This is a genomic window from Actinoplanes couchii (assembly GCF_016862075.1).
Lineage (GTDB): Bacteria > Actinomycetota > Actinomycetes > Mycobacteriales > Micromonosporaceae > Actinoplanes > Actinoplanes couchii.
The window spans coordinates 1-172,301 of sequence record NZ_BOMG01000073.1 but is presented as its reverse complement, the minus strand read 5'-3'; the positions used below and the strand labels follow the sequence as shown (position 1 = coordinate 172,301).

The 172,301-nt window shown below is 70.0% G+C and carries 171 protein-coding genes and 1 pseudogene; 78 read left to right on the top strand and 94 right to left on the bottom strand.

Annotation, left to right across the window (positions count from 1 at the left end; genetic code table 11):
* Positions 1-59: 59 nt before the first annotated feature.
* A complete protein-coding gene (locus tag Aco03nite_RS29750; protein WP_203800536.1) occupies positions 60-590 on the top strand; it encodes a flavoprotein in 531 nt (176 codons plus the stop codon).
* Between the two features lie 142 nt (positions 591-732).
* Here Aco03nite_RS29750 and Aco03nite_RS29745 read toward each other — a convergent pair whose 3' ends face one another.
* Entirely contained in the window at positions 733-1,638 is a 906-nt protein-coding gene (locus Aco03nite_RS29745) for a LysR family transcriptional regulator (RefSeq protein ID WP_203800534.1), read from the bottom strand.
* 114 nt (positions 1,639-1,752) lie between these two features.
* Here Aco03nite_RS29745 and Aco03nite_RS29740 point away from each other — a divergent pair, with 114 nt between their 5' ends.
* Genes Aco03nite_RS29740 through Aco03nite_RS29730 form a run of 3 tightly spaced genes read left to right on the top strand, consistent with a single transcriptional unit; the run spans position 1,753 to position 6,547 of the window.
* Positions 1,753-3,051 (top strand): MFS transporter, encoded by a 1,299-nt coding sequence (locus Aco03nite_RS29740; RefSeq protein WP_203800532.1) that lies wholly within the window; start codon positions 1,753-1,755, stop codon positions 3,049-3,051.
* Entirely contained in the window at positions 3,051-4,682 is a 1,632-nt protein-coding gene (locus Aco03nite_RS29735) for an amidohydrolase (RefSeq protein ID WP_203800531.1), read from the top strand. Before Aco03nite_RS29740 ends, Aco03nite_RS29735 begins: the two co-directional genes overlap by 1 nt.
* 29 nt (positions 4,683-4,711) lie before the next feature.
* Positions 4,712-6,547: an L-lactate permease gene (locus Aco03nite_RS29730; protein ID WP_203800530.1), complete on the top strand. Its 1,836-nt coding sequence runs from the start codon at positions 4,712-4,714 to the stop codon at positions 6,545-6,547.
* A 4-nt stretch (positions 6,548-6,551) separates the two neighbouring features.
* On the opposite strand, the gene Aco03nite_RS29725 is transcribed toward Aco03nite_RS29730, so the two are convergent.
* Both Aco03nite_RS29725 and Aco03nite_RS29720 read right to left on the bottom strand, forming a co-directional pair.
* Complete coding sequence (locus Aco03nite_RS29725; protein WP_203800529.1) at positions 6,552-7,217, bottom strand: hypothetical protein; 666 nt, start codon at positions 7,215-7,217, stop codon at positions 6,552-6,554.
* A 51-nt stretch (positions 7,218-7,268) separates the two neighbouring features.
* Complete coding sequence (locus Aco03nite_RS29720; protein WP_203800527.1) at positions 7,269-8,141, bottom strand: AraC family transcriptional regulator; 873 nt, start codon at positions 8,139-8,141, stop codon at positions 7,269-7,271.
* Here Aco03nite_RS29720 and Aco03nite_RS29715 point away from each other — a divergent pair.
* Entirely contained in the window at positions 8,140-8,547 is a 408-nt protein-coding gene (locus Aco03nite_RS29715; protein WP_203800525.1) for a DUF2000 domain-containing protein, read from the top strand. The genes Aco03nite_RS29720 and Aco03nite_RS29715 overlap by 2 nt on opposite strands.
* On the opposite strand, the gene Aco03nite_RS29710 is transcribed toward Aco03nite_RS29715, so the two are convergent.
* Together Aco03nite_RS29710 and Aco03nite_RS29705 are read right to left on the bottom strand one after the other, a co-directional pair.
* Positions 8,522-9,454, bottom strand: a complete 933-nt coding sequence (locus Aco03nite_RS29710; protein WP_203800522.1) for an Acg family FMN-binding oxidoreductase — start codon at positions 9,452-9,454, stop codon at positions 8,522-8,524. The two genes, Aco03nite_RS29715 and Aco03nite_RS29710, sit on opposite strands and share 26 nt — an antisense overlap.
* Positions 9,455-9,678: 224 nt before the next feature.
* A complete protein-coding gene (locus tag Aco03nite_RS29705; RefSeq protein ID WP_203800521.1) occupies positions 9,679-10,878 on the bottom strand; it encodes an ROK family transcriptional regulator in 1,200 nt (399 codons plus the stop codon).
* A 289-nt stretch (positions 10,879-11,167) separates the two neighbouring features.
* On the opposite strand from Aco03nite_RS29705, the gene chvE reads away from it, so the two are divergent.
* The 3 genes from chvE to mmsB all read left to right on the top strand — a co-directional run bounded on the left by chvE (position 11,168) and on the right by mmsB (position 15,121).
* Positions 11,168-12,292: a multiple monosaccharide ABC transporter substrate-binding protein gene (gene chvE, locus Aco03nite_RS29700; protein ID WP_203800520.1), complete on the top strand. Its 1,125-nt coding sequence runs from the start codon at positions 11,168-11,170 to the stop codon at positions 12,290-12,292.
* 73 nt (positions 12,293-12,365) lie between these two features.
* The gene (gene mmsA, locus Aco03nite_RS29695) at positions 12,366-13,919 is read left to right on the top strand and encodes a multiple monosaccharide ABC transporter ATP-binding protein (RefSeq protein WP_203800519.1); all 1,554 of its coding nucleotides are present in this window, start codon (positions 12,366-12,368) and stop codon (positions 13,917-13,919) included.
* Positions 13,916-15,121 (top strand): multiple monosaccharide ABC transporter permease, encoded by a 1,206-nt coding sequence (mmsB, locus tag Aco03nite_RS29690; RefSeq protein ID WP_239145534.1) that lies wholly within the window; start codon positions 13,916-13,918, stop codon positions 15,119-15,121. Before mmsA ends, mmsB begins: the two co-directional genes overlap by 4 nt.
* A gap of 61 nt (positions 15,122-15,182) precedes the next feature.
* On the opposite strand, the gene Aco03nite_RS29685 is transcribed toward mmsB, so the two are convergent.
* The 3 genes from Aco03nite_RS29685 to Aco03nite_RS29675 all read right to left on the bottom strand — a co-directional run bounded on the left by Aco03nite_RS29685 (position 15,183) and on the right by Aco03nite_RS29675 (position 19,270).
* Complete coding sequence (locus Aco03nite_RS29685) at positions 15,183-15,347, bottom strand: hypothetical protein (RefSeq protein WP_203800510.1); 165 nt, start codon at positions 15,345-15,347, stop codon at positions 15,183-15,185.
* 189 nt (positions 15,348-15,536) lie between these two features.
* Positions 15,537-18,284: a DEAD/DEAH box helicase gene (locus Aco03nite_RS29680; protein WP_203800508.1), complete on the bottom strand. Its 2,748-nt coding sequence runs from the start codon at positions 18,282-18,284 to the stop codon at positions 15,537-15,539.
* A gap of 29 nt (positions 18,285-18,313) precedes the next feature.
* A complete protein-coding gene (locus tag Aco03nite_RS29675; RefSeq protein WP_203800506.1) occupies positions 18,314-19,270 on the bottom strand; it encodes an ArsR/SmtB family transcription factor in 957 nt (318 codons plus the stop codon).
* Positions 19,271-19,336: 66 nt separating this feature from the next.
* Between Aco03nite_RS29675 and Aco03nite_RS29670 the strand changes: the two genes are divergently transcribed.
* The 6 genes from Aco03nite_RS29670 to Aco03nite_RS29645 all read left to right on the top strand — a co-directional run bounded on the left by Aco03nite_RS29670 (position 19,337) and on the right by Aco03nite_RS29645 (position 23,347).
* Positions 19,337-20,527 carry an MFS transporter gene (locus Aco03nite_RS29670; protein WP_203800504.1) on the top strand — a complete coding sequence of 397 codons (1,191 nt, stop codon included), beginning with the start codon at positions 19,337-19,339 and terminating at the stop codon, positions 20,525-20,527.
* A 99-nt stretch (positions 20,528-20,626) separates the two neighbouring features.
* Positions 20,627-21,040 carry a hypothetical protein gene (locus Aco03nite_RS29665; RefSeq protein WP_203800501.1) on the top strand — a complete coding sequence of 138 codons (414 nt, stop codon included), beginning with the start codon at positions 20,627-20,629 and terminating at the stop codon, positions 21,038-21,040.
* Positions 21,037-21,762 carry a hypothetical protein gene (locus Aco03nite_RS29660; RefSeq protein WP_203800498.1) on the top strand — a complete coding sequence of 242 codons (726 nt, stop codon included), beginning with the start codon at positions 21,037-21,039 and terminating at the stop codon, positions 21,760-21,762. The genes Aco03nite_RS29665 and Aco03nite_RS29660 overlap by 4 nt, the downstream gene beginning before the upstream one ends.
* The gene (locus Aco03nite_RS29655; RefSeq protein WP_203800494.1) at positions 21,762-22,076 is read left to right on the top strand and encodes a type VII secretion target; all 315 of its coding nucleotides are present in this window, start codon (positions 21,762-21,764) and stop codon (positions 22,074-22,076) included. The genes Aco03nite_RS29660 and Aco03nite_RS29655 overlap by 1 nt, the downstream gene beginning before the upstream one ends.
* 12 nt (positions 22,077-22,088) lie before the next feature.
* Entirely contained in the window at positions 22,089-22,880 is a 792-nt protein-coding gene (locus Aco03nite_RS29650; RefSeq protein WP_203800492.1) for a hypothetical protein, read from the top strand.
* A 68-nt stretch (positions 22,881-22,948) separates the two neighbouring features.
* Positions 22,949-23,347: a PPOX class F420-dependent oxidoreductase gene (locus Aco03nite_RS29645; RefSeq protein ID WP_203800491.1), complete on the top strand. Its 399-nt coding sequence runs from the start codon at positions 22,949-22,951 to the stop codon at positions 23,345-23,347.
* Here Aco03nite_RS29645 and Aco03nite_RS53245 read toward each other — a convergent pair.
* On the bottom strand, positions 23,334-24,365 hold the full coding sequence (locus tag Aco03nite_RS53245; protein ID WP_239145533.1) for a PH domain-containing protein: 1,032 nt from the start codon (positions 24,363-24,365) through the stop codon (positions 23,334-23,336). The genes Aco03nite_RS29645 and Aco03nite_RS53245 overlap by 14 nt on opposite strands.
* Between Aco03nite_RS53245 and Aco03nite_RS53240 the strand changes: the two genes are divergently transcribed.
* Entirely contained in the window at positions 24,340-24,612 is a 273-nt protein-coding gene (locus Aco03nite_RS53240) for a hypothetical protein (RefSeq protein WP_239145532.1), read from the top strand. The genes Aco03nite_RS53245 and Aco03nite_RS53240 overlap by 26 nt on opposite strands.
* A 47-nt stretch (positions 24,613-24,659) precedes the next feature.
* Here Aco03nite_RS53240 and Aco03nite_RS55125 read toward each other — a convergent pair.
* From Aco03nite_RS55125 to Aco03nite_RS29610, 7 genes and pseudogenes are all read right to left on the bottom strand, one after another.
* Positions 24,660-24,947: pseudogene (locus tag Aco03nite_RS55125) on the bottom strand (PH domain-containing protein); the annotation flags it as partial.
* A 53-nt stretch (positions 24,948-25,000) separates the two neighbouring features.
* Positions 25,001-25,498, bottom strand: a complete 498-nt coding sequence (locus tag Aco03nite_RS29635) for a PH domain-containing protein (RefSeq protein ID WP_203800479.1) — start codon at positions 25,496-25,498, stop codon at positions 25,001-25,003.
* Entirely contained in the window at positions 25,495-26,241 is a 747-nt protein-coding gene (locus Aco03nite_RS29630; protein WP_203800473.1) for a class I SAM-dependent methyltransferase, read from the bottom strand. Before Aco03nite_RS29630 ends, Aco03nite_RS29635 begins: the two co-directional genes overlap by 4 nt.
* A complete protein-coding gene (locus Aco03nite_RS29625) occupies positions 26,207-26,902 on the bottom strand; it encodes an SGNH/GDSL hydrolase family protein (RefSeq protein ID WP_203800470.1) in 696 nt (231 codons plus the stop codon). Before Aco03nite_RS29625 ends, Aco03nite_RS29630 begins: the two co-directional genes overlap by 35 nt.
* Before the next feature lie 119 nt (positions 26,903-27,021).
* Positions 27,022-27,576 carry a PadR family transcriptional regulator gene (locus tag Aco03nite_RS29620; RefSeq protein ID WP_203800467.1) on the bottom strand — a complete coding sequence of 185 codons (555 nt, stop codon included), beginning with the start codon at positions 27,574-27,576 and terminating at the stop codon, positions 27,022-27,024.
* A 55-nt stretch (positions 27,577-27,631) separates the two neighbouring features.
* A complete protein-coding gene (locus Aco03nite_RS29615) occupies positions 27,632-28,429 on the bottom strand; it encodes a crotonase/enoyl-CoA hydratase family protein (RefSeq protein ID WP_203800465.1) in 798 nt (265 codons plus the stop codon).
* Positions 28,430-28,440: 11 nt separating this feature from the next.
* On the bottom strand, positions 28,441-30,447 hold the full coding sequence (locus tag Aco03nite_RS29610) for an NADPH-dependent 2,4-dienoyl-CoA reductase (RefSeq protein WP_203800463.1): 2,007 nt from the start codon (positions 30,445-30,447) through the stop codon (positions 28,441-28,443).
* A 267-nt stretch (positions 30,448-30,714) separates the two neighbouring features.
* Here Aco03nite_RS29610 and Aco03nite_RS29605 point away from each other — a divergent pair, with 267 nt between their 5' ends.
* Genes Aco03nite_RS29605 through Aco03nite_RS29595 form a run of 3 tightly spaced genes read left to right on the top strand, consistent with a single transcriptional unit; the run spans position 30,715 to position 33,841 of the window.
* Positions 30,715-31,962 (top strand): glycosyltransferase family 4 protein, encoded by a 1,248-nt coding sequence (locus Aco03nite_RS29605; protein WP_203800461.1) that lies wholly within the window; start codon positions 30,715-30,717, stop codon positions 31,960-31,962.
* Between the two features lie 6 nt (positions 31,963-31,968).
* The gene (locus Aco03nite_RS29600) at positions 31,969-32,691 is read left to right on the top strand and encodes a class I SAM-dependent methyltransferase (RefSeq protein WP_203800459.1); all 723 of its coding nucleotides are present in this window, start codon (positions 31,969-31,971) and stop codon (positions 32,689-32,691) included.
* A complete protein-coding gene (locus tag Aco03nite_RS29595; protein ID WP_203800457.1) occupies positions 32,678-33,841 on the top strand; it encodes a prenyltransferase/squalene oxidase repeat-containing protein in 1,164 nt (387 codons plus the stop codon). The genes Aco03nite_RS29600 and Aco03nite_RS29595 overlap by 14 nt, the downstream gene beginning before the upstream one ends.
* Positions 33,842-34,240: 399 nt before the next feature.
* On the opposite strand, the gene Aco03nite_RS29590 is transcribed toward Aco03nite_RS29595, so the two are convergent.
* The 4 genes from Aco03nite_RS29590 to Aco03nite_RS29575 form a co-directional block, all read right to left on the bottom strand.
* The gene (locus tag Aco03nite_RS29590) at positions 34,241-34,882 is read right to left on the bottom strand and encodes a class I SAM-dependent methyltransferase (protein WP_203800455.1); all 642 of its coding nucleotides are present in this window, start codon (positions 34,880-34,882) and stop codon (positions 34,241-34,243) included.
* Between the two features lie 573 nt (positions 34,883-35,455).
* A complete protein-coding gene (locus tag Aco03nite_RS29585; protein ID WP_203800453.1) occupies positions 35,456-35,854 on the bottom strand; it encodes a ricin-type beta-trefoil lectin domain protein in 399 nt (132 codons plus the stop codon).
* A gap of 1,042 nt (positions 35,855-36,896) precedes the next feature.
* On the bottom strand, positions 36,897-39,713 hold the full coding sequence (locus Aco03nite_RS29580; RefSeq protein WP_203800450.1) for a VIT domain-containing protein: 2,817 nt from the start codon (positions 39,711-39,713) through the stop codon (positions 36,897-36,899).
* On the bottom strand, positions 39,710-40,369 hold the full coding sequence (locus Aco03nite_RS29575; protein ID WP_203800447.1) for a MerR family transcriptional regulator: 660 nt from the start codon (positions 40,367-40,369) through the stop codon (positions 39,710-39,712). Before Aco03nite_RS29575 ends, Aco03nite_RS29580 begins: the two co-directional genes overlap by 4 nt.
* Before the next feature lie 127 nt (positions 40,370-40,496).
* Here Aco03nite_RS29575 and Aco03nite_RS29570 point away from each other — a divergent pair, with 127 nt between their 5' ends.
* The gene (locus Aco03nite_RS29570) at positions 40,497-41,216 is read left to right on the top strand and encodes a cyclase family protein (protein ID WP_239145531.1); all 720 of its coding nucleotides are present in this window, start codon (positions 40,497-40,499) and stop codon (positions 41,214-41,216) included.
* Between the two features lie 110 nt (positions 41,217-41,326).
* Here Aco03nite_RS29570 and Aco03nite_RS29565 read toward each other — a convergent pair whose 3' ends face one another.
* The 3 genes from Aco03nite_RS29565 to Aco03nite_RS29555 all read right to left on the bottom strand — a co-directional run bounded on the left by Aco03nite_RS29565 (position 41,327) and on the right by Aco03nite_RS29555 (position 45,186).
* Complete coding sequence (locus tag Aco03nite_RS29565) at positions 41,327-43,216, bottom strand: M6 family metallopeptidase (RefSeq protein ID WP_239145530.1); 1,890 nt, start codon at positions 43,214-43,216, stop codon at positions 41,327-41,329.
* A gap of 279 nt (positions 43,217-43,495) precedes the next feature.
* The gene (locus tag Aco03nite_RS29560) at positions 43,496-44,290 is read right to left on the bottom strand and encodes an ABC transporter permease (protein ID WP_203800441.1); all 795 of its coding nucleotides are present in this window, start codon (positions 44,288-44,290) and stop codon (positions 43,496-43,498) included.
* Positions 44,287-45,186, bottom strand: coding sequence for an ABC transporter ATP-binding protein (locus Aco03nite_RS29555; protein WP_203800439.1), 900 nt, complete (start codon positions 45,184-45,186; stop codon positions 44,287-44,289). Before Aco03nite_RS29555 ends, Aco03nite_RS29560 begins: the two co-directional genes overlap by 4 nt.
* A 131-nt stretch (positions 45,187-45,317) precedes the next feature.
* On the opposite strand from Aco03nite_RS29555, the gene Aco03nite_RS29550 reads away from it, so the two are divergent.
* The 4 genes from Aco03nite_RS29550 (at position 45,318) to Aco03nite_RS53235 (ending at position 51,528) form a co-directional block, all read left to right on the top strand.
* Positions 45,318-46,565: a sensor histidine kinase gene (locus Aco03nite_RS29550; RefSeq protein WP_203800437.1), complete on the top strand. Its 1,248-nt coding sequence runs from the start codon at positions 45,318-45,320 to the stop codon at positions 46,563-46,565.
* Between the two features lie 152 nt (positions 46,566-46,717).
* Positions 46,718-47,371, top strand: a complete 654-nt coding sequence (locus tag Aco03nite_RS29545) for a response regulator transcription factor (RefSeq protein WP_275415916.1) — start codon at positions 46,718-46,720, stop codon at positions 47,369-47,371.
* 1,012 nt (positions 47,372-48,383) lie between these two features.
* Complete coding sequence (locus Aco03nite_RS29540; protein ID WP_203800435.1) at positions 48,384-48,536, top strand: hypothetical protein; 153 nt, start codon at positions 48,384-48,386, stop codon at positions 48,534-48,536.
* A gap of 364 nt (positions 48,537-48,900) precedes the next feature.
* A complete protein-coding gene (locus Aco03nite_RS53235; protein WP_239145528.1) occupies positions 48,901-51,528 on the top strand; it encodes an amino acid permease in 2,628 nt (875 codons plus the stop codon).
* A 462-nt stretch (positions 51,529-51,990) separates the two neighbouring features.
* Here the strand turns inward: Aco03nite_RS53235 and Aco03nite_RS29530 are convergent, their stop codons facing one another.
* Together Aco03nite_RS29530 and Aco03nite_RS29525 are read right to left on the bottom strand one after the other, a co-directional pair.
* The gene (locus tag Aco03nite_RS29530; protein ID WP_203800434.1) at positions 51,991-52,998 is read right to left on the bottom strand and encodes a TerC family protein; all 1,008 of its coding nucleotides are present in this window, start codon (positions 52,996-52,998) and stop codon (positions 51,991-51,993) included.
* A gap of 48 nt (positions 52,999-53,046) precedes the next feature.
* Complete coding sequence (locus Aco03nite_RS29525) at positions 53,047-53,814, bottom strand: dioxygenase family protein (protein ID WP_203800432.1); 768 nt, start codon at positions 53,812-53,814, stop codon at positions 53,047-53,049.
* 127 nt (positions 53,815-53,941) lie between these two features.
* Here Aco03nite_RS29525 and Aco03nite_RS29520 point away from each other — a divergent pair, with 127 nt between their 5' ends.
* Positions 53,942-54,565 (top strand): 5-deoxy-glucuronate isomerase, encoded by a 624-nt coding sequence (locus tag Aco03nite_RS29520; RefSeq protein ID WP_203800430.1) that lies wholly within the window; start codon positions 53,942-53,944, stop codon positions 54,563-54,565.
* Here the strand turns inward: Aco03nite_RS29520 and Aco03nite_RS29515 are convergent.
* Positions 54,538-56,490 (bottom strand): peroxidase family protein, encoded by a 1,953-nt coding sequence (locus Aco03nite_RS29515; protein ID WP_203800428.1) that lies wholly within the window; start codon positions 56,488-56,490, stop codon positions 54,538-54,540. The two genes, Aco03nite_RS29520 and Aco03nite_RS29515, sit on opposite strands and share 28 nt — an antisense overlap.
* Before the next feature lie 207 nt (positions 56,491-56,697).
* Between Aco03nite_RS29515 and Aco03nite_RS29510 the strand changes: the two genes are divergently transcribed.
* Both Aco03nite_RS29510 and Aco03nite_RS29505 read left to right on the top strand, forming a co-directional pair.
* Entirely contained in the window at positions 56,698-57,123 is a 426-nt protein-coding gene (locus Aco03nite_RS29510; protein ID WP_239145527.1) for a GNAT family N-acetyltransferase, read from the top strand.
* A 40-nt stretch (positions 57,124-57,163) separates the two neighbouring features.
* Complete coding sequence (locus Aco03nite_RS29505; protein WP_203800418.1) at positions 57,164-57,589, top strand: hypothetical protein; 426 nt, start codon at positions 57,164-57,166, stop codon at positions 57,587-57,589.
* Positions 57,590-57,592: 3 nt separating this feature from the next.
* Here the strand turns inward: Aco03nite_RS29505 and Aco03nite_RS29500 are convergent, their stop codons facing one another.
* The 3 genes from Aco03nite_RS29500 to Aco03nite_RS29490 form a co-directional block, all read right to left on the bottom strand.
* A complete protein-coding gene (locus Aco03nite_RS29500; protein ID WP_203800416.1) occupies positions 57,593-58,297 on the bottom strand; it encodes a TIGR03089 family protein in 705 nt (234 codons plus the stop codon).
* A gap of 55 nt (positions 58,298-58,352) precedes the next feature.
* Positions 58,353-58,634: a peptidoglycan-binding protein gene (locus tag Aco03nite_RS29495; protein ID WP_203800412.1), complete on the bottom strand. Its 282-nt coding sequence runs from the start codon at positions 58,632-58,634 to the stop codon at positions 58,353-58,355.
* A 265-nt stretch (positions 58,635-58,899) separates the two neighbouring features.
* Positions 58,900-59,370, bottom strand: coding sequence for a DUF732 domain-containing protein (locus Aco03nite_RS29490; RefSeq protein ID WP_203800409.1), 471 nt, complete (start codon positions 59,368-59,370; stop codon positions 58,900-58,902).
* A gap of 765 nt (positions 59,371-60,135) precedes the next feature.
* Here Aco03nite_RS29490 and Aco03nite_RS29485 point away from each other — a divergent pair.
* Complete coding sequence (locus Aco03nite_RS29485; RefSeq protein ID WP_203800406.1) at positions 60,136-61,017, top strand: S1C family serine protease; 882 nt, start codon at positions 60,136-60,138, stop codon at positions 61,015-61,017.
* A gap of 10 nt (positions 61,018-61,027) precedes the next feature.
* On the opposite strand, the gene Aco03nite_RS29480 is transcribed toward Aco03nite_RS29485, so the two are convergent.
* The 8 genes from Aco03nite_RS29480 to Aco03nite_RS29445 all read right to left on the bottom strand — a co-directional run bounded on the left by Aco03nite_RS29480 (position 61,028) and on the right by Aco03nite_RS29445 (position 67,973).
* Complete coding sequence (locus Aco03nite_RS29480; protein ID WP_203800403.1) at positions 61,028-61,630, bottom strand: hypothetical protein; 603 nt, start codon at positions 61,628-61,630, stop codon at positions 61,028-61,030.
* Entirely contained in the window at positions 61,627-62,952 is a 1,326-nt protein-coding gene (locus tag Aco03nite_RS29475) for a hypothetical protein (protein WP_203800398.1), read from the bottom strand. Before Aco03nite_RS29475 ends, Aco03nite_RS29480 begins: the two co-directional genes overlap by 4 nt.
* Positions 62,949-63,749, bottom strand: coding sequence for an ABC transporter ATP-binding protein (locus Aco03nite_RS29470; RefSeq protein ID WP_203800395.1), 801 nt, complete (start codon positions 63,747-63,749; stop codon positions 62,949-62,951). The genes Aco03nite_RS29475 and Aco03nite_RS29470 overlap by 4 nt, the downstream gene beginning before the upstream one ends.
* A gap of 26 nt (positions 63,750-63,775) precedes the next feature.
* The gene (locus Aco03nite_RS29465; protein ID WP_203800393.1) at positions 63,776-64,582 is read right to left on the bottom strand and encodes a cupin domain-containing protein; all 807 of its coding nucleotides are present in this window, start codon (positions 64,580-64,582) and stop codon (positions 63,776-63,778) included.
* The gene (locus Aco03nite_RS29460) at positions 64,579-65,130 is read right to left on the bottom strand and encodes an RNA polymerase sigma factor (protein WP_203800391.1); all 552 of its coding nucleotides are present in this window, start codon (positions 65,128-65,130) and stop codon (positions 64,579-64,581) included. Before Aco03nite_RS29460 ends, Aco03nite_RS29465 begins: the two co-directional genes overlap by 4 nt.
* A 75-nt stretch (positions 65,131-65,205) precedes the next feature.
* On the bottom strand, positions 65,206-66,714 hold the full coding sequence (locus tag Aco03nite_RS29455) for a hypothetical protein (protein WP_203800390.1): 1,509 nt from the start codon (positions 66,712-66,714) through the stop codon (positions 65,206-65,208).
* A 51-nt stretch (positions 66,715-66,765) separates the two neighbouring features.
* A complete protein-coding gene (locus Aco03nite_RS29450; RefSeq protein WP_203800389.1) occupies positions 66,766-67,041 on the bottom strand; it encodes a hypothetical protein in 276 nt (91 codons plus the stop codon).
* Between the two features lie 491 nt (positions 67,042-67,532).
* Positions 67,533-67,973: a deaminase gene (locus Aco03nite_RS29445; protein WP_203800388.1), complete on the bottom strand. Its 441-nt coding sequence runs from the start codon at positions 67,971-67,973 to the stop codon at positions 67,533-67,535.
* A 94-nt stretch (positions 67,974-68,067) separates the two neighbouring features.
* On the opposite strand from Aco03nite_RS29445, the gene Aco03nite_RS29440 reads away from it, so the two are divergent.
* Positions 68,068-69,027, top strand: coding sequence for a serine hydrolase domain-containing protein (locus Aco03nite_RS29440; protein WP_203800387.1), 960 nt, complete (start codon positions 68,068-68,070; stop codon positions 69,025-69,027).
* A 47-nt stretch (positions 69,028-69,074) separates the two neighbouring features.
* Here Aco03nite_RS29440 and Aco03nite_RS29435 read toward each other — a convergent pair whose 3' ends face one another.
* Positions 69,075-69,587, bottom strand: a complete 513-nt coding sequence (locus Aco03nite_RS29435) for a DUF1990 domain-containing protein (RefSeq protein ID WP_203800386.1) — start codon at positions 69,585-69,587, stop codon at positions 69,075-69,077.
* Positions 69,588-69,761: 174 nt separating this feature from the next.
* On the opposite strand from Aco03nite_RS29435, the gene Aco03nite_RS29430 reads away from it, so the two are divergent.
* Entirely contained in the window at positions 69,762-71,576 is a 1,815-nt protein-coding gene (locus Aco03nite_RS29430) for a protein kinase domain-containing protein (RefSeq protein WP_203800384.1), read from the top strand.
* Between the two features lies 1 nt (position 71,577).
* Positions 71,578-72,114, top strand: a complete 537-nt coding sequence (locus tag Aco03nite_RS29425) for a DUF6529 family protein (RefSeq protein WP_203800382.1) — start codon at positions 71,578-71,580, stop codon at positions 72,112-72,114.
* Here Aco03nite_RS29425 and Aco03nite_RS29420 read toward each other — a convergent pair.
* The 4 genes from Aco03nite_RS29420 to Aco03nite_RS29405 are packed head-to-tail and all read right to left on the bottom strand — an operon-like array spanning position 72,000 to position 74,731.
* Positions 72,000-72,464 carry a PNPOx family protein gene (locus Aco03nite_RS29420; RefSeq protein ID WP_203800380.1) on the bottom strand — a complete coding sequence of 155 codons (465 nt, stop codon included), beginning with the start codon at positions 72,462-72,464 and terminating at the stop codon, positions 72,000-72,002. The two genes, Aco03nite_RS29425 and Aco03nite_RS29420, sit on opposite strands and share 115 nt — an antisense overlap.
* A gap of 17 nt (positions 72,465-72,481) precedes the next feature.
* The gene (locus Aco03nite_RS29415) at positions 72,482-73,531 is read right to left on the bottom strand and encodes an alpha/beta fold hydrolase (protein ID WP_239145526.1); all 1,050 of its coding nucleotides are present in this window, start codon (positions 73,529-73,531) and stop codon (positions 72,482-72,484) included.
* A gap of 10 nt (positions 73,532-73,541) precedes the next feature.
* A complete protein-coding gene (locus Aco03nite_RS29410) occupies positions 73,542-74,306 on the bottom strand; it encodes a cyclase family protein (RefSeq protein WP_203800378.1) in 765 nt (254 codons plus the stop codon).
* A gap of 26 nt (positions 74,307-74,332) precedes the next feature.
* The gene (locus Aco03nite_RS29405) at positions 74,333-74,731 is read right to left on the bottom strand and encodes a VOC family protein (RefSeq protein WP_203800376.1); all 399 of its coding nucleotides are present in this window, start codon (positions 74,729-74,731) and stop codon (positions 74,333-74,335) included.
* 24 nt (positions 74,732-74,755) lie between these two features.
* Between Aco03nite_RS29405 and Aco03nite_RS29400 the strand changes: the two genes are divergently transcribed.
* The 6 genes from Aco03nite_RS29400 (at position 74,756) to Aco03nite_RS29375 (ending at position 80,851) form a co-directional block, all read left to right on the top strand.
* Positions 74,756-75,412 (top strand): class I SAM-dependent methyltransferase, encoded by a 657-nt coding sequence (locus tag Aco03nite_RS29400; protein ID WP_203800374.1) that lies wholly within the window; start codon positions 74,756-74,758, stop codon positions 75,410-75,412.
* A complete protein-coding gene (locus Aco03nite_RS29395; protein ID WP_203800372.1) occupies positions 75,409-76,752 on the top strand; it encodes a hypothetical protein in 1,344 nt (447 codons plus the stop codon). The genes Aco03nite_RS29400 and Aco03nite_RS29395 overlap by 4 nt, the downstream gene beginning before the upstream one ends.
* A 151-nt stretch (positions 76,753-76,903) precedes the next feature.
* The gene (locus Aco03nite_RS29390) at positions 76,904-78,010 is read left to right on the top strand and encodes an LLM class flavin-dependent oxidoreductase (protein WP_203800371.1); all 1,107 of its coding nucleotides are present in this window, start codon (positions 76,904-76,906) and stop codon (positions 78,008-78,010) included.
* Complete coding sequence (locus Aco03nite_RS29385) at positions 78,007-78,621, top strand: FMN reductase (protein WP_203800369.1); 615 nt, start codon at positions 78,007-78,009, stop codon at positions 78,619-78,621. Before Aco03nite_RS29390 ends, Aco03nite_RS29385 begins: the two co-directional genes overlap by 4 nt.
* A 494-nt stretch (positions 78,622-79,115) precedes the next feature.
* Positions 79,116-80,273, top strand: a complete 1,158-nt coding sequence (locus tag Aco03nite_RS29380) for a hypothetical protein (protein ID WP_203800367.1) — start codon at positions 79,116-79,118, stop codon at positions 80,271-80,273.
* Between the two features lie 134 nt (positions 80,274-80,407).
* On the top strand, positions 80,408-80,851 hold the full coding sequence (locus Aco03nite_RS29375; RefSeq protein ID WP_203800366.1) for a lamin tail domain-containing protein: 444 nt from the start codon (positions 80,408-80,410) through the stop codon (positions 80,849-80,851).
* A gap of 64 nt (positions 80,852-80,915) precedes the next feature.
* Here Aco03nite_RS29375 and Aco03nite_RS29370 read toward each other — a convergent pair whose 3' ends face one another.
* Entirely contained in the window at positions 80,916-81,407 is a 492-nt protein-coding gene (locus Aco03nite_RS29370; protein WP_203800365.1) for a transcriptional regulator, read from the bottom strand.
* A 103-nt stretch (positions 81,408-81,510) separates the two neighbouring features.
* A complete protein-coding gene (locus Aco03nite_RS29365; RefSeq protein ID WP_203800364.1) occupies positions 81,511-81,777 on the bottom strand; it encodes a hypothetical protein in 267 nt (88 codons plus the stop codon).
* Positions 81,778-81,929: 152 nt separating this feature from the next.
* Here Aco03nite_RS29365 and Aco03nite_RS29360 point away from each other — a divergent pair, with 152 nt between their 5' ends.
* A complete protein-coding gene (locus Aco03nite_RS29360; protein WP_203800363.1) occupies positions 81,930-82,373 on the top strand; it encodes a hypothetical protein in 444 nt (147 codons plus the stop codon).
* Between the two features lie 137 nt (positions 82,374-82,510).
* Positions 82,511-82,840, top strand: coding sequence for a hypothetical protein (locus Aco03nite_RS29355; RefSeq protein ID WP_203800362.1), 330 nt, complete (start codon positions 82,511-82,513; stop codon positions 82,838-82,840).
* 122 nt (positions 82,841-82,962) lie between these two features.
* Here Aco03nite_RS29355 and Aco03nite_RS54220 read toward each other — a convergent pair whose 3' ends face one another.
* Entirely contained in the window at positions 82,963-84,312 is a 1,350-nt protein-coding gene (locus Aco03nite_RS54220; RefSeq protein WP_203800360.1) for an FAD-binding oxidoreductase, read from the bottom strand.
* Between the two features lie 98 nt (positions 84,313-84,410).
* On the opposite strand from Aco03nite_RS54220, the gene Aco03nite_RS29345 reads away from it, so the two are divergent.
* Positions 84,411-85,688, top strand: coding sequence for an SMI1/KNR4 family protein (locus tag Aco03nite_RS29345; protein WP_203800358.1), 1,278 nt, complete (start codon positions 84,411-84,413; stop codon positions 85,686-85,688).
* A gap of 19 nt (positions 85,689-85,707) precedes the next feature.
* Here Aco03nite_RS29345 and Aco03nite_RS29340 read toward each other — a convergent pair whose 3' ends face one another.
* Complete coding sequence (locus Aco03nite_RS29340; protein ID WP_203800355.1) at positions 85,708-86,010, bottom strand: hypothetical protein; 303 nt, start codon at positions 86,008-86,010, stop codon at positions 85,708-85,710.
* Positions 86,011-86,078: 68 nt separating this feature from the next.
* Here Aco03nite_RS29340 and Aco03nite_RS29335 point away from each other — a divergent pair, with 68 nt between their 5' ends.
* The 3 genes from Aco03nite_RS29335 (at position 86,079) to Aco03nite_RS29325 (ending at position 88,260) form a co-directional block, all read left to right on the top strand.
* Positions 86,079-86,876: an N-acyl homoserine lactonase family protein gene (locus Aco03nite_RS29335; RefSeq protein ID WP_203800352.1), complete on the top strand. Its 798-nt coding sequence runs from the start codon at positions 86,079-86,081 to the stop codon at positions 86,874-86,876.
* A gap of 80 nt (positions 86,877-86,956) precedes the next feature.
* The gene (locus Aco03nite_RS29330) at positions 86,957-87,313 is read left to right on the top strand and encodes a cupin domain-containing protein (RefSeq protein ID WP_203800350.1); all 357 of its coding nucleotides are present in this window, start codon (positions 86,957-86,959) and stop codon (positions 87,311-87,313) included.
* Between the two features lie 14 nt (positions 87,314-87,327).
* A complete protein-coding gene (locus Aco03nite_RS29325; protein WP_203800348.1) occupies positions 87,328-88,260 on the top strand; it encodes a PDR/VanB family oxidoreductase in 933 nt (310 codons plus the stop codon).
* A gap of 249 nt (positions 88,261-88,509) precedes the next feature.
* Here Aco03nite_RS29325 and Aco03nite_RS29320 read toward each other — a convergent pair whose 3' ends face one another.
* From Aco03nite_RS29320 to Aco03nite_RS29255, 14 genes are all read right to left on the bottom strand, one after another.
* Positions 88,510-89,280, bottom strand: coding sequence for a sulfite exporter TauE/SafE family protein (locus Aco03nite_RS29320; RefSeq protein ID WP_203800346.1), 771 nt, complete (start codon positions 89,278-89,280; stop codon positions 88,510-88,512).
* A gap of 112 nt (positions 89,281-89,392) precedes the next feature.
* Positions 89,393-91,042, bottom strand: coding sequence for an amidohydrolase (locus tag Aco03nite_RS29315; RefSeq protein ID WP_203800344.1), 1,650 nt, complete (start codon positions 91,040-91,042; stop codon positions 89,393-89,395).
* A 199-nt stretch (positions 91,043-91,241) separates the two neighbouring features.
* Positions 91,242-92,708, bottom strand: coding sequence for a gamma-glutamyltransferase (locus Aco03nite_RS29310; protein WP_203800342.1), 1,467 nt, complete (start codon positions 92,706-92,708; stop codon positions 91,242-91,244).
* Positions 92,708-93,343, bottom strand: coding sequence for a cyclase family protein (locus Aco03nite_RS29305; RefSeq protein ID WP_203800340.1), 636 nt, complete (start codon positions 93,341-93,343; stop codon positions 92,708-92,710). The genes Aco03nite_RS29310 and Aco03nite_RS29305 overlap by 1 nt, the downstream gene beginning before the upstream one ends.
* A gap of 13 nt (positions 93,344-93,356) precedes the next feature.
* Positions 93,357-94,115, bottom strand: coding sequence for a creatininase family protein (locus Aco03nite_RS29300; protein ID WP_203800338.1), 759 nt, complete (start codon positions 94,113-94,115; stop codon positions 93,357-93,359).
* Positions 94,116-94,133: 18 nt separating this feature from the next.
* Entirely contained in the window at positions 94,134-94,574 is a 441-nt protein-coding gene (locus tag Aco03nite_RS29295; protein ID WP_203800337.1) for a cytidine/deoxycytidylate deaminase family protein, read from the bottom strand.
* Entirely contained in the window at positions 94,571-95,329 is a 759-nt protein-coding gene (locus Aco03nite_RS29290) for an amidohydrolase family protein (protein ID WP_203800336.1), read from the bottom strand. The genes Aco03nite_RS29295 and Aco03nite_RS29290 overlap by 4 nt, the downstream gene beginning before the upstream one ends.
* Positions 95,326-96,300, bottom strand: a complete 975-nt coding sequence (locus Aco03nite_RS29285; RefSeq protein WP_239145525.1) for an ABC transporter ATP-binding protein — start codon at positions 96,298-96,300, stop codon at positions 95,326-95,328. Before Aco03nite_RS29285 ends, Aco03nite_RS29290 begins: the two co-directional genes overlap by 4 nt.
* Positions 96,297-97,316 (bottom strand): ABC transporter ATP-binding protein, encoded by a 1,020-nt coding sequence (locus Aco03nite_RS29280; RefSeq protein ID WP_203800335.1) that lies wholly within the window; start codon positions 97,314-97,316, stop codon positions 96,297-96,299. The genes Aco03nite_RS29285 and Aco03nite_RS29280 overlap by 4 nt, the downstream gene beginning before the upstream one ends.
* Positions 97,313-97,984 (bottom strand): alpha/beta fold hydrolase, encoded by a 672-nt coding sequence (locus Aco03nite_RS29275; protein WP_203800333.1) that lies wholly within the window; start codon positions 97,982-97,984, stop codon positions 97,313-97,315. Before Aco03nite_RS29275 ends, Aco03nite_RS29280 begins: the two co-directional genes overlap by 4 nt.
* Position 97,985: 1 nt before the next feature.
* Positions 97,986-99,044 carry an ABC transporter permease gene (locus Aco03nite_RS29270; RefSeq protein ID WP_203800331.1) on the bottom strand — a complete coding sequence of 353 codons (1,059 nt, stop codon included), beginning with the start codon at positions 99,042-99,044 and terminating at the stop codon, positions 97,986-97,988.
* Positions 99,041-99,904 carry an ABC transporter permease gene (locus Aco03nite_RS29265; protein WP_203800328.1) on the bottom strand — a complete coding sequence of 288 codons (864 nt, stop codon included), beginning with the start codon at positions 99,902-99,904 and terminating at the stop codon, positions 99,041-99,043. Before Aco03nite_RS29265 ends, Aco03nite_RS29270 begins: the two co-directional genes overlap by 4 nt.
* On the bottom strand, positions 99,897-101,525 hold the full coding sequence (locus Aco03nite_RS29260; protein WP_203800326.1) for an ABC transporter substrate-binding protein: 1,629 nt from the start codon (positions 101,523-101,525) through the stop codon (positions 99,897-99,899). The genes Aco03nite_RS29265 and Aco03nite_RS29260 overlap by 8 nt, the downstream gene beginning before the upstream one ends.
* Positions 101,526-101,642: 117 nt before the next feature.
* The gene (locus Aco03nite_RS29255; RefSeq protein WP_203800323.1) at positions 101,643-103,562 is read right to left on the bottom strand and encodes a primary-amine oxidase; all 1,920 of its coding nucleotides are present in this window, start codon (positions 103,560-103,562) and stop codon (positions 101,643-101,645) included.
* 151 nt (positions 103,563-103,713) lie between these two features.
* Between Aco03nite_RS29255 and Aco03nite_RS29250 the strand changes: the two genes are divergently transcribed.
* Complete coding sequence (locus Aco03nite_RS29250; protein ID WP_203800320.1) at positions 103,714-104,430, top strand: GntR family transcriptional regulator; 717 nt, start codon at positions 103,714-103,716, stop codon at positions 104,428-104,430.
* 280 nt (positions 104,431-104,710) lie between these two features.
* On the opposite strand, the gene Aco03nite_RS29245 is transcribed toward Aco03nite_RS29250, so the two are convergent.
* The 4 genes from Aco03nite_RS29245 to Aco03nite_RS29230 are packed head-to-tail and all read right to left on the bottom strand — an operon-like array spanning position 104,711 to position 111,232.
* A complete protein-coding gene (locus Aco03nite_RS29245; RefSeq protein WP_203800316.1) occupies positions 104,711-106,981 on the bottom strand; it encodes an aminotransferase class V-fold PLP-dependent enzyme in 2,271 nt (756 codons plus the stop codon).
* Between the two features lie 56 nt (positions 106,982-107,037).
* Positions 107,038-108,462, bottom strand: coding sequence for an aldehyde dehydrogenase family protein (locus tag Aco03nite_RS29240; RefSeq protein ID WP_203800312.1), 1,425 nt, complete (start codon positions 108,460-108,462; stop codon positions 107,038-107,040).
* Between the two features lie 15 nt (positions 108,463-108,477).
* Positions 108,478-109,908 carry a glutamine synthetase family protein gene (locus Aco03nite_RS29235; RefSeq protein ID WP_203800308.1) on the bottom strand — a complete coding sequence of 477 codons (1,431 nt, stop codon included), beginning with the start codon at positions 109,906-109,908 and terminating at the stop codon, positions 108,478-108,480.
* Positions 109,895-111,232 carry a Rieske 2Fe-2S domain-containing protein gene (locus tag Aco03nite_RS29230; protein ID WP_203800304.1) on the bottom strand — a complete coding sequence of 446 codons (1,338 nt, stop codon included), beginning with the start codon at positions 111,230-111,232 and terminating at the stop codon, positions 109,895-109,897. Before Aco03nite_RS29230 ends, Aco03nite_RS29235 begins: the two co-directional genes overlap by 14 nt.
* 164 nt (positions 111,233-111,396) lie before the next feature.
* On the opposite strand from Aco03nite_RS29230, the gene Aco03nite_RS29225 reads away from it, so the two are divergent.
* From Aco03nite_RS29225 to Aco03nite_RS29215, 3 genes are all read left to right on the top strand, one after another.
* Positions 111,397-111,867 (top strand): hypothetical protein, encoded by a 471-nt coding sequence (locus Aco03nite_RS29225; protein ID WP_203800301.1) that lies wholly within the window; start codon positions 111,397-111,399, stop codon positions 111,865-111,867.
* Positions 111,864-112,175, top strand: a complete 312-nt coding sequence (locus Aco03nite_RS29220; protein WP_203800299.1) for a winged helix-turn-helix domain-containing protein — start codon at positions 111,864-111,866, stop codon at positions 112,173-112,175. The genes Aco03nite_RS29225 and Aco03nite_RS29220 overlap by 4 nt, the downstream gene beginning before the upstream one ends.
* A 119-nt stretch (positions 112,176-112,294) precedes the next feature.
* On the top strand, positions 112,295-115,270 hold the full coding sequence (locus tag Aco03nite_RS29215; RefSeq protein ID WP_203800297.1) for a DUF4132 domain-containing protein: 2,976 nt from the start codon (positions 112,295-112,297) through the stop codon (positions 115,268-115,270).
* 176 nt (positions 115,271-115,446) lie between these two features.
* On the opposite strand, the gene Aco03nite_RS29210 is transcribed toward Aco03nite_RS29215, so the two are convergent.
* Positions 115,447-116,466, bottom strand: a complete 1,020-nt coding sequence (locus Aco03nite_RS29210) for a hypothetical protein (protein WP_203800295.1) — start codon at positions 116,464-116,466, stop codon at positions 115,447-115,449.
* 313 nt (positions 116,467-116,779) lie between these two features.
* Here Aco03nite_RS29210 and Aco03nite_RS29205 point away from each other — a divergent pair, with 313 nt between their 5' ends.
* The 11 genes from Aco03nite_RS29205 (at position 116,780) to Aco03nite_RS29155 (ending at position 128,456) form a co-directional block, all read left to right on the top strand.
* On the top strand, positions 116,780-117,175 hold the full coding sequence (locus tag Aco03nite_RS29205) for a helix-turn-helix transcriptional regulator (protein ID WP_203800555.1): 396 nt from the start codon (positions 116,780-116,782) through the stop codon (positions 117,173-117,175).
* A gap of 14 nt (positions 117,176-117,189) precedes the next feature.
* Positions 117,190-117,603 carry a VOC family protein gene (locus Aco03nite_RS29200; protein ID WP_203800293.1) on the top strand — a complete coding sequence of 138 codons (414 nt, stop codon included), beginning with the start codon at positions 117,190-117,192 and terminating at the stop codon, positions 117,601-117,603.
* A 26-nt stretch (positions 117,604-117,629) separates the two neighbouring features.
* Positions 117,630-119,972: an ATP-binding cassette domain-containing protein gene (locus tag Aco03nite_RS29195; RefSeq protein WP_203800291.1), complete on the top strand. Its 2,343-nt coding sequence runs from the start codon at positions 117,630-117,632 to the stop codon at positions 119,970-119,972.
* A gap of 155 nt (positions 119,973-120,127) precedes the next feature.
* The gene (locus Aco03nite_RS29190) at positions 120,128-121,408 is read left to right on the top strand and encodes a hypothetical protein (protein ID WP_203800288.1); all 1,281 of its coding nucleotides are present in this window, start codon (positions 120,128-120,130) and stop codon (positions 121,406-121,408) included.
* Positions 121,409-121,848: 440 nt separating this feature from the next.
* Positions 121,849-123,315, top strand: coding sequence for an APC family permease (locus Aco03nite_RS29185; RefSeq protein WP_203800285.1), 1,467 nt, complete (start codon positions 121,849-121,851; stop codon positions 123,313-123,315).
* 27 nt (positions 123,316-123,342) lie between these two features.
* Complete coding sequence (locus tag Aco03nite_RS29180; RefSeq protein ID WP_203800282.1) at positions 123,343-124,341, top strand: hypothetical protein; 999 nt, start codon at positions 123,343-123,345, stop codon at positions 124,339-124,341.
* Positions 124,342-124,345: 4 nt separating this feature from the next.
* Positions 124,346-125,629, top strand: a complete 1,284-nt coding sequence (locus Aco03nite_RS29175; protein ID WP_203800279.1) for a histidine decarboxylase — start codon at positions 124,346-124,348, stop codon at positions 125,627-125,629.
* A gap of 40 nt (positions 125,630-125,669) precedes the next feature.
* Positions 125,670-126,194, top strand: coding sequence for a P-loop nucleotide/nucleoside kinase family protein (locus Aco03nite_RS29170; RefSeq protein ID WP_203800277.1), 525 nt, complete (start codon positions 125,670-125,672; stop codon positions 126,192-126,194).
* 74 nt (positions 126,195-126,268) lie between these two features.
* Positions 126,269-126,877 carry a lysophospholipid acyltransferase family protein gene (locus tag Aco03nite_RS29165; RefSeq protein ID WP_203800275.1) on the top strand — a complete coding sequence of 203 codons (609 nt, stop codon included), beginning with the start codon at positions 126,269-126,271 and terminating at the stop codon, positions 126,875-126,877.
* A 78-nt stretch (positions 126,878-126,955) separates the two neighbouring features.
* Positions 126,956-128,110, top strand: coding sequence for an FAD-dependent oxidoreductase (locus Aco03nite_RS29160; protein ID WP_239145524.1), 1,155 nt, complete (start codon positions 126,956-126,958; stop codon positions 128,108-128,110).
* A 124-nt stretch (positions 128,111-128,234) separates the two neighbouring features.
* A complete protein-coding gene (locus Aco03nite_RS29155) occupies positions 128,235-128,456 on the top strand; it encodes a hypothetical protein (protein WP_203800272.1) in 222 nt (73 codons plus the stop codon).
* 164 nt (positions 128,457-128,620) lie between these two features.
* On the opposite strand, the gene Aco03nite_RS29150 is transcribed toward Aco03nite_RS29155, so the two are convergent.
* From Aco03nite_RS29150 to Aco03nite_RS29110, 9 genes are all read right to left on the bottom strand, one after another.
* Positions 128,621-129,835: an MFS transporter gene (locus Aco03nite_RS29150; RefSeq protein WP_203800269.1), complete on the bottom strand. Its 1,215-nt coding sequence runs from the start codon at positions 129,833-129,835 to the stop codon at positions 128,621-128,623.
* 102 nt (positions 129,836-129,937) lie between these two features.
* Positions 129,938-130,354, bottom strand: a complete 417-nt coding sequence (locus Aco03nite_RS29145) for a hypothetical protein (protein WP_203800267.1) — start codon at positions 130,352-130,354, stop codon at positions 129,938-129,940.
* 257 nt (positions 130,355-130,611) lie between these two features.
* Positions 130,612-131,187, bottom strand: coding sequence for a hypothetical protein (locus tag Aco03nite_RS29140; RefSeq protein ID WP_203800265.1), 576 nt, complete (start codon positions 131,185-131,187; stop codon positions 130,612-130,614).
* 204 nt (positions 131,188-131,391) lie between these two features.
* Positions 131,392-132,438, bottom strand: coding sequence for an LLM class flavin-dependent oxidoreductase (locus Aco03nite_RS29135; protein ID WP_203800263.1), 1,047 nt, complete (start codon positions 132,436-132,438; stop codon positions 131,392-131,394).
* Positions 132,435-132,632 carry a tautomerase family protein gene (locus Aco03nite_RS29130; RefSeq protein ID WP_203800261.1) on the bottom strand — a complete coding sequence of 66 codons (198 nt, stop codon included), beginning with the start codon at positions 132,630-132,632 and terminating at the stop codon, positions 132,435-132,437. The genes Aco03nite_RS29135 and Aco03nite_RS29130 overlap by 4 nt, the downstream gene beginning before the upstream one ends.
* Position 132,633: 1 nt before the next feature.
* On the bottom strand, positions 132,634-134,118 hold the full coding sequence (locus Aco03nite_RS29125) for an aldehyde dehydrogenase (protein ID WP_203800259.1): 1,485 nt from the start codon (positions 134,116-134,118) through the stop codon (positions 132,634-132,636).
* Positions 134,111-134,830 (bottom strand): alpha/beta fold hydrolase, encoded by a 720-nt coding sequence (locus tag Aco03nite_RS29120; protein ID WP_203800257.1) that lies wholly within the window; start codon positions 134,828-134,830, stop codon positions 134,111-134,113. The genes Aco03nite_RS29125 and Aco03nite_RS29120 overlap by 8 nt, the downstream gene beginning before the upstream one ends.
* Positions 134,831-134,836: 6 nt before the next feature.
* Positions 134,837-135,388 (bottom strand): amino acid synthesis family protein, encoded by a 552-nt coding sequence (locus Aco03nite_RS29115; RefSeq protein WP_203800255.1) that lies wholly within the window; start codon positions 135,386-135,388, stop codon positions 134,837-134,839.
* Positions 135,385-136,044 (bottom strand): amino acid synthesis family protein, encoded by a 660-nt coding sequence (locus tag Aco03nite_RS29110; RefSeq protein WP_203800252.1) that lies wholly within the window; start codon positions 136,042-136,044, stop codon positions 135,385-135,387. The genes Aco03nite_RS29115 and Aco03nite_RS29110 overlap by 4 nt, the downstream gene beginning before the upstream one ends.
* 170 nt (positions 136,045-136,214) lie before the next feature.
* On the opposite strand from Aco03nite_RS29110, the gene Aco03nite_RS29105 reads away from it, so the two are divergent.
* The 7 genes from Aco03nite_RS29105 to Aco03nite_RS29075 all read left to right on the top strand — a co-directional run bounded on the left by Aco03nite_RS29105 (position 136,215) and on the right by Aco03nite_RS29075 (position 143,003).
* A complete protein-coding gene (locus Aco03nite_RS29105) occupies positions 136,215-137,768 on the top strand; it encodes a BCCT family transporter (protein ID WP_203800237.1) in 1,554 nt (517 codons plus the stop codon).
* Complete coding sequence (locus Aco03nite_RS29100) at positions 137,765-138,190, top strand: ester cyclase (protein WP_203800234.1); 426 nt, start codon at positions 137,765-137,767, stop codon at positions 138,188-138,190. Before Aco03nite_RS29105 ends, Aco03nite_RS29100 begins: the two co-directional genes overlap by 4 nt.
* A complete protein-coding gene (locus Aco03nite_RS29095; protein WP_203800231.1) occupies positions 138,187-138,681 on the top strand; it encodes a flavin reductase family protein in 495 nt (164 codons plus the stop codon). Before Aco03nite_RS29100 ends, Aco03nite_RS29095 begins: the two co-directional genes overlap by 4 nt.
* 16 nt (positions 138,682-138,697) lie before the next feature.
* On the top strand, positions 138,698-139,363 hold the full coding sequence (locus Aco03nite_RS29090; RefSeq protein ID WP_203800228.1) for a GntR family transcriptional regulator: 666 nt from the start codon (positions 138,698-138,700) through the stop codon (positions 139,361-139,363).
* A gap of 78 nt (positions 139,364-139,441) precedes the next feature.
* A complete protein-coding gene (locus tag Aco03nite_RS29085) occupies positions 139,442-141,310 on the top strand; it encodes an MMPL family transporter (protein ID WP_203800225.1) in 1,869 nt (622 codons plus the stop codon).
* Between the two features lie 5 nt (positions 141,311-141,315).
* Positions 141,316-142,377 carry a sensor histidine kinase gene (locus Aco03nite_RS29080; RefSeq protein WP_203800222.1) on the top strand — a complete coding sequence of 354 codons (1,062 nt, stop codon included), beginning with the start codon at positions 141,316-141,318 and terminating at the stop codon, positions 142,375-142,377.
* Positions 142,374-143,003 (top strand): response regulator, encoded by a 630-nt coding sequence (locus tag Aco03nite_RS29075; protein WP_203800220.1) that lies wholly within the window; start codon positions 142,374-142,376, stop codon positions 143,001-143,003. Before Aco03nite_RS29080 ends, Aco03nite_RS29075 begins: the two co-directional genes overlap by 4 nt.
* Here Aco03nite_RS29075 and Aco03nite_RS29070 read toward each other — a convergent pair.
* From Aco03nite_RS29070 to Aco03nite_RS29055, 4 genes are read right to left on the bottom strand one after another with little or no spacing between them, the layout of a single operon-like run.
* Positions 142,939-143,364: a DUF4279 domain-containing protein gene (locus tag Aco03nite_RS29070; RefSeq protein WP_239145523.1), complete on the bottom strand. Its 426-nt coding sequence runs from the start codon at positions 143,362-143,364 to the stop codon at positions 142,939-142,941. The two genes, Aco03nite_RS29075 and Aco03nite_RS29070, sit on opposite strands and share 65 nt — an antisense overlap.
* Positions 143,322-143,690 carry a hypothetical protein gene (locus tag Aco03nite_RS29065; RefSeq protein ID WP_203800219.1) on the bottom strand — a complete coding sequence of 123 codons (369 nt, stop codon included), beginning with the start codon at positions 143,688-143,690 and terminating at the stop codon, positions 143,322-143,324. The genes Aco03nite_RS29070 and Aco03nite_RS29065 overlap by 43 nt, the downstream gene beginning before the upstream one ends.
* A 29-nt stretch (positions 143,691-143,719) precedes the next feature.
* On the bottom strand, positions 143,720-143,911 hold the full coding sequence (locus Aco03nite_RS29060) for a hypothetical protein (RefSeq protein WP_203800218.1): 192 nt from the start codon (positions 143,909-143,911) through the stop codon (positions 143,720-143,722).
* Between the two features lie 54 nt (positions 143,912-143,965).
* Positions 143,966-145,339 (bottom strand): serine/threonine-protein kinase, encoded by a 1,374-nt coding sequence (locus Aco03nite_RS29055; RefSeq protein WP_203800216.1) that lies wholly within the window; start codon positions 145,337-145,339, stop codon positions 143,966-143,968.
* A 72-nt stretch (positions 145,340-145,411) separates the two neighbouring features.
* Between Aco03nite_RS29055 and Aco03nite_RS29050 the strand changes: the two genes are divergently transcribed.
* Complete coding sequence (locus Aco03nite_RS29050; protein ID WP_203800213.1) at positions 145,412-145,852, top strand: ClpX C4-type zinc finger protein; 441 nt, start codon at positions 145,412-145,414, stop codon at positions 145,850-145,852.
* Positions 145,849-146,469: a hypothetical protein gene (locus Aco03nite_RS29045; protein WP_203800210.1), complete on the top strand. Its 621-nt coding sequence runs from the start codon at positions 145,849-145,851 to the stop codon at positions 146,467-146,469. Before Aco03nite_RS29050 ends, Aco03nite_RS29045 begins: the two co-directional genes overlap by 4 nt.
* Before the next feature lie 96 nt (positions 146,470-146,565).
* Here Aco03nite_RS29045 and Aco03nite_RS29040 read toward each other — a convergent pair whose 3' ends face one another.
* A complete protein-coding gene (locus tag Aco03nite_RS29040) occupies positions 146,566-146,895 on the bottom strand; it encodes an isocitrate lyase/phosphoenolpyruvate mutase family protein (protein WP_203800205.1) in 330 nt (109 codons plus the stop codon).
* A gap of 98 nt (positions 146,896-146,993) precedes the next feature.
* On the opposite strand from Aco03nite_RS29040, the gene Aco03nite_RS29035 reads away from it, so the two are divergent.
* Positions 146,994-148,880 (top strand): APC family permease, encoded by a 1,887-nt coding sequence (locus Aco03nite_RS29035; protein WP_203800200.1) that lies wholly within the window; start codon positions 146,994-146,996, stop codon positions 148,878-148,880.
* On the opposite strand, the gene Aco03nite_RS29030 is transcribed toward Aco03nite_RS29035, so the two are convergent.
* The 3 genes from Aco03nite_RS29030 to Aco03nite_RS29025 are packed head-to-tail and all read right to left on the bottom strand — an operon-like array spanning position 148,868 to position 151,334.
* On the bottom strand, positions 148,868-149,329 hold the full coding sequence (locus Aco03nite_RS29030) for a chloramphenicol phosphotransferase CPT family protein (protein WP_239145537.1): 462 nt from the start codon (positions 149,327-149,329) through the stop codon (positions 148,868-148,870). The two genes, Aco03nite_RS29035 and Aco03nite_RS29030, sit on opposite strands and share 13 nt — an antisense overlap.
* Positions 149,253-150,740: an MFS transporter gene (locus Aco03nite_RS53225; RefSeq protein ID WP_239145522.1), complete on the bottom strand. Its 1,488-nt coding sequence runs from the start codon at positions 150,738-150,740 to the stop codon at positions 149,253-149,255. Before Aco03nite_RS53225 ends, Aco03nite_RS29030 begins: the two co-directional genes overlap by 77 nt.
* Before the next feature lie 33 nt (positions 150,741-150,773).
* The gene (locus Aco03nite_RS29025; RefSeq protein WP_203800192.1) at positions 150,774-151,334 is read right to left on the bottom strand and encodes a CGNR zinc finger domain-containing protein; all 561 of its coding nucleotides are present in this window, start codon (positions 151,332-151,334) and stop codon (positions 150,774-150,776) included.
* Positions 151,335-151,404: 70 nt separating this feature from the next.
* On the opposite strand from Aco03nite_RS29025, the gene Aco03nite_RS29020 reads away from it, so the two are divergent.
* Together Aco03nite_RS29020 and Aco03nite_RS29015 are read left to right on the top strand one after the other, a co-directional pair.
* Positions 151,405-152,349 carry an EamA family transporter gene (locus Aco03nite_RS29020; RefSeq protein ID WP_203800190.1) on the top strand — a complete coding sequence of 315 codons (945 nt, stop codon included), beginning with the start codon at positions 151,405-151,407 and terminating at the stop codon, positions 152,347-152,349.
* A gap of 71 nt (positions 152,350-152,420) precedes the next feature.
* The gene (locus tag Aco03nite_RS29015) at positions 152,421-153,062 is read left to right on the top strand and encodes a sensor domain-containing protein (protein ID WP_203800188.1); all 642 of its coding nucleotides are present in this window, start codon (positions 152,421-152,423) and stop codon (positions 153,060-153,062) included.
* Here Aco03nite_RS29015 and Aco03nite_RS29010 read toward each other — a convergent pair.
* Genes Aco03nite_RS29010 through Aco03nite_RS29000 form a run of 3 tightly spaced genes read right to left on the bottom strand, consistent with a single transcriptional unit; the run spans position 152,986 to position 155,031 of the window.
* Positions 152,986-154,212, bottom strand: coding sequence for an RNA polymerase sigma factor (locus Aco03nite_RS29010; protein ID WP_203800186.1), 1,227 nt, complete (start codon positions 154,210-154,212; stop codon positions 152,986-152,988). The genes Aco03nite_RS29015 and Aco03nite_RS29010 overlap by 77 nt on opposite strands.
* 13 nt (positions 154,213-154,225) lie before the next feature.
* On the bottom strand, positions 154,226-154,567 hold the full coding sequence (locus Aco03nite_RS29005; protein ID WP_203800184.1) for a YciI family protein: 342 nt from the start codon (positions 154,565-154,567) through the stop codon (positions 154,226-154,228).
* Positions 154,564-155,031, bottom strand: coding sequence for an SRPBCC family protein (locus tag Aco03nite_RS29000; protein WP_203800181.1), 468 nt, complete (start codon positions 155,029-155,031; stop codon positions 154,564-154,566). Before Aco03nite_RS29000 ends, Aco03nite_RS29005 begins: the two co-directional genes overlap by 4 nt.
* A gap of 118 nt (positions 155,032-155,149) precedes the next feature.
* Between Aco03nite_RS29000 and Aco03nite_RS28995 the strand changes: the two genes are divergently transcribed.
* Both Aco03nite_RS28995 and Aco03nite_RS28990 read left to right on the top strand, forming a co-directional pair.
* Positions 155,150-155,674: a nucleotidyltransferase domain-containing protein gene (locus Aco03nite_RS28995; protein WP_203800179.1), complete on the top strand. Its 525-nt coding sequence runs from the start codon at positions 155,150-155,152 to the stop codon at positions 155,672-155,674.
* Between the two features lie 249 nt (positions 155,675-155,923).
* The gene (locus tag Aco03nite_RS28990; RefSeq protein WP_239145521.1) at positions 155,924-156,382 is read left to right on the top strand and encodes a GNAT family N-acetyltransferase; all 459 of its coding nucleotides are present in this window, start codon (positions 155,924-155,926) and stop codon (positions 156,380-156,382) included.
* On the opposite strand, the gene Aco03nite_RS28985 is transcribed toward Aco03nite_RS28990, so the two are convergent.
* From Aco03nite_RS28985 to Aco03nite_RS28965, 5 genes are read right to left on the bottom strand one after another with little or no spacing between them, the layout of a single operon-like run.
* Entirely contained in the window at positions 156,372-156,878 is a 507-nt protein-coding gene (locus Aco03nite_RS28985; RefSeq protein ID WP_307837659.1) for an NUDIX domain-containing protein, read from the bottom strand. The two genes, Aco03nite_RS28990 and Aco03nite_RS28985, sit on opposite strands and share 11 nt — an antisense overlap.
* Complete coding sequence (locus Aco03nite_RS28980) at positions 156,829-157,308, bottom strand: cupin domain-containing protein (protein WP_203800175.1); 480 nt, start codon at positions 157,306-157,308, stop codon at positions 156,829-156,831. The genes Aco03nite_RS28985 and Aco03nite_RS28980 overlap by 50 nt, the downstream gene beginning before the upstream one ends.
* 11 nt (positions 157,309-157,319) lie before the next feature.
* Positions 157,320-158,357: an NAD(P)-dependent alcohol dehydrogenase gene (locus tag Aco03nite_RS28975; RefSeq protein WP_239145520.1), complete on the bottom strand. Its 1,038-nt coding sequence runs from the start codon at positions 158,355-158,357 to the stop codon at positions 157,320-157,322.
* A gap of 26 nt (positions 158,358-158,383) precedes the next feature.
* Positions 158,384-158,839, bottom strand: a complete 456-nt coding sequence (locus Aco03nite_RS28970) for a DUF4334 domain-containing protein (RefSeq protein WP_203800173.1) — start codon at positions 158,837-158,839, stop codon at positions 158,384-158,386.
* A 27-nt stretch (positions 158,840-158,866) separates the two neighbouring features.
* Positions 158,867-161,095 carry a rhamnogalacturonan lyase gene (locus Aco03nite_RS28965; protein WP_203800171.1) on the bottom strand — a complete coding sequence of 743 codons (2,229 nt, stop codon included), beginning with the start codon at positions 161,093-161,095 and terminating at the stop codon, positions 158,867-158,869.
* Positions 161,096-161,118: 23 nt separating this feature from the next.
* Here Aco03nite_RS28965 and Aco03nite_RS28960 point away from each other — a divergent pair, with 23 nt between their 5' ends.
* Together Aco03nite_RS28960 and Aco03nite_RS28955 are read left to right on the top strand one after the other, a co-directional pair.
* Positions 161,119-161,409, top strand: coding sequence for a hypothetical protein (locus Aco03nite_RS28960; RefSeq protein WP_203800169.1), 291 nt, complete (start codon positions 161,119-161,121; stop codon positions 161,407-161,409).
* Positions 161,409-162,125 (top strand): HAD domain-containing protein, encoded by a 717-nt coding sequence (locus Aco03nite_RS28955; protein ID WP_203800167.1) that lies wholly within the window; start codon positions 161,409-161,411, stop codon positions 162,123-162,125. The genes Aco03nite_RS28960 and Aco03nite_RS28955 overlap by 1 nt, the downstream gene beginning before the upstream one ends.
* A 71-nt stretch (positions 162,126-162,196) precedes the next feature.
* On the opposite strand, the gene Aco03nite_RS28950 is transcribed toward Aco03nite_RS28955, so the two are convergent.
* Positions 162,197-162,511 (bottom strand): hypothetical protein, encoded by a 315-nt coding sequence (locus tag Aco03nite_RS28950; protein ID WP_203800164.1) that lies wholly within the window; start codon positions 162,509-162,511, stop codon positions 162,197-162,199.
* Between the two features lie 40 nt (positions 162,512-162,551).
* Between Aco03nite_RS28950 and Aco03nite_RS28940 the strand changes: the two genes are divergently transcribed.
* Positions 162,552-164,936, top strand: a complete 2,385-nt coding sequence (locus Aco03nite_RS28940; RefSeq protein ID WP_239145519.1) for a helix-hairpin-helix domain-containing protein — start codon at positions 162,552-162,554, stop codon at positions 164,934-164,936.
* On the opposite strand, the gene Aco03nite_RS54780 is transcribed toward Aco03nite_RS28940, so the two are convergent.
* Positions 164,899-166,302 (bottom strand): DUF2867 domain-containing protein, encoded by a 1,404-nt coding sequence (locus Aco03nite_RS54780; RefSeq protein WP_373872642.1) that lies wholly within the window; start codon positions 166,300-166,302, stop codon positions 164,899-164,901. The genes Aco03nite_RS28940 and Aco03nite_RS54780 overlap by 38 nt on opposite strands.
* A 382-nt stretch (positions 166,303-166,684) precedes the next feature.
* Here Aco03nite_RS54780 and Aco03nite_RS28930 point away from each other — a divergent pair, with 382 nt between their 5' ends.
* Both Aco03nite_RS28930 and Aco03nite_RS28925 read left to right on the top strand, forming a co-directional pair.
* Positions 166,685-167,281, top strand: a complete 597-nt coding sequence (locus tag Aco03nite_RS28930) for a TetR/AcrR family transcriptional regulator (RefSeq protein ID WP_239145518.1) — start codon at positions 166,685-166,687, stop codon at positions 167,279-167,281.
* A gap of 214 nt (positions 167,282-167,495) precedes the next feature.
* Complete coding sequence (locus Aco03nite_RS28925; RefSeq protein ID WP_203800160.1) at positions 167,496-167,738, top strand: hypothetical protein; 243 nt, start codon at positions 167,496-167,498, stop codon at positions 167,736-167,738.
* A gap of 369 nt (positions 167,739-168,107) precedes the next feature.
* On the opposite strand, the gene Aco03nite_RS28920 is transcribed toward Aco03nite_RS28925, so the two are convergent.
* Both Aco03nite_RS28920 and Aco03nite_RS28915 read right to left on the bottom strand, forming a co-directional pair.
* Positions 168,108-168,452 (bottom strand): hypothetical protein, encoded by a 345-nt coding sequence (locus Aco03nite_RS28920; protein WP_239145517.1) that lies wholly within the window; start codon positions 168,450-168,452, stop codon positions 168,108-168,110.
* Positions 168,453-169,009: 557 nt separating this feature from the next.
* A complete protein-coding gene (locus Aco03nite_RS28915) occupies positions 169,010-170,110 on the bottom strand; it encodes an alpha/beta fold hydrolase (RefSeq protein ID WP_239145516.1) in 1,101 nt (366 codons plus the stop codon).
* Positions 170,111-170,242: 132 nt separating this feature from the next.
* Between Aco03nite_RS28915 and Aco03nite_RS28910 the strand changes: the two genes are divergently transcribed.
* Entirely contained in the window at positions 170,243-171,454 is a 1,212-nt protein-coding gene (locus Aco03nite_RS28910; protein WP_203800159.1) for a sensor histidine kinase, read from the top strand.
* Between the two features lie 99 nt (positions 171,455-171,553).
* On the top strand, positions 171,554-172,198 hold the full coding sequence (locus tag Aco03nite_RS28905) for a response regulator transcription factor (RefSeq protein ID WP_203800158.1): 645 nt from the start codon (positions 171,554-171,556) through the stop codon (positions 172,196-172,198).
* Positions 172,199-172,301 lie beyond the last annotated feature (103 nt).

Sequence of the window (172,301 nt, the reverse complement as noted above, 5' to 3'; positions counted from 1 at the left end):
CCCGCCAGCCGTTTCCCCCTCCTCACCCGCGGCTTTCCCGGCCTGCCTATCGTGGGTCGATGATCAATGAGCGGCGGGTGCTCTACGTTCTGGTCTGTGCTTCCGGCGCGGCCGGTGAGGTCGGGCGGCTGGTGACGTTGGCCCAGGCCGACGGGTGGGAGGTGCAGGTGGTGGCCACGCCGTCGGCGCTGGCCTTCATCGACGCGGCGGCGCTTCAGGAGCAGACCGGGCGGGCGGTGCGCAGCAGATACCGGGCGCCCACCGATCCCCGGCCACCCCGGCCGGACGCGATCATCCTGGCGCCGGCCACTTACAACACGATCAACAAGTTCGCGCTCGGCATCGCCGACACATATGTGCTGGGGCTGCTCGCCGAATCGCCCGGCCTGGGGATTCCGGTGGTGGTGCTGCCCTACGTCAACCGGGCCCTGGCCGTTCGGGAACCGTTCCGGCGCAGTGTGGAACAGCTGCGCGCGGAGGGCGTGACGGTCCTGTTCGGCCCCGGTGAGTGGGAGCCGCACGACACTCCCGACGGCGCCGAGGCGATCGCGGCCTTCCCGTGGGAGCGGGCTGTGCACGCCTTGCGCTGACGCTCGGCACCGCGGCCCCTCGACACCGCGACCCCTTAACACCTCGACCCCTCAACACCTCGACCCCTCAACACCTCGACCCCTCGGCACCGCGACGATCGCGGCACTGCGGCGATCGCCAAGTTGCCAAATGACTAGTCTCCTAGGATGCTCTAGGGGGTATGGCGTTGACTACGCGACCGCAGAAGACCTCTATCTCGTCGATCAAGCGGGTCAGGACGTCGGCTGCGTAGTGCGTAGGATCCCAGCCCGCGTACATCGGGATGCGGACCGGTTGTCCGGTCACCGTCACCGGGACCGTGGCCAGGTCGAAGCGGGGCCAGTTGGTCAGCAGGGCCACGCCCCGGCCGGACGCCGCCACGCCCTGGGCCAGCAGCGACGACCGCATCTCGATCAGGTGGGCGGGGCTGCGGTCGAGGGCGGCCAGGGCCTCGTCGACGACCAGGCGGGCCATGTTGGTGCGGTTCATGACGATCAGCGGGTCGTTCAGGAGATCGGTCAGTTCCACCCGGGGCAGTCCCGCGTACGGGTGGTCGTGCGCGACCTGGGCGTACAGCGGGATGTCCGGTAGCCGCCGGGACCGCCAGCCGGCCGGTGGAGGATAGGTGGACAGGCCGAGGTCGGCGCCGAGGGCGTGGATCTGGTCGAAGACGGCGGCCGGTTCCATCTCGATGCCGTCGATCACCGGCAGGGACGCGCCGCGTTCGGCGATCAGCGGCGCGAGCATGTCGTGCAGGGTGGCCAGCGGCGCGACGACGGTGAGATCGGGGGTGCCGCTCAGGTCGGTGTGGTCCTCGATGCGCAGGATCTGGCGGGCCATCGCGTCCCGGCGCAGCAGGTCACGGGCCACGACGAGCATGCGGTCCCCGGCGCGGGTCAGCCGGAGCGGGCCGTTGCCACGTGTGAACAGGTCGGCGCCGAGCTCACGTTCCAGGGCGCGCAGTTGGCGGGAGACGGCGGGCTGGCTGATGCGGACGGCGTCGGCACCGGCGGTGAGGCTGCCCGCCTCGGCGACGGCGACGAAGTAGCGCAGGACGCGGAGTTCCATGCCGGCATCCTCGCATTGCCTCAGAGGCAAGGAGACCGCAACCATCCGGCATTGGACGGCAAGGGCCGGGCCGTCGAGGCTGAACCGGACACCTCGCCGAACAGGAGAAACACGATGGCGACACTGGATACCGCCCCGGAGCGCGCGGCGCGTGCCCGGCGCGCGGGCATAGCCTCCTTCGTCGGCACCGCCGTCGAGTGGTACGACTTCTACATCTTCGGCACCGCCGCCGCGCTCGTCTTCGGGACGGTCTTCTTCCCGTCGGCGAGTCCGGCGGCCGGGCTGCTGGCGTCGTTCGCGACGCTGTGGGTGGGGTTTGTGGCCCGGCCGCTGGGCGGCGTGATCTTCGGGCATCTGGGTGACCGGTTCGGCCGGCGCGGCACGCTGGTGACCACGCTGGTCCTGATGGGCGCCGCGACCACCTGCATCGGCCTGCTGCCCGGGTACCACACGATCGGGGTGGCCGCCCCGGTCCTGCTGGTGCTGCTGCGGTTCCTGCAGGGTGTCGCGGTCGGCGGCGAGTGGGGCGGCGCGGTGCTGATGGCGTCGGAGAGCGCCGAGAAGGGCCGGGGCATCTTCGCCGGCATGTTCGTGCAGCAGGGCTCACCGGCCGGCAGCATCCTGGCGACCCTCGCGTTCCTGGCGGCGTCGCAGTTGGACGACGCGGCGTTCCTGTCCTGGGGCTGGCGGGTGCCGTTCCTGATCAGCGCGGTGCTGGTGGTGATCGGCCTGGTGGTGCGGCTGAAGGTGGAGGAGACGCCGGAGTTCACCGCGCGGGTGGAGGAGCGGAAGCCGGAGCGGGCGCCGATCATGCAGGTGCTGACCCGGCACCCGGTCGCGGTGGTGTTCGCGCTGATGGCGAGTGTGAGCGGCATCGGGGCGGCGTACTTCACCAACACGTTCATGCTGTCGTACACCACGTCGGAGCTGGCGGTGCCGCGGCAGACGATGCTGAACATCCTGCTGGTCCTGGCGATCGTGCAGTTCCTGTGGCAGCCGTTCGCGGCGCTGATCGCCGAGCGGGTCGGCCCGGCCCGGTTCATGACGGTGGCGCTGCTCGGCAACGTGGTGGTGGCCCTGCCGATGTTCCTGCTGGTGCAGACGGCGCAGCCGGGCGCGATCCTGCTCGGTCTGGTGCTGAGCATCATTACGGGTTCGGCGTACTACGCGGTGCTGGCGGGTTTCCTGGCGGCGGCGTTCCCGCCCGAGGTGCGGTACACCGGGATCTCGGTGAGCTACCAGCTGTGTTCGACGCTGATCGGTGGCACCACCCCGTTCATCGCCCAGTTCATCGTGAACCGGACCGGTGGCTGGGGCGGGATCGCGGTCTTCTACGTGATCATCCTGCTGGTCACGGTCGCCGGTGTGGTGGGTCTGGCCGCCCACAACCGCCGCCAGGTCCGGAGCGCCTGATGAAACTCGACGTGATCTTCGAGAACGCGCTGTTCCGGACGGTGGACGACGCCCGGCCGACGGCTCGCCGGGCCGGGGTGTGGCGGGGGCGGATCGCCGCGCTCGACGACGACCTGGACGGGGTCACCGCGCACCGGGTGGTGGATCTGGGCGGCGCGACGGTGGTGCCCGGTTTCCACGACGCGCACCAGCACTTCTCCATGGTCGGTAGGGAGAAGCTGCAGCTGGACCTGTCGGTCTCGGTGGCGCCGACGCTGGAGGCGCTGCTGGACGCGGTCGCCGAGCGGGTGGGGCGGGTGCCGGCCGGCGCGTGGGTGATCGGCAACGGCTACGACCAGAACAAGATCGGCGTGCATCCGACGGCGCAGCAGCTGGACCGGATCGCACCGGAGCATCCGGTGTGGCTGGTGCACACGTCCAAACACATGGCGGTGGCGAACTCGGCGGCGGCACGGGCGGCCGGGTTCACCGGGCTGGACGCTCTGCCGGACGTGCCCGGCGGCACGGTGGTCCGCGACCGCGGGGTGCCGACCGGGCTGCTGCAGGAGACGGCGATGAACCCGGTGTCGGCGGTGCTGTTCCCGGTGCCGTTGCCGCAGATGGCGCAGGCCCTGGCGGCGGCGTCGGAGCACTGTCTGGCCGAGGGGATCACCAGCGTCACCGAGCCGGGGATCGGCGGGGTCGGCGGGCTGGGCAGCACCCGGGCCGATCTGCGGGCGTTCCAGGACGCCCGGGACTCCGGACTGCTGCGGGTACGCGCGACGGTGATGCCGTACATCGAGGCGCTGCACGACTTCGGGCCGATCGGGGGCGGGGAGAACGGGTTCGGGCTGGACCTGGGCCTGCGGTCCGGCCTGGGTGACGACTGGGTGCGGGTCGGCGGGGTGAAGATCGTCTCGGACGGGTCGCTGATCGGGCGTACCGCGGCGATGTGCTGTGACTACCACGACGCGCCGGGGGAGCGGGGCTATCTGCGGGTGGACGCCGGTGACCTGCGGTCCCAGATCGTCGGGGCGCACCGCAACGGCTGGCAGGTGGCGACACACGCGATCGGGGACGCGGCGCTCGACGTGGTCCTCGACGCGTACGCCGAGGCGCAGCGGTCGTTCCCGCGGGCGGACACCCGGCACCGGATCGAGCACTGTGCGGTGGCGAGCCCCGGGCAGGTGCGGCGGATCGTCGAGCTGGGGCTGATCCCGGTGCCGCAGGGGCGGTTCGTGTCCGAGATCGGGGACGGGCTGCTGGCGGCGATGGGGCCGGAGCGGGCGGCCGGGCTGTACCGGATGCGGACCTGGGTGGACGCGGGGGTGGAGCTGCCGGGCAGTTCGGACGCCCCGGTCGTGGACTCGCCGCCGTTGTGGGGGCTGCACGACATGGTGAACCGGCGTACCGCGTCGGGGGCGCCGTTCGTGCCGTCCGAGGCGCTGACCGCGGCGCAGGCGCTGCGGGCCTACACCCATGGTTCGGCGTACGCCACCCATCAGGAGCACGTGAAGGGCCGCATCGTGCCGGGGCTGCTGGCCGATCTCGCGGTGCTGGACCGGGATCCGGTGGCGGTGGCGGCCGAGGAGATCCGCGACCTGCGGGTGCTGGGCACGATCGTGGGTGGCGAGATCGCGTACCAGGTGTAGATTGCCGTAAAGGTGATCGACGAACCTGGATGGCTGCCATGTTCGAACAGTTCACGATCGTGACCGACCCGGTCGGCGGCTCCGTCGCGCTGTCGGCGATCTTCGCCGCGCTGCCGTTGCTGACGCTGTTCCTGCTGCTCGGGGTCCTGCGGATGCGGGCCTGGCTGGCCGGGTTGATCTCGCTCGGGGTGTCTCTCGCCGTCGCGATCGCGGTCTACTCGATGCCGGCCGGGCAGGCGCTGCTGTCCGCGACCGAGGGTGCGGCGTTCGGGTTCTTCCCGATCCTGTGGATCGTCGTCAACGCGATCTGGGTCTACAACCTGACCGTCGTCAGCGGGCACTTCGACGTGCTGCGCCGGTCGATGGAACGGGTCAGCCCGGACATGCGGATCCAGGCGATCATCGTGGCTTTCTGCTTCGGGGCGCTCCTGGAGGCGCTCGCCGGGTTCGGCACGCCGGTCGCGGTGACCGTGGTGATGCTGATGGCGCTCGGGTTCCCGCCGCTGCGGGCCGCCGCCGTCGCGCTGATCGCGAACACCGCGCCGGTCGCGTTCGGCGCCCTGGCCACCCCGATCGTCACCCTCGGCACGGTGACGTCCGGCGCCGTCGCCGACCCGCGCCTCACCACCGACACGCTCGGCGCGATGGTCGGCCGGCAGACCCCGATCCTGGCGGTGATCGTGCCGCTGGTGCTGGTCGCCGTGGTCGACGGCCGGCGCGGCGTGCGGCAGACCTGGCCGGCCGCGATCGTCGCCGGCCTGGTCTTCGGGCTGGCCCAGTTCGTGGCCTCCAACTACATCTCGGTCCCGCTGACCGACATCATCGCCGCCCTGCTCGCCGCCGCAGCGGTCGTCCTGCTGCTACGGGTCTGGCGCCCCACCGAGTCCCCGGACCTGCACGCCTCCCCGGCGTCCCCGACCTCGGCGGCCTTGTCGGTCGGCGCGGATCGGCCCGACTCTCCGTCGTCGCCGGACTCACCCACCACCACGGATCCGTCGATCAGGTCGGCCGCCGGGCAGGAGGGGGTGCCCGAGCGGGACGCTGCGGTGGAGGGAAGGCCCCAGCCGGTGCGAGCGTCTGCGTCGGCCGACGTGGCGACGGCGGCGCCGGAGCGCGACTCGCCGGTTGAGGTGCTCCGGGCGTACGGGCCGTATCTGATCATTATTTTGATCTTTTCGATCGCCAATCTGGGGCCGGTCAAGAAGGCGCTGGCCGCCGAGCCGTGGACGGTCGTCTTTCCCTGGCCCGGGCTGGACGTGATCGGTGCCAACGGCAAACCGCTGTCGTCGATCAACTTCACCTTCGGCTGGCTGCCGGCGGCCGGCACCCTGATGATCTTTGCGGGCATTCTCACCGCGATCGTGCTGCGGGTTCGGCCCGGGGCCGCGGTTCGGGCCTATGGTCGTACGTACGCCGAGTTGCGCCACGCCATCGTGACCGTGATGGCGGTGCTGGCCCTGGCGTACGTGCTGAACCAGTCCGGGCAGACCGCGACCCTCGGCGAGTTCCTGGCCGGGGCCGGCACCGCGTTCGTGTTCCTGTCGTCGATCCTCGGCTGGATCGGCGTGGCCGTGACCGGTTCCGACACGTCGGCGAACGCGCTGTTCGGCGCCCTGCAGGTGCAGACCGCGGCGCAGGCCGGCCTGGACCCGCTGCTGCTGGCGGCGGCGAACTCGTCCGGCGGTGTCCTCGGCAAGATGATCAGCCCGCAGAACCTGGCGATCGCCGCGTCCGCGGTCGGCATGGCCGGCAAGGAAGGCGACCTGTTCCGCCGGGTGGTCGGCTGGAGCCTGATCCTGCTGCTGTTCATGTGTGTCCTGGTCACCCTGCAGGCGACCCCGGTGCTGGGCTGGATGGTCCCGTGACGGGTCAATCGGGGTAGGTGTCCGCGGCCGGCGGCACCTTGACGTCGACGGGGGTGCCGAACTCGGAGAAGGTCACGGCGTGGACAGCGGAGGCCGTCGTGACCCGTAGCTCGGCGAGCCGCCCGCGGCCCTCGATGTCGGCCTGGAACGCGACCATCCGGGGCGGCTGCGGGTCGATCCCGGCGGGGGAGGGCCCGAGCGACTCGGAGAACGTGGTCAGGTCGATGACGCCTTCGACCGTGTCGTAGTCGGCCCACCGCGGCTCGGCGACCGTCGCGAGACTGCCCAGGATCGAGGAGGCGTCGAAAGAGGCCAGGCCGCCGCCCTCAGGCGTCCGCACCGTCTCCCACTTCCGGTCGTCGCCGCCGGCTTGCTCCGGCGGGAACCGGACGTAGTTCACCCCGTCGATCCGGCGGACGGTGGTGTCCTGCCGGGCACGGGTCCAGACGGTCTCCGAGTTCCTGGTGACGGGATCCACCACGCCGGTCATCAGAACGGTGGTGCCCAACGCCGTGGTGAGCCGGTAAGTGTCCTTCTCCAGTTCGGTCCGTGCCAGGGTCAGCGCGCCGGCCGGGTCCGCCCGGTTCCTCGGCGGACCGGCCGAACACCCGGCCAGCAGCGTCGCCAGCGCCGCACCGGCGGCGGTCCCGGCGGCGATCCGATGGTTCACGAACGTCTCCCCGTGCGGCGTCCGGTCCGATCAGGACTTCCGCGAGCGGCACTATAACCGCGGCCGTCGATCGGTGTCGTGCCGGGTTCCGGGTGGTGCCAGGTCGGCGAAGTGGCCGGGGGTGACGCCGAGGATGCGTTTGAAGTGGCGGTTCAGGTGGGGCTGGTCGTGGAAACCGGCGTCGGCCGCCACCTGGCGCAACGGGCGGCCGGTCAGGATCAGGTGGCGGGCCAGGTCGACGCGGCGGGAGATCAGGTACTGGTGGGGGCTCATGCCGAACTCGCCGCGGAACGAGCGGACCAGGTGGGCGGCGTCGAAGTGCAGCGTCGCCGCCGCCACCGGCAACGGCAGGCCGGCCACCACGTTGTCCTCCAGCAGGTCGCGCAGCGCGTGGGCGGCGGCCCGGCCCGGTGGGCGCGGCGGTTCCGGGGCGCCGAGCCGGACCCGTAGCCGATCCAGCGCCAGGACCAGCAGACTCTCGGCCAGCGGGGCGTCACCGGGGTCGCGGATCAGGCGGTGCACGCGGGAGATCGCGGCGTGCAGGGCCCGGTCGGCGATGGCGGGCGCGTCGACGCTGGCGCCGATCAGCCCGGCGGGCAGCTGGTCGGCCTCCAGGTAGAGGACCCGTTTGCGGAAACCACCGGGCCGGGCCGAGGTGCCGTTGTGCGGAACCCGCGGGGGCAGCACGGTGACGAGATCACCGAACGCGCCGCGGGAGTGCCGGTCCAGGTCGTAGCGGACGGCACCGGAGTCGACGAGCAGCACGGCCCACGTGTCATGGGCGTGCATGGGGTAGGCGTGCTCGTCGAAGCGCGCGTGCAACACCTCGGCGACCCCGTGCAGTGGCGGCCGCCAGGCTCGGAGCTGGGGCACGTCAAAATCGTACAAGACCCGGGCGGCGGAGCCGGGAAACGATGGGCGCATGAGGTTCGACACCAAGATCGCCGTACTGCTGCGGGACGACCTGCTGACCTGGCAGCGCCTGAACGTCACCGCCTTTCTCGTCTCCGGGCTGGGGTCCACGGTTGCGGAGGTGGTCGGTCAGCCGTATGCCGACGCCGACGACGTCGAGTACCTGCCGATGTTCCGCCAGCCGGTGATGATCTTCCAGGGCGGCAAGGAGCTGCTCACCGCGGCGCACGCCAAGGCACTGGGGCGCACGAGTCTCGCGGTGTTCACGTCGGATCTTTTCGCCACCGGGCACGACGCTGCCAACCGGGACGCGGTCCGGGCCGTGCGTACCGCCGATCTGGATCTGGTCGGGATCGCCGTGCACGGGCCGCGCAACACCGTCGACAAGATCTTCAAGGGCGCGACGATGCACCCGTGAACAGGTAGGACGTCGTCTCCGCCTCCGGTCGCCGTGCTGCGGCCGGGGGTGGTTCGTCGTCGACCGGGTAGCCGATGCGGAGCACCAGGTACGGGTGGATCGTCCCGCCGACCAGGGTGGCGAGCAGGCCGCGCGGCCACGGCGCCTCGACGAGTTCGGTCATCGGCGAGCACGCCACCCCGCGGACGGTGGCGGTCAGCAGCAGCGCCGACAGGGCTTCCCCGGCGCGCAGCCAGTCGTCGGCGACGGTGCCGTGCAGGACCAGGTAGCGGGCGCCGACGTCGCCGTCCCCGGTGGCCGGCCCGTGCAGTGCCCGCATCGGCACCGGCCGGATCCCGCCCGCCGACGACCCGCCGGACGCCCATCGGACGACCTCGGCGGTGTGCCCGGGACGGCGGGCGGCGTCCGAGGCGGCCCGGGCGGTGGCGGCGGCCAGCAGCGGCACTTCGTCCCGCCGGACCGGATGCGTGTCGAAGCCGTGCGGCAGCACCACCCGCCGCAGCTCGTCGACGATCGCGTCCCCGGGTGGTTGAGCGCCGAAGGCCCGCCTGTCGGTACGCCGGTGCGGGACAGCCGCGGCCAGGTCCCCGAACGCGGCCGCCGTGACCCCGGCCAGCGTGATCCGGGCGAGCGGCCGATCCTGGCGGTGCGGGCCGGCGGACCGTTCGACGGTGGCGTCCCAGCCCTGCGCGCGGATCGTGACGACGGCGTGGTGCAGGGCGGCGCCACAGCTGAGCAGCGCCAGGTGCCGATCCGGGTCGACGTGGTCGAGCAGCCGCTCGGGGTCGAAACGCAGCTCGGCGGTGTGCCGCCCGATCCGCCACTGCCACGGCTGGGTGTTGAGAATCGACGGCGCGTGCCGTGCCTGCCGCGCCGCGTGGGCGAGAACCGCCGTCCGCGAGGTCATGCCCCCACCCTGGCCCTCCGAGGGTCGCACCGTTCAGGGCCAGAGGTCCCGTCCCGCCGGGGTGACCGCGCCGGACGCATCCGGCCCGGCGGTCGCGGGTCGGTCGTGGCGGGCCGCCTGCCCCGCGGCGACGAGGCAGAACGGACCGGATTGTGGCGGGACGTCTTGGAACGTACCGGCAAAGGGTCGGAAAACGACGACTGCCGTGAGCCCCGGGGAGAGAGTCAGCGGGTCAGCCAGGGGAGGGGGTTGGTCAGGACGTTGTGGATCACCGAGCGGGCCGCGCCCATCGCGGGGGCCTCCGGGCCGTATGTCGAGACCTGGACCGTCGGGCTGGCCCAGGGGGCGCCGAGGAACTGGGTGGACAGCTCGTGTTCGATCGGCGGGGCCATCCACGGCGCCAGCTCGCGGTAGATGCCGCCGAGGACGACGTGGGTCAGGTCCAGCAGGTTCAGGCAGCCGGCGAGGGTGTCGCCCAGCACCTGGCCGGCGGTGGTCAGCGCGGCCAGGGTGGCGGGGCAGCCGGCCCGGGCGCGTTCGGCCAGGACGGCGACGGTGGGGCGGACGCCGAAGCTGGTGCCGGCGTCGGCGGGGATCCCGGCGGCCCGCAGTATCGCCTCCTGGCCGGCGTACCGCTCCAGGCAACCCCGGCGGCCGCACGGGCACTCGGGGCCGTCGCGGTCGACGGTGAGGTGGCCGATCTCGCCGGACCAGCCGTGCGCGCCGCGGTAGAGGGTGCCGTCCAGGACGATGCCGGCACCGACACCGATCTGACCGCTGACGAACAGGTAGCTGGCCCGGCGGCGCAGCAGGGCGGATTCGGACAGGGCGGCGTAGTTGGCCTCGTTGTCGAGGGTGGTGCGGCCGTCGTGGATGTCGGCGGGCAGGACCTCGGTGACGTCGAGCTGGCGCCAGCCCAGGTTGGGGGCCAGGGTGACGGTGGCGTGCGCGCGGTCGACGATGCCGGGGACGGCCACCGCGCTGCCGCAGACGGTGAGGCCGTCGGCGGCGGCGGCCTGGCGGGCGCCGCGGGCCAGGTGGGCGATGCGGTCCAGGATCTCGCGGGTGGTGTGGCCGCGCTGGTCCTCGGCCAGGACGTGCTTGTAGCGCAGGGCGCCGGTCAGGTCGACCACGCAGACGGCGGTGTAGTCGACGTTGACGTCGATGCCCATGCCGGCCGGGCCGTCGTTGCGCAGGGCCAGGGCGGTGCCGGGACGGCCCGGTCGCGCGGCCCCCTTGTGGAAACCGGTCTCCCGGACCAGCCCGCCGGTGATCAGCTCGTCGATCAGGCTGGAGGCGGTGGACCGGTTGAGACCGGTGCGCGCGGCGATCCCGGCCCGCGAGATACCGTCTGCGGAGTCGGCGACGTGGCGCAGCGCCAGGGACAGGTGCGCGGCACGTGGATTGACCGTTCCGGTCTGCATCGTCCTCCTTCGCTTGCGTGACGCCACGATAGCGGTCCGTTGAAGTAGGCCCTCGACATTAGTCGCCGGGGCCAACAAATAGGATCCTCGCGGGTTCGGTTACGGGCTGTGGGGACTTTCGCCCCCAGGTACTCGTCTGATGGCCTCAGCGGTCACGGGGAGTGTTACACAGCCGTTACGGACCCCCTCGTGAAACCCCGTCGTAAAGACCGTATGTTGTCCGCAGCAACAAATCGATAGCCACCACGTGGCCCGCACCCCCCGGGCCCGATTGAAAGGAGACGCCGAGGTGTCCAAGAAATTCCGGGTCCTCGCGTCGGTCGCTCTGGCTGCTTCCCTGGCCGCGACTTCCGCTTGCAGCAGCACCCGCGACGCCGAGGAGTCCACCTCCGGTTCGTCGGGTTCCGGTGGCGGCCTGGTCGGCATCGCCATGCCGACCCGCAGCCTCGAGCGCTGGAACAACGACGGCGCGCACCTCGACGACCTGCTGAAGAAGGCCGGTTACACGACCTCGCTGCAGTTCGCCGACAACAAGGTCGACCAGCAGATCACCCAGATCGAGAACATGATCAACCAGAACGCCAAGGTTCTGGTCGTCGCCTCGATCGACGGCACCGCGCTCAGCCCGGTGCTCGAGAAGGCCGCCAACGCCAAGATCAAGGTCATCGCGTACGACCGCCTGATCAACGGCACGCCGAACGTGGACTACTACGCCACCTTCGACAACTACCTGGTCGGCAAGCTCCAGGGTGAGTTCATCGAGGAGAAGCTGGGCCTCAAGGACGGCAAGGGCCCGTTCAACCTCGAGCCCTTCGCCGGTTCGTCGGACGACAACAACGCCAAGTTCTTCTTCAACGGCGCGTGGGACGTTCTCAAGCCGTACGTCGAGAGCGGCAAGCTGGTCATCCCGTCGGGCAAGAAGATCGCCGGCGAGGAGGACTGGAAGACCGTCTCCATCACCGGTTGGAAGTCCGAGACCGCGCAGGCGGAGATGGACAACCGGCTGAACTCGTTCTACACCGGTGGCAAGAAGGTCAACGTCGTTCTCTCCCCGAACGACTCCCTCGCGCTGGGTATCGCGCAGTCGCTGGACTCCAAGGGCTACAAGCCGGGCGCTGACTACCCGATCCTGACCGGTCAGGACGCCGACCTGGCGAACGTCAAGAACATCCAGGCCGACAAGCAGTCGATGACCGTCTGGAAGGACACCCGCACCCTGGGTGACCAGGTCGCCAAGATGATCGACGCGATCGTCAAGGGCACCACGGTCGAGGTCAACGACGAGAAGACCTACAACAACGGCAACAAGGTCGTCCCGTCGTACCTGCTCCCGCCGGTCGTCGTCGTCAAGGACGACATCAAGGCCAAGCTGGTCGACTCCGGCTTCTACACCGCCGACAAGCTCGGCCTGTAAGTCGCAACCGGCCGGGTTCCCGCAAGGGGGCCCGGCCGTTCCGGTCGGACCTCAAGAGCAAGCGAGTCGTACGATGGCCAACGACACGACCCCGATCCTGGAGATGCGGGGGATCACCAAAACCTTCCCGGGCGTCAAGGCGCTTTCGGACGTCACGCTGAGCGTGGCCCGCGGGGAGGTTCACGCCATTTGTGGCGAGAACGGTGCCGGCAAGTCGACGCTGATGAAGGTACTCAGCGGCGTCTACGGGTACGGCTCCTACGAGGGCGACATCGTCTTCGAAGGCGAGACCTGCAAGTTCAAGACGACCCGTGACTCCGAGGAGCGCGGCATCGTCATCATCCACCAGGAGCTCGCGCTCAGCCCGTTCCTCTCGATCGCCGAGAACATCTTCCTCGGCAACGAGCGGGCCTCCGGCGGCGTGATCAACTGGGCGCAGACCAACCGGCAGGCCGCCGACCTGCTGACCCGCGTCGGTCTGAACGAGCAGCCGGACACCAAGATCATGGACATCGGTGTCGGTAAGCAGCAGCTCGTCGAGATCGCCAAGGCGCTGTCGAAGAAGGTCAAGCTGCTCATCCTCGACGAGCCCACCGCGGCTCTGAACGACGAGGACAGCGCTCACCTGCTCGGCCTGCTGCGCCAGCTGAAGGCCGAGGGCATCACCTCGATCATCATCTCGCACAAGCTCAACGAGATCGCCGCGATCGCCGACAGCACGACGATCATCCGGGACGGCCAGAGCATCGAGACCCTCGACATGCACGGTGCCGAGCCGGTCTCCGAGGACCGCATCATTCGTACGATGGTGGGCCGTGACCTGGAGAACCGCTACCCGGATCACACGCCGACCATCGGCGAGGAGATCCTGCGGATCGAGAACTGGACCGTGCACCACCCCAACGACCCGAGCCGGGTCGTGGTGGACAACGCCGCTCTCGACGTGCGGGCCGGTGAGATCGTCGGGATCGCCGGGCTGATGGGCGCCGGGCGCACCGAACTGGCGATGAGCGTGTTCGGGCACAGCTACGGCACCGGGATCTCCGGCCAGCTGTACCTGCACGGCAAGCCGGTCGGCATCAAGACCGTGTCGGCCGCGATCGAGAACGGCATCGCGTACGCCACCGAGGACCGCAAGCACTACGGTTTGAACCTGATCGAGGACATCAAGCGCAACACCACCGCCGCGCGGCTGCAGAAGATCGCCCGCCTCGGTGTGGTGAACGCGGCCAAGGAGATCACCATCTCCGAGCAGTACCGCAAGGACATGCGCACCAAGACGCCCAGTGTCGACGTGCAGGTGGGCAAGCTGTCCGGCGGCAACCAGCAGAAGGTGGTGCTCAGCCGGTGGCTGTTCGCCGAGCCTGAGGTGCTGATCCTGGACGAGCCGACCCGCGGTATCGACGTCGGCGCCAAGTACGAGATCTACGAGATCATCAACAAGCTTGCCGACTCCGGCAAAGCCGTCATCGTGATCTCCTCCGAGCTGCCCGAGCTGCTCGGCATCTGTGACCGGATCTACGCGATGAGCCAGGGGCGCATCACCGGTCAGCTGCCCCGCGCCGAGGCCTCACAGGAGAGCCTCATGCGTTACATGACCATGGAGAAGAGCGGAGCGACCCGGTGAGCACGGCCACCCAGACCAAGAAGGCCAAGACCGAGGGCGGCTCGCTCGCCGGCTACCTCGGCGGCAACCTCAAGCAGTACGTCATGGTTGCGGCGCTGGTCGTGATCACGCTGTGGTTCCAGTACGACACCAACGGCCTGATGCTGCTGCCGAACAACGTCGTGTCGCTGATCCAGCAGAACGCGTACGTGTTCATCCTGACCATCGGCATGGTCATGATCATCGTGGCGGGTCACATCGACCTGTCGGTCGGTTCGGTGGTCGCCTTCGTCGGCGGCATCACCGGTCTGATGATCATGCAGTGGGACATCGCCTGGCCGGTCGCGGTCGTGCTGGCCATCGTCCTCGGCGGCGTCGTCGGCGCGTGGCAGGGCTTCTGGGTCGCGTACGTCGGCATCCCGGCGTTCATCGTCACCCTCGGTGGCATGCTGCTGTTCCGCGGTCTGGCGATCTACTTCGTCGGCACCACCGTCGGCGGTCTGCCCAGCGACTTCAACGCCCTGGCCAACGGAGCCCTGCCGAACTGGCTCGGTTTCGCCGGCAATCTGGACGTGGTCTCCGTCGTGATCGGTGCGGTCGCCGCGCTCGGTCTGCTGATCAGCCAGGTCCGCACCCGCCGTGAGCTGGTCAAGAACGACCTGCGCACCGAGCCGTTCGCCGCGTTCCTCGGCAAGCTGGTCGTCGGCGTCGCCGCCATCGGTTACCTCACCTGGCTGCTGGCCAGCAGCGCAGGCGGCATGCCGATCGTCCTGATCATCGTGGGCGTGCTGGTCCTGCTCTACTCGTTCATCATGAACAACACGATCTTCGGCCGGCACATCTACGCGATGGGTGGCAACCTGCCCGCCGCCATGCTGTCCGGTGTGAAGACCAAGCGGGTCAACTTCCTGCTGTTCGTGAACATGGGCCTGCTCGCCGGTGTCGCCGCGGTCATCACCACCGCCCGCGCCGGTTCGTCGGTCGCCGCGGCCGGCCAGAACTACGAGCTGGACGCCATCGCCGCCGCCTTCATCGGTGGCACCGCCGTCACCGGCGGCGTCGGAAAGGTCACCGGCGCCATCATCGGCGCCCTGATCATGGGCGTGCTCAACATGGGCCTGTCCATCACGAACGTCGTGCCCGAGTGGCAGATGGTCATCAAGGGCCTGGTCCTCATCGTCGCCGTCGCGTTCGACATCCTGAACAAGCGTCGCGGCAAGTAAGACCTTCTTGGGGGGAGATGAGGGGGGTGCCGCCTGGGACGGCGCCCCCCTCATCTGCGTTTCACCGGCGTTTGAACAGGCCCAGCATGGCGGCGTGCATCTGCTCGCGGATCAGCGCCGGCTCCGGCAGCGGGGACGCCGCGCCGGCCCGGAGACCGTCCAGGATGATGCCCAGCGCCCGCCGCCAGTTCTCCGGCGCGACCTCCTGGGTGGCCTGCACGATCATCGACGTGGACCAGGAGCGCGAGGGCGAGAACCCGGTCCCGCACTACTGGGAGCACGTGCTCTGGGTGTGGGGCGCCCCGGACATCCCGTCATTCATCGCCGACGCCGACTCGACCACCTCCCGCACGTCGGCGCGTTCACCGCCGACTGGATCGAGGACACCCTGCGAGAAATGGACGCCGGTTACCGCTCAGTCCAGTAGCCCCTGGATGTCGGCGGCGGTCATCTCCGCCGAGGCGAAGTCGCCGCCGTCCAGGACACTGCCCGACAACTCGGCCTTGCGCGCCTGCAACGCCATCACCTTCTCCTCGATGGTGTCGCTCGCGACCAGCCGGTAGACCATCACGTTGCGGGTCTGCCCGATCCGGTGGACCCGGTCGACCGCCTGCGCCTCGGTCGCCGGGTTCCACCACGGATCCAGCATGATGCAGTAGTCGGCCTCGGTCAGGTTCAGCCCGAACCCGCCGGCCTTGAGGCTGATCAGGAAGACCGGCGCGGTCCCGGACTTGAACCCGTCGATCACCTCGGTCCGCCGCGAGGTCTTGCCGTCCAGATAGGAGCAGGCGATCCCGGCCGCCTCCAGCCGTTGCCGGGCCGCGTCCAGGAACCGGGTGAACTGGCTGAACACCAGGATCCGGTGCCCCTCGGCGACGATGTCGGTGACCCGTTCGGCGAGCGCGTCCAGCTTGGTCGACGGGACACCCTGATGCTCGTCGTCGACCAGCGCGACGTCCAGGGCCGCCTGCCGCAGCAGGGTCAGCGACCGGAAGATCTCGAACCGGTTCCTGCGCAGGTCACCGAGCAGCCCGAGCACCTTGCGCCGCTCCCGCTGCAGATAGGCCTGGTAGACCCGCCGCTGCCGCGGGTTCAGCTCCAGCTCCAGGATCTGCTCCTGCTTGTCCGGCAGATCGGCGGCCACCTCGCTCTTGCGCCGCCGCAGCATCAACGGCCGGATCCGCCGCCGCAGCTGTGCCAGCCGCTGCTGGTCCCGGTCGCGTTCGATCGGCCGACGGTAGTGGTCGGTGAACCGGTCGAGACGCGGCAGCAGCCCCGGCGACGTGATCGACAGCAACGCCCACAACTCGGCCAGGTGGTTCTCCACCGGGGTGCCGGTGATCGCCAGCTTGAATCCGACCGGCAGATCCCGGGCACATTGGTACGCCAGCGAGCCAGCGTTCTTGACGAACTGGGCCTCGTCCAGGATCAGCCCCGCCCACGGCATCGCGGCGTACTCGTCGTACTCCAGCCGGAACAGGGTGTACGACGTGACGACGATCCGCGTACCGGGCGCCACCGCGGCCAGCTCGCCGGTCCGGCGCACCGCGTGCACCGCCAGGTCCGGGGCGAACCGGGCGCTCTCCGCCACCCAGTTGCCGACCACACTGGCCGGGGCCACCACCAGGAACGGGACGTCCGCGCCGGCGTGCACGATCATCGCCAGGGTCTGCAGCGTCTTGCCCAGGCCCATGTCGTCGGCGAGCACCCCGCCGAGACCGTGCCGGTACAGGGTGGCCAGCCAGGCGAACCCGTCCTCCTGATAACCGCGCAGGGTGGCGTGCACACCCGGCGGCACCCGCGGGGTCTCGCCCGGATCCCGGATCGACTCCAGCCAGGCGGCGGCCGGACCGCTCAGCTCACCCAGATCGGTCACGTCCTGCCACACCCCGGGCTGCAGGCGGCCGACCCGCAGCACGCCCGGCGGGGTGTCGTGCAGCGACAGCGACTCGACGATCAGCTCGTGCAGCCGGTGGAACTCCGGCCGGTCCAGGGTGACGTAGCGGCCGCTCGGCAGGATCAGGAACTCCTGCTCCCGGGCCAGGGCCACGAACAGGTCCCGGAACCCGACCTCCTCGCCGTCGACGGTCACCCGGATCGCGAGATCGAACCAGTCCCGCTTGCCGTCCCCGTCGGTCTGGTCGCTGAACGTGACCACCGGGGCCTCGGTCGTCTCGACGTAGCCGGTCTCGTCCAGATCCAGATCCACCACGACGTCCGGGATCTCCCGCAACCGCGGCACCAGCTCACGCAGCACGCGCAGCATGACGTCCCCGGCGACCACTGTCTTTCCCCTGGTGGTCAGCCCGTACCGGGGGTCGGTCACCAGCTCGTCGACGCGCGGGTTCGTCGCGGTGGGCGGATCCCACTCCCAGCTCAGCTCCAGGCGGTGTCCCGGCAGCAACCGGCCGACCAGCGTCACCGTCGACCGGTTCGGGTCGGGCAGGGTCACCGACTTGTCGACCGCGACCACGGTGGTGTGCTTCGCCAGCCCCGGGTAGTACTGCCGCAGGAACCGCGGCTCGTCCGCCACCGGCACCACGATCGGCGGCTCGGCCAGGGCTTTCACCTGCTCCGCGCGGACCGGCCGGGCCAGCGGCGCGAGATGCAGCGACACCGGCTTGCCACGGGCCAGATCCCACCAGGCGACACCGTGCGCCGGATCGCCGGCCAGCGCCAGCCGGGCCGGATCCAGGGCGGTGTCACCGGCCGTCAGGACCGGGCGCAACCGCAGATCGGCGCCCTCCCGGCCGGCGTGCACGGCGAATCCCACCGGCTCCGGCCGGACGGTCACCGGTTCGGCCGCGCGGCCCGTCGTCACCAGCGGCAGCCCGGTCTGCTGCGCTTCCAGGAGCACGTCCCACACCCGCCGGGTGGGGAACTCGTCCAGGTGCAGCAGCCGCTCGTCGACGTAGAAACGGTAGTGCGGGCCGCTCTGGAACTGTGCCCGCAACTCCAGCAGCAGCTCCAGGTGCGGATGGCTGCGGAACACCCGTTCCAGGGTCCGCCACGACACCCCGCCCTTGACCCAGCCGTTGTAGCCGGGCAGCACCGGGCGCATCCCGACCCGGCCCGCGGTGGTCACCTCGAACTGCAGGCCCAGCCCCAGGTTCTCGCCGGAATCGGCGGCACCGCTCAACGACGTCAGCGCCGCTTCCCACACGTGATCTCCCCCTCCGGCCTCCGGGAACGCTACCCGCCGCTCAGCGCGTCCCCCAGGGGAGTGCGGTGGTAGAGGACGCTGCGGCCGGAGCGGGCCCGTTCCACCAGCCCCGAGCGCAGCAGGACGGCCAGGTGGTCGCCGGTGGCGCCGGTCGCCAGGTCCAGGGCCCGGGCCAGCTGGCTGGTGCTCGCCGGGTCGGCCAGCATCACCAGGATCAGCGCCCGGGACCGGCCGATCAGCGCGGTCAGGTGGTCCGGGGCGCGCGGCGGCCCGTGCTCCAGCAGGGTCGCCACCCCACGGGCCGGGTAGACGATCGCTTTCGGCCACGGGTCGTCGTCGAAGACCGCGAACTCGGGCCAGATGAACACCGACGGCACCAGCAGCAGTCCCGCGCCGCCGAGGTCCAGGGTTCCGCCGCGCCGCCCGATCAGGTCGATGCCGCCGTCCCGCCAGCGGATCTTCGGATGCAGCCCGGTCAGCGCCGCCTGCCAGCCGCCCCGGCCGAGTTCCGCGGACCGGTGCACGATGTCGCGCTCACACAGCAGCCGCAGCCGGGGCCAGTCGTCGGCGACCAGTTCCCGCCACGCCTGCCGCAGGAAGTCGGCGAGCCTGTCCTGGACGTCCGGCGCGTTCAGGAAGTCGTCGGGTTCATCCCTGGTGTAGAAGTCGATCTCGGCGCGGACCGTCTCCGGCGGAGCCCGGCGGATCGCGGCCAGGTCGTCCTCGATCGTCTGACCGGGTTTTCGGGGTGGGGGACAGATGAAGTTCGCCCCCGAGTTACCCGTGTGCAGGCGTTCGATGGCCTTCGCTGCCCGACTCGTCGCGAGATGACGGTATCTGTCGCGGAGGCGATCCTGCCACTCCTTCGGCACACCCCGCCCGTGCGGACTGGCCAGGGCCCGCAGCAGATTCAGCAGCTCGAAGACCGGAGACAGGGCGAACCTGGTCCGGGCCATGTCCTCCGGGCTCGTCGCGAATCGCAGCACGCCCTCGACCTTACGTTCCAGAGCGAAACATTGGTTTGCCGTACGCGGGGAAAGCAGTCTCGTGGCATGTCCGTCACCGACCGCCCCGCCACCTACCGCGAGGTTTTCGCCGAACCGGTGTTCCGCACCCTGTTCGTGGCCCGCGGCGTCTCCATCAGCGCCAACAGCCTGCAGATCTTCGCCCTGTCGGTGCTGGTCTACGGCGCCACCGGATCCCCGCTGCTGAGCGCGCTCGCGTTCGGCGCCGGTTTCCTCCCCCAGTTCGCCGGAGGCCTGCTGCTGGGCTCGCTGACCGACAGGTTGCCGGCCCGCCCGCTGATCGTCGGCGGCTACCTGCTGGAGGCGGCCCTGGCTGCCACCCTGGGCCTGGCCGACCTCCCGGTCCTGGCGAACCTGCTGCTGGTGGCCGCGGTGGCCTGCTTCACCCCGGTCTTCGCCGGAGCCGCGGCCCGGGTGATTGCCGACCGCCTGACCGGCGACGCCTACGTCCTGGGCCGGGCGCTGACCGGAATGTCCTCCTCGGTGGCCCAGTTGCTGGGCCTGGCCGGCGGCGGGGTGGCGGTGGCCGCCCTGGGCGCCGAACACGCCCTGCTGTTCGCGGCCGCGGCCCACCTGCTGACGGTCCTGCTGGTCCGTTTCGGACTGCCCACCTTCCCGCCCGCCACCACCAGAACCGGTGGAGCAGTCCGGGACAGCTGGACCGGAGCCGTGAACCTGCTGGGCGACCGCAGACTGCGCGCCCTGTTCCTGGCCCAGTGGCTACCGTGCGCGTTCGCGGCCGGAGCCGAGGCCCTGCTGGTCCCGTACGGCGCCACCAGGGGTTTCCCACCGGGAACCGGAGCGATCCTGATGGCAGCGTCCCCGCTGGGCATGCTGCTGGGCGAGTTCCTGGTGGGCCGTTTCGTCCGCCCGAGCATGCGGGAACGTCTGGCGGCCCCGCTGGTGGTACTGCTGGGCGCCCCACTGCTACTGCTCGGGTTACCGCTGCCGCTACCCGCAGTGGTGGCGGTCCTGGCCGTGGCCGGCACCGGCTTCGCCTACAGCCTGGGCCTGCAACGCGAATTCCTGGAGGCGTCCCCACCAGAACGCCGAGGCCAGGTCTTCGCCCTGCTCTCCACCGGCATGATGGCCCTGCAGGGCGCCGGCCCCCTCCTGTCCGGCACCCTGGCCGAACTGACGTCCCCCACCCTGGCGATGACCGCGGCCGGAGCAGCCACCTGCCTGGTGGCCACCACCATCCACCGCGCCCGCCGCTAGGCCCGGCCGAGAACGCGGACGGCGTGGGTGAACCCGAGACGCCACACTGGTGTTAATCCTTGTGAGTACCGGTCTTTTTGGTCGTCCGGAGGTAGTCAGATGTCACGGGAATCGGTCGGACCGGAGAACATCGGAGGGCTGGCGTTGTTCCTGTTCGTCACGCCGGCCGTGGTGGAGCCGGGTGTGACAGCGCTGGCAGCGGTGATGTTCCCCGAGGTGGCCGACGCGTCGCCGGTGGGTCGTCTCGGCACTGTCGTGGTGGGCATCGCGGCAGCCGTGCTCGCGGTGGCCGGGGCGGTTCTGGCTCTGCGCCGGACGAGCGGCCTCCCGGCTTCGGTCGTCGCCGTTCTCCTGAGCGTGGCCAGCGGGCTCCTGGCATTGACCGCGTTCTTCTTCCTCTTCTCCGGCGGCGCGCTGCTGATCCTCGCTGTCCTGCTGGTGCACGCGGTGTTCTCGATCGTGATGATCGTGCGCGCCGTGACGAGGTCCCGGCCGGCGGGAGTGGAGCGGTGAGCGGCGAGACATGGCTGGGGGACATGCAACGACTGCACCAGCGGGCTGATCGATTCGGGCGCCTGGCGGCCGGCCTCACCGCGGCGATTCCCCAGCGGTCCGAGGGCTGCGACCCGACGGGCCGGGTCTCCGTGATCCTCGATCCGGCCGGGTTACCGGTCGAGATCACGGTTCGAGGGGGATGGGAGGACCGGATCGAACCGGAGGATCTCGGTGCGGCGGTCATGGGCGCCTACCACGACGGTGTCCGGCAGGCCCTGCGAACCTGGGCCGACCGGCTCGACGACGAACACTGGTGGCGGCGTCAGCGGGACTCGGAACAGGCGACCTTCGACGAACCTGCCGTAGGCCGGGCGATTCCGTCCAGCGGACGCGTGCGTGACGACGCCGAGTTCAGCGAACCGGTCCTCAGAGCACTGCACACGGCCGGGGATCAGCCGGCGAATGCAGTGGAATCGACAGCGGGAGCCGACAGCGGAGACCCGGTCGTCATCCGTCTCGGCCCGGGTGCGCTGCTCGGTTGTGAGATCGATCCGAACTGGGCGCGCCCACGTGACGGCGCGACGATCACGGCGGCTCTCCGCACCACGCTCACGTCCGCCCGGCATCGAGTCGCTGATGCGGTCCCGAAACCGGATCCGGGTGTCGATGCGGCCCTCCATGATGCCTGGGCCACCCTCGCGGCTTTGACCGGCGACCTGCCGGATCGAGGTGATCGGTGATGGGTCTGCCCACTCCGGAAGAAGTGTCGGTCGCGACGAACGCGCTGCGCAGCGAAGCCGGGCTGTGGGAGCAGCAAGCCGGATGTCTCGGTGCCCTGAGCCGGACGGCGGCCGAGATGGATTTCGGCCGGTTGGAGGCGGGCCTGTTCCAGATGATGGTCGGCCCGTACAACGACGTCGTCCAGGCCGTCTCGGCACGATGCGCCGAGGGTGCTACCGCGATGACGGAGGTGGCCGCGACACTCCGCGCGGCTGCGGACACCTACGACGCCGAGGACGAGGCCGGCGCCCACCGGATCAAGAACATCTACTGAAGGGGATCAGCGATGTTCAGCCAGGCGCAGTACGAGGCGGTCATCCGGGAGATCGAGGACGGCACGACGACGCTCCAGGCCAAGCTCGCCGAGGTCGAACCCGCCGCGCAACAGGCCACCGACCACTGGTGGGTCGATCCGCTGGCCGCCAAGGCGATCAGATGGACCGCGGACAAGACGGTCGAGATCGGGACCGCGATGCTCGACTGGATTCTCGACGTCCTCAAAGGCGCTACCGCTCCGATCTGGATGTTCCTCGACTCGTACGACTGGATGGACCTGCGGGGGACCGCGAACGGAGTCTCCACGGACGTGTCGGCGCAGAATCTCGTCATCGACGACTCCGACTGGTCGGGTAGAGCTCGCGAGGCCTACCTGGCGGTCGCCGGTGCTCAAGCCGCGGCCGCGGCCCGGGTGGGTTCGATCGCGACGACCACGTCGGCCACCCTCGCCGGATGTGCGGCAGCCGGCCTGCTCTTCTACATCGCGGTGGCCGCGGTGCTCGCCAAACTCATCGCCGCGACGGTGACGGCGATCGCGGCGTTCGGGTCAGCGGTCTTCTCGTGGGCCAGCGCCGCGCTGGTCATCGAGGAAGCGGGTTTCAACACCGCCGTGCTCGGCGGGGCGGCTGCCACTCTCGCCACGTTCCTCACCGCACAGGTCGCGGCCATGGGAGTGCTGCACGGCGACGCGGTAGACCCCGGGAGTTTCCCCGGCGGAGTGTGGCCGGTCTCGAACAAGGCGCATTTCAGCGATGCCACGGTCAGCGACGGGGACGCCGACTGGTCGCTCGGCGGGGAATGACCGGTGACCACGAACCGGTTTACGTAGGCTGGGAGGGCTGAAGCTCTACGTATCGAGTAGGAGAAGGCATGACGGGTGTGGCTATTCCTGAGGACTTCAAGGATCTGCTGGAGCGGCCGCTCTTCGCGGACCTGGCTACGGTTCGGGAGGATGGGACTCCTCAGGTCAATCCGATGTGGTACGCCTGGGACGGGGAGTTCATCAAGTTCACGCACACCAACTTTCGGCGTAAGTTCAAGAACATCACGGCTAATCCTGCCGTTGCCATCTCGATCATCGATCCGGAGAATCCATATCGGTATCTCGAGGTCCGGGGCGTGGTCGAGCACATCGAACCTGACCCGACCGGGGCGTTCTTCGTCGAGCTGGCCACCCGGTACAACGCTCCGTTCGGCACCGAGGTGCCCAAGGACGCGCCGGACCGGGTGGTGCTGAAAGTGCGGCCCACCACGGTCAGCAAGCACTGACCTCGCCGGCTGAGGACACGGCCGGAGACGCGGCCGACGATGTGGCTGGAGGCTCGGTCATGACGCTGATCAAACCGGGAGTCGCCTCGGCTATCAGCGTCATGGCCTGGTCCACGCTCACATCGGGGGCCTCGTAACTGCGGGAACCGGCGGCCGTCGCGATGCCCACCGTCATCCGGCCGGCCCAGCGCTGGAACAGCGACTGCTCCAGGCTCCAGCCGATCACGGCACGATTCTGCAGGGCCACCGTTCGTCTGGTCAGGGCTCCATCGCGTACGACCAAGTAGTCGTCTTGAACGGTGTGACCCAGCGACCGGTAGGCGATCGCGGCCAGCGGCACCGTCACCGGGATGAGCAGGAACGGTAACGGCCACACCCAGCCGGGCAGCGGGAACGGCAGCAACGCGGCGGCCAGCAGGACGGGGGTGTAGACCGCCCAGCCGATCCGGCGGACCAGAGCGCCCCGGGGGTGCCGGCGCAGCGGGGCCTCCAGCGGGCGGGCGCCGTCGGGAAGGATCTGCGCGGCCAGGTCGCGGGCCTCCTCCAGACGGGTGCGGGGGAGGATGTCGCCGCCGCCCTCGCCTGCCGCTGAACCGGTGAGCAGCAGTTTTGTCTTCGTCACCCGGAGCCGTCGGGTCAGTAGGGGTTCGGCGAAGGCGATGCCACGGGTGCGTTCGTCAGAACGTTGCACGGTGGTGGTGGTGAACAGGCCCTTGCGGGTGATCAGGGCGCCGCCGGTGCGGACCAGTTCGAAGTTCCAGTTGTCGATCACGAAGGCCACGGCCGCGACGGCGAATCCGAGCGGCACGGCGATCAGCAGGATCAGCACGATGCCGCGCAAGTCGGTGCCGAACAGGTCCCGGGCCGTGCGGAACAGGTCGACGCCGAACGGGCGCAGCGCCCAGTGCAGGGCGAACACCGGTGCGATCAGGGCGAAGGCAGATTCGATACGGAAAGCGTTCAGCCAGATCCAGGGCCGGCGGAGGCGGGCGATGACGGTCTCCGCCTCATCCGACATTCCGGAAATGTCGGAAATGTCCTCATGGGGAGGCGCGGAAGGCGCGGAAGCCTCACCGGGCGAGGCGGGCGCGGAAGCCTCACCGGGCGAGGCGGGCGCGGCGGTTGAGGCGGGCGAGGCGGGCGAGGCGGGCGCGGCGGTTGAGGAGGTCACGGCGGGCGAGGCGGGCGCGGCGGTTGAGGAGGTCACGGCGGGCGAGAAGGTCGCGGAAACCGCGGAACCCCGGCCGGGCATCAACTCCCGCTGAACCCGCTCGGCCTCCCCCCGATCAAGAGAATCCAACTGGAACGAGGTCTCCGCATCCCCCGACCCGATGTTGACGGTCCGCAACCCCAACAACCGAGGAATCAGCCGAGCCGAACTGTCCACCGATCGAATCCGGTCACGAGCAACAGTCCGATGCTTCCGGGAGATCCACCCGGTACGCATCTCCACCCGCTCCGGCGTGATCAGGAACCGGGTGGTCTGCCACCGGCTCAGATCGGCAGAGGCCCCGATCAGCCCACCCACCGCTCCCAGCACCAGCGGCCACACCGGATCATCCCGCCAGGCCACCCCGAAATACCCGGTGACCAGCGACATGGCCAGCCGGATGAGTCCCAGATAAACGACCCGGATGCTGAGCCGCCGCCAGGTCACGTGGCATCACCCACGGTGGTCGCGGTGACCTCACGCAACCGGTCCACGGCGTCCGCGGCATCGGCCGCCGACACCCCTTCGATCTCGATGTTCCCCTCCGACGACGCCGTGGTGACGGTGATCGTGGCCAGCCCGAACATCCGCTGCAACGGCCCGATCTCGGTGTCGATGCTCTGGATCCGGGAGATCGGCACGATCTGCCACTTATGGGTGAGCCAGCCGGTCAGCGCGTACACCGCGTCATCGGTCGTCTCCCACCGGTGCACCCGGTACCGCCAGGACGGCATCACCGCGACGTGGACCGCGTAGACCACCGCGAGCACGATCAGAACCGGTCCCACCCAGGGGCGGGTCACCTCGGCGAAGAACCAGACCGCGCCCAGCGCGCCGAGCACCACGGTGGCCCAGATCAGGGTGTCCACCGTGCGCCACAGGACGAACCGCCGGTCGAGCGGTCGCCGGGGTGGCCGGGGCAACGGGGGAGAGTTGTTCATGATTCCATGGTGACCGGTTCCTTCAAGCCCAGGACCAGCGTGGTGCGCAATTGCATCACCACGGTGCCGCCGAAGTCGTCGATCGTGCGGCCGAGCCGGTCCAGCCCGTACCGCTGTTGTTCCGGGGTGTGCCGCAGGAAGGGCCCGAAGGTCTGCATCAGGCCCAGGTAACCGGCCCGGTCCAGGGGGAGCGGTGTCAGCGCGACCTGCTTGCGTACGTCGCCGAACAGCCCCGATGCGAGCACGTCGTCGTGGAACCAGTCGACCGGCCGGTCCGCCACGTCCGGGTCCACGTCGTCCAGGACCGCCTGGATCGCGGCACCCTGCGCCGCGTCGGCATACCCGTACCGATGTCCGAAAACGGCCAGCGTCCCGCCCGGCGCGAGCGCGTCGAAGGCCAGCCGGTTGCGGGTCGCCGGGTCGAGCCAGTGCCAGGCCATCGCGCACGCGAGCACGTCCACCCCACCGGCCGGCGGCGTCCACTCCTCGAACGTCCCGATGTGGACGGTCGCGTCCGGGAACCGTTCGGCGAGCACCGCCGCCATCCGTGGATCCGGTTCGAGGCAGGTGAGCGGCGCGTTCAAATCGGTCAGGACCGCCGTGCCCTTCCCGGTCCCGGCGCCGATCTCGGCCACCGACCGCGGCGTCCGCCCGTGATGATCGGCGATCGCCGTCCCGATCCACGCCGGATAGCCGGGGCGCGCCGTGTCATACAGTCCGGCGACCGTACCGAAAAGCCTCACCGTGCACCTCCGCAGCGACCATGGCCGCCCACTGCCGATAGCCGGCGGCCGATGGATGGAAACTATCGGCCGCGAAGAACCCGTCGGGCACCTCGTCGAACTCCGAGCGCACGAACATCGCACGCCCCCGGCAGACCTGGGTGGACACGTTGTCCAGCAGGGCCGCCCGATCGGCCAGATAGTGCGCCAGCCGCGACGGCAGCGCCGGGAAGAGTGTGAACGGCGGGATCCCGGTCACCACGATCCGGGTGGTCCGCCCGGCCAGGTCGCCGACGAGCGCGCTCAGATCCTCGCGCCACTGCTCCGGTCGGCGCCGGGTGAGCACGTCGTTGACGCCGGCCAGCACGACCACCATGTTGAGATCGGTTTCGGTCGGCAGGAGGTCCTGCCGAATCTGTACCGCGGTCGCCCCGTACCGCCCGGTCGCGGTCCAGTCCACCGCCTGCCCGGTGCGCGCCGCGACCTCCCGCGCGAACGCCGCCGCGAACCCCTCGTCGTGCCGGCCCACCCCGCACCCGGCCGCCGTCGACTCCCCGGTCACGGCGATCCGCAGCGCCGGTAACGTCCCCGGCACACTCCCGGACGGTTCCCCGGCGGGTTCCGGCAGCCGCCTGGTGACCGTTTTGACCCACAGACCCTGAAGAGCGACAACACCATTCATCGGGTACGCCTACACCTCTCGCCGCAGTCGTCAGGTCCCGTAGCGGCCACGCGAGCCGGGCGCGGCACCGGACCGCCCGGCGACCGCCGGGCCGGATGCGATGGTCACCGGAGAACCCGTCACGGGAACCGCCGGGTCAGCACGTCCAGTGCCAGTTCGGCCCAGGCGATGTTCTCCCGTTCGAAGCTGATGCCCCGGTGCAGTGTCAGGTAGGGTCCGATCCGGGTGCCGGTGGCCAGGAACTCGGCGTCGGTCCGGCTCCCGAGGATGTCGGCGAGCCGTTTCTGGTACCCGTCCAGACGGACCCGGCTGGCGGCCAGCTGCGTCCGGATCGACTCGCGGATGCTGGCGACGTCGCCGTGCGCCAGCGACTCGACCTGGATCAGCAGCTCGTCGCGGACCGTGGTCGGCTTGGGGGAGCGCCTGGTGAACGCGTGCAGGGCGGCCCGGCCCTCCGCGGTCACCGAGAAGATCCGTTTGTCCGGGCGTTTGTCCTGCTTGACGACCCGGGCCGAGAGCAGCCCCTCGGCTTCCATCTTCTCCAGCTCGCGGTAGAGCTGCTGCGGCGTGCAGGTCCAGAAGTTGGCCACCGAACTGCGGAACTGCTTGGCCAGGTCGTAACCGGACGACTCCCGATCGACCAGAGCTGCCAGCAACGCGTTCCTCAGTGCCACGACCGCATCCTACGGACGTGCCCGTTCGCCTTTCCCGGACGTGCCCGCTCATCCGTCACGGACGTGCCCGTGGCCGGAACTCCGGTGTGGTCCGCTTCAGCACCGCTGTGCGCAGGATCGCGGTGTTCGGCAGGGCCAGCAGCCGGAGCTGTTCCCGGCGTTCCCGGGCGAACGTCCGCCGGGCGCTGCCCGTGACCGCCCCGTTGATCAGGCGTTTCGCGGCGGCGAGAGCGTCCGGCGACCGGGCCGACAGGGTGGCGGCGAACTCCTCGGCGGCTTTCACCGGCTCGTCGTGCAACGCGGTGACCAGGCCGAGGCGCTGTGCTTCGGCGCCGTCGAACTGCTCGGCCGTCATGGTCAGCTTCTTGGCCACGTCGGCGCCGAGCAGCTCGGTCAGCGTCCGCATCCCGGACATGTCGGGGATGATGCCCCATTTGCCCTCCAGCACCGACCAGCGCGAGTCAGGGGTGGCGAACCGGAAGTCGGCGGCCAGCGCGATCTGCAGCCCGCCCCCGAAACAGTGCCCGTGCACGGCGGCGATGACCGGGACCGGCAGCCGGCGCCAGGCCCAGCACGCCTCCTGGAACAGGTTGGTGCCCCGCCACGGGACCGGCACGAACGCCTTCGCGATCCGGGCCGGAGTGCGCATCGCGGCGGCGATGTCGAGTCCGGAACAGAACGAGTCACCCGTACCGGAAATGATCACGCTTCTGATCTTCCGGTCCTTCTTCAGGCTCCGGGCGGTGCCGACGAGTTCCCGGAGGGTGTCGAGCGCGAGGGCGTTCAGCTTGTCCGGCCGGTCGAGGCGCACGTGAGCGACCCCGTCGACGACCGAGATGTCCAGATATTTCATCAGAGAAGCTCCTAAAGCCGCGCGGCCAGCTCGGTCGCCTGTTTGATCGCCCGCTTCGCGTCCAACTCGGCGGCCACGTCCGCACCCCCGATGACGTGCGTCTTCACACCCGCGGCGGTCAGCGGCCCGACCAGATCCCGCACCGAGATCTGCCCCGCGCACAGCACCACGGTGTCCACCTCCAGGACCCGGGCCGCCCCGCCGACGGTGACGTGCAGCCCGGCGTCGTCGATCCGCACGTACTCGACACCGCGCAGCATGGTCACCCCGGAGTCCTGCAGCGTCGCCCGGTGCACCCATCCGGTGGTCTTCCCGAGCCCCCTGCCGTGCGCGGTTTCCTTACGCTGGAGTAAGAAAACCTCCCGCCGAGCCGGCGCTTTGACCTTGACGCCCAGCCCGCCCCGGGCCTCAGCCGGATCGACGACACCCCACCGCTTCATCCAGTCGTCGAGCGACTCGCCCGGCGTGTGCAGCAGGAACTCGCCCGCGTCGAACCCGATCCCGCCGGCCCCGACGATCGCCACCCGCTGCCCGGCATCACGGGAACCACTGATCAGCTGCTGGTAGGTGAGCACGCTCGGATGCTCGATCCCCGGGATCGACGGAACCCGCGGCTCCACCCCGGTGGCGATCACCACGTCGTCGAACCCGGCCAGATCGGACACCCCGGCACGCGCCTTCAGGTGCAGCGTCACACCCCGGATCTCGATCAGGTGCCGGTAGTAGTCGAGCGTCCGCGCGAACTCCTCCTTGCCCGGGATCCGCGCGGCCAGCCGGAACTGCCCGCCGATCTCCTCGGCGCCCTCGAACAGGTCGACCCGGTGCCCTCGCCCGGCGAGTTCCACGGCCGCCGCGAGCCCGGCCGGCCCGGCGCCGACGACGGCGATCCTTTTCCGGGTCCGGGTCGGCGACAGGACCAGCTCGGTCTCGAACCCGGCCCGGGGGTTGAGCATGCAGGAGGCCCGCTGGTTCTTGAACGTGTGGTCGAGACACGCCTGGTTGCAGGCGATACAGGTGATGATCTCCCGTTCCCGCCCGCCGACCGTCTTCGCCACCCACTCCGGGTCGGCGAGCAGCGGGCGCGCCATCGACACCAGGTCGGCCTCCCCGGCGGCGAGGATCTGCTCGGCCGCCTCCGGCCGGTTGATCCGGTTCGACGCGACGACCGGCACGGTCACCTCGCGCCGCAGCTTGCCGGTGACCCAGGTGAACGCGCCGGCCGGCACCGACGTGACGATCGTCGGCACCCGCGCCTCGTGCCACCCGATCCCGGTGTTGAAGATCGAGACGCCCGCCTCTTCCAGCCCCCGGGCCAGCTCGACGGTCTCCTCCCAGGACTGGGCGTCGTCGACCAGGTCGAGCAGGCTGATCCGGTACTGCACGATGAAGTCGGCGCCGCACAACTCCCGCACCCGCCGGACGATCTCCAGTGGGAATCGCATCCGCTTCGCGGCAGAGCCACCCCACAGATCACTGCGATTGTTCGTACGGGCGGCGAGGAACTGATTGATCAGATAGCCCTCGGAGCCCATGATCTCCACGCCGTCGTACCCGGCCCGCCGGGCCAGCAGCGACGCCCGTGCGAACGCGGTGGCGGTCCGGTCCACCTGCCGCGCCGACATGGCCCGCGGCGCGAACGGCGTGATCGGCGACTTCTTCGCCGACGCCCCGAGACTGAACGGGTGGTACGAGTACCGCCCCGCGTGCAGCACCTGCAGCAGGATCTTCCCGTCGTGCTCGTGCACCGCGTCGGTGACGATCCGATGCTGCAACGCGTGACTCTCCCGCGTCATCCGGCTCCCGAACGGCGCCAGCCACCCCCGCCACACCGGCGCATAACCCCCGGTGACGATCAGCCCGACCCCGCCCCGGGCCCGCTCGGCGAAGAACGCGGCCAGCTTGGGCAGATCCCCGAGCCGATCCTCCAGCTTGGTGTGCATGGACCCCATGACCACCCGGTTGCGCAGCGTCGTGTGCCCGAGGTCGAGCGGGCTGAGCAGATGCGGATACGTCGTCACGCCCGGAGCATATGAGCAAAGAAGTGCATAGTAAAGAAGTTGACTATGCCGCCGCTACCGGGACCACCCCACCCTGTGGGCGTCCTTCATCCACACCGGCCCCTGACGTCCCCACCGCCTCGGATGCCGTGGCCTGCGTCTTTCCCGGTGCTGGCCCTTCCGGGCCTCCTGGGCGGTGGTCTTTCCGGACCCGAGCGAGCGTTAAAGTGATCGAATCGTAGGGTTAACGCCGATGATTGAGTCGGTGCTGCCTTCTAGGGTCTTCTGGTGATCTCCAAGCCTCTTCGTGTCGCCCTGTTGTCGTATCGCAGCAAACCGCACAGCGGGGGCCAGGGGATCTACGTGCGGCACCTGTCGCGGGAGCTGGCCGCGCTCGGGCATCGGGTCGAGGTGTTCTCCGGCCCGCCGCTGCCGGAGCTGGACGAGGGTGTGGAGCTGACGGTTCTGCCCAGCCTCGACCTCTACCGCGATCCTGATCCGTTTCGGACGCCCCGGCGCGAGGAGTTCACCGACTCCATCGACGTTCTGGAATGGCTGTCGATGTGCACCGGCGCGTTCCCGGAACCGCTCACGTTCTCCCTGCGCGCCTGGCGGCATCTGAAGACGCGGCTCGGCGACTTCGACGTCATTCACGACAATCAGTGCCTGGGGTACGGGTTACTACCCCTGCGACGACTCGGCACCCCCCTGGTGGCGACCATCCACCACCCGATCACCGTGGACCGGGACCTGGAACTGGCCGCCGCCCCGAACTGGAAACGGCGGGTCTCGCTGCGGCGGTGGTACGCGTTCACCCGCATGCAGAGCCGTGTCGCCCGGCGGCTGCCCCGGCTGACCACGGTGTCGCACGCGGCCCGGGATGAGATCGTCCAGTCGTTCGGCGTCTCCCCGGAGCAGCTCACCGTGATCGGCGTGGGTGTCGACACCGACACGTTCCGGCCGGGTGGGGACAGCGCCGGCGGTAAGGCGCGGATCGTCTCGGTGGCCAGCGCCGACGTACCGCTGAAAGGCCTTCCCGAACTGATCGAGGCGGTCGCCAAACTGCGGGCCGAACGGGACGTCGAACTGGTCGTGGTCGGCTCGGCCCGCCCCGAGGGCGCGGCCGCCCGCTCGATCACCCGGCTCGGGCTCGGCGCCGCCGTCCGCTTCGTCTCCGGCATCAGCGACGACGAACTCGCTGATCTCTTCCGGTCAGCCACGGTGGCGGCGGTGCCCTCCCGGTACGAGGGTTTCTCGCTGCCCGCGGTCGAGGCCATGTCGTGCGGGATCCCGCTGGTCGTCACCACCGCCGGGGCGCTGCCGGAGGTCACCGGGCCGGACGGGCTCGCGTCCCTGCACGTGCCACCCGGCGACGCCGGAGCGCTGGCCGCCGCGATCGGCCGGCTGCTCGACGACGAGGAACTACGCCGGCGGCTCGGAGCCGAGGGGCGTCGCCGGGTGGTGGAGCAGTTCACCTGGCGGCGCACCGCGCTCCGGACCGCCGAATGGTACGCGCAGGCGATAACAGGAAGGTAGAACGACATGCTGACCGTCGACTATGACCGGCTGGACGTGCGGCCGGGGATGCGGGTCCTCGACCTGGGATGCGGCGAGGGGCGGCACACCTTCGAGGCGTACCGGCGTGGCGCTGATGTGGTGGCCCTCGACCTGAACGTCACCGATCTCGGCACGACCCGCAAGTGGTGTGCGGCCATGGCCATGGAGGGTGAGGCTCCGGCGACGGCGAGTGCGACGACCGTACAGGGAAATCTGCTCTCTCTGCCTTTTCCGGACGCGGGCTTCGACCGGGTGATCGCCTCCGAGGTGCTGGAACACATCCCCGACGACGTGACCGCGATCAAGGAGCTGGCGCGGGTGCTGCGCCCCGGCGGCCTGGCGGCGGTGACCGTGCCGCGGTGGCTGCCGGAGCGGGTGTGCTGGGCGCTGTCCGACGAATACCACGCCAACGAAGGCGGACACGTCCGGATCTACAAGGAGGACGAGCTGGCCGGACGGCTGCGTGACGCCGGGCTGACAGTGACCGGTAACGGTTTTGCGCACGCGCTGCACAGTCCGTACTGGTGGCTGAAATGTGCCATCGGGGACGCGGCGCCGACCCGGGCGTACCACCGCATGTTGGTGTGGGACATCGTCGACAAACCGGTCTTCACCCGGGTGCTGGAGCAGGCACTCAACCCGCTGATCGGCAAGAGCGTCGTCATCTACCTGAAGAAGGAGGAGGTGCTCGCGGATGTCGGTGCCTGATCTGCCGGGCGTGCTGAGCGCCGACGACATCAGAGCCACCGTCACCACCATCGCCGCCGACCAGGAACCGGACGGCCTGATCCCGTGGGAACGCGGAAAACAGGCCGACCCGTGGGACCACGTGGAGGCCGCGATGGCCTTGGACGTGGGCGGCGAGCACGAACGAGCGGCCGCCGCCTACGACTGGTTGCGCCGCCATCAGCGCCCGGACGGGTCGTGGGCTTCCCGGTACGCCCCGTCCGCTGTCGCCGCTTCTCCGTCCGCTGCCGTCGCTGGTCCGGCTGCTGTCGCCGCTTCTCCGTCCGCTGCTGTCACTGGTCCGGCCGTTGTCGCCGTTGGTCCGGCCGTTGTCGCTGCTTCTCCGGTCGCTTTTGTCGCGGATCCGACCGCCGAGAGCAACCATGCCGCGTACCTGGCTGTCGGCTGCTGGCATCACTGGCTGAGCACCGGGGACGACGATTTCCTGGCCCGAATGTGGCCGTCGATCCGGGCCGCCCTGGATTTCGTGACCGGTCTGCAAGCCCCCGAAGGCGAGATCTGGTGGGCGGCCGGCGACCGGATCGCCCTGCTCACCGGCTCGTCCAGCATCTATCAGGCCCTGCGCTGCGGAGTGCTGATCGCGGACCGGGTGGGCGAGCCCCAGCCCGACTGGGAACTGGCCGCAGACCTGCTGGGAACCGCGATCCGGGACCGCCCCGAGGCCTTCGCGGACAAGGGCCGCTACTCGATGGACTGGTACTACCCGATCCTGGGCGGCGCGATCCGGGGCCAGGCCGCCCACCAGCGGATAACCGATCGCTGGGATGAGTTCGTGGTCCCCGGAAGGGGAGCCCGCTGCGTGGCGGACCAGCCATGGGTGACCGGAGCCGAGACATGCGAGCTGGCCCTGGCACTGGACGCGATGGGCGAGAGATCAGCCGCCGAGGAGATGGTGGCGGCGATGCAGCACCTGAGGGAGAAGGACGGCTCCTACTGGACCGGCCTGGTCCTGAAGGACGGAGTCCGCTGGCCGGTGGAACGAACCACCTGGACCGCAGCCGCCGTGGTCCTGGCCGTAGACGCCCTACACGCAGCCCACCCACGTTCCGCAATCTTCCGAGACGCAGCCCACCCACACCCCCGCCCTCTCGGAAAGGCCGCACACCCTTAGCCGACCGGGCCCGGGGACGAGGCACTGCTGCGGCCTACCCACAGCCCGGCTCTCTTGGGAAGGCCGCGCGCCCCGCCCACAGCCCCGCTTTCTTGGAAGGCCGCGCGCCCTGCACGCAGCCCCATTTTCTTGGGGAGGCTGCCGGCATCCCCGCCCCTTCTGGGGAGGCTGCGCGACCTTCCGCAGCCCCGCCCTCTTGGGGAGGCAGCGTGCCCTGCCCACAGCTCCGCTTTCTTGGGGAGGCTGCGCGCCCTTGGCCGCGTCTCATCCCAGGCCCGAGTCTCCGGGCCACGGGCGCGGAACCGTGCGCTTGCGGGGCAGTCCTCCGTATCGATCACCGCCGCCCCGCCGCCCCGCCGCCCCGCCGCCCCGCCGCCCCGCTGTCCCGCTGTCCCGCTGTCAGACGGTCTCCGTGGACTCCCCGAACCGCTCCCGCCGCAGCAGCCGAAGCGACCCCTGCCCCTCGATCTCGGTGAACTCACCGGATTCGAGGGCCCGGCGATAGATCCGGTAGGGAGCCTGCCCACCATCAGCAGGATCAGGAAAAACATCGTGGATCGCAAGAATCCCACCAACGGTCAGGTGCGGCGCCCAGGAGGCAAGATCCCGCTGAGCCGACTCGTCGGTATGGCTGCCGTCAAGAAAAAGAAAAGCGAGCGGCGAGCCCCAGATAGCCGCGAACTCCTCAGCCCGAGCAACAACAGCGACCACCACATCCTCGGCCCCCGCAGCAGCAATGGTCCGCCGAAACCCGGGAAGCGTGTCGATCAGCCCAACCGAAGAATCCACCAGTCCCGGATCGTGATACTCCCATCCCGCCTGGTGCTCCTCGGACCCCCGATGATGATCCACGGTGACCACTTTGCCGCCCCGAGCACGAGCAGCCGCAGCCAGATAGAGAGTGGATTTCCCCAGGTAGCTGCCAACTTCCAGAATCACCCCACCCGGAGCCGCAAGAGCAGCAGAAGCAAGAGCCCGCCCCTCATCCTCCGGCATAAACCCGTCAGCCCCGACAGCCGCCTCGAGCAACCCAAGATCCATCCCAACATCCTATTTCGGTACGCCCACCAGCCCCCACCCCACCTATCCGCCCAGCCCAGCCCTGGTCAGCCCAGCCCTGGTCAGCCCAACCGCATCCAGCCCGACGCGTCCGGTCCAACCGCTGTCCAGCCCGACGCGTCCGGTCCGACACGATCAGCACAACCGCGTTCAGCACAACCGCGTCCAGTCCGGCTGTGTCCAGTCCGACGCGTTCAACTCGGCAACGTCGAGCCCAGCCAACGTCGAGCCCAGCCAACGTCGAGCCCAGCCAACGTCGAGCCCAGGCCACGTCGGGCCCAGGCCACGTCCAGCCCAGGCCACGTCCAGCCCCGGAACCGTCTGGAGCAGGGATCGCCTGGTCTGTCTGCCCGCCCCCGGAGTGGCTTCCGCCGGAACCCGTCCAGGCGAAACTCGCCCATCCCGGCCTGTCTGTAAAAGCCGCGCTCCACACAGCCGCGGCCCGCCCGACCAGTCTTGCCCAGGCCGCAGCCCTCACCCAGTTCGTGTCGCCGCGCGATCTCCGGGCTGCAGCCCTTCCCGAAAGGGACAGGCCTCAGCCCGCTCCGATTCGGATCAGCTGAAAGTCCAGGTCTGGTTCTTGCCGCCGGAGCAGAGTGTCACGGTTACCGCCCGGGCCGGCCGAGTACCGGAGTTCGGATCAGTGAGGCACTGCCCGTTGGACATGTTGATCAACGCCCCGTTGTCGAAGAGTTGCCATTGAGCAGTCAGCCGTCCATCACATCGAGTCAACTCAGCCGTACCGTCGCCGACCAGGTACGCGCACATGTTCGACACTTCCAGTGTCCGGTCCGAGCGCAGTTCCCACCGCTGCGGACTGGTCCCGTTGCAGGTGTCGACGTGCACGTCCCGCCCTTCGCCGGCCCGCCCGCCTCGGAGATCCAGACAGAGCCCACTGCCGTTGACCAGCAGCCCGCGGCCGGTAGGAATCGCACTGGGCAACAACCCGATCACCGGCCCCGAAGACACCGAAGCCGCCGGACTGCCACTGGCTGCCGGTGATGCCGATGCCGGCCGGCTGACCGTCCCACTCCCAGCGGCAGGTGTGGGGGAGCCGGGCCGCGTCTGCGTAGAGGATCCACGTTCCCCTCCGGTGCCACCGGCCTCCGTGCCGGACTGCTCGTCGACGGAAGCACCGTCCTCGGTCGCATCGGCCGTGACGTCCGGACCGACCGCAGCCGGCAATGACAGCCCCGGTTGCGAGACCCACTCGACGCCCCCGGTGGCCGGCCGAAGCAACGCGTACCCAGCGACACTCACTATCGCGGCAACCCCCGCCCCGACCAGAATCAACGGCCGCCACCGTCGCAGCCCGCCCGTTTCATGCGCCACAGAGGCAGCCGCCGGAACCGTCGGAAGCAACTGCGTCGACTGATCATCGGACTGGGACCGAGCCGGCCAGGTGGACGCGGACGGCACCGACTCATGCCGGTCCCCATCAGGCAAAACGAACGGCCGAACCAACAATGGATCCGGCTCGTCGCCCAGTCCATCCCCCACGTGGCGTTCCCATCCCCAAGGTCCAACACCGGTGCCCCAACTTACCGGCCCACACCTACCGATGTGGTACCGAGCCCACCCCTCCGAACCCACCCACCCCCTCCAGTAAGCACTCCCAAACCGCTCGATCTCGCACCCCAAACCACCAACCCCACCCAGCCCAACACCCGAAACCGCCTCGCCCAAACCGCACGGCCCGGAACCGCACGGCCCGGAACCGCACGGCCCGGAACCGCACGGCCCGGAACCACAGCGCCCAAAACCGCGCGGCCCGGAACCGCAGCGTTCAGAACCACAACGCTCAGAACCGGAGGGCCCGAAACCTCACGGCCTGGAACCGCAACGCCCGCGCCCTTGCGGCCCGGTGGCGCGCAGTGCAGAGCCTGCGCATTGCAGAGCCCGCGCAGCGCGCCGGTCTCGCTGCCGGGGCGTCGGAGTCTCGGGGCTCATGGCCCGGCCATGGAGGCGTCCATGAACCCCGAGACGGTGGTGAGGGTCAGGCCTTCCAGAAGGGGCGCTTCTTGGTGGCCTTGCCGCCGACGAACTCATCGAGCACCCGGATCGCGGTCGACCAGCGCTCGTCGATGCTGGTGTCTCCCCGAAGGAGCTTCACCAGATCGCGGATAGGGTCGACTGCATCGTCGGTCACCGGCTCCAGCAGCACGGACAGGCGGCTGGCGAGGTCATCGAGCAGGTCGCGACGGTCGAGCGCCGACTGCTGTGCGGCCTCCCGCAGCCGGGTCACCTCGACCGCGGCCAGCTCCCGCAACTCGTCGACAGCCAGTCCGCTGTCACCCGCCGCGGAAGCCTGGCCCCGCCGCGATCCCCATCGACCCGCGGGCCGAGGGCGATTCAACGGCCCGGCGATTCCCCGCGCCCCCGGCCCGGTTGGTGCACTCGGCCCCACGGGCGCGGCCGACGCTGCCGGCGTGCCACTGCTGGGAGCGGCCCCAGCAACCGATTCCGGGTGCGCCCCATCGGCTGCGGGCGGCGCCCCGGCCCTAGGCTGAGCTCCGGCCTCGGGCTGAGCTCCGGCCTCGGGCTGCGCCCCGGTCATGGGCTGTGGACCGGAGGCAGACGGCGCTCCAGTCACGGGTGCGGCCCCGAAGCTGGCCTCGTCCACCGGTACCTGGTCAGCGGCACCGCTACCCGGCGCTCCCCAAGGAGCGCCACTGGTGGGCGGCTCGAAGGCCGGTGCTCCCGTGGGCGCTCCAGAAGTCGGCGGCACCGGGGGAGGAGTTCCGGGGCCGGACTTCGCCACGAACGAACTGCGTGACCGCGGCGCGCTGCCGGCCCGGCCTGCCCAGGGCGGCATACCTCCCGGACGACCCGGAGCGGGCGCACCGGGCGCTGGCGGAGGCGGCGGGACGGCCATCGGCGCCGCCATGGGAACGGCCCCTCCCGGGAACGGCGAGGAGGCAGCGAGCATGTGGAAGGCCGGTGGTGCCGGCGGCGGCGTTTCCCACCCGGACGGCATCTCGACCGGCTGGGTGACCTTTCGCGATCGGCCCCCCTCGTTCACCACCCGCTCGTCCACAGCCACGAAGGAGGTGAACCGGCACAGGACCCCGAACCGCAACGAGGTGCCGACGATGTCTGTCTCCAGCGAGTGATCCCCCGAGGTGTACGCGTCCTCGAGATCACGCAGCCGGGCGCGTGCCCACAGCGAGGTGACCGCCGTCTCGGAGCTGCTCCGCACCGTCACGGAGGTCAGGAAGTCCTGGTCGTCACGTGTCCGCCCGGCCACCGACAGGGAACCGGCGGCCGCGCCCGAGTAACGCCCGGTGATGACCAGCGGCACTCCAGGGTACAGGCCCGGCAAGCGAGCGGGGCTGCGCGTCCCGTCGATCGGTGTGAACCCGTCGCCGCTCACGGTGAGACCCGTGACGACGGGTGCGCCGATTCGCCGGTGGATGTGCTCCATTGCCTCGTCCAGCCGATCCTCGCTCTCCACCAGCTCCGCACGCCCGGCACCGATCGCGGCGAGACGGCCGAGGAAGCCGGCGTTGACCGCGCGGTCGATACCGACGGTGTGCACCCGGATCCCACCGATCAGCGGGCTGACCTGCTTGACGATCTGGTCCTCGTTGCCGACCTGGCCGTCGGTCACGAGCACCAGCACACGATCGCGGCCGGGGTTGTCCGACAGCATGGCGAGGGCGGTGGTGAGCGGGCTGAGCAGCTCGGTACCACCACGGGCGTCAGCCCGGGCCAGGTGTTCCACAGCCCGGTAGCGGTTGCGGTCGGTCGCCTCGACGAGCCCGTTGCCGAGACGCTCCGGCCACTCGACGACGTGGTCGAAGGTGATGACGGAGAACCGGTCGGCGGCGGTCAGGGTGTCGATGACACGAGCTGCGGCCCGCCGTGCGGCCACCATCTTCCAGCCGCCCATGCTGCCGGACCGGTCCAGCAGCAGCACCACGTCTTTCGGGCGCGGTGCGACGGCGGCCTCCGGAGGGAGAACCACCAGCTGATACGTTCCCTGCTCGCCGTCTTCATCGGGGACGGCCACGGCGGTCTCGGACCCGGGCGCATAGGCCAGCCGGAGCACGAAGTCACGGTCGGCGCGCTCACCGGGCGCGATTCGCAGAGTCCCGCCCTGCTCGGTGACAGTGTGGAGGCTGGAGCGCACCTCGCCCAGCTCCAGCCCGGCCGGGTCGATGTCGACACCGATGGACAGGCGCAGCGGGTTGGGGAAGCCGGGCAGAAGCACCGGCGGGGAGATGCGGGAAGCGTCCGGAACGGCGTCGGTGTCCGGCTCCTGGCCGTCGCCGGCCTGTGGCCCACCGAGCGGGATGCCGGGGACGTATCGGGGTGCGACGACCAGCGGGAACCGGAAGGTCGCGGCACCGTCCTCGTATGCCAGGGGGCCGACGAGCCGCAGGCGCACGACGACGCGCTCGCCCGGCGGGATGTTGCCGACTCGCATGGTGAAGACGTCGGGCCGCTCCTCCTCGGCGATGGAGGCGCGTTGGCCCGCGGCGATGGCTTGGTCGTACTGCTCCCGGGCGGCGCCGCGCTCACGCAGCTCGGCGGTGACGACACGGTCGTCGGCGGTCATCGTCATGCCGGTGACCGCGGCGCGATCGGGCAGTGGGAAGACGTAGGTGGCCTCGAGCGCGATGTCGTGAGCGTTGACGAATTCGGTGGTCAGCTCGGTGCGCACCAGCAGACCGCTGACGGACGCGCGCACGTCGAGTCGGTCGAGCGGCAGGTTGCCGCGATCGGTCAGCAGAGCGCCGAGACCGGCGTCGTCCGCGGGCCGGTGACGTTCCAGTTCGGCCGGTCCCATCGGGTTCACAGAAATGATCATGCGTTTCTCCCATCGGTGAGCCCGCGGGAAGCGAGCAGGTCTAGCAGGGGCCGGGCGGCTTCGGTGAGGTCGGCGATGTCGATGTCGGCGGTGTGTCGGGGCAGCAGCAGGACCACGCCGCTGCCGAGTGGGATGCCCGTGATCAATCCGGGGATCGGTGTCGCGGGCTCGGCCAGCTCCGCGAGAGTGGCTGCCAGAGCCCTGCGGGTGGAACCGGGCGGAGCGGCGGCGGTGTCGGGCGAACCGGCGTCGCCGGCGGTGCGATCGACATCGGGTGCGGCGGGAGCGGCCTTCCAGAACAGCGGCCGTGCCGCGGATTCGGCGTGTGGAGTCTCGGTGGCGAGAAGCTCACCCGGAATGCGGGCGACCTCGGCCAGGATCTCCTCGGTGGCCCCGGCCAGCTCGGTCTGGATCTCGGCCAGTGTGAGCCCCGCCGCCTGCCGTCGCTTGATCGCGACGAGCTGCAGCAGGTGACGCGGCCCGTAGAAGACGGTGCGCCCCCGGGTGCCGAGCGGCCGGTCGACCAGGCCGATCGTCGTATACCACCGGATCGATCTGCGATCGGGTACCTCCCGGATGCGGCCGTTGGGTGCGCCCGGGTACTCCGCGGCCAGTGCCGCGCTGACCCTCTCGACCAACTGCTCCATCGTCCACATGCCCAGAGAATGACACTGTCACCGTGACACTGTCAATGGGAGTATGGTGGCCGAACGGGAACACGGCCGGGCCGGGCTCCCCTCGGACGAAGCTGCCCTCGAGTGCTGACGACAGGTGGGATCGCTGATGAGCAGGATGGGTATCACCAGGGACGATGTGCTGGGAAGACTGCGGCTGATCACTCTGTCTCACGTCAACGACCCAGCCCGGGTGAGCGTTTATCCGGGCGATCCACCGCCACGGCTGGAAACCGTCGCGACCCTGGAGAAGGAGGGCTTCTACCTCCAGACGGTGTTCGCCGGCGAGCACACCGGCACCTACTGGGGTGCACCGGGCCATTTCACCCCGGGTGGGCTGCTCGCCGACGAGATGACCCCGGAGGATCTGTTCCGTCCGGCCGTCTGCGTCGATGTCCGGGCGGAGTGCACGGCCGACCCGGGTCATGCGGTCAGCGTGGCCGACCTGCGGCGGTGGGAGCGGGCGTACGGTCGCATCCCTCGTGAGTCGGTCGTGGTGATCCGGACCGGATGGGCCGAGCGGTTCGGCACCGGGGAGTTCCTGCCACATCCAGGCTTCGCCCCGGAGACCGTGCAATGGCTGATCGACACCGGCCGGCTGGGCGAGCGCGGCGGCACCGGGACCGACGCGTTCAGCCCCGACGTCAGCACCGATACCGATCTCACGGTGTCCCGGCTCGTCTACCGGCAACGGCGGATCAGCCTGGAGCTCCTCACCAATCTGGGGGAGCTGCCGGCCACGGGTGCGTGGGTGCTCTGTGGTGGACAGATCAACCGAGCCGGTTCCGGCTCGACCGCTCTGATCTACGGAGTCCTGCCGCCGGGGTGAACGCGGGAGCAGGTCCCGATCGGCGCCTGCCCCGGCCCTGCCGGCTCGGGCCGGCATCGGTGGTCGGCTGAGCCGGGGCTTGTGAGCGCCGCGAGAAGAAAGTGTGCTGGTTACGGCTTCGGATTCGAGGCGGCAGGCGGGAACGGCTTGCCGTCGACCTTCAAGGTGTAGGGGGCGAATTGAGTCACCGTGCCGGTCGGTTCGTCGTACGCGATGATCGCGACCACCTTCGGATAATGACTGACCTCGGCGAAATCGGTCAGCGGGACGACCTTGGCCTTCGTGCGGGTCAGGCCGACCAGGGTCACGTGCCACTTGTCGACGGCCACCGGGCGGATCTGGGTGGGCGACTTCCAGCCGTCCAAACTGTTGCGCCCGATCGCGGTCGAGCCGATCTTGACGTCGGAGACGTGCCAGCCGCCGATACTGACGGCGCCGTCACTGACGTAACGGAACCCGATCAAAATACGCTTCTTGGCGTACGCCTTGAGGTCGAAGTTGAGAGCGACGCCGGTGGCCTTGCCGGTGAGCGCCGGGCCGAGTGGGCCCTCGACCGTCGTGTCGCCCTTCACCATCTGCCAGGTCTTGCCGCCGTCACCGGACACCGTGACGTACCCGTAGTCGAACTTCTCCTCCAGCCCGTGGGTCGACTTGAACCGCAGAACCGGATCGGTGGCCGGCACGTCGACCTGCCTTGCCGCCGTCGTGTCGGTGTCCGGGGTGTTGCCGGAGAAGAGAGCCCCGGCGTCGAGAGTCCAGGCAAGCGGCTCCGGAGGCAGGGTCTTCGCCCCGTCGAATCGGAGGGTCTGCCATTCCTTCGGCAGCTTGATGTAATCGGCGCCGTTCGGAGCGGCTCCGGCCTCGCCGTACGACGCCGGGTTGTCCAGGTTCACCGTGCTGTTGAGGCTCGGCGAGATCACCCGCTCGCGGGGGACACCTTTCACCACTCCGCCCGGCCGGCTGACGATCTTGTCGACCAGGGCGGTGAGCTGGAAGTCGTGGAGGACGTCGTGCACCTTCACGCCCGTCGGCAGCGCTGCCGCGATCGCCGCGAGGCCGTGGTTCTTCTTGTCCTTGTGCAGTGCGGTGAGCGCCTTCGTGCCGAAGCGGTCCCGCAGATAGAGCATGAAACTGTAGACGATGCCGTAGTCGGCGAGAATCTCGTCCGGCTCACCCTCGGACCAGAGGTTGAGCGAATTCGACGGGCCGCCGCAGTCGCGCGGGTTCGGGTTGAAGGTGGTCTTCGTGAGGCCGAAACCCTGATAGCAGACGATGTGGTTGTCGAAGCCCTGATGATGCACACCGAGGCCGGCGTCCACATAGCCGGTGAGCGACTGTGCGTAGTCGGCGAGGCCCTCGCTGACCCACACGTCCTCGTCCGGGTCGGTGTAGTAGGCGAGCAGGTGCTGCCACTCGTGGGCGAAGGTCGACTCGTACATGCGGGGCCGGGAGGGGCGGCTCGTGCAGAGGTCGTCGGAGGGCTGGTGGGCGGGATTCGCCCCGCTCCGGTGTGCCCAGTCGAAGGCGTCGAGCGTGATCACGTTGCGGTCGAACAGTTCGTTGAGCTGTTCGGAGAAGAAGCCGGAGATGTACGTCTGCCGCTGCGGAAACTCGAGGTAGTTCTCGTCGCGGACGTTGTCGATCAGGGTGACGGTCCGGTTCCCCGCCCCGGTGAAGTCGCCCGGCAGCCCGGCGTTGGTGCCGTTGCGGTCCGGTGGCGTACTGAAAGCCTTGGTCTCTCTGGGGTAGATGGTCTTGTCGAAGTCGCCGACCAGCGCGGCCACCTGAGCGTCGGTGATCTCGGTGGAGGTCTTGCCGCGGCAGTCGCCGTCCGGGAAGGTGGCGTCCTTCGCGACCCAGACCTCGATGTGCTCGCCGATTCCACGGAGCGTGTAGTCCTTGCGATACACGTCGTCGTCGATCATGTTGAGGCCGACCCAACTGCGTACAGTGCCGAGCTCCGGGCTCTGGACCGAGATCCGCGGCCCGGGTTTCCGCATCGGGCGAGGTACGTAGCTGGCGGGCGGAAGTGGTTCCCCGTGCATTTTCAGCCTGGTCGGGGCATGCAGCCGGCCCTCGAACGGCCAATCACTGTTGGGCGGCGTCTCGCTGGCGGTCGGATACGGGCGGGGAACGGTCGGTGGCGCGGCCGGCGCCGGGCCAGCGGACAATGGGATGGAAGCGATGATTGCCGCGAAGCTGGCAAATAGGGTACGCGTCACGTCTCGGGACGCTACCGCTGATCGCCGGATCGTGACGCCAACACCAGCCGTTGCGGATCAGGAAACCTCCCGCCGGAGCACACGAACCGTGCCGAGGAGGAGCGGAAGCAGCACCCAGAGAGCGGTGGACACCCCCAGCCGTGCCCACTCACCCGACGCCATGTCCGGCTGGCCGAGTGCCTGCGACGTCACGTTGATGTCCAGCCACGCGGCCACGTCACGCAGACCGCTGATGGTCTCACCCAGAATCGTCCAGACCGTGGGGAGCGCGAAGAAGATGACGATCGCCAGCGGCGTGTTCAACAGCAGCGCGCCGAACCCGACGCCCATCAGCACGAAGATCACCTGGAGCAGCAGGCTCTGCCAGATCAGCGACGAGTCCATGGTCCATGTGCCGTCACCACCGAGCGCGATGGCCAGCAGATTGGCGGCGGCGGCCCAGACCGCGGTCGCGGCCGCGGAGCCGATCGCAATCAGGACACCTGCCGACACCTTCGCCGCCAGTACCCGGCCCCGCGCCGGGACCAGGGTGAACGTCGCCAGCGCGGTCCGTTGCGACCATTCGCTCGTCACCGACAGGATGCCCAGGACCGGCAGCAGCACCGACGACGGGAGCAGGCCGAAACCGTACAGCGCGCCGAAGGTCTGCCCGCTCGCCTCGGCCCAGCCCAGCACGATCGCGGAGGTCGCCGCGGTGGCCACGCCGATCACGATCAACAGCCACATGCCGGCTCGGGTGTCGGCGAGTTTGCGCAGTTCGACGAGCGTCAGGCGGGTCAACGGGACCGGTGCGACGGCGCCCGCCGGCAACCCGGCCGGGGGAGCGGTGGCGAGTGCGGTGGTCGTGGTCATCGAGCAGCTCCTTCGAAGTCGGATCCGGCGGTCAGCCGGAGGAACATCTCTTCCAGACCACCGGCGCCGGCCGGTCGCAGCTCCAGCAGCACGACTCCGGCCGCCGCGGCCGCCTGGCCGATGGTCTGCGGGTCCGACGGCACCAGGACACTGCCGTCGACGGAGGGCGTCCCGGTGATCCCCATGCGTTGCAACAGAGCCGCCAGCGCCGCCGGATCGGTGGTCCGGACCAGCGTCCCGGCGGCGCCCAGGAGATCCTTCTTGTCACCCTGGGTGAGGATCCGCCCGCTACCGATCACCACCAGACGATCCGCGATCACCTCGACCTCGCGCAGCAGGTGGGAGGAGAGCAGGACGGTGCCACCCCGGTCGGCGAAATCGCGCAGCAGCCCGCGCATCCAGTGGATGCCCTCCGGGTCCAGACCGTTCGCCGGCTCATCCAGGATCAAGACCGCAGGATCACCGATCATCGCGTACGCGAGACCGAGCCGCTGCCGCATGCCCAGTGAGTACGCCCGCACCCGCCTTTTCGGCGCGGCGCCGGTCAGCCCGACCCGGGCCAGCCGCTCGGGCACCCGGGCCGTGTCCAGCCCCATCGTCATCGCGGCCAGGGCCAGCACCTCCCGCCCGGTGCGGCCGGCGTGCTGGGCGGACGCGTCGAGCAGCACGCCCACGTGCCGGCCCGGGCTGCCGAGACGCTGGTACGGCACCCCGCCCACGGTCGCCCGGCCGGACGTCGGCGGGGTGAGACCACAGATCATCCGCATCGTGGTGGACTTGCCTGCCCCGTTGGGACCGAGGAAACCCGTGACCGTGCCCGGCTCACAGGTGAACGACACATCGTCGACAGCGCGCTGGGCGCCGTACGTCTTGGTGAGGTTCCTGACTTCAATCATGTGGACCAGCGTGCGGCTCGCGAGGCGACCGTCGCTTCGGCCATCGGTCGATGTCCGCAAACCTTGGTCTAACCCACAACCGCTACTTTGGTCGGTATCGGGGCGCGTGCGCCCGCCCGTAAAGTCACGTCATGAGGACGTCGTCGCCGGAGTACCGCTGGCTGTGGCCATCCGCGCTGGCCGCGGACCCGGCCGGCCCGGTGCCCGCCCGACGGTCTACGCGGGACTGGATCGTCGACACCGTCTGCTTCGCCCTGGCGATCACCTTCGCCGTCTGGATCACGAGGGACCTTCTGCACGGCGTCCCACCGACGACGGCGGCGCAGTGGTCGCCGAGCCCGGCCTGGCTGGCCGTCACCGATGGTGTGGCCAGCGTGATCGCCGCGATCGGGCTGTGGTGGCGACGCCGCTTCCTCACACCGCTCGCGCTCTATGTGGGCCTGCTGGCCTACTTCTCGCTGGCCAGCGGCATGGCCCTGCTGATCGTCGTCTTCACCGTCGCCGTGCACAGGCGTTTCTCGATCCTTGCGGTGTACGTCGTCTTCGTCGCGTTCGGCAACCTGACCTTCGCCATGCTCCGCCCCGAGTCCAACGCCGGCATGTGGGAGACGTTCTGGTGGGGGATGGTCCTGGTGGTCATCTGCGCCCTCTGGGGCATGCAGGTGCGTGCCCGGCGCCAGTTGATCGTCTCCTGGCGGGACCGGGCGGAGCGTGCCGAAGCCGAGCAGCGACTACGGATCGCTCAGGCCCGGGTTCTGGAGCGCACCCGGATCGCCCGGGAGATGCACGACGTCCTCGCCCACCGGATCTCCCTGCTCAGCCTGCACGCGGGCGCGCTGGAGTTCCGTCCCGGAGCGCCACCGGAGGAGATCGCCGGTGCGGCGTCCGTGGTCCGGGCCAGCGCACACCAGGCGCTGCAGGATCTGCGGGCGGTGATCGGTGTGCTGCGCACCGGCCAGCCGGAGGACGAAGACACCCCGGAACGACCACAACCGACCCTCAGCGCCCTGCCCGCACTGGCCGAGGAGTCCCGGGCGGCCGGCATGCGGGTGCGGCTGGACATCCTGGCCGACCCCGAGACCGTGCCGTCGGCGACCGGGCGGGCCGCCTATCGGATCGTTCAGGAGGCCCTGACCAATGTCCGGAAGCACGCGCCCGGGGCAGCGGTGCGGGTCGGCGTCAGCGGGTCTGTCGGCGATGGGCTGACCCTGGAGATCCGCAATCCGATGCCGGTCACCGTCCCGGTGACCCCGATCCCAGGGACCGGGGTGGGGCTGATCGGTCTCGCCGAGCGGGCACTGCTCGCCGGAGGGCGGCTCGACCACGGCCGGGCCGACGACGACTTCGTGCTCACGGCCTGGCTGCCCTGGCCACCCTGACCGGGCAGCCGGAGGACGTGAAGCTGATGCCCGCCGAGATGAGAGACGGTCATGACGGGGTTGCGAACGTAGGTGTAGTCCGGGCCGGCAGGTGCGCGGTCGGGGAGGAGACGAATGAGGGGACCGGGGTCACCGGTGGGAGTGAGGGTTCAGTGAACGCGGTTCGGGTGCTCATCGTCGATGACGATCCGTTGGTTCGGGCTGGGCTCTCCATGATTCTCTCGGGGGACGAGGAGGTCAGCGTTGTCGGGCAAGCGGCCGACGGGGCTGACGTGCCGGAAGCGGTGGCTCGGTGGGCGCCGGACGTCGTGTTGATGGACATTCGGATGCCCAAGGTGGACGGGCTCGCGGCTACCGAGGCGTTGCGGCGGCAACCGGGGGCGCCCGAGGTTCTGGTGCTCACCACGTTCGACGCGGATGAGTTCGTTCTGCGGGCGTTGCGGGCCGGTGCCAGCGGGTTTCTGCTCAAGGACACGCCACCCGGGCAGATCCGGGCGGCGGTGCTGAAGGTTGCACAGGGGGAGGCGATGCTGTCGCCCAGCGTCACCCGGCAACTGATCGCGCATGTCGCGGGTGGGGCTCCGCCTGAACGAGGGCGGTCGGCCGAGATGCTGGGAATGCTCAGCGTCCGGGAACGGGAGGTGGCGCTGGCGGTCGCGCAGGGGTGTTCCAACGCGGAGATCTCCACCGAACTGCGCATGTCGGTGGCGACGGTGAAAGCGCACGTCTCCCGGGTTCTCACCAAACTCGACCTGAACAACCGCGTGCAGGTGGCGCTCTTGGTCCATGACGCCGGCCTGGCCTGACGATGCCGACCTGACCCACGACACCGGCCTGGCCTGACGATGCCGACCTGGCCCACGATGCTGGCGTGGCCTGACGATGCCGACCTGACCCACGACACCGGCCTCGCCTGACGATGCCGACTTGGTCAACGACGCTGGCCTGGCCTGACGATGGAGGTCAGCTGACCAGCTGGTCAGTGGAAGCGGAGCGGTTGCGGTGGGCTGGGCAGCTGGAAGAGCGAGGGATTGCGGTGAGCTGGCCTGTTGGACGGGGTGAGGCGGGATGGGTTACTGAAGGTGGGAGTGGCTGCGGCGGCCTGGGCTGCTCGAAGCGGGCTGGGCTGATCGAGGAAGCGGGCTGAGCTACTCGAAGAGGGAGTGGTTGCGGCCGGACGCGGTGCGGGCTCGGGCTCGGCGGCGGAGTTGGATCACCACGATGTCTACGAGGGCGGCTAACGCCCATGCTGCTAGTAGCCAGCCTGGGATGGTCCAGCCTGCTCGGAACAGCAGGGCCGACAAGACCGTGCACACCACCAGACCGAACGCGGCCAGGACCAACCGTAGGTTGAGAGGGCTGTAGGGCTCCTCCACCGTGCCTCGGCGGCCTTGAGGTTGAGGTCCTAATGGCATCCGGGAAAAGTACCCCACGCCTGAGCGGGTGAAACTCTGGGATCCGGCTGCGCTAGGAGATCCGGCTGCGCTCGCCCGGAGCGCGCCGAACACCGGAGCGCGCCGAACACCGGAGCGCGCCGAACACCGGGGCGCGCGGAACACCGGGGCGCGCGGAACACTGGCGGCGCTCGGAACGCTCGGAACGCGCGGAAAGCCCGGAGCGTCCGGAGCGGCTGAATCGTGCTGATCTTTGAAAGCGGCTGCTGAAGACGTCTGGGTGAGGGTGTTCGGTTGAAGTCGGGTGATGAGGGCGCCCGGGTGGCGGTGGTTGCTGAAGACGTCTGTCCGAAGGTTGCTGGCTGAACGCGGGTGGTGAGGGCGTCCGTCTGGGAGGCGGTGGCCCTGGGGTGGCTGCGTCCGGGTGGCGGTGGCCGTAGCCGTGCGGGTGGCCTCGTCCCTGCGGGTGGCCGTGCGGGCGGCGCGGGCGTCCGCACGGTGGCAGGACGTGCGGGTGGCCGTGCGCGCGGCGGCGGACGTCCGGATGGCGGCGGACGTGGGGTGGCGGTGGCCGTAGCCGTGCGGGTGGCCGCGTCCGTGCGGATGGTGGTGGTGGCCGTGTGGGTGGCCGCGTCCTTGCGGGTGGCGGTGGCCGCGTCTGTGCGGGTGGTGGCGGACGTCTGGGCGGTGGCGGATGGGTGGGTGGCAGTGGGGGTGGCCGGCGGCGGTGTTCGGTTGAAGATCCTTTTGTGTGGGGTGGTTGGGCGCCGGGGCGGCCGGGTCACGGCGGGCCAGGGCGCGCGCCCGGGTGAAAGTCCGGGTTGGAAAGGTTCGGTGGGGGTGTTCTATTCAAGATCGAGTTTTCTCTATGTCGATCATCCGATTTAAAGGTCATTATGGAGTCGGTCTTCGATTGTCTGCAGAAAATTTCGGGAGGCGCCATGTCCCAGCCGGAGCGGAAGCTCGGCACGTGGCCGATCTTCGTCATCGCGGTTTCAGCCATGACACCACTCACCATTGTGGCCGGAGCCCTCCCGCTGGGGTACGGCCAGGTGGGCGAGAAGGGCATTCCGGTGGCGTACATGCTGGTCGCCGCCGTTCTCGGGGTTTTCGCGGTCGGGCTTGCCGCGATGGCCCGGCACGTGCCCAACAGCGGTGCTTTCTACGCGTACGCCGCAATCGGTCTTTCCCGGCCCCTCGGGGTCGGCACCGCCTTTGTCGCTCTGCTCGCCTACAACGCGATGCAGATCGGCCTCTACGGGGCCTTCGGAGTGGCCGCGCACAACGCTTTGGCGATCTTCGGGATCGATGTCTCGTGGATCATCCTGGCGCTGCTCGGGTGGGCGTTGATCGCCGTTCTCGGGCGCCTGGACATTGACCTCAATGCACGCATCCTGACCGTTCTGGTCTGCGCCGAGGTGCTCATTGTTCTGATCTTCGACTCGGTCATGATCGGCAACCCGGCCGGGGGCGCGGTCACGTTCGACACCCTCAACCCCGCACTGCTCGCCAGCGCGGGCGGTGTGTCGCTGCTGGTCGCCGCGATTGCGGGCATGGTCGGGTTCGAGGCCCCGCTGGTGTACGCCGCCGAGGCCCGCGATCCACGCCGGACCATCGCCCGGGCCATCGGGTTCACCCTGCTCGTGGCCGCGTTCCTCTACGGTGGCACCGCCTGGGCGATGTCGGTCGTCGCCGGGCCCGACCAGATCGTCGCGGTCGCCGCCGACCACCTCGACGACCTGTTCTTCTTCCTCCCCGAACCGTACCTGCCCACGGTGATCGTCGATCTGGGCCGGATCTTCTTCGCCACCAGCCTGTTCGCGGCGATGCTGGCGTTCCACCACACCGTCGCGCGGTACGGGCTGACCGTCGCGCGCGAAGGAGTGCTCCCGCAGGCGCTCGCGACGACCCGGCGGGGCGTTCCGGTCGCGGCGTCGATCGCGCAGTCCGCGCTGGCCTTCGTGGTGCTGGTGATCTTCGCGATCGGGGCGTGGAACCCGACCACCGACCTGTTCTTCTTCGGCACCGTCTCCGGCGGCCTCGGCGTCCTGATCCTGATGACGATCGCGTCGGTGGCGGTGGTCCGCTACTTCCGCCGCAACCCCAGCTCGGAGATCCGGTGGCGGCGCTCGATCGCCCCGTGGATCTCCACCGTCTTCCTCTGGCTCGTGCTGCTGATCACGGTGGCGTTCTTCGGTGATCTGCTCGGCAGCGACAACCCGGCCAAGATCTGGTCCCCGGTGCTGTCCTTCCTGATCGTCCTGATCATCGGCATCGTCTGGGGCAAAAAGCTCAAGACCCAGCAGCCTGAGGTGTACGCGGTGATCGGAACCGGTCAACCGCCCGCGACCCGGGAGGGGGCGGCCTCGCCCACCGCGACCGGAACCACCTGGACCGAGACGTCCCGTCCGGCGCGAGAGGAAGACCTGCGGGAAGGGCCGGAGGAGGCCCGAGCCGAGGCGGAGCGCGACCGGGAAGAACAAGCCCGCGACCGGGAAGAACAAGCCCGTGACCGGGGAACACAAGCCGACGACCGGGGAACACAAGGCCGTGACCGGGGAACACACGCTCGCGACCGGGAAACACAAGCCGGAGTCGAAGGAACGCGAGCCGAAGACGTGACGCCGGGAACCGGGGCACGGGCCGGTGACGGGGACAAGACGGAGGACCGGGAGCGGACCGACAGTTCGGAGCGAGCGGCGAGTCAGGATCTGACCGGCGGCCCGGATCTGACGGAGGGGCGAGAGCGGACCGACAACCGGGACAAGTCGGAGAGTCCTGCGCGGGCCGACGGTGGGGAACGAGTAGAGGGCGGACAGTCGGCCGCCGGCGACGGGCGGTTCGAGGCGACGCCGGGTGGCGAAGACGCGCCGCTGGAGCGTCGTGGCGAAAGTGTGCCGGTGGAGCGTCAAGGCGAGGACGTGCCGGTGGAGCGTCGTGAAGGCACGGCTTCGGTGGTCGACAACCGGATCGAGAACCCGGTGGCTGATACCGGGGGTGTGGCGCCCACCGTGGCCGGGGACGGGGTGAAGCGGAAGCCGTCTCCTCGGCCCCGAACCGCTCGCCCGCGGAAGTCGGCAGCGGGGACCGCGGGGCAAGGGACAGCAGACGCCGGGCCGGCGGCCGGTAGTGGCGATTCGGCTGCCGGCGGTGCGGTTCGGCGGACGCCTTCACCGCGGAAACGGGCTGCTGGTGGGCAGAGTCGCAGGCCGGATGGGGCGGCCGGGGCGGCTTCTTCGGCGAACACGCCATCAGGTGCAGACGGGACACCGGGGGCCGGTGGGGCGCCGGGAGCCAACGGGACGTCAGGTGCCAGCGGAGCGCCAGGTGTCGGCGGGGCGCCGGGAGCCAACGGGACGTCAGGTGCCAACGGCGCGCCGGGAGTTGGTGGGGCGCCTGGTGTTGCTCCGCGAATTCCGAGGTCGCGGGCTGCGGCGGACGACGAAGGAGAGCCCGGAAGCGGGTCGACCGGTTCGGGGGCGTCCGGGTCTCAGCGTCGGCCGCCTCGTCCGAGGGCACCGCGTGCGCCGGAGCAGACGCCGGCCCCGGAGAGTGATGAACCTCGCTGACGTTGGAACATCAGTAAATAAGCGACAAGTCGGAAAAATCTGGCAAGGCTAGAGGCGTGAGCCGCCGGACGGAGGTGGCGACCTGGGATCAGGGCGAAGGCGTGGGATTGCCCGGCGGTACGGGATTGCCCGGCGGCGTTGGGGTGGCTCGGTGATGCGGGATCGCCCGGCGGCATTGGGGTGGTTCGGTGGTACGGGATCGCCCAGCGGCGTTGGGGGTGGTGCGGGATCGGCCGGTGGCGTTGGGGTGGTTGGGTGGTGCGGGATCGGCCGGTGGCGTGGGTGGGGGTTTGCCTTCCGGAACCACCGCATATGGCCCGGCGGGCGCTGGGGTGGCCCGGTGTGACGCCTGCCTCGCGTTGTCGGGGCTTGCGGGGTGGTGCGGTTGTGGGGTGGGGAATTCGTACCGGCGGAAAGGTTGTGAGGGGGTCGCCTGAACAGCGACCCCCTCGCATCGTCGGGCTACTTGCCGGCGTGGTCGTCGGACTTGGGGGCTGCCCTCAGGCTGCCGGGGTGGGCTTTGAGGGACGGGTCCTTTCCGGATTTGATCAGGCTGGCGACCGTTGTGATGATCAGGATGCCGATGATGACGGCCAGGGAGACCGGGGTGGAGACCTCGGGTACGCCCTCGCTGATGTCCTTGTGGGCCCAGTGCAGGATCAGCTTCACGCCGATGAAGGCGAGGATGATCGACAGGCCGGTGGACAGGTAGACCAGGCGGTCCAGTAGGCCCTTGACCAGGAAGAACAGGGCGCGCAGGCCCAGTAGGGCGAAGGCGTTGGCGACGAAGACGATGTACGCCTCCTCGGTCACGCCGAAGACCGCGGGGATCGAGTCCAGGGCGAACAGCAGGTCGGTGCCGCCGATCGCCAGCAGGACCAGGAACAGGGGCGTGACCATGCGCTTGCCGTCGACGCGCGTGATCATCTTGCCTTCGACGTAGTCGTCGGTGACCGGAAGGAATCGGCGGCCGGCTTTGACGAGGGCGTTCTCCTCGACGCTGGGATCCTCGTCGCGGTGCCGGAACAGCTGCACCGCGGTGTAGAGCAGGATGCCGCCGAAGACCAGGAACATGAACGAGAAGGCGTTCAGGAGTGCGGCACCGACCGCGATGAAGATGACCCGCAGCACCAGCGCGATGATGATGCCGAAGGTGAGAACTTCCTGCTGGTAACGCTCGGGCACGGCGAAGGTCGTCATGATGATGACGAAGACGAAGAGATTGTCGACCGACAGGCTCTTCTCGACGATGTACCCGGCGAAGTACTCGGTGCCGTAATCCCAACCGGCGATGCTCGCGAAGACCACGCCGAAGACGATTGCCACGGCGATGTAGAAGACGGACCAGGCGGCGGCTTCCTTGAAGCCGACGACATGTGGACGGAGCACCCCGAGAGTCAAATCGAGGGCGAGCAGGGCGACGATGACCCCGATGGTCACGATCCACCCGAGCGCGGAGACCTCTAGCATGATTCACAGGATCCCCAAAGATCCTGCAAACATGCTGGGAAACGGGAATCACGCCGCCACGAAGGACCTCTTCGCCAGTCCCATCCAGAAGCCGTCGATCGGCTGTTCGGGTGCCTGCTCCGGGTTCTCCGAGGCGCCGAGGGTGAGGAACATCGGGGCGAAATGCTCGATGGTCGGGTGCGCGTAGGGCATGCCGGGCGCGCGCTCGCGGAAGTCGGCCAGCTCGTCGACGGCGCCACGGGCGAGGGTCTCGGCGGCCCACGCGTCGAACTCGCGGGACCATCCGGGCGCCGCCGCCTCCGGACTCCAGTCACGCAGGAACGGCAGCCCGTGCGTGGTGAAGCCGGAACCGATGATCAGCACGCCCTCGTCGCGCAGCGGCGCGAGACGCCGGCCCAGGTCGAGCAGTTCGCCGGGCTCCAGGGTGGGCAGCGACATCTGCAGGACCGGAATGTCGGCATCCGGGTACATCACGGTCAGCGGGACGTAGGCGCCGTGGTCGAGGCCGCGGTTGGTGCGGGCGACGGTCTGGTGATCCGGCATGAGGGCGGCGACCTGCTCGGCGAGGACCGGGGCGCCCGGAGCCCGGTACTGAACTTCGTAGTATTTCTGCGCGAATCCCCCGAAGTCGTAGACCAGCGGGACCGGGGAGGTCGCGCCGAGCATCAGCGGGGCCGACTCCCAGTGGGCCGAGGCCACGAGGATCGATTTCGGTCGCGGCAGCGTGGCGGCGAGCTGTTGCAGCTGCTCCACCCAGGCCGGGCTGTCGACCAGAGGCGGGGCGCCGTGGCTGAGGAAGAGGGCTGGCATCCGCATGGTGACCTCCGTTGAAGCTTCAACTATTTGATGGTGACAGTACGCCGGTTTACTTGTCGGCGCAACTAAAACCGGTCTTGACGGCATCGCCGATCCGGCATTATCTGGAGTGCGGGAGGGGGTACCGATGAAGGTGCCGCGGGGTACGACCGGGGAGCGGCCCTTCGACGTCTACGTCACCCTGAACGGCACCGGTCTGCGGGTGGTGACCCTCGCCGTCGGTGGGCGGGTCCGGTTCGGCACCGGTGACGACGAGGTGCTCGTCGTGCCGCTGCTCGGCGGCTGCGACGTGGCCTGCGACGACGAGCGGATGACCCTGACCGGGCGGCGCTCGGTCTTCGCCCGGGGCACCGACGTCGCCTACCTGCCGCGCGGGACCACCGCCACGCTGCGTGCGCCGAACGGCGGCCGGTTCGCGCTGCCGGCCGCCCGCGCCGGACGGGACCTGCCGTTCCGGTACGGCGCCGCCGAGGACACCCCGGACACCTTCGCCACCGACCGGCTGATCGCCCGGGAGGTGCTGGTCCCGGGCGGGAGCCGATCGCCGGACGAGAACGGGCCGGGGGAGATCCGCTACTACGAGGTCACCAGCGGCCACGGTTATCAGCTGGTGCACGGCAGCCCGATCGAGGTGCGCACCGGGGACGTGGTGCTGCTGCCGGAATGTGCCCCGGCGGTTGCGGCGCCCGGACACGATCTCTACCACCTGTCGGTACGGGTGGGTCAATTCTCCGGAATGACGAGCACCTGACCCGGGAAGATCCGATCCGGGTCGGGCACGAAATCACGATTCAGATTGAAGATCTCGCGCCAGCGGTTCTCGTTGCCGAGCTTTTTCCGGGTGATTCTCGACAGGGAATCACCGGACTTGACCGGGTAAAGGCGCGGAATCGGGCCGACCGGTTGTTTCGGCGGCAGGAACAGCACCTGGCCGGGGAAGATCCGGTTCGGGTTCGGCAGGGTGGCCCGGTTCAGCACGAAGATCTGCGGCCAGCGGTTCTCCGCGCCGAGCTGCTCGCGCGCGATCCGGGCCAGGCTGTCACCCTGGCGCACCTGGTACGTCAGCGGCTGCTGATGCCCCGGCAGCACCTTGGCCAGGCGCAACAGGTCGGCCAGCTCGAACCGCCCGGGTTTCTCCGACGGCAGGGTCGGTTTCCAGCCCGGCTGCTTGAGGACCGAGTCCTCGCTGCGGCGGACCAGGCCGACCAGCACCTCGGCCACGATCGTGCTGCCCACCGGGCCCAGGTGTGCCCCGTCGTGCAGGGCCTTCGCCTCGGCCAGGACGTAGTACCAGAGCGGCGTACGGGTCAGGAACTCGCTCTGTTCCAGCGCCACCCGCTGATCGGCGTTGCCGGCCGCGGCCAGGATCTGGTCCTTGCTGAGTGTCCGCACCCCGAGCAGGTCGGCGACCGCCTGACCGGTCGGGATCCGCAGCCGGTACCCGCGCAGCAGGTTACGGACGGCGAGCCGGCCGGCGTCCGGGGCGGGCTGCTCCGGGCGGCCCTGGTTGTCCTTCAGGCCGAACAGCGCCCCGCCGCCGGTGGAGGCCAGATTGGTGTCGATCTTCCGGGCCTTCATCGGGTTGCCGGGGCCGGCGATGTTCTCCCACTCGATGATCCAGTTCTCCGGGAGCGTGTCGAAGTCACCGAGCTGCCCGCTCAGCGCGGTGAACGTGAACAGCAGGTCCAGCGAGCCCGGCGCCGGGTTCCGGCTGGCCCGGAAGTTCAGGTTGAAGTCGTACAGCCCGCGCACCATCGAGTGCCCGAACCGGTACGCGGCGACCGCGAACTCCAGCGGCATGAAGAACGGCTCGGCGTGCGGGTTGTACCACTTGTTGCCGTGCACCACGACGTCGTCGACGATCGCCGGATCGGCGACCCGCTTCAGGAAGTCGTGCACCACGATGTGCTGGTAGTGCTGGCGCAGCACCCGGCGCGCCTCGCGGAACGGCAGCCCCTGGTCGATCAGGGCGTTGTGCGCCTTCAGGAACGCCACGTGCAGCTGGGAGATGATGGTGTTCTCGTCGTTGCGCGGGTCGCCGATCAGCGCCTCGCGGTCGATGTCCGGGTCGGTGCTGCGCGGTTTGCGGGGCAGGTCGTTGTCGTCGCCCTTGCCGCGCGGGCGGGCCAGCGGCGGATCGGTCTGCCCGAGCTTCTGGACCACGCCCAGTCTCATCCGGTCCTCATTGTCCGGATCCCGCGGTGCCGGGGTGCCGTAGACGCTGTCCAGGTCGAGGGTGGCGGTGCGCTGGTTGCGCATCACCCGCCGGATGTCGGCCAGGCTCAGCGGTGTCATCGCCGGGTCGAGCAGCACCGTCGGGCCGCCGGACCCGAACCTGGTGTCCTGGATCTCCACGGTGACGTCGTGGTCGATGAACTGACCGAGGTAGGTGTAGGCGGCCGGGATCGGGCCGTCCTTGGACGGATCGTCGCCCTGGTCGTCGTCCTTCATCGCGGCGCCGAGCCGCTTCAGTTTCGCCGGGGTGTCCGGTAACCGTGGCAGCAGGTTCGCCTCGTCGTCCTGCAACGTGGGGAAGAGCAGGTCGAACGGCTGGGTGCTGACCGGCGGCGCGAGGGCGAACGCCAGCGGGGCGTCGGCGGCGTAAACGGCCAGATCCCGCTTGGCCTTGTCGATGTCGTGGTCGGTGATCGGGCGGCCGTGTCCGAGTCGGGGCATGATTCATTCCCTTCGCCAATTCTGGTCCAGCGGCCACGTTAGGCAGTCGCGCATTAATGCGATGCCGGGTTGATGACAGCGCCGGGCACACGTGTTGGCACATGGTGCAGAATCGCTGACGTGAGGATAAGGGCGGCGCGACCGGACGAATTGACGGAGCTTCAGGAGATCGAACGGGCCGCCGGGGAATTGTTCCGCGGAATCGGGATGGCATCGATCGCCGACGACGAGCCGTTGCCGGTCGCGGTGCTCGGGGAGTACGCGGAGGACGGCCGGGCCTGGGTCGCGGTCGCCCCGGGCGAGCGGGTGGCCGGATATCTGCTGGCTGATCTCGTCGACGGGGACGTGCACGTCGAGCAGGTGTCGGTCGATCCCCGGTTCGCGCGGCAGGGGGTGGGGCGGCTGTTGATCGAGGCGGCGGCCGGTTGGGCGGAGCGGGTGGGTGCGCCGGCTCTCACCCTGACCACGTTCGCCGACGTCGCCTGGAACGCGCCGTACTACCGGAGGCTGGGGTTCGCGGTGATGCCGGACGAGACTGTGGGGGAGGGGCTCCGGGCGGTCCGGGCACACGAGGCGGCGGCCGGCCTCGACAGGTGGCCCCGGGTCTGCATGCGGCGTCCATCTGCCGGGTGAAATGTCCGGAACAGGGCTGGTTCGGTGGGATGATGAGCCGGTGTGGAACTCACTCCCCGTCCTGCTGCTGATGTCGGCCCCGCCGGTCGGCGCCCCGGATCTGGCCTTCAAGGTCGCCGTCCCGGGCGCCTCCGCCAGCGGGGTCTACGCGACCGGCAAGGCACCGGCGGAGATCCGGCGCGGCGTCAAGGGCAAGGGCAGTCCGGCGCTCACCGTCGAGCTCAAGGTCAGCGGATCCACCCGGTGCGGTGTGCTGCAGATGACCACCAACGGGCCCGCCGACGGGATCGAATGGCACACGTTCGCGGTGCTGTGCAAGCCGGGGACCGCCACCTTCCGGACCGAGGCGACCCGGCTGCCGTGGAGCGCCGCGACCCTGCCGTCGATCCGGCTGTGCAACGGGCTGAGCCCGGCCCTGGCCGAGGGCGACGACTGCGACAGGTTCGAGCCGCCGCGCGGGTCCTAGGACCTAGAGCAGGCGGGTCACACCCTCCGCGGCGATGCGGCCGGCCAGGCGGGACTCGTCCAGATTGGCGCAGAGCACGATCGACGCGCCGGCCGTCAGCGGGGCCATCAGCCAGATCATCGGCTCCTCACAGGACGTGACGTCGACGAGCACCCGGTCGCCGGCGGTGATCCCGCGCGCCGAGGCCAGGGTGGCGGCTGCCGCGCCGTACTCCCCGAAGGTCGTGCCGTCGACCGTCGCCGCCTCGTCCACCGCGACCCCGGCCTGCGGTGGCGGCGTCCCGAGATGGGCCCGGGCGGCAGGCGGAAAATCCCGATACCCCTGCGGTACGTCCGGAGAATCGCGACCGCCCGGCGCCAGACCCAGCACGAACTGGAAACGCGCCGGTGGCACGTCCTCCAGCCAGCTGCCGACCCGCCGCCGCTCGACGAAGGTCACGTCCAGATCGGAATCGGTCTCGCCGGACAGGCCGGCCGTGCTCCACGCCCGGAACGACACCTCGATCCCGGCCGCCCACGCGCCCAGCAGCACCGCCGCCGTCTGCCAGTGCGGCGGCAGCAACACCGCGGCCCGGCTGTCCCGGCTCAACCCGCACTCCCCGGACAGCAGGGATGCCGTCGCCGCGACCCATTCACCCAGCTCGGACGCCGTGAGGCCGGTCCGTTCGCCGGTGCTGTCGTCGATGTAGGTGATCAACTGGTCGCTCATCGCGCCTCACCCTAACGGTGCCCCCGGTGCGACGGCATCACTCTTCCGAGGTAAATCAGGCGGCTCGGATCCGGGTCATCTCGCGGGCCTCGGTGGCGTACCGCGCCAGCAGATGCACGGTGCGCGGACCGGCCTCGCCGTCCACCGGCAGACCCGTCCGGGACTGGAAGTAGCGGACCGCCTCGTCGAGCTCCGCCTCGTCCGTGCCGACCCGGACCCCGAGGTCCGCGAACAGGCCGCGCAACACCTCCGGGTCGGCCGGGGGCACCTGCTCCGACCATCCGATCAGCCCACCGACCGCGTTCCCGACCAGGCTGAGCATTCCTCGTGCGGACATCCTGACCTCCCGATTTGTTGTGGGTGAACACAGCATCTCGGGTGGACCTGTGCCGAACATCTGCCCACCGTCTCCACATCCTGTGTACCGCTGCGACTTTCGGCCGACCCCACTCCACGGCGGGGCCGGCCGTCTCGCATTCAACGGCGACGGGGGCCGGTTGGGCGCTGTGGCAGCTGTCAATCCTACTTACGAGATCGACAAACTACAACAAATCGGACAAATTGCCGGTACGATCTGAGCCTGGCCGTCCTCCCAGGGAGCCTTACGAGGCGCAGAGTGTCGACCGGGCCGCCTTGATCAACTCTCGGGCGTCGGGTTTCTCGAGACCGAAATCGCCCAGGTCCTCGACCACCGATCGGCGGGGATCCCCGGCGGTCAGGGAGTCGCACGCCCGGCGGCCTATCTCGGCGATCTCCTCGTTGCGGAGGTCCATGGTGGCCTCGGGGATCTTTCCGCGCACCGCCGCCACGAAATCGGCACCCGGCTCCGGGGACGAGGGCGTGACCGATCCCGGCGACGAGTCCAACGGCCCTTCCCGCAGTCCCTCCCAGGTCCCCTCCGACGGTGCCGGTGGTTCCGGCCCGTCATCCGCGAGCGGTTCGGCAACCGGGCCGGTCACCGCCTGCGACGGCTGAGGATCCCGCCATTGCGGTACGGAGTCGGCGCCACCGCATCCACCCATGCACATCACGGCCATCGCCCCGGTCAACACGCCAAGTCCGAGCCTGTTCAACGACACCTCCTGAGGTTCGGCGCCCCGTACCCGCACGGACCGCCGCTGCACTGTTCGTCGACGGAAGTGATCTCCCGGCGCTTGAGGTAGGGGTGTCGGGGCGCCGGCGGCGAGCTGTGGCCGGGGCGCCGGTTCGGGGGCGGTGTCAGCGCCGGCCGCGGAGATCTGCCGGCCGGCCTCGGCGGAGGGCCGCCGTGGGCTCGGTGATCGTCGGTCCGAATGGGCGCCGTTCCACCGTCGGCCGGCCGCCACCGTTCCGCGCGTTCCCACCGTCCGGCCCGGCGGCCCTGCCGTCCGGCGTGTCGTTCGCCCTGTCGTTCGCCCTGCCGTCCGCCGTGTCGTTCGCCGTGTCGTTCGCCGAGCGCGGGGCCGGGGAGCCGGGCTCGGCGTTGCGCGGTCGAGGGGCGTGGGGTGTGCCGGCCAGCAGGTTGGCGGAGAACCGGGGGGTCCGGGCCTCGGGCGCGGCTACTGGAAAGCGGCTGGGAAGTTGTTGGAGGGCGGCTGTGAAACTCGCGGGTGGGGGCGGGGTTTCACCGGACCTCCGGTCGGCTGTCCGGGCGGACACCGGGGGAGCGGGGCAGAGGTCGCGTTGAGCGTCGGGGGAAGCCGGGGGCAGCTCGGGGAGAAACACCCGGACGACCTTAGACACCGTGCGCGCGGATGGGGGTTGCCGCGCCGGAGACACCCGGACGGGGTACCCCGGGCACAGCAAGGTCACAGACGTCTCACCGCTGCCGAACAAGATGAAGGCGCAATCTCGTTCACATGACCGACCTGATGACGCGCCCCGGCGTGAACGAGCACAGCCACGATCCGTACCACCGTGGCGGGCGGGTGACCTTCGATCTGCCGCCGGTGCACTACGTGCCGTCGCCGATGCCGGCCGGGCCCCGCGACCCGCGGTGGAAGAAGCGGATCGCGGGCGGCGCGGCGGTGCTGGCGCTGATCGCCGGGGGCGGCGCCACGGGCGCGTTCCTGGTGGAGAGCTATGTGAACGATCAGCCCGCCCGGGCCTCGGTCGTCGCGACCACGGTCAGCGAGACCAGCGACCTGGCGCCGATCGTGGCGAAGGTGCAGCCCAGCATCGTCACCGTGCTCGTCGACAGCAACCGGTCGTCGTCGCTCGGGTCCGGGGTGGTGCTCAGCGCCGACGGCCTGATCCTCACCAACAACCACGTCATCGAGTCGGACGGCACGGTCAGCGTCCGCCTGTCCACCGGCCAGACCGTGCCCGCCTCGGTGGTGGCCACCGACGCGACCCACGATCTGGCGCTGGTGCAGGCCACCGGCCTGTCCGGGCTGACCCCGGTCACGTTCGCCACCGACGACAGCGTCGCGGTCGGTGACACGGTCCTGGCCTTCGGCGCCCCGCTGGGCCTGGAGGGCACGGTGACCTCGGGCATCGTCTCGGCGCTGGACCGCTCCCTGGACACCGGCGACGAGAAGCTGAGCGGCCTGCTCCAGACCGACGCCGCGATCAACCAGGGCAACTCCGGTGGCGCGCTTGTCGACACGTCCGGCCGGGTGGTCGGCATCAACGTCGCCATCGCCACCGCCGGGGACAGCACCGGCAGCGTCGGCCTCGGCTTCTCCATCCCGGCCGACACCGTCACCAGCGTCGTCCGCCAGCTCGAGGCCAAGCTCTGACCGGCCCCTTTCAGGCCGCTGATCTGATATCGCGCAGTGCTGACCCGCGTACCCCGTACGCGACCAGCCCGGCCACCGCGATCACGGTCGCGACGACGGCGGCCGTCCGGTTGTCGTGCGGCTGGGTCTGCCAGGTGAGCGCCTGCAACGGCACCGAGGCCCCGGCGAACGGCGTCATCACCACCGGCAGGGTCCACGCCAGCGGCAGGAACCACGAGCGTGCCGTGCCGAGCGCCACCGCGCCGAGGGCGGTCAGGCCGAGCAGCCCGGCCGCGTCCCGGAGTACCAGCGCCGCCGGCCCGAACCGGGCGCCGGTCAGCAGCGTGACCAGCACCAGAGCCAGGATGATCACGAGCGCCACCAGGAGATGCGCGGCCCGCCGGGGCAGCCAGCGCAGCGCGCTGGTCCGGTCCAGCGCGTCGTCGTGACCGCCGAGGGTGGGGGCCACCACGGCCGCCAGCAGCAGCACGAGCAGGGTGACCAGGCTGATGTCGGCGTCCGGCACCTCGGAGAAGACCGCCACCACCGTCCACAGCACCAGGGTGCCGCTGGCCGCCGCGGCCAGCGCCGCCGGAATCCGCCGGGCCCGCAGGTGCAGTCCGAGATACCTCATCCCAGCAGTCCCGTCATGTCCGTGCACTCCAGCCCGGCTTTCCGGACCGCCGCCACCTTGGCCAGCGCCTCCGCTTCGGGCAGTGCCCGCAGCTTCTCCCACAGCGCGGTCGTCTCGGGCAGGACGGTGTAGGGCGTCCCGTCGTCGAAGGTGACGCCCGCCTCCTCGGGATCGTTGACCGGCGCCCGGCCGGAGAGCCAGGAGCCCGCGGCTCGCGCCACCGGGATCTCGTAGAATTCGGTGCAGTTCGCGAAGCTCGTCCCGCCACCCTCCAGCATCCGGGTGACCAGGTGGCCGGCGTCCGCGAGACGACCGTCCGGGCCGACTTCCATCCGGAACTCGACGACGCCGTCCGGCGGCGGCTTGATGTCGGACTCGTCCAGGTAGTTGTCGGTGTCCTCCTGGGCGCTGGTCGGCGCGCCGGGCAGCTTCGCCAGCAGGGCCAGGGCCTCCCGCGCCTTGGGGGTGATCTCGGTGAGGAGCCCCGAGTGCGCCCGGCCGACACAGACGCGCGGCGCGTCGTCGGTGCAGACCAGTTCCTGGGCCACCGGGTCGATGGTGACGCGGTCGTAGTCGTGCGGCATGACGGCGATCGCGGCTACCAGGCCGAGCGCGATCGGCGCCGCGGCCACGGACCGGGTCTGCCACCGGCGGGCCGACAGCACCACCGCGGCGGCCACGATCACGGTCAGTGCCAGGATCGCCTGGGCCGCGCTGACCGCGGCGGGAACGGTCTGGAACTCGTTCCACGGGCTCATCGCCCACGCCGGGGAGGCCAGGACGGACTGCCATTCCTCGCGGAATGCCATCGGCCCGGCGAGGACGGCCACGAATCCGGCCACGGCCAGTCCGGGCGCGGTGGCGGGGCTGGGCACCAGGCGCCCCACGGCCAGGCCCGTCCAGGCCGACGCGATCACGGCCAGGACCCCGACGGCGACGACACCGTACGCGGCGGAGGGCAGGTACTCGGCGGTCGCCATGATCCACGGCGCGGAGACCGCCAGGATCGCCGGGTAGGCGAGTGCGATCGGCAGGCCGACGGCGGTCAGGGTGAGCAGAACCCGCTGGTGCTGCGGGCGGGGGGTGCCGGCGAAGAGTTCCGTCACCGTGGCCCGGTGCTCCCGGCGGGCCAGCCAGCCGCCGATCGCCAGGGCCAGCGGGCACAACAGCATCAGGTGGTCGCGCTGCTCCATGGCGAGTTCCATCCAGCCGCCGGACCACAGGCCCCGGTCGAGGAACAGCGCGACCGTGCCGACCAGCAGGATCAACAGGGCGCCGGGTAGGCCGAAACGGAGCAGTTGGACACGCAGCACCCGGGTCATGCCACACCCCCGTTGCGGGCGCGGCGCAGCAGCGCGGAGTAGCCACGCTCGGCCGGGCTGTCCCCGGCGTCGTTCGGCCCGCCGTGGTCGATCAGGGTGTTCGCGTCGCCCTGGAACACCAGCCGGCCCTCGTTCACCATGAGCACGTCGGTGCAGGCCGCGACCACGTCCTCGACCAGATGGGTGGAGACCAGCACACAGCTGTCGACGGCGAGGTCGCGCAGCAGCTCCCGGAAGTCCAGCCGCTGCTCCGGGTCGAGACCGACGGTCGGCTCGTCGAGCAGCAGCACCAGGGGGTTGTTGACGATGGCCTGGGCGATGCCCGCCCGGCGCAGCATGCCACCGGACAGCGTCTTCATCCGGGCGTCGGCCCTGGTGGTGAGCCCGACCCGCTCGATGGCCCGCTGGGCGGCCCCCGGGATGGTGTGCTTCGGCATCTCCTTGAGCCAGGCCATGTACTCGACGAACTCGCGCACCGTGAACCTCGGGTAGAAACCGAACTCCTGCGGGAGGTAGCCGAGCCCCCGGCGGGCCTGCCGCAGGTTGCCGCGCCCGCCGACGTCCTGACCGAGAATGGTCAGCTTGCCGCCGGCCGGCCGCAGCACGGTGGCCAGCGCCCGCATCAGGGTGGTCTTGCCGGCGCCGTTCGGGCCGAGCAGCCCGTGCACGCCGTTCTGCATCCGCAGATCGAGGCCGTCGACGGCCAGGTGCCGCCCGGCTTTGACCTTCAGCTGTTCGGCGTGGACGGACCACGCATAGGTAGCGGGCGCGGTCTCGGCCGCACTGATGGTTCGCATGTCTCTCCTCCAGAGTGGGGGTGCGGTCAGTTGCCGCTGGTCAGGCGGCGGAAAAGGTCGGCGCGGGCGACGGCGAAACCGGTGGTCACGGCGGCGACCAGGGTCCAGCCCGCGGGGGCGGCGCCGGACTGCAGGACCACGGGCAGTTCCGCGGTGACGAGGGTGGGCAGCACGATCGCCGCGGCCCAGAGCGCGGCCAGCACGAACGCCGCCCGGTGCACCCCGATCAGGGCGCCGAGGGCGATCGACGACGCGGTGAACGCGAGACAGGGTGCGAGCAGCAGGGCGATCGAGGTTCCGGTGTACGCGCCGGCCAGCACCAGCAGCGGCATGATCACCGCCAGCACCACGGCGGTCCGGCGCAGCAGCATGGCGAGCCCGGCCGCCGGGGTGGCGGCGATCAGTTCCCAGGCCGGGTCGGTGCGGCGGCTCCACGCGACCGCCACCCCCGGCAGCGGGGCCACCGGCGCCAGCAGCAGCACCAGCGACGGCATCTGCGGTTCCAGCACGTTCATCAGGACGGCGCAGCCGATCATCGCGGCCGTCATGATCAGCCACGGGGCCAGGGTCACGGTGAACCAGCGGCGGCCGGTCACCGACCAGGCCCGCGGGTTGCGGACCGGGGCGGGCCCGGCGACGATGCCCCGGTCGATGCCGGCGGCGACCGTCTCGAGCAGGGCCCGGGTGTCGCCGGTGAGGTGGCCGGTCAGCCGTGCCCGGCAGTCCGGGCAGGTCTCCAGGTGCGATTCGACGGTCCAGACGGCGGCGTCGTCGAGGCCGGGGTCGCCTTCGGCGTACCGGGCCAGCACCGTGGGTTCCGGATGTGTGCTCATGACAGCGCCTCCCGCAGCGCGATTCGGGCCCGCCGCGCGCGGGATTTCACGGTGCCCTCCGGCACGTTCAGCAGGACGGCGGTGTCCCGGGCGGAGAGCCCGTCCAGCACCATCGCCCGCAGCACCTGCCGGACCTCCAGGGGAAGTCGCAGCAGCGCCTGCTCCAGGTCCTGCCCGACCCGGCCGGCCATCACCTCGTCCTCGGCGGCCGGAGCCACCGTCTCGGCGACCGGCACCGGCGGCACCTGCTCCTGCCGGGCCCGCCGCCGGAACGCGTCGACCAGCCGGTTCGCGGCGATCGTCCACAGCCAGCCGAGGGCACTGCCCTGCGCGGCGGCCCCGGCGAAACTGCCGGCCGCCCGCCACACCGACAGGTAGGTCTCCTGCAGCACGTCAGCGACGACGTCGGCATCCGAACACCGGCGCCGCAGCCGAACGGCGAGCATCGGCGACGTACGCCGATACAACTCGTCGAACGCACGCCGATCACCGGCGGCGGTGCGGCGCACGAGTTCTTCCTCGTCGACCGCGTCCAGGCTTTCTCTCACACCGGGAAAGACGACCGCTTCCCGGCGATCGGATTCCTCCTGGAGGTGATCCACGCCACACGGGTGACCGTCAGGTCAGAAGTCCCGCCACTCGTCGAACCACTCGCCGGCGGTCGCGTCCGGGACTCCGGCCCGGCCGGCCAGAACGCTGAAGGCGTCACCGGCCTCCTCCCGGCGGATCGTGTCGATGAACTCGTACTCCATGTCGAGGTCGTTCAGGGTCTCCACCAGGGTGCGCAGGATCGGCTCGGCCTCGCCGGGCGACCCGATCCCGTCGATCGCGCGCAGCGCCGTGGCGTAGGCCTCGCACGCGGCCGTGCCGGCCGGGACCGACTCGTCGGCCCAGTCGCGGAACGGGTTGTCCAGGTGCGCGACCAGCCATTCGTCGCCCTTGGCGCCACGCAGGACGAGGGTGACCCCGGTGCCCTCGAACCGGTCGCGGAGCGCGGCGGCCACCGACTCGGGCACACCGTCGACGTCCAGGAGTTTCAGGAGCGGAAGAGCCGGAAGAGCCTCCGCCGGTACGCCGAACGCCCCGGTCATCGTGATCAACCGCAACCCGGGAAGGCCGGTGAGGTGGCCGGGATCGTCCAGGCGGCCGGGTGGCTCGGACCAGCTCAGACGCAGGGTGTGCGGGGCGGCCAGCCCGGTGAGGGCGGAGGCCGACAGCACCCCGGCGCCCCGCAGGGACACCTCGCGCACCTGCTGGAGACCAGCCGGCGCCCGGGTCGCGCCGAGCAGCGTGAGCGCCAGCCAGCGCCCGTCGTCATGGGCGTCGACCGTGCACACCTGAACGCTGTCGTGGGCGTCGACCACGCGCGCCTGAACGTTGTCGTGGGCGTCGGCTGTGCACGCCCGAGCGTCGTCGTGGGCGTCGGTCGCGCGCGCCCGAGCGTCGTCGTGGGCGTCGGTCGTGCGCGCCCGGGCCGAGTCCAGCTCGAGTGTGTGGGCCCCGGCCGGCAGGCGTATCGAACGGACGCCGTCGCCGTGGATGTGCAGGTCGCGGATCGCGGTCGCGCGGAGGTCGACCTCCGCCGGAGCGGAGTCCCAGTGCAGCCTCGTGATCAGCGGATGCGCCGCGAGCGCGGCGGTCAGCCCACGATCGGGGCCGGACCAGGCGATCTCGGTGCACCAGGTGATGCGGTCGAGGAAGGACCAGTCGCTCAGACCGGCCGGGAACCGCTCCGCGCCCGGGAACTCCCGGTACCCGGCTCGGGCCGCCTCGGGCAGCCGATCCCAATCCCGCTGGACGGCCAGCTGCGACAGCGGCCACGACCAGCGCGCATAGGACTCCACGCTCGACGGGACACCGGCCGGGACCGGCAGATTGCCGATCCAGTCGAGATCCGGGGGTGGCGCCTCGTCCTCCCGGAAGACCGAGACCTGAGCGAGCAGCTCCGAGCGGTGGTGGTCGAGACGGGCCGGGCCGGCATCACGGAGATCCTCCAGCGACGGTGGCGACGCCGCGACGTGATCCAGCGCGTGGATCGTGATCGTCTCGGTGTCGACCCCGGAGACCTGACAGGCGCCGAACCCGCCGCCGGGTAAAGGGCCGACCGCGACATCACCGACTCGGAGAATCATGCCGACAGATTAGAACGGGGGTCTGACATGTGACGGTCGGTGACCTCGGGGTCAGAGGACGGCGCGGAACTCCGGCCAGCGGCCCCAGAAACGCTCGACCTCTTCGATCACGTTCTGCAACCGGGCGGCGACGTCGCGCGGGACCGGGGTGCCGTCGTCCCAGCGCGGTGCGCTCGGCAGGTAGTAGAGACTGCCCCGCACTCCCGGGTCCACGCCGAGAGTCAGGACGTGGCCGTCCACCTCGAACTGCGTCGCGAAACGCTTGCTGCGCACGATCGCGCCGGTGTGGTGGCGGGCTTCCCGGGGCTGAAGTTCCTGGACCGTCATGACCTACTCCTTGCCGAACGAAACATGACTGAAACACGATCGACATCGGGAAATACCCGACCGTGCCGTGAGCCTCGTAACAGTGTGTACGCGCGAGCCGGTTCGGACGTTCAGTACTTCGGAGGAATTTCATGGACGTTTTCCGGCACACCCGGTGACGGACAGCTCCGGCGCGACTCCGGCGGCCCGAGCGAACCGGATCGGGTAGCCCTGAATCGGCGGGCGGGCCAGGTGGGCTGCTCCGCTCCGGCCGGCGGGTGCGACGGACAGCTCAATCCCGGCCGGCGGGTGCGACGGACAGCTCAACCCCGGCCGGCGGGTGCGACGGACAGCTCAACCCCGGCCGGCGGGCTGGGTGGATCGGTGCGGCGGGAAGCGAGGGTCTGCCGTGAGGGGCCGCTTCGGCCCGGAACCGGCTGGTCGGTCGTGCGGGGCCGCACCGGTCGCCTCGACGAGGACGGGACTTTTCGCCGGGCGTACCGAAAAAGGGGTTAAAAAGAGAGGTGACCGTTGGCGGACCGCGCCGCTGGAGCGAAGGCCGGCATCTCCACCACCTCGACCCCGGCGGCGATGAGCAGGGCGACGCCCTCGCAGGTCACGAAGAGATCCGGCTCGCGCCAGGCGATGACGACACGGGGGATGCCGGCCGCGATGATCAGGCCGGTGCAGGTGGCGTGCGGGCGGCTGGCGCGTTTCGAGCAGGGCTCCAGGGTGCTGTAGATCGTCGCGGAGTGCAGCCCGGAGTGGCCGGCGGCGCGTTGCAGGGCCGACTCCTCGGCGTGCACGTGCGGATCCACATCGCGGGACCAGCCGCTGGCCAACTCGTCCCCGGTGGCGCCGACGATCACCGCGCCGACCGAGAACGCCGAAGGGGACGGCGGGCAGCGGGGCGCCAACTCGATCGCCCGGCCCATCCACCGCTGGTCGTCCATCGTGCTCCCCGTGGGTCGTGCTCCCGTCGTTCGGTGCTGGTTCGACCCTATCGCTGGATCGTGAACGATCCTTTGCCGAGGTCAGAATGGACTTATGAACGACCTCGACGAACCAGTACGCCGAGCCGTCCAGAAGCTGGAACCGCGCCGTCAGGGGGTGGTGGCCGCCGGTTTCGTACGCGACGTCACAGCGATCGCGGGTACCGCCGGACTCGATGGGGAGTCGGTGTTCGAGATAGGGTCGGTGAGCAAGGTGTTCACCACGTCAGCCCTGGCCAGGCTGGTGGAAACCGGTCTTCCGGGAGTGGGCGCCGTCCGCCTCGACCAGCCACTCGGCGACTTCTTCCCGGCGCCCTCCGGGATCACGTTGCGGCACCTGGCCACCCACACCTCGGGGCTGCCGCGGCTGCCGCGAGGCATGCTGCTGCCGGCCCTGCTCCGCCCGCACGCCCCCGACCCCTACCGGCACTGCACCGCCGACTTCCTGATCGCCAACCTGGCCCGCATCCGCCCGGGGCGGCCCGGCCGGCGATACCACTACTCCAACCTCGGCGTCGGGCTGCTCGGCCTGGCGCTCGCCCGGCACACCGGCCTCCCGTTCGAGCAATTGATCAACACCAACTTCGATTTCCTGCGGAGTACGGGTACCGGCCTGACCACCGTGCCCGGCCACCGCGCCGACGGCCGCCCGGCCGCACCGTGGCATCTCGCCGACCTCGCGGGCGCCGGCGGTCTGCGGTCCACCGTCACCGACCTGGTCGCTTTCGTCCGCGCCCACTGCGACCCGGGTCTGCCGGGGGTGCGGCTGGCGCTGGAGACCGAGTTCCGGATCAACCCGTTCATGTCGCAGCGGCTCGGCTGGATGGCCCGCCGCCTGCACGAACGGGCCGGCGGGCATACCCAGATCTTCCACAACGGGCAGACCGGCGGCTTCGCCTCGTTCGCCGGTTTCGACCCGGTCGATCAGGTCGGCGTGGTCGTCCTGAGCGCCACCGCCCGATCCGTCGACACGGTCGCGTTCGAGTTGCTCAAGGAGTTGCAGTCGAGGACCTAGGGCTTTTTTGAGATTCGGCCGTGGCCCCGGCCGAATTTCAAAGAACCCTAAGAGCGGGCGAGGCGCCGCATCGAGCGCAGATAGCGGGTGGTCGCCAGTTCCTGGGCCATCGACGTCACCGGGCCGCCGAGGCGGGTCAGCAGGGTGCCGGGGCGGGAGAACGCGGTGATCCGGAAGCGGACCGTGCCGTTCGCCGTCAGGTGCAGGACGAACGCCTCCTCGCCGGACTCCGGGTGACCGGGCAGGGTGCCGTAGGCGAAGCCGCGCTGGTCGGGCTGGTCCACCCGGTACACCACCCGGCACGGGGCGGTCAGCGCCAGCCGGCCCCAGCCGATCCGGATCACCACCGGCAGGCCGGGGGCGGGTGGGCGGTCCGCGAGCACGCCGAGCCCGGCGCCCCGGTGCATCCGCCAGCCGAACAGGGCGGTCGCGGCCCGGTCGAACACTTCCGGGCCGTCACCTATCCGGATGTCCCGTCGCACGTGCCGATACCCGGGCGGCAGTGGAGCCTCCCGGGTCGCGCCCACCTCGGCGTACGTGAAAGGGGTGTTGAGCAGCATCAACCTCAGGCTAGACCAGATCGTCGAGCGCCGCCTCGCATTGATCGACATCAGCGGGGTCATTGCGGCGGACGGCCCGCCCCGAGAACAATGGCGGGACGGTGAACCGAAGGAAGATCGAGATGGTTATGACAGTCGGTGGCGCAACGCTGATCTGACGCAAGGGGTACGGGGATGGAACCGCTCGGCAGGGAATACCTGTTGCACGAGGAGATCGGTCGCGGCGCGATGGCGGTCGTCCGCCGGGCGACCAGCCGGCACGGCGGCCCGCCGCTCGCCGCGAAACTGCTCCGTCCCGAACTCGCCGGTGACCGCCGGGTCCGCGAACTGTTCCTGCGGGAGGAGGCCGCGCTCCGCGCCCTGGACCATCCGGCCGTCGTCCGGCTGCGGGACCTGATCGTCGAGGGCGGCACGCTCGCCCTGGTGATGGAGTTCGTCGACGGGCCCAACCTGCGCCGCTACCTGGGCATGCGTGGTGGCCGGCTGACTCCGGGCGAGGTCGTCACGATCGCCGCGCAGACCGCCGCCGCCCTGGCCGCCGCCCACGATCGCGGCATCGTCCACCTCGACCTCAAACCGGAGAACATCCTGGTCCGGCACGGGTCCACCCCGCCGGACATCCGGGTCTCCGACTTCGGGGTGGCGGTTCTGCTCAACGACACCGACCACGTCCCGGCCGGTGGCACCCCGGGTTACACCGCGCCGGAGATCTTCCAGGGCGGCCCGCCGACCCCGGCCGCCGACGTGTGGTCGCTGGGTGTGCTGCTGCTGGAGATGACCACCGGCCTGCCCTCCGGTGACCCGTCCGCGTTGCCCGGTCCGCTCGGGCCGGTCGCCCGGGACTGCCTCGCCGCCGATCCCCGGCGCCGCCCGCCGGCCCGCCGGGTCGCGGCCTACCTCGAACAGTTCGCCGCCGCGGTACGGCCGTCCAGCGCCCCGCCGCTGGCCGCTCCCGCGCACGGCCCGGTGGAGGACGTCGAGCCGACCACCCTGGCGCTGGGATTCCCGCCGCCGCAGCTGCCCCCGCCGACGTTCCCGCCGCCCGCCCCGCCGCAGCCGCCCCGCCCGGCGTTCCGGCCCCCGGCGGCGGCTCCGGCGGCCGGTTTCGAACGGCCCGGCCCGTCGTCGCCGCGGGCGGCCTTCGTCACGCCGCAGTCGGCGCCGCCCGCCACCGGGCCCGGCGCCCGCCGCGACACCATCGGCAGCTGGGCCGGGCAGATGCCGAACACCGGCCCGTATGAGCCGGCCCCGACCCGGGCGGCGTCCCGCTGGCGCCGGGGCCCGCTGGTCACCCTCGGGATCGCCGCGGTTGCCGCCGCCGTGGTCGCCGGGATCAACATGACCGCGGTGGCCGGCGAGCGCACCAGCAACCTGGTCACCCAGGTCAGCATGCCGCCGCCGGTGTCCCCGGTGGAGGCGGGCGCGTCCGGTGCGCCGCAGGCCCCGGCGACCCTGCCGCCGACCAGCGAGGTCGCGCTGCCGCCGCTGAACACCCCGAGCGCCGAGCGGCTGCGGGTCACCATGGCCGGCAAGGTCGACGGGGACGCCGGAACCCTGGCGATCTCGATCCGGGACGGGCAGGCGATCGCGTACGTCTGCGACGGCGACCGCCTGGAGGCGTGGCTCAAGGGCACCGCCAAGAACGGCCTGCTGAACCTGACCGGCAAGAACAACACGAAGATCACCGGACTGTTCGACGCCAACCGGGCCGCCGGCGAGATCACCGTCGAGGGGAAGACGAACCGTTTCGAGATCGGTGTGGTCCGCAAACCGTCCGGCCTGTACCGGCTGGCCAGCCGGGTAGGTAACGCGAAGGTCAACGGCTCGTGGATCGTGCTGCCGGACGGCCGTCAGGTCGGGGTGCTGCTCCGCGACGACCAGCCCGGCCCGGCGCCCGCCCTGGACCTGACCAACCGCACCGCCACCGTCGACGGCCAGGTGCTGACCGGCGCGACCACCATCGACGTGGACACCGGAGAGGGCTTCTGAGGTGGCTTCCGCGACACTGATCCGGCCCCGGTTCTGGCTGCCCGTGGTCGCCGGGATCGGCGTCGCGGTGATCCTCGGCGTCTACGGCCGCCTGCACGAGCCGGTGGTGACCGCGGACGTGTCCGGTTTCCTGAAACTGCAGACGCTGAAGGTGTGGCTGGCCACCGCGGTCGCCGGCCTGCTGTTCGTCCAGTTGCTGACCGCGCTGGGCGTCTACGGCCTGCTGCCCGGCGGCGCCCGGGTGGCCGGGGTGCACCGCTGGAGCGGCCGGCTCGCGCTGCTGCTGTCGGTGCCGGTCGCCGTGCACTGTCTCTACACGTTCGGGTTGCGCTCGGACACGCCCCGGGTGCTGGCCCACTCGGTGTTCGGCTGCCTGCTGTACGGCGTGTTCGTCACCAAGATGCTGCTGCTCAGCCGCCCTGGTCAGTCCCGCGGCTGGGGTGTCCCGCTGGCCGGGGGACTGGTGCTGATCGCGGTGGCCGGGGTGTGGGCCACCTCGGCGCTGTGGTTCTTCACCACGATCGGCGCGTCGTGGTGAACCGTCCTGAGCCGTAGCCAGGCGTCGGCCGGGAAGAAACGCCGGGCGAAGGCCCACGCCGTCCGGCTGTAGAAGGGCCGGGCGGCCGCCGCGTCGATGACCCGCGGATCGGTCAGCCGGTGGTCGCGGCCCTTCCAGCGCAGCACGCAGCCGCCCGCGGCCAGGACGTTGCGCACCCAGTTGGTGTGGGCGCCGAACGGCAGGTTGATCACGAAGCCGTCCGGGGCGACCGTCACCGCGATCGGAACGGTCAGGTCACGGCCGGTCTTTCGGCCACGATGATGGATCAGGCCCCAGAGCGGGAAGACGCGCCGGCCGGCCAGGAACAGGACGATTCTCGGAGTGCTCACGTCCTCGATCCTCCGGCTCAGGCGGGTCTGCCGCGTCCCGGACTTCCGTCATCGGGCATGGCGGAAATCCGGATCGCGTCGCTGCGGCCCCGGGCGCCGATCTTGCGGTAGATCGCGGAGAGATGCCGTTCCACCGTGTGTACGGTGATGCCCAGCTCCCGCCCGATCTCGGTGTTCGAGTCGCCGCTCGCGAGCCGGCGCAGCACGTCGCGTTCCCGGGCGGTGAGCTTGTTCCCGGTGGTGGGGCGGGCGATCCGGCCGGTCCGGACGAAACCGGTCACCAGCTCCACGTCGGCCACCGGGTTCTCCATGAACAGGGTCGGCGTCGACCCGGGCAGCTCGATCAGCCGCCCGTCCGGCAGCGCGCCGGCGAGCCGCCGGAACACCTCCACCGGGATCTGCTGCTCACTCTGCCGGTGCAGCACCAGCGCCGGCGCCCGGACCAGCGGCACCTCCGCGCTGACGTCGATGTGCGCCGCAGCCTCGAACCACGCTTTCGCCGCCGCCGGGCTGGTCGCGGTCCGGAACGCCTCCGCCGTCCACCGGCCCGACGTGGCCGAGTCCCAGCCCAGCCAGGCCGTCGCGGCGGCGTCGGCGAACAGATTCCAGTCCTGGTCGACCAGCGACAACAGCGCCTGTGTCTGGGCCGGCAGCATCGCCTCCCGCAGCCGCGCCGACCCGCCGAACAGGACCAGCCGGTTCACCCGCTCCGGTTCCCGGGCCGCGAACGCGATCGCCGTCGCCACCGCGTGGTAGTAGCCGAGCAGCGACGGCCGCTCCAGACCGGCGTGGTCCAGGACGGCCCGCAGGTCCCGCAGATGGGCGTCGACGCCCAGGTCACCGAGGTCGATCCGGCGGTCGGAGATACCGGTGCCGCGCCCGTCGTACAGAACCAGCGTCACCTTCCGGGCCAGCGCGGTGTACGCGGCCCGCATCGACGGGATCCGCCACTGGGCGGTGATGTTGCTCAGCGACGGCATCCACACCAGCGGCGGCCCCTGGCCGAGCAGCTGGTAGGCGATCGTCACCCCGTCCTCGGTACGGGCGAACCGTGGCTCCGGCGTCACGCCGTCCTTTCTACCAAGTCGCGAGCACCCGGGCCGGCCCGCCGGAGCCGGCCTCGTACGGCACCAGGCCCACGAAGATCCGCGCCCCGGCCCGGGGGAGCCGCTCCAGGTTCGCCAGGTTCTCCACGCCGTAACGGTCGGCGCCGGTCAGCGCCACGTGGGTGTCGAACGACGTCGACACGCCCGGGTCGATGCTCAGGGTGTCCACGCCCAGACTCCGGATCCGCCGGTTCGTCAGCAGCCACTCGCAGGCGTCGGTGCCGAAACCCGGGAAACGCAGATCGTTGCGGTACGCGGCACCGGTGCGGGCGCCCCAGCCGGAATACATCAGCACCGCGGCGCCGTCCGGGATACGGCCGTGCCGCCGTTCGTACGCCCGCAGGTCCTCGATCATCACCATGGTGTCCGGATCGTGTGCGGCCCGCCCGGCGATGTCGACGACCGCCGCCGGGAGGAGCAGCTCGTCCGGTCGCAGCTCGGTGGCGACCCGCCCACCCCTGGTGAAGTGGGCGGGCGCGTCCACATGGGTGCCGATGTGCTCGATGACCCGCCACTCCTGCATGTAGTAGCCGTCCTTCCCGATCGAGGCGACGGTCCGGCGGCGGGCCTCCTCACCGGGTGTGTAGCCCGGCATGCGGGTGGTCAGCGGGTACGTCAGGTCCAGGATGCCGTGGCCGCCCGCGTGGGCCGGCCCGGTTCCGATCATCGCGGCGGCGGCGACACCGGCCCCGCCGAAGAGTGCGGCCCGGCGGGTGGTTCCTGCTTCGGTACACATCGGATTTTCCCCCTTTTGTCAGGGTTTCATGCTGCACCGCTCCCCAGCAGATCCCACCGATTTCCGGCGATGTCCAGAAAAAGGGCGACTTTTCCGTACGACTCGGTACGCGGTTCGCGGACGAACGTGACACCGGCCGCGACCATCCGCTGATAGCTGGCGTCGAAGTCGTCCACGTTCAGGAAGAACCCGACCCGCCCGGCCGTCTGATCCCCGACCGCCCGGCTCTGCCGTTCCCCGTCCGCCCGCGCCAGCAGCAGCCCGGTCCGCGCGTTCGGCGGCCGCACCACCACCCAGCGCTTGGGCCGCCCGTCGTTCGTCAGCGACGCCGAGTCCTCCACCAGGTCGAACCCGAGCACCCGCGTGAAGAACTCGATGGCCGGGTCGTACTCGTCAACGATCAGGGCTACCAGGTCGATGTGCACCGGGGCAGCCTACGATGCGGGCCCATGGAACCCGACCAGGTACGCCGCGCCTACGACACCGCCGCCGGGGCGTACGTCCGTGTCGTGCCGACCCCCGCGATCGAGGCCCCGCTCGACCTGGCGATGATCGACGCCTTCGCGGCGGAGGTGACAGCCGGCGACGACCCCGCGGTCCTGGACGCCGGGTGCGGCGCCGGCCGGATGAGCCGTTACCTGGCCGACCGCGGCTGCCGGGTGCGGGGTGTCGACCTGTCGCCGGGCATGCTGGCGTTCGCCCGCCGCGACCACCCGGACCTGGAGTTCACCGTCGGTTCGCTGGCCGCCCTGCCGTACCCGGACGCCTGTTTCGCCGGGGTCCTGCTCTGGTACTCGACCATCCACACCCCACCCGCCGGCCAGGCCCGCCTGTTCGCCGAGGCGGCCCGGGTGCTGCGGCCGGGCGGTCACCTGCTCGTCGGGTTCCATGTCGGCGAGGGAGTCCGGGACCTGGCCGAGGTCTATCGCCGGCTCGGCCACGAGGTGCGGCTGGAACGCTACCGCTACACCGCCGACCAGGTCGCCGCCCACTTCGGGCCGGCCGGCTTGCGCGAGATGGGCCGCCTGGTGCGTGCCCCACGCCCCACCGAACGTGACGAGCAGGCGATGCTGCTGGCCCGCCGCGAGGGAGTGGCCGCGCGGTGAAGGGGCGGGCGATCGGCTGGCTCGGCCATCCGATGACGATGGCCGCGCTGGCGCTGCTGGTGGTCAACGACCACATTCTCAAGGCGACGTTCCCGGGGTGGGTGACCGGGAAGCTCAGCGATGTCGCGGGGATGGTTCTGGCGCCGCCGTTGCTGGCGGTTCTGGTCGGTCTCATCGCTCCGCGACTGTCTTTTCGGCGGGTTGCGGTGGGTTCGATTGTTGCGGTGGGTGTGGGGTTCGGGTTCGTCAAGGCTTGGTCGTACGGCGCCCAGTTCGCGTCCCAGGTCTGGAGCCTGGGAATCCCGTCGTTGATCCGGGCCGATGTCACCGACCTGCTCGTGTTGCCGTTCCTGGCGGTGGCGTGGTGGGCCGCTCGGCAGCAGCCCCGGGACGGCCGCCGGGTGCGGGCGTTCCGGCTGGCCGTACTGCTGCCGGTCGCCTTGATGGGTGTGGCCGCGACCAGCGCGGTGCTGGAACCGTTCGCGGCGCGGGTGTTCGCCGTCGACGGCAAGATCCACCTGGACGCCGACGGTGGTGAGCACGTCGGCGCCTGGTCGATCAGCGACGACCAGGGCGAGACCTGGACCAATGGGGAGCGGCTCACGGATCCGCCGGCTCCGAACAGCTGCTCGCAGACCGTGCCGGTGGTCTGCTACCGGCCGATCCCCGGTGCTCTTGGGGTGCAGAGCAGCACGGCGGGCGGACCGTGGACGGTGAGCTGGCAACTCTCCGACCGGGACCGGAAGAACCTGAGCCGCGAGTACGCCGTGGACGAGGAACTCGTGACCACACGATCCCTGGCCGTGCTCGACGTCGAGGGCGGTCACGTGGTGGCGGTGGCGAACGGCGCGGACGGGTTCGCGCTGCGCACGGTGGGCGGCGAGTGGAAACGGATCGGGTTCCCGGGCTTCGCGGGATACGAGACGCCGCCCGACCCGGCGACCTCCGGAGCGCCGCCGGAGGTGGATCCGGTGCCGGTGGTCGGCCCGTCGGTGCTGCTGGCCGCCGGGTTCCTGATCCTGACCGCGGGACTGGTGTGGCTGCGCCGTGCGGGCGGCGGCCGGCGCTGGTGGTGGCTGCTCACGGCGCCGGTGATCACGACGGCGGCGTTCCTGTTCATCGCGGTCGCCGCTGCCGTCACCCCGTCGTGGGAGTTGCGGGCGCTCGGCTGGGCCGCGATGACCTTCGCGATCGCGGCGGTGGTCGTCTGCGGGGCGGTGCCGTTCTTCGCCGCGGCGTCGAGGGTCGCGAAGCACAGCTGGATCGGGTACCTGGCCGGTGCCCTGATGCTGACGTCACCGATCCTCGCGCGGATGGTCCAGAGCCTGGGCTGGTTCTGAGGGCAGTTCGTCCGGCGTACCGGAAAGGGAATGAAGGGTGTGACCCCCGCCGCAGCGCAAGTTCTTTGAATCTGAAATAGTTGCGCAGTCAACGAGGTTGTACGGGGCGTCCGGGAAGCAAGAACCCCGGCGGAGACAGCAGGAGCGGGTCATGCAGTTCGGAATCTTCAGCGTCAGCGACATCACGACGGACCCGACCAACGGCCGGACCCCCACCGAGGCGCAGCGCATCAAGGACATCGTCACCATCGCGAAGCACGCGGAGGAGGTCGGCCTCGACGTCTTCGCGCTCGGTGAGCACCACAACGAGCCGTTCTTCTCGTCCTCGCCGACGACCACGCTCGCCTACATCGCCGCGCAGACCAGCACCCTGCAGCTCTCCACCGCGACCACGCTGATCACCACGAACGACCCGGTGAAGATCGCCGAGGACTTCGCGATGCTGCAGCACCTCGCCGACGGCCGGGTCGACCTGACCCTGGGCCGCGGCAACACCGGCCCGGTCTACCCCTGGTTCGGCAAGGACATCCGGGCCGGCATCCCCCTCGCCATCGAGAACTACGCGCTGCTGAACAAGCTGTGGCGCGAGCACACCGTCGACTGGCAGGGCAAGTTCCGCACCCCGCTGCAGGGCTTCACCTCCACGCCGCGCCCGCTCGACGACGTCCCGCCGTTCGTGTGGCACGGCTCGATCCGCAGCCCGGAGATCGCCGAACAAGCCGCCTATTACGGCGACGGCTTCTTCGCCAACCACATCTTCTGGCCGGCGTCGCACACCAAGCAGATGGTCGGTCTGTACCGGCAGCGTTTCGAGCACTACGGCCACGGCTCCGCCGACCAGGCGATCGTCGGACTCGGCGGCCAGGTGTTCCTGAACAAGAACAGTCAGGACGCGGTCAAGCAGTTCCGGCCGTACTTCGACAACGCCCCCGTCTACGGCCACGGCCCGTCCCTGGAGGACTTCACCTCGCAGACGCCGCTGACCGTCGGCAGCCCGCAGGAGGTCATCGACAAGACCCTCGGCTTCCGCGAGTACGTCGGTGACTACCAGCGCCAGCTGTTCCTGCTGGACCACGCCGGCCTGCCCGTCAAGACCGTCCTGGAGCAGCTCGACCTGCTCGGCGCCGAGGTCGTCCCGGTGCTGCGCAAAGAGTTCGCCGCCCTCAAGCCGGCCCACGTGCCGGACGCCCCCACGCACGCCTCCCTGGTCGCTGCTCGCGCCGCTGCCGCGGAGAAGAAGGAAGAGGTCACGGCATGAAGCAGCGCAAGCTCGTCGTCATCAGTGCCGGGCTGAGCCAGCCGTCGTCGACCCGCCTGCTCGCGGACCAGCTGTCCGCGAGCGCGGTGCGGGCCGCCGGCCTGCTCGGGGTGACCCTGGACGTCCAGGTCGTCGAATTGCGCGACCTGGCGCACGAGATCACCGACAACATGCTCACCGGGTTCGCCCCGGCCTCGCTGAAGCAGGCGCAGGAGGCGGTCACCGCCGCCGACGCCCTGATCACGGTGTCGCCGGTGTTCTCGGCCAGCTACAGCGGACTGTTCAAGTCGTTCTTCGACGTCCTCGACAAGGACGCCCTGATCGACAAGCCGGTCCTGCTCGCCGCGACCGCCGGGACGGCCCGCCACTCGCTGGTCCTGGAACACGCGCTGCGGCCGCTCTTCTCCTACCTGCGCGCGGCGATCATCCCGACGTCGGTCTTCGCCGCCAGCGACGACTGGGGCGCCAACTCGGTGGAGGGCCCGCTGCGGGGCCGCATCGAACGTGCCGCCGCCGAGCTGGCCCGGGAGGTGGAGCGCCGGGAGCCGGCCGTGGTCACCGACCCGTTCGCCCTGACGGCCAACTTCGAGGACATGCTCAAGAACCTCTGATCGCCGGTACGCGCTGTGGCCTGGTCCCGGGCCACAGCGCGTTCTTGTTCACGTGGCTTCGTTCAGGTGGCGGCAAGTCGCCGCAGCGAGTCGGTCATCGCCGTCACGAACCGGTCCCGGGTCCGGCCGGAGTTCACCCGCTGGATGCCGTGCCCGAGTCGAGGCCGCCCAGCCCCGCCCGCTCGACGAAGGCCAGTCCCACCGAGTCCGCACCGAATCTGGGTTTCGCCAACCGGCCCACTGTTCCGGACGACCACCACGTCGAATCCCCCCATCAACGCCCGAGCATCCAGGGGATGACACAGAGCCAGGTCGGAACTGTCCCGCAGCCGCGAGGTCAGACGGATGTCCTCGTCGCAGTACCGACGTCCCCGAGCCTGGTAGGAGAGATCACTGACGTAGAGAACCCGAGCCCGCGAAACCACCATCCCCACATCCTCACACCCCTGAAAACAGGTTCGGTCGGGGTCCGGAGTTCTGCGACCATCGTCGGCATGGCCGGTTTCGATGCTTGCGAGGTGGATTCGAGTGCACTCGAAGGAGGACTGCCGTACACCGCGCGGATCTCCCTGGCCGACGGGTCGCGCAAGGTGCTCGGCCGGATCGAGGCCGGTGCGGAGGTCCTCGGCGTCGACGGGGCCGGCAAGGTGGTCGCCACGCCCGTTCTGCAGACCTTCAACCACGGTAGGGCCGAGTCGTGGCTGAGAGTCAGGGGAGAGCGCCTCGGTGCCGGGCGCGGCAGTGCGACCTTCTCTGTCGTGTGCACTCCGAACCACCGCTTCTGGATGCCGGAACCGGGCGAATACGTGCCGGCCGGGAATCTGGCCGTCGGGCAACGGGTGACCGTGCTGCGGACCGAACTGGACCTCACCCCGTGCCAGTCCTCGGTCTTGCTGGGGAAGCTGCTCGGCGACGGATACCTGCATCTCGCGCCGAGCGGAAGTGGATCGGTGGTGTGGGGACACCGTGAGGCCGACCGGGACTACGTGGCGTGGACCCTGCGAGCGCTGGGCAGCCTTGCCAGCGGCACCATCCGAACCTGTGTCAGCGGCTACGGAACCACGATGCTGGACGCGCGGACCACCTTCCACCCGTGCATCACCGAGAGGTTCTCCTCGATGGTGGGCGGCGCCAGGAAGGCGGTGCCGGAGTGGGTCGCGGACGCCCTCGACCCGATCGCACTCGCATTCTGGTACATGGATGACGGGTCGTTACAGACGATGCCGGGCCAGGAGGACCGTGCGACTCTCTCCACCAACAGTTTCGGGGAGGGCGATTGCAGGATCCTGATTCGAGCCCTTGAACGGCTCGGTGTTCGTGCTGAGCTGATGAAGGACGGCCGAGGCTATCTGACCATCAGGTTGAACAGCGACGCTGCCGAGCGTCTGTTCCTCCTTGTCGCTCCTTACGTGCCGCCGTCGATGCAGCGGAAGCTCCCGGTTCGCTACCGAGGCCACCATGGGTGGCTTCCGCCAGCCGGCGAGGTGTACAAGCCGCCGCTCGTTCCGCAGCGGATCACCGGGATCGAGCACGACGTCAGTGGTGTCGCGGGGCATCGTCGTGACATCGCGACGGGGACGCGCAACTTCTTCGCCAACGGCGTGCTGGTTCACGACTCCGGCGCCCGCGCCGCGGAAGGTACGGTGGCGTGATGGGGGCGATCAAACCTTGGCAGTTGGTGCTCTGTTCGATGGTGTGTCTGCTGGGGGTGACCGGTGTGGTCGCGGCTGTGGTGCTGGCCGTTCGGGGGCGTACCAAAAAAGGGTCTTAGTGGGTTGAACCGGGCATGTCTTATGTCTTTGTGGCGCTTGTCGCCGGAGCGGTGGGGGTCGGTGGGGTGGCGGTTCCGGCTGTCGAGCCTGATCTTCGGTTCCATGTCAGTCAGTACGACGCGCCCGGTGTCGACAAGCGGACGCCGGAGAGTCTCGGGGCTGAGTGGATCTCGGTGATCAATACCGGGCCGACAGCGATCAGCCTCAAGGGGTGGACGGTCGGGGAGTCGCAGGGGCGTGTCTACACGTTCGGGGCGGTTGTCGTCCCGGCCAAGGGCGGCAAGGTCCGGTTGCGCACCGGGGGTGGGGTGGACACCGCTGCCGACGTGCACTGGAACAGCGGCACCCACGTCTGGGACAACACCGGTGATCAGGCCATCCTGCGGGATCCGGCCGGGAAGACCCATGACCTGTGCGGCTGGGGCTATCTGGCGGGGCGCACCCGGGTCAAGTGCTGATCCCGGGCGCGACGGGCGCCGTCGGCAAACCGGCTGGAGGTCGAGCGAAGACCGGGTGCTGATCTCAGACCGGCGGGCCGGCTATCACCAGGGCGGAGACGGCCAGCCAGCCGATGTGCCACGCCTGGTCCAGCTCGAACAGGCCGGTGCCCGGTCCGCTGGAGGCGGGGCCGTTCGGGCGGACCACACCCACACCGTCCAGGTAGCCGCCGCGGCCCAGCAGCCGGCCCAGCCGGATCAACGGCGTTCGCAGGTCGGCGATGAAGTGGGTGACCGCGTTCAGGGTGATGCCGGCGATCAGCCAGCCGGGCTCGAACGGCAGCCGCAGCCACCAGCCGGCCGCCAGCAGGAACACCGTGGTCGTCAGCGTCCACGACGCGACGTGCGCCGCACAGTGCCCCAGGGCGACGCTGCGGACGCAGTTCTCCGCGTCCAGGCCCTTGCCGAAGGCCTGCGTGCTGGTCTGCACCCAATGGTCACCGATGTAGTGCCCGGCCAGCATCACGCCGAACGCCACCGCGGCTATCACCGCTCTGACCAAGTCCTCGTCCTGCATGCGCGGTCCACCTTCTGCCCGAGAGTGCCGTCTCAGTACCCACTCCAGCACTCAGACGCGGCCCGCACCCGCAAACGTGGCCGCGCACACGGGGTCACGTCCGTCACGGTCGGGCATTGTGAGCGTGGACCCGGTGAATCCGGGCGGTCTTCGGGTACGCGGACTCCTCCGGTGACGGTGTGCCGATCTCGAACAGGTCGAGCATCAGGATCAGAGGGTAGTCCGGCGCCTGACCGAAACGGCCCACCTCGTCGCCCGCACAGGTGACGACGGTGCCGTCCGGGCCCCAGGTGGCGGGCGCGGGAGCGGTCCGGGGTGGTCCAGTGCGGCAGGTAGTGGTCGATCCAGCGGGCGGGGTCGAGACGGTCACCGGAGAAATCGTCGACAAAGGACATGGGGCCGATTTTACGTACGGTGATCAACGACTGTTACCGAAAGTAGCGCCGGGATCGATCATAATGTGCGTCACAACGGGACGGGACCGGACTGCCGGGGCGGGCCGGGTGTCGTAGCCTTCCGGCCATGCGAGGAACCACCACAGCAGCCATCGCCACCGGTATCCTGCTGGCGATATCCGGTTGTGCCAGCAATGGGTCATCCGTCGAGCCGGCCGCCACCGCGGCACCGATGGTGACCGTCAGCGGTCTCGACGAGGCCACCGCGACCGTCTGCGGCATGGCGAACCACGCCACCCTCGGTGAGGACGGCTACGATCTGGACGTCGCCACCGCTAACAAGATCATTACGGTGGGTGAAGATTCGAAGAGCACTGTCGTCACCTCCGCGGTGAACCTGCTCAAACTGACCGTGCGCAACGCGGAGAGTGTCGCGGGCGAACCGGGGGAGGCGGCCTATGTCGCCCAGATCCGCACCCAGCTGCTCAAGCTCCAGACCACCTGCCAGAACGTGGATGCGCTCGTCACCAGCATCCAGGAGAGCCAGCGTGCCCTGGACAGCGGGGACTGAGCAGGGTAATGCCCCGGGTCGATATATCATGAATTCGGCCCGGGGGTGATCAGCTGTCCGGCCCATGTGTGTTCCCGTGCACGGACGGTAGGTTCACCAGCCACACGTCCACTGGTCCATGGGGGAGCCGTTCACACGTGAGCGAGATAGTGCGGGACGCTCTGCACCAGGTGGAGAGTGCGGCCCGTTTGTACGGGGTCGGTGAGGAGAACATCGCCGGCGTCCGTGAGTTTCTGTCCAGTCAGCACCCCAACGACCGTGGCACCTACGCTTGCGCCGTCCTGGACCGGGTGGTCACCGAGATCGCCTACAACCACCGTACCGAATGTGACGGCAAGGAGTGCCGCACCTGCGACGGCCTGCAGGAGGCCCTGACGGTCGCGGTGGCGAGCGTCCGGGCGATGATCGCCGACGAGATGACCTGGCGCAGCCGCCGCCGGAACCGCCGCTGGTTCTGGAACCGCTGATCCGGCCCCGAGTTCGCATCCGCCCGGCGGTCGCGCCGGCGGCCTGGAGGGACGCCCGCGTCGCGGGACGGGACTGGAGATCCTCGCGGTGTGGGGACCCGGGCGGCGTACCGGAAAAGGGTTCACAGGGGTTTGATCTTCTGTAGTCGATCCGCGTTGCGGCCGTGGTAGCGGGACGGGTCGAAGGGGCCCGGTTCCAGGTAGTTGACGTAGCGGCCGGACGACCAGGGGAGCATCGCGTGATGGCCCGCGTCCACCCAGGTGTAGGCGTCGGCCACCGTTGCCGGGTCCGCGGTCGCCGGCTCCACCAGCCACTGCAGCAGGGTGTGCGCGCCGTGCCAGGGGAACGCGGTCGAACCGGGAGTGATCCGGGCGGGGGCGCCGGTCAGCCGTTTCAGTTTCGCCGAGCCCGGCCGCTTCGCGGTGGAGCGGCGTTGCAGGATCGCCAGGAGCGCGGCGACACCGGCCTCCGGCAGGGGGTGGGCGAAGACGTCGCTCCCGGTCAGCTGGACGGCGCGGGCCTTCGGGGGCTCGGGGGACGGCTCGCGACCCATCGTCGCGGAGATCGGCTCGCGGGCGATGCTCCTGGTCAGGGCGGTCACCTCGGCGTGTGCGTCGCCGCCGAGAACCGCGCCGTTCACCCGGACCGAGAGCGCGCCGGTACGGTCGGAGCCCAGCAGGCAGGCCGACCACGCCTCGTCCGGGGCCACCGTGATCCGGGCCAGCCAGCCGGACACCACCCGGGCCGCGTCCGCCCACGGGTAGACCAGGGAGAACTGGCCCGCCGGCACCGCCGGGCGGGTGCGGACCTGCCACGAGGTGACCACGCCGATCCGCCCGCCGCCTCCGCCGCGCAGCGCCCAGAACAGCTCCGGCTCGCGGACCGCGTCCACGGTCCGTAGCCTGCCGTCCGGCGTCACCACCTCGGCCGCTGTCACGTTGTCGCTGGCCAGGCCGTATGCCGAGGTGCTCCGGCCGATGCCGCCACCGCAGGTGAACCCGGAGAACCCGACCGAACCGCAGGACCCGAGCGGCACCGTGACCCCGTTCGCGGCCAGCGCGGCGCCGACGTCGAGCAGGGTGGCGCCGCCCGCGACGGTGGCGGTTCCCGCGCCGACACCGACACTCCTCAGTGGGCGCACGTCGACGACCAGGCCGGAGGACGTGGTGGACGCGCCGACGTAGGAGTGCCCGCCGCCGCGCGGCACGATCGGCAGGCCCAGCCGGTTCGCGAACGTGACCGCCTGCACCACATCCGCGGTGCTGCCGCAGCGCACCACCGCGGGTGGCCGGATCTCGTCGAAACGTGGCGAGAACAGCCGTCGTGCCTGGTCGTAGCCGGTGTCACCGGGACGCTCCACAGTGCCGTCGAGGCCGTCGGCCAGGGCCCGCCAGTCGGCGTCCTTCGGTGCGGGCGGTGCCACGAAACTCATCAGACCGGCGCTGAGCAGGGCACGACGGGACAAGACCATACAAAATCCTGGCATTGCCGGTACGGGATACCAGGACGGTTTGCCGGAAATGCCTCGCGGGACTGACGCCCGGGCCCGGTGCGCCCATAATTCCCCGCATGTCCATGTACGACTTCGCGACCTGGAAACCGCTGCTGGAGCTGCTGCGCGCGGCGAACCCGGCGGCCGGGCACCTCGCCGGGACGGTCGGCCGCGACGGCGCACACAGCCTGGCCCTGCGCCGGCCCTCCCCGCGGACCCTCGGCCGGGCCCTGCAGATCGAGGACATGCAGGCCGAGTACGACGCGATCGGTCACATCACCGCCGTGCTGGACAGCGACAGCGTCACGTTCGTCGCGGAGCTGCCGTCCCCGGGGCGGGTGGTGCTGCACCTGTTCCGGGCCGGTCCGGCCGTGGAGGGCGGGATGCGGCCCTACCCGCGGTCGCTGCTGCTGGTCGAAGGGGCGGTGCCGGAACCGTGGCGGCGGCTGCCGGAGACGTACCAGGGTGCCGGCCCGGCTCCGTCGGCCGATCCGGCCCTGCTCGGGCGCACCCTGCGGGAGCGGCTGCCGGACGCGGTCCCCGCCGCCGAATCCGAGATCGCCGAGGCAGAGCGCCGTCTCGGGTTCGCCCTGCCCGGCGAGCTGACGGCCGCCTACCGGGTGACCCGGTCCGTGCCGTTCCAACTGGCCGCCCCGGACCGGCTCCGCCTCGCGGACGCGTCGTCGCGGCCCTGCTCGTGGGAGTCCGGCGGCCGGGCCGTGGTGTCCACCCCGCCCGGCGCCGCTGTCCAGGGGCTGGCCGGTTCACCGGGCTGGCTGGTCATCGCCGACAACGGCGGTGGCGACCGGATCGTCCTGGACCTGACACCCGGACCGGCCGGGCACGTCGGCCAGATCATCCTGCTCAGCCACGAGGAGGACGTCGGCGCCACTTTGCTCGCCGATTCCCTGACCACCCTGATCACCCGTGGTGAGCAGCCGCCGTCGCCCGCTCCGGGCGTCGAGGGGCCGCCGCTCGCCGCGACGGCCGGCAGCGCGGCCGGGGCGGAGTCGGTCGCCAGCGACCGGCTGGAGGTGCTGCACCTCGGCTTCTGGGACGGCGAGCCGTTCGACCTGGTGCCGATCCCGCGGCTGCGGGCGCTGACCGCCTATCCGGGCGCGCTGGCCGATCCGCGGTCGGTGGCGGCGCTGCCCGGCCTGGAATTCCTGGAGCTGTCCGCCGCCGAGTGGCGGATCCTGCTGGACACCGACGCGGTGCCGGCCGGGCTGCTGACCGCCGGGATCGAGGTGGCCGGGCGCCCGGACCCCCTCCCGATCATCGACGTCGCCAACCGCCTCCTGACCCGATGGAACCGCCCGCTGATCACCCGCCGGATCATCGAGGGCGAACTCTAGGTCCGGTGTGGCAGCGACCTCAGGCGGTGTGGCGGTCCGAGGCTGCGTAGGCGGCAGCGGCGGTGAGCGCCGAGACGGCCAGCACCGACGGCCAGGAGCCGATCTTCTTCGCCAGCGGGTGGGACAGGGCGAACGCGCCCACGTAGGTCGCGACCAGCGCGCCCGCGGTGACCGGGCCGGCCGTCCGGTACCACTGCCGGCCGGCGGTGACACCGCCCGCGAGCAGCACCGCCCCGCCGAGGGGACGGACACCGGTGCGACGGGCGATCTGCCAGCCGCCGATCAGGGAACCAGCGGCGATGGCCGCAGTCGGAACACGCATGCGACGAACCTACACGCTCCCGATCGGGATCCAGCTATGGTTGTCTGGGATCCAATTCGGGAGGTCGCGTGGCCGTCAGTCGCATCATCGCTCTCACCCTCGGCTGGGAGGACCTGCCGAGATCCGCCTCGGTGCACGGGGCGTCGCGGGCCGAGCGGGTCCGGGAGCCGGTCCCCGGGCTGCTGCTGGAGACCGATGACGGGTGGCTGCTGCTGGACACCGGGTTCAACACGGCGCTGCTGCGGGATCCGGCGTTGCGGCGGCGCTTCTACCCGAGCCCGAACTATCAACCGGAGCTGCCCGGTCCCGGGGAGCCGCTGGAGGAGGCCCTGGACGCGGTCGGGGTGGCCCTGGGTGACATCACCGCGGTGGCGCTCAGTCATCTGCACGTGGATCACGCCGGTGGGCTGAAGCACTTCGCCGGGCGGGTGCCGGTGCACGTCCAGCGGGCCGAGCTGGACTACGGGCTGGCCAACCACCCCGAGCCGGAGCGGTACTCGATGGCCCGGATCGACTACGACGACCCGCGCATCGACTGGCGGACGGCCGACGGCGACGTGGAGATCGCTCCCGGCGTGACGGCGCTGCTGACCGCCGGTCACACCCCGGGGCACCAGAGCTTCGTGGTCGACCTGAAAGGCGGCGGGGGGTACGTCTTCGCCTGCGACGCCGCCGACCTCACCGAGAACATCACCGGCGAGCGGGCCATCGGATCGTTCCTGGGGGTGACCCCGGAGCAGACCGTCGAGCAGATCCGCCGGCTGAAGGACATCGGCGCGCGCCGGGGCTACCCGGTGATCCCCGGGCACGACCCGGTCGCGTGGCCCGCCCTGACGGCCGAGCTGGCCGACCGATTCCCGGTCTGATCCGCCTATGGCGCCTCGGTGGATCCGCGGATAATATTTTGGGATCCAATCCGCTGGGTTTTGGACCCGAGGAGGCTCACGTGACCGCTGTCAACCGTCCGGTGGAGGCGACCGATCTCAAGGAGTCGCTGCTCGGGCAGCCGAGTGCCGAGCCGCTCAGCGGGGAGATCCCGGTGCGCAGCCGGCTCGACTTCGCCACCGGGGACAGGCGTGTCGTCTCCGGCGTCTGGGAGTCCGAGTCGGGCACCTCACGCTGGGAGTTCCTGACCCGCGGCGAGATCATCCACGTGGTCGCCGGGCGCATGGTCGTCACCGAGGACGGCGGCGAGCCCGTCGAGGTGACCGCCGGCTCCACGGCTTACTTCCCGATCGGCTGGCAGGGCGAGTGGACCGTCACCGAGCGGCTCCGCAAGGTCTTCGTGGTCTTCAAGCCGTGACGGGGGAGCAGGGCATGCGGGAGCTGATGGTGCGCGGCCTGACGCTGGAGTCCGAGGGGGTGCTGGCCGTCGACCTGGTCGACCCGGCCGGCGCCGGCCTGCCCGACTGGGCCCCCGGCGCGCACGTCGACCTGGTGGTCAGCGACGGTTCGGTCCGGCAGTATTCGTTGTGCGGCACCCCGGGCGGGCAGTCCCTGACGATCGCGGTCCGGCACGAGACCGCGGGCCGGGGTGGCTCCGACTGGGTGCACCGCACGGTGCGGCCCGGCGACCGGGTCGGCGTGCGCGGGGTGAAGAACCATTTCGCCCTGGAGGACGCGCCGGAGGTCGTCCTGATCGCCGGCGGGGTCGGCATCACCCCGCTGCTGCCGATGGCCGAGGAGCTGGCACGCTCCGGCCGCACGTGGCGGCTGGCCTACGTCGGGCGCGGTGCCGCCGGGATGCCGTTCCTGGGCCGGGTGCGCGCGCTCGGCCCGGCGGCGGTGGTCCACGAGACCGCGGTGTCCGGCCGCCCGTCGACGGAGGATCTGCTGGCCGGGGTCACGTCACAGACGCTGGTGTACGTGTGCGGCCCGGCCTCGTTGATCGAAGCGGTCGAGAAGGCGCTCGACGCCGACGGGCTCGGCGACCGGCTGCGTGCCGAGTATTTCGAGGCGCCCGATCTGGAGGTGGCGGAGCCGGGGTCGTTCACGCTGAAACTGGAGCGATCCGGGCTGGAGCTGGCGGTGCCGGCCGGGCGCAGCGCCCTGGAGGTCGTCACCGAGGCGGGTGTCGAGGTGCTCAGCGACTGTGAGGAGGGCATCTGCGGCAGCTGCGACACCCGGGTCCTCGCCGGTGAGGTCGACCATCGAGACCACGTGCTGACCCGCACCGAGAAAGCCGCCAACAACTGCATGATGCTCTGCGTCTCCCGGGCCCTCGGCCCACGGCTGGTGATCGATCTCTGACCCCGGGTGGTCACCGCGTGGTAGTGACGGTGGGCGTGCTGGTCGTTGATGACCACCGCCTCCGTCACTGCGGTTTTCGGGGTGGTCGCGTCCGCCCTGACCCCGTGCGGGGCTAGGGCGGCGGCACTCGGCCCGAGATCGCACTGCCCTGTCTGATGGCCGTTTTCGGGTTGCTGGCTCTTGGGTTCGACCGGGCGGACCGTGCCCGCATCCGGACCGAACTGCGGGCACGCCGGCTCCGCGACGGGATCATCGGCCGGTGGTTGCCCGGACGAACAGGTAGGCGCCGACGGTGATGCCGAACGTCACGATCACCGCTCGCAGAATGTTCGCCGGGAGTTTGCGGGCCACCCTTGCGCCCAGGTAACCGCCGACGACCGTGGCCGGGGCGATCACCGCAACCGCCGCCCAGTTCACCGGGCCGAAAGCGCTGTACACCAGAATCGTCACCACGCCGACCAGGGCGGACAGCAGATTCTTCAGGGCGCTGACCCGGGCCAGCGTCTCGTCGAGCACCAGCGCCAGGCCGGCCACCAGCAGGACTCCGAGCGCCGCGTTGAAATAGCCGCCGTACAGCGCGCACAGGAACACCGCCGTATGCAGCATCACCGTCGCCCGTTTCGGCGACACCTCCTGCGGATGCCCGACCAGTCCCCGCAGTTTCGCCTGGAACGCCAGAGTCAGCGCCGCGCCGATCACCAGGAACGGCACCACGAAATCGAACACCCGGCGTGGCGTGTTCAACAACAGCACACAGCCGCAGAGCGCCCCGAACAACGCGGTGGGTAGAACCCGCAGCACACGCCGGCCCTGACCGGCCAGATCGGCGCGGCTTCCCACCACACTGGACGCATATCCCGGCGCCACCGACAACGCGTTGCTCACATTGGCGGCCACCGGTGGCATGCCGATCGCCAGCATGCTGGGAAACGTGATCAGCGACCCACCACCGGCGATGGCATTCACCATTCCCGCCGCCAGCCCGGCAATCAGCAGCAGCGCCGCTTCACCCCAGCCCATCATTCCCCACTTTCACAAGCTTTTCCCAACCCGTTCTTTCAACCCGGCGACGGTACGTCCACCGCTCACGTCCTGGTCATCCGCCATCCCCGGACCGGTTGCCCCGGCGATTTCAGAACGCTGATTCACGAACGGGGCGCTCGAATTCGGGCCGGGTGAATGCGATCCGGCCGCCGACCATGGTCGCCATGACGGTGATTTCGTGGAGGGCGTCCGGGTCGGCAGTCAGCGGATCGCCGGACAGGACCGTCAGGTCAGCGGGGTCGCCGGGCCTGATTCTCCCGGTGCCGGGCCCGCCGGTGATCCGGGCCGCGCCGACGGTGAACAGCTCCAGCGCCTCCACCGCGGTGACCGCCTGCTCCGGCCCGAGCGGACTCTCCCGCCCGCGAACATGCCTGGTCCGCGCCTGCCACATCCCGTGCAACGGCGACATCGGCGGCCCCGGCCCGTCCGAACCGCCACCCACCTCGACACCGGCGTCCAGCCACGCCCGCAGCGGATTCGCGGCCGCCGCCCGCTCCTCACCCAGCCGATCGACCAGGCCGAGCCCGAAATCCCACTGCAGAGCCGGATGAGCCGAAACCCGGACACCGAGTTGCCGGGTACGGCGCATCGCCTCCCGGCTCGGCCCCAGATAAGCATGAATCAGGTGAAAACCCAGCCCGGCGATCGGATTTTCACGATCAACTTCTTCGAGCACCTCGAGTACGAGATCAATCGCCGCATCCCCCACCGCGTGCACCCCGACACCACGTCCGGCCCGTGCCGCGTCCCGGCAGTGCGCGAGCACGACATCCCGGCTCAGAGTCTGATTCCCGTGGTAGCCGGCTGGGGATCCGCCGATTGTGGGCCAGGGCGTGGAGAGCAGAGCGGTGCCGAGGGAACCGCCGCCGTCCAGGAAGAGTTTGGTCGGACCCCGTACCAGCAGATCGGGGTCTGTGGTGTCCAGACCGCAAGCCACGGCGGCCCGGTCCAGATCGGCGAAGCCGGTGCTCTCCGAACCCAGCGGCATCGCGGTCACGCGGAGCAGGAGGATCCCGGTGCGGGCGGCGTCGGCGTAGGCGGCCAGTTCGGCGGCGGTGACCGCCGGATCCATCGCGGTGGTGATGCCGTGCGCGAGGAGTTCCCGCTGGCCGGCCCGGATCCAGCGGAGGTGGTCGGCCCTGGCCGGGGCGGGGATGACGGCGCGGACCAGCGCCACCGCGGGATGCTCGACGAGCAGGCCGGTCGGTTCACCGTCCGGATCGCGGTCGATGCGCCCACCCGGCGGATCCGGGGTGGCGGCGGTGATCCCGGCGTGACGCAGCGCAGTCGTGTTGACCAGCGCATCGTGTCCACGCCGGTCCAGCAGGACCCCACGCCCGGGAGCGGCGGCCTCCAGTTCGGCGGCGGTGGGAAGCCGATTCTCCGCGAGGTCTGGGGGATCGAGGTCGTCGTCCGCCTCGATCCACCCCGCACCGGGGTGCGCGGCGGCGTGCTCACGAATCCGGCGCTGCACGTCACTGATCGAGGCCGCCCCGGTCAGCGAGACGCGAGACGCGCGCCGTCCGGCCCAGAGCAGATGCACGTGGCTGTCGACGAACCCGGGCACCACCGTGCCATCCACCGTGACCTCAGGGGCCCCGTCCGGAACCGCGACCCGAACCTCCGCGAGGTCACCGACCGCGACCACGCGCCCGTCGACGATGCCCACTGCCGAGACCCGAGGTCGCCCCGGATCAAGAGTGACGACATCCCCGACGATCACCAGCCCGTCATTCACACGCTTCCTCCGGTCGGTGCGGGACAAGTTTCGATACTTCTACCGTTTTGATATGGCCCACTGCGGGACGGTTCGAGGGAGTGGCCCGGGTAGCGGCTGGGAGCCTTTCGCTACCCGGACCACGCCCTGGTCCGGAAGCCGACCGGGATCTGGTCTCGAGGGGCCGGGAAAATAGCGTGCCGGGGCTGATCCGGACGGCTCAGATGACGGCTGCCACGCCGTCGGCTCTGGGGTCGCTTGCCGCCGACAGGGCGCCGGACCTGAGTCGGGACACCTGGATGTGGCCGGCGTCGTCGTGTGGGGACGGCGTCGTCTCCACTGCCAGGTTCAAACCGGTGGCTGTGCTCGTCAGCTCCTCGGCGCCCGGGGTCTCCGGCTCCATCAGCAGCGTCGGGACCTCGCGGTCGATCTCCCGGGCCCCGATGATCCACCTCGGGCGGGCCAGCAGACCCGGCAGGTCGTCCGAGGTCAGGACGTCACCTGCCACCTGGGCCAGGATCCACGGCTGGGAGCGGCCGCCCTGGCAACCCAGCGCCACCACCGCATCTCCGGAGACGGCGACCGTGGGACACAGGGTGTGCGGTGGGCGTACTCCGGGGGCGATCCGTCCCGGGTGATCCGGGTCCAGGCTGAAGGAGGAACCCCTGTTGTGCAGGACCAGGCCGGTGTCCGGTTCCAGCAGGGCGGAACCGAAACTCTGGAACACGCTCTGAATCAGGGTGACCGCGGTACCGGACGCGTCCACCGCGGTGACCGCCACGGTGTCGCCGGCCGGCTTCACCAGATCGGCCGGCGGGAATGGTGACTGCGTCCGGAGCAGCAGGCCGTCCACGTCGATCGGGCCGTTGCGGGGGTCGCCGAGCAGGGCGTCGCGGGCCAGCTGGGCCTGCCTGGCGTCGGCCAGCAGATCCGACGAACCCTCGATGGCCAGGAACGTCGCGCCCTGGACGGGCGGTGGGGCGGCGTACCAGAAAGTGTCGCCGTCGACCGCGACCAGCGGTGTGGTGATCTCGGCCCGGTGGGCGGTGAAATCGCCGGCCGACAGGGGACTGCCCAGCCGGTTCAGGCCCTCGACCAGGCGGTGTGCGAGGTGGCCGCGGTAGAACGAGCGCCAGTTGCGGCCGATGGCGGCCAGGGTCTCGGCCAGCGCGGGCTGGTGCAACGTGGACACCGGCTCGCCGGACCCGTCCAGCAGCAGCGCGGACAAGCCGGGGTCGGCGCGGACGGCGTCGATGCGGTTGAGGATCGCGCGGTGCAGGCCGGGGCTGACGGCCACACCGCCGGTGGCCAGCGCCCGGGCCGGAGCCAGCAGCTCGGCGAGCGGCAGGGACGCGCCGAGGCCGTGCAGCGCGGCCCAACCGGCGACCACACCGGGCACGGTCACCGTCTGCGGCCCGCCGAACGGCATGCGCGGCCCGGCGGCCCGCAGCGCGTCCACGTCCACGGCCGCCGCGGCGGCACCGATGGAGAGCACGGCTTGCGGTTCGCCGCCGGACGGGCGCACGACGGCGACCAGGTCACCCCCGACCGAACATTGATGCGGGTACGCCACGGTCAGCGCCGTCGCGGCCGCCAGCGCCGCGTCCAGGGCGTTCCCACCGCGCGCGATCACCGCCTCGGCGGCCTCGACCGCTGCCGGGTGCGGAGCCGCGACCGCGACGGCCATCAGGCGTCCCGCTTGATGAGCACGGTCCGGGCGAACGAGCCGTCCGCGTCGACCAGCTTGGCCGGCAGACACACCAGCTCGTACTCGCCGGGCGGCACCGCGTCCAGGTCGGCGTTCTCCAGGATGATCAGACCGGCGCCGAGCAGGTGGTGGTGGGCGTCCCAGGTCTCGGTGCGGGTGAAGCTCTCGATCGTCAGGTAGTCGATACCGATCAGTTCCACACCCTGCGCGATGATCCACTGCGCGGCCTCGGGGGACAGGCCCACCCACGACGGCGCCCGGTCGACCTCCTTGAGAGGGCCGGCCGAGTTGGACGTCTTGAGCAGCACCCGCTGGTGCCCGGCGACCCCGGCGGCCTCCAGATCGACGACGGTGATGTCGCCGCTGACGGCGGTCAGGTCGGCGACCAGGGCCGGGCCGATCAGGGAGTGCAGGTCGAGCTTGTCGACGGGGGTGGCGCCGTCGACGAAGTGGGCGGGGGCGTCCACATGGGTGCCGGTGTGGGTGCCGAGCCGCCAGCGGGTCACGTTGGACGCGTCACCGTTGGCGAGGGACTCGACGATCTCCACCTCGGGTTTGCGGCCCCAGTGCAGCATCTTCGGGTGGATCGGGAGGGTGATGTCGAAGATCTCCACAGGAGGTCCTTTCTCAGACGGGGCGGTGGGCCGACGACGGCCAGGGTTCGCGGACGGCGGCGGCGACGGCCTCGGCGGTGGTGCGGACGCAGCGCTCGAACTCGGATCTGCCGTGGTCGGCGTTGGCCTCGGCGACGTCACGGCCCCACACGCCGGTCTCGCTGACCTGGTCCATCCGGTAGTCCCAGAACGAGTCGACGTCCAGGTGCGAGGTGGCCTTCTCCATGCGTACCAGCTCGGGGCGCAGGTGCAACATGACCGAGGTCTCGAAGAAGTTGGCGTGCATCAGCCCGCGGCCGAACTGGACCCGGCCGTTGACCTCCGGGCCCGGGTACATGGTGACGTAGCCGAGCGCGCGGATCCGGGAGTCCTTGTGCCGGACCCGCAACTTCTCGGCCGACACGTCGAGCGAGCCGTTGTTCCAGATGTGGCCGTTGAGCAGGATGAACTGACGGACACCGCTGGCGTGCAGCGAGTCGATCACGTCCTCGACCACGGCGATCAGGGTTTCCGGGCGCAGCGCGATGGTGCCGGCGAAGTCGCCGTGCGACCCGGACACGCCGTAGCTCAGCGGTGGGATCGTCGGGACGCCGGTGACCCGGGAGACCTCCTCGGCGACGGCCTGGCAGATCACCGTGTCGACGTTGAGCGGCAGGTGCGGGCCGTGCTGTTCGATCGCGCCGACCGGGATGATCACCGCGTCGGTGCGCTCGGTGATCTCGCCCGCGTCCTGCCAGGTCATCTCTTCCCAGCGGTTCGGCTGCTCACTCATTGTTGCCTCCTTCAGTGGTCACCACAGCCGCCGGGACTTCTCGGGCAGCAGGTCCAGGGCGCGGACGGCGATGACCTCGTCGGTGTCGGGTGCGGTCAGCCAGACGGTGGCGTCCGGGCTGTAGTCGCTGATCAGTTCGCGGCAGACGCCGCACGGTGCGATGACCCGGAACGTGTCGGCCGGTTTGATCTGCACCGACACGACGCTGACCACCTCGCCGAGGGCGATGCCCGCGACCCGGGCGGTGCCGAGGGCGACCCCCTCGGCGCAGATCGAGCTGCGCCGGCAGGAACCCTCGACGTGCACGCCGGTGTGGATCGAGCCGTCCGCGGCGCGCAGGGCGGTGGCCACCTCGTGCCGGCCGTGCACCCACACCCGGCCGAGGATCTCCTCGGCCCGGCGCAGCAGCTCCTCGTCTTCCGCGGAGAAGCCGGCAGGGGCCGTTACCGGGGTGATCACAGGCCCAGGATCCGAGCCATGTTCCCGCCCTCGACCAGCGCGCGGTCCGCCTCGTCCGGGACGGCCTTGGCGATCTTCATGCGCTCCAGGTCGAAGTCGGAGCCCGGCCACTCACTGCCGAACAGGATCTGGTTCGGGCCGAGCCGCGCGTACGCCCGGCGCACGTCCGCGATCAGGGTCGCCGACGTCTCCAGGTAGATGTGCGGGTTCCGTTCGGCCACGATGATCGCCTCGGGCACGTTCCACACGGCGCCCATGTGCGCGATGATCGTCGGCACGGTCGGGTGGCCCTTGGCGATCTCCTCGATCGCCAAGGGCGCGCAGAACGCGTCGTCGAGGGCGTTGATCAGGATCGGCATGCCCAGCTCGGCGCACTTCTCGAACACCGGGTCGAGCAGGCCGTGGTCGGCGACGTGGTAACCGTGCATCGACGGGTGCAGCTTGAGGCCGGAGATGCCCATGTCCTTCATCCGGGCGATCTCGTCGAGGGCGTCGTCGGCCTGCGGCATCACCTGGCCGAAGCCGATGAACCGGTCCGGGTGGGCCTTGACCAGGCCGGCGATGAAGTCGTTCTCGATGCGCTGGGCGAGCGAGCAGACCATCGCCATGTCGACGCCGGCGGCATCCATCCGGTCCAGGATGCGCTTGGGGTCGAACGGGGTGTACGGCGGCGGCGCCTGCCCCGGCTTGGCTCCGGTGAGGTAGTCGGAGCGGCCTCGCACGTCCTGGGTGGTGTTGTACGCGTCGATGATCATGAGGTGCCTTTCACAGGGATCAACGGCAGGTGGCAGCGGACCTCCCGGCCCGGCTGCACCTCCCGCAGGACGGGAGCCTCGGTACGGCACATGTCGGTCGCGTACCGGCAGCGGGTGTGGAACGTGCAACCGGCCGGAGGATCGGCCGGGTCCGGCAGTTCGCCGGTGAGTTCGATGCGTTCCCGGCGCGGTTCTTTCGACAGGGCCGGGACACTGGAGAGCAGAGCTTCGCCGTACGGGTGGGCGGGGCCGGCGAAGAAGTCGTCCCGGGACGCGATCTCGATGATCTGCCCCAGGTACATGACGGCGATCCGGTCCGCGATGTGCCGGACCACGCCCAGGTCGTGCGAGATGAACAGCATGGTCAGGCCACGTTCGCGGATCAGGTCGGAGAGCAGGTTGATGACCTGGGCCTGGATCGACACGTCCAGCGCGGAGACCGGCTCGTCGGCGACCACGAAGCGCGGGGACGGCGCGAGCGCGCGGGCGATGCCGATGCGCTGCCGCTGGCCGCCGGAGAACTCGTGCGGCTTGCGGGTGCCGGCTTCCCGGCCGAGCCCGACCTGGTCCAGCAGATCGTCGACGATTTTGCGGGCCTCGTCCCGCCCGGTGCCGCGGGCACGCAGCAGCGGCTCGGCCACGATGTCGGCGATGCTGCGGCGCGGGTTCAGCGACCCGAACGGGTCCTGGAACACCATCTGCAGGTCGGCGCGGGTCTTGCGGAACACCGTGCCACGTAGCTTGGTGATGTCCGCGCCGAGGTAGCGGATCGCGCCGCCGGTCGGTTCGGTCACCCGGACCATGGCCCGGCCCAGCGTCGACTTGCCGCAGCCGGACTCGCCGACCAGGCCGAGCGTCTCACCCTCGTAGATCGTCAGGTCCACGTCGCGGACCGCGCGCACCCGGCGCCCGGCCGAGCCGGTGAACTCGACCCGCAGGTCCTCGATCTCCATCAACGGCGTCGGACTCACTGAGCCACCTCCTCCAGGGCGCCCCGCGCTCGGGCCCGCCCCGCCTCGTCGAGCACGCAGGCGTCCAGGTGCGCTTCCCCGGCGTACCGCCGCTGCAGTGGGGGTGTCTGTTTTTGACAGGCCTCGTGCACGAACGTGCAGCGGGGGGCGAACGCACAGCCGTCGGGGCGGGCGACACCGGTCAGCGGGCTCCCGGCGATGGCCGGCAGACGCGACACGGCCGGGCCGTCCACCCGCGGGACCGAGGAGAGCAACCCCATGGTGTACGGGTGTTGCGGGTCGAACAGCACCTCGTCGCGGGTGCCCTGCTCGATGATCCGGCCGGCGTACATCACGGCGACCCGGTCGGCGACCTCGGCGACGACGCCCAGGTCGTGGGTGATCAGCACGATCGTGGTGCCGTGGTCGCGCTGCAGACGCTTGAGCAGCCGCAGCACCTGGGCCTGGATGGTGACGTCGAGCGCGGTGGTCGGCTCGTCCGCGATCAGCACCGCCGGGTCGTTGGCGAGTCCGATAGCGATCATCACGCGCTGCCGCATGCCGCCGGAGAGCTGGTGCGGGTAGGCGCGGGCGGCCTGTCCCGGATTGGCGATGCCGACCTCGCCGAGCAGTTCCTCGGCCCGTTTCGAGGCGTTCCGCTTGCTGATCCTCCGGTGCGTGCGGATCATCTCGGCGACCTGGTCACCGACGCGCTGGGTGGGGTTGAGGGCGGCGAGCGCGTCCTGGAACACCACGGCGATGTCCTTGCCGCGCACCTCGCGCAGCTCCTTCTCGCCGGCGCCGACCAGGTCGCGGCCGCCGAACAACACCTCGCCGCCGATGTGGGTGCGCGGACCGCGGTTGAGGCCGACCAGGCTCATCGACAGCGCCGACTTGCCGGAGCCGGACTCGCCGACCAGGGCCAGGATCTCGCCCTTGCCGAGGGTCAGGTCGATGCCCGCGACGGCCGGCAGCCGCCCGCCCGGCACGTCGAACCCGACGGTCAGCCCGCGGATCTCCAGAAGGGCCTCGCTCATAGCGCTTCCAGCGCCTGGTCGATGACTTTCAGGACGTCGGCGGGGCGGACCCGCGGGGTGAAGTGGCTGCCCGGGACCTCGCTGGTGATCATGCCGCCGCGGGCGGCCATGTCGCGCTGGATGTCCGGGCGCAGCGTCCTGTCCTCGGCGGCGACGAGATACCAGGCTTTTTTGGTACGCCACGCGGGCTCGCCGGTCGGATCGGTGAAGATCCGGTTGTCGCTCTGCCGGGACTCGCTGTCCCAGATGTGCCGCTGGGCGACCGGGACGTCCCAGCCGATCTCGTTCCAGTACTCGTCGGTGTGCTCGGACTTCCACTCGCCGTTCGGGCCGCGCCGCATGTACTTCGACACCTCGGCCGGTGGGTAGCGCTCGACGATGCCGTTGACGGTCTCGCCCTCGTCCGGGGCGAACGCGGCCACGTAGACCAGGCCTTTCACCTGGTCGGAGCGGCCCACGTTGGTGATGACCGCGCCGCCGTACGAGTGGCCGACCAGCAGCACCGGGCCGCCGATCGACTCGACCACGCCCAGGGTGTGCGCCACGTCGTCGGTGAGCGAGGACATCGGGTTGGTGATCAGGGTGTGCGGGCGGTCGCCGAGCAGCGGGACCAGTTCCGACCAGGTGGTGGGGGTTCCGCCGGCGCCGTGGACGAGGACGATGTGCATGTCAGGCCTTCCTCAGGCGTGGGTCGAGTGCCAGGTAGAGCAGGTCGACCACGACGTTGACCAGGGTGAAGAGCAGGGCGATGGCCAGGGCGGCGCCCTGCACGATCGGGTAGTCGCGCTGGAGGATCCCGTTGATGAGCAGGTTGCCGACGCCGGGATAGCTGAAGACCGTCTCGGTGATCACCGACCCGCCGAGCAGCGACCCGAACTGCAGGCCCAGCACCGTGACGATCGGCAGTGACGAGTTGCGCAGCACGTGGCGGCGCAGGATGGTCCCGCCGGACAGGCCTTTCATCCGGGCGGTCCGGACGAAGTCGTCGCCGAGCACCTCGAGCACCGACGCCCGGACGATGCGGGTGATGAAACCGGCCATCGACAGCGCCAGGGTGACGGCCGGCAGCAGCAGGTGCTCCAGCCAGGGCAGGATCAGCTCGGGCCGGTCCTGGAAGATCGCGTCGAGCAGGACGAAGTTGGTGAACGGCTGATAGTCCAGCTCGTTGGGGAGCCGCCCGATCACCGGCAGCCAGCGCAACCACACCCCGAAGATCACGATCGACAGGACGCCGAGCGCGAACCAGGGCAGGGAGAAGCTGACCGTACCGATGGCCCTGGTCGTGGTGTCGATCCAGGTGTCCTTGCGCAGCGCCGCGACGATGCCGGTGAGCATGCCGATCAGCACCGCGATCAGCATCGCCGCGACGGTCAGCTCGATCGTCGCGGGCAGGGCCTCGCCGAGCAGCGCGGTGATCGAGTTGCCGCCGTAGAACGAGGTGCCCAGGTCCAGGGTGAGCAGGTCACCGAGGAACGAGAAATACTGTTCGGGCAGGGACTTGTCCAGGCCCAGCGCGGCGTTGATCTTCTCGGCGTTCTCGGTGATCTCGGCGGCGCTGGAGTTCCCGGAGGCGCCGCCGGCCGCGAGGCTGGTGGCGGGGGAACCGGGCAGCAGCCGCATCGCGATGAAGACCATCGTGCTCAGGCCCAGCAGGACCAGCGGCACGGCGGCCAGGCGCTTGGCGATCAGCCACGGCGTGCCCGCCTTGTGCAGGATCGCCGTCTTCATCGCGTCGCCCGGGGGTCGAGCGCGTCGCGCAGGTCGTCGCCGACGAAGTTGCACGCCACCACGAAGAGCAGGGTGGCCGCGGCGGGCATCACCACGAGACGCGGTGCGGTGTAGAGGAACTCCTGTCCGGCCTGCACCATGTATCCCCAGTCCGGTGTCGGGGGCTGGATTCCCAGCCCGAGGTAGGAGAGGCCGGCGGCGAACCCGGCGGCGACCGACAGGGTCATCACCACCTGGGCCAGCATCGGCCCGGCGAGGTTGGGCAGCATCTCCTGCACGAGGATCCGCGGCCCGCGGGTGCCGCCGAGTTTGGCGGCGAGCACGTAGTCCCGGCCTGCCTCGCGGGCGGCCAGCGCTCGCGCCAGCCGGGCCAGGCCGGGCGCCAGGGCGACGCCGATGCCTGTCACCAGGCTGCCGACGCCCGGTTTCCAGGCCGAGACGATCAGGATGATCAGCAGCATCGACGGGAAGGCCAGCGCCAGGTCCATCAGCCGCATGATCAGCCACTCGACCTTGCCACCCAGGTAGCCGGCCATCAGCCCGAACCCGATGCCGAGCACCGCGGCCAGGGCGGTGGACAGGAACGCCACCATCAGCAGCGGCCGCGCGCCGTGCACCATCCGGGCCAGCTCGTCACGGCCCAGGTCGTCGGTGCCGAGCAGGTGACCGGCCGCGCCGAGCGGCAGCAGCGTGTCGTTGGTGCCGCGAGCCGGGTCGGCCGACACGAAGATCGGCCCGAGGATCGCGGCGAGCACGAAGAGCGCCACGACGATCCACGACCCCGCCGCGAGAGGGCCGCGGCCCAGCCTCCGCGCCGCGAAAGCGGTGCGGAAGCCGGCCGTGGTGGTCTGATCAGACACTCGCGTTTTCCATGTAGCAGCGGTGCGAACCGAGGGCCTTCCAGTTCATGTTCTTCACGTTCGCGCCGCTCACCACCGGGTTCGAGGCGCTGGCCAGCATGCTCAGGGTCATGTACTTGTCGGCCCACTCACGCTGGATCTCCGAGTAGGCGGTCTTGCGGGCGGTCGCGTCGGCGATGTTCTTGGCGTCGAAGAGCCGGTCCGCGTACGCCGCCGACCCGTCCAGGGTGTTGAAGCCGGAGATGAAGTCGCCGTACACGCCGGACGGCCGGGCCAGGGCGCCGATCATGTCGTCGGCGTCCGGGTAGTAGCCGTTGCGCTCCCAGATCATCAGGTCGTGGAACTTGTCGTCCGGCGCGAGCAGCCGGTTGAAGTAGGCGGCCGGATCCACCGAGTCGGTCTCCACCTTGAGGCCGATGTCGGTGAGGTTCTGCGCGATGATCTGCGCCGCTTTCGGGTGCCACGAGTCGCTGGCGGCCATCAGCCGGACCGTGCGGCCGGTCGCGCCGGCCGCCTCGATCAGCCGCTTGGCCTCGGCCACGTCGGTTTTCGACAGGTCGGCGAGACCGGCGTCGTACGCGTCCTGGCTCGGCGGGATGGTGTAGCCGTCCGGCAGCACCGCCGCGCCGAAGAACGCCTGCGCGATCAGGGCCTGCCTGTCGATCGCCAGGTTGATGGCCTTGCGCACCTCCAGCTCCGGGATGCGCCGGACGTCCATCATCATGAACGCGTCGAAGCTCTTCGGGGTGTCGTACACCGTCACCGACTTGTCGCCCTTGAGCTGCGTCAGCGCCGAGTAGGGCGTGAACTGGGTGGCCGAGACGTCCCCGGACAGCAGCGAGCTGACGATCGTGGACGGGTCGGTGACCTGCTGCAGCACCAGGCGGTCGATCGGGGGCTTGCCGAGGCGGAACCCGTCGAACGCGGTGAGCGTGACACTCTGGCCGGAGGTGGCCGACGCGAACTTGAACGGGCCGGTGCCGACCAGGTTCTTGCCGATGTCCTTGCCGGCTTTCTCCAGCGCGGCCTTGGAGATGACCCGGGCGCCGATGTCGGAGAGCCGGCCGAGCAGCGTCCGGTCCGGCTTGACCAGCACCATCACGAACGTGTTGGCGTCCGGCGTGGTCATCTCCTTGAGGTTCGCCCCGACCGTCTTGAACGGCCGCGACGCGCCCTCGGGGAGCGTCTTGTCCTTGTCGTCGAACTGCCTGTTGAAGCTGGCCACCACGTCGGCCGAGGTGAACGGCGTGCCGTCGTGGAAGGTGATGCCCTGACGCAGCTTGAAGGTGTAGGTCAGCTGGTCGTCCGAGACGGTCCAGCTCTCGGCCAGGTCCGGGGTGGGCTCGTTGGAGTCGTACGAGATGAAGGTCAGGCCGCGGCAGATGAGGTCGACGACCATCCAGTCACCGAGGGTGGTGTAGAAGGCGGGGTCGTTCACGGCGCTGGTGCCGTCGATGGCGAGGGTGAGGGTGCCGCCGGTCTTGGCGGCACCGCTCTTGTCGCCCTCTTCGGCGGCGATGCCGCAGGCGGCGAGCAGGCCGGTGAGGCCGGCGCCCATGCCGAGTATCGAGGCGCCGCGAAGCAGAGTGCGGCGGGAGACTGCCTGGTTGCCGATTTCCATGTGGCACTCCGGGGGGTGTTTTAAAGTCTGCCTATTTGGGATGTCATTCGGAGGAGATTGGATCCAATTGTTGGGGCCGCTTGTCGCAGCCGTGTGTCCCGAATATGAACGTGATGTTTACGAGCAGCAGGTGGAGCCGCCGCGGGACGCCGCGGGGTCCGGAATGTCCAGTGCCGGGTTGCGGTCGAAGAACCCGTCCGGTTCCAGGACCAGGTGGATCGCCTCGACCGGCATGACCGGCCACTGCTCGGGCCGCGGCAGGTGGTGCACGCCGAGGACGGGCCAGACCACCAGCGGCACGCCGTCGATCGAGCGCTGCTGCTCCTGCCACACGTGCACGCCGTCCTCGCCGGGCTCGGCGTGGTTCGGGTACTGCCCGCCGATGAACTGCTCGGACTCGTCGAACGGGGTGGCCCACACGTGCTGGTGGATGAACGGGGCCCGGCGCGCCATCACCGACTCCGGCAGGCCGAAGCTGCGGGTGGTGTTGGGGATCGCCAGGCGGTACGCGGTCGGCTCGCCGTAACGGTTGGTCTTGTCGGCGCTCTCGATCCGCCAGTGCCGGGCGATGCTCGGGTCGTTGCGCTGGGCGGTCTCCGTGGTCAGCGGCTCACGGACGTAACGGACCGCGTTGCCGTACGGGTTGAGCGCGGGATCCGGCTCGGTCTCGGCGTGCTCCTCGACCAGCCGGTTCAGCTCGCCGTCGATCGCGGTGTCCAGGCGGATGCCGAAGTAGTGCTGGTGGATCGGCGTCTGCACGTTCTTCGCGACGATCCGCCCGTACGGCGCCTCCTCGCCCTCGTTGATGCCGGACGCCGACAGGATCCCGGTGAGCTTGACCTCCAGCTCGATCCGGCCGTCCTGGTAGAGCGTCCAGTAGAAGCCGTAGTCGTAGTTCGCCACGGTCTGGAAGTTCGAGATGATCAGCCGGCGGCTGCGGCGGACCTCGGACACCCCGCGGCGCAGGTCGTTGTGCTTCCAGAGGATGCTGGCGTCCTCCTCGTGCATGCAGATGGCGTTGTCGATCGAGACCGGGTCGCCGTAGCCGCCGAGGTGGATGCCGTTGAAGTAGTAGATGACGCCGAGACAGTCGCAGCCCAGGGCCAGCGAGTTGGTCAGCGGGCCGGCGCCGTACTCGCCCCAGTCGAAGAAGTTCTTCCGGTACTGGGTGGAGTTGGAGTCGAGATACGGTACATACATCTCGTTGCAGGCGGCCCGCTTCAGGATCGAGCGGCCCTGGAACTCCAGGTCGTAGAGGACCAGGCCCTCCCGGTGGGTGAAGCCGACCCGGAACGTCCAGCCCTGCCAGTCCACCTTCCAGCCGTCGACCGAGAAGCTCGGGCCCTCCGGCTGCACCACGTCGATCGGCTTCAGGCCCTCGCGGTCCGGGCCGAACGCGCCGGTGGTCAGCAGGCCGGCCTCCTCGGAGACCGGGATGACCCCGTGGTCCTCGACCTCCAGGACCTCCATGGTGTTCATGTCGATGATCGGGACGACACCCTGCACCGGGCGGGCGTAACCGTTGTCCTCCACCTCGGTGCGGTGCCAGACGGTGCCCCAGGTGACCCGGCGCCCGGCATATTTCCCCTCGAAACCGCCCATCGACTCGGCGTCGATCATCACCAGCGACACGTCGTGGATGCCGCGCCGGGCCATCACCTCGCGGAACAGCTCGCTGTCCCGGCAGGCCTGGGCGGCGGCGCGGGCCTCGTCGGAGGTGATGCCGGGGCGGCGCGGGTCGACCTCGCGCCAGTCGACGGCCTCCGCCTTGTCGCCGTTGACCACGACGTCGATCTCCCAGGCGGCGGCACCTCCGGTCGCGATGGCGACCAGGCCGAGCCGAACGCCTGTGGCGTCACCGGCGACCACCTTGCGAGCATGGGTCTCATCGAGGGTGGCGCCCCAGAAACGGGGCCGTTCACCGAGCCGGCCGTCCGTGCGAGCCGCGTCGACCGCCAGGTTGATCTCGATCGTGGTCGGCGGGTCCAGCGGGTGCGAGCGCAGGACCGGTGAGGCTGTGGTGTGGCACACGCTCATCGGTGGCTCCTTTCGTGGTATGACCATAGGTGATTTCGGGATACGAAGATAGAGTGATTGGATCCAGAATCTGGGCCGTCGGGATTGCTATGGTGACGGCCGGATCCCCCCGACTCTGTTCCGGCAGACACAGCTTTCCGACGAGGCCACAATGGACCCCGCACTGACGACCGCATCGAGCGCTCTCGTTGACGAGACCGCCGCCGCCATCCGCGCCCGGATCATGTCCGGCGAGATCCCCATCGGGGCCCAGCTGCGGCAGGCGGAGCTGGCGAAGAAGCTCGGTGTGAGCCGCACCCCGGTCCGTGAGGCGCTGCGCCAGCTCCAGACCGGCGGCCTGATCGCGGTGGTGCCCAACCGCGGCGCGGTGGTCCGGGTTCCCGCCCCGTGGGAGGTGCGGGAGGCGTACGAGGTGCGCGCCGAGCTGGAGGGCCTGGCCTGCGCCCGCGCCGTCCGGCGGATCACCCGGGACGGCCTGGCCGAGCTGCGGCTGGTCAACGAGCTGCTCCGACCAGGGGACATGCCACCCGACACGGCGTCGCACGCCGCCAACGACCGGTTCCACATCATGATCCACCACATCGCCGGCAACGAGCGCCTGGCCCGGGTGATCCGGGAGATCAACGAGGCGTTCCCGCGCAACGTGTCCGCGCTGGTGCTGCACGAGCACCCACGCCACCGCGACGACAACTTCGCCGAGCACGAGCGGATCCTGGCCGCCCTCGAGGCCGAGGACGCCGAGACCGCCCGCCGCGAGATGCAGGCCCACGTCATCGAGGCCGGCGAACAACTGGCCCGATGGTACGAACGCCGCTCCGGCACCGTCTTCCACGGACACGGACACGGACACGGCCACGGCTTGGCCTGACGCTCACCGGTCCGCGACTCGGCCTGCTGCGAGTCGGTCCCCCGCAAGTCGGTCCACGGCTTGGCCTGACGCTCACCGGTCCGCGGCCTGGCTTGAAGCTGGCCGGTCCACGGCTTGGCCTGCCGCCAGTCGGTCCACGGCCTGGCCTGAAGGTCGCCGGGCCGTGACCGGGCCGGATGCGAGCCGGGTCGCGGGCCGGCCTGCCGCGAGCCGGGTGACAGCTCGGCCTGCCGCGAATCGGGTCGCGGCTTGGCCTGGCGTGAGGTGCCGGGGCGGGGCATCAGAGTGCGCCCGGGGCCAGGAAGTCGAGGTCCGGGCGCTGCTTGCCCAGCGCCAGATCGGCCAGCGCCGCACCGATCGCCGGGCCGAACTTGAACCCGTGACCTGAACAGGCCGCCGCGACCAGCACCTGCGGGGTGTCGGGCAGCGCTCCGACCGCGAACCGGTTCCGCGGCGCCATGGTGTACCGGCACGCCACCGAGTCGACCACGTCACCGTCGGCCGCGGGCAGGAATCGACGGGCCAGCGCGAGCAGTTCACCCGCCTCGGCCGCGGTCACCGGCGTCTGCGGGCCGAGCCCGTCGGCGGGCCCGTGATCGAGACCGATCTTCACCGGGCTGCCGTCGAACGCGGGCAGCCCGTAGAGCAGCCCGACCCCCGGCACCTCGACCGAGAACGGCCCGAGCGCCGGCGGCGCCAGCTTGGCCGGATCGGACGCCCCGATGAAGATGTTGACGATCCGGACGACCTTCAGAAGATCCCGCAGCTCCGGTACGAGTGATCCGGTCCACGGCCCGGCCGAGACGACCAGACGATCCGCGCGCAGCACACCGTCCGCGGTCCGCACCGTGACACCGTCACCGTCGGCACTCCAGCTCTCCACCGTGACGCCGGCCCGCCGGTCCACCCCGTGGGCCAGGCCCAGCTCCCGCAGCGACCGCATCGTCGCCGCGGCGTCCAGCACCCCGGCGGCCGGGTCGAAGACGGCGGTGAACTCGCTGCCCAGCCGCAGCCCGGCGAACCGGGACGACGGAACGGTCACCACGTCCGGCCCCCGCAGCCCGGGCGAACCGTCCGACGCGGGCCGGGCGTACAGCCCGCCGGTCGTGGTCAGCAGCGGCACCCCGGCCGCCGCGGACAGCTCCGACCAGGCGAGATAGGCCCGGTCGACCAGGTCGTCCCAGATCGGGTTCGGATAGGCGCGCCGGATCATCCGGGTGTGCCCGTGCGACGAGCCCTCGGTGTGGCCCTCCGGGAACCGGTCCAGGTGCACCACGCTCACCCCGCGCTGGGCCAGGTGCCACGCCGCCGACGAGCCGTGCACCCCGGCGCCGATCACGATGGTGTCGGCCCGGGCACCCGAGGAGATCAGCGCCGGTGCGCCCTTGCCCGCTTTGGCCGGCAACGCGCCGGTCAGGGCGTCGACGTCCGAATCGTCGTTGTAGACGTGCACCGACGCGCGGACCACCGCATCCAGGCCGCGACGCCCCAGATCCCACCGGCCGTGACTGGCCGGGACCGACACCAGGTGCACACCCGCGGCCCGCAACCGGCGGACCGTGTCGACAGGTTTCTCCCCGTCGACGACGAACGTGACGATCGCACCACCGGCCGCGGCCGGATCGGTCAGGCGGACCCCCGGGGTGGCGGCCAGATCGGACCGCAACCGGTCGGCGAGCGCCGTGGTGCGCCGGTTGATCTCCTCGATCGTCAGATCGAGAGCCTCGCGCAGCGCGGTGCCGAGACCGAGCCGCAGCGCATGCGCCGTCTCCCAGGTCTCGAAACGCCGGGCCCCGGCCGCCAGCTCGTAGCCGTCGTCGCTCTGCCAGACCGCGCCGCGCACGTCCGGGTGCGACGGCCGCATCAGCTCGCGCATCGCGGGGGAGACGTAGAGCAGGCCGGTGCCCCGCGGGCCGCGCAGGAACTTGCGGCCGGTGCCGACGATGATGTCGCCGCTGGTCACGTCCAGGGGGAGCTGCCCGAGGGACTGGGTGGCGTCCAGCAGCAGCGGGACACCTGCCGCCCGGCACTGGGCGGCGATCTCGGCGGCCGGCTCGATCAGCCCGGACGAGGTCGGCACGTGCGCCACCGTCACCAGGGCGGCCGGCCGGCGCAGCGCGTCGGCGAGTGCCTCCCTGTCGACGGTGCCGTCCGCCGCGCAGGGCAGCACCTCGACCTCGATGCCCTTGGACTTGCGCAGCTCGATCAGGTGCAGCGCGGAACTGACGTAACTGGAGGCGGAGGCCAGGATCCGGTCGCCGGCCTTCAGCGGGAACGCGTCCAGCGCCCGATGCCAGGCGACGGTGGCGCTCTCGGTGAGGGCGATGTCGGCCGGGTCGGCACCGAGCATCCGGGCGGCGAGGGAGTAGACCTCTTCGGAGCGCTCGGCGGCGATCACCGCGGCCTCGTAGCCGCCGACCCGTGCCTCCAGCCGCAGGTGCTCGATCACCGTGCCGAGGACTGCCTCGCTGGGCAGGGCCGACCCGGCGGCGTTGAAGTGCCGTGCGTGCCGGGCGCCGGGGGTGGCGGCCCGGAGGGCTGCGGTGTTCATCGGGGGGTCTTGGATGTCAAAGTCATGTAATTGGATCCCATCGTGCGAAGTGATGCTCATAGCGCGACCACGACGCCCTTGCGCTCGCAGAACGAGTGCAGGGCCTCGTCACCGAGGTCGCGGCCCAGGCCGGAGTCGCCGACTCCGCCGAAGGAGAGTGCCGGGTCGAAGATGTTGTAGGTGTTCACCCACACCGTGCCGGCGTGCAGGGCGGACGCCATCCGGTGCGCGCGGGACAGGTCCTTCGTCCAGACACCGGCGGCCAGGCCGAACGAGGTGTCGTTGGCGATCGCGATCGCCTCGGCCTCGTCCTCGAAGGCGATCACGCCCGCGACCGGCCCGAAGATCTCCTCCCGGGCGATCGTCATGGTGTTGGTGACCCCGGTGAACAGCGTCGGCTCGACGAAGTAGCCGGGCCGGTCCGGGACGGCGCCGCCGGTGGCGATCGTCGCGCCCTCGGCGAGGCCCTTCTCGATGTACGACAGGACGATGCCCCGTTGTTCCTCGGAGACCAGCGGGCCGACCGAGACGCCGCCGTCGAGCCCGTTGCCGACCGGAACCCGCTTCGTCGCCGCGGTCAGCCGCTCGACCATCTCGTCCAGGATCGAGCGCTGCACCAGGATCCGGCTGCCGGCGGTGCACATCTGCCCGGAGTGGCCGAAGCTGGCGCGCATCGCCGTGGCGGTCGCCGCGTCCAGGTCGGCGTCGGCGAAGATGATGTTCGGGCTCTTGCCGCCCAGCTCCAGGGTCAGCCGTTTGGTGGTGGCCGCGGCGGACACCATCACCTTGCGGCCGACCTCGGTGGATCCGGTGAACGACACCTTCGCCACGCCCGGGTGCGCCACCAGGGCGGCGCCGGTGCGGCCGTCACCGGTCAGCACGTTGAGCACCCCGGCCGGCAGCCCGGCCTGCTCGCACAGCTCGGCCAGCCGCAGCATGGTCAGCGGGGTCTGCTCGGCCGGTTTCACCACCACCGTGCACCCGGCGGCCAGGGCCGGCGCGAGTTTGTGGGCGGCCGTCATGATCGGGAAGTTCCACGGCAGGATCAGCGCCGCCACCCCGACCGGTTGCAGAACCGTGTAGACGTGGTGCGCACTGCCGTCGATCGGGACGACCGTGCCGGTCAGCCGGCCGGGAGCGCCGGCGAAATGCCGGAAGTCCTTGGCTGAGAACGCGGTGTCGGCGCGGGACCGCTCGATCGGCTTGCCGTTGTCCCGGGTCTCCAGGACGGCCAGCTCCTCGAGGTTCTCCTCGATCAGGTCGGCGATCCGGGTCAGGACGCGGGTGCGCTCGATGGGGGCGAGTCCGGACCAGCGGCGGTCGTCGTGGGCCCGTTTCGCCGCTCGCACGGCCAGGTCGACGTCGTCGTCGGTGGCCTGGGCGATCGTGGCGATCGACTGGCCGGTGGACGGGTCCAGGACTTCGATGGTCTCCCGGTCGCCGGGTTCGAACCATTCGCCGTCGATCAGTAGGCTACGCATGTCTGAAATATCCTCTCAGAACAGGTCGAAGTATTCGCGTTGCTCCCAATCGGAGACGTGCGCCAGGTAGCGGGCGAACTCGTCGCGTTTGATCCGGGCATACCAATCGATCGTCTTCTGCCCCAGTGCCTCGGCGAAGACCCGATCGGCCTCGAGAGCGGTGACCGCTTCACCGAGCGACTGGGGGAGCCGGACGGCGTCGGTCGCGTACGGGCTCTCGGTGGGCGGACCCGGGTCCAGCGCGCCGGCCAGCCCGTCCAGTCCGCTGATCACCTGGGAGGCGACGTAGAGGTACGGGTTGGCGGCCGGCTCACCGGACCGGTTCTCCAGGCGGCCGCTGACCGCCCGGACCATCGCGCCCTTGTTGTCGGCGCCCCACAGCACCCGGTCCGGGGCCAGCGAGAACGGCAGGTAGCGCTTGTAGCCGTTGACCGTCGGCGTGCTGAACGCGGCAGCCGCCGGGGCGTGGGCGAGCAGACCACCGAGCCAGTGCCGGGCGGTGCTGGACATCAGCGTCTCGTCGGCGCCCGGCTCGAACGCGGCCCGGCCGGTCGCCCGCTCCCGCAGCGACTGGTGCAGGTGCCAGCCGGTGGACGCGCTCGCCGTGCCGTGCGGCCGGGACATGAACGTGGCGTGGTAGCCCTGCCGCCGGCACATCTGCCGGATCGCCGAGCGCAGCAGCGTCACGTGGTCGGCGGACTCGGCGGCGCTCCCGGCCTGGAGCGTGATCTCCAGCTGGCCGGCGCCGAACTCCAGCTCGATGGACCGCAGCGGCAGGTCGAGACTGCGCAGCCCGCGCTGGAGCAGCTGCACGACCTCGTCGTAGTCGTCCAGGCCCTCTTCGAGCAGCAGCTGACCGCCCTGGTTCGCCTGACCGTCCCGGAAGACGTGGAACTCCAGTTCGACACCGACGGTCATGTCGTAGCCGGCGCTGCGCAGCCGGTCCAGCTGCCCCCGCAGGATGCTCCGGGTGCAGTAGGGGACCGGCGCGCCGGTGGGGAACCGCAGGTCGCAGAGCACCCAGCCGGTCTTCTCCGCCCACGGCAGCACCCGGAACGTCGTCGGGTCCGGCACCATCACCACGTCACCGGCGCCGGCGAAACCCGGCTCGGCGTCCGGCGTGAACACCGGCATCACCGACTGGCCCGACGAGTCCTTCAGCAGCAGCGAACTCGGCGCGGTCACCCCGTCGCGCAGCGCCCCGGGGATCGAGGCCCTGGTCAGCGTCTTGCCGTGCAGGATGCCGTGCTGGTCGGCGAAGGAGAACCGGATCAGCTCCAGGCCCAGCTCGTCGATCACCCGGCGGATCTGGCCGGCCGCTGCCCACTGCTCGTTGCTCCACAGGCCGTGCCGGTCGATGAAGCCGCCGCGCTCGGCCGCCAGCATCGGACGGGCGTCCCAGCCACCGCCGCCCTCGGCGACCAGGCGCTCGTCAACGCTGCGCAACGTTCTCCCTTTCGCCCGCGGTCTCGCCGGCCCAGGGGGACGCGTCGCGGCGCTCCTGCTCGCGGCGGCGCCAGGTGGCCTCCCAGTCCGCGGTCGGCGCGATCGTGTCGACCGCCAGAGGGCCGTCCAACTCGCCGGTACGAGCGGGAAGGGTGCCGCCGTCGGCGAAGGCGTCGATGGCGCGCAGCAGCATCCGCCGGTTAGCGGTCACCGCCCGGTCGGAGATGCCGAGCCGCTCGACGGTGCGGTCCTGGATGCGGCCCATGCTCTCCACCGCCCACTGGTCGTGGACGTTGATGTCCAGGCCCATGCCGGTATACGTGAGATCACGCTGCTCGGCGGGGTCGTATCCCCAGTTGTTCTCCCGGTTGCGCAGCGGCCGGTAGTCCGGCAGCGAGACCTCGGTCAGACGCTGCTGGAGCAGCGTCTCCTGGTCGGTCTGCTCGGCGAAGTCGTAGAAGATCATGTACCAGTAGTGGTTGAAGTCGTCGACCGGCACGTGCCACTGGATGAAGACCTTGCTGTTGCCGAACGGCACCACGAACGCGTTGGGGAACACCAGGTTGGTGATCCGGACGTGCTTCACCTCCTCGGTGAGCTGGCGCAACGCGTACACCCGGAGGCCGTGATCGGCCTCCTCGACCTCGATGTCCGGCCGGTAGGAGTCGCCGACCAGCTTCGACAGCTTCTGCCCGGTGCCCTCGACGATCTCGCTGAACTGCTGGCCGTAGACCTCGCGCGGGTCCTCGTCGATGAAACGGTGCAGGAAGGAGACGTGGCTCGGGTCGATGCCGCCCTCCAGGCCCTGCAGCCAGTTGCACTCCCACAGGCCCTTGAAGGCGAAGGTGTACTCCTCGGGGGCCTGCAGCGCGTCGTAACCCGGCAGCGGGGGCGGGTCGCCCTCACCGAGGTAGGCGAACACGATCCCGTTCCGCTCGACGCACGGGTAGCTGGGGATGCGCACCTTGTCGATGAAGCGGCTGTGCGCGGGCTCGGCCGGCTGCTCCTTGCACCGGCCGTCCGCTCCGTAGAGCCAGCCGTGGTAGAGGCAGCGCAGGCCGCCCTCCTCGTGCCGGGCGAAAGCCAGGTCGACGCCGCGGTGCGCGCAGAACCGGCCGACCAGACCCCACGTCCTGTCCGGCTTGCGGAACAGCACCAGGTCCTCACCGAGCAGCCGGACCGGCTTGACCTGCCGCTCCGGGCTCATCTCGGAGACCAGGGCGGCGGGTTGCCAGTAGGCGCGCATCAGGCTGCCGAGCGGTGTGCCCGGCCCACTGCGGGTGACGCGTTCGTTCTCCTCGCGTTTGAGCACAGGCCCTCCCATCAACGTTGGTATACGACCTCACCAAGATTGGATCCAATCCTGGCATGACTCGGATCCTGTTGGGAAGAGCCGAAAGTGGCCCTGACGCCGGAAAGTACTTGCCTGCTAGGAAAGTTGTACGGTACTTTCCTAGCAGGAAAGTTGACGCCGAAGGGGGAAGTCACATGGGTATCCCGCCGATCGACGCCGAGCTCGCCCTGGCCGAGATGCAGGCCCGCCGGGCACAGGTGGTCGACTCCAACCTCGTGCCGAACTGGTTCTGGGGCGCCGTCGCCGCCCTGATGGTGCTCTTCACCGTCGCCATCGAGAGCGCGATCCCGTGGCTGATCGGGGCCGGCACGATCGCCTACGTCCTGGGGCTGGCCGCCGTGGTCGTCGCCCTGGTGCGCACGGCGAGGGTGCAGGTCCGGTCCACGTTGCTGGGGACACGGGGCATCCTGACGATTCTCGGCTTCGCCGGCGTACTGACGGCAATCGGTCTTGCTCTGGGTTTTGCTCTCGACGCCGCGGACGTGGCCTTCCCGGCGACGCTGGCCATGCTGCCGGTCGCCGCGGGCATGGCGTTCGGCGGGCCGCGGTTGATGTCGCATCTGCGGGCGCTCATGCTGTCTCGCCCGCTGGCCGGCGACCGGTGAGCCGCTTCGACGAGCTGATCCACGCGCCGACCCGGTTGTCCCTGGTCAGCCTGTTGGCCGCCACCGACTGGGCCGACTTCAAATTCCTCCGGGACAGCCTCGGGATGTCCGACTCGGCCCTGTCCAAACAGTTGACCACACTGGAGGAGGCCGGCTATCTGGAGATCCGCAAGTCCTTCGTGGGCAAACGACCGCGGACCTCGGCGCAGCTCACCCCGGAAGGGCACGCGGCGTTCGCCGGGCACGTGGCGGCACTCCAGGAGATCGTCGCCCGGGCCGGGCTGGCAGTGATCCCCGACTCTGCCTGACGTTTTTTGTCGGACCCCTTCTCTAGGCTTGCCCGACATCGAGGCCAATGGAGGTACTGATGTCGGGCTGGGTCATTCCTGAGCAGTGGCGAGCGCAGGTCGTTCCGCGTCGCGGTGGGATGACGGCGCCTTGGCCGGAGCCACCCGCCGCGGCCGCCGAGGATCTGGGCCGACGGTTCGCGCTGCCCGCCTACGGCAAGGATCCGGACGCGGAGTTCGACCCGGTCCGTCACGCCCGTGCCGTCGACTCCGCGGCGGCGTGGTCCGGCGGCGGCGACCTCGACCCACGGGACGCCGCGGCGGCGGTGCTGCTGCTCGGCGGGGAGATAGGCACCCTCCCGGCCGAGGCCTGGGTCCAGCGGTCGGGTGTCGTGTTCGCCGCTCGCGCGGTCGCCGAGATGCCCACGATGATCTTCAACCCGTTGCGGCGGGACGAGACGCTCTACCTCCGTTCCCGCAGTGTCGACGGGCTCCAGGACTGGTGGGCGAGTCACTGGAATCCCGAGCGGACCAGGATGGTCGCCGACGAGGACGTGCTGGTCAGCGCCGCGATGACGATCCGGGCCCGGCTCGCGGCGGCCGCCGCCGAGGAGCACGCCGCGGCCCTCGCGGCTCTCGACGAGTATCGGGAGGGGCCGCTCCCACAACGGATCATCACGTCGTTCCTGGCGCCGGAGCGGTCCGACTGGATCGACGCGGACATCGCCGGCATGGTCGAGTGGTTCGGGCAGTTCACCATCGACCACCGCCGCCTGGGGCTGGAGGGCCGGCTGCACACGCTGCTCGTGCTGGCCGCCGCGGACCCCCGTCAGTTCTGTGCGCTGGACCAGGCGCTGGACGCCAGCCCGGTCCGGCTCCACGACCAGTGGATCCCGCGCGAGCGGATGCTGGGTACCGCGGCCGATGTGCTCGGCGACGACATGATGAAAATCCTCGACCAGCGTCGGTACGGGGATGTCGCGGGCATCCGGATGGGCCATGCGGGGCTGGGTGACGAGGCGCTCGCTGTCCTGATGAGCATTCCGAGCGACGCGGCGATGCGGCGGATCGTGACCGGCACCCTCGACACCTACCTGTCCGACTTCGCCCGCTGTGGCGCCCTGATCCGGCAACCCGAGCGAGCGCTGCGGGTGCTTGCCGACGCCGAGCGGTCCCGGAACCCCGATGGGTGGCTGCCGTCGATCTACCGGGACGTCATCGCCACCGTCGTGGACACGGTCCCCGGAGCGGAGGAGGCCCTCGGGGATCGCTCCGGGCTCGGTCGTGGGCTGGCGGCGCGGCTCGACATGGCGGACCGGCATTCGACGGTGTTCGCCCGGGCCGCCGACCGGAAACAGGCGGTCACCTGGCTGGCGGCGATCCGCACCGACGAGACTCTGGGTCTGCTGGCCGAGCGCGCCGACCAGAAGTACGTCGCCCCGATCCTGCTCAAGGTCATCACGAAGGATCCGGCGCGGGCGCTGCGGGTCCTGGCCGGATGGGAGGCGGACGACGAACATCGTGGTGAAGTCGTCGCCGACGTTCTGCGGAACCTCGTGCTCGACCACGTCGCGGCAGCTCGTGCCTTCCTCGACGAAGGCGAACCGTCGAGTCCGGCTGCCCGGCAACGGATCGAGCGGATCCTGACCGCGGTGGAAGCAGCGGCGGCGGTGCCGGTCGCGGCCGAGGCTTCTCTTCCCGCTGTGCTGCGATCCGGGGCGAAGACCAAGCGGCTGCCCGGCTGGCTTGTTGTCGGCGCGCTGCCCGGGGTGCGGGTGCGGGGCAGTGAAGCGGTGCTGCCGGAGTCCGCCGTCCGGCAGTTGATCGATCTGGTCGCGCGGTCCACCTTCGCCGTGCCGCATCCCGGGCTCGACGATGTGCGGGCGGCCTGCGAGCGGGCTGACCTGGCCGGGTTCGCGTGGGCGATCTTCGAGCAGTGGCGTGGTGCCGACCATCCGAGCGGGGACAAGCAGGCGATGCTCGCGCTCGGGCTGCTCGGGGACGACACCACCGTGCCCGCGGTGTCCGCGCTGTTCGGGGAGTGGGCGTTCGGCGCCGCCGGGCGGGTCCGGACCGGGATCGAGGTGCTCGGCGCGATCGGCACCGACGTCGCCCTCACCCATCTGCGGCGGGTGGCCCGCAAGGCGAAACAGAAGGGCTTCCGGAAACTGGCCGAGGAGAAACTCGACCGGATCGCCGAGGTCCGTGGGCTCAGCCCCGCCGAACTGGCCGACCGGATCGTGCCCGACCTCGACCTGGGTACGGACGGGCGGCTGCTGCTCGACTACGGGCCACGCCGGCTCGTGATCACTTTCGACCAGTGGCTGACCCCGCAGATCAGCGAGGAGTCCGGGCGCGTCCTCAAACGACTGCCGAAACCGGCTGCCGCCGACGACGCGGTGAAAGCCGCCGAAGCGCAGGCCTCCTATACGACGCTCAAACGTGAACTCAAGGACGTGGCCGCCGAGCGGTTGCGTGCCCTCGAAGAGGCGATGCTGACCGAGCGGGCCTGGGGCGCTGACGACTTCCGTGCCCTGATCCGGGACCATCCGCTGGTCCGGCACATCGCTCGCGGGCTGATCTGGCAGGTCGTCGATGGGCCGAGTTTCCGGATCGCCGAGGATCGGACACTGGCCGGGGTCGACGACACGACGCTGACCCTGGAGTCGTCGGCGGTGGTTCGGCTCTACCATCCGGCCACCGGTGATCCCGCGGCCACCGCCACCTGGGTGGGGACGCTGGAGGACTACGAGACGTCCCAGCCGTTCCCGCAGCTCGCCCGGGAGGTGCACCGGTTCACCGCGGAGCAGACGGGGGTGGCGCAGATCGATGACTTCGCCGGGTCCGTGGTCGGCTCCGGACTGCTGTATGCGCTGGTCAGCCGGGGGTGGCGGTTCGGCGAGTGGCACGGTTCGGTGGTTCGTGACTGGCCTGGCGGGCAGGTGGTGACCGTCGACTTCGAGCCACCGTTCGACCCGATGGGGTACGACTCGTCCGAGCCTCGCAAGCTGGGTTCGGCGGTGCTGTCATCTCCACCGGAGGCGACGTTCGGGGAGCTCGGTCCGCTCGCGGCTTCCGAAACGCTCCGCGACCTGCACCGCCTCGCCGCCGGCTGACCCGCGCCGCGAGGGGTGGCCCGGCCCGGCCTGGCAGGCGGTGCGGAGGTGCCAGGCGGTGCCGGCCTGGCCCGGCCCGGCAGGTGGTGCGGGTTCGGCCGGGCGGGCGGGTGGTGCGGGCTCGGCCGGGGAGCCAGTGGTACTGGGGGTGACGGCCGAGGCCCGTGGCGGGAGTGTCAGTCGACGATGGGTGGGAGGGTCTGGGCGGCCTTGAGGGCGGCAGCGGCGGCCGAGTAGGGGTTGTAGGTGTAGGTGCGGGACAGGGTGCCCGTTGCGGAGAAGTAGGCGGCGGCCAGTTTTGCCGGGTCGGTGGCGATTTCGCCTCGGGCTACGCCGGCGTCGTTGCCGTCGTCCCAGCCCCATGGCGAGTTCGCCGAGTTGGTGCCGCACGAGTAGGTGCCGACGCCGCAGCCGCCTGAGGTGTCGCCGGCGAACGTGCCGAGGGACGCGAACAGGCTGCTGTTGTTGCGTTGCGCCCACAGGCCGCCGTCGGCGAACAGGTCGATCAAGCGGTAGCGGACGTCCCGGTCGTTGGTGCTCGACGGCGCCTCGGAGACGGTCAGCGACGGGTAGTAGACGATGCCGTCGCCGTTGATGTCGTACTGCGGCCAGGCTTTGAGCCCGTGCCCGCCGCGCTCCTGCGCGGTGACCGGGTGCTGGAACGAGTCGTGCGGCGACGCCTGCAGTTGCAGCGTGCCGTCGATGGTCTCGCCGCCGTTGGCCCAGCCGCTGGTCGCCGGCTTGTAGGAGAAGAAGTCACTGTGCGCGACGGTGACCGCGCCCTTGAGGCTGCCGTACTCGGAGCCGTCCTTCTCGACGATCTCCAGCACGCCTTCGCCGTCGTTCTCGTGTTCGCTCTCGAAGAACGGGTGGTCGATCCAGTCCCGCGGGTGGAAGAAGAAGTAGGTCAGGTAGTAGTGGGTGCTCGTCTCCAGCACCGAGTAGTAGACCGCGGCGTCGACGTTCGTGCCGGCGTTGTCCCAGTTGTCCCGCCCGTTGAGGTTGCCGTCGAAGTCGTATCTGGTGATGTAGTCGCTCTTGCCCCCGAGGGCGTGCGCCCCGGTGGCGTCGACGTCCTGATAGTGGATCGGCGCCCAGCGCAGGGCGACCTCCGCCCGGCTGGGGGCGGCCTGGGCCGGGGCGGTGATCCCGGCTGCCAGCAGTGTTCCGGCCACAACGGCCGCGATTTTACGCACGCGCTCTCCTAAACAGACGACGAAGCAAAACGACGAAGCAAAACGACGAAGGCGAGCAACGAAGGCGAGCAACGAGGGCGAGCGACCAGGACGAGCGACCAGGACGGCGCCGAGGACGAGGACGGGGGCGGGGATGGGGCGGAGGCGGGGATAGGGCGGGGGATGGGGCGAGGAGGGTGATGGGGCGGGGATGGGATGGAGGCGAGGATGGACGGGTATCTAAATGAATTGGTGCGCGTGAATATAAAGGAAACTTCACTAATTCCGGTAGTACGCTGACCCCGTGGCCGACCCACGACTACGTGAACTCGTGATGATGCGCCGAGTCCGGGACCGCATCGACCGCGACTACGCCCAGCCACTCGACGTCGAGGCCCTGGCCCGCTACGTGCACCTGTCCGCAGGCCACCTGAGCAGGCAGTTCAAGGCAGCCTTCGGCGAATCGCCGTACAGCTATCTGATGACCCGCCGGATCGAGCGCGCGATGACCCTGCTGCGCCGGGGCGACCTGTCCGTCACCGATGTCTGCTTCGCGGTCGGCTGTTCGTCGCTGGGTACGTTCACCACCCGGTTCACCGAGCTGGTCGGCATCTCCCCGGGGGTGTATCGCAAGCTGGACGACGTACAGCTGAAGGGTCTGCCGGGTTGTGTGACCAAACAGGTGACCCGACCGGTCAGGAATCGAGAAGTCCCGGCGGCCCGTTCCTGAATAGCATCGAAGGCATGAGCAGCCTGGTGATCCACTCCACGTTCCTGCCGGCCATCAACCCCGACGAGTCTCTCGAGTTCTACCGTGACGGCCTCGGTTTCGAGGTGCGCAACGACGTCGGTTACGGCGACATGCGCTGGATCACGGTCGGCCCGCCGAACCAGCCGCAGACCTCGATCGTGCTGCACCCGCCGGTGTCCGACCCGGCGATCACCGACGACGAGCGCCGCACCATCGCCGAGCTGATGGCGAAGGGCAGCTACGCGGCGATCATCCTGGGCGCGGAGAATCTGACCGAGACGTTCGACAAGCTGCAGGCCACCGGCGCGGATGTGGTGCAGGAGCCGGCCGATCAGCCGTACGGTGTCCGTGACTGCGCGTTCCGCGACCCCGCGGGCAACCTGATCCGTATCAATCAGCTGACCTGAGAGAAGCCGAGCCGAGAAGGACGAGAATGACCGCCCACCGCTCGATCCGCGTGCACGGCGCCCGGGTCAACAACCTCAAGGACGTCACCGTCGAGATCCCGAAACACCAGCTCACGGTGTTCACCGGGGTCTCCGGCTCGGGCAAGAGCTCGCTGGTCTTCGGCACCATCGCGGCCGAGTCGCAGCGGCTGATCAACGAGACGTACAGCGCGTTCGTCCAGGGTTTCATGCCCTCGCTGGCCCGCCCGGACGTGGACGTGCTCGAGGGCCTGACCACCGCGATCATCGTCGACCAGGAGCGGATGGGCTCCGACCCACGATCCACCGTCGGCACCGCCACCGACGCCAACGCGATGCTGCGGATCCTGTTCAGCCGGCTCGGCGATCCGCACATCGGTTCTCCTCAGGCGTACAGCTTCAATGTCGCCTCGATCTCCGGCGCCGGGGCGGTGACCCTGCAGAAGAACGGCGGCACCGTCAAGGAGCGGCGCGAGTTCAGCATCACCGGCGGCATGTGCCCGCGGTGCGAGGGCCGCGGCAACGTCAACGACTTCGACCTGACCCAGCTGTACGACGCGAGCAAGTCGCTGAACGAGGGCGCGATCAGCATCCCCGGGTACAGCATGGAGGGCTGGTACGGCCGGATCTTCCGGGGCAGCGGCTTCTTCGACCCGGACAAGCCGATCGGGAAGTACAACAAGCGTGAGCTGAGCGACCTGCTCCACAAGGAGCCAACCAAGATCAAGGTCGACGGCATCAACTTGACGTACGCCGGACTGATCCCGTCGATCCAGAAGTCGTTCCTGGCCAAGGACGTCGACGCGATGCAGCCGCACATCCGCGCCTTCGTCGAGCGGGTGGTCACCTTCACCACCTGCCCGGAGTGCGAGGGCACCCGGCTGTCCGAGGCGGCCCGCTCCTCGAAGGTCGCCGGGATCAGCATCGCCGACGCGTGCGCGATGCAGATCAGCGACCTGGCCGCCTGGGTGCGTGACCTGGACGAGCCGTCGGTCGCCCCGCTGCTGGAGAAGCTGCGGCACACCCTGGACTCGTTCGTCGAGATCGGCCTCGGTTACCTGTCGCTGGAGCGCCCGGCCGGCACCCTGTCCGGTGGTGAAGCCCAGCGCACCAAGATGATCAGGCACCTCGGCTCGGCCCTGACCGACGTCACCTACGTCTTCGACGAGCCCACCATCGGCCTGCACCCGCACGACATCCAGAAGATGAACGAGCTGCTCCTGCGCTTGCGCGACAAGGGCAACACGGTCCTGGTGGTGGAGCACAAGCCGGAGGCGATCGCGATCGCGGACCGGGTCGTCGACATCGGTCCCGGCGCCGGTACGGCAGGTGGCGAGATCTGTTTCGAGGGCACCGTCGACGGCCTGCGCGCCAGCGACACCGTCACCGGCCGGCACCTCGACGACCGGTCGAGTCTGAAGGACGCGGTCCGCAAACCGTCCGGCGCGCTGGAGATCCGGGGCGCCGGCACCCACAACCTCCAGGACGTGGACGTCGACATCCCGCTCGGCGTGCTGGTCGTGGTGACCGGGGTGGCCGGTTCCGGCAAGAGTTCGCTGATCCACGGCTCGGTCGCGAAGCGGGACGGCGTGGTGGCGATCGACCAGGGCGGCATCAAGGGTTCCCGGCGCAGCAACCCGGCCACCTACACCGGCCTGCTGGAGCCGATCCGCAAGGCGTTCGCCAAGGTCAACGGGGTGAAACCGGCCCTGTTCAGCGCGAACTCGGAGGGCGCCTGCCCGACCTGCAAGGGCGCCGGCGTCATCTACACCGACCTGGCGATGATGGCCGGGGTGGCCTCGCCGTGCGAGGAGTGCGAGGGCAAGCGGTTCGCCGCCTCGGTGCTGGACTACAAGTTCGGCGGGAAGGACATCAGCGAGGTCCTGGCGATGCCGGTGACCGAGGCCGAGCGGTTCTTCGCCGAGGGCGACGGCAAGCTGGCCGCCGCGCACACCGTCCTGAAACGCCTCGCCGACGTGGGCCTCGGCTACCTGACCCTGGGCCAGCCGCTGACCACGCTGTCCGGCGGCGAGCGGCAGCGGATCAAGCTGGCCACCCACATGGGCGAGAAGGGCGGCGTCTACGTCCTAGACGAGCCGACCACCGGCCTGCACCTGGCCGACGTCGAGCAGCTGCTGGGCCTGCTGGACCGGCTGGTCGACGCGGGCAAGTCGGTGATCGTCATCGAGCACCACCAGGCGGTGATGGCGCACGCCGACTGGATCGTCGACCTGGGCCCGGGCGCGGGTCACGACGGCGGCCGGGTGGTCTTCGAGGGGACACCGGCCGAACTCGTCGCCGGCCGGGCCACCCTCACCGGGGAGCATCTCGCGGAGTACGTCAAACGGTGACCGTTGGGCTGATCGGCCGGGAATCGTCGCCGATCAGCCCAATCGCCACCGGTCGGGGGAAATGGGAGCGCGGGCCATTGATGGATGGTCCTACACTTCCGGTTCGCGGCGCCGGGGGAGTGCCGCGGTGGACCCCTCGAAGGAGATCTCCGCGCATGAAGCGCTTTCTGGCCGGCTCACTCGCCGGTGTCACCGCCCTCGCCGTCTCGGCCGGGTGTGCGAACCAGTTCCAGCAGCTCGAGCCGAAACTCGAACTGCGCCAGGCTGCGGAGGCGCTGGGTTCGACCGGCAAGTCCGGGTTCACGCTGAAGGCCGGCGGCAACGTCGACGACCTGATCGCGTATGCGAAGGCGGACGACAAGACGTTCGAGGAGTCGGACGCCGATGTCATCCGCAAGCTCTACAACTCGTCGTTCACCGTCGCCTGGGACAAGGCCGGTGACGGCGTCGCCGACGACAAGGCGCTGATCAACGCGACCATCGACGGTGTCGCGGGCGCCGAGGTCCGGGTGCTCGACCAGATCGCCTACGTCAAGGTGCCGGTCAACGAGCTGGTCACCAAGTTCGGTGGCACCCAGGCCGAGATCGACGAGCTGACCAAGGAGGCCGGCGCCTCGCTGCCCGGCCTCGACGCCCTGCTGGCCGGCTCCTGGGTCTCCATCGACTCCAAGGAGCTGACGAAGTTCGCCCAGAGCGCCGGCGGGGTGACCCCGAGCGCCGACCCGGCGCAGAGCGACGCGATCGCCGCCGAGCTGAAGACCAGCGCGTCGAACCTTCTCGAGAGCGCCGAGATCGTCCGGGACGAGAAGGACAAGACCCACCTGGTCGCCACCACCACGACGGTGAAGGCGTACACCGAGGCCAAGCGTTTCTTCGAGGCCGCCGTGAAGATCGCCGGCCAGGAGGAGATGCTCAAGGAGACCATCGGCTCGGAGCTGGACAAGCCGCCGGCCGACAAGCCGATCGTCCTGGACCTCTGGGTCGACAACGGCGTCTTCAAGGCGTTCGAGATCAACTTCCTGCAGTTCGTCGAGGGCAACACCGGCCGCGCGACCCTGCGGGTGGAGATCGCCGGTGGCGCCGACATCGCGATGCCGGACAACGTCACCAAGCTCGACGTGAGCAAGATGCTCGAGGCGTTCACCGCGGGCATGGGTGGCGCGACCGGCGCGGGCACGGGCACCGGCCTCGGCGGCGGCGACGCCAAGACCTGGGCCGACCTGATCGGCTCGCAGGCGACCCTGAAGGCGCTGAGCGAGGGTGGCAAGCCGGGCGAGCACCTGAAGGACGCCGCCGCCGACATGGCCATCCCGGGTATCACGGTCAAGGTCGTGGGCGCCCGCAAGGCACAGGTCACCTCCGGCGCCAGCGTGGTCTGCCTGACCGTTCCGGCCACCACGTCGGGTAGGTCGAAGGTGGTCGAGGGCGCCTGCTGAGGTACCCGTACGGCTGAATCCGAAAAGACCGGCCCATCGCTCACCTTGAGCGGTGGGCCGGTCCCGTTGTGGAAACTCCGCGACCGTTGAGATCACGAACCCGCAACTTCATCCGGCACTTCTTGGTCGTTCTGAAAAATTGATCTTCCGGACCGATTCATTGATGGTGACGGTGAGTATCCGAAGTGCACAGTTGGTGCCGTTTGGGAATCACCCATCGGTGGTGATGGTGACGGAACGTGAAGAATCGTGTTTTCCGCTCACCGGCGCCATCGAATGCCGCTGATAGCCATACCGGGTGATCGCCACGTAAGGTGCATCCGGCTTGTTGATCTAGGGGGCGCCTCCGCCCCCTACAGGGGAGATCGGAAAGCGGGCTCTATTCTGCTTCCCGTTCGTCCACATTGGACGAACGGTTCCCCCCAGGAGACTGAAAAATCATGGCTACAGTTGCGGCGGCAATGGCCCGCCGGACGGTGACCGCCGGTGCCGCATGGGCCCTCGGCGTCACCACCTCGGCGCCCATGGTCGTGCTCGTCGGCGGTATCGTCGCGACCTACGCGGGTTCCGAAGCCACCGCGCTTCCCCTGCTGTTCGTCCTGGTCGGAGCGGTGATCACGCTGCTCCTGGTCGGCTACGCGGCCATGGTCCGCGCGGTTCCCCACTCCGCGCCGTACTACGCGATCACCGCGCGCGGCCTCGGCCCGAGGGCCGGCCTGGCGGCGGGCTTCGTGGCCCTGCTCGCCTACAACGCGCTGCAGATCAGCCTCTACGGCCTGTTCGGCGCGATCATGTCCGGCATCACCGGATTCGGCGCCTGGTGGCTCTGGGCCGCCGCCGCGATCGCGGTCGTCACGGTCCTCGGCACCCGCCGGATCGTGCTCTCCACCCAGATCGTCCTGGGCGTGCTGATCCTCTCGTTCGCGGTCGTCGCGCTCTTCGTGGTGATCGGCTTCCTCGACCCGGCCGCCGACGGCATCCCGGTCGCCGCCTTCGACCCGGCCGGCCTGAGCGTGCCGGGTCTCGGTCTCGCGGTCGCCCTGACCCTGGCCGCCTACACCGGCCCGGAGGGCATGGCCGCGTTCATCGAGGAGGAGGACAGCGCCGGCCGCCGGCACGGTGCGGCGATCAGCCGCGGCATGATGGCGTGTGCGCTGAGCCTGATCGCGGTCTACACCGCCGCCGCGTGGGCGATGGAGGCCGCCACCGGCCCGGCCCAGGTGGCCGCCGCCGCGGGCAACGACCCGAACCTGCCGCTGACCATCCTGTCCGACAAGATCCACCCGGCGGTCGGCCTCCTCGGCACGGTCGTCCTGGTCCTGGCGATCCTCACCTCGGTGATCAGTTTCCACAACATCATCAACCGGTACGCCTTCGCGATGAGCCGCGAGCAGGTCCTGCCGCAGTTCCTGCACAAGACCGGCAGCGGCACCGCCGCGGACGCCCCGGTCGGCGCCAGCCGGGCCCAGAACGCGCTGGCCGCGATCGTGGTCGCGGGCTTCGCGGTGGCCGGAGCCGACCCGCAGGCCGTCCTGTTCGGCTGGGCGTCCACCCTCGGCGCCATGGGCCTGCTGACCCTGCTGATCGTCGCGGCGATCGCCGCGCTGCGCTACTTCGCCCGCAACCCTGACTCGGGGGAGAAGGGGCTGGTCACCACCGCCGCGCCGCTGTTCGGCACGGCGTTCGGCATCGCCATCCTGGTGACGATGCTGCTCCAGCTCGACGAGTTGCTCGGCACCTCGTCGACCTCGCTGCTGCCGTACGCGGTACCGGCACTGCTCATCGTCGCGGCCCTGGCGGGGGCTGGGCGCGCGACGGCCCTCAAGCGTTCGAAACCACAGATCTTCGACGGCATCAGCCACGGCGTTCCCAGCGTCTACGCGGTACCCGACCGTATCGATCTCTGACCCCTGAGAAGGGAATCCCCCCACCCCATGTCGTACAACCCGTCCGGCCGACATGCCCAGCCGTCCTGGGACGGTAGTCCTCAGACCCCACCCTGGGGATCCACCCCCGCACCACCACAGCAACAGCAGCAGTACGGCTACCCCCAGCAGGAGTATCCGCCGCAGTACCCCCAGCAACAGCAGTATCCGCAGCAACAGCAGCAGCCGCCGTGGCAGCAGGACCCGGCCCAGTCCGGTCAGTGGCAGCCCACCGTCCACGGAACCGCGCAGTGGCAGCGCAACAACGCCGGGCCGACCCCCGACGACAGGCGCTGGGCCTACCTGCGGCACAGCGCCGGCACCAGTCTCCGGGGGACGAACGCGCTGCACGTCACCCGGTCACTGGAGCGGCTCAGCTCGCGTCAGCAGCCGCTGGCGCCGCACGGGTTGACGCTGTTCTTCGTCGTCGAGGCGCCGAGTCAGCACCTGGGCTTCCAGGTGCTGTCGGCGTCCCGGTGGGGCTATTCCGGGCCGGAGTACGACAACCTCGTCGCGTTCCTGACCGGGATGAAGGCCACCGCGGAGACCTTCATCGCCCAGCACGAGAAGAAGAAGCGCGTCTGGGATCCCCGCGACCCCGACTTCCTCATGGTGAACGTCGGTGACATACAGCGTTCGGACACTCCGGCCCGGTTCGTCGGCCTCGGTGTGGAGACGCTCAACACCGACAGCCGCCAGTGGTACGAGGTGGTGCCGGTGCTGCAGAGTTCCGGCATCAGCAGCCTGCAGGCGATGAGCTACGTCCCGGGTGAGGGGGCGATCCGGCTCGTCGACGGTTCGGAGATCCGGGTCGTCCGCGACGAGACCCGGACCGGCCGTGGCAACGATCTGATCTGCAACATGCCGCTGGACGCCACCCAGATCTACAGCGTCACCCAGAACGTCCCGGAGAAGATGGGGGTCCAGTTGCGGCAGGCCTGGCCGGCGTTCCTGGACCTGGCCAGGACGTTGCAGAACCACTTGAATCCCGACGGCCAGGTGTGGTGACGATGTGACGCCCTCCGTCATACCGCCCGAGGACTGGTCCGAGGCGATCAAGCTGGGGCGCACCCCGGCCCTGATCGACGTCGAGGCAGTCATCGACACCCTGGTGATCCGTGCGAACCGGGCACAACGCCGGACCATCGGATTCCCCGCGGCGACGGACATCGACTGGAGCCGGACGCGAGGACTGTTCAGCCGGCTGTTCAACAACGTCGGCGACCCGTCCACCGCGCCCGGCGGCGAGGCGCACACCAACTCGCTGGAGGTCGAGGTCGTCCAGTGGTTCGCCGACCTGGTCGGCCTGCCGCAGAACGACCGTTGGGGATACGTCACCTCGGGCGGGACGGAGAGCAACATCGCCGCGTTGCGGGTGGCGCGGGACCGCTACCCCGACGCGGTGCTCTACCTGACCCACGCCAGCCACTACTCCATCCCCAAGACCGCCGGGCTCCTCGGCCTGGACCCGTCCGACGTGGTCCTGGTCGAGGACGGCCGGTACGGGGAGATGGACTACGAGCACTTCGAATACCTGGTGGCGCAGCGGCGGGACCGTCCCGCGATCGTGGTCGCCACCGCCGGCACCACGCTCTGGGAGGCCGTCGACCAGACCGACCAGATCGAGGCGATCCTGCACGGTTACGGCGTGCACCGGCGGCACGTGCACGTCGACGCCGCGCTGTCCGGGATACCGCTCGCCCTGGACGGGATGCTCGGCCTCGGCGCGGGCAGCCCGGTCGACAGTGTCAGCATCTCCGGACACAAATTTCTGGGTACGCCGATCCCGTGCGGTGTCGTGGTGATGCGCGACAGCGTGCGGGTGTCCAAGGGCGAGCACGTCAACTACGTCGCGACGGTGGACAGCACCGTCACCGGCTCCCGCTGCGGCCAGGCGTCCGCCCTGCTGTGGGCGGCCATCGCGATGTACGGCCGCAACGGCCACCAGTCCCGGGCCGAGCAGGCGCGACAGATCGCCGCGTACGCGGTGGAACGGATCAGTTCGCTCGGCTGGCCGGTCTACCGGCATCCGGCCGCGTTCACCGTGGTGATGCAGACCCCGCCGCCGGTGCTGGTCGCCGACTTCGGCTGGGTCCTGTCGGTCGACGGTGACCTCTGCCACATCATCTGCATGCCCGGGGTCCAGCGGGACGTGATCGACGACTTCGTCAGCGACCTCGGCAAGGTGATCGGCCGCCCGGTGCTGGTCCCGCACCGCAGCCGCAACAGCCGGTACGGGGCGTCGTGGCGTACCGCGGCGGCTGCCTCCGGGGAGGACTCATTGGTGTCCGGCTGAACGGTGCCGCGGGGAGCATGTGTTTGGCAGCATTCTCCCCGTGGCCCACCGGCTGATACTGATCAACGGTCTTCCCGGGTCCGGCAAGAGCACCCTTGCCGGGCGACTGGCACCTGCCCTGCGCGTACCGCTGATCGCGAAGGACGCCCTGAAAGTGGCGATGGCCGGCGCCGCGCCCGGGGTGCCACCGGCGGCCATGGGCGTCGCCGCGGCCCGGGTGATGTGGGAGCTCGCCGCCGCGACCCCCGGGGTGGTCATCCTGGAGAGCTGGTGGTTCCGGCCGCGCGACCTCGGGTACGTCTCCGACGGGGTGGCCCGTTCCGGGGCCCGCACCGTCGTCGAGATCTGGTGCTCGGTCCCGCCGGAGACGGCCCTGAACCGCTATCGCGCCCGCACCCGCGACCCGGTCCACGAGGACGACCGCCGCCTGCGGGAGGACTGGCCGCGCTGGCTCGCCGAGGCCGAGCCGCTGGCCATCGGCCCGGTCATCGTCGTGGAGACCGACCGTCCGGTGCTGGCGTCACCACTGATCGAGGCGATCAGCCAGAGCATCGGCGGCGTCTGATCGTTGCAGAATCGGGAACCAGTGTTCTAGGGAGAGGGCGGCACGTGTACGAACTGGTCAAGAAGGTTGTCCGGATGAAGGTGGAGGGGGCTGAGCACGTACCGGCGACCGGCCCGCTGCTGCTGGCTTCCAACCACCTGTCGGTCACGGATTCGACGTTCCTGCCGGTGGCACTCGGCCGGAAGATCACCTTCATGGCGAAGGCGGAGTACTTCACCGGCCGCGGCCCGTGGGGACGCTTCGTGTCCTGGTTCATGTCCCGCGACGGCCAGGTGGCGGTGGACCGGGACGACACCCGGGCCGCGGTCCGCTCCCTGGACTCCTGCCTGGAGGTGCTGGAACGCGGCGACCCGTTCGGCATCTACCCGGAGGGCACCCGCTCCCCGGACGGCCGGCTCTACCGCGGCCGGACCGGGGTGGCCTGGCTGGCCCTGAGGTCGAAGGCGCCGGTGGTCCCGGTCGCGATGTTCGGCACCGACCGGGTCCTGCCGCCGGGCGCGATCATCCCCCGCCCGGCCCGGGTCCGCGTGGTCTTCGGCAAGCCGATCCAGCTCTCGGCCATCGCCACCGACCCGGAGAACGCCCGCGACCGCCGGGCCGCCACCGACGCCATCGTCGCCGCCATCGCCGACATCTCCGGCCAGGACTACGTCCCCCGCTACGCCCCCCGGGCCACGGCCTGACCGAGGATCCCCCTGACGGCCCATCGACACGTCCCCGTCGAACCTCCACTATGGCCTGAAGTTCGGTGGGGAGAGTTGATGACTGATTTCGACGTGATCGTGGTGGGGGCCCGGGTCGCCGGGTCGCCGTTGGCCATGTTGCTGGCCCGGCAGGGGATGCGGGTGTTGCTGGTGGATCGGGACACCTTTCCGAGCGACACCGTGTCGACCCACACCGTGCACCCGCCGGGGGTGTCGGCGCTGCAGCGCTGGGGCCTGCTCGACCAGGTGGTGGGCACCGGCGTACCCCCGGTGGGCCGTTATTCCTTCGACTTCGGGCCGGTCACCCTCGCCGGGGCGCCGGGCACCCCGGAGCAGCCGTACGCCTACGCGCCCCGCCGCGTCCTGCTCGACAAGATCCTGCTGGACGCGGCCGCCGCTGCCGGGGCCGAGGTCCGGGAAGGGTACTCGGTCGAGGAGATCCTGACCGATACCGACGGCACGGTGACCGGCATCCGCGGTAAGGACGGCTCGGTCGAGCACGCCCGGCTCGTGGTCGGCGCGGACGGCCGGAACTCGCTGGTCGCCAGGACGGTCGGGGCGGCCGCGTACGAGGACCGGCCGCCGTTGATCGTCGGCTACTACGCCTACTTCAGCAACCTGCCGACCGACACGTTCGAGGCGTACAACCGGCCGGGCCGGGGCTGGGCCCTCTGCCCCACCAACGACGGCCTGACCTGGTTGCTGGGCGGGTGGCCGTACGCGGAGCTGGCCGAGCACCGCAACGACGTCGACGGCACGATGGCCACGATGTTCGCCGGCGCGCCGGAGTGGGACGCCCGTTTCCGGGAGGCGAAGCAGGAGACCCGCTGGGTGGGCTCGTCGGTGCCGAACTACCTCAAGGTGCCGTCCGGTCCGGGCTGGGCCCTGGTCGGCGACGCCGGTTACAGCCGTGACTACATCACCGCGCAGGGCATCACCGACGCGTTCCTGGACGCCGAGCTGCTGGCCGCCGCGATCACCGGCGACGACCTGGCCGGGTACCAGGCCCGCCGGGATGCCCGGGCGATGCCCCGCTACCGGATGACCCTGGGCGCGGCCGCGCTCCAGCCGCCGGACGAGCAGATGATCGCGCTGGTCACCGCGATCGCCGGCGATCAGGAGAAGACGGACGCCTTCATGCGCCTGAACTCCGGCGTGACACCCCCGGCCGAGTTCTTCGCCCCGGAGAACATGGCCCGCCTGCTCGGCTGACCGGCATCCGGGCCGCGACGGGGGTGAGGTTGCGTTCAGTCGGGGGAGGCCCCTCGGGGTCGCTTGGTCAAGATCCGTTAGTCTCCGGCCGGAAGATCCACACTCGACACCCCGCGGAGGAATCGTGGCTATCACCGCCGACCTGGAGAAGGTTCTCGACAAGGCATACCAGGACAAGTCCCTCGAGGAGATCCTGGACGCGCCGGTGGAGGCGCTGGCCGGCGTCAGCACTGCCGGCGGCAAGCTGATCCGCGACGCCCTCGGCATCAAGACCATCGGCGAGCTGGGCCGCAACAAGTACTTCATCGCGGCCCAGGCGCTCGCCGCCCTGAAGGACGCCAAGTAGGACAGAGCTCCACCGAGCCGTTCACCGGGATCACCTCCCGGTGAACGGCTCTCCTGCGCATCACCCGTCGGGGTCAGGCGGTGCCCACCGCCGACCCGCGAGATCAAAACCAGGATCAGACCCGGCTTTCGGTACGGGGGACGAGCGCCGCCCGCGGTTCGAGGTCACGTAGCGGTCGCTCCCACAGCGAGCGCCGTTCGCGGCTCCAGGTCACGTAGCGGTCGTGCCCACAGTGAGAGTGCGCCGGTGACCAGCCAGACGGCGGCGAGCACGGCCGCCGCGACGCCCGCCCCGGACTGTTCGGTCAGGACCGCCGCTCCGCCCATGCCGAGCGCCGGGGCGAGGGTGAGCACCGCGTTCTGCACGCCGGCCACCCGCCCGCGCCTGTCGTCCGGGATCCGCTCGATCATCAGCACCCCCATCAGGCTGCCGAACAGCCCGAGCCCGAACCCGACCAGGGCGGCCGCGCCGAACACCACCCACGGCGCGGCGAGGGTGGCCATCGTGGTGAACCCGGCGACGGTGATCACCAGGCCGACCGTGAACCAGGTGCGGCGCCGGCCCCGCCCGCCCAGCGCCGCGTAGACACCGCCACCGGCGAGCATTCCGGCGGCGAGCGCGGTGAGCACGAAGCCGAGCAGTTCCGGCCGCCCCTCGGTGGTGAAGTGCACCGGCAGCACCAGCGCCTGGAAACCGCTCATCACCACCACCATGCTCATGCTGACGATCGTGGTGGCGACCAGGAACGGCGACCGGACCAGGGTGCGCCAGCCGTCGCGCATCAGCACCTGCCCGGTGCCCGGGGTGATCGCGCCGGCCTGCTTCGGGATCAGCAGGGTGACCGCGGCGGCGGCCGCCGACGTGCCCGCGGTGATCCACAGGACGGTGCTGCCGTCGAACACCACCATCAGGGTGCCGGCCGCGGCCGGCCCGGCCAGCATGACCAGCGCGCCGAGCGCCTCCCGCAGGCCGATCAGCCGTTCGGCGCCGATCCGCCCGGCGCTCGCGATCCCCGGGATCATCGCCTCCCGGGCGGTGAGTCCCGGCACGTCACCGAACGATCCGATCACCGCGAACAGCACGAACCACCCGACCGAGAGCCCGACGGCGGTGTCCACCAGCGGCAGTGCGGCCACCGACAGCGCCGACACCACGTCGGTGAGGATCGAGGCGGTACGCCTGTTGATCCGGTCGATGACCACACCCATCAGCAGCCCGGCAACCGCGGCGGGCAGTGCGCTGGCCACCGCGACCGCCCCGGTGGCCAGCGCGCTCCCGGTGATCTGCAGGACCAGCAGAGGCAGCGCCACCCCGGCGATGGAGTTACCCAGCATCGACAGGACATAGGACGCGAGATACGCCAGAGAAACCCGGTTCATGCCCCCATCGCAAACCATGACGTTACGGCGGAGTCAAGAAACGGCCGGCACTGCCCGAACAATTCGGAAAAGCGCCGACCGTTTCCCGGATCATTTTCCAGGTCAGTTGCAGTACTGCCGGTAGGCGTTGTTGTAAGCCCGGTCGTAGACGGAGTCCCAGCCCGCGTTGAAGTCCTCCTGTGCCTGCCGGGTCTCGGCCGACGGCTGGAAGCTGGACGCCGCCGAGTCCTCGGCGGCGCCGCTGTACGACCGGTAGTTGTTCGAGACCGAGGGCAGGTTGTCGAGTTCTGCCCACGCCGCCTCACAGTTGGCTTTGGCTTCCTTGTTGGCCGCGGAGATGCCGGCTTTCACCCCGAGTTCGTAGTTGTTGACGGGGCCGGGAGGCGGGTTCGTCCAGGTGGCCGAGGTGATGCCGGCGGGAGCGGCCGTTGCAGCCGTCGCACCGATTCCCTGGGCCAGTCCGAAAGCGCCGAGGAAAAGCGCTCCGCCGACGACGGCACTCCATTTCCGAGTGTTCATGCCTTCTCCTTTGAAGGAGTCCACGAATAATTGTGGCGCGGTCTCGGCGAAAAATAGCCGGACAATTCCGATGTGGTGCGCCGCATCAAGAATGCACTTCGGATGCCCCTGCCGCCGCCGGATCGCGGCCCAACCCCTTGCCGTGAAAGTGATTTACATCACAGTAGGTTTAAAGACTGACTTTCCATTCCAGGGCGGCACGGTCATTGAAACGATCGAGGCCTGAGCCGCCGGCTCAGGCCTCGTCGGATGCGTGCCTATCCGGCCTTGGGAGTGATCGTCACCCCGCCGCCGGAGCCCGTGCCGCTGCCGGCACCCGTGCTCGTGCCGGCGGGGGTGTTGCCGGTCGTTGCGCCGCCCGTCACGGGTGGCTGGTTGCCGGTGGTGGCGCCCGGCGTGGCTCCGGTCCCGTTGAGCGGAATGTTGCCGGTCTTGGCGGGGTCGGTGATGACGGGTGTCGTCTCGATGACGAGGACGTCCGGGCCGTGCAGGGCGTCGTGGATGACCCCGTTGATGTAGCCGCCGAGGCCGCCGCCGTTGCTCGACGATCCGATGAGGTCGAGCGTCAGCGGGTCGGCGGGGGTGATGATGTAGTCGGGCAGCCCGTCGAGGTTCTCGACGACGTAGTAGGAGTCGCCGATCTGTGCGCACTTGTAGTCGTCCCAGACGTCGTCCAGCACCTCGTCCAGGAAATCGAGGCAGGCGTTCTTCGAGGTGAACGCGGGGTTTCCCGGGATGGGATCCCTGGGGGAGGCCATCGCCGGCGCCGCGCCGAACGTCACGCCGGCTGCCAGGCCGATGCCGACCATGATCATTCGCGAAAGAGTCTTCATGTTGCTCACCTCTTGCTTTCTCGGTGGTGCGTAGTGGTTTAGCAAGAGGTGACCACGGGAAATATCGGGGTGACGGTTGTATGAGTCGAACTAGTACTTTCGGTCATCGAGTATCGGCCGAACGGTCAAAAAATTTGGGACACGAAAGCGGGCGCTGACCGGATCCCACCCCGGAGGTCAGCGCCCGCTGGTCCAGTGTCACTGTCAGCTGAAGGACGGCACCACGTGCTCGATGAAACGTGCCAGCGAGGCGCGCTTCTCCTCGTGCGACATGCTGTTGTCGATCCAGAAGCTGAACTCGTCGACACCCAGTGACTGGTAGTGCTTGAGCCGCTCGATGATCTCGGCCGGCGTGCCGATCATCGCGGTCCGGTGCAACGACTCCAGCTCGAACTCGGGGCGCCCCTCGAACTTCGACTCCGGGCTCGGGTCCAGGAACCCGTCGACGGGCGTGGTCTTGTTGCCGAACCACGCGTCGAAACTGCGGTAGAACCGGTTGATCGCGGCAGCGGCGGGTTTCCAGCCGTCCGGGTCGCTCTCGTCGTGCACGTGCGTGTGCCGCAGCACCATCAGCTCGGGGCGCTTGGTGACCTCGGGGTGCGCGGCGACCGCGGTCTCGAACTTGCCGACCAGGTTCTCCACCTCCTCGTCACCCTTCATCAGCGGCGTCACCATCACGTTGCACTCGTTGGCGACGGCGAAGTCGTGCGACGCGGGATCCCGGGCGGCGATCCACACCGGGGGAGTGGGCTGCTGCACCGGCTTCGGCACCGACGTCGAGGTCGGGAACTGCCAGATCTCGCCGTCGTGCGCGTAGTCGCCCTGCCACAGCGCCCGCATCGCCGGGACGAGTTCCCGCAGGTGCTTGCCACCGTCGGCGGCGGGCAGCCCACCGGCCATCCGGTCGAACTCGAACTGGTAGGCACCGCGGGCCAGCCCGACCTCCATCCGGCCGTTGCTGATCACGTCGAGCAGGGCGCACTCGCCGGCGGCCCGGATCGGGTTCCAGAACGGGGCGATGATGGTGCCGGCGCCGAGCCGGATCGTGCTGGTGCGGGCGGCCAGGTACGCCAGGGTCGGGATCGGGTTCGGCGAGATGGTGTATTCCATCGAGTGGTGCTCGCCGACCCACACCGTGCCGAAGCCACCGGCCTCGGCCATCAGCGTCAGCTCGGTGAGGTTCGCGAAGAGCTCCTGGTGGCTGACCGAGTCGTCCCAGCGCTCCATGTGGACGAAGAGGGAGAATCTCATCGGGGGCCTTTCCATTCTTCGACTGTCACGTCTCCGGTGGCCCAGTTACTGCGGGGCACCTCGCGGACGATGACGCGGACGTGTTCGGGGAGCGCGTCGACGGTGGTGACGACGGCGGAATGCAGGGCGTGGATCAGGGCGCGGACCTGCTCGGGCGAGCGGCCCTCGGTGATGGTGACGTCGACCAGGGGCATGTCAGCTCCGCATCACGAACGGATCGGCCACCGGAGCGTCACTGGTGTTGATCCAGACGCTCTTGAGCTGGGTGTACTCCTTGATCGTCTCCTGGCCGTGCTCGATGCCGACGCCACTGTTCTTGTATCCCTGACGCGGTGACATCGGGGACATCGCCCGGTACGTGTTCACCCAGACGGTGCCGGCCTGCAGACGGTTCGCCATCCGGTGCGCGCGCCCGAGATCCTTCGTCCACACCCCGGCGGCCAGGCCGTACTCGGTGTCGTTGGCCAGGCGTACGACATCGTCCTCGGTGTCGAACGGCATCACCGCGACCACCGGGCCGAAGATCTCCTCCCGCACCACCCGCATGTCGTTGTCGACGTCGACGAGCACGGTCGGCTGGTAGAAGTAACCGCCGAGACCACCGCCGTCGGTGACGTTCCCGCCGGTGAGCACCCGGGCGCCCTCGGCCCGGCCGATGTCGACGTAACCGGCGACCTTGCTCTGCTGGTCGGCGAAGGCCAGCGGCCCGAGTTCGGTGTCGGCCAGCAGCGGGTCACCGATCTTGATGCCGGCGGCCCGGGTGGCGACCCGTTCCAGCAGCTCGTCGTAGACACTGCGGTGCGCGAAGACCCGGCTACCGGCGATGCAGGTCTGCCCGGCGGCGGCGAACACCCCGGCGATCACGCCCATCGCCGCGTTGTGGATGTTCGCGTCCTCGAACACGATGTTCGGCGACTTGCCGCCCAGTTCCAGGGTCGAACCGAGGAACCTCGACGCCACCGACGCGGCGATCCGGGATCCGGTGCCGGTCGAGCCGGTGAACGAGATCTTGGCGATGTCCGGGTGGTCGACCAGCGCCTGCCCGGCCTCCGCGCCGAACCCGGTGACCACGTTGACGACGCCGGCCGGGAAGCCCGCCTCGTCGGCGAGTTCGGCCAGCCGCAGCACCGACGCCGAGGTGTACTCGGACGGCTTGATCACCACGGTGTTGCCGGCGCACAGGGCCGGCGCCAGCTTGCTGGTGGTCAGGGTCAGCGGCGAGTTCCACGGGGTGATCGCGCCGACCACACCGAGCGGCTCGCGCATCGTGTAGTTCAGCACCGCCCGGTCCGACGTCGGGATCACGTCGCCCTGGATCTTGTCGGCCAGCCCGGAGTAGTAGTGGTAGTACTCCGGCAGCGTGGTCAGCTGGCCGCGCATCTCCCGCAGCAGCTTGCCGTTGTCCAGGCTCTCGGTGCGGGCCAGTTCGTCGGCGTTCTCCGCGACCAGCTCGGCCAGCCGGCGCAGCAGCCGCCCGCGGCCGGTCTGGCTCATGTCCCGCCAGGCCGGGTTCTCGAAGGCGCGACGTGCTGCTTGCACCGCCTTGTCGACATCCTCGGCGTTGCCCCGGGCCGCCGAGTAGAGGATCTCCCGGGTGGCCGGGTTGGTGCTGTCGAAACAGGCGCCGGAGGAGGGCGCGACCTTCTCCCCGCCGATGTGGTGGTGGCGAGTCTCAGACATGTGCGACTCCTTCGATGAGCCCGGCGAGGGTGTGGGGTTGCTCGACCGGCAGCATGTGGCGGGCGCCGGGCACGATCACCGCGTGCGCGTCCGGGATCGCGGCGGCCAGCCGGTACGTCATGTCCGGGGTCGAGCCCGGGTCCTCGCCACCGGTCACGGCGAGCGACGGGACGGTGATCCGGCCGAGGTGCGGGCCGACCACCGCGTCCCCGGTGCAGAAGACCCGGTAGCAGGCCAGGAACTGGTCCGGGTCGTTGGCTTCCAGTACGGCCCGGGTGTGCTCGATCGTCGCCGGCGCGACGGTGGTGCCGGCGAACCAGCGGTCGATGCTGGCGGCGGCGGCCTTCGCCGGGTCGGCGGTGGCGACCTCCAGGCGGCTCAGCACCGCGGCGCGCTCCTCAGGGGTGCGCCGGCAGACCGAGCTGACGCTGGTCAGTGACGCGACCAGCTCCGGCCGGTGGATCGCCAGGTACTGGGCGACCAGCGCGCCGAGGGAGAAGCCGACCAGGTGGCTGCCCTCGTCGAGGCTGGCCGCCACCAGCTCCGCCAGCCCGGCCAGATCGATGTCGGACGCGACCCGCACCGCGCCGGAGTGCCCGGGCAGATTCGGGGTCCGTACCGAAAACCGGTCTTGAAGTTGGGGAATCACGTCCTGCCACACGGTGTGGTCGAGACCGACACCGTGCAGCAGGACCAGAACCGGCCGGGTCATGCCGGTTCACTGCTCGGTCGAGAGCGACGCGAGGCGCTGCTGCGGGCGGCCCTGCGCGGCGGCCGCGAGGGCGATCAGGATCTCGCCCGGGTGCGGCGCGTCCGGGATCCGCACCTCGAACGACTGGTGGTGCGAGCGGATCGTGGCGTCGGTGATGTGCTTGAGCGGAATGTCGAAGACGATGCCGGCCGGACCGCGCTTCTCCAGCGCGGGCAGCAGGGTGGTCGCCGACGCGGCCTTGCGGAAGTGGTCACCGAACTTCAGCGTGTGGATGAGCGCGGAGCCGTGCTCGATCTCGCCGTCCAAACCCACGACCGCGGCTTTTCCGTACGCCTCGACAGTGGCCCCGAGTGCCTCGACGACCCGCGGGGCGAGCAGCGCGCCCAGCTCCGAGGCGTTCGCGTCGATGCCCGGCAGCAGGTCCTGGACGAAGCCCTGACCGGCCCACGGGTTCTCGATCACGGCCGCCACCACGGCGATCCGGGCGGCGGGCTGCACCGGGCGCCCGCCCTCGGTGAGGACCTCGTCGGTGATGGTGACGATCTTGCGGACGTTCATTGCTGGTTCCCATTCCCTAGAGAGGCCGCGGAGACGGCCGGGTCGGTACGGCGGTCGCCGATGCGGGCGTGCGGGCGGGGCCCGGTGGAGGCCGCCGCGATCACCACGATCTCCTTGGCGCGGGGCGCGTCCGGAATCCGGGCGGTGATGGTCTGGTAGTGGCTGCGGGTCGCGGCGTGGCTCTTGTGCCACATCGGCACGACGAGTGTCTCGCCGGCGTCCGCGCGGGTGTCGGCGAAACAGATGATCGACGTGCCGTCCAGGAACTCGCGCATGAGATTGCCGAAGAACGGGGTGTGGATCAGGGCTCCGGCGTGCTCGATCTCGCCTTCGGTGCCGACCACGGCGGCCTTGCCGAACGCCTCCACGGCGTCCACGCCACCCAGGCAGTCGAGGAGACGGGCGGTCAGCTCGCGGGCCAGCACCGGGGCGATGGCCTCCACCTCCGGGCTCAGGTCGCGGCCGGCCGGGGTGCCGATCCACGGGTTGCGGATGACCGCCGCGGCCGTCGCCCGCAGGGCGGGGACAGCGGGTGCCGTCCCGTTCTCGAGCAGCACCTCCTCCCGGTAGACCGCGATCCGCCGCAGCCAGTCGTGCGGGCGGGGACCGGCTTCGGGACTCGGTCTGCCGGTACGCGGCTCCAAGTCAACGCTCATGCGCTTCTCCTCGCTCATGTATGCAACAGAAAATACGACCGGCGTTGGAGAGTGTCAACCGTCTCCCTGTTTCGGCATGCTGAGCAGGTAAATGTGGTAGCGGTAACAGTATTGACACCTGTGTTGTGACGTACCTAGCATCCCTCTTGCATGCAAGACAGGAGGGCAACATGTCCCAGACAATCACCGAGCCCGACCTCCAGAGCGTCGACAGCTCGGCTCCCCACAAACTCGGTTCGGTCTTCTATGCCTCGGTCACGGTCTGCGGACTCTTCGTCGCCTGGGGCGTTCTCTTCACCGAGAATCTCAATAGCGTCACCACCGCCTCGCTGAACTGGCTCACCGGTTCCTGGGGCTGGGCCTACCTGGTCATCACCCTCGCGATCCTGGTCTTCCTGGTGTTCCTCGCGTTCAGCCCGTACGGCAACATCCGCCTCGGCAGGGACGACGACCGGCCGGAGTTCTCCAACCTCAGCTGGTTCGCGATGATCCTGTCCGCGGTGATGGGCATCGGCCTGGTCTCGTACGGCGTCGCCGAACCGATCTCACACTTCGCCACCCCGCCGCACGGGCTCGCCGAGGCCGGCACCCCGCAGGCCGCCGTCCGGGCCATGCAGTACAGCTACTTCGACTGGGGCCTGCACGCCTGGGCCATCTTCGCGGTCTTCGGCCTGGCCATCGCCTACTCCACCCACCGCAAGGGCCGGCCCACCCTGGTCAGCCAGCTGTTCCGCCCGCTGATCGGCGACCGGGTGAACGGGCCGATCGGCAAGACCATCGACGTGCTCGCCGTCTTCGCCACCCTGTTCGGCACCACCACCTCGCTCGGCCTGGGCGCCCTGCAGGTCAACAACGGCCTGGCCACCCTGTTCGGGATCCCGGTCGACAACATCACCCAGGTCCTGATCATCGCCGCGGTCACCGCGATCTTCACGATGTCCGCGGTCACCGGGGTCAGCAAGGGCATCAAGTACCTCAGCCAGGGCAGCGCCATCGCCGCCGGCGCGCTGTTCGTCTTCATGCTGGTGGTCGGCCCGACCGTTTTCATCGCGAACCTGTACATCGAGTCGATAGGGCTGTGGGCCACCGACTTCTTCCGGATGAGCCTGCAGGGCACGGCGTTCGGGGACCTCGAGTGGATGCAGTGGTGGACCTACTTCATGATGGCGTGGTGGGTGTCCTGGGGCGCCTTCGTCGGCGTCTTCCTGGCCCGCATCTCCAAGGGCCGGACGATCCGCGGCTTCATCATGGGTGTCCTGGTCGTCCCGACCGTCGTCTTCTTCACCTGGTTCACCGTCTTCGGCGGCACCGCCATCAACGTCGACATGTATCACGGCGGCGACATCGCGGCGCAGACCTCGAACGACATCAACAGCGCCTTCTTCGCCACCCTCGACCACTTCCCGCTCGCGAGCATCACCTCGGCGGTCGCGATCTTCCTGGTCATCATGTTCTTCGTGTCCGGCGCCGACGCCAACACGTACGTCCTGGCGATGATGACCTCCGGCGGCTCGCTCGCCCCGCGCCGCACGATCCTGATCCTCTGGGGTGTGCTCACCGGCATCACCGCCGTGGTCCTGATGCTGGCCGGCGGCCTCAATGCCCTGCAGAACACCGTCATCGTCACCTCGGCCCCGTTCCTGGTGATCATCGCCGGGCTGGCCGTCTCGTTCTGGAAGGAACTGATCTCCGACAACTCGCTGGAAAGGAAGACCGACGCATGACCTCTCGTCGTCAACTGGTGATCGACACCTGGCGGGCCGCCTGGGACCTCGGTGACGTCGACGCGCTCGACCGGCTGCTCGCCCCCGGCTATCTGCGTTTTTCTGTTGCGGACGCTCCCGGCCTCGACCGGGATGCCTTCAAAGCCACCGTCGTCACCACCCGGGCTTCGTTCCCGGACCTGACCACCACCATCGAGGACCTGCTGATCGACGGTGACCGGATGGCGGTCCGCTGGCAGTCCACCGGCACCCACACCCACTCGTTCCTGGGCGTGCCGGCCACCAAGCGCAAGATCACCGTCAGCGGCGCCACCTTCGCCACCTTCGGCGCCGACGGTCTCGTCCACTCCGAGAACGTCACCTGGGATCCCCGCGGCCTGCTCACCGCCATCGGCGTCATCAGCGTAGGACAGGACTCATGATCACCAGCCCCGACATCGACCTGCTCAAGCAGGTGAACCGCCGCTTCGTCACCGGGGTCACCCTGGTCACGGCGATGGACGAGGACACCCCTCGCGGACTGGCGGTGAACGCGTTCGCCAACATCTCCCTCGACCCGCCCACCGTGATGGTGTGTGTGCAGCGCACGTCGAACACCCACGACTGCCTCTACACCGCCACCCACATGGCCATCAACATCGCCTCGTGCGAGCAGATGGAGGTGATGGGCAAGTTCGCCTCCAAGACCGGTGACAAGTTCGAGGGGGTGGCCTGGAGCCGCGGCCGGTTCGGCACCCCGATCCTGGCCGGGAGTAGCGCGCACATGGAGGTCGAGATCCGCGAACGGCTGCAGGCGAGCACCCACACGGTGTTCATCTGCCGGGTGGTGGCCGCCGAGGTCACCGACCTTCCCCCGGTGGTATACAGCTCCGGTAGGTTCTTCCACTCCGAGGGCCTGACACCCCTCACCTGAGAGGACCGACACCATCATGCAGCGCCTCGCGGCCGGCACCGGCAGTCGTCAGGAGCGCGTCATCGCCGAGATGCGCCGCCGCATCATCACCGGTGAGGCGGCCTCCGGCGCCCTGCTCTCGGAGATCGTCCTGGCCGAGGAGTTCGGGGTCAGCCGCACCCCGGTCCGCGAGGCGCTGAAACAGTTGCAGACCGAGGGCCTGGTCGAGATCAGGCCCCGGGTCGGCACCTTCGTGGCCGCCCCGTCCCGCCGCGACATCACCGAGCTGTTCGAGATGAAGGAACTGCTCGAAGGCGCGGCGGCCCGCCTGCTGGCCCAGCGCGGCCGGGTCCGCGAGGTCGAGCTGCTGGAGGAGAACGTCCGGCAGGCCGATCTGGCGGTGGCCGCCGACGACCGGGCGAAGTACGCCGGTTACGTCGAGGAGTTCCACGGCCTGCTGATCACCGGCGCCGACAACACCAAGCTGGAAGCCCACTACCGGATGCTGATGAACCAGCTGGCGTACTCCCGTCTGGTGGTGACGTCGTTGCAGCAGCCCGGCCGGGCCCTGCAGTCCGAACGCGAACACCACGTGGTCCTGGACCTGATCCGCTCCAAGGACGGCGACAGCGCCGAACAGGTGATGCGCGAACACGTCCGCGCCAGCCGCCGCGCCCTGCTGGCCGGCCTCGAACTCCCCTGACCGTCCACCGTCCGGTGGACGGGAGGTCCCGTCGATCGATGCTCCCGCTGGCCCGCCGCGTTCGCGAGGCTGATGGTCATGCGGGGACGTCTGACAGCCGGGTGGCTGCTGTTCGTGGTGTTGTGCCTGGCGGCCGGTCTGTCGGTGGGCAACCGGAAGGCGGCGACCGAGGACTACCGGGTCGGTGAGGCGGGCCGGGCCGAGGCGATGGCCGCCGAGGGTGGTCTCGAACGCCGCCCACAGGAACAGGTGCTGATCTCCGGGCCGGACCAGGCGAAAGCCACCGCGGAGATCATCGCGCGGATGTCACGGCTGGCCGAGGTCGAGGCGGTCGATCTTCCGGTACGATCCACCGACGGTCACACCCTGGTCGTGGTGACCCTGCGTGGCCCCGAACTGGAAGCCCGCGACCACGTGGCGGCGCTCCGCACCCGGACCGCCGAGGTGCAGGCCCGATATCCGTCGTCGCGGGTGGAACAGACCGGCCGCGCCTCCATCGGCAGCGGCATGGACCAGCGCCGCGGTGCCGACCTGGCCCGGTCCGAGATGATCGCGCTGCCGGTCACCCTGATCGTGCTGTGGCTGGTCTTCGGCTCGGTGGTGGCCGCGACGGTCCCGCTGCTGCTGGCGCTGACCTCGATCGCGGCGGCGACCGGCCTGGCCATGCTCGCGTCACACGTCTTCCCGGACGCCGGGGTCGGCACCAACGTGATCATCCTGATCGGCATGGCGGTCGGTGTCGACTACGCGCTGTTCCACCTCAAGACCGACAACGCCCGCCCGGTCATCGTCAGCTCCGGACTGGCCGTGGCGCTCTCGGCGGCCACCCTCTACCTGGCCGGTGACGTCATCTACGCGTCGCTGGCGACGGCCACCATCCTGGTCACCCTGGTGGCGGTCGCGGGCGCGGTGACCGTGCTGCCCGCGACCGGTGGCCGCCGGATCACCGGCCGTCCCGGGCGGACCTGGGCGTGGCCGGCCCGCCGCCCGGTGACCGCGCTGGTCCTGGCGGTGACGGCCCTGCTCGCCCTGGCCACGCCACTGGCCGGGCTGGAGGTCACCGAGATCAGCGTCGAGAGCTATTCGCGGAAGGTCCCGGCCGTGCAGACCCGGGACCGGCTGATCGCCGCGTTCCCCGAACTGCGCGGCGCCCACCAGATCGTGGTCCGCTCCGACCCGGCACAGGCGCCGCGGGTCCGGGCCGTGCTCGCCGGGATCGACGCCTCACCGTCGAGGCTGCACACATCGGCCGACGGCCGGACCACGGTGCTGACCGTGCCGGTCCTCGACCGCAACGACTCACCCGAGGCGGCCCGCTCCCTGACGTACCTGCGCAAGGATCTTGTGCCTGGTCTTCTGAATGTCGTGCCGGGCGCCGAGTGGGCGGTGTCCGGTGACGTCGCCCGGATCACCGACTATCCGGCCCACCAGCGGGAACGACTGCCGCTGGTGCTCGCCGCACTGCTCGCCGTCACGTTCCTGATGACCGTGGCGGTCTTCCGGTCGGTGGTGCTCGGCGTGCTCGGGGTGCTGCTCAATCTGCTGTCGGCGGCTGCCGCCCTGGGCACCCTGCTGTTGCTCTCGCCGGGGCCGGTCGGTTCCCGGGTGCCGCTGTTCCTGCTGGTCGTCCTGTTCGGGCTGTCGATGGACTACCAGTTCTTCGTGGTCAGCCGGATCCGGGCGGCGGCCCGCACCGGACTGCCCGCACCCGACGCCGTCCGGACCGGGCTGACCGAATCCGCCGGGGTGGTGACCAGCGCCGCCGTCGTGATGACCACGGTGTTCGTCAGTTTCATCTTCGTTGATCTGGCCGAATTGCGGCAGATGGGGATCGTGCTCGCGGTGGGGGTGCTGCTCGACGCGTTCGTGGTCCGCGTCCTGATCCTGCCGACGATCCTGCGGCTGCTGGGGGAGCGAGCCTGGTGGCCGGGGCGGGCAGTAGGTTGAGCGGTGTGACCGGGCCGTTCTGGGAGAGCACCCTGCGGCGGTGGAACGCCGTCTGCTGGATCCTGTACGGACTGTTCAGCGTGTCCGTGCTGCTGTTCGGCCCGCCGGGCCCGGCCCGGAGCTGGTCGCTGGTGCTGCTCGCCGCGGTGGCCGGCTGTTACGCCGTCGTCGTCCGGTACCCGGTCCACCCGTACCTCTACCTGTCGGTCCTGGTCCTCTCGCTGAGCGGGCTGTCCTATCTGCGCGGCGACTACGTGGCCCTGTTCATCGTCACTCTGCCGCACTTCTGGGTGCTCACCCGGTCGTGGCGGGCATCGATCGGATTCAGCGCGGCCGGTGCGATCGGCACCATCGTGGGCAGCACCCTGCGGGCCGGGCTGCTCAGCTCCACGGTGATCTCCACGCTCATCGTCTACGCCGCGAGCGTCCTGATCGGGATGTGGGCCCGGCAGGTCGTCGAGGAGAGCCACGAGTGGGCCCGCCAGCGGGAACGCGAACGGATGGCCCGCGAGATCCACGACACCCTGGCCCAGGGGTTCGCCTCGATCGTGGTGCTCGCCGAAGCCGCCCGCACCGGCCTCGACCCCGGCCATCCCAGCAGCCGGCAGCTCCGGTCGATCGAGGCCACCGCCCGCGACAACCTGGCCGAGGCCCGCGAACTGGTCGGCTCGGCCCGTCCCGCCACCGGGTCGATGACACAGACGCTGCGCCGCATCCTGGACCGGTTCGCCGAGGACACCGGCCTCACCGTGCTCACCGAACTCGCCGACGTCGACGGCGACCAGCCGGCCCGGGTGGCGTTCCTGCGCTGCACCCAGGAATCGCTCGCCAACATCCGCCGGCACGCCGGGGCGACCACCGTCAGCGTGACCCTGAACCGGTACGACGACGAGGCGGAGCTGGAGATCACCGACGACGGGGTGGGTTTCGACATCGGCACCCCGGCCGGTTTCGGGCTGGACGGCATGCGCCGCCGCCTGGCCGAGATGGGCGGTGAACTGGTCGTGACCAGCTCACCCGGCGACGGCACCCGGATCCTGGCCCGCCTGCCGGTGACGCCGTCATGACACGGATCGTCGTCGTCGACGACCACACGGTGATGCGGGCCGGAGTCGTCGCCCTGCTCGCCGGCTTCGACGACATCCAGATCGCCGGCGAGGCCGGGAACGGGCGGGACGCCCTCGACCTGATCGCCCGGCACGACCCCGACGTGGCCCTGATCGATCTGCGGATGCCGGTCCTCGACGGGGTCGCGACCACCGCCGCGATCGTCGCCCGGCACCCCCGGACCCGGGTGCTGATCCTGACCACCTACGACACCGACGACGACATCGAACGCGGGGTGGAAGCGGGCGCCATCGGTTACCTGCTCAAGGACACCACGGGCGAACAGTTGGCCGACGCCGTCCACGCGGCCGCCCGCGGCGAGACGGTGCTGGCGCCCCGGGTGGCGGCGAAGCTGTTCGCCCGGATGCGCCGCCCCGAACGCCCACCCCTGACCCCACGCGAACTCGCCGTCCTGGCCGGAGTCGCCGACGGCCTGACCAACGCCGAGATCGGCGCGCGCCTGGTGATAGCCGAGGCCACGGTCAAGACCCACCTGCTGCGCCTGTTCGCGAAGCTCGACGTCAACGACCGTACCCACGCGGTGGTCGTCGCCCTCGACCGCGGCCTGCTCCGCCGCCCAGCGTGACACACGCAGCCCAGGTCCGGCCGGGTGTCATGTCGTACTCGTCGACGTCCAGGGACGCTCCGGTGGACTGGAGGAAGTCGAGGACCTTCCGATCGAGATGCCAGCCCAACAAGTTCGGGGCCTCAGCCCGGCCGGCCTCCTGGCGGTCGAAGCAGCGCACGATCTCGAGGACGGCGGCGATCGCCGCGCTGTGCGGCACGAGTCGTCCGACGACGCTGGCGACCTGCTCATCGACGCGTAGCCCCGGTTCGCGGCAGACGATCTTCCAGGAATGATCGACCGGGACGGCCGTGGGTTCGGCGCGGCGGCTGATGCTTGTCAGCTGGTGATGCGGCCCTCGGGGGTGTCGATGACGTAGCACGCGCAGTCCAGGATCTCCAGGAGTGCGGCTCGTGCCCGGCTTATCGCGGCGTCGTCGACGTCCAGGTGCAGGCGGTAGTCGCGGGGGAAACCCAGGGTCCTTGCGCTCGGGGCACCGAACTCCAGGGTCAGCTCACGGCCGATCAGGGTGAAGGAACCGGGGCCGGGCGCCACCTCGCCGGCCGGGTTGATCACCTCGTCGGTCCAGCCGTCGTAGCGCACCCGGATCTGCATGACGTGCACGCCGGACGCGCCGAGGATGAGTGTGAGGTCGTCCTCTTCCTCCCGGACGTCGACCCGGTCCACGCGAGTCCGGACACTTTCCACACGCGCACCGTACAGCAGCCCGGCCCCGGCTAACCAGTGTGTTTCCGGGTGCGCAGCAGGTCGCGGAGGCTGTCGCCCACCAGGCCCGTGCCGGTCAGCACCAGCAGCACGGACAGCCCGGACTGCCAGCCCGAACCCGACGGCTCACGGAACCACCAGCCCACCAGCAGGGCCGTTCCCGCGATCAGTCCGAGCACCGGACGCCAAGGTCTACCCGTCACCGGCACATGCTGACCGATGTGGACCATGCCGAGAATCCACCGAACGGCCCGGTGTCAGGACTCGGGGCGGAAGGCGTTTCCCGTCGACTCGCCGCCGGGAGAACTCGCTATGCAGTGCAGCATCGTGCTCGAACCGATCGGAATCGGCCAGGCGTCGACCTGCCACTTGCCGGTCTCCGCCGGCGTGCGGCTGCGGGACGTCATGAACTCGGTGTTGCACATCGTCTTCACGTCGGGGCGGGTGATCAGCGAATCCTCGCCGATCCGGACGCCGCCGGCCGGCAGGGCGACGGCCGCGAACGTCTCCCAGTAGTGGTCCTCGGCGCAGTCCGTGCGCCGGGGCGGGGAGGCGACACCCGAGTTGGCGACCAGGCCACCCCAGCACATCGGCTCCACCGGGCACCAGCCGGTCCCGCACTCGGTGAACAGGTCCGGGGTGGTGGCCGCCTGGGCCGGCGTCACCGGGCCGGAGGTGGAGGCGGGTGTCCCGGACGTGCGGACCCACTCCCAGGCCACCCCGCCGCCGACCACGATCAGCAGGCCGGCCAGGGCGGCGAGCAGCACCGGGGTCCGGGACTCCGGGCGGGGCGCGGCCAACGAGACCGACGGCACGGGTTTTCCGGTGAGCGCGTCCCGGGCGGCCGCTGCCAGGTCACGGGCCGACTGCCAGCGGTCCTTCGGCTCGACCGCGAGCGCCCGCTCGACCACCGCCTGGATCGTCAGCGGCAGGTCCACCTTGATCGTGCGCGGGCCACCCTGGAGACGTTGCAGCGCGACCGCGTACGGATTGTCGCCCACGAACGGTTTCTCACCGGCCAGACATTCGTACGCCACCAGGCCCAGCGAGTAGACGTCACTGACCGGTCCGGCCGGTTCGCCGCGCACCTGCTCCGGCGACAGGTAGGTGGGGGTGCCGAGAACGGCCCCGGACGCCGTCAACTGGCCGGCCGACTCGTGGCGGGCGATGCCGAAGTCGGTGATGACCACGGTGCCGTCCCGGCGTACCAGCAGATTGGCGGGTTTGATGTCGCGGTGGACCAGACCCTGGTCGTGGACCGCCTGCAACCCGGCGGCGGCCTGCTCGATCAGGCGCATCGTCTCGTCCGGCGCGAGCCGCCCGCGGGACAGCCGCTGCGACAGCGACTCGCCGTCGACGAACTCCATCACCAGGTAGAGAACGCCCTGGTCCCGGCCGAAGTCGTGGATCGCGGCGACGGCCGGGTGGTTGATCCGGGCCATCGACGTGGCCTCCGACTCGAACCGTGTCGCGAAATCCGGATCGCCGGCGACGGACGGGAGCATGACCTTCACCGCGACGGTACGCCGGAGCACCTCGTCGACCGCAAGCCACACCTCACCCATGCCACCCGCGCCGACGCGCTTCTGCAGCAGGTAACGGTTCCCGATCTGCGACCCAGCCTGTAGCACCGCGTCAGCTTAATGGCTCGGCGGCCACGCTGGTTGTCAGGAATTACCTGACAGTCCGAGGCGGGAACCACCGTGGCCAGTCGCTGTTCGTTCTGCACCAAACCCGAGGATCAGGTCGAGACACTCGTCGCCGGAGCCGGTGTCTTCATCTGCAACGAGTGCGTCGAGCTGTCCGCGCTCGTCATCGCCGAGAAGAAGACCCGTGGCCCGGCGCCGCGTGTCCCGTTCTGGGACCAGATGGAGGACCAGGCGATCCTCGACCACCTGCCCCGCGTCGAGGCGGTCCGCGACCAGGTCGACGACGACCTGCGCGCCTGGGTCGCCGAGGCCCGCCGTCGCGGCCTGTCCTGGGACCGGGTCGGCGGAGCGCTGGGCATGAAACGCCAGTCCGCCTGGGAGCGCTTCTCCTGGACCGCCGGCGGCCTACCAGGCTTTCTCCGGATCGCCGGAACCGGGGCGGCACGAATTCGGGAATCACGGGCGCCGATGGGTGAAACTAGGCTTGTGGCATGAAAACCCGCTTTCTGATCGCGGCCGGTGTGGTCTCGGGTGTGGCCACCGGATACCTCCTCTACGCGGCGTCCGTCGTGCAGGGGCAGCTCGACGCCGTCGGGCTGCCGGACTGCCGGGATCCGAATCTGTGCTGGCCGTCCGGGGCGGCCATGGACGCGTTGCAGGGCGCCCATCTGGTCGCGGGGCTGGTGCCGCTGCTGATCGGGGTGCTGCTCGGGGCCACCCGCAGCGGCGGGTGGGCGCTCGGCGCCGGAGTGGCCGCGACCGGTGTGGTCGCCGTGACACACCGGCTGGTCACGGCGCCCTATACGGTGATCGCCAACGACTACTTCGAGACGACCGAGCTGCTGCACCTCAACCATCCGGGATTCATGGTCGCGGTGACCGCCCTGGTCATCGCGGCGTTCGGGCAGCGGCCCTCACGCGGATCCCTGATCCTGGCCGGTCTGGTCGCCGCCGTCGCCGTGGGTGCCACTCTGGTGAATCCGGCGGGCGGCCCGTTCGCCGGCGACTACCGGCTCGCGGACGGGGTCGGGTGGACGCTCACCGTCCTGCTCGGTCTCCTTGCCGCGGCGCTGGTTCAGCGCTCCCGGAAGAGGGAGTCGATCCCGGGATAGGTGGGCGCCCCCTCCAGGTGCCGGAAGGTGCCTTCGGCCAGCAGATCCCGGGTGCCCGCTCGGTCAGACCGTAGGCGGCCTGGCTGAGCGCCGTTCTCACGCTGATCCAGCGGACACCGGCAGCAGTTCGCCGTTTCGGGAGTCCTCGATGTTGACACCGGCCGCGCCGGCGTCGATCACCGCCCGGACGGTGGCCGCCACGTCGCCGTATCCGCCTTCCACGTCGGCGCTGACCGGGACGGACACGGTTGCGGTGATCCGGCGTACGGCCGCAATCATGTCGTTGACCGAAAGCCCTTCACCGTCGGGGCGGCCCAGCGACCAGGCCACACCGCCGCTGGTCGTCGCCACCGCCCCGGCGCCGGCCCGGCCGGCGAGCGCGGCGCTCCCGTCATCCCAGACGTTCGGCAGCACCAAAGTGGTCATCGGATCCGGCCGGCAGCGAAGCGGTACACGTGATTAAGACGTTTTATTAACGCCGCCGTACCGGCAGGTCACGGGGTTTCGGTGCCACGATCTCTGGTGTGACCGCGCTTCGTTCCTGGCTCCTTGACGGGCTTGATGAGAAGGCCGACAAGGCTCAGCCCGCCGGGGAGAAGGCGCATTCCTGGTGGAAGGTCATGTGCCTGACCGGCGTCGACTACTTCTCCACGCTCGGCTACCAGCCGGGCATCGCCGCTCTCGCCGCCGGTGTCCTGTCGCCGCTGGCCACGCTGGTCCTGGTGCTGGTGACGCTGCTGGGGGCGCTGTCCGTCTACCGCAGGGTGGCCGCCGACAGCCCGCACGGTGAGGGTTCGATCGCGATGCTCACCAAGTTGCTGCCGTTCTGGAAGGGGAAACTCTTCGTCCTGGTGCTGCTCGGGTTCGCGGCCACCGACTTCATCATCACGATCACCCTGTCGGCGGCGGACGCGACCGCCCACATCGACGAGAACCCGTTCTGGCCGGACACCTGGCACGGGCAGGAGGTGCTGGTCACGCTGCTGTTGATCACGGCGCTGGGGGTGGTGTTCCTGAAGGGGTTCACCGAGGCGATCGGGATCGCGGTGGTGCTGGTCGGCGTCTACCTGAGCCTGAACGTGGTGGTGCTCGGTGACGCGCTGTGGCAGGTCTTCACCCATCCGACGGTGGTCACCGACTGGGGCACCGCGCTGACCACCTCGCACGGCAGCCCCCTCGCGATGGTCGGGATCGCGTTGCTGACGTTCCCGAAGCTGGCGCTGGGCCTGTCCGGTTTCGAGACCGGCGTGGCGGTCATGCCACACATCAAAGGCGATCTCCAGGCGCGGGTACGGGGCGCCAAACGCCTGCTCACCACCGCCGCCGTGATCATGAGCGTCTTCCTGATCACCAGCAGTGTGGCGACGACCGTGCTGATCCCGGCGGACGAGTTCAAGGCCGGCGGAGAGGCCAACGGCCGGGCGCTGGCGTACCTGGCCCATCAGAACCTGGGCACCGTCTTCGGCAGCATCTACGACATCGCCACGATCGCGATCCTCTGGTTCGCCGGGGCGTCGGCGATGGCCGGGCTGCTCAACCTGGTGCCGCGGTACCTGCCCAAGTTCGGCATGGCCCCGTCCTGGGCGCGCGCCGTCCGGCCGCTGGTGCTGGTCTTCACCGCGACGGCCTTCCTGATCACCTGGATCTTCGACGCGGATGTGGACGCCCAGGGTGGGGCGTACGCGACCGGCGTCCTGGTGTTGATCACCTCGGCCGCGGTGGCCGTGACCCTCTCCGCCCACCGCACCCGGCAGCGGGCCCGGACCTGGGGTTTCGGCGTGATCGCGGTGGTCTTCACCTACACGACGATCGACAACGTGATCGAGCGCCCGGACGGGGTGAAGATCGCCGCCTGTTTCATCCTGGCGATCCTGGCGGTGTCGCTGCTGTCCCGGATCTTCCGCGCGTTCGAGCTGCGGGTGACCGGTGTGGACGCCGACGAGCGGGCCCGCGCGTTCCTGGAGGAGGCCGGCAACCGCCCGATCCGGCTGATCGCCAACGAGCCGGAGGAGCGCGACACCCGCGAGTACTCGCAGAAGCTGGGCCAGATCATCGCCGACAACGACATGGCCGATCAGCGGGACGTGCTGTTCGTCGAGGTGTTCGTGGACGACGCGTCCGATTTCGAGACCGAGTTGCGGGTCCGCGGTGAACTGCTGCACCACAGGTACCGGGTGCTGCGCGTGGAGGCTTCGTCGGTGCCGAGCGCGCTCGCCTCACTGCTGTTGTGGATCCAGCAGGAGACGCACCGGCGGCCGCACATCTACTTCGAGTGGACCGAGGGCAACCCGGTCACCAACTTCGCCCGCTATCTGATCCTGGGCCAGGGCGAGGTGGCACCGGTGACCCGCGAGATGATCCGCCAGGCCGAGCCGGACCGTCGTCGCCGGCCACACGTTCACGTCGGCTGAAGGACTTCGACGATCAACCGAGCAACATCGATTGCTTCGGTACGCGTGGAGTCGACCTCGATGTCGTAGCGCACCCCCTGGTGAACCATCTCGGCCTGGCTCGCCGCCATCCCGGGCGTGCGATCACCGCGCGCGGTCTCCCGGCCCGCCGCCACCGCGGCGTCACACCGGACCCCGACCCACAGCACCGGCAGATCACCCAGGGCCTCCGCCCAGCGCTGTTGTGAGGCGGCCTGCCCGACGAACACCTCGTCCACGATGATCCGCGCCCCGGCCCGGGCCATCGCGGCGACCCCGGTGATCCAGGCCGCCTCCAGCGCACGGAACTCGGCGCTGACGATCACCTCGCCCCGCGGACCGAAAGTGATCAGGTCACCGGTCGCCGGGAGCGCCGCCACCATGGTGTCCGTCCCCAGCGCCAGCCACGGATCCGGCAGGATCGCCTGCAGACACCTGATGATCCCGGACTTCCCCGAGCTGGACCCGCCGTTGACCACGATCACTCTCACCGGCGTCACCGTACCGGCCGCGCAGATCCAGCGCGGAACACGCCGCCGACGCGGCCATCATCGCCACGCACAGGGTCAGCCCGGCGGTCACCCCGGAGCTGGCGACCATGATCCCGGTGACCGCCGCGGTCGACAGGGTCGCCGAGATCCGCTGCGCCACCTGGAGGAACGCCCCGGCCAGCCCGGCCGCCCCGGCGGGCGCGTGTGCCAGTGTCAGCGCCTGGTTCGGCGACAGCATCAGACCGTTGGCGGCACCGGACAGCAGCTGGGTGAGGCCCAGCGCGAGCACCAGCCGGGACTCCGGCACGGTCAGCACCACCAGCAGGGTCGCGCCGGTCGCCAGCACCGAACCGAGCAGCGCGCCGACCACTCCGGCCCGCCCGTACCGGGCCAGCAGCCGCCAGCTCAGCGACGACGCGATCGCGAACCCGAGGGCGCCCGGGACCATCGGCAGCGCCGCCTGCAGCGGGGTCCAGCCGAGGCCGTCCTGCAGGTAGAGGATCAGCACCAGGTTCGCCGACAGGGTCGCCCCGAACTGGAACATCGCCGACAGCGTGCCCAGACTGAACCCGCGTGAGCGCAGCAGCTCCGGCATCAGCACCGGGGTGCGGCCGGACCGGGCGTACCGGCGCTCCCACCAGAGCAGCACCCCGAACGCCGCCACCGCGAGCGCCAGCGCCAACTGTGCGCGGGGCAGCACGAACGGCAGCAGCAGGCCCAGCGTCACGGTCGCCAGCAGGGCGAGACCGGGGAGGTCCAGTGCGGTGCGCTTGCGGACCGGTCCCGACGACGGCAGGTACTTGATCGCCAGCGGCACGGTCAGAAGACCGAAGGGCACATTCAGCAGCAGTACGATCCGCCAGCCGAGATCGGCGCCGACCGTACCGAGCACGGCCCCGCCGGCCAGCGGCCCGAGCACCGCCGTGATCCCGCCGACGGTGGCGTAGGCGCCCAGTGCCCGCGCCCGTTCCCGCCCGGTGAACAGGTCCTGGAAGATCCCGTACACCTGCGGGTTGACGATCCCGGCCCCGGCGCCCTGGACCAGCCGGGCCACCGCCACCACCCAGGCCTCGTTCGCGGTGCCGCCCACGATGCTGGCCGAGGTGAACAGCGCGACCCCGCCGACGAAGAGCCACTTGCGGCCGTGCGCGTCGCCGAGCCGCCCGGCCGGGACCATCGCCAGCCCGAACGTCAGCGAGTACCCCGCGATGATCCACTGAAGGGTGGCCGGGGAGGCGCCCAGCTCGCTGCGCAGCGCCGGGATGGCGGTGTTGAGACTGGCCTGGTCGAGCAGGGTGGTGAAGGCGGCGGCGAGACAGACGGCCAGGGCTACGGTGTTCCGGCGGGGCACCCACCGACCCTATCGAGTATGGGTCTGTGCCGGTCAGTGGTCCTTACCACTACGAGCGCGTTCCCGGTACGCCACCATGTTCACCCGGTTGCCGCAGCGCACCGTGCAGAACCGTTTCGACCCGTTGCGGGACAGATCGAGGAAGAGGCCCACGCAGTGGTCGGCCGCACACACCCGCAGGCGGCGCGTCTCGTCCATCCGGATCACGTCGATCACCGCCAGGGCCGCCTCGACCCGGATCCGCTCGGCCAGCGGGGCGTCCGGCTCGGTGGCGTGCAGGTGCCAGTCCAGGCCGTCGTGCCGGGCCAGGAAGGGCAGCGCCCGCGCCTCCCGCAGCATCCCGTTGACCACGGTGACCGCCTCGTCCCGCTCCAGGACCCAGAGCGCGCGCAGCTGATCGCGGGTCTCCCGGACGGCGGCCAGCTCGGCGGCGTCGTGGTCGATGCGGCCGGAGTAAGGGTACCCGGCCAGCAGCTCGGCCAGCTCCGCCACCGTGACCAGTTCGTCGTCGCCGGTGCGGGAGGCGCCGGTGGCCGTGTTCGCGAGCGCCACGACGAATTCCAGCGCTTCCTTGGTGTCAGGGGCAAAAAGCAAGTTGACTCCTTATCCGAGGAGAGCTTAGCGTCAGGGGTGTACCAACTTTAGCCCCTGACGGGAGTTCGGTATGAAGCCGCTGTACACCGGTCTGGCCGCCGCCGTGACCTCCGCCGCGACGTTCGCGACGTCGGGCGCGTTCATCAAACCGCTTCTCGAAGCCGGTTGGTCCCCGGCCGCCGCCGTCACCGCACGGGCTCTCGCCGCCGGTGTCCTGCTGCTACCACTCGTGATCATCTCATTGCGCGGCCGCTGGGGAGCGGTCTGGCGGGGCCGCTGGCGGATCGCCGGGATGGGCGTCATCGCGGTCGCGTTCACCCAGCTCACCTACTTCGCCGCGCTCAGCCGGATCCCAGTGTCCACCGCGCTCCTGGTGGAGTACCAGGCGCCGCTCCTGCTGGTGATCTGGGTGGCGGTCAGCACCCGGCGGCTGCCACGCCCCGCCGTCCTGATCGGTTCGGTCCTCGCCATCGGCGGCCTGGTGCTGGTCATCGGGCCGGGCGCGCTCAGCGCCGTCGACCCGGCCGGCCTGCTGCTGGCGTTCGCCGCCGCGATCGGCTGCGCCGTCTACTTCGTGGTCGCCGCCCGCCCGTCCGACGGTCTGCCGCCTGTCGCCCTGGCCGGGTTCGGTCTGCTCCTGGGCAGCGCGACCCTGGCCCTGGCCGGTCTGCTCGGCCTCGTCCCGATCAGCATGACGTTCGGCGAGGTGGCCCTGCTCGGTTCGCCGGTCCCGTGGTGGGTGCCGCTGACGGTGGTCGCGTTCTTCGGCACCGCCGTCGCGTACGCCACCGGCATCTTCGCCTCCGGCCGGCTCGGCTCCCGCCTGGCCTCCTTCGTCGGCCTGCTGGAGGTCGTCTTCGCCTCCGTCCTGGCCTGGATCGTGGTCGGCGAGGCTCTGTCCCCCCTGCAGATGGCCGGCGGAGCCCTGATCCTGGTGGGCATAGCCGTGATCCCACCCCCGGACGACCCGGCCGCCGTGACCTCGCCCGACGAGGATCTGGAGCGGGTGGGGTAGGGCTAGCCCTACCCCGCAAGGGTGGGCTGGCGTCATCGGCAGACGGCGTTCGGTTCACTAGCGTTCTGGGCATGACGACGACGCAGCTCGATCCGGTTCTCACGCCCGCCCCGGTGGCCCGTTTCGTGCCCCGGGTCGCCGTCGACTCCCGCTATGTCCTCACCGGACTGCCGATGGCCGTCGCCGCGCTGCTGGTGCCGGTCACCGCGCTGGCGGTCGGGGCCGGCCTGGCGGTGCTCTGGATCGGGCTGCCCCTGATGACGTTCGCATTGATGCAGGCCCGTGGCTTCGCCGCCGCCGAGCGCGAGAGGATCGCGGTGGTCCTCGGCCGCGAGGTCCGCCACCCCGTCTATCGTCCGGCGGGGTCCGCCTCCCTCCCCGGCAAGCTGCTCGCCGTCCTGCGCGACGGGCAGACCTGGCGCGACCTGGCGCACGCGACGTTCCGCTGGATCCCGAGCACCGTCGCGTTCGTCGTGGTCGCCACCTGGTGGGCGGCGATCCTCGGCGGCCTGAGCTGGGCGCTGTGGGGCTGGGCCCTGCCGGAGGAGGGCATCGAGCTGCCGGAGCTGATCGGTCTCGGCGACGGCTACCCGACGATGGTCGCGTTCCACGCCGCCGTGGCGGTGGTGTTCGCTCTCACCCTGCCGCCGGTGGCCGGCTGGGCGGCCCGGTTCGAGGCCCGGTTCGCCGAGCGGCTGCTCGCCGCCCGATGAGCAGCCGCCGCTCGGCCTCGGTCGGGGCCAGCCGGATCGCGTCGTCGAGAGCCTCCGCCGGGTCCTGGCCGGTCCGCAGCAGCAGGTCGGCGCGGGTGGCGTGGAAGAGGTGGTAATCGTGCAGCCCTTCGATGGCGTCGACGAGCCGGAGCGCCGCGGCCGGCCCGGCAGCGGTCATGCTCACCGCGACCGCCCGGTTCAGTTCCACGACCGGGCCCGGGGCGACCTTGCGCAGCTCACCGTAAAGTCCGGCGATCTGTGCCCAGTCGGTGCCGGCCAGGTCCGGCGCGGTCGCGTGGCAGGCCGCGATGGCCGCCTGCAGCTGGAACGGACCGGCCCGCCCCCGGCGCAGCGCCCGCTCGCAGAGGTCCGCCCCTTCGGCGATCTGGTCCGGTTCCCACCGCGACCGGTCCTGATCAGCGAGCACCACGAGGTCCCCGGCACCGTCCTGCCGGGCCGGCCGCCGGGCGTCCTGCAGCAGCATCAGCGCGAGCGCGCCCATCGCCTCCGGCTCGTCGGGCATCAGCGCCACCAGCACCCGCCCGAGCCGCACGGCCTCCCGGCACAGCCGCGGGTCGCCGCTGTAACCCTCGTTGAAGAGCAGGTAGAGCACGTGCAGCACGGCCGACAGCCGTTCCGGCAGCAGATGTGGCGGCGGCACCCGGAACGGGATGCCCGCGTGCCGGATCCGCTGTTTGGCCCGGAAGATCCGCTGCCCCATCGTCTTCTCGCTGACGAGGAAGGCGCGCGCGATCTCCGCCGTGCTGAGCCCCGCCACACACCGCAGGGTGAGCGCCACCTGCGCCTCGTGACTCAGCCCCGGGTGGCAGCAGGTGAAGACGAGTTCCAGCCGGTCGTCCGGGATCTCCGCGTCGTCGGTCCCGACCGGCAACGCCGCCACCTGCGGTAATCTGTCGCGTTCCACGGCGGCCCGCCGGGCGACGTCGATCGCCCGGCGCCGTGCCGTGGTGGTCAGCCAGGCGAGCGGCTGGTCCGGCAGCCCGGCCGAGGGCCAGGTCCGCAGCGCCTGGGCGAAGGCGTCCTGGGCGGACTCCTCGGCCAGACCCCAGTCCCCGCCGGTGAACCGGATCATGGTGGCGACGAGGCGCCCCCACCCGTCGGCGTAGATCGCGGCGATCTCATTGTTCATCCCAGGGCCGGGCTCATTCTTCATTCCACGGCCAGACCGGGCGCAGTTCGATCACCCCGTTCCACGCCATCGGGTGCCGGGCGGCGACCTCGATGGCCTGGTCCAGGTCGTCGCAGTCGAGCACGTCGAAACCGGCGATCACGTCCTTGGTCTCGATGTAGGGCCCGTCGGTGACCAGCACCTCCCGGTTCCGGACCCGCACGGTGGTGGCCGCGCTCGCCGGCCGGGTCCGGTCTCCCATCAGCCGGATGCCCCGGCCGTCCATCTCCCCGGCCCAGTCGTCCACGTCCGGAGCCCCGTCGTCGGCCCCCGGTGTGAACTCCGGATCGACACAGACCAGCATCAGGTATTTCATCGCGCCCCCTCCATCGCGGTGATCGTGGCGACCATGTTGCTGCACAACGCCACGATCCGCCCGCCGAACCCACCGGCGAGCCGGGCCCCGGTGATCCCGGGCCCGTGCCGGAACCGCTGCCGCACGACGGTGGTCCCGGATTCGTTCCCGTCGGCGAGTTCGTAGCGCCACGAGGACCCGGCGAGCCCGTCGTCGTCGAGCACGTCCCAGGCGAAGACCTCCCGGTCACGCACATCGGTGACCACACAGGTGCCGCCCCCTTCGAACCCGTCGGGAAACCGGCTCCGCCCGGCGAACCGGGCGCCGACAGCAGGTTCCCGCACGCCGTCACACCAGTCGGCGCCGATGGCTTCCGGACTCCATTCACCGATCCGTTCGACGGCGGTGACCAACTCCCACATCCGTTCCCGGGGCATCGGCACCACCAGTTCGACCGTAACTCCCGCACCCGTCACCAGATCCATTCCCATTCCTTCCGCCGGTACGTCCACCCACCTGACGAACGGCGAACCGCCTCCACTACCGAAGCGCCGAACTTTTCCGACCCGGATGATCCGGTGTCCGACGGGTGAAGGGGGCGGCATGGATGCCGGGGCACAGTTGAGGGCGATCGCGGAGGTGACCGCCCTGGACATCGAGGTGTGGCTGCGAGGCGGCTGGGCGATGGACTTCTACCTGGGCCGGGTGACCCGCCCGCACCGGGACGTCGATTGGTTCGCCTGGTCCACCGACGCGGCCCGGATAACAGCGGCGCTGACGAGCCGCGGCTACACGTTGCTCCCCGAACCACCCCACGATCAACAACTGGATTTTGTACGACCGGACGGGGCCGAAGTCCTGGACCTGAGTTTCGCCCTGATGACAAGAACCGAACAGGGCACGGTGACCGTGGCAGGCGGCCCCTGGACGGGAGCCCCGTGGCCGGACGGCATGCTGACCGCCCCACCCGGCCGAATCGGACTCCTGACCTGCCCGATCATCAGCCCTCAGGCCCAGATCGAGATCAAGCGCATGATGCCGGTGTGGGCCCCCGGAACCCCGAGACGCCCCAAGGACGCCGAGGACATCACCCGGCTCGAGGCAGCCCTGGACGTTCGGCCCACGTGAGGTTCAGCGGTGGGCGGCGCGGTTCATCTCGACGACGTCGTCGTGGGTGAACGTCTCACCGAGAGCGCTGAAGCGTTCCATCATGCTGTCGCGCACGCCGGAGTCCCTGTCATCCCGCGGAGGTGGGTGGTGCGGTCGTCTAGCCGACCGGGTCGCCGGTGACGTGCAGGAAACCCATGGCCTGATCGATGAGGACAGGCAGGAGCCGGGGCGCACAATCGGGGGATGGGTGGGGTTGCGGTTCGGGGTATGAGCGGGGGCGAGTTCGAGGTCTGGCGGGGCGACATCGCCAGGCGGGTTGCGGAGGCGCACGTCACGGCTGGGAACGGGAGCTTTGCGGAGGGCTACGCCGCCGGCCTGGCGCGGAATGCGGCGGCGCTGCCACAAGGGGCCGGGACTCCGGGCATGCTGCTGCTGATGGGGACGGCCGGCGACGAGCCGATCGGGCGGCTCTGGGTCGGCCTCGCGCACCCGCGGGGCGTACCCAATTGTGCGTTCCTCTACGACATCGAGGTGTTCGCGGCGTTTCGCGGGCGTGGTCTCGGCCGGGCACTGCTGGCCGCGGCCGAGACCGTCGCCGCCGGGCGGGGCGCGGAGGCGATCGAGTTGAACGTGTTCGGCGCGAACACCACCGCGATCGCCCTCTACGACTCGTCCGGCTACCGGGTGACCACCCAGCAGATGCGCAAACGCCTGGTCACCCCGTGACGTGCCCGTCCTCCAGGTAGTACGAGGCCCCGTCGGCGCGGGCCCGCACCGCGGCCGCGACACGCCGGGCCAGCAGCGGGATCAGCCGTTGCGCGGCCTCGGCCGGGGTGCACCAGGCCCAGGACCGCAACTCGTCGGCGGGCAGCGTGATCCGGTCGGTGGAGGACAGCACACCCCCATCGAAGATCAACATCAATCCGTCGGTACGTCCCTCGCGCGGCGGCACCCAGTCGGTGACCAACAGCCGCCCCACCTCGACGGCGAGGCCGAGTTCCTCGAGGACCTCCCGCCGGGCCGCGGCACGGGGCGACTCGTCCGCCTCGACCGCCCCGCCCGGCACCTCCCAACTCGACTTGTAGGTCGGTTCGACCAGCAGCACCCGCCCGTCCGCGCCGGTGAACAGCACCCCGGCCCCCATCCGTTTCCGGGGCAGCGCGGCGACGTAGTCAGACCCAGTGGTTGTCGTGTTCGAGGAAGAAGGCGGCACGCTGCTCATCGGTCATCTCTCCCAGGCCGGACAGTCCTTCGAAATATCCTTCCCGGTCGGCTCCGGGCGAGAAGTGCAGCAGCATCGAGGAGGGTTCGCCGGACCGGTTCTTGAACCCGTGCACCCCGCCGATCGGGACGTGCACCCAGTCGTGCGGTTCGGCGTCGATCCATTCGGTTCCGTTGTGGATGCTCATGACGCCGGACAGGATGTAGAACGATTCGCTGATCGTACGGTGGAAATGGGGGTCCGGTCCGGTCACGCCCGGACCACACTCCCACCGGTAGAGCCCGAACAACCCGCCGGTCGACGCCCCGGTGGCGAGGTAGTGGACCTTGGTCCCGTTCGGGTTGACGAGCTCGGGTTCGGTGTTCGCGGGACGGTAGAGGGCGCTCTTCTCGCCGGACTCCCCGAAGTACTGCGGCGGTGGATACGTCATGGGTCCTATGTCTACCGGAAAGTCAGCACCGGTTTGACCACCTTTCCCGCCGCGGCGTCCCGGGCCGCGGTCTCGATCTCCTCGAACGGGTACGCGGTGACCAGTTTCTGTACCGGCAGATTCATGTCGATGAGCCGGGGCAGGAAGGTGCCGGGATCGGCGTCGCCCTCGATGACGCCGCGGATCCGGATGCCGTTCGTCATCACGGTCATGACGTCGATCTCGGCCTTCCCGCCGATGCCGACGAGGGCCAGGGTGCCCCGGCGTTGCAGCCCGCCGATGGCCCGGGTGATCACTTCCGGACGGCCGGTGGTGTCGATCGCGTGGCTGAACCGGTCCGGGGCGATGTCGGCCGCGCCCAGTTCGAGGGCCAGGTCCCGGCGTGCCGGGTTGGGATCGACCGGGATCACCGTGCAGCCGAGGGCGACGGCGGCCATCACCGCGCTGAGCCCGACACTGCCGGTGCCGAAGACGGCGACGACATCGCCGGGGGCGGGGCGCAGCACGTCGACCACGGTCCCGGCCCCGGTCTGCACGCTGCAGCCCAGTGGCGCGGCAAGAACCGGGTCCAGGCCGGCCGGAATCGGGACGACGCAGCTCTGATGCGCCGTCACGTGACCGGCAAAACTGGACTGCCCGAAGAAACCGCCGTGCACGGGTGAGCCGTCCGGCAGCCGGAACGCCGGCCGGCCGCGCATGTTCAGATCGCTGAGCAGGCAGTACGCCGGATGCCCGGCCCGGCACTCGGTGCATTCGCGGCAACTGCGGTAGCTCAGCGCCACCGTGTCACCGGCCGACACCGATAAGACTGCCGACCCGACCGCTTCCACGACGCCGGTGCCCTCGTGGCCGAAGACCATCGGCAACGCCGCCGCCGGCCAGCGGCCGCGCATGATCAGATCGGTGTGGCAGATGCCGGCCGCGGTGATCCGGACCAGCACCTCGTCGGCGCGTGGCTCGTCCAGCTCCACGTCCCGGACGACGAACGGCCCGCCGGTGGTCTCGACGAGCGCGGCCCGGGTGCGCATCACGGTCACTGGCGTCCGCATTCCGGTCGCTGGCGTCCGCATCCCGGTCACTCGCGTTCGAGGAGGAAGTAGAAGTAGTAGTGGCGGCCGTCGTCCAGGACGCCCTTGCCGTTCATCACCCCGAGCAGAGTGTCCTGGTCGGCCCGCTTGAAGTGGTCGAGGACCGGCTGTCCGTCGTACACCATGGTCGCCGTGGTCTGACCACGGAATTCGACGGCGTACAGCGCAGCCCCGCCTTTGGCCTTCTCCACATCGTCGAACAGCTCCCCGGACGACGAGCGGCAGACCAGCGGGGCCACGTCGGTCAGCGAGGTGAAGCGTTTGCCGTACCAGCGGATCTTCGGCAGGTAGCCCTCGAAGCGGTGGCCGGTGACGAACTCGCTGCCGCGCCACGACCCGAGGATCTCCTCGGGCCGCACGGCGGGCAGCGAGTCCCAGATGCGGTCCATCTCGTCGATGGTCGCCCGGCCGCCGTCGCCACGGATCTCCGTCAATCTGTTCATGGCAACAATATAAAATATATTCCCGGGTCAGCGGGGGAGCGGCACGCGAGACCAGTCGGTGTCCGACGCCAGGTAGAAGCCCGGGTAGGACGGCTGGTTGTAGGTGGTCTGCTGACGCGCCACCTCGACGCGGTACTGCGGGTCGTGCATCAGCGTGTAGAGCTTGTGGTTCGTCACCTCGGTGCTCAGATGGATCCGGATCGCCGAGCTGTCCACGGTGCGTACCAGCAGCTCCTCCCGCCAGTCCCCGAAGACGTCCGCGACCAGGCCGGCCGTGCCCTTGGTGCCGTTGTTGGTGCGGGTGCCCTCGGCGGTCAGCAGCGTGCCCCGGGTCCAGTCGTCGATGGTCGGTGTCACGTCCTGCGCCCCGTTGAGGATCTGCGTGGTGAGGTCGGCCGACCAGCGGATACTCTGATTCGTACCGGGAATGGTGCTCGTCAGGATCTCGCCCTTGGCACTGTGCAGGCCGAGCGCCTCGGAACCGCCGGGCATGCTCGCCCACGACTCGATGCCCCGGGTGCCGGGAAGCACGTCCCCGATCATCCCCCGGCCGGTGTCGCGACCGGAGTAGGTGCCGAACAACACCTCGCCGGTACGGGCGTCGCGCATCGCCATCCCGTACGGCGCATAGGTCCCGCCCTCGTGCACGGTGAAGATCTCCAACCCGGGGCGGTCCGGATCGATATCGGTCACGTGCATGGCATCACCGTGCCCGAGCCGGGCCTGGATCCCGGGCGTAGCGCTGCCCTCCGGCATCTGCGCGAACGACGAGTAGAGCACGTCGCCGTCGTCGTCGATGGTCGCCGACCCGTAGATGATCTCCTGCTTCCGGTCGCCGTCCACGTCCGCGACGCTGAGCGAGTGGAAGCCCTGCGTGGTGAGCTTGCCGTACTTCGGGGACGTGCCGTCGACACCGTGCGGGGAGTCGTTGAACGGGTTGCTCATCGGCGTCCAGCCCGAGTCCACGAACCAGTCCCGCACCAGCTTGCGGCCGTTCCAGCGGTAGGCGACAAGCGTCGTGCGGGTGTAGTAGCCACGGGCGAACACCGCCGACGGGTTCTTCCCGTTCAGGTAGGCCACCCCGGACAGGAAGCGGTCGACCCGGTTGCCCGGCTCGATCCGCGCCATCGCGTAGTCGCCCCACATCAGGCCGTCGTCGTGCCGACCCGGCTGGTAGTCGATCGTCTGCAGCTCACGTCCGGTGGCACCGTCGAAAACGGTCAGGTACTCGGGGCCGTCGACGATGAAACCCTCGAACGCGCGCAGGTTGTTACGGGTGCTGCGGGCCGGGGCGTACACGTCCATGAAGTAGTCGGTGAGCGCTTCGGCATCCGCCCGGTTCAGCGGATACCGGTACTGAGGCGCGATCCCGAACGCCTCCTCCAAGGTCGCCGGCCACTTCCCGGCCACCACCTCCGGATGCTGGTGCCAGCCCAGGAACATGTCCACGACGTGCTGGTAGTAACCGGCGGCACTGAGCCGGTAGTCCTCGCTCGGCTGGTGGCCCGGCGTGGTGATGTACTTCGACCTCCCGTCCCGGATCGTCCTGGTACCGGGGGCGGTCTTCATCATCATCTCGGAGCGGCCGTCGCCGTCGAAGTCGTACACCAGGAACTGGGTGTAATGCGCTCCGGCCCGGATGTTCACACCCAGGTCGATGCGGTGCAACAGTTTGCCGTCGGCGCGGTAGGTGTCGACGTAGACCGGGCCGGTCCAGCCGATCTGGGACACGTCCTTCGCGTTCGACGGATCCCACTTCACCACGTACTCGTACGAGCCATCGCCGTCCACGTCGCCGACGCTCATGTCGTTCGCCGAATACGTGTAGACCTCACCGGCCGGGGTCACGCCGTCGGCCGGTTTCTGCAACGGCAGCTCGTAGTAGCCGTTCCTCCACGCCGTCGCGGTGCCGGACGGGCCTCTTCCGGTGGGCACGACCCGGTACTTCGCCGTGCCGCTACCCGCCTTGTCCAGGTAGTTCGTGCTGTCCTTGACCGTTGCGATCCTCCGGCCGTCGCGGAAGACGTCGAAGTTCACCCCGGTCAGGCCGGTCGGCGAATGGCCGGTCGCCTCACTGCCGAGCAGACGCCAGCTCAGGAAGACGCCTTCGCTGGTGGGGGCGGCGACCAGGCCGCGGTCGAGCTTCTCCAGTCGGGGCCCGTGCGGCGCGGACGCCGCGGCGGGCAGGGGGAGGGCGGCGACCAGGACGATCGCGGTGGTCCAGGTTCTCAACCATTTGCTGGTACGGGTGGGCATGCTCGTTCCTCTTCAGTGGCTCGGTGGGCGTACCGCTGCGGGAAAGGCTCTTGCGCTTGTTCTTTGTCTTTGCCGGGTTTTCGGTTGGGTCTTTGGTTGGGTCTTTGCTGGGGGAAAGCGCTTTCCAAGGGAGTCTGCATCGATGTGACGAAGTCGTCAACGGTTTCCGGCAGGTTGCTGATGGATCGTTTCACGTCACTGGTTGCGTCGTCGGTTGCGTCGTCGGGGGTGGAGATGCCCCTCGATCCCGCAAGGTCATCTTGAAAGAGTTCAACTTTGTTCCGGCGGCTGCCCGTGATCTGCTGGAGGTCTGATGGAGCGCCTGCCACCGGTCTGGCTGCTCGACGTCGACGGGGTGATCAACGCGTTCGACGCCGGGTGGGGTGTCGCGCCCCGGGTCGCCCAGGTCTACTCCACCATCGACGAGTACGACTACCGGATCCGTTACGAGCCCCGCCTGATCGACGCGATCCGCGACCTGCACGAATCCGGCCGTGCCGAGGTGACCTGGTGTTCCACCTGGTGCCATGAGGCCGACCTGCTGGAGGAGGCGTTCGGCCTACCGCCGCTACCCCGCGCCTTCACCGACCCGACCTCCGGCCCAGGCTCCGACCCGACCTCCGGCCCAGGCTCCGAGTCGGCCTCTGGTCCAGGCTCCGAGTCGGCCTCTGGTCCAGGCTCCGAGTCGGCCTCTGGTCCTGGCTTTGAGCAGGCCTCCGGTCCGGGCTTTGAGCTGGCCACCGAAACGTGCTCCGGGCCGGGCTCTGGGCCAGGTTCCAGGTCGAGCTTCGAGTCGAGCTCCGGGCCGGGCTCCGATGTCTGCGAGCGGAAGTGGGCGGCCGCGCGGCAAGTGATCGCTTCCGGTCGGCGCTTGATCTGGACCGATGACGTCGAGGTCGATCATCATCGCGCCGAGGTGCCGCCTGGCCAGGCTTTGTTGATCAACCCTGATGCCGGTCTCGGTCTTCGGCCCGCTCACGTCCGGCGGATCCGGAGCTTTCTCGATTTTTCTGTCAGACCCCACCCGTAACCTTCGGGCATGGTCACTCGTTCTTCCCCTTCCTCGTCGTCTTCCTCCCCTTCTTCTGCCGACCCTGACCCTCATTCCTTCCCGGCTCCTCCCGCCGACTTACCTGTTTCACCCGCTCCACCCGCCACCTCTCCAGCCGCCGCTGCGCTTTCGGCCGGTTCTCCCGCCGCCGCTTCGCCTTCCGGAGACTCTTCGGCCGCCGCTTCGCCTTCCGCGGACTCTCCCGCCGCCGCTTCGCCTTCCGCGGACTCTCCCGCCGCCGCTTCGCCTTCCGGGGCCTCTTCGGCTGCCGCTTCGCCTTCCACGGGCTCCTCCGCTGGCCCCTCTGCCAGCGCTGTGCCTTCGGTAGGCACTTTCATCGCTGATGCGTCTTCCGCCGGTTCCACCGCCACCACCTCGTCTTCCGCGGACTCGCTTGCTGCGGCTATGTCCGCCGCGGGCTCTTCTGCTGCCGCGGTGCCGGGTTCGGGATCTGGGTTCGGGGATCGCACGGAATTCGAGGAAGCGGTCGAGACGGCACGGCTGGCGGCCAGGGCGTACTACGACACCGGCGACGCGATGATGACCGACGCCGACTACGACGCGCTCGCCGACCGGATCGCGGCGGCGATCACCGAGCACCCGGAGTGGGACGATCAGGGCGTCACCACCGCAGTGGCCGCGGGGGCTTCTGCCGGTGGCGACGTGCGGCACCCCACCGCGATGCTCTCCCTCGACAAGATCAAGACAACGGAGGAGGTAGAGGCGTTCGTCGCCACCCTGACCGGCGACGGCTGCCTGGTGGAGGTGAAGCTCGACGGCCTCGCCATCCGCGCCGAATATCTCGACGGCACCCTGACCTTGGCCGCCCTCCGCGGCGACGGCGCGACGGGCGAGGATGTGACCGCCCAGGTCCGCCGAGGTGTCGCCGGTCTACCCGCCCAACTGGCCACCCCGTGGAGCGGGGAGGTGCGAGGCGAGGTCTACATGACCGTCGCCGACTTCGAGGCGGCCAGCGCCAACCGGGTCGAGGCCGGAGGCAAGGCGTTCGTGAACTCCCGAGGCGCGGTGGCCGGTGCGATCAGAAGCATCGACCGCGCCTACGAGGCACCGATGACGTTCGCAACCTACGAAATCACCGAAGCCGCCCTCGACGATTCCCCTGCCGCCCGCAACGACTCCCTTGCCGCCCGCAACGATTCTCCTGCCGATCTCGACGATTCCTCTGCCGATCTCGACCGTGTGACCGGGGATCTCGGCAGTGTGACCAGCGATGTCGACCGCGTGACCGGCAATCTCGATGGTGAGACCGGCGATGTCGGTCGAGCGTCCGGGGATCTCGGCGATGCGGCCGATGATGTCGATCGCGTGACAGGCGACATCAGCCTTGGTCACGTTGGTACCAGCCTTGATCACGGTGACCTCAGCCATTCTCATGGCGACGTCAGCCTTGGTCACGGCGGCGTCAGCCGCGTGTCCGGCGAACCCGGACGCGTGACCAGCCACCTTGGTCGCATGACCAGCCACCTCGGTCGCATGGCCCGTGCTGAGGAGTTGGGCTTTCCTGCTGCGTGCCGTCTCGTGCCGGAGGCGGCGGGGGAGTGCACCACCGCTGCGGAGGTGATCGCCGCGATCGAGTTGATCGGTGCTCGCCGCGCGACCCTGGACTTCCCGATCGACGGCGCGGTGATCAAGGCGGACGCCGAGTCCACCCGGCGGCGACTGGGCCTCGCCAGCCGTACCCCGTATTGGGCCGTAGCCTTCAAATATCCACCCGACACCGCCTCCACGGTGCTGCGCGACATCGAGGTGCGGGTCGGCCGGACCGGCCGGATCAGCCTGCGGGCGATCATCGACCCGGTCCACGTCAGCGGCACCACCGTCACCAAGGCCACCCTGCACAACCCGCAGTGGGTCGCCGAGCAGGGCCTCGCCATCGGCCAGACCGTAGCGGTGTGGCGGGCCGGCGACGTCATCCCGCGGGTCACCGCGCCGATCGGCGACCAGCCGCACGGTCTGACCCCGTGGGTGGCGCCCGAGGTGTGCCCGCAGTGCGGCGATCCGTGGGACAAGTCGAGCCTGCTCTGGCGCTGCCACACCGCATCGTGTGCGGCGGCGAACGCGCTCGCGTACTGGTGCAGCCGCGAGGCCTTGGACGTGGACGGCGCCGGTGACTCGTTCTGCGACGCGATCATCGAGGCGGGCCTGGCCCGGACGGTAGCCGACCTCTACGACCTGACCGCCGACACGATCGCCGAACTCCCCGTCGGCAGGACGACGGCCGGCGGCACGGTGATGCTGGGCCGTTCCAACGCCGACCGGATCATCGCCGGTCTGCAGGCCAGCAAGCAGCAGCCGTTCAACCGGGTGGTGACCGGCTTGGGCATCCGGATGACCGGCCGCAGCGTCGGCCGCTGGCTGGCGGCCCGCTTCAAGTCGATGCCGGCCCTGAGAGCGGCCACCGTCGAGGAGATCGCGGAGATCGACAAGATGGGCACGATCAAGGCCCAGCACGTGGTGGACGGCCTACTGGCGATGGGTGACGTGATCGACCGCCTGAACGCGGCAGGTTTGACCATGGAGGTCCTGGATGACGGGGGAGCCAAGCCGCTGGCCGGCCAGACATACGTGGTGTCCGGCTCGGTCCCCGGCTACACCCGAACCACGGTCAGCGAACGAATCGAGGCCCTGGGCGGCTCAGCTTCCAGCAGCGTATCCGCGAAGACGACAGCCCTGGTGACCGCCGAGACGACAACGGCCAAGGCCAAGAAGGCAGCCCAGCTGGGAATTCCGGTCATCGCCCCAGAGGAGTTCGCCCGGATGCTGGCCTGACCCGAACGGCCCGGCGAAGCATGGCTTTGACAATCACCGGGTGCGCCACTTTGACCAGCCCCAGATAGACACGACCCACGCCGGACCGAACAGTGGCGTGGGTCGAAAGAGTCACCACGAATCCTGCCCGGCCTTTTTCACGCCCGCTTTCCTCACCGCTGTTCCCGTCCGCCGCCCCGCCGCTCATCGATCCGCCGCTCGTTGGTTCTCCGCTCGTCGGCTTTCGGTCCGTCGACCTTCCGTTTGCTGGTTCCCCGCTCATCGGTCCCGCGTCCGCCAGTCCCGTGTCCGCCAGTCCCGTGTCCGCCAGTCCCGTGTCCGCCAGTCCCGTGTCCGCCAGTCCCGTGTCCGCCAGTCCCGCGTCCGCCAGTCCCGCGTTTGAAGGCTCCGCGTCTGCCGACCCTCCGCTCGTTGGCTCTCGGCTTGTCGGTCCCGCGTTCGCCGGCCCCGTGTTTGGTGGCCTCGTGTTTGGTGGCCCAGCGTTCGCTGGTCCTTTGCTCGTCGGACATCCGTTCGCTGGTTCTCTCCGCGTCGGCCCTTCCCTCGTCAGCTCTTCGTGCGTCGGTTCTTCCCGCGTCGGTCCTCCCTCAGCGGGTCCTCCCTTTGCCTGGCGTCTTGTCGTGGCGCTGTCCAATGTGGTGTCGTAGGCGTGGGCGGCCTTTGCCGGGACATCGGAGACCGGGACATCGGAAGTTGCGGCATCGGAAGCTGCGGTGCTGGTCGTCGCGGTGCCGGTTATCAGGACGCTGGCCCGAAAATCGAGATGGCCGGCGTCGGTGCCGAGAAGAACCTCGTTCCCGCTGCGGGCGACGGTGTCGAATGCCGATCGGTCGCCGGGTTCGATCCCGAACGGAACCACCACGACGTTCCGAAGGCGCAACATGGCCTTCACCGCCGCCGGTGGATTCCGGAAGACGGCGTCGGCCCAAGTCTGCGGATCAAGACTCGACCCAGGCGGAACCCGAACCGAGTAGGCGTCGGCCAGATCGGGACGGGGCAGAGCCTCGTGCAGCAGGACGGCTCCGGCGGGCACCGGCCCGCTTCGCACCCGCACCCGGCCCCGCAACCGCACCGGGTTCCGCAACCGCACCGGGTTCCGCAACCGCACCGGGTTCCGCAACCGCACCAGGTTCCGCAACCGCACAGGGTTCCGCAACCGCACCGGGTTCCGCAACCGCACCAGGTTCCGCAACCGGCCTTGGCCCCTGCCTCGGACCCGGGCCAGCGACGACGCCACACGGGCCGCGAACCCGTACCGCACCGGCCGGGCGACACCACCGGTGACGGCCCGCTCAGCATTATCCAGAAGCTGCCCGAGAACCGCATCGTGCGCGGAACCGATGACCAGAGGCCAGAGCAACCGCATGCGACCGTGCGCACGCCCGATCAGCCGGTGCCGCAACACGCACGACGAAGCCCCGGTCGGCACCACCTCGAGAGTGTGGGTGCCGGTGATCCCGATGCGGGGATGAAACGTGCATTCGAGCAGACGACCGGGCCGGTACTCGGTGACGTGGTACCGGATCGGACCGTGCCCACCATCGGCGCCGACCTGCAGCGGACGGTCGAACCGCAGCGGAGGCCACTGGGGAACGGGCCACAGCGGGTCGCTGGGAGAGGCCAGCCGGTCCAGCAGCCGCCCCACCTCGTCAGCGGGCACCGGAAGGACACGTTCGTGAACGCTTTCCACCATGCTCTCCTCCGTTCCATACGGTGGCGTATAGTTTTCCGTACTGTAGCGTATGGAAATGAGCCCACGCCCAGCCGCGAAACAATCTGCGCCCCGCCTCACGGCCGACGATTGGACCAAAGCCGCACTGGAGGCGATCGCCCGAGGCGGTCTCGCGGCCGTGGCGGTCGAGCCGCTGGCGGCTGGTCTCGGAGCCACCAAGGGCAGCTTCTACTGGCATTTCGCCAACCGTGACGCGCTGATCGAAGCGGCACTGCAGCGCTGGGAAACTCACCTCACGGACGGGGTGATCGCCTTGGTGGAAGCGGAACCCGATCCGCTGGCGAGGATCCGTCTCCTGATCGGCACCGTCATCGAGAACACGGCCAGGCCCCGCGCCGACTCGATCGAGCTGGGCATGCTGGCCACGGCCGACCACCCACACGTGGCCCCCGTGCTGGCCCGGGTAACGGAGCGCCGAATCGCCTACACCGCAGGTCTGTTCGAAGCCCTGGGCCTGAACAGCACCGAGGCCCACCACCGAGCCCTGTTCGCGGTGAGCGCCTACTTGGGCCACGCCCAGCTGACACACGCCGCACCACAAACAGTCCCCACCGACGCAACCCACCGCCGAGCATACGTAGATCGACTAGTCGAAATCCTCACCGCCCCATAACGCACCAAGCCCCGATCGGGCAGGCGTGACCAGTCAAAAGCCCTGGCCGGAAGAGCGCGACCCATAGTCCTGAAGGGGACCGGAAGAGCGCGACCCATAGTCCTGAAGGGGACCGGAAGAGCGCGACACGCAGTCTTGAAGGGGATAGGAGTGGCGCAGTTGAGTCCTGGGTAGACAGACGGTGCCAGCACCTCGGAACCCGGGAGGTACCGACATGTCCCACCCCACAGGCGGCCGCCCCAACTCCGCCGCCCGAGTCTGCACCATCATCGCTTTCGTCTGCGCCGTAATCGCCGTCCTCTTCATCCCCGTACTGTTCGGCTTGATCGCCCTGATCCTGGGCCTGGTAGCCGGCTTCCTGGGCGACCGTCCTCTCGGCTGGTACGCAGCCGCAGCAGGCGTCGGCGGTGCCGTACTAGGCATCATCCTGGCAGCCGCAGTCGTCAACGCCGCCTGATCACCTCCCCACCGCAGTAGTTGACGCAGCTTGGTTGGTCTCCCACCACCTTGTTGACGCGGCCTGGCTGCCCATCCACCGCAGCGGTTGACGCGGCTTGGTCTTTTCCACTGCAGTGGTCGACGTGGCCTGATTGCCTTTCCACCGCAGTGGTTGACACGGCCTGATCACCTCCTCAACACTCCGCCTCCCAACACCCCCGATCTCCGCGGCCGGGCCTCCAAGCTCCGGTTTCCGCTGTTCCGGGCGCTTTCTATTAGTATTTCGCCGCTCCGGTCTCTGCTGTTTGGGCTCCGCTTGCGGGCTCCCACCGCTTCGGCTTCTTCCGCTATGACCTGTGCCTGGACGGCGTCATGCGGTTTTCCGGGGTCAGTGGCAGGTAAGCAACAGCCCGCCGATGAAGCAGGAACCGACAACGGAGAGGCTGACCGATATCAACGCTCGAGCCGTGGTGTCTCCACGGCCTCGGCGTGTGTGCGGGACGAACGGCTCCACCACCGTCGACGCCATCCACAAGAGAAGAAGCGCTGGCAGATACAGGTCCCAAGCCTCGTTCTCAAAGATGCTGGCGTTTCCATTTCCGCCGTAGTTTGGGCAGTCCTCCACCGTCATCACAGGATCCAGCGCCACGAGTAGCCCAGCCAGAACCAGACCACCGATGGTCAGAGCCCATAGCCCTCGCATGGGCGAAGGTCGCTGCAGATCATCATTCACGGCGCCACAGTAGAGCCCACGCGCTGTCCCATCCGGTCGACGTGCAAGTGCTGGATCGGCGTCGTCCGGCTCGGCCAACGACCTGCCGTGCCACGCTTCCCGCTCGACGTTCGAATCCGTCCGTTGCGGGATCGGTGCCAGCGCCGGCCCGCTCATCTCGCGTGTCTCCCGTGTTCCGAAGCTGGGTGGATCGGTGTGTGGTGGGGACTCCGAATTCAGCTTTGGGAATGCGCGTCGGCCCAGGAAGCAAGATTGGCCTTCGCTGGAATCGCCGCCACCGCTATTGCCGCCGCCGCTATTGCCGCCGCCGCTATTGCCGCCGCCGCTATTGCCGCCTCCGCCACCGCTACTGCCTCCGCCTCCGCCTCCGCCTCCGGCACCGGCACCGGCACCGGCACCGGCACCGGCACCGGCACCGGTGCGGGTGCGGGTGCGGGTGGTGTCGCTTGTGTGCGCGGGCGGGACTCGGAGGCCGGCCGTTGGGAAGGAATCCCGGTGCCATCCGGTCGTGGGGCGGTGGCGGCCCCATCGGGCGAGGAGTTCGAAGGCATCCATGATCATCGGGGATCCGTCTCCTCACTGTTGGTCGCGATCGCCGCCAGTGCCCGTAGTGACGAGGTACCGGGAACGAAGTAGCCGTCATGGCCCTCGACGTCGTTACACGGCAGGGGCAGTGCGCCGAAGTCAGGGTCGAAGGGCAGGCGGCCGTGCCCGAGGCCGAGCACTCGCACGCCGGGAACGCGGCGGATCCAGTCGTCGGGCGAGGCGCAGGCCCACACCCGGGCGGCAGTGTGCAACCCGGCGATCCCGTCGACTCCCATGCCGGGACTGCCGAGCGCGACCACATCCGTGACCTGGCCGCTCAGGTGCGCCGCGGCCAACCCAGCGACGGTGGAGCCGTAGCTGTGACCGACCACGACGACCGACCGCTCGGCATGCCCGAGAACCAGAGCATCGACGAAACGGACGAGATCGGCGGCGCCGGAAACAGCCCGATCCTCCCTGACGACCTCCTGGCCCATGCCCTCGGGCGGGTTGTAGCCCAGCCACGCCACCACCGCGACCCGTGCAGTCCGATCGACGGTCCGGGCCTGCTCGAACAGTTGCCTCGCCTGCCAGGCGAGGGCCCGTCGCTGGATGCCGCCGAGCCCGGTGTCGAAGTTGGCCAGTCCGGTGCTGACACCCGGCACCAGCACGATCACCCGGTCGGCGTTGTCGAGATCGCCCATCGTCTCGACGATGCGACCGTCACCCCGGTCGTCGAACGCGAGGATCTGCCGGCCCGCGAGCTGAGGGCGGCGGGATCGGTTGGCGGTGTATCGCAAGGTGGTGGGAGCGCCGTCGAGATTGCCGACGATCTCGGGGAATCGGTGGGCGAGGCGGGTGCTGTCGATCGCGGAGACGTGGGTGAAGAAGTCGGCCACCTCCTGAACCGTGGCGGAGCGTGGATCCGGCGGAGAGGCGGTGTCGGCCAGCCAGTCGTGGATGCCGGGCGCGACCATCGCTCGCGCCGACTGGGCCGGGCCGAACAGCGCCAGCGCGGCGGTGCCCGGCAGCGTCGGGAGGGACGGGCCGAGAGCGGAACCACCGACGATGCTCAGACCGGCCAGGGTGGTCGCCATCAGGCTTCGCCACGAGGAGGGGAATCGATTGGGCATGCCATTGAGCCTGGCCGCGGACGGCTCCGGGCACAGTCGGGCTGGCACGCTGATGATGGTTCGGTTATCCGTACCCTCGTCGGCGTGCTGGCACCATCGTGCCCAGCCCTTCAGCGAGGGAAGCTGTGCGGGATGAAGACGACATTGGCCACGATCTTCGGCCCCCGGGCACGGAGAGGGCTCACCTACCTGTTCGTGGTTCTGCCGATCGATCTGCTGAGTGCGGTGGTTCTGCTGCTCGGTGGCCTGGCCGGTGGGATCCTGCTGCTGACCCCGCTCGGTGCCTGGCTCCTGGCGGCGATTCTGCGGGCTGCCGTAGGCCTCGGTGGCTACCGGCGGGCGCTGGCTGCCCGGCTTCTCGGCGAGCAGGTTCCGACGCCCTCCCGGGCAACATCCGGGCTCGGGGCGTTCGGGTGGCGACGTGCTGTCCTCAGCGATCCCGTTGGCTGGCGGGTCATCGCATATGCGCTGATCAAGCCGCCGGTGGCGGTGCTGTCCCTGACTCTGGGAGGTGGCTTCTATGTCTACGGGTTGATCAGCCTGATCAGCGCGCCGTTCCGTCCCGACGCGCTGGAGCCACAAGGGATCGTGGTGCTTCTGGTCGGGGTGCTGCTCCTGTTCCTCGGGCCCTGGATGGTGCAGGCCGTTCTCGCGGTGGAGAGGCTGCTGATCCGAGGGCTGCTCGGGCCCAGCAGGACCAGCCAGCGGATGGACGACCTACGAGACTCGCGCGACCGTGCGGTCAAGGACAACGACATCACCCTCCGGCGCCTCGAACGGGATCTTCATGACGGCGCCCAGGCCCGGATGATCGGCGTCGGTATGCACCTGGCCATGGCCAGGGAGCTCATCACCGCCCGCGCCTCGACCGAGCACGTTCTCGCTGTGATCGACACCGCGCAGGACACCTTGGCCGTCGCGGTGGCGGAGCTGCGGGATCTGGTTCGGGGGATCCACCCACCGGTGCTGGACAACGGATTGGAGGCGGCGCTGGACACGGTCGCGGCGGGAAGCGCGGTGCCGGTCACGATCGAGACGAATCTGCCCCGGAGACCGCCCCCAGCTCTGGAGAGCATCGCCTACTTCACGGTGTGCGAGCTGCTCACCAACGCCGGACGGCACAGCGGTGCACGCAAGGCTACGATCCGGGTCGATCTGGTGGACGAAGTGCTGGTGATACGGGTTCACGACGACGGGAGTGGCGGTGCGTTCCAGCGAGCCGGTGGAGGACTGGCCGGCCTGACGGAGCGGATCCGGGTCGTCGACGGGCAGCTGACGATCGACAGCCCAGCGGGTGGGCCGACCACGATCACAGTTGAGATCCCCTGTCCGGTGCCCGTGTAGCCGAGTGCGAAGTTTCGGGTCGGCGGCTGAGGTGTCCGAGTAAGTGGTGAGTGCGGTGCCGGGTCCGAGCGGCGACGGCATGGAAAGGGAATGACCGGGATGCGCATCGTCATCGCTGAGGATTCGGCGATTCTTCGGGAAGGGCTGGCTCAGCTGCTCGCGATTCGCGGGCATGAGGTGTCGGCGGCTGTGGTGGATGTTCCGGCCCTGTTCAAGGCGGTTGCCGCGGAGCCGCCTGACATTGCGATCGTGGACATCAGGCTTCCGCCCAGTCATACGGATGAAGGGCTGCGAGCTGCGGTTCGGCTTCGGCGGGAGTTCCCCGGGACGGGGGTGATGATCTTTTCGCAGTACGTCGAGACGGCCTTCATCGCTGAACTGTTGGCCGGCGGGGCCGAGGGGGTGGGGTACCTGCTCAAGGAACGTGTTGTTCAGCTGGATGACTTCGTGGACGCGTTGCACCGGGTCGCGGCGGGTGGCACGGCGCTCGATCCCGATGTGGTCACGCAGTTGTTCGGTCGCAGTGAGCACCGGGAGCAGCTTGCCGAACTCACTCCGCGGGAGCGGGAGGTCATGGGACTGATGGCGCAGGGGCGGTCCAATACGGCCATCGCTGCCGGTCTCCGGGTTTCGGAGCGAGCGGTGGAGAAGCACGTGACCAACATCTTCACCAAGTTCGACCTGCCGCCGTCGGACGCCGACCACCGGCGGGTCCTGGCCGTAATCCGCTTCCTGCAGACCTGACGGCACTGGCACGCGGGGCGCGGGGCGCGGGGCGCGGGGCGCGGGGCGCGGGGCGCGGGGCGCGGGGCGCGGGGCGCGGGGCGCGGGGCGCGGGGCGCGGGGC

Bases quoted from the DNA above. Each gene is read 5' to 3' on its own strand.
- Aco03nite_RS29750 (WP_203800536.1), top strand. From the start codon at position 60: ATGATCAATGAGCGGCGGGTGCTCTACGTTCTGGTCTGTGCTTCCGGC.
- Aco03nite_RS29745 (WP_203800534.1), bottom strand. From the start codon at position 1,638: ATGGAACTCCGCGTCCTGCGCTACTTCGTCGCCGTCGCCGAGGCGGGC.
- Aco03nite_RS29740 (WP_203800532.1), top strand. From the start codon at position 1,753: ATGGCGACACTGGATACCGCCCCGGAGCGCGCGGCGCGTGCCCGGCGC.
- Aco03nite_RS29735 (WP_203800531.1), top strand. From the start codon at position 3,051: ATGAAACTCGACGTGATCTTCGAGAACGCGCTGTTCCGGACGGTGGAC.
- Aco03nite_RS29730 (WP_203800530.1), top strand. From the start codon at position 4,712: ATGGCTGCCATGTTCGAACAGTTCACGATCGTGACCGACCCGGTCGGC.
- Aco03nite_RS29715 (WP_203800525.1), top strand. From the start codon at position 8,140: ATGAGGTTCGACACCAAGATCGCCGTACTGCTGCGGGACGACCTGCTG.
- Aco03nite_RS29720 (WP_203800527.1), bottom strand. From the start codon at position 8,141: ATGCGCCCATCGTTTCCCGGCTCCGCCGCCCGGGTCTTGTACGATTTT.
- Aco03nite_RS29710 (WP_203800522.1), bottom strand. From the start codon at position 9,454: ATGACCTCGCGGACGGCGGTTCTCGCCCACGCGGCGCGGCAGGCACGG.
- Aco03nite_RS29705 (WP_203800521.1), bottom strand. From the start codon at position 10,878: ATGCAGACCGGAACGGTCAATCCACGTGCCGCGCACCTGTCCCTGGCG.
- mmsA (WP_203800519.1), top strand. From the start codon at position 12,366: ATGGCCAACGACACGACCCCGATCCTGGAGATGCGGGGGATCACCAAA.
- Aco03nite_RS29685 (WP_203800510.1), bottom strand. From the start codon at position 15,347: ATGATCGTGCAGGCCACCCAGGAGGTCGCGCCGGAGAACTGGCGGCGG.
- Aco03nite_RS29670 (WP_203800504.1), top strand. From the start codon at position 19,337: ATGTCCGTCACCGACCGCCCCGCCACCTACCGCGAGGTTTTCGCCGAA.
- Aco03nite_RS29665 (WP_203800501.1), top strand. From the start codon at position 20,627: ATGTCACGGGAATCGGTCGGACCGGAGAACATCGGAGGGCTGGCGTTG.
- Aco03nite_RS29655 (WP_203800494.1), top strand. From the start codon at position 21,762: ATGGGTCTGCCCACTCCGGAAGAAGTGTCGGTCGCGACGAACGCGCTG.
- Aco03nite_RS29650 (WP_203800492.1), top strand. From the start codon at position 22,089: ATGTTCAGCCAGGCGCAGTACGAGGCGGTCATCCGGGAGATCGAGGAC.
- Aco03nite_RS29645 (WP_203800491.1), top strand. From the start codon at position 22,949: ATGACGGGTGTGGCTATTCCTGAGGACTTCAAGGATCTGCTGGAGCGG.
- Aco03nite_RS53240 (WP_239145532.1), top strand. From the start codon at position 24,340: ATGACGGTCTCCGCCTCATCCGACATTCCGGAAATGTCGGAAATGTCC.
- Aco03nite_RS53245 (WP_239145533.1), bottom strand. From the start codon at position 24,365: ATGTCGGATGAGGCGGAGACCGTCATCGCCCGCCTCCGCCGGCCCTGG.
- Aco03nite_RS29635 (WP_203800479.1), bottom strand. From the start codon at position 25,498: ATGAACAACTCTCCCCCGTTGCCCCGGCCACCCCGGCGACCGCTCGAC.
- Aco03nite_RS29625 (WP_203800470.1), bottom strand. From the start codon at position 26,902: ATGAATGGTGTTGTCGCTCTTCAGGGTCTGTGGGTCAAAACGGTCACC.
- Aco03nite_RS29615 (WP_203800465.1), bottom strand. From the start codon at position 28,429: ATGAAATATCTGGACATCTCGGTCGTCGACGGGGTCGCTCACGTGCGC.
- Aco03nite_RS29600 (WP_203800459.1), top strand. From the start codon at position 31,969: ATGCTGACCGTCGACTATGACCGGCTGGACGTGCGGCCGGGGATGCGG.
- Aco03nite_RS29595 (WP_203800457.1), top strand. From the start codon at position 32,678: ATGTCGGTGCCTGATCTGCCGGGCGTGCTGAGCGCCGACGACATCAGA.
- Aco03nite_RS29590 (WP_203800455.1), bottom strand. From the start codon at position 34,882: ATGGATCTTGGGTTGCTCGAGGCGGCTGTCGGGGCTGACGGGTTTATG.
- Aco03nite_RS29580 (WP_203800450.1), bottom strand. From the start codon at position 39,713: ATGATCATTTCTGTGAACCCGATGGGACCGGCCGAACTGGAACGTCAC.
- Aco03nite_RS29575 (WP_203800447.1), bottom strand. From the start codon at position 40,369: ATGTGGACGATGGAGCAGTTGGTCGAGAGGGTCAGCGCGGCACTGGCC.
- Aco03nite_RS29570 (WP_239145531.1), top strand. From the start codon at position 40,497: ATGAGCAGGATGGGTATCACCAGGGACGATGTGCTGGGAAGACTGCGG.
- Aco03nite_RS29565 (WP_239145530.1), bottom strand. From the start codon at position 43,216: ATGCGGAAACCCGGGCCGCGGATCTCGGTCCAGAGCCCGGAGCTCGGC.
- Aco03nite_RS29560 (WP_203800441.1), bottom strand. From the start codon at position 44,290: ATGACCACGACCACCGCACTCGCCACCGCTCCCCCGGCCGGGTTGCCG.
- Aco03nite_RS29555 (WP_203800439.1), bottom strand. From the start codon at position 45,186: ATGATTGAAGTCAGGAACCTCACCAAGACGTACGGCGCCCAGCGCGCT.
- Aco03nite_RS29550 (WP_203800437.1), top strand. From the start codon at position 45,318: ATGAGGACGTCGTCGCCGGAGTACCGCTGGCTGTGGCCATCCGCGCTG.
- Aco03nite_RS53235 (WP_239145528.1), top strand. From the start codon at position 48,901: ATGTCCCAGCCGGAGCGGAAGCTCGGCACGTGGCCGATCTTCGTCATC.
- Aco03nite_RS29530 (WP_203800434.1), bottom strand. From the start codon at position 52,998: ATGCTAGAGGTCTCCGCGCTCGGGTGGATCGTGACCATCGGGGTCATC.
- Aco03nite_RS29525 (WP_203800432.1), bottom strand. From the start codon at position 53,814: ATGCGGATGCCAGCCCTCTTCCTCAGCCACGGCGCCCCGCCTCTGGTC.
- Aco03nite_RS29520 (WP_203800430.1), top strand. From the start codon at position 53,942: ATGAAGGTGCCGCGGGGTACGACCGGGGAGCGGCCCTTCGACGTCTAC.
- Aco03nite_RS29515 (WP_203800428.1), bottom strand. From the start codon at position 56,490: ATGCCCCGACTCGGACACGGCCGCCCGATCACCGACCACGACATCGAC.
- Aco03nite_RS29510 (WP_239145527.1), top strand. From the start codon at position 56,698: ATGGCATCGATCGCCGACGACGAGCCGTTGCCGGTCGCGGTGCTCGGG.
- Aco03nite_RS29500 (WP_203800416.1), bottom strand. From the start codon at position 58,297: ATGAGCGACCAGTTGATCACCTACATCGACGACAGCACCGGCGAACGG.
- Aco03nite_RS29495 (WP_203800412.1), bottom strand. From the start codon at position 58,634: ATGTCCGCACGAGGAATGCTCAGCCTGGTCGGGAACGCGGTCGGTGGG.
- Aco03nite_RS29485 (WP_203800406.1), top strand. From the start codon at position 60,136: ATGACCGACCTGATGACGCGCCCCGGCGTGAACGAGCACAGCCACGAT.
- Aco03nite_RS29480 (WP_203800403.1), bottom strand. From the start codon at position 61,630: ATGAGGTATCTCGGACTGCACCTGCGGGCCCGGCGGATTCCGGCGGCG.
- Aco03nite_RS29475 (WP_203800398.1), bottom strand. From the start codon at position 62,952: ATGACCCGGGTGCTGCGTGTCCAACTGCTCCGTTTCGGCCTACCCGGC.
- Aco03nite_RS29470 (WP_203800395.1), bottom strand. From the start codon at position 63,749: ATGCGAACCATCAGTGCGGCCGAGACCGCGCCCGCTACCTATGCGTGG.
- Aco03nite_RS29465 (WP_203800393.1), bottom strand. From the start codon at position 64,582: ATGAGCACACATCCGGAACCCACGGTGCTGGCCCGGTACGCCGAAGGC.
- Aco03nite_RS29455 (WP_203800390.1), bottom strand. From the start codon at position 66,714: ATGATTCTCCGAGTCGGTGATGTCGCGGTCGGCCCTTTACCCGGCGGC.
- Aco03nite_RS29450 (WP_203800389.1), bottom strand. From the start codon at position 67,041: ATGACGGTCCAGGAACTTCAGCCCCGGGAAGCCCGCCACCACACCGGC.
- Aco03nite_RS29445 (WP_203800388.1), bottom strand. From the start codon at position 67,973: ATGGACGACCAGCGGTGGATGGGCCGGGCGATCGAGTTGGCGCCCCGC.
- Aco03nite_RS29440 (WP_203800387.1), top strand. From the start codon at position 68,068: ATGAACGACCTCGACGAACCAGTACGCCGAGCCGTCCAGAAGCTGGAA.
- Aco03nite_RS29435 (WP_203800386.1), bottom strand. From the start codon at position 69,587: ATGCTGCTCAACACCCCTTTCACGTACGCCGAGGTGGGCGCGACCCGG.
- Aco03nite_RS29430 (WP_203800384.1), top strand. From the start codon at position 69,762: ATGGAACCGCTCGGCAGGGAATACCTGTTGCACGAGGAGATCGGTCGC.
- Aco03nite_RS29410 (WP_203800378.1), bottom strand. From the start codon at position 74,306: ATGTGTACCGAAGCAGGAACCACCCGCCGGGCCGCACTCTTCGGCGGG.
- Aco03nite_RS29400 (WP_203800374.1), top strand. From the start codon at position 74,756: ATGGAACCCGACCAGGTACGCCGCGCCTACGACACCGCCGCCGGGGCG.
- Aco03nite_RS29390 (WP_203800371.1), top strand. From the start codon at position 76,904: ATGCAGTTCGGAATCTTCAGCGTCAGCGACATCACGACGGACCCGACC.
- Aco03nite_RS29385 (WP_203800369.1), top strand. From the start codon at position 78,007: ATGAAGCAGCGCAAGCTCGTCGTCATCAGTGCCGGGCTGAGCCAGCCG.
- Aco03nite_RS29380 (WP_203800367.1), top strand. From the start codon at position 79,116: ATGGCCGGTTTCGATGCTTGCGAGGTGGATTCGAGTGCACTCGAAGGA.
- Aco03nite_RS29375 (WP_203800366.1), top strand. From the start codon at position 80,408: ATGTCTTATGTCTTTGTGGCGCTTGTCGCCGGAGCGGTGGGGGTCGGT.
- Aco03nite_RS29370 (WP_203800365.1), bottom strand. From the start codon at position 81,407: ATGCAGGACGAGGACTTGGTCAGAGCGGTGATAGCCGCGGTGGCGTTC.
- Aco03nite_RS29360 (WP_203800363.1), top strand. From the start codon at position 81,930: ATGCGAGGAACCACCACAGCAGCCATCGCCACCGGTATCCTGCTGGCG.
- Aco03nite_RS54220 (WP_203800360.1), bottom strand. From the start codon at position 84,312: ATGGTCTTGTCCCGTCGTGCCCTGCTCAGCGCCGGTCTGATGAGTTTC.
- Aco03nite_RS29345 (WP_203800358.1), top strand. From the start codon at position 84,411: ATGTCCATGTACGACTTCGCGACCTGGAAACCGCTGCTGGAGCTGCTG.
- Aco03nite_RS29340 (WP_203800355.1), bottom strand. From the start codon at position 86,010: ATGCGTGTTCCGACTGCGGCCATCGCCGCTGGTTCCCTGATCGGCGGC.
- Aco03nite_RS29325 (WP_203800348.1), top strand. From the start codon at position 87,328: ATGCGGGAGCTGATGGTGCGCGGCCTGACGCTGGAGTCCGAGGGGGTG.
- Aco03nite_RS29320 (WP_203800346.1), bottom strand. From the start codon at position 89,280: ATGGGCTGGGGTGAAGCGGCGCTGCTGCTGATTGCCGGGCTGGCGGCG.
- Aco03nite_RS29310 (WP_203800342.1), bottom strand. From the start codon at position 92,708: ATGGCCGTCGCGGTCGCGGCTCCGCACCCGGCAGCGGTCGAGGCCGCC.
- Aco03nite_RS29300 (WP_203800338.1), bottom strand. From the start codon at position 94,115: ATGAGTGAGCAGCCGAACCGCTGGGAAGAGATGACCTGGCAGGACGCG.
- Aco03nite_RS29290 (WP_203800336.1), bottom strand. From the start codon at position 95,329: ATGATCATCGACGCGTACAACACCACCCAGGACGTGCGAGGCCGCTCC.
- Aco03nite_RS29280 (WP_203800335.1), bottom strand. From the start codon at position 97,316: ATGAGCGAGGCCCTTCTGGAGATCCGCGGGCTGACCGTCGGGTTCGAC.
- Aco03nite_RS29275 (WP_203800333.1), bottom strand. From the start codon at position 97,984: ATGCACATCGTCCTCGTCCACGGCGCCGGCGGAACCCCCACCACCTGG.
- Aco03nite_RS29270 (WP_203800331.1), bottom strand. From the start codon at position 99,044: ATGAAGACGGCGATCCTGCACAAGGCGGGCACGCCGTGGCTGATCGCC.
- Aco03nite_RS29260 (WP_203800326.1), bottom strand. From the start codon at position 101,525: ATGGAAATCGGCAACCAGGCAGTCTCCCGCCGCACTCTGCTTCGCGGC.
- Aco03nite_RS29255 (WP_203800323.1), bottom strand. From the start codon at position 103,562: ATGAGCGTGTGCCACACCACAGCCTCACCGGTCCTGCGCTCGCACCCG.
- Aco03nite_RS29250 (WP_203800320.1), top strand. From the start codon at position 103,714: ATGGACCCCGCACTGACGACCGCATCGAGCGCTCTCGTTGACGAGACC.
- Aco03nite_RS29245 (WP_203800316.1), bottom strand. From the start codon at position 106,981: ATGAACACCGCAGCCCTCCGGGCCGCCACCCCCGGCGCCCGGCACGCA.
- Aco03nite_RS29240 (WP_203800312.1), bottom strand. From the start codon at position 108,462: ATGCGTAGCCTACTGATCGACGGCGAATGGTTCGAACCCGGCGACCGG.
- Aco03nite_RS29230 (WP_203800304.1), bottom strand. From the start codon at position 111,232: ATGGGAGGGCCTGTGCTCAAACGCGAGGAGAACGAACGCGTCACCCGC.
- Aco03nite_RS29225 (WP_203800301.1), top strand. From the start codon at position 111,397: ATGGGTATCCCGCCGATCGACGCCGAGCTCGCCCTGGCCGAGATGCAG.
- Aco03nite_RS29215 (WP_203800297.1), top strand. From the start codon at position 112,295: ATGACGGCGCCTTGGCCGGAGCCACCCGCCGCGGCCGCCGAGGATCTG.
- Aco03nite_RS29205 (WP_203800555.1), top strand. From the start codon at position 116,780: ATGATGCGCCGAGTCCGGGACCGCATCGACCGCGACTACGCCCAGCCA.
- Aco03nite_RS29200 (WP_203800293.1), top strand. From the start codon at position 117,190: ATGAGCAGCCTGGTGATCCACTCCACGTTCCTGCCGGCCATCAACCCC.
- Aco03nite_RS29195 (WP_203800291.1), top strand. From the start codon at position 117,630: ATGACCGCCCACCGCTCGATCCGCGTGCACGGCGCCCGGGTCAACAAC.
- Aco03nite_RS29190 (WP_203800288.1), top strand. From the start codon at position 120,128: ATGAAGCGCTTTCTGGCCGGCTCACTCGCCGGTGTCACCGCCCTCGCC.
- Aco03nite_RS29185 (WP_203800285.1), top strand. From the start codon at position 121,849: ATGGCTACAGTTGCGGCGGCAATGGCCCGCCGGACGGTGACCGCCGGT.
- Aco03nite_RS29180 (WP_203800282.1), top strand. From the start codon at position 123,343: ATGTCGTACAACCCGTCCGGCCGACATGCCCAGCCGTCCTGGGACGGT.
- Aco03nite_RS29165 (WP_203800275.1), top strand. From the start codon at position 126,269: ATGAAGGTGGAGGGGGCTGAGCACGTACCGGCGACCGGCCCGCTGCTG.
- Aco03nite_RS29160 (WP_239145524.1), top strand. From the start codon at position 126,956: ATGACTGATTTCGACGTGATCGTGGTGGGGGCCCGGGTCGCCGGGTCG.
- Aco03nite_RS29150 (WP_203800269.1), bottom strand. From the start codon at position 129,835: ATGAACCGGGTTTCTCTGGCGTATCTCGCGTCCTATGTCCTGTCGATG.
- Aco03nite_RS29145 (WP_203800267.1), bottom strand. From the start codon at position 130,354: ATGAACACTCGGAAATGGAGTGCCGTCGTCGGCGGAGCGCTTTTCCTC.
- Aco03nite_RS29140 (WP_203800265.1), bottom strand. From the start codon at position 131,187: ATGAAGACTCTTTCGCGAATGATCATGGTCGGCATCGGCCTGGCAGCC.
- Aco03nite_RS29135 (WP_203800263.1), bottom strand. From the start codon at position 132,438: ATGAGATTCTCCCTCTTCGTCCACATGGAGCGCTGGGACGACTCGGTC.
- Aco03nite_RS29130 (WP_203800261.1), bottom strand. From the start codon at position 132,632: ATGCCCCTGGTCGACGTCACCATCACCGAGGGCCGCTCGCCCGAGCAG.
- Aco03nite_RS29125 (WP_203800259.1), bottom strand. From the start codon at position 134,118: ATGTCTGAGACTCGCCACCACCACATCGGCGGGGAGAAGGTCGCGCCC.
- Aco03nite_RS29120 (WP_203800257.1), bottom strand. From the start codon at position 134,830: ATGACCCGGCCGGTTCTGGTCCTGCTGCACGGTGTCGGTCTCGACCAC.
- Aco03nite_RS29115 (WP_203800255.1), bottom strand. From the start codon at position 135,388: ATGAACGTCCGCAAGATCGTCACCATCACCGACGAGGTCCTCACCGAG.
- Aco03nite_RS29110 (WP_203800252.1), bottom strand. From the start codon at position 136,044: ATGAGCGTTGACTTGGAGCCGCGTACCGGCAGACCGAGTCCCGAAGCC.
- Aco03nite_RS29105 (WP_203800237.1), top strand. From the start codon at position 136,215: ATGTCCCAGACAATCACCGAGCCCGACCTCCAGAGCGTCGACAGCTCG.
- Aco03nite_RS29100 (WP_203800234.1), top strand. From the start codon at position 137,765: ATGACCTCTCGTCGTCAACTGGTGATCGACACCTGGCGGGCCGCCTGG.
- Aco03nite_RS29095 (WP_203800231.1), top strand. From the start codon at position 138,187: ATGATCACCAGCCCCGACATCGACCTGCTCAAGCAGGTGAACCGCCGC.
- Aco03nite_RS29090 (WP_203800228.1), top strand. From the start codon at position 138,698: ATGCAGCGCCTCGCGGCCGGCACCGGCAGTCGTCAGGAGCGCGTCATC.
- Aco03nite_RS29085 (WP_203800225.1), top strand. From the start codon at position 139,442: ATGCGGGGACGTCTGACAGCCGGGTGGCTGCTGTTCGTGGTGTTGTGC.
- Aco03nite_RS29075 (WP_203800220.1), top strand. From the start codon at position 142,374: ATGACACGGATCGTCGTCGTCGACGACCACACGGTGATGCGGGCCGGA.
- Aco03nite_RS29045 (WP_203800210.1), top strand. From the start codon at position 145,849: ATGAAAACCCGCTTTCTGATCGCGGCCGGTGTGGTCTCGGGTGTGGCC.
- Aco03nite_RS29040 (WP_203800205.1), bottom strand. From the start codon at position 146,895: ATGACCACTTTGGTGCTGCCGAACGTCTGGGATGACGGGAGCGCCGCG.
- Aco03nite_RS29020 (WP_203800190.1), top strand. From the start codon at position 151,405: ATGAAGCCGCTGTACACCGGTCTGGCCGCCGCCGTGACCTCCGCCGCG.
- Aco03nite_RS29015 (WP_203800188.1), top strand. From the start codon at position 152,421: ATGACGACGACGCAGCTCGATCCGGTTCTCACGCCCGCCCCGGTGGCC.
- Aco03nite_RS29010 (WP_203800186.1), bottom strand. From the start codon at position 154,212: ATGAACAATGAGATCGCCGCGATCTACGCCGACGGGTGGGGGCGCCTC.
- Aco03nite_RS29005 (WP_203800184.1), bottom strand. From the start codon at position 154,567: ATGAAATACCTGATGCTGGTCTGTGTCGATCCGGAGTTCACACCGGGG.
- Aco03nite_RS29000 (WP_203800181.1), bottom strand. From the start codon at position 155,031: ATGGATCTGGTGACGGGTGCGGGAGTTACGGTCGAACTGGTGGTGCCG.
- Aco03nite_RS28995 (WP_203800179.1), top strand. From the start codon at position 155,150: ATGGATGCCGGGGCACAGTTGAGGGCGATCGCGGAGGTGACCGCCCTG.
- Aco03nite_RS28990 (WP_239145521.1), top strand. From the start codon at position 155,924: ATGAGCGGGGGCGAGTTCGAGGTCTGGCGGGGCGACATCGCCAGGCGG.
- Aco03nite_RS28985 (WP_307837659.1), bottom strand. From the start codon at position 156,878: ATGAGCAGCGTGCCGCCTTCTTCCTCGAACACGACAACCACTGGGTCT.
- Aco03nite_RS28980 (WP_203800175.1), bottom strand. From the start codon at position 157,308: ATGACGTATCCACCGCCGCAGTACTTCGGGGAGTCCGGCGAGAAGAGC.
- Aco03nite_RS28975 (WP_239145520.1), bottom strand. From the start codon at position 158,357: ATGCGGACGCCAGTGACCGTGATGCGCACCCGGGCCGCGCTCGTCGAG.
- Aco03nite_RS28970 (WP_203800173.1), bottom strand. From the start codon at position 158,839: ATGAACAGATTGACGGAGATCCGTGGCGACGGCGGCCGGGCGACCATC.
- Aco03nite_RS28965 (WP_203800171.1), bottom strand. From the start codon at position 161,095: ATGCCCACCCGTACCAGCAAATGGTTGAGAACCTGGACCACCGCGATC.
- Aco03nite_RS28955 (WP_203800167.1), top strand. From the start codon at position 161,409: ATGGAGCGCCTGCCACCGGTCTGGCTGCTCGACGTCGACGGGGTGATC.
- Aco03nite_RS28940 (WP_239145519.1), top strand. From the start codon at position 162,552: ATGTCCGCCGCGGGCTCTTCTGCTGCCGCGGTGCCGGGTTCGGGATCT.
- Aco03nite_RS54780 (WP_373872642.1), bottom strand. From the start codon at position 166,302: ATGCGGTTGCTCTGGCCTCTGGTCATCGGTTCCGCGCACGATGCGGTT.
- Aco03nite_RS28930 (WP_239145518.1), top strand. From the start codon at position 166,685: ATGAGCCCACGCCCAGCCGCGAAACAATCTGCGCCCCGCCTCACGGCC.
- Aco03nite_RS28925 (WP_203800160.1), top strand. From the start codon at position 167,496: ATGTCCCACCCCACAGGCGGCCGCCCCAACTCCGCCGCCCGAGTCTGC.
- Aco03nite_RS28915 (WP_239145516.1), bottom strand. From the start codon at position 170,110: ATGCCCAATCGATTCCCCTCCTCGTGGCGAAGCCTGATGGCGACCACC.
- Aco03nite_RS28910 (WP_203800159.1), top strand. From the start codon at position 170,243: ATGAAGACGACATTGGCCACGATCTTCGGCCCCCGGGCACGGAGAGGG.
- Aco03nite_RS28905 (WP_203800158.1), top strand. From the start codon at position 171,554: ATGCGCATCGTCATCGCTGAGGATTCGGCGATTCTTCGGGAAGGGCTG.